Genomic DNA, 227,827 nt, shown 5'->3' with positions numbered 1-227,827 from the left:
CCCGCCCACAACCTGACACCAGCAAGGTCCCCACCCATGACCACACCAACGACCGACCTGGCCATCAGTCACAGCAAACACCGTTGCAGTACTAGTGCAGCCGCCGGGACCGGCCGGCACCCGGAGAGGGGCCCTCCGCGCCGGAGGCTGCGTCGGCATTCGGGCTTGGCGTCGTCATTCGTGTTCCTCACGGTGCGGCGGGCGGGGCGCGCCTTTGTCAGTGCGTACCGGGTCCGGTGGCGCCGCGCGCCGCCGGCAGATACAGGTAGTACCGGAAACCCGAGTGCACGAGTTCAAGGGTTTCCATGGCGACTTTCCCCCTGAGCGGCATCGAAGTCGCTGATGCTCCAGCCGGAGGGGAAGAACTCTCGTATTTCCCATTTGATGGCCGTGCAACCGAAGTGGCTGCCGAGCCGACCCCACGCGCCTCGAACCCCGATACCGGCGCCGAGGCCAACGCACGCTCGTCGGTGGGCCGGGTCCAACCAGCGGCGCGGCGGCAGCACCGACGCGCCCTATTGTCACGGGCGATGTCGTCGCACAGCTCCAGCACCCGGCGGTGCTCGTCGTCCATCAGAGCCCACGCGGGTGCGCCGTCGGCGGGGGCCGGAACGTCAGGTCGAAGGCCAGTCAAGGGGTGCGCTCCTTGGCCTGTCGGTCTCCGGCGACATGTTGTGCTCGATGGGCCTTCCCAGCACGGTCACTCGCCGAGCCTGCTGCGGGGTTTCTCCCTGCGCCAGGAGATCGCGCTCGATCCGGTCGGCGTCCGGGCGCCGGCCCTCCCTCAGGAGCGGCTCGGCCTGTGCCGCTCGGTCACCAGGTCCCCAGGGGGCCTGGTGACCGCTGGAGGCAGCGTTCCCGTGCTGCACAAGCTGATCTGCTGACCAGCGGTGGGACCGGGTGCACATGCTGCGCCCGGCCCCACCGCCTCCGTCAGGCGGCGTGGAACCGGTGGGCGGGGCCGCCCGCCACCCCACCCCCTGCAGGTCGTCCAGGATGGCCTCGAGTTCGGCGACGCCAGCGCCCCTGGGTTCGCCGCGACCTCAGCGGGGAGCCCGGCCAAGGGCCCACAGGTCCTACACCCGCCATCGCGATCGACGAACGGCGTGCGCCACGCCTGCTGGCCGGGCAGCTCACCAGAATTCTGACTCTTGCCATTGGATACACGTTGGACGCTGCCCGCCCGAGGACAAGAACTCCTTTACGGCCTGACGCACAAGAGCAATGGGCAACTCCGAGTGACTAGGAAATTCGGTCGCATTTCCCATAATGGAGTAAGAGGTCTCCCCTCGCCCCACCCGAAGGATCGAACGAAACCCAGTTGCCATCGTCCATATAGCTGAGCACCCAACCTGGAGGTCTCCACGAGCGCCGACCAGCAACTCGCGATCCGGAACGCCTGCCGGCATCAACGGACGTTCCAAACTATGCAGTGCGGCCAAGTTCTCCGATGGGCGGCTTGCAAGAAGCGTGTCGACCATAGCGTCAACATCACTTGAGTTCTGAAGCAAGGCCGGATTATCTCCGTGCTCGCTTCGATAGTACGCGTGCACGCGTACTATGCGTCACCTCGCACCTCCGTAGGTCCATTGATTGTAGCCGCATTTTCCGTCGGGCCAGTGTACCGTGAGCCGTCTGTTGTCTAGGATTGCGTCCAGCGTCCGATGACATCCCAATGGCTGCCGACATGGCCCATTCGGATTGTTGATGACGATGTCCGCCCTATCAATGTCGTCTCGAATCACTATGCCAGCCATTTTCTGCTCGACGTCACTCGCTCGAGATGACGTTGCAGCCCCCTTCAGAAACCCTTTCTCTCTCAGAGTTCTGTGTACGCCCATTCGGTCTGGTCGGGGCCGGTGACCCTCTTCGACTGGCCGGCCGGAGTGTAGGTGAAGTCGGTTGTCGTGAAGTCTGTGCCGGTCGCGGTGGGCCCCGCGTACTCGCGACGTTGGGTGGTCTGGCCGAGTGCGTCGGTGACCACGGCGGTCGCTTGTCCGCCGGTCGGGGCGCTGGTGCAGACGGTGTCGCCCGAGTAGGCGGTATTGATCGTCCAGCGGGTGACGCCGTGGACCTTCGTCTCCGCTTTTTCCGGCCGGGCGGCGCCGTCGTAGGTCGTGTCGGTCTGGATGGGCGCCTGGCCCCCGGAGATCTCCACGGCCTTCGAGCTGGGCGGTGCGGTGCTGTCCCAGATGTCGGACTGCTCGCTGACCGCGAGGCCACGGGCATCGTAGAGCGTCAGGGTGATGAGCCGGCCGCCCTGAGGCGTCGGCGCCTGAGTCTGGCGCGAGCGCAGGAGAAAGTCGTAGAACTCGTAGGTGGTGTTGTAGCCGGAACCGTCGTTTTTCAGGGTGCCGGTCGACACCCACGACATGGCCGATTCGTCGCTTGTGACGTGATAGTCGTAGATGTAGTTGGGGGTTTTGCCCAGGAGTTTGGAACGGTTGGGCAACCAGAGCTTGACGATGCGGCCGAGGCTGTCGTATTCGCTTTCGGTGACCTTGTTGTTGGGGTCGGTGACCTTCAGCGCCGCCCCGGTGGCGAAGTCCATGACACTGGTCGTCTTGTAGGACTTGGCGTCCAGGACGACGGTCGACGTCAACGGACCCGCGCCCTCGGGGACGTAAGTGGTCGAGGACACCGGCGTATCGTGGGCGTCCGTGACGACCTTGGGACGTCCGAGAGTGTCGTATGTCGTCATGGACACCTTCTGCCACAGGGGGCTGTCGTCGCTGCCGTATCCCTTGGCACGTCCCGTCCAGGTGGGATCGCCCTTGGTGGGTTTCTGCGACGGCGACCAGGCAGCAGCTGAGGCGTCGTCTAGACCGTGGCAGTGTCGGAGACGACGTCGCCGGCGCGCTTGGAGTCGGCGGGCAGATCAAGTGCAGAGTCCCCGACCATACAGGACGCGGCGACCGTGCGCGTTCGGGAGACGAGGTTGCTGATGCCCTTGTCGTCATTGCGGGCGTACCAGGTGCGGGTGCACTTCTCGTCACCGGTGGCGGCGTCGTCGCCCTGGTTCTCGACGGTCTCGGCCATGCCGTAGTCGTCGTAGGTAGTCTTCACCGTGTTCACCCGGTCGAACGGGGTGAGCTTGCTGGTGATGTTCGTACGTGTGTGGGTGGCGGCGGTGCGGACGTAGTACGCCTCAGTGTCCGCGTAGGACTCGTGCTGGGTTGCTGTCCGCTTCGACCAGGGGTCGTTGACGGTACCGCTGACTTCGGCGTCGCCGTTGTAGGTGACGGTCTCGCGGGTGAAGCCGGCGTACTGGTCGGAGTCGGTGATCTCGCCGGCCTTGATGCCGGTGACTGTCACGGTTTTGCGTTTGTCGGCGTCCGCGGTCTTGCCGTCCGAGCCGAGCACCCGGTCAGCGTTCATGCCGCGCAGGTAGACCGTGATCTCTTTGCTCTGCGTGTGTCCGGAGATACCGGTGAGGTGGGTGACCTGCTGGTAGCCGCGCCAGATGGACCAGGCGCGTTCCTTGGCGGGGGTCAGCGGGTCTTCGTCGTAGTGCCAGGCGCCTCCGCCCGTGTACTGGTAAGTGTGCTGTACGGCTTCCGAGCCGCCCTGGGGGTCGGTGGTGAACACGGCCTGGGCCGGGTACTTCTGGAACCAGTCGAGGATCGGGTCCTTCTCGCCGTTGGGTGACCAGTACACCGGGTAGCAGCGCCTGGTGTTCTCGTCCACCTTGGGCTTGCTGCCTCCTGCTGTGCAGTCGGCGTCCATGTAGGTGACGATGGTCTGCGCGCCGGTCTCACCGAGCGGACCGGTCTGCCCCTGTCCGTCGGCATCTCGGGCGCCAACGTCCATGACAGCCAGGCCCTCATCCCGCTCGTGCGGGGCATTCCGCCCGTCCGCTCTCGCCGCGGCCGACGGCGGCGCAAGCGGGACAAGCTCCACGGCGACAAGGGTCACGACTGCAACCACCTGCGGCGATGGTTACGCAGCCGAGGCATCATGCCCCGAATCGCACGCAAGGACACGGACTCCGGTCAGCGGCTCGGCCGGCACCGTTGGACCAACGCACCATGGCCGGCTCGCCGGATGCCGACGTCTGCACCGCCGCCAAGCCAGACGACGGCGACGACCCACCGCCTTGTGCAGCACCCGTCCGCTGACGTTGCCGTCAACTACTGCCGTCAGACACCTCAGAAGCCCCACCGGAAAAATCGGTGGGGCTTCTTGAATTGCGGCGAAGCTCTAATCCTTAAGGCCGATACTTCGCTGTTGGATCCACACGCTGGATTCCTCCAGAGTCAAGGGATCGACGGCAGCGGCTCCCGCTACGAAGATAGCCCACCAGAGCTCTTCGCAGGGGATACGACCCTCACCTTTCGTGTCGATCCAGACACAAGCGGCCCCGTGGTCGTCAGCCGTAATGTCCCACCACGACCAATCCCGAAGATCCGGGTCAAATGAATAAATCCATTCTTCCGCATCCCATGCGCGATCTTCTCTGACTGCAAGATACCTGGCTTTCCCTTCACTGCCGACCGGGTCGCCCACCACACCCTCCCCGGAACCATCAGACAGTTTCAGAAACCAGGGCGGAAGCAAATCCGCTGAGACGTCATCGCTCTCGAAGTCGACAGACCTGGAGATCTCGACGGCTCCAGCGATCACACCCCTAAGGCGTTCCGCGTACTCCCTGGCATCTGCAACAGGCGTGACAACCAGCAAGCCAAGCAGGCTGATCGGCTCCTTGGAGGGGCGTCGCTCCAAGCGCTGCGCCTCCGAGGCGAGATCATAACGACTCATCACACATTCCTACCCAATGATCCGACCCGACCCAGGGATTATTGCATCCATGAGTCCAGGGATGTGGTGATCACGCAGCCCAAAGAGTCCAGGGCCATCAGACTGGTCCGGGGCCATTTTCCGCGCCAGGTTCCATTCGCGCTTCGTTCCCTGCCATTCAGGCGGCATACGCTGAGGCAATGACGCTTCGGAAAGCTCCTCAATATAGGACGTCGGCACCTCAAACGCGATCAGCTGATCGCCTTTAAATTCGAGCGAGTGCGAGATATCTCCAGTCATATTGAGATACAGCGCACCAGACCCTGCATGCGAGATGTTTCCGTCTGCGTCAACGGAGAGCCGTTGGGTTGCAGGAATTGACGTGTCCTGCTTTCGGTACACCGTCGTGGTGTCGGTCTCACCGCAGGTGTTATGGACCAGAACCGGCATGCCGCCCGCTACCACATAGTACGTGTGGAGCTGCTGAACGGTGAGATTCCAGCGCTTTGCGGCGCCGGGTGTGGCATGACTGGCCACGATGTAGGCGTGGCCATTGCTGGAGGTTTTGAGGGCATCGCCGTGGTGGAGTTTGCCGGCGGGCACCCATCTGTGGGTGGTGTCGTCCCAGAAGGGGTGGTTGGCAGTGGTGTGAAGGGTGGCGGTGTGGCCACCCTTGATGCGGATCGTCACGTCGAGCAGGTCGTGGTCGTGGTTGATCCACACGTGCTGGACGGTTCGGGAACCTCGGTGTCTGCCGGTGTCAGGGTCAGCGGCCTCTACCTTGTCACCGGGTCTGACTGCGGCGATCACCTTGGTCTTGCCGTGCACCAGCAATACACGGGTTGACGGGCTGAAGCTGCAGGAGCCTTCTCCGGTGCCGGAGGCGCCGGTGGCGGGCTCGCTGGGAGTTGCGGCGGTTGCTGTGGCTTCTCCCGTGGTCTGGCTGACGACGTTCTTGACCTCGGCAGCGGCCGCCAGACCGTCTTGGGCGTCGCCGGCATCGGCCACGGCCGAGACGGCTGCCTCGGGGGCGTCGTCGCCGCCGCTAGCGGCGAACTCGAGCAGGACGGTCGTGGCTTCGCCGCCCTTGTAAGCGTCCGTGTTGGTGTGCGCGTGCACGGTGTGCGCCACGACGTGGCGCGGCTCCACGTACCGCGGCGGGCCCGCGATGCCTGGTGCCATGCCATTCGCCACGTCACGGGGAACGTTCCCCATCGCCCAGCCCGGATTGAGTTGCTCAAGCTGGTGTACGAACTCATCGAGCGCGCCGGCGATGAAGTCACGGAGGGTTCCGGACGTCGGTGGCCCGTTGTCCGCCATCTGCTGGGCGTCGACGACATCGCAGCCGAACTTCGAGGCGACGTTGCACGCTGGGCCGGCGGACGGAGCCGCTGCGGTGCCGCCGCTGGAGGTCGTGGTGCCGCCGCCCCCTCCCCCGCCGCCTCCGGTGGTTGAGGAGCCGCCCATACCGCCGATCGACGCTCCGCCACCTGAGGGGCAGGGTGGGTCGTCCCCGTCACCGCAGGCCAGGTGCAGGCCGGTGGGGTCGCTGCCGGTGCTGGGGTTGTCCGCGGCGTAGGAGTAGCCGCTCATCTGGTCCGGGTCGCCGGCCTCCATCAGCGGGTCGGCGGTCAGGAAGCGGCCCTGGACGGGGTCGTAGTCGCGGGCGCCCAAAAGGTTGAGGCCGGTGGTGGGGTCGGCGGGTTTGCCGAGGTATCCGTGATTGTCGGTCCACGTCGTGGGCTGGGGGCCGCGGGGGTTGCCGTAGGGGTCGAAGTAGCGGCGGGCGACCGCCAGGTTCGAGGCGGCGAGGCTTTCCGTCGCCGTTCCCTGGACGTTGGAGACTTCGTATGTGAGCGTGCCGGCGGAGGAGCGTACTTCGGTGATGCCGTCCGGGCCGGGGTAGTACCGCTGGCCCGTGACCGTTCCTCCGCTGGTGCTGAGGGTGAGCTGTTCGGCGCCTCCGAAGAGGTAGAGGATCTTGCCGGTCGGCGTGGTCTGGAGCAGCAGGCCGCCGTCGGCGTCGTAGAGGTAGCTGGTGGTCTGGTTCTTGCCGCCGGACGGGGTTGTCACCGAGGCCGTGCGGCCTTCGGCGTCGTAGCCGAGTGCCTGGGTGGCGCCGGGCAGGACGGTGCCCATGGTCGCGTTGGTCCAGCGCTGCGCCGGTGTTCCGTTGCACGTCCAGAGCTGCAGCTGAGTGCCGTTGGTGGTCGATGCGGAGGGATCGTCGAGGCACTTGCCGGAGGCCGGGTTGACCAGCGAGCCGTTGGCGCCGGCCTTCCACTGCTGTTCGGCGGTCTTGTTGCAGGTATAGAGGTCGATTTTGGTGCCGTTGGTCGCCCCGCCACCGGAGGCGTCGAGGCATTTGCCCAGCACGCGCACCGTGCCGTCGGTGGCGATCGTCCACTGCTGGGCGGTGCTGCCGTTGCAGGTGTAGAGGTCAATCTTGTTGCCGTCGGTGGTGCCGGAGGAGGAGTCGTCGGCGCAGAGCTTGGTGCCTGAGCGGGTTTGGCCGGAGACGAGCGGGCCTGCCGTGGTGACGGTTCGGCCGGTGGTGTCGCCGGCTCCGTTGTAGGCCGGTGTCATCGTGGCCGTGCCGGCGGGACCGGTGGTGGTGATCTTGGTGGCGGCGTTCGCGAGGGTGGCGGGGGTGGTTCCGCTGCCCGGGTAGGTCGCTGTCTGGGTGATGTCGTTCGCGGTGTTGCCGGCGGTGTCGTGCTGTACCTGCTGGGTGCGGTCACCGAGGGCGTTGTAGGTGTAGGACTGCCAGTAGGGGGCGGGGCCGCCGGTGGTCGAGGCCGAGGGGGTGCTGGTCGTGCAGGCACCGGTGCTGCCGACGCCGGCCGAGGTCAGGCCCGCGGTGTCGGTCCAGGCTGTGGTCAGTCGGTTCAGGTGGTCGTAGGTGAAGCACTGGGTGTCCGTGGTACCGCCGGACTGGGTGTCGGAGACTGCGGTGACGCCACCTGCCTGGTTATAGCGGTAGTCGGTGACGTCGAGCGCCGAGGTGGCGCTCGTCTGCAGGTTCACTTGGGACTGCGTGACGCGGCCGGTGGCGTCGTCGTAGGAGAAGGTCGGCTCGACCTGTTCTCCGTACAGTCCCCACCTGGTGTCCTTCACCTGGCCGAGGGGGGTGTAGTCGGTGGTGTCGAGGTAGGTGCCGTTGCCGCCGAATCCGTCGAGCAAGCCCTGCAAATCGTAGCCGTAGCCGAGGGTCTCGGCGGGAAGGCCGCCGTCCGCGCCGTAGTCGGCTTCGGAGAGCAGTCCCATGATGGGGGTGTAGTGGTAATTGACGGTGTAGGTGTTGGAGTTGGTGCCCGTGCTGTTACTGGGGAAACCGGTGGACGTCGGGATGGTGGTGGAGCCGCCGGTGGGCTGGTAGTCGGTGGTGTAGCCGGTGACGGCCTGGGTATAGGCGTCCCCGCCGACGCCGCCCACGTAACGGGTGGAGGAGGTGGGGTATCCCTTGGCGAGGGTGTCGTAGCTGAAGGACGCGAGTTCATTGCTCGGATCCGGGGTGGCAGACCAGGCGCCCGAGTACTCGGCGGTCTTGCGGTCCAGAGTGTCGTAGGCGTAAGAGAGGATCTGGCCGCGCGCGTCGGTGGCCTGCAGCAGGTTGCCGAGATCGTCGTACTTGTCGAACGTGGTGGTGCCGGTGTCGGGATCGGTCTGCTTGGTCTCCTGGCCGAGCAGGTCGTAGCTGTAGGTCCACTTGTTGCCCGCGTTGTCGCTCATCGTGGCGACCTGTCCGGCGGGTGTGTAGGTGTAGCTGGTGACGACGGCGTCGGATGCCTTGCCGGTGGGCGTGGCCGTGTCGTCGTACATCCAGGTGGCGGTGGTCTGGCCCAGGGCGTTGGTGAAGGAAGAGGTCGCCGTGCCACCGGAGGGCGGGGTGGTGTCAGTGCGGTCCACGCCCGGGTAGGCGGTGGTGGACTGCCACCGCTGAGCTCCCTTGGACCACAGTTGGGTGGCGGTGGTGCGTCCGAGCCCGTCGTGGACGGTGACCTGCTGCGAGGGCACCTGGTTGTCGTCGGCGACCCACATCGTGTTCGTCGGGGAGGTGCTGCTCTCGTAGTAGGTGCTGTTGGTCTTCCGCGCCCAGCCGTGGCTGTCGTAGAAGGTGTCGGAGATCAGCCGGCCGGCCTGGTTGTTGGCCGTGGTGGACTGCGTCTGGCGCAGTTGCAGCATGCCGTCGTAGATGTCGATGGCGGTGCTGTAGTTGCTGTCGTCACGCAGGGTGTTGGTGGTGATGGTGGTCGGTGCCGTGTCGTTGACGGCGTAGGTGAAGGTTCTGCTGGCGCTTTGCGAGGTCGGGCGTCCCGGCAGCCACATCGCGGTACGGCGCCCGAGTGCGTCGTAGTCGATGGTGGTGGTGCGGCCGTTGGGGTCTGTGCTGGTCGTGGTCAGGCCGCGCAGCGGGTCCATGACGGAGGTGGTGGTCCAGGTGCGCGGGTTGGTGGTGACGAGCTGGGTCGGCAGCTGGCCGGTGGTGGGGGTGAAGGCGGTCTTGGTGGTGTTGCTGTCCGCGTCCTGGACCTGGATGGCGCGCCCGTAGATGTCGTAGGCGGTCGCCTGGGTCGTGCGGTAGGTGGGGGCTCCGCTGCTGTAGCCGGTGATGATCTGGGTTGCTGTCAGGTCACCGGTGGTGCCCAGGTGACCGAACGTCCCCACGTTGGTGACCGTGCCGTCGCCGTCGTAGAACATCCGCTTGTCGGAGACGGTGGTGCCGGTGCCCGGTGTGGTGCTGCAGGGACCGGCGACGGTGAGAACCTCGTCCGGGTAGGAGAGCATCATCGGGTTGCCGCTGGGCGGGGTGGCGTAGCTGGTGGTGGCGCACTTCTCCTGGGATGCCACGCTGACGTCGCCCTTGGCGTCGACGGTGGTGGGCAGGGCATCGCCGTTGTAGGACGTGTCGGTCTCCGCCTCACGCCAGCTGCCGTCCGCGAGCAGCCCGTAGGTCCGCTGCTGACTGGTCTTGATCATGCGGGCGACGACGGCGGGCAGCGAGGAACCGGCATTGTGGGTCGCCGTGGTGGTGAACGTCTGCGGAAGGTCGATTTGTTTGGCGACGACGCTGCCGCCGGCTTGTGTGTAGGTGTCGGCCTCCAGCGGCGTCCCACTCAGCCAGTCGCTGTCGGTGATGGTGTCGCCGACGCTGTCCGTCACACTGGCCGAGCGCTTGGATCCGTCCGCGCGGACGTCACCGTCCATGCCCTGCAGGTACGTGGTGGTCTTCTGGGTGATCGGATCGGAACCCGCCCCCGTGGTGACGGTGACCGTGCGGTAGCCGCGGAACTGGTCCCACGTGCGGTAGGCGTCGTCGGTCAGTTCCGAGTCGTCGCGATGCCAGGCAGGCCCGGAATACGTGTAGTTCGAGACCTGTGCGGGCGACCCGGTCCCGGTCCCGTCGGAAACGGTGACCGTCTTGACCCGGGTCTTGTTGAACCAGTCGGAGACCGGTGTGACACCGCCGGGGATGGTCCAGTACACGTTGTAGCAGGACATCGTGTCGGCATCGGGCGCCGATGGCATCGTGTGGTTCAGCCGGGAGCAGTCCGGGTCGCTGTAGGTGACGGCGATGGACTCGCCGGTCTCCGTGGTGACGGACGACATCCTGGGGTGGAACAGTGCCGGCTCGTCACCGCCATCGACCCGGTTGTCGATCTCGGTGCCCAGGAAGGTGACCTTCGGCAGGGTGATCGGGCTGGTGCTGCCGCCGCCGGTGGTGTCGTCGCCGGTGTGCTGGATGGAGCTGAGCCACATCACCGACTGCAACTCGCCCTCGTCGGCCGCATCTTTGCCGGACTGTCCGGTGACCGGGTCGACCGTGCCGCCCGCGTCGGAGTACGTCTGGGTCAGCTGATAGGTGTCGACGTCCGTCAGAGTGCCGCCCACGTTGACTTGGGTGACGACTGAGTCCAGCCGGTCGGTGGACCAGAAGGACGGGGCTGTGGTCAGGCAGACGTTCGACCCGGTACCGGAGGTGGTGTCGGTCGATGCGCAGTTCAGGTCGTAGGGGACGTCCGGCCAGTTGGTGGCGGTCTTGTCGTTGAGGTTCGCGTACGAGCAGTCGGTGAATGTCGACGAGGTCTGGCAGCGCTGGGCCGTCTTGAACAGCACGCGCGCGCCGGGCTTGCTGCCGGCGGTCTCGTCCGTCAGTTGGTAGCCGTAGTCGATCTCGGTCAGGTAACCGCCGCGGACATACTTGGTCAGCGTTCCGGAGCCGCCGGAGGCGGCCACTTGGCCACCGCCCCGGTCGTAATGGTTGGTTTCGGTGGCGTAGGTGTAGCGCTGGACGTTGGTGTGCGGGTCGACCACGAAGTCGAGATTGAACCGGTAGCCCATCGTGCACTGGGAGTCCTTGCCCTGACCGGAGTCGTAGCAGGGGTCTCCCGACTTGGGGCTGTAGACCGGCTCGCCCCAGGCGCTGTTGGTGGCCGCGTCCGAGGTGGTGCCGGGGGCATGGTTGAGCCCGAAGTAATAGGCGGTGCCGTCGGTCGTGGTGACCTTGAAGTACTCGCCGTTCCACAGGCCGTTGTCCGCGCCGCCGAGTTCCTCGATCTTGGTTCCGTCGTCGCCCTGGAGGTGCCAGGTCTGGTTCGCCGTGGGGGTGTCGGGGTTGCCGGACTCGTCGCGGACCAGGGTTCCTGAGTGTCCACCCAAGGAAAGGGTGGCGAGCCAGCCGCCCCAGCACAGGTCGGTGGAGTCGCTGATGCCGTCCTGCTTGCACGGCTTGTAGGAGCGCTCGATGAAACCGGGCGAGTACGACCAGCCGTCACCGATCCACGACGACTGGGAGTTGCGGGCTGAGGTCTCTCCGTCCTCGGACTGGGAGTCGTAGGAGAAGGCGACGGAAGGGGCCGCACCGCCGAGCGAGGGTGGCACGGCGACCGGGTAGGAGTAGGTGAACGCGCCGGTCCCGTTGGCGCTCCAGCTGCCTGAGGGGTTCAAGCTGGTGGCTGTGTAGTCACCCTGAGATCCCGAAGCTCCCGAGATGGCCTCGACGGCGGTCATCGGTGCCACTGAGGCGGAGCCGGCCGTGCCGTCGGCGTGCGCGCCCGCGCCAGCCGCGCCGGAGGTCGTGGGACGGGGCAGGTTGAGCGTGGCCGTGAGTTTTCTGGCGACCGGGTTGTTGGTGGAGGCGAGCGGTGTGCGTACCCGGCAGGAAGGTTTCTGGGGCGCCGTCAGGATGCAGCCGGGTACGGACACCAGGTGCAGGCGGGAGGCGAACCCGCCGCCGTATGCCTTGTCCAGGGCGGAATAGTCGAGGGTGACGGCCACGCGGCCCGAGGACGCGGCGCCGTCGGCGCGTGCCAGGCCGAGCAGCATGCCGTCGACTCCGGCCGCTTGGGCCTGGGCATGACCGGCCAGTTGTACGCGCACGGCGGCCGGCGTGCTCGGGGCCGCACCGCGCTTCTTCGCCGCTTGCTTGGCCGGAGCGACCCATACCGGCAGCTTGCCGGCCCGGACGGGGGAAGCCGCCGGTCCGTCTGCGGTCTGGTGCTGCGAAGTCGACGTCGTGGCAGAGGATTTGGTGCTCTGGGTCAGCGCGATGGTGCTGGTGCCGGCGGGCGGCCACGCCGGGCGGGCGGGCCGGTAGGTCCGCAGCGGCTTGGTCGTTTCCGGTGTTGCGGGGGTCCGTCCGGCCAGGGGGTGCCCGCCGACGCTGGGTGTTTTGTACGTCGGCCCGGCGCTCCACAGTTTGCCGTCGTAGTGATACTCCGGCACCCCTTGGGCGACGGCCGCCGACACAATCAGGGTGTAGACGGCGGCGGTCGCGGTCGTCACCGTCAGCCCACGCCCCCATATCCGTCTGCGCACGGTTGCGAACCAGCGCACGCCAGAACCCACCTCGAAGCCCCCTCTTACCAAGCGCCCCAAGGTGAAGAAACGGTAAGGGAACCGTAACGGCGCGGTGTCGGCAGAAACGGAGGAACCTTATTGATCAGACGTCAGTTCGGCAATAGCCTGTGCCGGCGGTCCCGCCAGGAACTGCGGCCGCTTCTGTCACATCTCGTCCGTCAGCGCCGGGCGAGAGCCCGCGGGACACATCCGGTCCACCCGCGCACACGTACGTCACCGATGCCTCGTCGGACCGGACACCCGTCCCCGATCCACACCTCGAAGGGGTTCCCATGGGGGGAAGAACGCGCCTGTCCCGCAGGCGATGGTGCACCGCGCCGCACCACTTGGCGGTCATGGCGGTCCTTGGCACGCTGGTCCTCGGGGCCGCCCCGACCGCCGCCGCGGACAGCAGCGGTCCCGTCCCCGGCAACCCCACGCAAAGCGCCCTCCTGCAGGCGCAGGCCACCGGCAAACCCGTCCCGGTCGACTCGCTGACCAGCCAGACGACGACCACCACGGCGAATCCGGACGGATCGCTCACGACGACCGAGTACGTCCAGCCGGTGCGGGTGATGAAGGACGACGCGTGGACAGCGGTGGACGCATCGCTGGTGAAGAACGCCGACGGTTCGCTCAGTCCGGCGGCGACGCCCAACGACGCCACCCTCTCGGGCGGCGGCAGCGGTCCTCTCGTCAGCCTCACCGACCCGGCCGGCCGCGGCCTGTCGCTCTCCGTGCCGTTCACCTTGCCGACTCCGACGGTCAGCGGGAACACCGCGACGTACGCGTCGGTTCTGCCCGGCGTGGATCTTGAAGCCACCGTCAGTGATCAGGGCGGCTTCAGTGACGTGCTGATCGTGCACGACGCCACGGCGGCCGCCAACCCGGATCTGCGCCGGCTGACCCTGGCAGCAACCACCCAGGGACTCACACTTGCCGGTTCAGCCGACGGCGGGATGACCGCGAGCGCGGCGGACGGCACCACCGCCTACACCGCCAGCGCCCCCATCATGTGGGATTCCACCACCACAACGGCCGGCCCGCAGCCCGCGTCCATGCATCTGGACGACGCCACGTCCACCACTCCGGCGCCCCCCGACGGGCCGGCGCCGGGAGCCGACGTCGCGCCGGTGACCATGACGACCACCAGCAACAGCCTCACCCTCACACCCGACAACTCCATGCTCACCGGCACCGGCACCACCTGGCCGGTGTACATCGACCCAGGTGTACTACCGAGCGAGACCACCAACCACTACTTCGAAGCCCAGCACGGCTGCAACTCCTCCTCCGCCAGCTCCCACGAGTACGACTACCCGCAGCGCTTCGGCGAAGGAGTCGGCTACCAGCGCTATGCCTCGGCCAACGGCGACTGCATCGGCGCCGAGCGCGCGTTCTACCAACTGGACACCAGCAACCTCAACAGCAGCATGGACATCATCAAGTCGGAGCTGCATCTGACGGAGACCTACGCCGAGGCCTACAGCTGTACACACACGGCGCCCCTCACCCTCAAGTGGACCGGAGGCATCTCCTCCGGCATGTACTGGGACACCCAGCCCAGCGTGGTCTCCACCATCGCCACGAAGAATCCGTCCAGCGCCTACAACGGCGCCTACGCCAGCCAGCCCACCAGTTGCGGCGATCAGGACGTCGTCTTCACGGTGACCGACAAGATCGCAAAGATCGCTTCAGACAACGACTCCACCTGGACGGTGGGCCTGTACGGCGACGAGGACTCCTCGAGCAGCGACATCGACTTCATGCGGTACTCCACCAACCCCTACATCCAAACCACTTACGACATCCCACCGGATACTCCTACCAGCGAGACCACCACGCCCGACGCGCACAATCCCTCCGGTGCCAACTGCGGGAGCAGTAAGCGCGGTTGGATCGGCCAGACGACGCTGAACGGCAACACCAGTGACATCACGCTCAACGCCAAGCTGACCTCCAACGTCAAGGGCGAGAACGTCAAGGCCGACTACACGGTCTGGGACGACCAGACCGCCAACAGCAGCGGAAACGCGGCTACCGTCGCAACACCGAGCAGCAGCTACGTCGCCTCCGGCACTACGGTGCACATCGACATCGGCACCACGGTGGAGGACGGCCACCAGTACGGATGGCAGGTCCGCGCCTACGACGGAACCCTGTATTCCTCCTGGAACAGTCCATGCGGCTTCAAGGTCGACCTGACCCCGCCGTCCCAGCCCTCGGTGACCGCGCCGAGTGCCGTGTTCCCGCCCGCCGGAAGCAACCAGGCACCCACCGGGTACGCCGGCCAGACCAGCACCATCACCGTCACCAGCAGCGACCCCACGCCGACCGGATGCACCCGCGGCACCTGCCTGTCCAGCGACGTCTGGCGGTTCTGCTACGCACTCGACGCGCAGCCGGCCGTCAATTGCCCCGACTACGTCACCGCGACCACCAACTCCAGTGGCACACCGAGCGCGTCCATCCCGCTGGACCCGACGACATGGGGCACTCACACCCTCTACGTCGAAGCCCAGGACCACGCCGGGAACACCCAGGCTCTACCGACCACCTACACCTTCTACGCTCCCTGGAACCCGGCCACCAAGGTCGCCGCAGGCGACCTCAGCGGAGACGGCGTACCTGATCTGCTCGGCACCACCAAGAACGGCGACCTCACGCTCCTGCCGGGCAACACCGACGCCGGCAACTCGCCCGCCCTCGCCTCCACCGCGTCCCAGAGCCCTGACGGCAAGAGCGGCTGGAACAACTACCTGATCACCCACCGCGGCAGCCTTAAGCAGGACGGCCTGGACGATCTGTTCGCCTACAACAAAAGCAGCCACAACCTGTACGTCTACAAAAACGACGGCGCCATCTCCTCAGGCACTCCGGGCCACTTCACCAACACCGCGGACGTCTACGGACCGCTCGACAAACCCCAGTGCCTGCCCACCGCGGACAACGCCACCAACTGCGCCACGTACAACGCGGCCGACTGGTCGTCGGTGACCCAGATGATCGCCCCCGGCGACGTGTACGGAACCGGCTACCCCGACCTGATCACGATCGAGAACAAGCAACTCTGGCTCTACAAGGGCTCCGCCCAGGACAGCAGCTACTTCGGACCCGCAACCGGCGGCACCACCAGCACCACACCCGTACTGCTCGGCACCGGCGACTGGTCCCACTTCACCCTCATCGCACCCGGAACCGTCAACAGCACCCCCGCGCTCTGGGCCCGGGACAACAACACCGGAACCCTCTACACCTTCCCCCTTACCGCTGACAGCAACGGCCTGCCCCCGCTGCTGACAGCGCCCACATCTTCCGCGCTCACTTCCGGGCTCACCGCCGCCGACGGCACCAGCCTGTGCGCGGACGACTCCCACTCCGCCACCCAAAACGGCAACAAGATCCAGATCTGGGGCTGCAACAACACCCACGCCCAGTCCTGGACACCTGCCGCGGACGGCTCGATCCGCGTACTCGGCAAGTGCCTGGACGTCACCCACGGCGGCACCACAGACGGCACCCTGATCGACCTGTGGACCTGCAACGGTACCGGCGCCCAACAGTGGAAGCTCGGCTCCAACCATTCGCTGCTGAACCCCGGATCGGGCGAGTGCCTCGACGACCCGAACTCCTCCACCACCAACGGAACTCAGCTACAACTGCACACCTGCAACGGCACCGACGCCCAGAGCTGGACCTCCAGCACACCGAGCAACTGGGCCAGCGACGCCGCCACCGCTCTGCCCGTCACGCTCGCGGCCAGTGACTACCCGACCGTCGCCTCACCCGGAAACCTCAACGGAACCACCGCGGGCTATCCCGCCCTCTACGCCACCACACCCGCCGGCGAACTCATCGAATACCCCGGCGCCGCTCCCGACACCAACGGCACAGCCACCTTCGGCTCCCCCGTGACAGTCGGCTACTACAACACCGCGAACGCCGCCTGGCCCCTGAACGACGACACCGACCGCACCGCAGCCGATTCCATCGGCACCAACGACGCCACCCTCAACGGCGCCGCCGCCTGGACCAGCGACTCAACCCGCGGAACGGTCCTCAGTCTGGATGGAACCACCGGCTATGCCCAAAGCACCTCCAGCGCCCTGCCCACCGGCACCCACACCGACCCCACCGACGGCACCACCACCGACAACAACAGCTTCAGCGTGTCCGCTTGGGTCAAGCTCAACAGCCTGACCGACAACTCCACCTTCGTCTCCCAGTCCGACAGCACCGGCAACGCCAACGCCTACCAGCTGTACTACTCCTCCGGCTCCCAGAAATGGGCCTTCGACCGCCACGACGACGACACCACCGGAACCAACTTCACCGCCGTATACGGCGCCAAAGCCACCACCGGCACATGGACCCACCTCGTCGGCGTCTACGACGGCCCCACCAACACCCTCAACCTCTACGTGAACGGCACCCTCACCGCGACCAAGACGTTCGCCGGCACCCCCTGGAACGCCACCGGCCCCGTTCAGATCGGCCGCCGCCTCTACCAAGGCACCTACGGCGAATACGCCGACGCCGACATCAGCGACATCCAGCTCTACGACACCGCACTCCCCCCATCCGAAATCAGCGCACTCGACTACGATCAAACCCCCTACACACAACTCAGCTAAGCACCCACACCGGCGAGCCCCGGCTCCCCCACAGGGCCACCCTGTTCAGCCGCGCACAGCAGGCTGCAGGGTGTCGGTCGGCAGGGCGACGAGCTGCCGATCCCTGGAAGCCGTAGGGGCGCAGGAGCGCGGCCTGGCGGGGCCGATGCCGTGGAGGGCATCGATGGGCAGGGGAGCGAGCCAGTCGGCGGCCTGTACCGGGGGCGACGGCGAGCACGCCTCCGGGGCCGGTGATCCGGCCGGAGGCGCTTGCGGCGACCGCAATGGTGGGCCCGATCGGTCGAGCCTGCGCTCCTGCCTCCGTCCCGCTCCAGCCCGGCCGGTGTCCGTGCCGCGCGCAAAGCAGCGAGCCGAAGACCACACGGCGAGTGCCAACGGGAGCGGCCACAGTCAGGACGATGCCTCCGGCGGGGGATCGGCCGGGCACCGGGATGGAGGAGGCACCGTTCCGGACTGCGGGTCCGTAGGGGCGTACGTGGGGCCGGGCGACCTTCGCCGTCTCACTGGCGCCCGTGGCGGACGCCGCGCTCTGTCGTAATGCACTCCGTGCAGAAGCCCCGACGGGATCGTTCCCGACGGGGCTTCGCCATGTCACACGACATCACGCGGAGCCAAGCAGGGTTCAGCATCGACGGCGGCCGCTACGTGACTCTCCCACGGGCATCCGGCATACCACTTGGCCTGCTCTGCAGAACACAGCGCATCAACCCTCCAGCCGACAGAGTCCGCTCAGTTGCCTGGCGGGCCACGTCGTCCGTCATGGCTGCGATCGCCCATTCAGCGTTTCCGAGAACAACGCTGGAAGGCAGACTGCTTGACGGGCCGAACGCGTCACGCGTGCACGCACAGTCGACTTCACGCTGATGCCCCGGCGGGGCCTCGATCTATCACCGGCGCTGTCACGCGTCTGTCACCCGCTACGCCGACGCCCCCGGACCGCGACGCCCTGACCTGCCACAACTCGCCCGGTACGGACTGACCTGGACGCCCGAAGACGCTCTCTACAGCCTGTGCCATGTGGTACCGCGGCCCACTCACTAGCACCACGTACCGCTCATCAAGATCCGGACCAGGCGCGGACCGACTCAGCCTGGCACTCGATGTTCCCGCTCATTTATCACAGGTCAAAAGCGAGGTCAGGCGTGTACTACCAGCAGACGAAGAATCTTCTGGTGTCGTACTCGCCGAAGAAGCTGGGCTTCTTCTAGACACCAGAAGAGGGGCGCCTGACCAGGACAGACACCTGGCAGGCGCTGTGTCGCACCGGACGCGGTCGGCGTGCCGGATTCGGCTGGGCCGACGGGGCGTGAGCCGGGGCGGCTCGCTCCCTGGGTGGGGGAAGAGAGCCGGTAACGGTCAAGTGCGGTGTCTGATTAGCTGGTTCCGCCGTTCCATCTGCCCGATCCAGGAGTACGACCATGAGCGATACCGGTCCGGACGCCACTCTCATCGTGGGGCTGCACGGGGTGCTGGACCAGTATTCCTGGATCGACCAGGTGAACGCCGAGTTCGACCTCGACGAAGACATCTTCAGCCTCGCCGTGAAGCGGGCCTCCGCCTACGGCTGGAGTTCCACCGCCCTGACGGACAAGCCCGCGGACAATCTCTGGGACCACAACGACGCGGGCGGTGACTGGACACAGGACGGGCGGGTCCGGCAGCTGGCCTGGTTGCAGTCGTCGCTTCCCCGGCCTGTGCACACGGGCAGGAAGCAGCGCGCCCGGCGTCTGCCGATCCTGCCCGTCATCACCGTCCTCGCGGACGCGCTCCACCGCATCGGCACGATCCGCCTCACCGGCACACACGCCCTCGTGCCGCTGCACCGGGCCGGAGACGCCCGCATCGAACTCGACGAAGCGGCCGACTGGTTCGCCCTCGCGGACCCGGCCGGCGCGACCTCTCTGACGGTCACCGTCTCCGCGCTGCCGTCGGCGGATCTCGCCGTGCGAGGCACCGAGATCCGTGAGGCGGCGCTCGAACGCACCTACCAGCATGTGAAGATCAAGCCGCTCAAGCCCGCCGAGACGACGACTCCGGGGCTCGCCCGCCCCCTCGCCGGTGTGGTGCAGGCCGAGGGCTTGCGCCAGGCGCTCACCTACCGCTGCGACGTGCGCGAGTGGTCCACGGACGTGGCCGCGTGGATGACGGAGGTATTCGCGGACTCCGTCCGGGCGGTGACGGGACTTTCGGGCCCGGTGCTCATCACGGTCTCTTCCGCGATCTGAGCGCCGGACCCGCACGCAGCGGCGTCTCGCTCGGGGCGATGTACGACTCCCTGTCCGCGCCATCGATCCGCTCGTGCGGGAACTTGCCCGACCGATGCCCGGCGTGCCGGCCTGCCTATGAGTCCGTGTCCCAGTTGCACTTGGAGGCGAGCATCTTCTTGAGCTTCGCGTCGTTGTCGCCGGTGAGTTCGGGGCGCCAGGTTTCCAGGTCCCAGGTGGGGCCGCCGAAGTGGCCGCCGCTGGTGTTGGGGTAGGAGAACTCCGCGTGGCACATCAGTTGTTGGAAGGTCGAGTTCAATTCCGTCTGGGTGGCGCCGGGGAACATACGGGTGTTGGACCACACCTGCCGCCAGTCCTCATCGAGGTCACTGGCGGCGTCGTCGGTCCCCGAGACGGTCTTGAACGCGGCGGGCGTCGGGGTGACGTGGACGGACGTCAGGCGGCTGTCGCTCCAGTTGACGTAGACCTCGGTCTTGGTCACCCACTTGGTGTTGGTCGTGCCGCCGTAGCCGATGCACGCCGTCTGGCATGACTCGAAGGCGTCGGACTGACCGCCGCTCCACAAGAGGTACTTGCCCGACTGGAAGTCCTGCCGTACGCCGTTGTTGTCATCGACGTTGCCGCCGACGTGTCCGGCGTCGTACTCGTCGCTCGTGGGATAGCCGTACGACCCCGCTTCGTACCCGTACTGCCCCCACCACCAGCCGATGTTGCCGTGCACCGCGTGCGCTCCGGTGCTGGGCGACCAGTAGACCGTGGCGTTCTGGAACTGCTGGCGGACGCCGATCCCGTCGGGGTTCTTCAGCTCGTCGGTGAGCGGGTATCCCATGTAGCCGCCCTCCCAGCCGTGCTGCGCCCACTCCTGGCCGATGAGACCCCACACGGCGTGCGCCCCGGTGCCGGGGCTCCAGTAGATCGAGCCGTGCTCGAAGACCTGACGGCGGCCGGCGCCGTCGGGAAGGCCGAGTTCGTCGCTGGTGGGGCAGCCGAGGGACTGCTGCATGCCGGGTGTCTGGGTGTACTCGGTCCAGATGGCGCCATCGACCGAGTGGGTGCCGCAGAAGGTTTCCGCGGATGCGGGGGTGGAATGGACGCCCACCAGCAGGAAGGCGCAGGCGGCGGATGTGGCGAGGAGCCGTGAAACGGCCGTTCCGTTCATGGACAGCAGTATCCGGGACGCGGATGGGGCGGGCTGCGGGAGAAATCGCCAGAGTTCGGGGCACCGTGGCATCGCCACGGCCGGCCTCGCCCGTCGCGGACGTCACGGTGGCCGTCGTACGACACAGGCCCCGCCAGAGCGGGCCTGGCGGGGCCTGTGTCGTACAAACGCTGCTGTTGACGCCGTTGTGGTGCCGTTGCTCAGGAGGTCGAGGCGACGAGCACGTGTTCGGCGCCCAGGGTGTTGGCCGGGGTGTCGGTGTACATGGTGGTCTCGCCGTCGGAGCGGCGGATGACGAGGTCGTCGGTGCGGCCGTTCTCGGTGAAGTCGCCGGTGGTCATGGTGGCGACCCGGGCCCAGCGCTCGTTGGGGTTCTGGATGCGCCGCTCGGCGCCGAGGCCGGACGTGCCGGTGCCGGCGTAGTTGTCGAGTTCGCCGTCGGTCCAGCGGACCATGAGGTCCCACTTCTGGCTGCCGGAGAACTCACCGCTGGTGAGCAAAGTGGCGTTCTTCCACGTGCCGTTGGGAGCCTTGAGCTTGTGCTGCTGCCCGAAGGTGCCGGCGCCGACGTTGGTGTAGAGGGTGAGGCTGCCGTCGGCCCAGCGCACGATCAGGTCGGAGACGTAGCGCGAGCCGCCGAAGCGGCCGGCGCTGATCTGGATCGCGTTCTTCCAGGTGGCGTTGGGTTTGATCATCCGGGTGCCGGCCCATTTCAGCCCCTTGGTGCCGACGTCGCCGTACAGCGTGACCTCGCCGTCCGTCCAGCGGACCAGCAGGTCGAACCGGTCGGTGCCGGTGAAGTCGCCCGCGGTGATGGCCTTGGCGTTCTTCCAGGTGCTGTTGGGGGGCAGGAGCTGCCGCTCGGCGTCGTAGCCGCCGTGCCCGTTGCCGGGATAGAGCGAGACCTCGCCGTCGGTCCAGACCACGAGCAAGTCGCTGTGGCCGGTGCCGCGGAAGTCGCCGGAGGCCGTCAGCCGGGCGTTCCTCCAGGTGCTCGCCGGTCCGGGCAGCCGAGGGTCCGTCGTCCCCGTGTAGGGCGGCTTCTTGCCCAACTGCTGGTGGGCGGCGGCGTGTTGGAACAGGTCCTGGGCGTCCTTGCCGTAGACCGGGGCGTACGTCACCCAGTCGTCGTTGGCGTCGTTGCCGCCGCCGTTGTATCCGCCGGTGCTGCCGATGACGTTGCCCTTGCCCGTGGCGCTGTCGTAGCCCTCGATCCACGGGCCGCCGGAGACGCCGCCGTAGAAGCCCTTGCAGGTCATCCGCAGCTGCCGGTATCCGGGCAGCTGGGAGGTGCTGACGGGGCAGCGGATCGGCGTGTGGCCGGGGTTGACACTGCCGGAGCCGGGATAGCCGATGACGGTGACCTTGTGGTGGTAGCCGCTGGTGGGGGTGAAGGTGAGGGCGCCCGTGACGTCCTCCACCTTGCCGCGGCTGTTGGCGTCGACCTGCGCGAAGGCCAGGTCGAGGTCGGAGGCCGCCGACTTGGTGTTCGCCGTGTAGCGGGGGTCCGTGTAGACCTGGAGGACCGGGAACACGCCGAACGGCTGCTGGGCGGCGGCCTTGCCACCGCGGTACTGCGGGACGAAGACGCGGTGCGTGGCCTTGCTCAGGCCGATGCCGCAGTGTCCGGCGGTCAGCACGATGTCCTTGGCGGCCGTGTGCACCACGCTGCCCGTGCAGTAGGTGTTGCCGCCGAGCGGCTTGCCGTCGAAGAAGAAGGTGCCGATCATCGGGTGGCCGCCGAAGTGCTGGGGCTGGGGCGTGCCGGGCGGCGGCGAGGCGTGGCCGGCGGCGCTCTGCGCGCGGGCGCCGCGCCGGGGAGCGGCCGGGGCCGACGGAGCGCCGAACGGGACCGCGTCGGCCATGCGGTCCGCCGTCCAGTACTTCTCTTCGGCGCCGAGATCCGGTGCGTCCGAGGGGGCGGCGGCCGATGACGCCGATGGTGCGGGTGCGTGCGCGGCCGACAGTGCGGGCGGGTGCGGCTCCGACGCCGCCGGGAGAGCCGTGCCGGGGGCCGCGAACGCCGGCACGGCGCCGGGTATGCCCGCGCACAGTCCGAGCGTGAGCGCCGGAACCCATCTGTACCTGGAACGCAACACGGTTTCTTTCCGTCTTGGAGGAAGCCGAACGGTACGCGCTACCCGATCACCAAGGTCGCACACATGTTCGGCACTAGGAAGATCAGCATATCGAGCGGCGGGTGACGCCGTCTGACACCGCGTGGAAAGACAGACAGGGCACAGGCGATGGACGGTCTCCGCAAGAGCGCGTGGGCGGCGCTCCCTCTCCTCTTGCCCCTGCTGGCGGCCGGGCCGGCTTCGGCCTCGCCGTCGACGCCCTCGCTCACGTACAACGCTGTCAGGTCGGTGCGGCCCGGCGACACGCTGACGGTGGCGGCCCGGCGCGGCGAGGCCGCGTACGGCGACACCCTGCACTCGTCCGCGTTCGTCGCGACGGGCAGGCTGCGCATGATGGACCCGCTCCTGATCGCCACGGTCACCATCGCCTGCGACACCCGGCCCGGCACCTACCCGGTCCTGCGGCGCGGCGCCGGCGACGTGGGCCCGGACGAACACCCCTTGCGCTGGGCGCGGGTGCGCGTCCAGCCGGCCGACGAGGGCGCGCGCCGGGCCTGCCGCGACAAGGTGAAGCGGCTGCCCGCGCCCGACCTGGAGGAGCGCTGGGCTCCGGGCGACACCTGGCCCCAGTCGGAGTGGGACGTGCGGACCTTCCGGGCCGGCAGCCGGATCACCATCACCGACAACGACGACGAGGGAGCGGACGGGGACATCAGTCTCACCTCCCGCGCGTTCGCGGACCGCCCCGTCCTGCGCGGCGCCCGAGCCGTCCTGACCGCCACCACCACCCTCAGGTGCGGGACGGCGCCCGGTCTGTACGTCGTCTACCGGCACGACGCCGGGCAGAGCGGTCCGGGCAAGCCGTGGGCGCGCTTGCGCGTCGCCGCCGCAACCGCCGGCACCGGCGCCTTTGCCGCACCCACCGCAGCCGGCAGTGCCTGCCCCACCGATCAGGCGGCCGCCCGCCCCACCGGGGTATCCCGCACCAGCATGGTGGCCTGGATCGCGGGCGGCGTCTTCCTCGCCGCCGCGGCGGGCACGGCGGTCTTCTGGTGGGCCCGAAATCGCCGTGTTACGCGGGGAGTTGGGCGAGACGGTGCGGTGACTCAGCGAGGGGCGTAGGCCAGGCGCTCGAAGGGCCAGGCGCGGGCCAGCCAGTCGCTGACGACGCGGCGCAGGCCGGCGTCGAGGAAGGCGTGGTCGGCGCGGACCCAGGAGCGGACGTCGATGACGCCGGGGTCCCGGTGTGAGCCGTATATGTAGACGCAGCCGATGACGTCGTCGCCGGGCACCGACAGGACGGTGTAGGTGAAGCCGACGCGGCGGTCGAAGTCCTCCGCGTGCCGCCGCAGGTCGTCGAGGTCGGCCGCCAGGGACATCCCCTCCGAAGGGGGCCAGGAGCCGTCGGCGAAGTCGGCGCCGGCCCGGATGTGGGCGATGCTGGAGGTCCAGGCGGCGTGATCGGCTCCGTTGTGCCGGGGGCCGAGGGGTTCCAGGCGGAAACGGTCGGTGGCGGGTGGGTCTGGTACGACGAAATCGGCGGCCACGAGGGGCTGGGCGGGTGAGGTCACCGCGGGAGGCTACCCCCGGACCTCGGCCGGCCTCCCGCGAATATCGGCGCGGGGCGGCTTCGGCGGGCCGTTCGCGGGCCTTCGCCGCCGCGGGGAACGGCCGACCGGCGCCGCGGGGAACGGCCGACCGGCGCCCGCCCGTCGCAGCGAGGAGCGGCCGACCGGCATCCGCCCGTCAACGCGGGGAGCGGCCGACGTGCATCCGCCCGTCAATGCGGGGAGCGGCCGACGTGCATCCGCCCGGTGCCGCGGGGAGCGGCCGACCGCCATCCGCCCGGCGCCGCGGGGAGCGGCCGACCGACAACCGCCCATCACCGCGAGAAGCAGCCGACCGACAACCGCCCATCACCGCGAGAAGCAGCCGACCGACAACCGCCCATCACCGCGAGAAGCAGCCGACCGACAACCGCCCGACACCGCGAGAAGCAGCCGAACGCCGTCCGCGCCAACTCCCGCCATGGGTCGCCACGTTGACCGGCCGGACGTGCTCGTCTTCTCCTGATGGTGTGTAGGTACGGGGCGCTCGCGGTTGGACTTCCGTGCCGATTCCGGTTTTCCGGTGATTCGGGCTCCGGGCGGCGTGAGGTTGTGCACTATGGGTCCCCGCGGGCGGGGTGCGGGCAGTCCCCCATGCGTAGAGGCGAGGAGCAGACGTTGACCAGGCGGATAGCAGGCGTTCCGGGGCCGGACGAGGGCGGGAGCGGTGGTGACAGGGCGGGCCGCCGGGGCACCGTGCGCTATCTCAAGGACGAGGCCGTGCCGTCCGCGCCCCGGATGCTGCTCGGGCACGCGCTGCGCAGCCGACGTCACCATCTCGGACTGAAGCAGGACGAGGTGGCACGGCGGCTGGGCTGTTCCTCCTCGAAGCTCAGCCGGATCGAGAGCGGCATGCACCACTTCAAGGAGAAGGACCTGCTGGGGCTGTTCGTGGTGTACGAGATCACGGGCGAGGAGGAGCAGACCGTCCTGCTCGAACTCGCCGAGATCGCCAACCAGCCCACCTGGTGGCAGGAATGGTCGACCGTGGCGCAGCCGTACCTCCAGGCGGTGATCAGCTTCGAGGACATGGCGACGCGCATCAAGGCGTACAGCAGTGATCTGCTGCACGGCCTGGCGCAGACGCCGGCGTACGCCGAGGCTCTGATCAGGCGTGGCCGGGGCGAGCGCGGCACCCACGATGCGCTGCTGGCGCTGCGCAACGAGCGCCGGGCGCGGTTCGAGGCCGCGCCGGGCAAGAAGCTGATCCTCGTGGTCCATGTGGCCGCGCTGCTCAACCGCGTCGGTTCCCCAAAGATCATGGCCGACCAGATGGAGCATCTGGCCGGCCTGTCCGAACGGCGCAACTACCAGCTGCGGCTGGTCGATCCGGCGCGCCACTACAACCTGCCGGTCGAGCTGGGCACCACGACGATCTTCGATTTCGAGGGCCGGGTGCCCAAGGTCGCCTACGCGGAAAACCTGGACGGCTGCCTGTTCATCCAGGACGAGGACCTGGTGGACCACCGGGAGGTCGTCTTCGACGAGTTGCGGTACAAGGGGCTGGGCCCGGCCGCGGCGCGGCGCAAGCTCAATGACCTGGCGCGCATGTACCGCAAGTTCCAGAACCCTTGAGTGCGCGCGCCGCGTCCGTCACGGCTTGCGGGCGACTCCCGCGTAGAGGGACACCTGGCGTTCGCTGAGGACACCGGGGCCGCTGCCGGGCTGCGGATGCCACTGGTGGGCCAGGACCACGCCGGGATCCACCAGTTCGAGATCCTCGAAGAATCGCTCCACCTCCGTCCGGCCGCGCACCTGGACGGGGGTGCCGGCCGCCGTGTAGGTGTCGATGATGGCCTGCCAGGCGTCGGGGTCGAATTCCCCGGTGCAGTGGCTCAGGCTCAGGTAGGAGCCCGGCGGCAGCGGGTCCAGGAGGCTTCGGACGATGTCGTACGGCTGCTGCTCGTCGGTGACGAAGTGCAGCAGGGCGTGCAGGCTGAGGGCGACCGGGCGTTCCAGGTCGAGGATGTTCCTTTCCCGCACGGCGGCCCAGACCTCCTCGGGCCTGGTGGCGTTGGCCTGGACGTAGGCCGTCCGCCCCTCCGGGGTGCCGTCGAGCAGCTCGTCGGCGTAGACGAGCACGATGGGGTCGTTGTCGACGTAGACGACCCGGCAGTCGGGGGCGATGCCCTGTGCCACGTCGTGCAGGTTGGGCGCGGTGGGGATGCCGGTGCCCACGTCGATGAACTGCCGGATGCCCTGTTGTGCGAGGTAGCGGACGGCTCGGTGCATATAGGCCCGGTTGACCCTGGCGACGGTCTCGATCGCGGGGAAGACCCGGATCACCTCCTGGGCGGCCTCCCGGTCCACGAGGTAATTCGTCTTTCCGCCGAGGTAGTAGTCGTACATACGCGCACTGTGGGCCTTGTCCTGCCCTAAGTCCGTGTCCGTACCGTCCTGCCCTTGCGTAGGCACCGGCTGTTCTCCCACGGCACACCCCCAGGTATCCGCTGCTCATCCGCCCGTGTGAGGGACGGAATGCATGTGCATTATCCCTATCCATACTGGCCGGATACCGGCGATGTCCAGAGCTGCCCGAATTCTTTGATGGAGCGTCAGAAAGCTTTCACGCCTGGGCGAGTCGGCCGGTCCGGGTGCCGGAGGCCGCGAGGGCCCCGGCCGGCCGGGCGTGCCGTTCGCGGATGCGACGGCACGCCCGGTGGCGACCACGGTCGCCTCAGATGTCACCGTGGCGCACGGCGGTCACGAAGGCGACCGCGGCGGCCGTGGAAACCTCCACTACACGGCCCTCGCGGACCTTCGAGTCGTCAAAGAGCACCTGCGCGCCCGTCGGTTGTGCGACCTCGACGCACTCCCCCTCCGGGTAACTGTGCGAACTCTTGCGCCACACCACGCCGGCGCTGTCCGCGTCCTGCCGTGTCCTGTACATCGGCTTCCTCACCGAACGACCTCCTGCGGTGAACGAACTCCCCGTCGCCGAGATGCACTTGCATCTCGCCCGGCGAGGTCAGGATCACCCCGGAGCCGGTGATGTATGCACGCTTAAGGCAATAATGTCTCAATTCAACCGTTGCTCGCTCATGCAAGTGCAGCCAACGGCACACCGGTCGACCGCGCCGCCGGCGCGCGTCCCGGACAAGGCCGCGCGCCGGCGGCGGGAATTCGCACGCGGGCCGCCGGGCGACTGTCATCCGGCAGCCCGATCAAGCCCTTCAGCAGGGGTGATCGACTGAGCCACGGCACGCGCACACCCGTCGGCCGAATCGAACGGAAGGCATGAGGGAGGGACCAACTGCGCGCCGGGAAAGAGGCATTGTCGAGGTCCTACGCCGACCCTGCGTTCGGGAAGAGGGAGATGCGGCGCCTGCGCGCGCCTAGCGTCATTTCCGCAGGAGACCGAACAACTCCCCTGGCCGAGCTCCAGGCAAGAACGAGCACGTCCCCAGAGCCCAGTGGAGCCCAGCAATGTCCGATACACGCGACCGCCCGCTGACGGGTCCGACCCATATCGGCGTCGTTCTCGAACAAGTGCGCCGACAGGCGGGCATCCGGCACGAGATCCTGGCGCACCGGACCGGCGTCGGCGTCGACTACCTCACCGGTGTCCTCGTCGGCGCCCGCTTCCCGCCCCGCCGCTTCATCCTCCGGTACGCCCGCGCCTGCGGCGCCGACGCGCAGATCCTGCTGAAGGTCTGGGAGGACGAACAGGCGCGGCTCTCGGCGGAACCGGATCGCAGGAGCGGGGAACGCCCGCCTTCCGGGCGCGCCTGACCGCGGCCGGAAGCCACGCATGGGGGCCGCCCGGAGCCGCGGCGCACGTTCCGGACGCCGCGCCACCCCTGGGACGAGCACCATCGTCAAGCCGCCGGCCCCTCCGCCGCCCGCTCCGGTGCGCCCGGCCGGTCCCGCCAGGCCATGGGCAGGGCGAGGACGATGAGGGCGGCGGTGCACACGAACCCCCAGGAATAGCCGACCTGTTGGGCGAGGAGGCCGAAGCAGACGGCGCCGACGCCCATCCCGGCGTCGTAGGCGATGTTCCACAGGGCGCTGACGGTGCCGTAGCCGGAGGCGGGGACGCGGGAGTACATCAGGGTGATCGTGGAGTTCTGGGCGATGCCGAAGCCGATGCCGAACACGGCGACGCCGGCGACGACCGCGACGGCGCTATGGGTGGCCGCCGTGACGAACATGCCCGCGGCGGACACCGCGAGCGCCGGGAACACCAGCCGGGCCGAGCCCTTGCGGTCGCCCAGGCGGCCGGCCACCAGGCGGGCCACGGCCGCCCCGGCCGGCTGCACGAACAGGGCCACCGCCACCAGTCCCGCGGACGCCGAGGGCACGGCGAGCGGCAGGAAGGTCACCACGATCCCGGCGGCCAGCGCCGTGACCGCGAACAGGACGGCGGGCCGGGATATCGCGGGGTCGCGGACGCCGTCGAGGAGGCCGATCCGCCGCCCGGCGATGTACTCCTTCTCCGGCAGTGCGGGTATCGACAGGATCGGGGCCAGCGCGCACACACCGGCGGCCACCCCGACCGGCGCGTATCCCACCTCGGAGACCAGCCAGACGCCGAGCGGCAGCCCCAGCAGCGAGGGCACGCCCGAGACGACGCCGACCAACGCCAGCCCCTCGCCCCGGCGTTCGGAGGGGATGAAGGACGCGGTCAGCGCTCCGCCCGCGACGACGGTGAGGGCGAAACCCGCGCCGCGCAGCAGACAGACCACCGTGATCCAGGCGACGCCGGAGAACAGCGTCAGCGCCAGCGAGGGCACGCCCATCAGCAGCAGACCCGCGCCCAGGGTGGCCCGGTGGCCGAAGCGTTCGATGAAGCGGGGCGAGACGATCTCGCCGGCGACCGTGGCCAGCATCAGGGCGCCCGTGCTCGCCCCGGCGCCGTCGCCGCCGGCCCCCGAGTGCTTGGCGTAGAGCGGGACGACCGACAGCAGCAGGTAGAAGCTCGCCGACGCGCCGAACACGCTCACGAAGCGCAGCAGTAGCGGACGCGACACCAGCGGGGGCCGGTCCCCGAGCCCGGTCGTGGGTGGCGCCGGATTCCGCGGATCAGTGGTGGTCATGGACGCACCCTAGGAAGCGATCAGCTCACCGGTAAGCTCCAATTCCATGTCTTCCGAGTGGTCCAATGCGACTTCGGATCTGCTCCTGGCGATCGACCGTGACAGCGGCGAGCCCCTGCGGTCCCAGTTGGAACGCCAGGTGCGCGAGGCGATCCGCACCGGCCGGCTGCGGGTGGGCGAACGGCTGCCGCCCTCGCGGGAACTCGCGGGCGCGCTCGGCCTGTCCAGGGGGCTGGTCCAGGACGCCTACGCCCAACTGCTGGCCGAGGGCTACCTGGTGGCGCGGGTCGGGTCCGGCACGCGGGTGGCCGCCGGTGCCTGCCCGCCGGCCCTACCGCCGGTGCCCCGACGGCCCGCCGGGCAGCCGCCGCTGCTGGCCGATTTCCGGTGGGGAGTACCGGACTTGGGGGCGTTCCCGATGCCGGACTGGCTGTGGGCGGTGCGGGAGGCGGCGCGCCGGATGCCGGTGGCGGAGCTGGACTACGGCGATCCACGGGGCAGCGCGGTGCTGCGCGAGGTGGTCGCCGGGTACGCGCGCCGGATACGCGCGGCGGCGGCCGACCCCGAACACACCGTGATCTGCTCGGGGTACGCCCAGGGCCTGTCGCTGACCCTGGCCGCGCTCGCCCGCACCGGGGTGCGCCGGGTCGCCTACGAGGATCCCGGCTCGCCCGTCTCCGTCCGGGCGGCGGCGGCCGCGGCGGGGCTGACGGCGGTGCCCGTGCCGGTGGACGAACAGGGCATCGACGTAGAGGAGTTGACGGCGTCCGGTGCGCGGGCGGTCGTCGTCACTCCGGCGCACCAGTGGCCGACCGGGGTGGTGCTCGGGCCCGAGCGGCGGCTGGCCCTGATCGGGTGGGCGGCCGCGCACGACGCGGTGGTGATCGAGGACGACTACGACGCCGAGTTCCGCTACGACCGGGAGCCGGTCGGCGCGCTCCAGGGGCTCGCCGCCGACCGGGTCGTCTCCATCAGCACGGTCAGCAAGTCCCTGGCGCCGGCGCTGCGCATCGGCTGGCTGCTGTGCCCGCCGGCGCTCGCGGACACCCTGGTGTCGGTCAAGCGCGTCAGCGACCGCGGCTCCCCCGTCCTCGACCAGCTGGCCCTCGCCCGGCTGATCGAGTCGGGCCGCTTCGACCGGCATCTGCGCCGGATGCGCGGCGCCTACACGGCCCGCCGCACCGCGCTGGTGGCCGCGCTCGCGGAACACGCGCCCGGCGTCGCCGTGACGGGTCTCGCCGCCGGGTTCCACGCGGTGGCCCAGCTGCGGGAGACGGCGGACGAACGGGCCCTGGTGGCCGCGGCCCGCGCCCGCTCGGTCGGCCTGTACGGGATGAGCACCTGCCGTACCTCGCGGGCGCCGGCCCCGCCCCGGCTCGTGCTCGGCTTCGGCAACGTCGGGGAACGCGCGGTCACCGCGGGGATCGCCGCGATCGGCGACCTGCTGCGGGAGCAGGGGTGATCGAGGGGGCGGACGCCCGGCGGCACGTCCGCGTCGCCGGGCCACCGGACCACCGGGCCACCGGGCCACCGGGCCACCGGGCCACCGGGCCACCGGGCCACCGGGCCACCGGGCCACCGGGCCACCGGGCCACCGGGCCACCGGCAGTCTGCTCGCCGTCTACTTCCGGCACGCCGGGGTGAGGGCGCGGCGCGGCTGGGGGCGGCTCAGGGCGAGTGCCGTCGCCATCGCGCGGGCCTTCACCATGGTCTCGGCGAACTCCTCCACCGGGTCGGACAGGGCGACGACGGCACCGCCGACGCCGTAGCCGACGGAGCCGGGCGTGGCCACGATGGTGCGGTTGACGACGCTGAGTTCGCAGCCGCCGCCGAGGGAGAACCAGCCGATCGCGCCCGAGTAGACGCCGCGCGGGCCCTGTTCGAGGCGGTCGATGATCTCCATGGTGCGCAGTTTGGGCGCGCCGGTCATGGAGCCGGGGGGAAAGGCCGCCCGTACGCAGTCGACCGCCGAGCGCCCCTCGCGCAGGGTGCCGCGGACGGTGGAGACCAGATGGTGGACCTGGGGGAAGGTCTCCACCCCGCACAGCACCGGTACGTGGACCGAGCCGGGCCGGCAGACGACGCCCAGGTCGTTGCGGACGAGGTCCACGATCATCAGGTTCTCGGCCCGGTCCTTCTCGCTGCCCAGCAGGGAGTCCCGCAGCCGCGCGTCCTCGGCGCCGGTGGCGCCGCGCGGCCGGGTGCCCTTGATCGGCTTCGAGGTGACGGCTCCGCCGGGGCCGACGGCCAGGAACTGTTCCGGGGACGCGCTGAGCACGGCCACGCCGGGAAAGTCGAGCAGTGCCCCGTAGGGGACCGGGCTGACGCGTCTGAGGGCGGAGTAGGTGGTCAGCGGATCGACATCGGTCCCGGCGACCGCCATGTTGGACAGGCAGATCTCGTACGACTCCCCCTGGCGCAGCTCCTCCAGGCACTCACCCACCATGCGCAGGTACGCGTCCCTGCTGTGCCGCAGCTCGACCGGTACGGGAGGTGTATCCGGCACCTCGACTTCCCGCACCTCGACTTCCGGCGGGCTCACGGGAGTTCGGGGCAGTGCGCACAGGCGTGCGCCGGCCGACTCCAGCCAGGCGGCGACCTCCGGGTCGTCCGGGTGGCGGCTGAGCCGGAGCAGGTAGCAGGTGTGCTCGGCGTGGTCGATCACCAGGGCGCGGTCGGCGAAGGCCAGGGCCGCGTCGGGGGTTTCGGCGGTGTGCGTGGTCAACGCCCCGAGATCGGACTTGAGTTCGTAGCCGAGGTAGCCGACGTAGCCGAGACGGAACCCGAAGGGCAGGTCGGTGCCGCCCTCGACGCGGCGCGCGGCCAGCTCGGCGTCGAGGTATTCCAGGAAGGTGCCCCGGACCCGCCGCCCACCCGGCTCCACCCGGACGACCTGTTCCGCCGCCCGGTAGGTGACGTACTGTCCGAGCGGGCCGGCGGCGTCGCCCATGAGGGAGAAGCGCCCCTGCCGCGGTGCGCTGCCGCTGTCCAGCCAGAAGCTGTGCCGGGCGGCGGCGAAGAGTTCGTCGTAGGCGGCCTCCGGGTCCGGCGCCCAGGGCAGACGGCGGACATGCAGCCGGTACGGCGGCTCGTCGTCCGGCGCCGGGGCGGGCGCGCGGCGGTGCCAGGCGTGCGTGAGGTCGCGGAAGTTGGCGAGCAGTTCGTGGCCGTACTCCGTGCTGATGGACTCCGGGTGGAACTGGACTCCCCACAGCGGTCTGGTGCGATGCCGGACGCCCATCAGGACGCCATCCTCGGACCAGGCGAGCGCCTCCAGTTCCGCGGGCAGCCCGGTGACGGCGAGCGAGTGGTAGCGCACCACGGCGAACGGCGAGGGCAGTCCGGCGAAGAGGTCGCGGCCGGTGTGGGTGACGAGGGAGAGGCGGCCGTGCCGGGGCTCGGGCGCGTGCCCTACCTCGGCGCCCAGCAGTTGGCAGATGCCCTGGTGGCCCAGGCACACCCCGAGGAGCGGCAGGTCCCACTCCAGGATCGCCCGGCTGCCGATGCCGAAGTCCTGGGGCCGTTCCGGGCGGCCGGGGCCGGGGGAGATCACGACGTTGTCGAAGTCCCGCGGGTCGAGTGCGGACCAGTCGGCGTCGTTGCGGACGACCACCGGTTCGCGTCCGTTCACCTCGGTCAGCAGCTGATGGAGGTTGTAGGTGAAGGAGTCGTAGTTGTCGATGAGGAGCGTGCGCGTCGGCCGTACCGGTCCGCGAGCGGACATCGTCCGTGGGGCGTCGTGGCCGGTCCAGGGAGCGCCGTCGGGCAGCGGTCCGCGGCGATCGCTCGTCGGCAACGGCGCACCGGGCATGAGGGGTCTCCGTCCTTCAGGGGCGATTCGGCGCAGCAAGGTTACGCATTCATAGGGCACTTGGCGGAAGATTTTCCGGCAGTGAGGGCGATCACTCGGGAGAATCGGCGCGGTCGTACCTCTGCCGTGGGCGGGCTGGTCCGCCCCGGAGGCCGGCTCGGGGGACGCCGACGAGCGTTACGAGGACTGCCGCCCGAGTTCCGCCGTGGCCTCGGGCCGGGCCGGGGCATCGGGCAGGGCCATGGCCTCGGGCAGGGCCGGGGCGTCGGGCGCGGACACGCCGGTGCGGAGGCGGCCGAGGCCGGCGGCCGCGGCCAGCAGGGCCAGGGTGGCGGCGCCGACCGGGAGCAGATAGCCGTTCTCGGCGTCGAAGCGCTCCACCGACCAGCCGGCGAGCACGCTGCCGAGGGAGGAGCCGCCGAGGAGACTGGTCACGGCCAGGGTCATGCCCTCGTTGAGCTGGGCACGCGGAATCAGTTCCTGGACCAGGCCCATGCCGGTGATCATGGTCGGCGAGGTGGCCATGCCGGCGATGAACATCAGCGGGACGAGCGACCACAGGCCGTCGGCGAGGGTCAGCGGGAGCATCAATACGGCCATGCCGCCGACGCCCGTCAGGAAGCGCCCGGTGCTGGAGCCGCGCGGGGTGAGCGTCCCGAAGACCAGGCCCGCGAGCGCGGAGCCGACCGCCTGGAGGGCCAGGAGCGGACCGGCCGAGGATCTGTGGTGCAGGGAGTCGGTGAAGGCGATCGTGACCACTTCGAGGGAGCCGAACAGGGCGCCGGTGAAGAGGAAGACGAGCATCATCACCTGGAGGCCCCGGTTGGTGAGCGGGGTACGGGAGGCCGCGGGGCCGGCGGGCTGGACCGGGGGTTCGGTGCCGCGCTGGAGGGAGAAGAGGACCGTGCCGGTCAGGGTCAGGACCAGCGGTGCCACCCGGCCCGCCTCGGGGGCGACGCCGGTGGCCAGGCCCACCACGACGAGGGGGCCGAGGACGAAGCACATCTCGTCCAGGACCTGTTCGAAGGAGTTGGCCACATGCATGCGTTCGTCGTCGGCGCCGTAGATCTCGGCCCAGCGGGCGCGGGCCATGCCGCCGACGTTCGGCGCGGTGGCGGACAGGACGTTGGTGACGAACAGGGTCCAGGTCGGCGCGTGGGCGGCGAGGCAGAGGACCAGGGCCGCCGACATGGCCGCCGACCAGATGGCCGCGGGGATGGCCGTACGGGACTGGCCGTAGCGGTCCACCAGCCGGCCGAGGAGCGGGATGGTGATCAGGGTGGCGGCGAGCGAGGAGCCGCCCACGGCGCCGGCCAGGGCGTAGGAGTGGCGCATCGAGGCGACCATCACCACGGTGCCGACGCCGGACATCGACAGGGCGAGCCGGGCCAGGAAGCCGGTGGTGGTGAAGCCGACGCTCCCCTCGGCGGAGAACAATCTGCGGTACGGGGCGAGCATGTCTCTCCAGGGCGGGGCCGCGGTCACCGGGTGCGCGAAGGGGCTCGGGTCGCGGCACCCTCATCCTCAATGCCCCGCGCTAAGGCCGGAGTTGAGGATAGTGCCTCCTCGGGCACGGGCCACCGGCGCGCCGGTCGGCCTGGCGGCGCGCGGGCAGGACGGCTGCGAGGGACGGCCCCCGGCCGGTGGGCCGGAGGCCGTGCTCGGCGCCGTGATCAGTTCGGTGGCGGGCCGGTCACCTCCACGGTGGCCGGGCGCAGCAGGTGCGGGCCCGTGCGGTAGCCGGGGCGCAGGATCCTGGTGCAGGTCAACTCGCGCGCGTCCGGGGCGACATGGTGGATCAGGGCCTCGTGCCGATCGGGGTCGAACGGCTCGCCCTCCTGCCCGAGGGACTCCAGGCCCACGGCGCCGAGTTGGGTGCGCAGGGTGTCGGCGATGTCCGCGAGGCCGGGGGTCAGGGGCTCGTGGGCGCAGGCGCGCTCGACGGCGTCCACGACGGGCAGGAGGGTGCGCAGGATGTTCGCGGCGGCGATCTCCCGTACGGCCATCCGGTCCCTGCGCACCCGCTTGCGGTAGTTGTCGTACTCCGCCTTCACCCGCTGGAGGTCGGCCGTGCGCTCCTGGACCAGGCACCGCAGCCGCGCGGGGTCCACTGCCTCGGGGAGCCGGCCCTCGTCCATGGTCAGCCCGCCTCCGGCCGGTCGTCGTCGACGATCTCCGCGTCCACCACCTCGTCGTCCTGAGGGGCGGACCCGCCGGACGCCGCTCCCCCGGAACCGGCCGTGCCCGCGGCCTGTTCGCCCTGGGCGCCCGACTGCTCGTACAGCGCGGAGCCGATCTTCTGGGCGGACCGGGCCACTTGCTCGGTGGCCTGGCGGAGGGCGGCGGTGTCCGTGTTCTCGTCCTTGAGCTTCGCCTTCAGCTCGGTGAGCGCGGCCTCGGTCTCGTGCCGCGCCTCGTCGGGGATCCGTTCGGGGTTGTCGCTGATCAGCTTCTCGGTCTGGTAGACGAGCTGTTCGGCCTGGTTGCGGGTCTCGGCGGCCTCGCGGCGCTGCCGGTCCTCCTCGGCGTGCTGCTCGGCCTCGCGGACCATGCGGTCGATGTCGTTCTTCGGCAGCGCGGAGCCACCGGTGACGGTCATCTTCTGTTCCCTGCCGGTGCCGAGGTCCTTGGCGGACACATGCATGATCCCGTTGGCGTCGATGTCGAAGGCGACCTCGATCTGCGGGACGCCGCGCGGCGCGGGCGGCAGGCCGGTCAGCTCGAACATGCCGAGCTTCTTGTTGTACGCCGCGATCTCGCGCTCGCCCTGGAAGACCTGGATGGACACCGAGGGCTGGTTGTCCTCGGCGGTGGTGAAGATCTCCGAACGGCGGGTGGGGATCGTGGTGTTGCGCTCGATCAGCTTGGTCATGATGCCGCCCTTGGTCTCGATGCCGAGGGACAGCGGGGTGACGTCGAGCAGCAGGACGTCCTTGACCTCGCCCTTGAGGACACCGGCCTGGAGCGAGGCGCCGATGGCGACGACCTCGTCCGGGTTGACGCCCTTGTGCGGCTCCTTGCCGGTCAGCTCCTTCACCAGGCCGGTCACGGCGGGCATCCGGGTGGAGCCGCCCACCAGCACCACATGGTCGATGTCGGACACCTTGATCCCGGCGTCCTTGATCGCGTTGTGGAACGGCGCCTTGCAGCGGTCCAGCAGGTCCGCGGTCAGCTGCTCGAACTGGGCGCGGGTCATCTTCTCGTCCAGGTGGAGCGGGCCCTCCGCGGAGGCGGTGATGTAGGGGAGGTTGATCGTGGTCTCCGAGGAGCTGGACAGCTCGATCTTCGCCTTCTCGGCCGCCTCCCGCAGCCGCTGCACGGCCATCTTGTCCTTGCCCAGGTCGATGCCGTAGTTGTTCTTGAACTGCTGCACCAGGTGGTCGACGACGCGCTGGTCCCAGTCGTCGCCGCCCAGATGGGTGTCGCCGTTGGTGGCCTTGACCTCGATGACGCCGCCGCCCATCTCCAGCAGGGACACGTCGAAGGTGCCGCCGCCCAGGTCGAAGACGAGGACCGTCTGGTCGTTCTCCTTGTCCAGGCCGTACGCGAGCGCGGCGGCGGTCGGCTCGTTGATGATCCGCATGACGTTCAGGCCGGCGATCTCCCCGGCCTCCTTCGTCGCCTGCCGCTGGGAGTCGTCGAAGTAGGCCGGGACGGTGATCACCGCGTCCGTGACGTCCTCGCCGAGGTACGCCTCCGCGTCCCGCTTCAGCTTCTGGAGCACCCGCGCGGAGATCTCCTGGGCGGTGTAGCGCTTGCCGTCGATGTCGCCCTGGTCGGGGAAGCGCCAGGAGTGGTCGCCCATGTACCGCTTGACCGAGCGTGCGGTGCGCTCCACGTTGGTCACGGCCTGCCGCTTGGCGACCTCGCCGACCAGCACCTCGCCGTTCTTGGCGAACGCCACGACCGACGGGGTGGTCCGCGCGCCCTCCGTGTTGGTGATGACGGTGGGTTCGCCGCCCTCCAGGACCGAGACCACCGAGTTCGTCGTCCCGAGGTCGATTCCGACCGAACGCGCCATGGTGAATCCTCCCTTGCCGGCTGCTCCCCCACCGGGTTCCCGCGGTCCTCCTCGTCTATCGGGGCCACCTCCGGAGCGCACCTCCGGAGTGTCCCTCGGGGTGCCTCCGGAGCGTCCCGTCGGGGTGCCTCTAGAGCCTGAATAAAACTTGAGCTACCTCATGTCAAGTCTGGTCCGCTTCGGGTGGGCCGTCCAGCGCGCGCGTCCACTCGGTTCCGGTGGCGAGCGCCGCGCGCCAGGGGCGCAGGACGCGGGGCGGCATGCCCACGGCGAGCGCTCCGGTGAGCGCCGTTCCCCTGCGGTAGGCGACGAGGAAGCGGCCGTCCGCCGGGTCGCCGTCCACCACGCGGGCCTCGTCGTGCTCGCGCAGGTGTCCGAACGCCTGGATCCTGAGGTCGTACTGGTCGGACCAGAAGGAGGGCACCGGGGCGAACGGCTCGGCCTGCTCGGGGGCGAGGAGATTGCGGGCGGCGGCCATGCCCTGCTCGGCCGCGTTCGTACGGTGCTCCACGCGCATGTCGGCACCGAAGAGGGGGTTGTGCCAGCGGGCGACGTCGCCCGCGGCGTAGATGCCGGGCGCGGCGGCGCTGTACTGGTCGCAGACCACCCCGTCGGCCAGCCGCAGCCCGCTGCCGTCGAGCCAGTCGGTGTTGGGTACGGAGCCGATGGCGATCAGCACGTCGTCGGCCGGGATCGTGGTGCCGTCGCTGAGCAGCACGCCGGTGGCCCGGCCCGCCCCGGTGGTGATCCCGGCGACCTTGGTCCCGGTCCGCAGGTCCACGCCGTGGTCGCGGTGGACCTGCGCCAGATGGGCGCCGACCCGCTGTCCGACGGCGTGCGCGAGGGGCACGGGGGCGGGTTCCACGAGGGTGACGGTGGCGCCGAGGGTACGGGCCGCGGCGGCGACCTCGGCCCCGAGGAACCCGGCGCCGACCACGACCAGCCGGCCCCCGGCCGTCAGCCGCTCGCGCAGGGCGAGGGCGTCCCCGAGTTCCCGCAGGACGTGGACGCCGGGTGTGCCGCACTCGGGCAGCCGGCGCGGCCGGACCCCGGTGGCGATGATCAGTCCGTCGTACGGCAGGCTCGTGCCGTCGGCGAGGGTCACGGTGCGGGTCGCCGGGGCGAGGGCGGCGGCGGGCACGCCGAGGCGCAGGTCGAGGGCGAGGGCGTCGAGGTCGGCCGGGCGGCGCAGGTGCACCCGCTCGGGCTCCCAGACGCCGGTGAGGATCTGCTTGGACAGCGGCGGGCGGTCGTAGGGCGGGTGCGGTTCGCCGCCGACGAGGGTGAGCGAGCCGTCGTAGCCCGCGCGGCGCAGGGCCTCGGCGGCGGTCAGACCGGCCGCCGAGGCACCCACCACCACGATGCGGCGCGGCGGGGCGCTTGTCACGCCTCCACCAGCCGGATCGCGGCGGCGGGGCAGATCGCGGCCGACTCCCGCACGTCATCGGCGAGTTCGGGGCCGGGGGTGGCGTCCAGCAGCTGTACGACGCCCTCGTCGTCCTGGTCGAAGACCTTAGGTGCGACCAGGACGCACTGTCCGGAGGCGACGCATTTGGGCTGGTCGACTTCCACGCGCATGGGTTCCTCGTTTCCTCGTTCGCGGTGGTGCTGTGAGCTATGCGGGCTGTGTGCCGTGAAGTGCTACCAGGTGACCGGCAGTTCATAGACGCCGTAGACGAAGCCGTCGTGCTTGAACTCCAGTTGATCGACGTCGGTGGCCAACGCCAGAGTAGGGACGCGGGAGTAAAGCGTGCTGTAGACGACCTGGAGTTCGACACGAGCGAGCGGCTGGCCGAGGCACTGGTGGATGCCGTAGCCGAAGGCGACATGGCGCCGGGCGTCGCGGGTGAGGTCGAGCCGGTCGGGGTCGGCGAAGGCCGCGGGGTCCCGGTTGGCGATGTCGTTGGCGAGGATGACGCCGTCGCCCGCGCGGATCAGTTCGCCGCCGATCTCGATGTCCTCCAGCGCCACGCGCCGCCGCCCGGAGTGGACGATGGTCAGGTAGCGCAGCAGTTCCTCGACGGCCGAGGCGACCGTCTTGGGGTCGTCGGCGTCGCGGAGCAGGGCGAGTTGGTCCGGGTCGCGCAGCAGGGCCAGGGTGCCGAGCGCGATCATGTTGGCGGTGGTCTCATGCCCGGCCACGAGCAGCAGGACGCCCAGCTCGGCTGCCTGACGCTGCGTCAACTCGCCGGTGGCCACGCGCTGGACGGCGAGCGCGGAGAGCACGTCGTCCTCGGGGTTCGCGAGCTTGGCGGTCAGCAGGTCGTCCAGGTAGCCGGTGAGCGCCTCGGACGCCGCGAGCAGTTCCTCGCGGGTGGAGGTGCGGCGCACCAGGACGCGGCTGTGGCGCTGGAAGAAGTCGTGCTGCTCGTACGGCACGCCGAGCAGCGCGCAGATCACCAGGCTGGGCAGGGGCAGCGCGAACGCCTCCACCAGGTCGGTGGGGTTGGGCCCGGCGAGCATCTCCTCGATCAGGTCGTCCACGATCCGCTGCACGGCCGGCCGCAGGGCCTCGACCTTCCTGATCGTGAAGGGGGCCGTCACCATGCGGCGCAGCCGGGCGTGTTCGGGGTCGTCCAGGGTGAGGAGGGTGCTGCGGGTCCGGTCCCGCTCCCGCGTGGCGGCGCTGCGGTGGGGGTAGCCGGGGCGCCGGGGGTCGGCGCTGATGCGCGGATCGCCGAGCAGGGCGCGCACATCCTCGTGCCGGGTGATCATCCAGGGGCTGCTGCCGTCCCAGATGCGCACCCGCGAGACGGGCCGCTCGCTCTGGAGCTCCTTCAGGGTGGGCGGCGGATCGAAGGGGCATCCGGCGGCGCGGGGCATGGGGTGCTCGGGGAGCCCGGTCGGCGTGTCCACGACTGTCTCGGTCATCGCTGCCTCCTCGGCAAGAGGGCGCATCCAACACCCCTAACGGCGTTAGGTGCTTCAGGCAACTTTAGGGATCGCGGCGGGCGCGTCAACGGTGCCGGGGGGTTCGCCGTCGCTATCCGGCCACGATGCGATCGAGCAGATCGTCCGCGCGCCGCGCCAGGCCGTGCCGGTCGACCTCGAAGGGCAGCGCCATCGCGATGGTGACGATGCCGTGCAGCGCCGACCACAGCAGCAGGGCGTCCCGTGCGCCGTCCACCTGGGCAGAGCGTGCGGCGGGCAGCGCGGCCAGCGCCTCCTCCCAGGCGCCGAGGACCAGCCAGACCGGGTGGCGGGGCGAGTCCTCGCGGGGGCCGACGATGCGCTCGACGCCGAACATCAGCCGGTAGCGGCGGGGGTTCTCCAGCGCAAAGGCGCAATAGCGGTGGGCCATGGCCCGCAGGGCGGAGCCGGGGGTGTGCGGGGTGCGGGTGTCGCGCGCCTCCCCCAGTTCGGCGACCAGTTGCTCGCAGGCCCGGCGGGTCACCGTCGCGACCAGGTCGGAGCGGTCCTTGAAGTGCAGGTAGACGCTGGGCGCGGAGATGCCGGCCTCGCGGGCGACCGCGCGCAGCGACAGCGACTCCTCGCGGCCCGACTCGGCCAGCAGCCGGGCCGCGGCCGCGAGGATCTCCTCCTTCAGGGCGCCGCCCTCGCCCCACTGGCTCGGGGCGCGGCGCTTGAACGTGTCGGCCACCTGTGCTCCCTCCGTCTTCCGGCTGCCGGGGTGAAGCATTATCGGAGGTGGCCGGATATCCGTCGCCGCGCGTGCCGGCGTCCCGTCGGACCGGAACGCCGGCACCGCCCGGCTCAGGCCCCCCGCACCGCCGTTGCCCTCAGATGCCGGGCGAAGAAGCGGACCGCGCTGTCGGCCTCGAACCGCGGCAGCTCCTTGTGCCGGCCGGAGTTGGCGTGCAGCGTCTTCTCCGTCGAGGCGAAGGCGTCGAAGAGGGCCAGCGCGGACGCGCGCGGGATGTGCTCGTCGTCCCACTGCATGGCGTACTCGACGGGGACGGTGATCCGCCGGGCGGCCCCGGCCAGGGCGTCGGGCCAGTGCAGCCCGAAGACCGCGGCGGTGATCCGGGGATCATCCGCCACGAACGGCACGCCGATCGCGGTGGCCATGTTCAGTCCGAAGAAGCCGACGGGACCGCCGGTGCCGATCTCGGGCAGTTCCTGGAGGGCGTCCAGGGTCGCCCGCCACTCGGGGACGGCCCGTTCGGCGAGGTGGGCGTTGTAGCGGACGACGATCGGGCCCTCCGGCTCGCCCGCCGCCCGCGCCCGGTACAGCGCGGCGATCTCCTGCTCGTCGTGTGCCGTGCGCGGCCGGTCGCCGTGGCCGGGCGCGTCGACGACGGCGGCATGGAAGCCGCCGCCGGTGACGAGCAGCCGGGCGCGGCCCGTCATCGCGGGCCACCTCTTGTGCGTGCCGCCGCCGTGGCCCATGAACACGAGGGGGGCGCGCTCGGGGCCGGACGCGGGCGACCAGAGGACGCCGGGGACGCCGTTCACGGTGAAGTCCCGCTCGATCACGCCGTCGGACGTCGTGTGAGCGGTGAATCGCAATGTCTGCATGGGGTGTTGCCCTTCGGGAGTGCCTGGTCGGCAAGGCGCTCCCGGCGGCAGCTGCGTCAGCCGCCGGACCGTGACGAAGAGGGGAGCGCCCACACGGATACCTCGGTCATGGGTCTCACCTCCTCGCTCGCTCGCACGGTCGCCCGAAAGCTATCAGCCGGGGCGCCGCCCCGCTCCCCCTTTTCCGGCCGGGGCACGCTGCCGCAACGTCCGCCATCCGATCCCTGTGCGTGTCCCCGGAGTTACGGCTCGATAGCATCGGGCCGACAGCCGGAGAACGCCGAATCGATCAGGCCGGGACGGGGATACGCGCCAGTGGTGATGGGTGGGGCAGCACGGCTGCGGGTGCCGGTGGGGGCGGACGCGGAACGCTGGGTCACGCGGGCGGGATGCCGTCGTGTCCTCCTCGTGGTGCACAACGTGACCTCCGCGACCCGCCTGTTGGACGTGCTGCCCCTGTTCGGCGGCGATGTGCGGTTGCAGCTGTTCGCCACGTGCACGGGGTCCTCGCCGTTCCTCGCGGGCGTGCCCGAGCTGCTGACGGGGGTGGGGCTGCCCGTGCTGCCGTGGGAGCAGGCGAAGGAGACCACGTTCGACCTCGCCGTCTCCGCGAGCTACGGCGGCGAACTGGACGAGATCCGAGCCGAGTTGGTGATCCTGTCCCATGGGATGGGCTACAACAAGCGGCTCGCCACCCCCGTCGGCGCCGAACGGCGTTCGTCCTCACCGGTCTTCGGGCTCTCCCCGGACTGGCTGCTGCACCGCGGCCGCCCCCTCGCCGCCGCCACCGTCCTGTCGCACCCCGAACAGCTGGAGCGGCTGCGCGCCTCCTGTCCGCAGGCCGCGCCCACCGCCGTACTGGCCGGGGACCCCTGCTACGACCGGCTCATCGGCGCGCTCCCCCAGCGCGAACTCTTCCGGCGCGCCCTCGGGGTGGCGCCGGGGCAGAAGCTGGTCGTCCTCAGCTCGACCTGGTCGTCACGGTCCCTGTTCGGCGCCCTGGAGGCCGGGGCGGGCGCGGCGGACGACGCGGACGATCTGCTGCCCTGGCTGCTGTCCCGGCTGTCCACGGAGCTGCCGGCCGACGAGTACCGCTCCGTCGCCGTGCTGCACCCCAACATCTGGTACGGGCACGGTCCGGGGCAGGTCAGGTCCTGGCTCGACCACGCCCGCCGGGCCGGCCTGGACGCCGTGCCGCCGCTCGACTGGTGGCGGCAGGCCCTGATCGCGGCGGACTGCGTGCTCGGGGACCACTCCAGCGTCACGTACTACGCGGCGGCCATCGGCGCCCCCGTACTGCTCGGGGCGTTCCCGCAGGACGCGCTCGACCCGCACTCCCCGGTGGCCGCGCTCGGGCGTACGGCGCCCCGGCTGGTCCGGCAAGGCAGCCTGCGGGCGCAGATCGACGCGGCGATCACCGCCCACGAGCCGGACAGCTACGCGCACTTCGCCGAGCAGGCCAGTTCGTCGCCGGGCGAGTCGGCCGGGTTGCTGCGCCGGCTGTTCTACCGGCTCATGGGCCTGCCGGAGCCCGACAGCGCCGCGCTGCTCGACCCGCTGCCGCTGCCGCCCCACCAGCCGGCCCGCCGTACCACGCCCGTGCGGGTCTTCGCCGAGGTGGCCGACGGGCCCACGCCCGAGGTCACGCTGGTACGGCACCCCGTGTCCGGCGACGCCCCCGACCCGGCGGAGGGACTGGCGGCGCGGGCCGAGCTCGCGCACACGGCCGTGGACGAGGAGACTCGGGAGACCGGCAGGCTGCGCGTCGCGGACGTCATCCTGCGGCACGCGCCCGCGGACGACCCCCGGCTCGGGCCGCCCGCCGCCTGGACGACGGAGGCGCTGGCCCGCTACCCGTACTGCGCGCTGGCGGTCTACGCCGACGGACCGGACCGCTGTGTCGTCCGCACCCGCCAGGGCGACCTGCTGCGTCTGTCCGCGGCGCCGGGTCCGGACGGCCGGCCGGACCTGTGCGACCCGGCCGCGTACGCCTCGGCGCTCCATGCCTGGGTCGCGAGCGGCCGGAAGGTCTCCGAGGCCGTCCCCGAACTCGTGGTGCGCACCGGCGCGGTGGCGCGCCGGGTGACGGTCGAACGACTGTCTCCGGCCTAGTGGCTGACGAATCATCAGCCTGGGTCTCAGGTCTCCAGTGCGGCGAGGCGCGCGCGGGCCCGTTGTGCGCCGACGGTGTCCTCGTGCTTCTCGTAGTGCGCGGCGGCGGCCCGGAGATCCTCCGCGGCCCGCGCCGGACGGCCCGAGCGGTCGTGGCACTCGGCGCGCTGCTCCAGCACGTCGGCGAGCTGGAGCCCCGCGCCTTCCCTCGTCATGATCCCGGCGGCCTTGTCCAGGCAGACCAGGGCGAGTTCGAGGTCGCCCGCGCCGAGGTGGGCCTCGCCGAGGCTCATGTAGACACGGCCCTCGTTGTAGGTGTCGGCGCCGTCGGGCAGGGCCCGGAAGCGGACCAGCGCGTCGTTCAACCGCTCGTAGGCGGCGGGCAGTCGGCCCTCGCGGGCGAGGACCCGGCCGATGTGGTGCGTGAGGAGCGCGGTGGCGCGGGGCACGTCCCGCCATCCTTCCTCGCCCTCGCGGATACGGCCGAGGACCCGCTGGGCCTCCTCGAAGGCGCTCCGTGCCTCGTCGTGGCGCCACAGCTTGAGGTGCATCAGCCCGAGGGCTTCCAGGGCGGACGCCTGCCCGCGCGGGTGCCCGCACTCCTCGTCCGCGGCGACGGCCTGTTCCAGGGCCTCCTCCGCCTTGTCCGCCTCGCCCGCTCCCAGGTAGCCGAAGGCCAGTTGGACCAGCATGCGGCCGACCGCGCGCCGGTCGCCGAACTCCTCGGCGCTCCGGCGGGCCGCCTCGACGCCGCGCAGATGCGTGTCGATCCACTGGGCGTGGAAGCCGAGCCGCAGGTGCAGGCTCCACGTCGCCTCGCACAACTGCCAGACGAGGTCGTCGAAGCCGTGGTGATCGGCCGCGTGGATGACCGCCGCGAGGTTCTCCCGTTCGGCGCGCAGCTCGGCCAACGCCCGTGCGCTGTCGTCCGGTCCGGGGTCGGCCGGCGCGGTGAGACGGTCGTAGACGGGGCCGAGGTGCCAGCGCTGCCCGATCACCCGCAGGTCCGCGGCGGCCGCGAACCGCAGATAGGCGACCGCCACCCGGCGGACCGCCTCGCGCATCCGGCGCTCCCCGTCCTCGGCGACCGCCAGCTCGCGGGCGTGGGCACGCACGAGGTCGTGGAAGCGGTAGCGCTCCTCGGCGACCTCCTCCAGCAGATGGACGCGGGCCAGCTCCTCCAGCATGGCGCGGGCCGCGGCCTCCTCGACGTCCGCCGCAGGCCGGGCGCACAGGAGGTTCACGGTCGGCCAGGCCCATACCGCGAGCGCGCGGTAGAAGGCGGCGCACTCGGGGGTGAGTTCGCCGTACGAGACGTCATGGGCGAGCCGCACGGGGTCGGCGGGGCCGTACGCGCCGGTGTCTTCCATGGCGGCTCCTGTCCGGCTCGTGCCGTGCGTCCGGTCGAAGAGCCCGCGCGCCACGCGGTCCCAGGAGAGGTGTTCGCGCACGGCGAGCCCGGCGCCGGTGGTGCACACCGCGAGCGGGATGCCGCCGGTGCCCAGCGCGACGGCGCGCACGGCCTCCTCCGGAACGTCCGCCCGCGCGCGCCCGGCGACGCGTCGCAGCAGCAGCGCGGAGTCGCCGGGCGACAGCGGCCGCAGGGTGAAGGGATGCGCGCCGTGCTCGGCCACGACCCGGCCGAGCCGGTGCCGGCTGGTCACCAGGACGAGGCAGCCGGGCGAGGCCGGAAGCAGGGGGAGGACCTGGGCGTCGTCCAGCGCGTTGTCCAGGACGACGATCATGCGCCGGCCGGCCGTGCAGTCCCGGAACAGGTCCCGCTGGCGTGCCTCGTCGCCGGGGATGGCGGCGACTTTGAGTCCCTCCAGGAGGCGGACGAGCGCCTCGGAGGGGGTGAGGGCGGTCCCGGCGGAGGCGCCGGCCAGATCGACGAACAGCTCCCCGTCGGGGAACCGCTCGCCCAGCTCGTGTGCGCACCGTACGACGGTGGCGGTCTTGCCGATGCCGCCCGGCCCGGTGAGGATGGCGACGACCGGCGCGCCCGGCGACTGGCCGGCGTCGTCCAGCAGACCCTTGATCCAGGCGAGGACTTCCTCCCGGTCGGTGAAGGCCGCCGTCGCGGGCGGCAGCATCCGCGGCCGGGACGCTCCGGGCGCCACGGCCGCCACCGCGCGCGGCGCCAGCCAGGAGGCCTCCCGGACCCACTCCCGCACCTCGCGCGCGAACTCCGGTGAGCTGTGGGCGAGTTCGACCAGTTGTAAGGCGGCGTCGCGGCGCTCCGCCTCGGTGCGGGGCAGGGTGAGCACCTGCTGACCGGATGGCGTGCCCGGCTCGGTCCCGGCCCGGCTGAGCAGTCCGTGCAGCCGCTCCGAGATCCGTCTGCCCGCCTCGCCGCCCGCACCGGACAGCGCGCCCGAGGCGACCGTGCCGACAGCCGAGAACACCAAGTCCATCAACGGTTCCACCCAGCACTCCCCCAACTCGCCATAACGGCCATCGTATCGACAAAGGGGGAGGGAGAGGGGGCGGACGAGCGCAGGGAGCGGAGCGCCGGCCGGGCGCCGCGTGGACGCGCTCCACGGAGGGGCGCCGGCAGACCGGGGGTGAGCGGGATGTCGTACCGAGGCGGCGCCGACGCCCGTGAACGCCTTGCCGCGCATCGGGCGAAGTACCGGTGACCGTCAGACGGGGTTGCCCGCGGTCCTCACTCCGGTGCGAACGAGAAGCTGTTCCACGGCCCCGTGGCCCGGACCGCCTGGTCCGTCGCGCCGATGTCGAGGAAGTTGGACGCCCCACCGGCGGGCACGGTGCAGTCGGGGGTCGTGTACAGGAGCAGGCTGCTCTGGGTCTGGTTGGTGACCTGGGTGATGCCCTCGGGGAAGCGGTGGCAGCCCTTGACCGGGGGGTTGTCGAGGGTCTGGACGATCCGTCCGTTGTGCCGTGCCACGATCTGACCGGACGCCTGGTCCTGGCAGGCGGTGAGCGCGATGCCGAGCAACGCGAAACCGGTGAGCGCGGCCAGTGACCGTGAAGCGCGCATCGGGCCTCCTGTGCCAAGGCGGGTGCTGCCGGGGGACCTGGTCCCCCCACCACTATCCGTCAGAGTGCGCCGGCCCGCCCGGCGAGGGCGCCTATGCCGGGGACATCGCCTGTTCAGCGGCGCTGAGCAGTCCTTTCGGGTGCCTGTGTGGCCCGGCTGTCGCACCCGGTGTGCGGGGTGCGGCCGCCCACCCTTCACTGAGGGGAACGATTCGCTGCGAGGGCACGGGAGTCACCCATGGCAGGGCACTGGAGACGAGGCACGGCGGGCGCGGTGCTGGCCCTGGTCATGCTGCCGGCCGCCGGCTGCGGCCACGGCTCCGCGAACTCCCCGACCCCCGCCGAGCAGGCCGCCTCGGCCGCCTCCGCCGCCGCCTCGCTCGCGGCCCGCGGCGGCGACGCGCTCGCCTCGGCCTCGGCGGAGGCCGGCCGCAGGCTCGACGAGGCCAAGGGCGGAGTGAACGCCAAGGACCAGGTGAGCGTCGGCGGCGTCGCCGTCGGCGGCGACGGCCGGGCCACCGCCACGGTGACCGCGCGGAACACCGCCTCCTCCGCCAAGTCCTTCGCCGTGCAGGTCGACTTCACGGACGGCAAGGGCAATCTGCTCGACGTCGTCGTGCTGACGGTCAAGAACGTGGCCGCGCACGCCTCCGGCCACGGCACCGCGCGCAGCAACCGCAGGCTGCACGGCGAGGTACGGGCGGACGTGGGCACGGCCCTGCGGTACTGACGCCGCGCCCCCCTTTCACGAAGCACGCCTCCCCACGAACCGCACGGACCCCTGCCCGAACCCCCGACGCTGCCGCACGAGTGAACCGCCAAACGGGTGATCCGCAGCGGCCGCCAGCCCCGCGCGCCCAAGGATCAGGGCTCCAGCGGGCATTTCCGGCGAGTCGGGCGATTGGTTCGAAGTGACAGGCTTACGGTGCCCTGTCCACACTGAATTGGCGGTTCGTGATCAGGAATGTGCATCAACGATCCAGAACGTTCTCGAGGAGATCGAATGGTGGAGCAGTCCTCCGAGATCGATATAAGCGGGCCGGACGCATCCGCCCTCCCCGTGAGCGGCACCGGCCCGGACAGAACAGAGACCGAGAGCGGACTCGCGGACGCGCTGGCCGAGGTCGTGGGCACCGAGCAGGTGCCGGTGGACGGCCACTTCTTCACCGACCTCGGTGCCAACTCCCTGGTCATGGCCCAGTTCTGCGCACGCGTGCGCAAGCGGCCCGACCTGCCGTCCCCCTCCATGCGGGACATCTACCGGTACCCCACCATCCGCGACCTGGCCGCGGCCCTCACCCCGGCCACTCCCCCGCCTGACGAGGCCCCGGCCACCCCGACGGCGCCCGCGGCACCGGCACCCGCCGCACCCCCCGCCCCCCTGCCGCACACCAGCCGGCTGACCCACTTCCTGTGCGGGTCCTTCCAGTTGCTGGCCTTCCTCGCCTACTCGCTCGTCTCCGGCCTGGTCACCGGCACCGGCTACGAGTGGGTCGCCGACGGCAACGGGATCGCCGACATCTACGTACGGTCGCTGGCCTTCGGCGGCACCGGGTTCGTCGCGCTGTGCGTCTTCCCGGTCATCGCCAAGTGGCTGCTGGTCGGCCGCTGGAAACCGGTCGAGTTCCCCGTCTGGGGCCTCGCGTACGCGCGCTTCTGGCTCGTGAAGGTGCTGCTGCACGCGAACCCGATGGTCTTCCTCGCCGGGACCCCGCTGTACGTGCTGTACCTGCGGGCCCTGGGCGCGCGGATCGGCAAGGGGGTCACGATCCTGTCGCACACCCTGCCGGTCTGCCCCGACCTGGTGACGATCGGCGCCGGGACGGTGATCCGCAAGGACTCCTTCATCCTCGGCTACCGGGCGCACGCGGGGCGCATCCAGACCGGCCGGATCACTCTGGGCGAGGGCGTGTTCATCGGGGAGAAGACCACCCTGGACATCGACACCTCGATGGGCGACGGGGCACAGCTCGGCCACGCCTCGGCGCTGCACCGCGGTCAGACGGTCCCGGCCGGCGAGCGCTGGCACGGCTCCCCCGCCGAGCCGGCGTCGACGGACTATCTGCGCGTGCCGCCCGCCCGGTGCGGCACCCTGCGGCGGGCCTGGTTCGGCCTCGGCACCCTGGTCCAACTCCTCTTCGTCTACATCCCGTTGGGCGTCGGCGGGATGTACATACTGTTCACCGCGGTACCGGCGATCGGCAAGCGCCTCGACACGGACACCGAGGACCTGGCGCCGAGCCAGCTGCTCACCGACGCGCTGCTGCTCTCCCTGGTGCTGTTCGCCGGCTTCGTCGTCGTGGGCCTCGCCGTCCTGTACACGCTGCCCCGGCTGCTGCGGCTGGTCGTCCGGCCCGACCGGGTCTACCCGCTGTACGGTTTCCACTACGCGCTGCACCGTGCGACGGCCCGCCTGACCAACGTCAAGTTCTTCGCCTGGCTGTTCGGTGACAGCTCGTACGTCGTGCACTATCTGCGCGGGCTCGGGTACGACCTGTCGCACGTCGAGCAGACCGGCTCGAACTTCGGCACCGAAGTGCAGCACGAGACACCGCTGTTGGTGTCGGTCGGCAGCGGCACCATGATCGCCGACGGGCTGTCCGTGCTCAACGCGGACTATTCGAGCACGTCGTTCCGGCTGTCGCGGGTGTCGATCGGGCCGCGCAACTTCCTCGGCAACAACATCGCCTACCCGGTGGGCGGCAGGACGGGCGAGAACTGCCTGCTCGCGACCAAGGTGATGATCCCGCTGGACGGCGAGGTCAGAACGGGCGTGGGGCTGCTCGGCTCGCCGTGCTTCGAGATCCCGCGCTCGGTCGACCGGGACGCCCGCTTCGACCATCTGCGCGAGGGCGAGGAGCTGAGCACGCGGCTGCGCGCTAAGAACCGCTACAACCTGCGCTCGATGGCCTGGTGGCTGCTCGCCCGCTGGCTGCACGTCTTCGTGCTCACCCTGTTCGCGCTCGCCACGGTCGATCTGTACGGCATGGCGGGCCATATGGTGATAGCGGCCTATCTGGCGCTGACCCTCGCCTTCTCCACCGCGTACTACATCGTGCTGGAGCGCTGCATGACCCGGTTCCGCGGGCTGCGGCCCCAGTTGTGCTCCATCTACGACCGGGACTTCTGGCGGATCGAGCGCCTGTGGAAGGTCCCGTCGCAGTGGCTGAACATCTTCAACGGGACCCCCTTCAAGAGCCTGGTCTGGCGCCTGATGGGCGTGCGCGTGGGCCGCATGGTGTTCGACGACGGCTGCTACATCACCGACCGGACCCTCGCGGTCATCGGCGACGGCTGCACCCTCAACGCGGGCAGCAAGGTCCAGTGCCACTCGCAGGAGGACGGCACCTTCAAGTCCGACTTCATCAGGCTCGGCGCCGGCACCACGCTGGGCGTCTCCGCCCATGTCCACTACGGCGTGACGATGGGCGAGGGCTCGGAGCTGGTCGCCGACTCCTTCCTCATGAAGGGCGAGGAAGTGCCCCCGCACGCGCGGTGGGGCGGCAACCCGGCGGTGGAGATGCCGGCGGGCGACGCTCCGCCCGGCGCCCCCGTGCCGGCCGTGTCTACAGCCAACGCCTCTGCGGCGACCGTGAGTTGAGGAAGGCCATTCGATGGGAACGCGCGTGGAAGCGGACCGGGAGTTCTGGCAGCGGGTGCTGACCGCCGGCGGTGTCACCCCGGTGCCGCGCTGGGTGCGGGAGCCGGCTCCCGGCTCGGCCGAGCACGAGATGCCGGTGCCGGACGAGGTGGCGCGGGCGGTGCGCGAACTGGTCGGGCGCCAGGGCGTGCCGGTCAGCGCGCTGCTGCTCGCGGCGCACGCCAAGGTGCTGGCCGCGCTGTCCGGCGAGCCGGAGGTGGTCACCGGCTACACCACCGGCGTGCGCGGCGAGCCCCTGCCCTGCCGGCTGACCGTCCGCCCCGGCTCCTGGCGGGAGCTGGCGGCGGCGGCCGAGCACGCGGAGGCGCAGGTACTGGCGCACCGGGAGTTCCCGGTGGAGAAGCTGCGCCGCGAACTCGGCCTGACCGAGCCGCCGTACGAGGTGGTGTTCGGGCCCCTCGGGGCCGACGAGAACCACGCCGACGACGGTGTACTGCATGTGCGCTGGTCGGAGCGGGGCGGCCGGCTGCTGCTGCGCCTCGGGTACCGCAAGGACGTCCTGGACGCCGAGGCCGCGGCCCGGATCGGCGGCTACCACCTGACCGCCCTCCGGCTGCTGGCCGCCGACCCGGACGCCGACCACGGCGCGCGGAGCCTGCTGACCGACGACGAGGTGCGCGAGCAGCTGGAGGGGCTGGCCGGACCGCACCGGCCGCTGCCCAAGGCGCGGGCGCACGAGCTGTTCGAGCAGCGGGTGCGGACGCGTCCGGATGCGGTGGCGGTCGTCCAGGGCGAGCGGGAGTGGACGTACGACGAGCTGAACCGGCGGGCCAACCGGCTGGCGCGGGCGCTCGTCGAGCGGGGCGCCGGCCGGGAGGACGTGGTCGCCGTCGTCATGGAGCGGGGCCTCGACTGGCCGGCGGCGACGCTCGCGGTGCTCAAGGCGGGCGCCGTCTACCTGCCGATCGAGCCGCACTTCCCGGCCGGGCGGATCGCGGCAACGTTGTCGCGGGCGGGCTGCCGGCTGGTGCTGACCGAGTCCGGCAGCACCGCCACCCTGGACGAGGCGCTGGCCGCGGTGCCGGAGGCGCGGCGGCTGCTGGTCGAGGAGGCGTACGCGCAGCCGCACGCCGAGGACGACCTGCGACTGCGCGTGGACGAGGACCAGTTGGCGTACATCTACTTCACCTCCGGCTCCACCGGCGAGCCGAAGGGGGCGATGTGCGAGCACGCGGGCCTGCTCAACCACCTCTTCGCCAAGATCGACGACCTCGGCATCGGCGAGGACTCGGTGGTGGCGCAGACGGCACCGCAGTGCTTCGACATCTCGCTGTGGCAGCTGGTGTCCGCGCTCATGGTCGGCGGGCGGACCCTGCTGGTCGGGCAGGACGAGATCACGGACGTGGAGCGCTTCGTCGGCACGCTGGTCGACGGCCGGGTCACGGTGGCGCAGCTGGTGCCCTCCTATCTGGAGGTCGTGGTCTCGTACCTGGAGCAGCGGCCGTGTGAACTGCCGGACCTGCGCTGTGTGTCGGTGACCGGCGAGGCGCTCAAGCGGGAGCTGGTGCAGCGCTGGTTCGCCATCGAGCCGGACATCAAGCTGCTCAACGCCTACGGCCTGACGGAGACCTCGGACGACACCAACCACGAGGTCCTGGACCGGGTGCCGGAGCGGGTGCTGCTGGGGCGCGCGGTGAACAACGTACGCGTCTACGTGGTGGACGAGCGGCTGTCGCTGGTGCCGCTGGGCGCACCCGGCCTGATCGCGTTCTCCGGTGTCTGTGTGGGCCGGGGGTACGTCAACGACCCGGAGCGGACCCGTGAGGCGTACCGCACGGACCCGTACCGGCCCGGCGAGCGGCTGTACCTGGGCGGTGACTGGGGGCGCTGGCACCCGGACGGCAAGCTGGAGTTCCTGGGCCGCCGGGACAACCAGGTGAAGATCCGCGGCTTCCGCATCGAGATCGGGGAGATCGAGAACGCGCTGCTGCGGGTGGCCGGGGTGCGGGACGCGGCGGTGGTGGTCGCCGAGCGGGGCGGCGGCAGCAAACACCTGATCGCCTTCTGCGCGGGCGCGCCCCGGCCGGTGGCGGAGCTGCGCGAGGCGCTCGGCGCGGTGCTGCCCGCCTATATGGTGCCCTCCGCCTTCCACTGGCAGGACGCCCTGCCGCTGACCGGCAACGGGAAGATCGACCGCAAGGCGCTGACCGCGCTGGCGGCTCGGGCCGCGCCGGCCGCGGAGGAGACCCCGGCGGCGGATGTCCCGATCGGGCCCGCCGAACGGCGGCTCGCCGCGGCCTGGGCCGGGGTGCTGGGCGTACCGGTCGAGCAGGTGCGCCGCTCGGACCAGTTCTTCGACTCCGGTGGCACCTCGCTGACCGCGGTCAAGCTCAGCATCGCGCTGGAGCGGGCGGTGTCCCTCAAGGACATCACCCGGCATCCGGTCCTCGCGGACCTGGCCGCGCTGCTGGACGGCACGGGCACGCAGCACGGGGAGCTGCTCCAGCCGCTCGCGGAGGGGGGCGGCGCGGACGCGGGCGCGCTGGTCTGCTTCCCGTACGCGGGGGGCAACGCGGTCAACTTCCAGCCGATGGCGAGCGCGCTGGCCGACAGCGGGCTCACGGTCCTCGCGGTGGATCTGCCCGGACACGATCTGGCCGCGCACCAGGAGCCGTTCGTCTCCATCGCGCAGGTCGCCGAGCAGGTCGCCGCGGAGATCGTGGCGCGCGGGCTGACGCGGGTGATGCTGTGGGGCCACTCCTCGGGGGCGGCGCCCGCGATCGAGACGGCCCGGCGGCTCGCCGAGCGGGGGGTGCGGGTCGGCCGGGTGTTCATCGGCGCCCAGCTCCTCGGCACCGCGGACGAACGAGGCGCGGCCGTCGCCGAGTTGACCGGGCTCGGGGACGCCGAGATCGCGGCGCGGCTCACCGCGGACAGCGGCTACACCGAGCTGGCGGAGCTGAACGAGGCGCACGCCGAGCACATCGGCGCCGCCTACCGGCACGACTGCGTGGCCGCGCACCGCTACTTCCGCGCGGCCCTCCAGTCCCCCTCGCCCCCCAAGCTGGCCGCGCCGCTCACCGTGGTCGTCGCGGCCGACGACCCGCACACCGCGGGCGCCACCGAACGCCACCGGGACTGGCTGCTGCTGGCCGGCCGGGTGGAGCTGCACGAACTCACCGACGGCGGCCACTACTTCCCCCGCACCCGGCCGGCCGAGGCGGCGCGTGCCGTGCTGCGGGCCGCCGTACCCCTGGCCACGTCCTGAGCCACGCCTCCCCTCCAGACGGGCAACCGAAAGGAAACCGAGATGCCGTTCTCATCCCTGGCAGCGCCGCTCGAGGTGGAGCTGCGCCCGCACAGACCGGCGCTGCTGCGCGTCGACTCGCCGGGCGACGCCCCGGCCTGGGCGGGCGAGCACCGCGAGGCGCTGCGCGCCCTGGTGACCGAGCACGGGGCGCTGCTGGTCCGTGGTCTGGGACTGCGGGACGCGGACCAGGTCGGTGCCGTCTTCGCCCGGATCACCGGTGAACTGATGCAAGAGCGCGAGGCGTTCGCGCCGCGCGAGGCCGTCGCGCCGGGCGTGTACTGCGCCACTCCGTGGCCGGCCAACCAGCCGATGTGCATGCACCACGAGCTGAGTTACACGCTGGACGTGCCCTCCCTGATGCTGTTCGCGTGCCTGACCGCGGCCACGGAGGGCGGGGCGACGGCGGTGGCCGACGCCGAGGAGGTGCTCAGCGCGCTGCCCGCCTCGCTGACCGAGCGGTTCGAGCGCGAGGGCTGGCTGCTGACCCGCAGCTACAACGACGAGATCGGGGCCTCGCTCGCCGAGTCGTTCGGCACCGAGGACCGCGAGGAGATCGAGCGCTACTGCCGGGCGCAGGCCATCGAGTTCACCTGGGGCCCGGACGGCTCCCTGTGCACCCGGCAGCGGCGCAGCGCGGTGGTACGGCACCCGGTCACCGGCCGGCGCTGCTGGTTCAACCAGATCGCGTTCCTCAACGAGTGGACGCTCTCCCCGGAGGTGCGCGAATACCTCGTGGACATGTACGGCGAGGACGGGCTGCCGTTCAACACCCGGTACGGGGACGGCAGTCCGATCGGCGAGGAGGTGGTCGAACTGCTCAACTCCACCTATGAGGCGCACACCCGGCGCGAGCCCTGGCAGGCCGGGGATCTGCTGCTCGTGGACAACATCTCCACCGCGCACAGCCGGGAGCCGTTCAGCGGCGAGCGGCAGGTGCTGGTGGGCATGGCCGAGCCGCGCCGGCTCGCCGACGGCCGTCCGGCCCCGGAGGCGAGCGAGCGATGACCGATCTGCTGACGACGACCGCCGATCAGGCGGCGGGCGGGCCCTCGGTGCCGACGTTCTCGGTGATCTCCGGGCAACAGGTGCAGCAGGCCCTCACGGGCCGGGAGCGGGAGCTGGTGGCGCTGGTGGAGGCCACCTACCGGCTGCACGGCGCGGGCGACTCGGTGAACCCGCCGTCGTACTTCCTGCGCTTCCCGGACCGTCCGGACTCGCGGATCATCGCGCTGCCGGCCTCCATCGGCGGTTCGGTGCACGTGGACGGCCTGAAGTGGATCTCCAGCTTCCCGGACAATGTGCGCTCCGGGCTGCCGCGGGCCTCCGCGGTGCTGATCCTCAACGACCCTGAGACCGGCTATCCGTTCGCCTGTCTGGAAAGCTCCATCATCAGCGCCACCCGGACCGCCGCGTCCGCGGCGCTCGCCGCCGACTGCCTCAGCCGCGGCCGGAACACCCGGCCCACGCGGATCGGGTTCTTCGGCACGGGCCTGATCGCCCGGTACATCCACACCTTCCTGGCCGGCACCGGCTGGGAGTTCGACGCGATCGGCGTGCACGACGTGTCCGCCGCCAGCGCCGAGGGGTTCCGCGGCTATCTGCGCCAGAGCGGCGCGGGCGGGCAGGTCACCGTGCACGAGCGTGCCGAGGACCTGATCCGCGGCAGCGATCTCGTGGTCTTCGCGACCGTCGCCGGCAAGCCGCACGTCACCGATCCGGCGTGGTTCGACCACAACCCCCTGGTCCTGCATGTGTCCTTGCGGGATCTGGCCCCCGAAGTCCTGCTGGGCGCCGCCAACTTCGTCGACGACGTCGAGCACTGCCTGAAGGCCGACACCTCACCGCACCTGGTCGAACAGCTCACCGGGGACCGCGACTTCCTCAACGGCACGCTCAACGACGTGCTGTGCGGGCGGGCCGCGCCGCCGGCCGACCGTCCGGTGATCTTCTCGCCCTTCGGACTCGGTGTCCTCGATCTCGCCGTCGGCAAGTACGTCTACGACGAGGTACTCCGGGCGGGCAGCCTCCGCCTCATCGACGACTTCTTCCACGACCTGCGCCGGTACGGCTGAGGCCCGTCCTCGGCCCGGCACCAGGAGGTCCGCCGTGCCTGTCATTACCGCTCCCTACGCCTTCAACGAGGGCCGTCTCTTCGTCGACCTGGAGTCGATCTGCGGACAACCCCTCCATCTCAAGTGCGAGGGCTTCAACTTCGCCGGCTCCATCAAGCTGAAGGCCGCGAACGAGATGGTGGAGAGCGCCGAGCGGGACGGACTCCTGACGCCGGAGTCCATCCTCGTCGAGTCCTCCTCCGGGAACCTCGGCGTGGCGCTCAGCATGATCGCCGCCAGCAAGGGCTACCAGTTCCTGTGTGTGACGGACTCCCGTTGCAACCTGTCCACCAGACTGCTGATGGAGGCGCTCGGCAGCGAGGTGCACGTCATCGCCGACCAGGACTCCAACGGCGGATTCCTGGGCACGCGGATCGAGTACGTGCGCCAGCTGTGCGCGTCCGACGAACGGTACGTCTGGCTGAGCCAGTACACCAACGCGGGCAACTGGCGGGCGCACTACCGCACCACGGCCCCGGAGATCGCCCAGGAGTTCCCCGACCTGGACGTGGTGTTCATCGGGGCCGGCACCACCGGCACCCTGATGGGCTGCGCCCGCTGGTTCCGGCAGTGGCACCGGCCGGTGCGGATCGTCGCCGTGGACAGCGTGGGCTCGGTGGCCTTCGGCGGCGAGCCGGGCCGCCGGATGATTCCGGGCCTGGGCATGAGCATGCGCCCGCCGCTGCTGGACGAGTCCGTCGTGGACGAGGTGATCCGAGTGGAGGAGGCGGACACCATCCGCATGTGCCACCGCATGGCCCGCCGCGGCTTCCTGTTCGGCGGCTCCACCGGGACCGTCGTCAGCGGGGCCACCGACTGGCTGGCCCGGCATGACACCCGCGGCCTGTCCGCGGTCGCCATCGCGCCCGACATGGGCGAGCGCTACCTCGACACCGTCTACCAGACCAACTGGCTCCAGGACCTGTACGGCGATCACGTCCTGGAGGACGAGGGGATGGACTCCGTGACGGAGGAGGTCGAGTCCGCGCCCCGGACGTCGGAGCGCAGGCGCCGCCCATAGCGCCTCGGCCAAGGAAGGGCGCCTGACCGGGGATGTTGCCCCGAAAGGCGCCCTTCGGCATGTGCGGGAGGGCGGCTCGGGCGTGCCGCGAGGGGCAGCGTCACGCCGTGTCCGAGGGCACTCCCGCCGGGTACGAGGGGGCAGCTTCGCCCCGTACGGGAGGGCACGTACGCCCCGCGCTCAGGGGCACCACCGCGCGCGCCCTGCCGCCCCCGTCCCCCACATGAACGGTAGGGAATAGGCCATTCCGCCCGGACCCTGCCGCGCCGTGGGCCCCGGTACCGCTTCCGCCCGGCCTTGAATTCCCTGGCCACCGGCGTTGACCTGCACATTTCCTGCACAGTTCGGCCCGGTATCGGTTTTCGGACGGAGTGAAATGCGCCCCTTCCCTCATAGGCCACACCAGGCGAACTATTTTCAGAAAAGCCACCTCATTGGGCGACGTTCGCGAGTTCACCGCTCACGTTCAGGACCTCATGACACTGCTGTGCCTGCCGGCCCGTGGCCGGTGTGCCCGGCTTCGCGCAGGTGACTTTCGCGGTGACGGTGGCGTTCGCGGGGATCTCGATGGGGGTGACCCAGTGGTAATCCTGGTTGCGGAAGGTCTCCAGCGCGATCGTGGTGATCTTCCGGTCGCCGAAGGTGATGGTCATGACCCCCTCGTCGCCCTGGAAGTTGGCGACCACGATGTCCGTGACGCCGAACACCTTGCCCTTGGGCACCGTGTAGCTGCCGGTCTTGTCCTGTCCGCCGGCCGTCTCCACGTCGATGGTGGTCGAGCTCTGCTCGCCGCCGCCCACCGAGGTTCCGGGACCGGTGCCGCCGGGGCTGCCGCCGCCGGGCACGCCGGTTCCCGTGCCGCCCTGTTCCTTGCCGGTGCCCGTGCCGCTGCCGTTGCCGGTGCCCGGCGACTGCCCGTTCTTGTCGCCGCCGGGGGTGGGGCGCGGCTGGACCACCTCGTCGGCTGCCTGCCGGGCCGCGCTGCGCACCGCGGGGCGCACCAGCGCGAACCAGGCGAGCAGCAGGGCGAGGATGGCCGCGAGCAGGGCCAGCAGCCACTTCGGGAAGATGGGGATCTGGACGAACTCGGCCTCCAGCGGGGGCCGTACATACGCCGCGGGGCGGGCGCCGCCCTCCGCCTCCGCCTCGGCCGCGCTGTCGGTGGGGTGCACGGTGAACGGCCATACGGCGGGCTTGCCGAACCACACCGGTTTGCCGGTGCGCACCCGCAGCCGGGTCTCCGCCGACTCGCCGGTCGCCAGCTCCAGGTTGGCCGGGACGAACCCGAACCGCAGCTCCTCACCGGCCTGTTCGGGCCGGAAGGCGATCCGCGTCGGGGTGTTGCCCTCGTTGCGCACCGCCACCCGGTAGCGGCCGCGCAGCCAGCCGCGCCGGCGCCGCGGGAGGATCTCGGTGCGCAGCTCGTGGAACGCCTCGATGTGCACCGTGGTCTCGGGCACGGTGACCGACTCGGGGTGCTCGGCCGGCAACACCCGTACGCCCAGCGGCACATCGCCGGCCCGGACCTCGGGCGAGCGGGGTGGGGCCAGGGTGATGGTGACCGTCTCGGAGGTGCCGGGGTAGAGCGAGATACGCGCGGGTTCCACGGTCGCCCAGGGCGCACAGTCGCCCACCACCTCCAGCGTGTACGCCTCGACGATGTCGCTGTCGTTGCGCACGGTCAGGCTGGTGGTGGCGGTGCCGCCCGGCGTCACCGTCACGGCCGGGATGTCGAGGCCGGGGGCGCCGGGTCCGGAAGAGGGTGCAGATGGCGTCACGCCACGACGGTAGAGCCGTACCCGGACGACGACGAGAGATGCGGGGGCAACTTCCGGGCAGCCGACCTGCCCGCAGCGGCCAAGGTCAACTCCACCGAACGGGAGGCGAGCTGACACGCCGTAGGCGGCGTGTGCTCCATCCCACCGGGCCGGACGCCACCGTCGTCGCCCGGCTCGCGTCCTCAACAACGCCACCATGTCCGGCCTTGCGAAAGAAAGTACCCTTTATGATCGTCCAGATGCCCGGCGGGACCCAGCCCGCCTCCGTCGGCCGCCCGGACCGGGTGACCGTGGCCGTCTACGCCCAGGATCTCGTCCTGCACATCGGCATCGTCCAGCAGTTGCGCCAGCGGCCGGAGCTGGAGTTGCTGTCGGACGCCGACGCGGACGGGGCGCAGATCTCGCTCGTGGTCGTCGACACCGTGGACGACGAGGTGACGGCCCTGCTGCAACGGCTGCAGCGCAACACCGCCACCCGCACCGGCCTGGTGGTGGGCACCTTCGAATCGGCCGCGCTGCAACGGGTGATCGAGTGCGGGGTGGGCGCGGTGCTGCGCCGCTCGGAGGCCGACCAGGACCGGCTGCTGCATCTGGTGCTGGCGCTGGCCAAGGGCGAGGGCGTGCTCCCCGGCGATCTGCTCGGCAAGCTGCTCAGCCATGTCGGCAGCCTCCAGCGGGCGGCGCTCGACCCGCGCGGACTCTCCCTGTCCACGCTGACCGCACGCGAGGCGGACATGCTGCGCCTGGTGGCGGAGGGCCTTGACACCTCGGAGATCGCGGAGAAGACCTCGTACTCCGAACGGACCGTCAAGAACGTGCTGCACGAGGTGACCACGCGGCTCCAGCTGCGCAACCGGGCGCACGCGGTGGGATACGCGCTGCGCAACGGGCTGATCTGACGACGGCTCGGCGAGGGAGCGTGCGCGGGCCGAGTGCCCCGGACACCCGGCGACTGCCCGAAAGCGCAACGGGCCCTTCCCCCGGAAGGGTCCCCGGCGTCCTGCCGCAGGCCCCGCCCGTGCCGCACAGTGGCGGGCGCACCCATGTGTACCGAGACTGCGAGGTGGACCGTGAACGGCACCGCTGGCCCCGGCGGGCAGCGCCGGCTGGGGAGATTCGGCGCCTCGTCGCTGCTGCTGGTCCCGCTTCTGGCGGTGACCGCGGCCTCGGGACCGAGCGGCGCGGACCCCGTCCGGCCGACGGCCGCCGCCACCGCGCCCGCCCGCGTGGCCTACGCGGGCACCGACCACCGCAGCCTGGGCCGGGTCACGAAGACCGACTCCAGCGACCCCCTGTTCGGCTCGGGCCCGGCGCACTACGACGTACAGGCGACGGCGCTCGGGGACACGATCGTGTTCGCGAGCCGCCGCGACGACAAGCGTCCGCAGATCTATCTGCGGGCGCCGGACGGCTCGGTGCGCAAGCTGACCAGCGGCCGGGACGCGGCGCATCCCCGGCTGACCCCGGACGGCAACTCGGTGGTGTTCGACTCGGCGGAGCCGGGCGGTCCGGACGGCAAGAAGCAGCGCGATCTGTGGCTGGTGCGCACCGACGGCACCGGTCTGACCCGGCTGACCGACACGCCGTACGACGAGCAGAGCCCGACCGTGTCGGCGGACGGGCAGCGGCTGGCCTACAGCGCGAACCCGGACGCGGGCGCCGGACCGCAGATCTATGTGCGCCCGCTGGCCGGGGGCACCGCGACCGCGCTCACCGGGACGCTCGGCGGCAAGGCGACCGAGCCGGTGTTCAACCCGGTGAACGACGACGCGCACCGCGACCTCCTCGCGTACACGTACACCGCCGACTCCAGGACCGGGCCGAAGCTGCGGGAGCTGGGCCGCCCGGACGGGGACCAGCCGCTGCTCGCGGGCACGGCGGCACAGTGGCAGACGCACGGTGCGGCCTGGCTCCCCGACGGCAACGGTGTGCTGTTCCTCAGCACCAACCACACGTGCAGTTGCGAGGGCGACTGGAACCATGTGTGGCGGGCCCCGCAGAACCCCGGCCAGAACCCCGACCCGGAGCTGGTGCTGAGTGAGAACCGCGATGTCACCTCGGTGACCTGGGTCGGCCCGCTGACCGGCGGCTACCCGGTGGTGGACCGGCTCTCGGAGCCCGCGCCGCAGGTGAACGGCCAGAACGCGACGCCGGACCAGCGGGTGGCGACCTTGCAGGACGTGCGAATGGACGGCTCCGACCCGCGCGATCTCGGGGTGACCGTCCTCCAGGAGGACCCGGCGGCCGGCACCAACACCGATCCGACGAAGGACCCGTTGTTCCAGCCGGCGGCCGGGTACGACCCCTGGACCGAGCGGCAGAACTACACGCCGGACGGCCGCGGGATCGTGGTGACCCGGTTCGAGAACGCGCCGGGCGGCCAGGGACGGATCGAGCGGATCTGGACGACGGACGCCGATGGCCAGAACCCGCGGGCGCTGCCGCTGGCCGGGCGGGGGCCCAAGGACTGGGACACCGACCCGACGTTCTCACCGGACGGCAAGTACCTCGCGTTCACCCGGACTTCGCCCGGCGGGGTCGGCTCCGCGTCCGGCCCCGGCCGCATCCTGATCGCCGACGCCGCCACGGGCGCGATCGTGCACGAGGTGGTCCCGCCGGCCGGTCAGCAAAACGGCAGCGACGCGCAGCCCACCTGGTCCCCGGACGGCACGATGCTCGCCTTCACCCGCAACGAGGTGATCGACGGGAACGGCGGCAACAAGCACATCTGGACCGTGCCGATCGACGACCTGAACGCGCAGAAGGACCTCAGCGCCGCGAACTGCCCCGGCAACTGCTCGGTCATCGACGACAGCCCCGCGTTCTCCCCCGACGGGCGCTCGATCGCCTTCAACCGCAAGAACGGCGGCGGCCTCGTCGACGAGCGCAACGGCCTGGTGCTGACCTCCGTGTCCGGCGGCAGCTGCCAGGTGCTGCTGCCCGCGGCCGCGCGGGGCACCGCGGACGCCTGCCGGCAGCAGCTGCCCGACACCACGGTCACCGGACCGCACCAGCCGCGCGACGCGGCCTGGACGGCCGACGGCACCCGGATCGTGTTCAGCGCGCGGGACGACGCACCGGTCAACTGCCCCGAGAACCTGTACGTGCTGACCGTGGCGACCGGCCGTGTCACCCCGCTCACCACCGAACTGCCGGGCCGTCAGAAGGAGCCCAGCGTCGAGCAGTCGGTGGACCTCGCGGTGCACGCTCCGGGTACGACGCCCCCGGTCACCGTCGGCAAGTCCACCGACCTGAAGGTGGACGTCGTCAACAACGGCCCGGCCGCCTCGCCCGGCACCACGCTGACCATGGCACCGCCGGCCGGGGTGACCGTCACCAAGGTCACCTATCCCGGCGGCAGTTGCGACGCCGCCACGCTCCAGTGCGACCTCGGGGTGGTGCCACCCGGTACGACGGTCCCGGTCACCGTGACCGTCACCGGGAACGTGACCGGCGACCAGCCGATCGACTGGTCGGTCACCGGCAGCGTGATCGACCCGCAGCCCGGCGACAACTCCGCCCGGACCGTGGTGCCGGTGCAGCCGCCCGCGCCGCCGACCCCGCCCCCGACACCCACGCCCACACCGACCCCCACGCCCACGCATACGCCCACCCCGCCGCCCGCCCCGCCCACACCGCCCGCGCCCAAGGCGGGGCCGGGGGTCACCGTGACCGCCCAGCCCGATCCGGGCTATGTCGGCGGCCGGGTCGTGGTCACGTACACCGTGCGCAACGGCCGCAACGCGCTGGCCACCGGGCTGCGGCTGCGCGTCGCGCTGCCCGCCGGGATCCCGAACGGCGGTCCGCCACCGGGCTGCGACAGCTCCTGGCTGTGCGCGCTGCCGGACCTGTCGCCGGGTGCGAGCACCGTCGTACGGGTGGTGCTCTCCCCCGACCACGCGCTGACCGGCCGGGCCACCGGCGTGCTGACCACCACCGGCACGGACGCCAACCCCCGTGACAACAAGGCCAGTACGAAGCTGCGGATCCTCCAGCCGAGGATCATCGCGGTGCCGCCCATCGGCAAGCCCGGCTTCGTCACCTCGGTGCGCGGCAAGGACTTCCCGCCGGGCGTGCCGGTGCGGTTCGCCTGGAAGCCGGGAATCACCGCGGCCGCCGCACCGACCGTGCCCAAGCCGGACGGCACCTTCATCGGCCAGTTGCTCATCCTCACCAAGGACCAGACGGGACCGCGCACCATCACCGCGCGGGGGCCCGGATTCTCCCCGGTGAAGACGGACTTCCTGGTGGTGCTGGGCAGTGTGCAGCCGCCGGACGAGGTGACCCGCCGATGATCCACGAGGTCGACGAGGCGCTGCGCGCGCTGCTCGCCGGGTCCGGTCTGGAGGCGTCCGGGGTCGAGGTGGTCTTCGACGCGCCGACCCGCGAGTGGGCGGCCCGCCGCAACGCGCCCACGGTGTGCGTGTTCCTGTACCACATCCAGGAGGACGCCACCCGGCGCGGCAGCGGCGCCGGTGAGGTGCACGACGCCGAGGGGTATGTGGTGGCGCGGCGCACCCCGCCCCGCTGGTTCGAGCTGACGTATCTGGTCACGGCGTGGGCGAGCCGCCCGCAGGACGAACACCGGCTGCTGTCGCAGGTGCTGGGCACGCTGGTGAGCACGGACGCGCTGCCGGCGGAGCTGCTCACCGGCACGCTCGCCGAGCTGGGGCTGACCGTCTCCCTGGACACCGCCGGGGGCGGGATGGACGCGCCGTCCGCGTCCGATGTGTGGTCGGCGCTGGACGGCGAGCTCAAGCCCTCGCTCGGGGTCCGGGTGCGCGCGCCGCTGGCCGCCGTGGCCCGCCCGGCCGCGCCACCGGTGACCGAAGGGCTCGTGGTGCGGGCGGGCGGGCTCGGACCCGGCGAGGAGCCCGCGCCGGGACGGCGGCTGCGGTACGAGGAGGTGGGCGACCCCGGTGCGGAGGGCTTCGCCGGCCCGCGCGCGCGGCCTGCGGTGCCGGCCCGGCGCCGCAGGGGAAGGCGGCAGCCCTGATGTACGCCACCGAGGCCGAGGTCGACGTCCTGTGGGCGCGGCTGCGGCTGATCGAGGAGCGGGTGCGGTACGCGGTGGCCGCGCGGCGCGCCGTCGACCCGGATCCCGACGATCCGTACCGGGGCCAGTATCTGACCCCGGAGGCGGTGCAGCGGATCCTCGACGGGGAGAGCGGCCTTGGGCTGCCCGACCACGAGCCGCCGCCCGTGCCACCGGCCTCCCAACTCGGGGTGCTGGCCGAGCGGTTCGGGCTCTCGCCGCTGGACACGGATCTCCTCCTGGTCGCCCTGGCCCCGGATCTGGATCCCCGGTTCGAGCGGCTGTACGGCTACCTCAACGACGACCTGACGCGCCGCAGGCCGACGGTCGCCCTCGCCCTGGAGCTGTGCGGACTGCCCGCCGCGTCGGCGGCCCGCTTCCGGCTCTCCCCCGGCGCGCCGCTGATCGCGGGCGGCCTGATCGAGGTCACCGAGCCCGAACGGCCGCCGCTGTCCCGCGTGCTGGCGGTCCCGGACCGGGTGAGCGCGCACCTGCTGGGCGGCACGGAACCGGACGCGCGGCTCACCGACGTGCTCGGCGAGGCCGCCGCCGACCCCACGGCCGAGCCCGCCGACGTGGCCCGAGCGGCGGCCGCGGCGCGCTCCGGCCCCGGTCTGGTGCAGTTGCCGGACCGCGGGGGCGACGCGCCCGGCCTCGCGGTGACGGCCCTGCACGCGGCCGGGCTGCGACCGCTGGTGCTCGACGCGGCGGCGCTCGCCCGGCGCCCCGCCGAGGTGCCCGCCCTCGCCCGCGTGGCCGCCCTGGAGGCCCGGCTGTCCGGCGCGGGCGTCGTCCTCGGCCCGCTGGAGGCCCTGCCCCCCGAGCCCGCCCAGCGCGACCGGATCACGCGGGACGTGACCACCGCGCTGCGCGGCCTCCCGCTGTTCGTGTACGGCGCGGACGGCTGGGACCCGGCCTGGGCCGCCGACACCCCGGTGGTCCTGCCGGTGGCCCCGCCCTCCCCCGAGCGGCAGGCCGCACGCTGGCGGCACGCGCTCGAACGGGCCGGCTGCGACGGCATCGCCCCGGCCGACGCGGAGGCGCTCGCCTCGGCGGTCGCCGCGCACCGGCTGGACGGCGGGCAGCTGCGCCGGGCCGCGGACGCCGCGGTGCGCACGGCCGCGCTGGCCGACCGCGCGGTGCGGCCCGACGATCTGCGGGCCGCCGTACGGGCGCAGAACGGCGCGGGGCTCGCGCGGCTGGCCCGCCGGGTGGAACCGGCCGTCGGCTGGGACGACCTGGTGCTGCCCGCGCCGACCCACCGCCGGCTGCGGGAGCTCGCGGTGCGCGCCCGGCATCGCGAGCAGGTGCTCGGGCAGTGGCGGATGCGGCCGGGCGGCGGCCGGGGGCGGGGCGTGATCGCGCTGTTCGCCGGCGAGTCGGGCACCGGCAAGACCATGTCCGCCGAGGTGGTCGCGGCCGACCTGGGCATGGATCTGTACGTGGTGGACCTGTCCACGGTGGTCGACAAATACGTCGGCGAGACCGAGAAGAACCTGGAGCGGATCTTCACCGAGGCGTCCGCGGTCAACGCGGTGCTGCTGTTCGACGAGGCCGACGCGATCTTCGGCAAGCGCTCGCAGGTCAAGGACGCGCACGACCGGCACGCCAACATCGAGTCGGCGTATCTGCTCCAGCGCATGGAGTCCTTCGACGGCATCGCCGTACTGACCACCAATCTGCGGGCCAACCTGGACGAGGCGTTCACCCGGCGGCTCGATGTGATCGCGGACTTCCCGGTGCCGGACGCCGGTCAGCGGCGCGCGCTGTGGGAGCGGTGCCTGGGCGGGCACCTGCCGCGGGCCGGCGATCTCGATCTCGGCTTCTGCGCGGACCGCTTCGAACTGGCCGGCGGTTCCATCCGGGCGTGCGCGGTGACGGCCGCGTATCTGGCGGCCGAGGCCGGACTTCCGCTGAGCATGCGGCAGTTGATGACGGCGGTCGCCCAGGAGTACCGCAAGCTCGGCCGGCTGGTCCTGGAGAGCGAGTTCGGGACGTGGACGAGGGAGATGCTGGCGGACTCCTGAACCGGCCTTTGGCCAGCGGTTTTCACCGGTTCCGGGGCATGACGGCAGGGTCCGTTGCCCGAAAGGGAAGGCCGCGCCGGTCGCGGTCGCCCGGAAAGGCAGCCGACTTGCCCCCGCCCAGGTCCGCGCGCCCCTGTCGCCATGCCGCACCCGCCTCCGAGACTCGGTATCGACGCAGGTGACACCCTTGGCACACGAAGGAGCGAGTATGCCGACGTACCTCACCCCGGGCGTGTACGTGGAGGAGGTGCAGTCCGGTGCGCGACCGATCGAAGGGGTCGGCACCGCCGTCGCCGCGTTCGTCGGCTTCGCCCAGACCGGACCCTTCCACGAGCCCACCCTGGTGACCAACTGGGACCAGTACACGCAGCTGTTCGGCGGTTTCACCGAGGGCACCTATCTGGCGCACGCCGTGTACGGCTACTTCGCCAACGGCGGCGGCGCGGCGTACGTGGTCCGCATCGGCGGCTCCGGCCGCGACTCCGCCGCCCCGGCGGCCCATTCGGTGCCCCGGCAGGCCCCGGCGCCCGAGCCGGTGGCGGTCGGCGGCTTCCTCGTCGCGGCCAAGCCCGGCGTCTCCGGGGTGTCGGTGGAGATCGCCGACCCGGAGGGCGACAACAACCCCGAGGACCGCTTCCGGCTGCTGGTGCGGCGCGGCGAGCAGGTGGTGGAGAACTACGACGTCTCCACCCGCAAGAACGTCAAGGGCTATGTGGTCAACCAGGTCCGGGCCTCCAAGCTGATCGAGGTCACCGAGCAGCGCGACGCCGCCCAGGTGCGGCCCGCCGCCCAGACGGTGGCCCTGCCCGACGCGCCGGGCGCCCCCGCGGTGCCGGCCGCCGGCGAGGTGTCCCGGCTCGACCCCGCCGAGTACGTCGGCGACTCCGCCGCCCGCACCGGGTTCGGCGGTCTGGAGGCCATCGACGAGATCACCATGGTGGCGGTCCCGGACCTGATGGGCGCCTACCAGCGCGGCGACATCGACGCGGAGGGCGTGCGCACGGTCCAGCTCGCGGTGATCTCGCACTGCGAGCAGATGGGCGACCGGGTGGCCGTCCTGGACACCCCGCCGGGCCTCAACGCCCAGCAGGTGCGCACCTGGCGCAACGACGAGGCCGGCTACGACTCCCGGTACGCCACCCTCTACTACCCCTGGGTGCGGGTCTTCGACCCGGCGGCCGGCCGCAACACCACGGTCCCGCCGAGCGGTCACATCGCGGGCGTGTGGGCGCGCAGCGACGCCGAGCGCGGTGTGCACAAGGCACCCGCCAACGAGGTGATCCGCGGCGCGGTCGACCTCGAACTGCGCCTGAGCAAGGGCGAACAGGACCTGCTGAACCCGATCGGCGTGAACTGCGTACGGGCCTTCCCCGGCCGCGGCATCCGGATCTGGGGCGCCCGCACCCTCTCCTCCGACCCGGCCTGGCGCTACCTGAACGTGCGCCGGCTGTTCAACTACCTCGAAGAGTCCATCCTGCTGGGCACCCAGTGGGTGGTCTTCGAGCCGAACGACGACCGGCTGTGGTCCAGCATCCGGCGCAATGTCACCGCGTTCCTCACCGAGGAATGGCGGCGGGGCGCGCTGTTCGGGCGCACCGCCGAGGAGGCGTTCTACGTCAAGTGCGACCGCGGCAACAACCCGCAGGAGTCCATCGACCAGGGCCGGGTCGTGTGTGAGATCGGTGTCGCGCCGGTCAAGCCCGCCGAGTTCGTGGTCTTCCGGCTGGCCCAGTTCTCGGACAGCACCAGCCTCATCGACGAATGAGACCAGTGACCCGCGGGTCGGTCTAGGAAAGGTGACGAAACAGTCATGGCAGAGGGCGATGCTCTTTCCACCCATGTCTTCGGCGTGCAGCTCGGCGGCTACATGGTGGAGTCCATCCAGGAGATCAGCGGCCTGACCGTCGAGGAAGAGGTCGTCGAGGTACGACAGGTCACCTCGGAGGGCAAGCAGATCATCCGCAAGCAGCCGGGCGCCCGGCAGGCGGGCGAGATCACGATCACCCGCGGACTCGACAAGTCCAGCGAGTTCACCAAGTGGATCAAGGAGACACTGAACAACGGGGCCGTCGACACCGCCCGGCAGAACCTGACCATCGAGATCAAGGACTCCAAGGGCGAGACGGTGCGCCGGATCCAGCTGATGCAGGGCTGGGCCTCCCGCTGGGAGGGTCCCTCGCTCAAGGCGGGCGAGTCCGCGGCGGCGACCGAGACGGTGACCATCGTGTTCGAGGAGATCGTCGTCGAATGAGGCGCCGTACGGTGACGGCGGGCAGCCTGGAGGAGATCCTCGACGCGACGGCGCCCGCCCCGGCCCCCGAGCAGTCGCAGGCCCCCGCGCCACCGTCCGGCCCCCCGGCCACGCGCGAGCACGGGCTGCGCACCGAGTTCGAGTTCGAGCTGCCGCGCGGGTACGTGGACGAGTCGGGCACGCTGCACCGCAGCGGGTCGATGCGGCTCGCCACGGCCCGCGACGAGTTGCGCCCGCAGATCGACCTGCGGGTCAAGGAGAACCCCGCGTACCTCAGTGTGGTGCTGCTGAGCCAGGTGATCACCCGGCTCGGCACCATCACCGATGTGCACGCGGGCATCGTGGAGCGGATGTACGCCACCGACGTCGCCTTCCTCCAGGACTTCTACCGCCGGGTCAACAGCGAGGGTCACACCCGCGCGGCGGTGACCTGTCCGCACTGCGAGGGCGGCTTCGAGGTCGACCTCTCGGGTGGGCGCCTGGGGGAATCGTGACGTACGCGCTTCCCCGGCTCCGGGAGGAAGTCGCGTACATCGCCTATCACTTCCACTGGCAGCGCGAGGAGATCCTCGACCTCACCCACGCGGAGCGCCGGCAGTGGGTGGGCGAGATCGCCCGTATCAACGCCCGTATGAACGAGGGTGGTTGAGGTCATGGCGTGGTGGGGTGGGGTACGCCGCCGCGGGGACCGGGCCGCCGACACCGCGTCGGCGGCTCCGTCGGGTCCGTCCGGCACCGGGCCGGCGGGGGCGTCTTCGTCCGTGCCCGAGGGATGGGACGGCGGCTGGCGCCGGGTCGCGCCGCCGTCGCTGACCGTGGCCCGCGCGCCGCTCGGCGTCAGCGACGGCCTCACCTTCCGCGACGGCCTCGCCTCCTGGCAGAACCCCGCCTTCGACTCGGGCCTCGGCCATGGGCTGCTGCCCTCGGCGCCGATGGGCCTGGTGCACGGCGTGACGCGTCCCGCCGTCCAGCGGTCCGAGCACGGAGGCGGCGGCCCGCTGCTGCTGCGCTCACTGCCGGAGCCCGGTGGCGAGGAGGCGGCGGACGGCGAGGGCGCCGGCTCCGCGCTGGCGCAGGTCCAGCGGGTGGTACGGGCCGAGGGCCGGACGGGTGGAGCGGTACGGCGCCGAGCCGGCTCGGCACGTCCGCATACCCCTTCCGAGCCCGTTGCCGGTGACCGTGCGGGGCGGGTGAGCGGACCGGAGCTTCCGGTGGTACGGCGGGTCGCCGTGGTGCCGCATGCTCCGAGCACCGGAACCCCGCCTCGGCGTACGGCAGTTGAGCCGGGCGGGGCGGAAGCCGTACGACCGCGACCGCTGGGCCCCTCGCTGACCGTCGCCCGGCGGGTGGCGACCGGGCCGGTACGCCGGGTCACGGCGGTACGACCGGCGCCGGGGGCCGGCGCGGAGGCCGGGGTCGGTGTGACCGGTTCCAGTTCCGGCGCCGGCGTTGCCAGTTCGGGTTCCGCTGCCGGCGTCGTTCAGCGTGCTTCCGCTCCCGGACGAGGAACTGGGCGCGCTCCGTTGGGGGCGCCGATGGCGGAACTCCCGCCCACCGCGACCCCGTTGGCCGTCGACGGTCCTTCCCGTTCCGTCACGGCCGATGTCGAGTCCCCGAGTGGTCCGGTGCTGCCGGTCGTGCAGCGCAGGGCGGACGCTCCCGCCGCTCCCGAGGCCGCCGCCGGGGAGGCCGCCGCGGCGCCGCGTGCCGTCACGGCCGACCCGCGGACCGGCGCCGGTGCGCAGGCCCCTGCCGTACAGCGCCAGGCGGACGACTCCGGTACGGCCGGTGCTCGGGCGGCGTCCAGGCCGCTGCTTCCCGAGGTGCGGCGCCAGGTGCACACCGGTGCCGCCGAAGGTCCCGAGACACCCCGCGCCACCGAGGTCCAGCCGCCGGCCGACCCGGTACTGCCCGTCGTACAGCGTCAGGCGGAGGCTCCTGGCCCCGCCGGGCACGAGCTGCCGGCCACCGAGGCACCCAAGCCCCGCGCCGCCACGGCCGACGCTCCGGCGCCCTCCCGGCCGCTGCTCCCCGACGTGCAGCGGCTGGTCACTCCCGGCCCCGCTGCGGACACACGACCGGCCAGGCCGGACCTGCCGGCGACCGGTGCCGCCGAGACTCCCGGCGCGGCCGACGCTCAGCCGACGGCAGGGCCGGTGCTGCCGGTCGTACAGCGCCAGACGGACGCCGCGGACGTACGGCCAGGCTCCGAGCCGGTGCCGCCCGTCATCCAGCGCAGGGCGGACGCCTCAGAAGCCGCCCAGCCGACAACCAAGCCGCTCCTTCCCGGAGTTCAGCGCCGGGTGGACGCTCCTGACGCGCCCGGCCTGCCCGCCGCCGACGGCACCCCCGCTTCCCGTGCCGCCGCCGGGCCGGTGCTGCCCGTCGTCCAGCGTCAGGCGGAGGCCCCCGGCACCGGGGCCCCCGCCAAGCCGTTGCTCCCCGGAGTACGGCCCCACGCGGACGCTCCCGCCACCACCGGCAAGGAACCTTCCACCACGGCTCCCCGACCGGCTGCCGCCGCCGAGCCGGCGCCCGGACCGGCGCTGCCCGTCGTACAACGCCAGACGGACGCCTCCGCGCTGCCCGGCGCCACGGCCACCCCGGCGACGCGGCCCGGCGCCGGACCGGCCGCCGAAGGGCCCGCGCCCACGCGCCGTACCGAGCGGCCCGGCCCGGCCGGGGCCCGCGCCCGTGGAGGTCTGGGCGCCCCTCTCTCCGCGCTCCCGCCGACCGCCACCCCGCGTGGGCCGGTCGATGCCGGTGGCCGTCCCGCCCAGCCCTCCGTCCAGCGCGCGGCGGCCAGGCAGGACTCCCCCCTCCTGGGAACGGCGGCGAGCACCGGGACGCCCGGAACGGTGACCAACTCACCTGCCCAGACGCCCACCGCGGGGCCCGCACCGGCCACTCCCCTGGTGACCCGTGCCGTGGCCCAGCCCGCCCCCTCGGCCGTGGGCGCGACCGGCGTCGTACAGCGCGCGGTATCCGCCGGACCGGCGACATCCGGAGGGCGCACCCCCGTCGTCGTGGCCCGTGCCCTCGCCGAGCCCCGCCGGGCCGTGCGCGCCACCGCCCGCTCGCTCCTCTCCGCCCGCCCCCTCACCCTCAGCACCCGTGCCCCTGAAGGCATGCCGCACCCCGCCGCCCCCGGCGCGCCCGCCAAGCCCCCCGTGGTGGCCGCCTCCTGGCATCGTGAACCGGCGCCCGAGGCCCGGCAGGCCGCACCCCAGGTGCAGAGGGCACCCGCTTCGACTCGCCCCGCACTCCCCGTCGTACGCCCGGACACCCCCGTCCAGCGGGCGGCGGCCGGTGCCGCCCTGCCGCTGACCGAGGCGCAGGCGCCCCCGCTCCAGGCGTCCCCGGCACCGGCGTCGCTCACGCCGCCCGGCGGGCTCCCCGTGCCCGTGGTGCGGGTGGCCCGGCCGGCGGAGCCGACTCCCGTGGTTCCGGGCGGCGTTCAGATCGATGTCGTCCAGCGGGACGCGAAGGGGGCCGCCGCCGGGAAGTCCGCGCCCACCCGCCCCCGTTCGGCCTCCGCCCCCGCCGCCTTCCCGGCGCCGGGCACCACGGCCGGCGGGAAGGAGGCCGCGCCGCAGGATCCGGGCGTCGACCTGGAGGACCTGGCGCGGCGGCTGCTGGACCCGTTGGCCCGGTTGCTGCGGGCCGACATGCGGCGGGGACGGGAACGCGCCGGACGCCCCTACGACGGACGGCGCTAGCGGACATGGAACGGATGGCCCACGGATGACGGACAACATCTTCGCGACGAGCGTGTTCTTCCGGCTCCAGATCGGCGGCAATGATCTGGGCGCCTTCCACACGTGCTCCGGCATGGGCGCGCAGGTGGAGATGGAGAGCTACGCGGAGGGCGGCAACAACGGCTTCACCTGGCAGCTGCCGGGCCGGGTCACCTGGTCGAACATCACGCTGACCCGGCCGGTCACCGCCGACACGATGAAGATCAGCCGCTGGCTGGACCAGACGCTGCGCCGCGTGGAGCCCAAGGACGGCGAGATCGTGGCGCTGAAGCCGAATCTGTCGCGGATCGTCGGCTGGCAGGTGCTCGGCATCGTGCCGGTGCGCTGGGAGGGGCCGTCCTTCGACCCGGCCAACTCGCAGCCGGCGGTGGAGACTCTGGAGATCGCCCACGAGGGACTGCGGCCCTCCTGACCCCGCCGCTCCACCCCCTGTCACCCCGATCCGTACGAAAGGAGTTCCCGGTATGTCCGCCGCCCCCCGCACCAGCCGTGCCCGGGCCCAACTGACCCTGAAGGAACCCCCTTCGGCGGTCGGCGCGAAGCCCGGCGGGACCATCGCGCGGCTCGATCTCCAGTTCAACCCGTCCACCCTGCAACTGCGCAAGTCCACCACCTGGCGGCGCACCCCCTCGCGGATGGCCGGGCAGTCGGCGCTGCCGGAGTTCGTGGGCAGCGGGCCGCGCGAGCTGAGCCTTGAGGTCTTCCTCGACGCGACGTCGACGCACGACGACTCGGTCGAGCAGGCGGTGGAGAAGCTGATGAAGGCCTGCGTGCCGAGCCCGGCGAGCCTCGCCCGCAAGAAGCCGGCGAGCCCCTGGGTGCGGTTCGAGTGGGGTACGGCCCGCACGACCTCGTTCGACGGGGTGATGTCGGGGCTCTCGGTGACGTACACGCTGTTCGACGTGGACGGCAAGCCGCTGCGGGCGACCTGTTCGCTCTCCATCGAGGAGGCGAGCGTCGATCCGGCGGGCCAGAACCCCACCTCGGGCGCGCGCACCGCCCGCAGCACGCACACGATCGTGGCCGGGGACAGCCTGGCGCTGCTGGCCTGGCGGGAGTACGGCAACCCGACGGCCTGGCGGGTGATCGCGGAGGCGAACGGGATCGACGACCCGATGGACCTGGCGCCCGGCACCGAACTGGTGGTGCCGGCGCTCGGGGACGCGGGCGGTGAGGAGGAGCGGTGACGACACCCGAGGCGCGCGGCGGCCGGTCGTTCGCGGCGGACCCCGTCGTGGAGGCGCCCGGTGAGCTGCCGCAGGTCTGGGCGGCGCAGCTGGTGAGTTGTGTGGTGGACGAGAACGTGGGGCTGCCGGACACGGCGGTGCTCACCTATCGCGACCCCGACAACGAGTTCCTCCAGTCGACCGGCGTCACGCTCGGCACACCGCTGAAGGTGTCGGTGGTGACGGTCGCCGGGCAGGCGCGCGAGCAGTTGTTCAACGGCGAGGTCACGGCGGTGGAGATCGACCGGGACGGCACCGGCTCGTTCACGGTGGTGCGCGCCTATTCCAAGGCGCACCGGCTGCAGCGCGGCCGGAAGGTGGTGGCGTACCGGAACATGACGGCCGCCGCGATCGTGCGCAAGGTGGCCGCGGGCGCCGGTCTGCCCGTGGGGAAGGTGGAGGCCGCGCCGGTCACCTACCAGCAGTTGTCGCAGGCCAACGTCTCCGACTGGGACTTCCTCCAGTATCTGGCGGGCGAGAGCGGTGCGCAGGTGCGGGTGGACGACAAGGGGGTGCTCCAGTTCACCCGGCCCGAGCCGGCGTCGGGGGCGCCCGCGCCGTCGACCCCGGCCACGCAGAGCCCGATGGTGCTGGAGTACGGGCGCAATCTGCTGGCGCTGCGGGCCGCCCTGTCGGGCGCGGACGGCGCGTCGCAGGTGGAGGTGCGCGGCTGGGACGTCACCACCAAGACGCCGCTGGTGGCCCGGCAGCCGTCGGTGACCAGCCAGTCGGTGCAGCCGGGGCTCTCACCGTCGCTGGCGTCCGCGTTCGGGGCGAGCGCCAAGCTGACGGTGACCGACACCCCGTACCGTACGCAGGCCGAGACGGCGGCGGCGGCATCGGCGATCTCCGCCCAAGTGGCTTCCGGATTCGCCGAGTTGGAAGTGGTGGTGGAGGGCAGTCCGCGGCTGCGGGCCGGGGTGCCGGTGGCGCTCGGCAATGTGGGGCCCGCGTTCTCCGGCCGGTACACGGCGACCGCCGTGCACCACAGCCTCGATCCGCACCGCGGCTACCGGACCACGGTGTGGGTCAGCGCCAGCCCGGACCGGTCGCTCGCGGGCCTGGCGACCGGGGCCAACGCGCCCGGACGGGGCCCGCGCATTCCGGGCCTGGCGATCGGTGTGGTGACGGACGTGCGGGAGCCGGGCGGCGCGCAGAGCGGCGCGGTGCGGCTCAAGTTCCCCTGGCTGGACGACACGTACGTGTCCGACTGGGTGCGCACGGTGCAGTGGGGCGGCAAGGGCGGCGGGGGCGTGGTCAGCCCGGAGGTCAACGACGAGGTGCTGGTCGGCTTCGAACAGGGCCTGCTGGACAGCCCGTACGTCATCGGCGGCCTGTACAACGGCGTGGACACCCCGTCCAAGCACGACGTCCCGCTGATCGACGGGACCAGCGGCAAGGTCAACCGGCGTTCCATCGTGTCCCGTTCGGGGCACCGGGTGGAGCTGCTGGACCCGCGGTCGGGGCCCTCCGGGGTACGGCTGCGCACCGGCGACGAGCGCATGGAGGTGCTGCTCGACGACCGCGACGATCTGATCACGCTGACCGTGTACGCGGCCGGCGGGCGGCGCGCGCTGTCCTCGGTGCGCCTGGACGAGCACGGCATCACCCTGGACGCGGGCACCGGCACGGTCACCGTGAAGGGCGCCTCCGTGGACATCCACGGCACCAACTCGGCGACCGTGTCCGGCCGTTCGGCGACGGTCTCCGGGCAGACCGACCTCACGCTGGACGGCGGCCTGCTGGGGGTGCTCAAGGCCGACCTCGTCCGCATCAACTGACCCACCCGCACCAGAAACTTCCCAGGAGGAGCCCCACATGCCCGGCGCAGCCCGTACCGGCGATTCCACCAGCCACGGCGGGGTGGTCGCCACCCCGCCGCCCGGCGCCGCCGCGACGGTGGCGCGGGTGCTGATCGGCGGCAAACCCGCCGCCGTGGTGGGCAGCCTGCACACCTGCCCGATCCCCCCGCACGCGGCCCTCGGCCCCGGCAATGTGATCATGCCCAGTCCGGCCGCGCTGACCTCGGGCCTGGTCCTGATCGGCGGGCTGCCGGCCGCACGGGCGGGCGACAAGACCACGTGCGGCGCGAACGTCCTGCTCGGCGCCCTGAACGTGCAGATCGGAGGGGTGTGATGAGCGAGCGGTTCATCGGCCGGGGCTGGGCGTTCCCGCTGCGGGTCGGCCCGACCGGCGGGATCGCGCTGGTGGAGCGGGAGCGGGAGATCGAGGAGGCCATCCGGCTGGTCCTCGGCACCGCGCCCGGTGAGCGGCCGATGCGGCCCGAGTTCGGCTGCGGCATCCACGACTACGTCTTCGCGCCCGGCGACGGCTCCACCGCGGGCCGGATCGCGCAGCAGGTGCGCGAGGCGCTGGAGCGCTGGGAGCCGCGGATCGGCGTGGACGAGGTGGTCGTCGCCTTCGACGCCGTGGACGACGGCACCCTCTACATCGATGTGCGCTACACGATCCGTTCCACCAACGACCGGCGCAACCTGGTGTTTCCCTTCTACACGATCCCCTCCGAGGAGGGGACCGAGGAAGCGGTCGCGGACTGATGGCCCTGCCCTCCCCCAATCTGGACGACCGGCGCTTCCAGCAGCTCGTCGACGAGGCGAAGCGCTATGTGCAGCAGCGCGCTCCGGAGTGGACCGATCACAACGTCTCCGATCCGGGCGTCACCCTGATCGAGACGTTCGCGTACATCGTGGACCAGCTGCTGTACCGGCTGAACCGGGTGCCGGACAAGAACTACACCGCTTTCCTCGACCTGTTGGGCATCCGGCTGTTCCCGCCCGCGGCGGCCTGCGCCGAGGTGGACTTCTGGCTGTCGGCGCCGCAGCAGGACGCGGTGACGCTGCCCGCGGGCACCGAGGTGACCACCTCGGACGGCGAGGCCGAGGAGCCCGTGGTGTTCGCCACCAAGGACGAACTGCGGATCGTGCCCAGCGAGTTGACCCGGCTGGTGAGCGCGCCGCGGGGCGGTGAGCAGACCGACCGGACGCGCGAGCTGGCCGAGGGCCGCGACGTGCGGTGCTTCCAGGCGGCCCCGCAGCCGGGTGACGCGCTGCTGTTCGGGCTGCCCACGGCGGTGCCGCGGTGCATCGTGGCGGTCCGGCTGGACAGCCGGGTGGAGGGCGTCGGCGTGGATCCGCGCCAGCCGCCGCTGGTGTGGGAGGCGTGGGACGGCGGCCGCTGGCGGCTGTGCGAGACCGGCGCGGACACCACGGGCGGTCTGAACCGGCCCGGCGAGGTGATCGTGTACGTGCCGGGCGGGCACACGGCGTCCGTCATCGGCGGCACCCGCGCGGGCTGGCTGCGCTGCCGGGTCACCGAGCCGGAGGCGGGCCAGCCGTTCTACTCGGAGTCCCCGACGGTGCGCGAGGCGACGGTGTTCACGGTCGGCGGCACCACCGCGGTCGAGCACGCCGAGACCGTCACGGACGTGCCGCTCGGCACCTCGGAGGGGGTGGCGGGCCAGACGTTCCGGCTCGGCCGCCCGCCGGTGCTGCTGGACGGCGGGCCGCCGCTGGTGGAGGTCTCCTCGGCCGACGGCTGGCAGCGCTGGGAGGTGGTCGAGCACTTCGGCCGCTCGGGCCCCGGCGACCGGCATGTGCGGGTGGACGCCACCACCGGCGAGTTCAGCTTCCCGCCGGCGCTGCGCGAGCCGGACGGCACGCTGCGGCTGTGCGGGGCGGTGCCGGAGAAGGGCGCCCACATCCGGGTGTCCCGCTACCGCACCGGCGGCGGCCCGGCCGGCAATGTGGCCCGCGGCGCGATCTCGGTGCTGCGCAGCTCGGTGCCGTACATCGCGCGGGTCGTCAACCGGGAGGCGGCGCGCGGCGGCGTGGACGGGGAGACCGTCGCCAACGCCAAGCTGCGTGCCCCGGACGCGCTGCGCATGCAGGAGCGGGCGGTCACGGCCGAGGACCACGAGATCATCGCCCGGCAGGCGGCGCCCTCGGTGCGCCGGGTGCGCTGTCTGCCCGCCGGGGACGCGGGGGCCGGGCCGGGTGCGGTGCGGGTGCTGGTGGTGCCGGACGCGGTCGCCGACGAGGGCGACGACCGGCTCCGCTTCGAGCAGCTCATCCCGTCCGACCAGGTGCTGACCGCGATCACCGAGAGCCTGGACGAACGGCGTCTGATCGGCACCCGGCTGGTGGTGGAGCCGCCGGTCTACCAGGGCGTCACCGTGGTCGCCCGGCTGGCCACCGCACCGGCCGACTCCGACCGGGTGCGGGACGCGGCGCTGGCCGCGCTGTTCCGGTACCTCAACCCGCTGCGCGGCGGCCCGGACGGCACCGGCTGGCCGTTCGGGCGTCCGGTGCAGTACGGCGAGGTGTTCGGGGTGCTCCAGCGGGCCACCGGCAACGCGCTGGTGGAGGACATCCGGCTGTTCGCCGCCGACCCGATCACCGGGCGGCGCGGCGCGCCGGTGGACCGTATCGACGTCGGTCCGGGCGCGCTGGTCTTCTCCTACCAGCACCAGGTCGTCGTGCAGCCCATCGAGCCGGAGGGGCGGCCATGAGCCGTGCCGCCGTTCCCGGTCTGCCGAGCCGGCATCCGATCGGCGGGCTGCTGCCCGCGCTGTACGCCGACGACGACTTCGCGCAGCGGTTCACGGCGGGCCTGGACACCGTCCTCGCCCCCGTGTTCGCCACGCTCGACAATCTGGCCGCCTATCTCGACCCGCGCGTCGCCCCGGCCGACTTCGTGGCCTGGCTGGCGTCCTGGGTGGGTGCGGCCGACGACCCGCAGTGGCCGGACGAGCTGCGCCGCGAGGCGGTGGTACGGGCGGTCGAGCTGCACCGCTGGCGCGGCACCCGGCGCGGTCTCGTGGAGCGGCTGCGGCTCACGCTCGGGGTGGACGCCGAGGTCACCGGCGACGGCGGCGCGGTGTGGTCCCGTACGCCGGGCAGCCCGCTGCCGCCCGCGCCCTCCGGTGAGGTGCTGGTCCGGGTGTGGCCGGGCCGGGAGCCGGTGGTGGACGCGGACCGCGTCCGCGAGATCGTCCGTGCCCACTGTCCCGTCCATGTCTCCTGCCGGGTCGAGATCCTGTCCGGACCGCCCGCCGACGAAGGGAGGTGACGCCATGCGCGCCTGTCCCGCGTGCGGGGCGTCCAACGGCTCCGACGACGACTTCTGCGGCAACTGCGGTGCGTATCTGGGCTGGTCCTCGGAAGGGGCCGCGCGGACGCCGGTGGGCGGCGGCAACGCCCCTGCGGACGAAGGGAGTTCGCCCGCCTCGACGCCGGAGGTCGACTCACGCCCGAACGGCCGGACGAGCGAGGCGAGTTCGGGTTCGACGGCGGCCGACACCCGGTCCCGTGCGGAGGAACGCCGTACGACGCGTACCGACGCCGACGCCGGGCCGGTCCAGGCTCCGCCGGTTCGCGGTACGGCACCCACCGCGTCCGGCGAGTCCGGCGCACCCCCCGCACGCAGCACACCCGCCGCGCCCCCGGCTCCCCCGGCGCCCCGCACGGCTCCCGAGCGGGCGGCGGCCACGACCCCGCGCACACCTCCGGCACCGCCGACACCCCAGGCCTCTCCGGCCTCCCCGGCCTCTCCGGAACCGCGTACCTCGCCGCCCTCCGTCCCTGCCGCACCCCCGCCCCGCACTCCCCCCGCCGCCCCGGCCCCGCGGGCGCCCCGTGCTCCCGAGCCCGTCGAGCCGGCGGCCCACCAGCCCGCTCCCGTGCTGCCCGGAAAGCCGGTCGCGCCGCGGCCCGTCGTGCGGCCGGTGGAGCGGCGGGACGAGGTGGTCGGGCCGCCGTGCCCCGCGTGCGGGACGCCGAATCCGCCGGGGCGCAGGTTCTGCCGGCGCTGTGCCACCCCGCTGAACCCGCAGGCGGCCCCCGCGCCGCTGCCCTGGTGGCGGACGGTGTGGCCGTTCCGGCGCCGGGTGCGGGCCGGGTCCGGGCGGTGGGTGCGGGTCCTGGTGATCCTGCTGGTGGTGCTCGCGCTGGGCGTGGGCGGATTCCTGCTGCTGCCCGCCGGGCGCGCCCTGTTCGAGGACACCCGCGACAAGCTCGCCGGCACCGAGGCCGTCACCGCGACCCGTGTCACGGCGAGCGCGGCCGTGCCCGGCCATCCGGCGTCGAACACCAAGGACGGCCTGAGCAACCGCTATTGGGGCGCGCCGGGGCCGGGCGCCTCGGTGACGTACACCTTCGGCAAGCCGTTCCGGCTGGTGGATCTCATCATCACCAACGGCGCCTCCGACTCGCCGGAGCAGTACGCGACCGAGGCCCGTGCGCTCCAGATGGACATGGAGGTCACGTCCTCGGACGGCACCGTGCACCACAAGTCCATCTCGCTGAGCGACAAGGCGGGTCCGCAGACGGTGCAGACCGGGATCGACGACGTGGTGCGGGTGCGCCTGGTGCTGCACTCGGTCACCGGACTGACGGCCGGCCGCCATGTCGCCGTCGCGGAGGTGGAGTTCTTCCAGCGGAGCTGAACTCCGCTCCGGATCAGGGGAGTCGACGCTCCTGGCCCGGCTGCGACCGCGGGCGCAGCCGGGCGGCCAGGGCGGCGACGTCGTCCTCGGTGGCGCGGGCGTCCAGCCGGGTGACCACGGTGTCGAGGATGTCCTCCAGGCCCGGCGCGGCCCCGAAGTCGATCGCGCCGAGCCGGTCCAGGGAGCGGTCGATGTCCTCGCCGCGCCGCTCGACCAGCCCGTCGGTGAACAGGATCAGGGTCTGCCCCGGCGCCAGCCGGAAGGTGGCCGGCTCATAGCCGCCGAGCCCGGTGCCGAGCGGCGGTCCGACGGGTACCGGCAGCGGAGTCGCCCGGCCGTCCGCGTCGATCACGAACGGCGGCAGATGCCCGGCGCTGGCCAGCGTCACCAGGCCCCGGTTGGGGTCGATCTGCGCCAGCAGGCAGGTGGCGGGCCTGCGTTCGGGTTCGTCGGCGGCCATGTCGTCGAGCTGGCGCAGCACCCGGTGCGGGGGCAGGTCGGCGGAGGCGATGTAGCGCAGCGAGGAGCGGTAGGCGGTCATGTCGACGGCGGCTTCCAGGCCGTGCCCCATGACGTCGCCGACGACCAGCAGGGTGCGGCCGAAGTGCAGTCGTACGGTCTCGCACCAGTCGCCGCCGACCAGCGCGCTGTGCCCGACGGGCAGGTAGCGGATGGCGACGTCCAGGTTCGGGTGCGGGCGGCCTGGTTCGGCCAGCAGGGCGCGCTGGAGCTTGCCGACGATGCCGCTGACCGCGTCGTGCTCGCGGGCGCCCCGGATGTGGGAGGCGGCGCGCTCGGTGAGGAAGCGCAGGAACTCCGCCTCGGGTGCCGCGTAGGGCGCGCGGTCGCGGGCGCAGACCAGCACGCCGTAGTTCCGGCCGCCGGTGGCCAGCGGTACGCAGAGCGCGGAGCGTTCGTCGCCGGGTTCCGCGGCGACGGCCAGGTCCTGGTCCGGGTCCGCGGCGCCGCGGGCGGCCGCGGCGACCCGCCGGGCCTCGGGCAGCAGGGCCGGGTTCCCGCCGACCGCCCCATAAGCGACGCCCGCCTCGCGGCCCCAGCGGAGCACGGCCGCGGCGCCGCCCAGCTGGGCGACGGCGGCGCGGGTCAGCTCCGCGCAGGTCGTGTCCTCGTCGAGGGTCGTACCGATCGTGGCCGCCACCGCGCGCAGCCCGGCCGGGCCCGCGGGCACCGTTTCCGGGGCGGGCCCGGCGGGACCGTGTTCGACGGAGTCGACCGCGGACTGGCGAAACGGCTGAAACCAATCCACCACAGGACTCACCTTAAAGGGGGACACCCGCACCGTCCCACCATGAGCACCTCAGCATCCGCGGGCGCCCTCCCGGCTCTGCCGGGCCGCGACCCGGTCCAGGACCGGCCGCCAGCTCTCCAGGGGAGGTACCCGCAGGCCGACGACCTTCCCGGCGTCGTCGGCGCGGCGCAGCGCGACCGCCGCCGCGAAGTCCGGGCCGCCCTCGAAGGCGGCCGCCTCCGCCGGGGTCATCGGGCCGCCCTGGCAGCCGAGGGTGCGGGCGCTCTCCGCGGACAGCGCGAGCCGCGGATCGGTGGCGGCGAGGTAGCGCTTGGCCGGAATGTGCAGGGCGACCAGGCGGGCGACGCGGGGTCCGAGCAGGCCCTCGACGGCCGCCGCGGCATGGGGGCCGTGTCCGGCCTCGTCGCCGGGCACCAGGTGGTGGCCGATGTCGTGGACGAGCCCGGCGGCCTGCGCCTCCTCGTCGCCGGGGCGGCTCACCGCGAGCAGGGCGGCGACCTGGAGGCCGTGGTCGAGGATGTCCACCGGGTCGCCGGAGCGGTCCGGCCTGTCCCAGACGCCGGCGCACCCGGCCAGCAGGCCCATGAGCGCGTCGACGGAGGAGATCGGGCGGTGCGTCATGAGGACACGCTGCCTCGGCGGGGTGTACGGGAGGGTGTACGACGGGTGGCCGGAAGATGTCGGTCCCGTCCGGCCTGTACGTTCCCACAGACCGGGCGTAAATCCTTCCCGCGCAGGATGCTGGAGCGAGAAGCCCGTGAGGAGGCAGGAGGCGCGGCCGGTGATCGCCGTCAACCCGCTGGACAGTGCCTCGGTGCTGGCCGCCTTCGGCGCGCTCGGGGTGCTGGCGGTGATCTTCGCGGAGTCGGGGCTGCTCGTCTTCGGTTTCTTCCTGCCGGGGGACACGCTGCTGTTCCCGGCGGGTGTGCTGTGCGCGGGCAGCGCCGGGCAGCCGCCGCGGCTCGCGCTGTGGCAGGTGCTGCTGTGCGCGGCGATCGGCGCGGTGGCCGGGGGCCAGGTCGGCTATCTGATCGGGCGGCACGGCGGCCGGGCACTGCTCGCGCGCACCTCCAGCAAGCGGGTGAAGGGCGCGGCGGCCCGCGCGGAGGAGCTGCTGGCCCGGTACGGCTACGGCAAGGCGCTGGTGATCGGCCGGTTCGTGCCGTTGCTGCGCACGGTGCTGCATCCGGTGGCGGGGGCGCTCGGGGTACCCGCCCGGCCGTTCACCCTCTGGCAGACCGTGGGCGGGGTGCTCTGGTCGCAGGCCCTGGTCCTGGCGGGTTTCACCCTCGGCGCGTCGGTCCCCCAGGTGGACGACTACCTGCTGCCGCTGGTCGCGGTGGTCGTCGTCGCCTCCATGCTGCCGCTGCTGGTGGAGGCGCACAGGACCCATCGGGAGCGGCACGACCAGCCCGAGCAGGACGACGGGTCCGAGCGGCCCGGCGAGCCCGAGCGGGACGACCGGTCGGAACGGTACGACCGCTCGGAGCCGCGCGACCAGTGAGCGGGGCCCTCCCGAAGCCCCGCTAGCCCCCGCCCCCCTACACCCCCGCCGCCCGGTGCCGCACCCGTCCCGCCACCACCGTGAGCACCACCGGCACCTCCGCCAGCTCGGTGTCGGCCACCGCGAGGGGGTCCTCCGCGAGCACCGTGAGGTCGGCGCGGTGCCCGACGGCGAGCCGGCCCGCGCACTCCTCCTCCCCCGCGGCCCACGCGGCGTTCACCGTCATCGCCCGCAGCGCCTGGAGGCCGGTGAGGGCCTGCTCGGGGCCGTGCGGCGGCAGGGAGAGGTCGGCGGGGCGGCGGTGCCGGGCGCCGGCCATGACCTGGAGCGGTGGGTACGGCGCGATGGGCCAGTCGGAGCCGAGCACCACCGTGGCCCCGGCCGCCCACAGGTCACGGCAGCGGAACGCGCGCGCCGCCCGCTCCTCGCCGAGCCGCCGCGACCAGTTGTCGGTGTGGTCGGCGCGGGTGAACTCGCAGCAGTGCGTGGGCTGCATGGACGCGGCGACCCCGAGCGGCCCGAACCGCCGTACGGTGTCGTCCGGCACGGTCTCGATGTGCTCGACGCGGTGCCGGACGCCGCTCGGGTGCCCGGCCTGCGCCTCTTCCACGCAGTCCAGCACATGCCGTACGGCCGCGTCGCCGATGGCGTGGGTGGCCGTGGGCACTCCGGCGCGGTGCAGCGCGGCGATCACCTGGCTGTAGCGGCGCGGGTCGGGCCAGAAGGCGCGGGCGGACTCGCCGTGCCGGTCGGGGTCCTCCAGCCAGGCGGTGCCGTTGTCGATGGTGCCGTCCATGAACAGCTTCACCCCGGCCACCCGCCACAGCGCGCCGCCGCTGCCCTGGAGCCTGATCAGCTCGGCGAGGGCGTCGTCGTCCGTCTCCGGGCGGCACCAGGGGTGTACCCGCAGCCGCAGGGGCAGCGCGTCCCGGTCCTCCAGCGCGGCGTAGACGCCGAGGCCGGTGCCGTCCATGGCGTGCCCGCCGGTGAGGCCGGCCGCGGCCATGGCGCCCAGCACCTCGGCGGTCCGCGCCCGGATCTGGGCCCCGGTCGGCTTGGGCGCGGCGGCCTCGGCCGGCTCACAGGCGGCGTCCTCCAGGAGCAGCCCGGTGGGCCGGCCCTCGGCGTCGCACACGATCTCCGAGCCCTGTGCGAACGTGCGCGGTCCGTCGATGCCCGCCAGTTCCAGGGCGCGCTCGCTGGCGAGCAGCGAGTGGCCGTCGAAGAGGTCGAGGAGGGCGGGGATGCCGTCGAGGACGGGGGCGAGCGCGGCGTGGCCGACCGGGGCGGTGCCGAAGGCGTTGGGGTCCAGGCCCCAGCCGCGCAGCCAGGCGCCGGGCGGCAGCTTCCGCGCGGTCCCGGCGAGCGCTTCCCGCACGGCGTCCAGGTCGCGGCAGCCGGAGAGGTCGACGCCCATGGTGCGCTCGGCGCCGGAGACCGGGTGCAGATGCCCGTCGGTCAGGCCCGGCACGACCACCGCGCCGCGCAGGTCCAGCACGGTGCTGCGCGGCCCGGCGAGCGCGCGGGCCTCCCGGTCGTCGCCGAGCAGGACGATGTGGCCGCCGTGCGCGGCGAGCGCCGTGTGCGGCAGGAGGCCGCCGGTGGCCGGGTCGAGCAGCCGGGCGGAGAGCAGGACGAGGTCGGCGGGCACGGGGCTCCTTCGGACTTCGGGCTTCGAACTTCGGGCTTCAGGCGTCGGGCTTCGAATGTCGGGGATCGGTCTTCGGGGATCGGTCTTCGGGCTTCGCGGCAGGTGGAGGACGTCAGCCGGCGGTGACGGCGGCGCGCGTCAACGCGCCCTCGTCCAGCCCGAGTTCATGCTCCGCGGTGCGATGCGCCATGCGGACCACCGCGGCCGGGAGTTCCGGGCTGACGGTGTTGACGTCGACGCTGAGCCCGTCGAGGACGACGAGGATCTGGAGCGCGACCGCGAGGGGGTCCCCGGTGCGGAACTCGCCGGCGGCCACGCCGTCCTGGATCAGTCCTTCGAGGCGGGCGCGCCAGTCGGCCTCCTGGAGGGCGACCCGGTCGCGCAGCGGGGGCCGGTAGCGGCTGAGGTGGCGGGCGTTGAGCCAGAGCCGGCTGATCGCGTCGTACGCCTCCCCCGAGGTGTGGCCGAGGAAGCGTGCCAGCCGCTCCAGCGGGGTGCCGTCGTGCGGCCCGGCGGGCAGCAGGCGGTCCAGTTCCCCCGTGGCCGCGCTGCCGAACGCCTCCGCCACCAGTTCCTCGGCCGAGGGGAAGTAGTGGCTGATCAGCCCCGGCCGCACCGCCAGCTCCTCGGCGACCCGGCGCAGGGTGATGCACTCCAGGCCCTCGGCCAGCGCGATCGCGGCGGCCGTGTCCACGATCTCGGCCCGCCGGGCGGCCGGATCTTTGCGGATTCGCTTGCGCTGAACGCTTGACGACATGACGGCGATGCTATTGAGTGACCGACCAATAAGCAACTGGTCGCTTGCCCAATAAGCGGCCGGCCTCCCTTCCCGCCGCTTCCGGAGGGCCCCATGGCGTCCACGCTCCCCGACCCGAGTCCCGACGCGCGGACCACGTCCGCCGAGAAGACCGCCCCCGCGCCCCAAGGCTCCGGCGGCATGGAGGCGCACGGCATCGACCACATCCCGGACTCCGAACGCCGGGGCAGGCCGAGGGAGTTGTTCGCGGTGTGGGCCGCCGCCAACGTCAACTACCTGAGCCTGGTGGTGGGCGGGGCCCTGGTGCTGATGGGCCTGAGCCTGTGGCAGGCGCTCGCGGTGATCGTCGTCGGCAATCTGTTCTGGCTGCTCACCGGGCTGCTCGCGATACCGGGACCCGCGGCGGGCGCGCCGAGCGAGGTCATCACGCGGACGCTGTACGGGGTGCGCGGCAACCGGGTCAACAACGCGGTGACCGGCTGGCTGATCTCGGTCTGCTACTTCGCGCTCAACCTGGCCGCCGCGGCCACCGCCGCCTTCTCCCTGGTGGGCGACACCGGTCTGCCGGTGGGCACGGCGGTGAAGGCGCTCGTGGTGGTGCTCATCGCCGCGATCACCCTCGCCATCAGCGTCTACGGCCATGCCGCGATCGTCCGGCTCTACCTGCCGATCACCCTCGCCCTGACGGCCGTGTTCGCGGTCCTCGGGGTCGTGGTGCTGCGGCACACGGAGTTGGGGTACGTCCCGGAGCGTCCGCTGACCGGCAACGCGCTGTGGGCGACCGTCCTGGCCGGTGTCGCCCTGATCGCCTCGAACCCCCTCTCCTACTCCACCAGCGCGGACTTCTCCCGCTATCTGCCGCGCGCCACCCCGGCGCGTGCGGTGGCCGGCTGGACGGCGCTGGGCGGATTCCTGCCCGGTGTGGTGGTGTGCGGGCTCGGCGCGTGTGCCGCGACCGCCGTCGACATGAACGACCCGGAGTCCTCCCTCCAGCCGCTGCTGCCCGCCTGGTTCCGTCCCGTCTTCCTGTTCGCGCTGGTCCTCGGCACCATCGCCCTCAACGCGCTGACCGCCTACAGCGCCGGGCTCGCCCTCCAGGCGGTCGGCCTGCGCATCCGCCGCCAGGTCAGCGTCCTGATCGACGGCACCGTGTCCGTCGCGCTCACCCTGTACGCGCTGCTGGTCTCCAACTTCCTGGACACGGTGGGCGATGTGCTCCAGCTGACCGTGGTCCTGCTCGGCCCCAGCACGGCCGTGTTCGCCGTCGACATCCTGCTGCGCCGCAACCGGTACGACGGTCCCGCGCTCGCCGACGGGTCCCCGGCCGGCCCCTTCTGGTTCACCGGCGGCGTCAACTGGCGCGGCACGCTGGCCCTCTGCCTGGGCGTGGCCGCCTCCGCGCTGTGCGTGGACACGGTCTACACCGGGCCGCTGGCCACCGCCCTCGGCGGGGTGGACCTCGCCCTCCCGGCGGGCCTCGTCGTGTCCGCCGTCGCCTACGCGCTGCTGACGCCTGCCGCCGCGCGCTCTGGACCGCGCCGGGCGCATCCGTGAGACTGGCCGGGTCGGACGCCCCTAATTCCAGGACGGTGCCATGGAAGAGGAAGTCCCGCGCGTGCAACTCACCGAGCGCGCTCAGGAATTGGTGCGCCGGTTGCGCGCCGTGCACGGACCGCTGATGTTCCACCAGTCCGGCGGCTGCTGCGACGGCAGCGCACCCATGTGCTATCCGGAGGGCGAGTTCCGCACCGGCGGCTCGGACGTGCTGCTGGCCGAGCTGGACGTGGCGGGGGTGGCGGAGCCGGTCACCTTCTGGATGTCGCGCAGCCAGTACGAGGCATGGAGCCACACCCGGCTCATCGTGGACGTCGTGCCGGGCCGGGGCAGCGGATTCTCCCTGGAGGCACCCGAGGGGGTGCGTTTTCTCACCCGTTCTCGCGTAGTCGACGCCTAGTCCTCCCACCGGCCGCCCTCTTCTGGTGCACTGCCCCTGCACACAGGGACAGTTGACGAAACATCAGGGGGCACGGTGACCAGACGTCGCGGGCGTTCGGCAGCGGGCAGAGCGGTTCTCACGGTTGTCACGGCGTTCGGTGTACTGGCCGGCGCGGCCCTCGCGGGGGCGGCGCCGGCCGGTGCCGTTCCGGCGGGCACCACCATCGCGCCGGGCGTCACCTACCGGCAGTTCGACCTCCCGGCCGCCGCGGGCACCACGCACGCCCATCTGCTCACGGTCGACCTCCGTGATCCGCGTGTGCGCGTCGGCCTGCTCGATCCGGGCGCGGTGGCCGCCCGCGCCACGGTCTCCCGGATGGCGGACGCGGCGAAGGCGGTCGCGGGCGTCAACGGGGACTTCTTCGACATCACCGAGACCCAGCATCCGGGCGTGGACCCCACCGGTGCGAGCGTCGGCCCGGCCGTGGCGGACGGCCGGGTGCTCAAGGCCGCGGTGCCGGACGGCCAGCGGTTCGGGCCCGCGCTGCCGCCGGGCACGGACACCGAGGACGTCCTCGGCGTGGGCACCGACCGCCGGGCCCGCCTGGACCACCTCACCCTGACCGGCTCGGTGCGCACCCCGCGGGGCACCCTGCCCCTGAAGGGCCTCAACCAGTACGCGCTGCCGCAGAACGCGGTCGGCGCCTACACCTCCCGCTGGGGCAGCGCCTCGCGCGAGCGCGCGGTCTGCGGCACCGACACCAACCGGGCGGCGGGTTGCAGCTCCGAGACGTACGAGGTGACGGTGCGCGGCGGCCGGGTGGTGACCGTCGCCGACGCTCCGGGCAGCGGCGCGATCCCGGCCGGCACCACGGTCCTGGTGGGCCGCGAGAAGGGCGCCGAGCAGTTGCGCGAACTCGCCGTCGGGGACGCGGTGTCCGTCACCCACAAACTGGTCGCGGCCGTCTCCAGGGTCGCCTACGCCTTCGCGCTCGGCGGTTTCCCGGTGCTGCGCGACGGCAGGCCGCTGTCCGGCCTGGACGACACCACCTCGGCGGTGCGCACCGCCGTGGGCTTCGACGCGAGCGGACGGCGGCTGCTGATCCTGGCCCTGGACGGCGCCGTCGCCTACCGGTCCGGCCTGACGATCGCGGAGGAGGCCGCCACGATGCGGTCGCTGGGCGCCGCCGACGCGTTCAACCTGGACGGCGGCGGCTCCACCGAGATGGTCACCCGCGACAGCGGCGCGGCCGCCGTGACGGTTCGCAACCATCCGAGCGGCGGCGCCGAGCGGCCCGTGGCGAACGGGGTCGGCGTCTTCACCACGGGCTGACCGTTTCAGGGCCGCAGGCTGCTCACCAGGGCGGCCGTCGCGTCGAGCCCGTTGTGGATGGTCGGCGCCATGCTCGAACACGCCAGGTAGAAGCCGAGCATGACGCAGACCAGGCCGTGGGAGACCTTCAGCGAACCGTTGCGCATGAAGATCACCGCCAGGATCAGGAGCAGCAGCACCACAGAGATGGAAATCGCCATCGGGAACCTCCTCCGCCACGCCCATGAGCGGCGTTCGGCCGCAAGTGTGGCGTAGCGGGGGGTTTCGCCGGGCGGCTGACATGTCCTCCGATCGTGTGGTGTTTCAGGTAATACGGCTCCGGGGGGCCCGCAGGTCGACCAGTTCGGCCAGGGCCTCGCGGTGGGCGCCCGCGGTGCCGTAGGCGAGGGAGCCGGCCTTGGCCCGCTTCAGGTACAGGTGGACGGGGTGCTCCCAGGTCATGCCGATCCCGCCGTGCAGCTGGAGCGCCTCCTCGGCGGCGCGGACGGCGACGGGGGCGGCGTACGCCTGGGCGACGGCCACCGTGATGTCGGTGTCCTCGCCGGTGGCCAGGGCGTCGGCGGCGACGCGGGCGGCGGCCCGCAGGTTCACCACCTCAAGCCACAGCTGGGCGAGCCGGTGCTTGAGCGCCTGGAACCCGCCGACCGGCCGGTTGAACTGCTTGCGCTCCTTGAGATAGCGCACCGTCTCGGTCAACGACCAGTCGGCGAGGCCCAGTTGCTCGGAGGCGAGCAGCCCGGCGGCGGCCCGCAGCGCCCGTCGTACGGCGGGCTCGGCGTCGCCGACCCGGCGGCCGGGTGCCCCGTCGAGGGTGACGGTGGCGAGCGGCCGGGTGAGGTCCAGGGAGATCTGCGGGGTGCGGGTGACGGCGTCGGCGGCCACGGCGTACAGACCGCCGTCGTCGGCCGGTACGAGCAGCACATCGGCGGCGGCCGCATCCGCGATGCCGGTCAACTCGCCGTGCAGGGCGCCGTTTTCGAACCGTACGACCGGTACCGCGGCGCCCGGACCGAGGTGCAGCCCGACGGCGAGCACGCCGATGGTGCGCCCGGTCGCGAGCTTCGCCAGCAGTTCCGCGTCGCCGCAGCCAAGCAGGGCCTCGGTGGCCACGACCGCGCTGGTGAGGTACGGCACCGGGGCGACCGCCCGGCCCAACTCCTCAAGCACGACCGCTACTTCACGATGGGTTGCGCCCTGACCGCCGTACGTCTCGGGGATCAGCAGCCCGGCCAGGCCCATGCTCTGGGCGAGCGACTTCCACAGGCCCGGGTCGTGCGGGGCCGCCGACTCGGCGCGGGCGAGGACACCGGCCGCGGGGCAGTGGTCGGTGAGCAGGTCCCGCACGGCCGCCCGCAGCGCCTCTTCCTCCTCGGAGTACAGCAGGTCGGTCATCGGGCCAGGTCCTTCCAGGCGACGTCCTTGTCGGTGCGCGGCTCGGCGGGCAGCCCGAGGACGCGCTCGGCGACGATGTTCAGCAGGATCTCGCTGGTCCCGCCCTCGATGCTGTTGCCCTTGGCCCGCAGATAGCGGTATCCGGCGTCCCGGCCGGTGAAGTCCACCAGCTCCGGGCGGCGCATGGTCCAGTCGTCGTACAACAGGCCCTCCTCGCCCCGGAGTTCCACCTCCAGGCCGCTGATCTCCTGGTTGAGGCGGGCGAAGGAGAGCTTCATGCCGGCGCCCTCGGGGCCGGGCTGGCCCGCGGCGAGCTGCTGGCGCAGCCGCTCGCCGGTGAACCGGGCGACCTCCGCCTCCACCCACAGCCTCAGCAGCCGCTGGTGCAGGTCATGGGTGCGCAACTCCGGTCGCTGCCGCCATGTTTCGGCGACCGGGCCGATCATGCCGCCCTCGCGGGGCAGCCGCATGCCGCCGATGGCGACGCGTTCGTTGTTGAGGGTGGTCTGGGCGACCCGCCAGCCCTCGCCGACCGCGCCGAGGCGGCGGCTGTCGGGGATGCGGACACCGGTGAGGAAGACCTCGTTGAACTCGGCCTCACCGGTGATCTGCCGCAGCGGCCGCACCTCGACACCGGGGTCGGTCATGTCGCAGACGAAGTAGGTGATGCCCTGGTGCTTGGGCACGTCCGGGTCGGTGCGGGCGATCAGGATGGCCCAGCGGGCGAGGTGGGCGCTGGAGGTCCACACCTTCTGCCCGTCGACCACCCACTCGTCCCCCTCCCGGACGGCGCGGGTGCCGAGCGCGGCCAGGTCGGACCCGGCGCCGGGCTCACTGAACAGCTGGCACCAGACCTCCTCGCCCGTCCACAGGGGCCGCAGCAGGCGCCGCTTCTGCTCCTCGGTGCCGTACTGGAGGATCGTCGGCGCGGCCATGCCGAGGCCGATGCCGATCCGCCGGGGGTCGTTGTCGGGGGCGCCCGCCGCCTCCAGCTCGGCGTCCACGACGGCCTGGAGGGAGCGCGGCGCGCCGAGGCCGCCCAGCCCCTCGGGGTAGTGCACCCAGGCGAGGCCCGCGTCGAAGCGGGCGCGCAGGAAGTCCAGCCGCCCGGTCCGCTCGGGCGGGTTCGCGGCGAGGAACTCCCGTGCACGGTCGCGCAGTTCGCCGGCGTCGCTCACGCCGCCACCTCCGTCGTCACGGCGATCCGGCCGGTGCTGCGGCCGTCCGCCACCTTCTGCACGGCCGCCGCGGCGCCGGCCAGCGGCACCCGCTCGCTCACCAGTGGCTTGATCGCGCCGCGCGCGGCCAGCTCGGTCAGCTGCTCGTGGCAGTGCTGGACCAGCTTGGGGTTCTTGGTGTTGTACAGGCCCCAGTGCAGGCCCAGGATCGAGTAGTTCTTCACCAGGGCGTGGTTGAGCGCGGGGGTCGGGATGGTGCCACTGGCGAAGCCGACGACCACGATCCGGCCCTCGAAGGCGACCAGCTTTACGGACTGGGCGTAGGCCTCGCCGCCGACGGGGTCGTAGATCACATCGGCGCCGCGCCCGCCGGTGGCCGCCTTCACGGTGGCGATGACGTCCTCGGCGCGCCGGTCCACGACCACGTCGCAGCCCAGCTCCCGTGCCACGGCGGCCTTCTCGGCGCCGCCGACCACGCCGATCACGGTGGCGCCGGCCGCCTTGCCGAGCTGCACGGCCGCGCTGCCCACACCGCCGGCCGCGGCATGCACCAGCAGGGTCTCGCCCGCTTCGAGGCGGGCCCGGCGGTGCAGCCCGAACCAGCCGGTCTGGTAGCCGATGTGCAGCGCGGCGGCCTCGGCGTCGTCCAGCGCCTCGGGCGCGGGCAGCAGGGCGGCGGCGTCCGCGAGGGCGTACTCGGCGAAACCGCCGTACGGCAGCGCGGGGGTGGCGAGCACCCGGCGGCCGTCCTCGGTCTCGCCGCAGATCTCCACGCCCGGCGTGAAGGGCAGCGGGGGCCGCACCTGGTACTGGCCCCGGCACATCAGCGCGTCGGGGAAGTTGACGTTGGCCGCCCGCACCCGCAGCAGCACCTGACCGTCGCCCGGCACGGGCCGCCCGGTCTCGGTGAGGCGCATCACCTCGCTCGGCTCGCCGTTCTCGTGCACCTGCCATGCCTGCATACGGGGCCTCCACGCGACCGCATCGTCCGACCGGATCCGTCCGCATACTAAGCGGTCGCTTGCCCGTCAGGGAACACCCCCCGGACGGCTCATCCGCGCGCGGCCGGGCGCGCCCGCACATGCATCCGCTCCCCCTGCGGCCCGAACAGGCTCAGGAACTCCACCGGGCCCTGCCCCGCCGACCCGAACCAGTGCGGCACACGGGTGTCGAACTCGGCCGCCTCGCCCGCCGACAGCACGACGTCGTGCTCGCCGAGCACCAGTCGCAGGCGGCCGGACAGCACGTACAGCCACTCGTACCCCTCGTGGGTGCGCGGCTCGGGCTCCCCGGTGCGTTTGGGTTCGAGCACCTTGTAGGCCTGGAGGCCGCCGGGCTGGCGGGTCAGCGGCCAGAAGGTACGGCCGCCTCGCCGCAGCGGCTCGGCGCGCACGCGGGGGTCGCCGACGGGCGGCGCGCCGACGAGTTCGTCCAGCGGGACCTGGTGGGCCTGGGCGATCGGCAGCAGCAGCTCCAGGCTGGGCCTGCGCAGCCCGGACTCCAGCCGGGACAGCGTGCTCACGGAGATGCCGGTGGAATGGGACAGTGCCGCCAGGGTCACCTCCCGCTCCTTGCGGATCCGGCGCAGCCGGGGGCCCACTGCGGTCAGGACGTCTTCGGTGCTCATACGGCCATTGCAATTTCGGCACACCGGGTTGTCAATCCCGCAAACCCAAGGATCACTCCGATGGGTGTGGGGGAACCGCGCGACCGGCCACGACCGACCCGCGACCGACCCGCGACCGGCGGCGCATCCCACGGACAGCGCGCCCGCCCCGCCGGGCACCGCGCCCGCACCGCGCGCCGGGCGGAGCCCTGCGGCACTCTGAGGGCATGTTGCTCAGTCGGCTCGCGGAGGTCTCGGGTCAGGTGGCGGCGACGGCGGCCAGGTCGCGGAAGGTCGCGTTGCTCGCCGAGTTGTTCAGGGAGGCGGACGCGGAGGACGTGCCGGTCGTGATCCCGTATCTCGCCGGGCGGCTGCCGCAGGGACGGCTCGGCGTCGGCTGGAAGGTGCTGGGACAGCGGGTGCCGCCGGCCGCCGAACCCGCCCTCACCGTCCGCGAGGTCGACGCCGCCCTCACCGAGCTGGGCCGGGTGTCCGGGGCCGGTGCCCAGGCCGAGCGCGCCCGGCTCGTCGGCGCCCTGATGGGCGCGGCCACCGAGCCCGAGCAGCGCTTCCTGCTGGGCCTGCTCACCGGCGAGGTCCGCCAGGGCGCCCTGGACGCCGTCGCGCTGGAGGGCCTCGCGCGGGCGACCGGCGCGGCGGCGCAGGACGTACGGCGGGCGGTGATGCTGTCCGGCTCGCTCCAGACCGTCGCCCGCGCCCTGCTGGGCGAGGGACCCGCCGCGCTCGACCGGTTCCGGCTCACCGTCGGCCGGCCGGTGCAGCCGATGCTGGCGCACAGCGCGTCCTCCGTCGCCGAAGCCGTGGAGAAGCTGGGCGCCTGTGCGGTGGAGGAGAAACTGGACGGCATCCGGGTGCAGGTGCACCGGGACGGCGATTCGGTCCGCGTGCACACCCGCACCTTGGACGACATCACCGCCCGGCTGCCCGAAGTGACGGCCGCCGCACTGGAGTTGACCGGCGACCGGTTCATCCTGGACGGCGAGGTGATCTCCTTCGACGCGGCCGGCCGGCCCCGGTCCTTCCAGGAGACCGCGGGCCGCGTCGGCTCCCGCACGGACGTGGCGCGGGCGGCCGAGGCGGTGCCCGTCTCCCCCGTCTTCTTCGACGTCCTCGCCGCCGGCGACCGGGATCTGCTCGACCTGCCCTTCGCCGAGCGGCACGCGGAGCTGGCCCGGCTGGTGCCCGAGCCGATGCGGGTACGGCGCACCCTGGCCGAGGGCCCCGCGGACATCCCGGCGGCGCAGCGCTTCCTCGCCGACACGCTGGCCCGCGGCCACGAGGGCGTGGTGGTGAAGTCGCTGGCCGCCCCCTACAGCGCGGGCCGGCGCGGCGCCGCCTGGCTCAAGGTCAAGCCGGTGCACACCCTCGACCTGGTGGTGCTGGCCGCCGAGTGGGGCCACGGCAGACGCACCGGCAGGCTCTCCAACCTGCACCTCGGCGCCCGCACCGCGGACGGCGGCTTCGCGATGCTCGGCAAGACCTTCAAGGGCATGACGGACGCCCTGCTCGCCTGGCAGACCGAGCGGCTGCGGGAACTGGCGGTCGAGGACGACGGCTGGACGGTCCGGGTGCGCCCCGAACTCGTCGTGGAGATCGCCTACGACGGCCTCCAGCGCTCCTCCCGCTACCCGGCCGGCGTCACCCTGCGCTTCGCCCGCGTGCTCCGCTACCGCGAGGACAAGAGCCCCGCCGAGGCCGATACCGTGGAGGCCCTGCTCGCGGCCCACCCGGAGGTCACACCGTGACGGTGCGTACGACGAAGCGCAGCGCGGGACTGCTGGTGTACCGGCACACCGGCGACGGTCTCCAGGTGCTGCTCGGCCACATGGGCGGCCCGCTGTGGGCGAAGAAGGAGGCCGGCGCCTGGACCGTCCCCAAGGGCGAGTACGAGGGCGACGAGCCTCCGTGGGAGGCGGCCCGCCGGGAGTTCCGGGAGGAGCTGGGCCTCGCGCCGCCCGACGGGGAGGCCGTACCGCTCGGCGAGGTCGTGCAGAAGAACGGCAAGGTCGTCACGGCCTGGGCGCTGCGCGGCGACCCGGACCTGTCCGGGTTCAGCCCCGGCACCTTCACCATGGAGTGGCCCCCGCGCTCGGGGCGGCAGGCGCGGTTCCCGGAGCTGGACCGGGTGGCCTGGCTCGGCCTGGCGCGGGCCCGCGAGGTGATCATCACGGCGCAGGCCGCGTTTCTCGACCGGCTGGCGGAGCACTCGGGCTGAACAGGCGACCTGGCGTTGCGCCCCGGCGGGCCGCGCGCGAAGGTCGAAGCACAGCCCGCTTCCAGGGAGGTCAGCCATGCCCATCGCGACGGTGAACCCGGCGAACGGCGAGACGCTCAAGACGTACGAGGCCATGGGCGAGGAGGAGCTGGAACGCCGGCTCCAGCTCGCCGAGGCCACGTTCCGCACGTACCGGACGACCCCGTTCGCCGAGCGCGCCCGGCTGCTGAAGCGGGCCGCCGATCTGCTGGACGAGGACCAGCAGGAGATCGGCAGGGTCATGACGACCGAGATGGGCAAGCCGGTCAAGCAGGCCCGCGCCGAGGCCGCCAAGTGCGCCAAGGCCATGCGCTGGTACGCGGAGCACGCCGAGGCCCTGCTCGCCGACGAGGAGCCCGCCGAGGCGGACGTCCGCGACTCCGGGGCGACGCGGGTACGGGTCCGCTACCAGCCGCTGGGCCCCGTGCTCGCGGTGATGCCCTGGAACTTCCCGCTCTGGCAGGTGATCCGGTTCGCCGCGCCCGCGCTGATGGCGGGCAACGTGGGCCTGCTCAAGCACGCCTCCAACGTCCCGCAGACCGCCCTGTACCTGGAGGACCTGTTCCACCGGGCGGGCTTCACGGAGGGCTGTTTCCAGACGCTGCTGATCGGCTCCGCCGCGGTGGACGACATCCTGCGCGACGAGCGGGTCAAGGCGGCCACCCTCACCGGCAGCGAGCCCGCGGGCCGGGCGGTCGCCTCCACGGCCGGGGAGATGATCAAGAAGACGGTCCTGGAGCTGGGCGGCAGCGACCCGTTCGTGGTCATGCCCTCCGCCGACCTCGACCGGGCCGCCGAGGTCGCGGTGACCGCGCGCGTGCAGAACAACGGGCAGTCCTGCATCGCCGCCAAGCGGTTCATCGTGCACAGCGATGTCTACGACGCGTTCGCCGAGCGGTTCGTCGCCGGGATGAAGGCCCTCAAGGTCGGCGACCCGCTGGAGGAGGACACCGAGGTCGGGCCGCTCTCCAGCGAGCAGGGCCGCGCGGACCTGGAGGAGCTGGTCGACGACGCGCGGCGCGGCGGCGCCGAGGTGCTGTGCGGCGGCGCCCGCCCCGACGGGCCCGGCTGGTACTACCCGCCGACCGTGCTCGCCGGCATCACCCGCGAGATGCGCGTCCACCGGGAGGAGGCGTTCGGCCCGGTCGCCACGCTGTACCGGGCCGACGACCTGGACGAGGCGCTGCTCATCGCCAACGACTCCCCGTTCGGACTGAGTTCGAATGTGTGGACGCGCGAGGAGAGCGAAGTCGAGCGGTTCGCGCGGGACCTGGAGGCCGGGGCGGTGTACGTCAACGGGATGACCGCCTCCCATCCGGCGTTCCCCTTCGGCGGTGTGAAGCGCTCGGGGTACGGGCGTGAGCTGTCCGGGCACGGAATGCGGGAGTTCTGCAACATCACCACGGTTTGGCAGAGTGCGTGAGGTATGCGCGGCTACCATCTTCTTTTGTGAACCGCGAAGTGACTCTGCCTCTGATCGTCGACGACCACGGAACCCTTCAGGTGGCCGCCGCCGATGTGAGCAAGTTGTTGCGGACCGTGGGCGGACGCTGGCTGCGGCTGGTCGAGACCGGTGAACAGCGGCTGGACGAGGACACGGTGGCCGAGCTGACCATCGAACTCGCCAAACTGGCCGACCGTATCGACGTGGCGTGCATCGCGCACAGCAGCGGAGCGCCGTAGCCCGCGGCGGCGCGGCGAGCGCCAAAGCGGCCTCGCGCCGCGGGCGCGTGCCCGGCAACTCGCCCCAGGGCCGCTGTCCTTCGCGGCGCAGCGGAGCACGCCGTTGGAACCGGAAGGTGCCCCGGTCCCGCGGGCCGGGGTGCCCGGCGGGCGGCGCACCGAGAGGACGCCGACAACGGTGCCGGCCCTCACGCCGCCCGTGCTCAGGGCCACACCCTCGGCACTTCTCCCCGGACGGCCCGCCGCGGTGACGCAGCCGCCGACGCGGACACCATCCAGCCGGCGGACACGCCGGCCACCCGCCGGGCCACACCCTCGGCACCCCTCCCCGGACGGGGAGCACCGGCGACCTGCGGCAGGCGGGCCGCCAAGGCGTAGGCCCCGCCGCCGAGCCCGGACGCGTCCGGAATACCGTCCGCCTGACCCGGCTCCACCCGGCCGCCGTGCCCCGTTCGGCGAGCGCCCCGGCGCGGTCGGCCACCGGGTCCGGGGGCGAGGGCCCCGGCGGCCGTCCCCAGCAGGGCTTTCGCGGTAACGGCCGGCGTGGATTTTTCCCCCGTCCGGCGCCGGAAGTCCTCCTCCGGGCCCGACCGGGCATCCCCGATTCGGAGTAACCCAGCGCGAGATCGTGGTCCTCACGGGTGACGGTGGGTGAAGCACCTCCTGAGGTGAACCACCTTCTGACCGGTGGGTGAAGGCCCTCCGGACACGCGGAAAGCAGGGACGGTTCATGGCGACTTTGTGCAGACCCTCGGTATCGGTCCCGGAGCACGTGATCACGATGGAGGAGACGCTGGAGCTGGCGCGCTCCCGCCACGCGGACCACCCTCAACTGGCGCTGGCACTGAGGCTCATCGAGAACACCGGCGTGAAGACCCGGCACATCGTGCAGCCCATCGAGGAGACCCTCAAGCACCCCGGCTTCGAGGACCGCAACAAGCTCTACGAGGCCGAGGCGAAGGCCCGCGTCCCCGCGGTGATCCAGCGGGCGCTGGACGACGCCGAACTCCTCACCACCGACATCGACGTGATCATCTACGTGTCGTGCACGGGCTTCATGATGCCCTCGCTCACGGCCTGGCTGATCAACGAGATGGACTTCGACAGCACCACCCGTCAGCTGCCCATCGCCCAGCTGGGCTGCGCGGCCGGCGGCGCGGCGATCAACCGGGCCCACGACTTCTGCACGGCGTACCCGAACGCCAACGCGCTGATCGTGGCCTGCGAGTTCTGCTCGCTGTGCTACCAGCCCACCGACCTGGGCGTCGGCTCGCTGCTGTCCAACGGCCTGTTCGGCGACGGCATCGCCGCCGCCGTGGTGCGCGGACGCGGCGGCCGGGGCGTCAAGCTGGAGCGCAACGGCTCCTACCTGATCCCGAAGACCGAGGACTGGATCGCCTACGACGTCCGGGCCACCGGCTTCCACTTCCTGCTGGACAAGCGGGTGCCGACCACCATGGAGCCGCTCGCCCCGGCCCTGAAGGACCTGGCGGGCAACCACGGCTGGGACGCCACCGACCTGGACTTCTACATCATCCACGCCGGCGGCCCCCGCATCCTCGACGACCTCAGCAAGTTCCTGGAGGTCGAGCCGAACGCGTTCCGCTTCAGCCGCTCCACGCTCACCGAGTACGGCAACATCGCGAGCGCCGTCGTCCTGGACGCGCTGCGCCGGCTGTTCGACGAGGGCGGCGCCGAGGAGCGGGCGCGCGGACTGCTCGCGGGCTTCGGCCCCGGCATCACCGCCGAGATGACGGTCGGCCGCTGGACCGACGGCGACGGGGGCGGGCGATGACGGAGACCGAGGAGGCGACGCTCACCGAGGCCGTGCCGCCGGTCCGCCAGTGGCCGGCGCTCGACCTCACCGGAACCGACTTCGACCCGGTGCTCGCCGAGCTGATGCGCGAGGGCCCGGTCACCCGCATCCAGCTGCCCAACGGCGAGGGCTGGGCGTGGCTGGTCACCCGGTACGACGACGTGCGCATGGTGACCAACGACCCGCGCTTCGGCCGCGAGGCGGTCATGGACAAGCCGGTCACCCGGCTCGCCCCGCACTTCATACCGGACCGCGGCGCGGTCGGCTTCCTCGACCCGCCCGACCACACGCGGCTGCGCCGCTCGGTCACCGCGGCGTTCACCGCCAAGGGTGTGGAGCGGGTGCGCGAGAAGGCGCGCGGCATGCTGGACGAGCTGATCGACCAGCTCCTCGGCGACGGTCCGCCGGCCGATCTGACGGCGGCGATCCTCAGCCCGTTCCCCATCGCGGTGATCTGCGAGCTGATGGGCGTCCCGGCCGCCGACCGGCACGACATGCACGAGTGGACCCAGCTGATCCTGTCCTCCGCGCACGGCAAGGAGGTCAGTGAGCGGGCCAAGCGTGAGATGAGCGCGTACTTCTCCGGCCTCATCGGGGCGCGCGGGAGCGGTACGGGCGAGGACGTCACCTCGCTGCTGGGCGCCGCCGTGAGCCGGGGCGAGGTCACCCTGGAGGAGGCCGTCGGGCTCGCCGTCCTGCTCCAGATCGGCGGCGAGGCGGTCACCAACAACAGCGGGCAGATGTTCTATCTGCTGCTGACCCGCCCGGAGTTGGCCGAACGACTGCGCGCCGAACCGGAGATCCGGCCGCGGGCGATCGACGAGCTGCTGCGGTACATCCCGCACCGCAACGCGGTCGGCCTGTCCCGGATCGCCCTGGAGGACGTGGAGATCAGGGGCGTGCGCATCCGCGCGGGCGACGCGGTCTACGTCTCGTACCTGGCCGCCAACCGCGACCCGGAGGTCTTCCCCGACCCGGAGGAGATCGACTTTTCCCGCTGCCCCAACCCGCATGTGTCCTTCGGCTTCGGGCCGCACTACTGTCCGGGCGGGCAGCTCGCCCGGCTGGAGTCCGAGCTGCTGGTCGACGCGCTGCTGGACCGGATTCCGGGGCTGAAGCTGGCCGTACCGCCCGCGGAGGTGCCCTTCAAGAAGGGCGCGCTGATCCGCGGTCCCGAGGCCCTGCCCGTGATGTGGTGAGCCGGCGATGACGACGATCGAAGGGCTGACATCGGCATCGGTCGACGGGCTGCTCGTGCCGCCCGGCCAGGGCCGGGTGGTGGAGACGCCCGCACAGCGGGTCACGTTCAAGGTCACCGGCACGCACTCGCGGATGGCCTCCACCTTCGAGGTGGAGGTCCCGCCGGGCTTCGACGTCGGCGCCCATGTGCACACCCGCAGCGAGGAGTTGTTCTACGTGCTGGAGGGCGAGCTGGACGTGCTCGCCTTCGAGCCTCGCATCCGCACCCCCGACAACTGGAAGAAGTGGGAGTCGAGTTCGGGCAACCGGGTGGTCCGGGCGACTCCGGGCACGGTCATCGTCGTACCCCCCGGCTGCCCGCACGCCTTCGCGAACCCCACGGACTCTCCCGCCAAGATGTTCTTCCAGGCGAGCCCGCCGCCCGACCACGAGCGCTATTTCGAGGAACTCCTCGAAATCCTCCGCGACGGCGGCCCGCCCGACCAGGAAGCCATTGAGGCGCTGCGCCTGAAGTACGACATCGAGCAGCTCACGCCTTTGCGGCACAGGTGAGTCGAGCGCCCCGCGAAGGGCGCGGGGAACCGCGCGAACAGCCGCTGCCGGCGGGCAGCCGGGATCGCGCGGTTCCCCATGTGCGCTACCGGATCGGCATTCCCGAAAGCGTCCGCGCGATGACGAGCCGCTGGATCTCGCTCGTCCCCTCGAAGATCGTGTAGATCGCCGCGTCCCGGTGCATCCGCTCCACCGGGTACTCCCGCGTGTACCCGTTCCCGCCCAGGATCTGGATCGCCTGCGCGGTCACCTTCTTCGCGGTCTCGCTGGCGAACAGCTTCGACATCGAGCCCTCGGCCGCCGTGAACTTCTTGCCGTTGATGGCCATCCAGGACGCCCGCCACACCAGCAGCCGCGCCGCGTCGATTGCCGTTCGCATGTCGGCGAGCTGGAACGCGACACCCTGGTTGTCGATGATGGGCCGCCCGAACTGCTCGCGGGACTTGGCGTATTCGAGCGCGATCTCGTACGCGGCCCGAGCGGTGCCCACGGCCATCGCGCCGACGGCCGGCCGGGACGCCTCGAACGTGGCCATCGCCGCGTTCTTCACCCTCCCCCAGCCTTCGGCCGGGGGTACCCCCACGCCGCCGGCGGCCTTCGCCTTCTCGCGGGCGCGCGCCAGCCGTTCGTCCAGCTTCTCCTTGCCGCCGAGCAGGCAGGAGCCGGGCACCCGCACGTTGTCGAGCACGACCTCGGCGGTGTGCGAGGCGCGGATGCCGTGCTTCTTGAACTTCTGCCCCTGCGCGAGGCCCTTGGTGCCCGGCGGAATGATGAAGGAGGCGTGGCCCTTGGAGCCCAGCTCCGGGTCGACGCTGGCGACGACGACATGGACGTTGGCGATGCCGCCGTTGGTCGCCCAGGTCTTCGTGCCGTTGATCACCCACTCGTCCCTGGCCTCGTCGTACACCGCGCGCGTGCGCATGGAGGCCACGTCGGAGCCGGCGTCTGGCTCGGAGGAGCAGAACGCGGCGACCTTGACATCGGTGGCGTCGCCGTACATCTGCGGGATCCAGGTGCCGATCTGCTCCTCGGTGCCGTTGGCGAGCACGCCCACCGCGGCCAGGCCGGTGCCCACGATGGACAGGGCTATCCCCGCGTCGCCCCAGAACAGCTCCTCCATGGCCATCGGGATGCCGAGGCCGGTGGGGTCGAAGTACTGCTGCGCGTAGAAGTCGAGGGAGTAGATGCCGACCTTCGCCGCCTCCTGGATGACCGGCCAGGGGGTCTCCTCGCGCTCGTCCCACTCGGCGGCCGCGGGCCGGATCACCTCGGCGGCGAAGCCATGGAGCCAGTCCCGGACTTCCTTCTGCTCGTCGTTCAGCTCCATGGTGAACTCGGCCATGTCCCCTCCAGCGGCGGTACGATGTGTTACTTGCGGTAACCAGAGTCTGTTACTGACGGGTAGGAAAAGTCAACCTGCGCTGACCTCTCGGTATCCCGTTCGATGTCAGCGGCCCGGTGAGTGCTAGTTTGCGCAGGCGTCACCGAATCAACACGGGTGGGGAGAGAGCACTCATGGACACCACACAGCGGACCGATCAGCAGCGGTCCGCCGACCGCCGCCGGCGCGAGCTGCTGGAGGCCGCCGACCGGGTGGTGCTCCGCGACGGCCCGCAGGCGTCGATGAACGCGATCGCCGCCGAGGCGGGGATCACCAAGCCCATCCTCTACCGGCACTTCGGCGACAAGGGCGGACTCTACGCCGCGCTCGCCAAGCGGCACACCGACGCCCTGCTCTCCTCCCTGCGCGCCGCGCTCGACGCCCCGGCGGACCGGCGCGAGCGGGTGGAGTCCACGCTGGACACCTACCTAGCCGCCATCGAGGCGCGGCCCCAGGTGTACCGGTTCCTGATGCACCCCTCCGAGGGCAGCACCGGCGCCGACCAGGGCTTCGACGTCGGCAAGCACAGCGCCCCGCTGCTGCGGCGGATGGGCGAGGAGCTGGCCCAGGTCATCGAGGAGCGGGTGGACCTCGGCCCCGGCAGCCAGCAGCTCGCGCGGGTGTGGGGGCACGGCATCGTCGGGATGATGCACGCGGCCGGCGACTGGTGGCTCGGCGAACGCCCCTGCTCCCGCGCCGAGTTGGTGCGCTCCCTGGCCGACCTGCTGTGGGGGCGGCTCGCGGCCGCCGGGGACCGGGTGGGCGGGCCGGGGTTCTGAGCCGCCGCTGCCGGCCCCCGCGGGGTCACCGGCTCCAGGAGGCCCGCCCGATCTGCCGCTCCAGCCGGCGCCGCCGCCATCCCGTCACCCGGTCCGCGTAGACCCGGCCCTCCAGGTGGTCGCACTCGTGCTGGAGGCAGCGCGCGAAGAAGCCCGTGCCGTGGACGGTGACGGGCTCGCCGGCGACCGTGAAACCCTCGACCACCGCGTGGTCGTACCGCTCGGTGCCCGCCTCCAGGCCCGGCAGGGACAGGCAGCCCTCGGGGCCGCGCAGCACGATCCCGTCCGCCGCCACCAGCCGCGGGTTCACCACATGTCCGAGATGCCGGACATCGTCGTCGTCCGGGCAGTCGTAGACGAACACCCGCAGCGGCACCCCGATCTGATTCGCGGCCAGGCCCACCCCGCGGGCCGCGTACATCGTGGCGAACAGGTCCTGCACGAGCGCCGCCAGCTCGGGGCCGAAGTCGGTGACGTCCCCGCAGCGTTCGCGCAGAGCGGGGTCGCCGAGCAGGGTGAGGGGCCGGACGCGCCCGTGGACGCCCGGAATGGAACCGTGTCGCATGGCGGCAAGGGTACGGTTCGTTCAGCTCATGCCCGTCGCAGTGGGTGCGGACCGGATTCGGGTGTGCGAATGGATCTCGATAGGCTGAGGGTTCACACCACGTTGCCGGATGGCCCCAGGCGCGGCGCGTACGCAAGGAGGATCGAGAACTGATGGCAGGCAACTCGGACCCGCTCACGCCGCGGGCCAAGCTGGCCGTGACCGCGGGCAAGGCGGTCGCGGCGGCATCGCGGGCCGCCGGACGGGGCAGCGGGTCGGTGATCGGGGGGAAGATCGCGCTGCGGCTCGACCCCGACCTCCTGGCGCGGCTGGCCCAGAACCTGGACGTCGTGCTGGTGTCCGCCACCAACGGCAAGACCACCACCACCCGGCTCATCGCGGAGGCGCTGCGCGCCGCGGGCCCGGTCGTGTCGAACGCGCTCGGCGCCAACATGCCGGCCGGTATCACCTCCGCGCTGGCGGGCGGCTCGGACGCCAAGTTCGGCGTCATAGAGGTCGACGAGAAGTACCTGGCCGGGGTCGCCCGCGACACCGACCCGAAGTGCATCGCGCTGCTGAACCTCTCCCGCGACCAGCTCGACCGCGCCGCCGAGACCCGGATGCTCGCCGAGAACTGGCGCGAGGGCCTGGCCGGCTCCAAGGCGGTCGTCGTCGCCAACTGCGACGACCCGCTGGTGGTGTGGGCCGCCTCCTCGTCCCCGAACGTGGTCTGGGTCGCGGCCGGCCAGATGTGGAAGGACGACGCCTGGTCCTGTCCGTCCTGCGGCGGCGTGATGCAGCGCCCCGGCGACGACTGGTACTGCGGCGAGTGCGGCTTCCGCCGGCCCACGCCCAGCTGGGCGCTGTCCGGGGACCACGTCCTCGACCCGCACGGCTCCGCCTGGCCGATCCACCTCCAGCTGCCGGGCCGCGCCAACAAGGCGAACGCGGCCAGCTCCGCCGCCGTCGCCGCCGTCTTCGGGGTGCCGCCGCAGGTCGCCCTGGAGCGGATGTACCAGGTGCAGGCGGTGGCCGGCCGGTACGACGTCGTGCAGTTCCAGAACCGCGACCTGCGCCTGCTGCTGGCCAAGAACCCGGCCGGCTGGCTGGAGACCTTCTCGCTGATCGACCCGCCGCCCGCCCCGGTGATCCTGTCCGTGAACGCCCGCGGGGCCGACGGCACCGACACCTCCTGGCTGTGGGACGTCGACTACACCCGGCTCACCGGTCACCCGATCTTCGTGCTCGGCGACCGCAAGCTGGACCTCGCGGTGCGTCTGGAGGTCGCGAACCAGCACTTCCAGGTCTGCGAGAGCCTCGACCAGGCCGTGCAGCTGTGCCCACCGGGCCGGATCGAGGTCATCGCGAACTACACCGCGTTCCAGGACCTGCGCCGCCGCGTCGGCAACTGATCTTCGAAGGGCGATCACCTCATGAGCGACAACCAACTGCGGCTGGTGTGGATCTACCCGGATCTGCTGAGCACCTACGGCGACCAGGGCAACGCCCTCGTCGTGGAGCGCCGGGCCCGGCAGCGCGGCCTGGACGTGGCCCGGCTCGACGTGCGCAGCGACCAGCCGATCCCGACCTCCGGTGACATCTACCTGATCGGCGGCGGCGAGGACCGTCCGCAGCGGCTCGCCGCCGAGCGGCTGCGCCGTGACGGGCACCTCCAGCGGGCGGTGCAGAACGGCGCCATCGTCTTCTCCGTGTGCGCCGGCTACCAGATCCTCGGCCACGAGTTCATCAACGACCTCGGCCAGCGCGAGCCGGGCCTCGGCCTGCTCGACGTGGTCTCGGTGCGCGGCGAGGGCGAGCGGTGCGTCGGCGACGTGCTCGCCGACATCGACCCGCAGCTCGGGCTGCCCCCGCTGACCGGCTTCGAGAACCACCAGGGCGTCACCCACCTCGGGCCGACCGCCCGCCCCTTCGCCCGGACCAAGATCGGCCGGGGCAACGGCACCGGGGACGGCACGGAGGGCGCGTACAACGGGACCGTCTTCGGCACGTACATGCACGGGCCGGTCCTCGCCCGCAACCCGCTCATCGCCGACCTGCTGCTGAAGCTGGCGCTCGACGTCAACGCGCTGCCGCCGATCGACGACCGCTGGTACGACGCCCTGCGCGAGGAGCGCATCGCGGCGGCCCAGCAGCCCGCCTAGGCACGGCACGGCCGCACCGGCATCCGGGGTTCGCACAGCCGCGCGCATACGGCTGCACGGGCCCCGGTTCCGGCCGCGCGGGACCCGGCGTAAGCCGCGCGTCAGGGGCCGCTCAGCGCTTTCCGGCAGGATCATGGGCGGGCCCGCCTGACGGCTCGTCCGCTCATCTGGGCGGGCGCGTCCAGCAGGCGGACGCCCACTGCGGAGCCACCCCCTCACGCCGGTAGGGTGACCGGGAATCCGCCGGACAACGTGGTCCGGTCTCCCGGCCCACGTTCGAGAAGGTAATTCGGGCTATGCGCATTGGTGTCCTCACGTCCGGCGGCGACTGCCCCGGTCTGAACGCCGTCATCCGGTCCGTCGTGCACCGTGCGGTCGCCGACCACGGCGACGAGGTCATCGGTTTCCGGGACGGCTGGAAGGGCCTCCTGGAGTGCGACTCCGTGAAGCTCGACCTCGACGCGGTGGGCGGCATCCTGGCCCGCGGCGGCACCATCCTCGGCTCCTCCCGCGTCCGCCCCGAGCACCTGCGCGACGGCGTCGAGCGGGCCAGGGGGCATGTCGCGGAGCTGGGTCTGGACGCGATCATCCCGATCGGCGGCGAGGGCACCCTGAAGGCGGCCCGGCTGCTGTCAGACAACGGGCTGCCCATCGTGGGCGTGCCCAAGACGATCGACAATGACATCGCTGTCACCGATGTCACCTTCGGCTTCGACACCGCCGTGACCGTGGCGACCGAGGCCCTGGACCGGCTGAAGACCACCGCCGAGTCCCACCAGCGGGTGCTGATCGTGGAGGTCATGGGCCGGCACACCGGCTGGATCGCCCTGCACTCCGGCATGGCGGCCGGCGCCCACGCCGTCGTCGTACCGGAACGGCCTTTCGACATCGAGGAGTTGACCCGCAAGGTCGGCGCGCGGTTCGCGGCGGGCAAGCGGTTCGCCATCGTGGTCGCCGCCGAGGGCGCCAAGCCCCGCGCCGGGTCCATGGAGTTCGACGAGGGCGGCACGGACGTCTACGGCCACGAGCGCTTCGCCGGCATCGCCCGTCAGCTCTCCATCGAGCTGGAGCAGCGGCTCGGCAAGGAGGCGCGGCCGGTCATCCTCGGGCATGTGCAGCGCGGCGGCACGCCGACCGCCTACGACAGGGTGCTGGCCACCCGCTTCGGCTGGCACGCCGTGGAGGCGGTGCACCGGGGCGAGTTCGGGATGATGACGGCGCTGCGCGGCACCGACATCGTGATGGTGTCGCTGGCCGAGGCCGTGGAGACCCTGAAGACGGTCCCGGTGGAGCGGTACGACGAGGCGGAGTGCGTGCTCTAGTCCGCCTTTGGTCCGGTCCTGAACTACCCGCCCCCGGTCATCGGCATGATCGGGGGCGGTCCTACTCTTATGGGCGGACAGAAACGTACAACCCCCATGAATCAGGAGCCGCCGCATGGATCACATGGGACACATGGATCACAGCGGGCACGGCATGGTGATGAATCTGCCGCCGTTCACGCTGGGGCGGGGGCTCGCCTTCTCGGCCGAGCCCTTCTTCCTGATCGCCTGCCTGCTCGGGCTCGGCCTGTACGCGTGGGGGGTCGTACGACTGCGCCGGCGCGGCGACGCGTGGCCGGTGGCCCGCACCTTCTCGTACGTCGCGGGCGTGCTCACCATCCTGCTGGTGATGTGCACCAAGCTGAACGACTACGGGATGGTCATGTTCAGCGTGCACATGGTGCAGCACATGATCATCAGCATGCTGTCGCCGATCCTGATCCTGCTCGGCGCCCCGGTCACCCTGGCGCTGCGCGCGCTGCCGACCGCGGCCCGCGGCCGCAAGGGCCCGCGCGAGCTGCTGCTGATGCTGCTGCACAGCCGGTACATGCGGGTCATCACGCACCCGCTGTTCACCATCCCGATGTTCATCGCGAGCCTGTACGTGCTCTACTTCACCCCGCTGTTCGACTTCCTGATGGGCTCGAAGACCGGGCACATCGCGATGATGGTGCACTTCCTCGCGGTCGGTGTCGTCTTCTTCTGGCCGATCATCGGCGTGGATCCGGGCCCGCACCGGCCGGGCCATCTGATGCGGATGCTGGAGCTGTTCGCGGGCATGCCGTTCCACGCCTTCTTCGGCATCGCGCTGATGATGGCGTCGACGCCGATGGTGACCACCTTCCTGCACCCGCCCGCCTCGCTCGGCGTCGACCCCCTCTCCGACCAGAACAGCGCCGGCGGCATCGCCTGGGCGTTCAGCGAGGTGCCGTCCGTACTGGTGCTGATCGCGCTGCTGTTCCAGTGGTACAGCTCCGAGCAGCGGCACGCCAAGCGCAAGGACCGGCAGGCGGACCGGGACGGCGACAAGGAGCTGGCGGACTACAACGCCTACCTGGCGTCGCTGAACACCCGCCAGGGCTGAGCCCGGCCGCGCCCCCAAGCCGGGTCCGGGGTATCCCCTGCGGGCGGCCGGAGGGGCACCATGGTCGGACGGACCAGGAGGAGGGTCTCGCGATGACCGGTTCCAGCCATGGCTCCACGCGCGGTCCCACCCACGGCTTGGCGCACGGCCGCGCCCATGGCTCCCTCAAGGCGATGGGCGCGCTCACGGCCGGCACCCTCGTCGCCGTGACCGCCTACACGGTCGCGCTCGGCGGCGACGGCCGGCTGTGGTTCGGCTGGGTGGTACTGGCACTGCTGACCCTCGCCATGGCCGTCATCCGGGCGTAGCCGCCCCGGCGTCCCGCTCGCCCGGCTGATTACATTGCCCGCATGAGCAGCAGGACCGCGTCCTTCGACGAACTCGACCGCAAGATCATCACCGCCCTGATGGCGAACGCCAGGAGCAGCTTCGCCGAGATCGGGGCGGCGATCGGGCTGTCCGCGACGGCGGTCAAGCGGCGTGTGGACCGGCTGCGCGAGACCGGGGTGATCACCGGGTTCACGGCGACGGTGGAGCCCTCCGCGCTCGGCTGGCGCACGGAGGCGTACGTCGAGGTCTACTGCGAGGGCGCGGCCCCGCCCCGGCGCCTCGCGGAGGTCGTCCGCAACCATCCGGAGATCACGGCGGCCATGACGGTGACCGGCGGCGCGGACGCGCTGCTGCACGTACGGGCGCGGGACGTGGACCACTTCGAGGAGGTGCTGGAGCGGATCCGCACGGTGCCCTTCATCCGGAAGACGATCAGCGTGATGGTGCTCTCCCATCTCCTGCCCGACAGCCCGGAGGCGGGTGCCACCCAGGCGGCCCCCGAATGACCCGGAGATGACCCGCGGACAATGATCGGAAGTATGCGCAGCAGGCCTGCGTGACCGAGCCGGACAACGCAGCGATGATGCAGGTCCACGCAGCTTTCTGCGCTTGTCGCGCGTCCCCGTTCCTTCCTACCGTTGAGTCACCCATCAGTGACAGACGGAAACCGGAGGAAACCCTCTGTGTCCGAAAGCCGTGAATCGCGCCCCCGGCGCTTCCTCGTCTGTGAACCCAGACACTTCGCGGTGCAGTACGCGATCAACCCCTGGATGAACCCCGACCGGCCGGTTGACGTGGATCTGGCGCGCGAGCAGTGGCAGGAGCTGATCCGCACCTATCGCGCCCACGGGCATACCGTCGACGCCGTCGAGCCGGTCCCCGGCCTGCCGGACATGGTGTTCGCGGCCAACGCGGCGTGCGTGGTCGGCGGCCGGGTCTTCGGCTCCCTGTTCCACGCGCCGGAGCGGCGCCCCGAGTCGCTGCACTACGACACCTGGTTCAAGACGGCGGGCTACACCGTCTACCGCCCCGAGTCGGTGTCCGAGGGCGAGGGCGACCTGGTGTGGACGGGCCGGTACATCCTGGCGGGCACCGGGTTCCGCACCACCCGTGAGGCGCACCGCGAGGCGCAGGAATTCCTGGGGCACCCGGTGATCGGCCTGACACTGGTGGATCCGTACTTCTACCATCTGGACACGGCGCTGTTCGTGCTGGACGACGCCAATGTCTGCTACTACCCGGAGGCGTTCTCGCCGGGCAGCCGCGAGGTGCTGCGGCGCCTGTACCCCGACGCGGTGGAGGCCACCCGCGAGGACGCCATGAGCTGGGGCCTGAACTCGGTGTCCGACGGCCGGCACGTGTTCATCGCGCCCCGGGCGGAGGCGCTGTCCGAGCGCCTCGCCGACCACGGTTACGTCCCCGTCCCCGTCGACCTGTCGGAGTTCCACAAGGCCGGCGGTGGCATCAAGTGCTGCACCCAGGAGATCCGCTGATGACCGCACCCGCGCGCACCCGTACGTCCGCCGACCTGATCCGCGCGGAGGAGCCGGTCCTGGCGCACAACTACCACCCGCTCCCGGTGGTCGTGGCACGGGCGGAGGGCACCTGGGTGGAGGACGTGGAGGGCCGCCGCTACCTGGACATGCTCTCCGGGTACTCGGCGCTGAACTTCGGCCACCGCCACCCGGCGCTGATCGAGGCCGCCCACCGCCAGCTGGACCAGCTCACCCTCACCTCGCGGGCGTTCCACAACGACCGGCTCGCCGAGTTCGCCGAACGGCTCGCGGCGCTGACCGGCCTGGACATGGTGCTGCCGATGAACACCGGCGCGGAGGCGGTGGAGAGCGGCATCAAGGTGGCCCGCAAGTGGGCCTACGACGTGAAGGGCGTCCCCGCCGGCCAGGCCACGATCGTGGTCGCGGCGGACAACTTCCACGGCCGTACGACGACGATCGTCAGCTTCTCCACCGACGAGACGGCACGGACGGGCTTCGGCCCCTTCACTCCGGGCTTCAAGGTCGTGCCGTACAACGACCTGGCCGCGCTGGAGGAGGCCGTCGACGAGCACACGGCGGCGGTGCTGATCGAGCCCATCCAGGGCGAGGCCGGAGTGGTCATCCCGGACGACGGCTATCTGACGGGCGTGCGCGAGCTGACCCGGCGCAAGGGCTGTCTGTTCATCGCGGACGAGATCCAGTCGGGCCTCGGGCGTACGGGCCGTACGCTCGCCGTCGACCACGAGGACGTGGTGCCGGACGTGCTGCTGCTCGGCAAGGCGCTGGGCGGCGGCATCGTGCCGGTGTCGGCGGTGGTGGCCCGGCGCGAGGTGCTGGGGGTGCTGCATCCGGGCGAGCACGGCTCGACGTTCGGCGGCAACCCGCTCGCGGCGGCGGTCGGCATCGCGGTGCTCGAACTGCTGGAGACCGGTGAGTTCCAGCGGCGGGCCGCCGAGCTGGGCGTGATCCTGCGGGACGGGCTGACCGAGCTGGTGGGCAAGGGCGTGCTGGGCTTCCGCGCCCGCGGTCTGTGGGCGGGCGTGGACATCGACCCGGCGATCGGCACCGGGCGGGAGATCAGCGAGCGCCTGATGCGGGAGGGGATCCTGGCGAAGGACACCCATGGCTCCACGATCCGCCTGGCACCGCCGCTGACGATCACGGCGGAGGAACTGCGCTCCGCGCTCGGGACGCTGAAGCGCGTGCTGGGCTGAGAACCGGGGCTGGGCTGAGGACCGGTGGTGGCTGAGGACCGGGGCTGGGCTGAGGACCGGTGGTGGCTGAGGACCGGGGCTGGGCTGAGGGTCGCTCAGGGCTCCTCCGGGGATGGTCAGGGGCTCTCCATCCGTGGGTGGAGAGCCCTCCATCGACCCGTGGGTGCTGGTGAGCGGTGGGGTGCGGGGCGCAGCCTTGAGGCATGAATTCGCTGCGTCCGGCACTCGTTGCCCTCACCAGTGTCTGCTTCCTGGTCTTCGCGGCCGCCTGGCTGTTCGGTGCCGCCTACTTCGGCATCAGAGCCCACGGCGGCGTCCGCGGCTGGCTGCGCGCCTCCCGCACCTCGGCGTCACGCCGGGCCCTGCTGATCGCGGGCGTGGCCGTGTTCCTCGTGGTGGTCCGGCACACGCGGGGCTTCTGGGAACACCTCCAGTTCTGGCAGCCCGAACTGGCGCTGCTCGGCGCCCTGCTCGCCCTCGTCTCCACCGCCCTGCTGCTGTGGGCCCGCTGGGTGCTGGGCACGATGTGGGACAGCGTCCCCTCGCTCCAGGAACACCACGAGCTGCGCACGGACGGCCCCTACCGACTGGTCCGCCACCCCATCTACACCGGCATCATCGGCCTGGTCACCGGCGCGATGCTGGCCGGCGGCTTCGGCGCCTGGACGGCCTTCCTGGTCGCCGGGATCCCCTGGCTGCTGCTCCGGGTCCGGGCCGAGGACGCCCTGATGGCGGGCGAGTTCGGCGCCGCGTACGACGCCTACCGGTCACGGGTCCCGGCGCTCATACCCCGGCTGCGCCCCACCACCCCCGGCCCGCACCCACGGGGCGCCGGCGGCGAGCGGCCCTAGCGTCTCTCGTTCGGCTCATACCGGGCGATCGCGTCAAGCTCTCCGGTCCGGTTGCCTCCAGGCGCAAGTGGCAGCACGCTGTCCTCGCGGCCGAGCCGAGCCGCCGGAGTGAGGAGCGACCCCCTTGTTCTACTACCTGCTGAAGTACGTGCTGCTGGGTCCCCTGCTCAGACTGGTCTTCCGGCCCCGGATCGAGGGCCTGGAGAACGTGCCGGCGGAGGGGCCGGCGATCGTCGCCGGAAACCATCTCTCGTTCTCCGACCACTTCCTGATGCCGGCGATCCTCAAGCGCCGCATCACCTTCCTCGCCAAGGCCGAGTACTTCACCGGACCGGGCATCAAGGGCCGGCTCACCGCGTTCTTCTTCCGCGGCGCCGGACAGATCCCGGTGGACCGCTCGGGCAAGGAGGCGGGTCAGGCCGCGATCCGCGAGGGCCTCGGGGTGCTGCGCAAGAGCGAACTGCTCGGCATCTACCCGGAGGGCACGCGCTCGCACGACGGCCGGCTGTACAAGGGCAAGGTCGGGGTCGCCGTAATGGCCCTGACGGCGGGCGTCCCAGTGATCCCCTGCGCCATGATCGGCACTTTCGAGGCCCAGCCGCCCGGCAAGGCCCTCCCCCGCGTCCGCCCCGTCACCATCCGCTTCGGCAAGCCCCTCGACTTCTCCCGCTACGCGGGCATGGAGCAGCAGAAGGCGATCCTGCGGGCCGTCACCGACGAGATCATGTACGCCATCCTGACCCTGTCCGAGCAGGAGTACGTCGACCAGTACGCGGCCGTGGCGAAGGCCCAGCAGCCACCGGGGAGGAGGGCGAGGGACCGCGGATTTCCGAAGGCACCGCTCGGCTGAGATCCACCCTCCGCCCTCGTCCTCCGTCCGCCGCCCCTCGTCCCTCCGTCCGCCGCCCCGCACCCCTCCTTCCTCACCCGAGTAGGGCCAGCCCCTCGTCCAGCACCCGGCGCAGTCGCAGCGCGTCCGGGGCGAGGGCGGTGACCAGGGCGGCCGGGCCGGGCAGCGGCATCAGGGCGGCGCGGTCGCCCAGCATGCGGGGCGCGGGCGGCTGCTCGGCGAACTCCGGGCGGACCACGAGGAGCTGGCCCACCGCCCGGTGGCCCGCGAGGGTGGCGGGGCCGTCCCAGCCGCCGGGGGCGCCGGGGCCGCAGGACAGCTGCTGGTCCAGGACCGTGCGGCCGGCGACGCGCAGGGTGAGGCGGGTGGCGAGCAGGCCCGGCCGCTCCCCGGCCCGGCCGAGCACCTGTTCCTCGCGGAGCACCAGCCGGGCACCGGCGGCGAGTTCGGCCAGGTTGGTGACGCGCAGGTCGCTGCCGGCGGCCGAGATCAACTGCTCGGGCAGCCAGTGCAGTTCGGCGCCGTCGGCCACGTCGAGCCGGACGTCGTAGCGGGCCTCGCCGGGGGTCTGGCCCGGCAGGGCGAGGGTGGCGGCGGCGGAGCCGACATGCAGCCGGGCGCCTCGCTCCGCTCGGGCGGTGAGGGCGAACCGGTCGCCGCCGAGGGGGCCGCTCATCGCACCGACGACCATCACCCGTGCCTCGGCCCCGCTCCCCCGCGTGCGGCGCAGCGCCAGCGGTCCCGAGCCGTCCAGCACGGGCAGCGCGGTACCGCCCCGGCCGTCGGCGCGGGCCACGATCCGGGCGTCGGCGCGGACCCGTGCGGGCGCCGTGCCGGGGCCGCCGGGGCGGATGCCGGTGAGGGTCCCGTTCCGGGGGGCGGTCGGGGCGCCGATGAGGGTCATGCCGTCCACGCGGCGAGCCGCTCGCGGACCCAGGCGGCCACGTCGGCGACGCCCGTGGTGCCGCGCAGGGACTGGAGGACGACGGGGAGTTCGGCGCGCTGGGCCTTGGCGTCGGCGGCCATCCGGGCGAGGTCGGAGCCGACGTAGGGGGCGAGGTCGGTCTTGTTGACGACCAGCAGGTCGGCGGTGGTGACGCCGGGGCCGCCCTTGCGCGGGATGTCGTCGCCGCCGGCCACGTCGATGACGAAGATCTGCGCGTCCACCAGCCCCTTGGAGAAGGTCGCGGTGAGGTTGTCGCCGCCGGATTCCACCAGGATCAGGTCCAGCGGGCCGACGCTCTCCTCCAGGTCCTCGACGGCCTCCAGGTTGGCGGAGATGTCGTCCCGGATCGCGGTGTGCGGGCAGGCGCCCGTCTCGACGGCGGTGATCCGCTCGGGCGGCAGCACCGCCTCGCGCAGCAGGAACTCGGCGTCCTCACGGGTGTAGATGTCGTTGGTGACGACGGCGAGGGACAGCTCGTCCCGCAGTTCCCGGCAGAGTGCGGCCACGGTGGCGGTCTTCCCCGATCCCACGGGTCCGCCGAGCCCGATGCGCAGGGCGCGGCGGGTTCCGTCCGGGCGGTGGGCGTCGGCGCTCACGGCGGCGGGGCCGTGGTGGGAGTGGTCGAGGTGCATGGACGGCTCCTGGGGGCGGGGGGCTTGTTCACAGGGGGTGGTGCGGGAGGGTCGTACGCCGGACGGGTGACGGGGCGGGTCAGGACGCGAAGAGCCGGGCCGGCCATGCGGCGTGGGCCTCGGCAAGGATCTCCAGCAGCGGCCCGGACGCCGCCGGCAGCGCGTGGGGGCCTTCCGCCGCCGCTCTGCCCGCCGCGTCCACCGCCGTCCGCGCGACCGCGTCCAGCTCCGGTGCCAGCCGGGCCAGTACTCCGGTCGCGTCGAAGGGGTCGAGGCTGAGCAGTCGTACGGTCGCCGTGGCCGGTCCGCTCACGCTCTCGTACAGGGCGCAGTACGCCGCGTCCGTGGGTCCGAGCCCGGCCGCGCGGGCGGCGAGTCCGAGGACCACGGGCTGGTGGGCGCCCTTGGGGAACCACCGGGCGAGCTGGTCGAGTTCGGCGCACGGCCAGCTCGCCCGCGCGGCCCGCAGCAGCTGGCGGCCGAGCCGGCGGGCGGCGAGCCGGAGCGCCGGGGAGGGCGTACGGGCGTCGGCCGCCGCGTCCAGTTCACGGGGGTCCAGACCGAGTGCGGCGGCCGCCGCGAGGGCGCCCGCGACCAGTCCGGCCGTGTGCAGCCGGCCCCGGCAGAAGTCCTCCAGGTCGGCGGCGCAGGTGATGCGCCCCGCCTTGACGGCGGCCTCGGCCCCGCCGGAGTGGGCGTGCCCTCCGGCGGGGAAGCGACCGTCGGCCAGGACGAGCAGTGCCGCGCGTGTCATCACGGTGCCGTCGACCGTCAGAAGAGGAAGTAGCGCTGGGCCATGGGCAGTTCGGCAGCCGGGGTCGCCTCGACCAGGTCGCCGTCGATGTGCACGGCGAAGCTGTCGGGGTCGATCCGGACGTCGGGGCGGGCGTCGTTCTCCCGCATGTCGGCCTTGGTGACCGCGCGCGTGGAGTCGATCGCCACGAACCGTTTGCCGAGCCCGAGCCGCTCCGGCAGCCCGTCCTCCAGGGCGAGGGAGGAGACGAAGTTGACGGAGTTGGCGGCCGGGGCGCGGCCGATCGCGCCGTACATCGGGCGGGGCAGGATCGGCTGCGGGGTGGGGATGGAGGCGTTGGCGTCGCCCATCTGCGCGTAGGCGATCTGGCCGCCCTTGAGTACGAGGAGCGGCTTCACCCCGAAGAACGCGGGCTCCCACAGCACCAGGTCGGCGAGCTTGCCCTGCTCCACGGAGCCGGTCTCGGTGGCGAGGCCCTGGGCGAGCGCCGGGTTGATCGTGTACTTGGCGACGTAGCGCCGTACCCGGTGGTTGTCCGCGCGGCCGTCACCGGGCAGGGCGCCCCGGCGCCGCTTCATGACGTGGGCGGTCTGCCAGGTCCGCAGGATCACCTCGCCGACCCGGCCCATGGCCTGGGAGTCGGAGGAGATGATCGAGATGGCGCCGAGGTCGTGGAGGATGTCCTCGGCGCCGATGGTGGAGGGCCGGATCCGGGACTCGGCGAAGGCGAGGTCCTCGGGGACGGCCGGGTTGAGGTGGTGGCAGACCATCAGCATGTCGAGGTGTTCCTCGGCGGTGTTGACGGTGAACGGCCGGGTCGGGTTGGTGGAACTGGGCAGCACGTTGGGCTGCGAGACCACGGTCATGATGTCGGGCGCGTGCCCGCCGCCCGCGCCCTCGGTGTGGTACGAGTGGATGCCCCGGCCCCGGATCGCGGCGAGGGTGTCGCCGACGAACCCGGCCTCGTTCAGGGTGTCGGTGTGGATGGCGACCTGGATGCCGGTGCGGTCGGCGACGGTGAGCGCGGCGTCGATGACGGCGGGGGTGGAGCCCCAGTCCTCGTGCAGCTTCAGGCCGACGGCGCCACCGCGGATCTGGGACAGCATCGCCTCGTGACTGACGGTGTTGCCCTTGCCGAGGAAGCCGATGTTCAGGGGGTAGGACTCCATCGCCTCCAGCATCCGGGCGAGGTGCCAGGGGCCGGGCGTGACGGTGGTCGCCTTGGAGCCCTCGGCGGGGCCGGTGCCGCCGCCGACCAGGGTGGTGATGCCGGAGGCCAGCGCCTCGTCGGCGACCTGGGGGCAGATGAAGTGGACGTGCGCGTCGATGGCGCCGGCCGTGAGGATCCGGCCGTTGCCCGCGATGATCTCGGTCTCGGGGCCGATCACCAGTTCGGGGTGGACACCGCCCATGGTGTCGGGGTTGCCGGCCTTGCCGAGGGCGGTGATACGGCCGTCGCGGATGCCGACATCGGCCTTGACGATGCCCCAGTGGTCCACCACCACGGCCCCGGTGATCACGGTGTCGGGGGTGCCCTCGGCGCGGGTGGCACGGGACTGGCCCATGGACTCGCGGATGACCTTGCCGCCGCCGAAGACCGCCTCGTCCCCGGAGCTGCCGGGCCCGCCGGAGCGGTCCTCCTCGATCTCGATCAGCAGATCGGTGTCGGCGAGCCGGATGCGGTCGCCGGTGGTGGGTCCGAACAGGTCGGCGTAGGCGGCACGGGAGATCTCAGGCATCGAGGGCACCCCCGGTCTCGCCGCGCAGCCCCGGCACGATCCGGGCGCCGGTGAGGGGGACGAGTTCGACCTCGACGGGGATGCCGGGCTCGAAGCGCACAGCGGTGCCGGCGGCGATGTTCAGCCGCCTGCCGTGCGCGGCGGCGCGGTCGAACTCCAGGCCGGGGTTGGCCTCGGCGAAGTGGTAGTGGGAGCCGACCTGGACGGGCCGGTCGGCGGCGTTGAGGACGGTGAGCCGGGTGCCGGCCCGGCCCTCGTTGACGCGCACGGGGGCGTCCGCGAACAGGATCTCTCCGGGAATCATCGCGGCCCCCGTCAGACGATCGGCTCGTGCACGGTGACGAGCTTGGTGCCGTCCGGGAAGGTCGCCTCCACCTGTACGTCGTGGATCATCTCGGCGATGCCGTCCATGACGTCGTCCCTGGTGAGGAGCTTGCGGCCGGTGGACATCAGCTCGGCGACGGTGCGGCCGTCGCGCGCGCCCTCCAGGATGTGCGAGGTGATGAGGGCGACCGCCTCGGGGTGGTTGAGCCTGAGGCCGCGGGCCCTGCGCTTCTCGGCCACATCGGCCGCCACATGGATGAGCAGCCGCTCTTGCTCGTGCGGGGTCAGTTGCATGTCCCACCTCACAGTCCTCGCTCCGGACCGTACGGGGTCCGGGTGCCGCAGCCACCGCGACGGAAGTCAGGTGTAACACACGGACGAATGGGGACCGACCGTGATCAACGGGGGCACAAAAACCCTCCGGTGGCATGGGACGGCAGGCTAGTTCGACGGAGTTTCAACGACGTTAACCAGCCTTTGAGTGGCTCATGACCGCCGCATGGCAACAGCGATAACCGCCGTGCGCGCAGGGGTAGTTCAGGACATGCCCGGTCCCGTACGGCCGCGGATCAGGACACGCCCGGCCCCCGGTACTCCGCCGCGATGCCGAAGCGCTGGCGTTCGCCGGGAGCGGACGGCACCTCGCGGACGCCCGGCTCGCGGACGCGGGACACCGAGCCGGCCACCTGTTCCTCGCCCGCCTCGGCTGCGTCGAGGGCTTCGAGTCGCTCCAGGTCGGCGGCCGAGACCAGTGCGGCCAGCGGCTTGCCGTGCCGGGTCACGACGACGCGCTCGCCGCCGTACACCACCCGGTTGATCAGGTCGGCGAGCTCAGCCCTGGCTTGCGTCACCGGAATCTCGTAGGCCATACCCCCATCATAACGGCAGGTACGTCCTGTACATTCTGTACAGAAGTCGGAGATCACCGGTCTCCGCCATGAGGAGGGGTGTGCCCAGATGACCCGACCGTCCGCCCGTTACGTCCTGCCCGAGTTCACCGAGCGCACCAGCTTCGGGGAGCGGCGGCTCGATCCCTACTCGAAGCTGTTCGAGAGCCGGGTCGTCTTCCTCGGGACGCCCCTGGACGAGGCGGCGGCCAGCGATGTGATCACCCAGTTCATGCACCTCGAACACCTGGCCCCGGACCGGGACATCACGCTGTACCTGAACTGCCCCGGCGGCTCCTTCCACGCCATGACGGCGGTCTACGACACGATGCGGTACGTCACCTGCGACGTGGCCACCTACTGCCTGGGCCAGGCCGCCTCGGTCGGCGCCCTGCTGCTGGCCGCCGGCACCCCCGGCAAGCGGTTCACCCTGCCCGGCGCCCGCGTGGTGCTCTCCCAGCCCGAGCTGTCCGAGCCGGCGCAGGGCCAGCCGAGCGATCTGCTCATCCAGGCCGGCGAACTGGTCAGGCTGCGCGCCCTGATGGAGGAGATGCTGGTCCGGCACACCGGGCGCACCCCGGAGCAGGTCCACGAGGACCTGGAGCGCGACCTCATGCTGGACGCGTCGGGCGCACTGTCGTACGGCCTGGTGGACGGCGTGGTGCCCAGCCGCCGGGACCTCCCCGGCGAGCGGTGAGCCGGCCGTGCTGCCCGATGAGCTGCCGCCGCTGCCGGCACTGACGCAGGCCGAGGGCGCGGTGGTCGACCACTATCTGGCGGTGGTCGACCTGCTCGGCAGGATCAACCCGGCGCGCGACGGGGACACCTATCGCGGGCTGCGCGCCGCGCAGGCGCTGGTGCGCCGGGCGGAGGAGCTGCGCGACGCGCTGGAGCTGATGCACGAACGGGGCGAGCGGGAGGTGTACGGGGGCACGCTGGCACGGGCGCTGCGGGTGCTCGACGGTGAGCGCCGGGCCGCTCGCGTCGCGCTCCCGCCGGACGCCGTGGGCTGATCCGGACGGCCGCCGGACCCGGCGGGTGCGGGGCGTCCGCGCGGCCACCGGGTCCGGGTTCGAAACGGTCCGAACGACGTACCGCCGACCGGTGTATATCCGGATCCGTTTCCGGCTCTCCCGAGTTGCGCGCGGGCCGCGCCCATGCTCCGCGCGCGGCCGCCTTTTCCCAGGTCCGGGGCTAAGCACGGGAACTGACGGAGCATCGAACACAGCACCCGCCACCCGAACGGGCGAGTGGTGAGTAACGCCACAAATCCCCGATTCCGTTGGGATTTTCGGACAGCTGTAGGTCAAGATCCCTGTCTGACGACAAGCCCCCGCCGCCGCGGCGGGGCGATCCGGGCGGACGCCGAGTCCTGCCGCCGCCCGGATGACCGGTCGACAGGAGTGGATCGGCAGGAGTGGAGGACCCAGGCAAGGCGGGTCCCCGGACGGTCGGCCGGCCGCGTGAGCGGACGGGCGGGCGCTTCGGGCGGCCCTTGGGGTGAAGCCGTGGCAACGCGGCCGGGCTACTTCGCCAGCCCGAATCCGACAGGTCATCCTTCACAGGCGGCTGACGAAGGGTTGCGCATGACTGCGCTCAATCGTGTCCCGTCGCTGATGGCCCGTGCCGGTACGGCCTCGGCCCTCACCCTGGCCGCCGTGGGCGGCTCGATCGCGGTTCCGGGTCTCTCCGCCGATGCCTCGGCCGCGACGCTGGCGACGAAGGCCCTGAACATCGCGGCGTCCAAGAAGGGCGCCCCGTACCAGTGGGGGGCCACCGGGCCGCGACGGTTCGACTGCTCGGGTCTGACGCTCTATTCGTTCAAGAAGGCCGGCAAGAAGCTGCCGCGCACCGCCGCGCAGCAGTACAACAAGACGCACCACATCTCCTCCGGCCACCGCAGAGCCGGTGACCTGGTGTTCTTCCACTACGGCTCGAACGTCTACCACGTCGGCATCTACGCCGGTCACAATAAGATCTGGCACGCGCCCAAGACCGGTTCCGTGGTGCGGCTGGAGAAGATCTGGACCAAGAGCGTCTGGTACGGGCGGGTCAGCTGACCCGCCCGCGCACCGGGAGCGACTCCAGCCAACGGGCCGCTCCTCGTGCCTGTCCTCACCCGGCACCGCCTCCAGCCTCGGGGGCGGTCCGGAACGGGTCCCGCGCGCCCGCCGGATGAACGTTTCGCGGCCGCGCGCGAGGGCCCCTCGCTACGGCTCCTGACGGCCTGCCGCCGCCGGTTCGGCCGGGGCGGTCCAGGGCAGTTCGATGGAGACCGTCTTGCCGCCCTCACGGGTGGGGCGGACGCGGAGCCTGCCGCCGCACTCGGCGGTGAGCCAGCGGATGATGACCATCCCGCGGCCGTTGTCCTGCTGGACGGCCGCGGGCAGTCTCTTCGGGAACCGCGGATGACTGTCCGTGACGCCGATGCGCAGCTGTTCGTCGCGCTCCAGCGCGAGGTCGACCGTGAAGGTCGGGGACTGCCCGAAGGTGTGCTGCACGGCGTTGGTGGCCAGTTCCGAGACGATGAGCCGCACCGTGTCGGCCGCCTCGGTGTCCGACGGCAGGCCCCACTCCGCCAGGGTTGCCACCACGTACGACCTCGCGGCGGCCACCGAGGCGGGATCGCTCGGCAGAGTGACGGATGCTTCCAGGTGGTCTGCCATGGCGACATCGTCCCTTTCCCACGGGACCGGAGTCCTCCATGGAGCGGATGGTTCGAGTACGGTCCCGGACTGGTGCTTCCTCGCCAGACTGCCACCACCGAACCGGTCACGGGGAGCGATCCACCAAGATATGCATATATCTGTCGCTCGATGCGGTGAACTCTGCGACGGGAGACCGTATTCGGGCGGCCCGTAAGGAGTAAGGAGGAGCCCATGCAGAACGGGCCGGCAGTGCGCCGCCGCAAATTGGGTGCCGAACTGCGCACGCTGCGCACCGGTGCGGGGCTCACCAGTGGGGAGGCGGCCCGTCTGGTCGGCTGGCACCAGTCGAAGGTGAGCCGCATCGAGACGGGCGCCAGTGGTGTGAAACCGGCCGATCTTCGCTTACTCCTGGACGCCTACGCGGTGCGCGACGCCCAGCTGCGCGAGCTGCTGCTGATGCTGGCCGGCTCCGAGGACGCCGACGGCGACCGCAACCGCTGGTGGCACGCCTACCGCGGGGTGCTCCCGCCGACGTACCGGGACTTCATCAGCCTGGAGTCGCAGGCCCGCGCGATGCGCACGCTGGAGACCACCGTGGTGCCCGGCCTGCTCCAGACGGCCGAGTACGCCCGCGCGGTGACCCGTGCGGCCGTCAAGGACCTGGACGAGGAGCGCCTGGACGCGCTGGTGGAGGTCCGCCTGGCCCGGCAGGACGTGCTGCGCTCGAACCCGCCGCTGGAGCTGAGCGCGGTCCTGGACGAGGCGGTGCTGCGGCGCGAGGTCGGCGGCCCCGAGGTGATGGCGCGCCAGCTGGAGCGGCTGATGGACGCGGCCCGGCTGCCCCAAGTGCGGCTCCAGGTACTGCCGTTCGGGGCGGGCGCGCATGTCGGCCTCACCGGGCCTTTCGTTATTTTCTCATTTCCGAGCACTTCTGATCTCGATGTTGTGGTTCTCGACCAGTTGACGAGTAGCCTCTACCTGGAACGGAAAGAAGACCTCCGGGCGTACTCGGAGGCCTTCCAGACCCTTCAGGAACACGCTCTTTCCCCCCACGATTCGCTGGACTACCTCGCCGGGATAGGTGACGGCGCGTAAGGAGGCACCATTGTCAGCTCTGCCTCGGAGCGTCCCTGCCAGTACCGACCTGTACGACGTGCGCTGGCTGCGCAGCAGTTACAGCACGGGAGCCAACAACTGCGTGGAGACGGCCCGGCCGCGCTCCGGTCCCTGGTCCGGACTGCTCGCCGTGCGCGACTCGAAGGACCCCGCCGGGCCCGCGCTGGTCTTCTCCGCCGGCAGCTGGGCCGGCTTCGTGGCCGCGCTCCGCTGAAACCCACCGGACCCGGTGAACCTGGCCGGACCCGCCCAACCCCGCCGGACCCGTTGACGCACCCGCCGCGAAGCACGGCCGTGTCCGCCGACTCATGGTCGCGTTTCGACGATCACCCGTACCGCGTGTGCGATCTCGGCCCCGGAGAGGTCCGCGCGGGCGGTCAGCCGCAGCCGTGAGATGCCGTCGGGCACGGAGGGAGGACGGAAACAGCCCACGGCCAGTCCCGCCGTCCGGCAGTCGGCCGCCCAGCGCACCGCCTGCTCCGGGGACGGGGCCCGTACGGAGACCACCGCGGCGTCCGGACGCACCGCCTCCAGACCCGCGGCGGTCAGCCGTGCGTGCAGCTCCCCCGCCACCTCGCGGGCCCGCGCCGCCCGTGCGGGCTCCCTGGCGAGCAGCCGCAGGGCCGCGAGGGCCGCACCGGCCGCCGCCGGCGCGAGACCGGTGTCGAAGATGAACGTCCGGGCCGCGTTGACCAGATGGTCGATCACCCGCGCCGGGCCCAGCACCACCCCGCCCTGGCTGCCCAGCGACTTGGACAGGGTGGCCGTGACCACCACGTCCGGCGCGCCCGCGAGCCCGGCCGCCCGCGCCGCCCCGCGGCCCCCCTCGCCCAGCACGCCGAGGCCGTGGGCGTCGTCCACGACGAGTCCCGCGCCGCGCTCCCGGCACGCCTCGGCCAGCGCGGGCAGCGGCGCCCGGTCCCCGTCGACCGAGAACACGGTGTCCGAGACCACGATCGCCGGCCCCGCGTGGGTGGCGAGGGCCTTGCGCACCGCCTGCGGGTCGGCGTGCCCGACGACCTGGGTCTCGCCCCGCGCCAGCCGGCAGCCGTCGATGAGCGAGGCGTGGTTGCCCGCGTCGGACACGACGAGCGAGCCGTGCGGGCCGAGCGCGGTGACCGCGGCCAGGTTCGCGGCGTACCCGGAGGAGAAGACCAGGGCCGCCTCGAAGCCGCAGAACGCGGCCAGTTCCCGCTCCAGTTCTGCGTGCAGCTCGGTGGTGCCGGTGACCAGCCGGGAGCCGGTGGCGCCGCCGCCCCAGGTCCGGGCGGCCCGCGCCGCGCCCTCGGTCACCTCGGGGTGCCGGGCGAGGCCCAGGTAGTCGTTGCTCGCCAGATCCAGCAGCGGGGAGTCGGCGGGGCGCGGGCTGAGGCGCCGTACCAGCCCGGCACGGTGACGCGCGCGGGCCTGCTCCTCGATCCAGCCGAACGCCATGAGTCCTCCGGAGGTTTTGTAGGTAGCGCACAGACCCTAGCTGGCCCGCCCGCCACCCACCGTGTGGCAATACCCACACGGTGAACGGTGTTCCTTGTGCGAACTCTCCTTGGCCAGGGGCGGTCCGGTAAGACAGGATCGGGCCTCATGGACCTGCTGAACACGCTGGTGGACAAGGGGCTTCGGCGCGAACTGCCGACCCGCGAGGAAGCGCTCGCCGTGCTGGCCACCTCCGATGACGACCTGCTCGACGTGGTGGCCGCGGCCGGCAAGGTGCGCCGGCACTGGTTCGGCCGGCGCGTGAAACTCAACTACCTGGTCAACCTCAAGTCCGGTCTGTGTCCCGAGGACTGCTCCTACTGCTCCCAGCGGCTCGGCTCCGAGGCGGGCATCCTCAAGTACACCTGGCTCAAGCCCGACGAGGCGTCGAAGGCGGCCGCCGCGGGGCTCGCGGGCGGCGCCAAGCGCGTCTGCCTGGTGGCGAGCGGTCGCGGCCCGACCGACCGGGACGTGGACCGGGTCTCGCGGACCATCAAGGCCATCAAGGAGGAGAACGAGGGCGTCGAGGTGTGCGCCTGCCTCGGGCTGCTCTCCGACGGCCAGGCCGAACGGCTGCGCGAGGCGGGCGCGGACGCCTACAACCACAACCTGAACACCTCCGAGTCCACCTACGGGGACATCACCACCACCCACACGTACGCCGACCGGGTGGACACGGTGCAGAAGGCGCACGCGGCCGGTCTGTCGCCGTGCTCCGGTCTGATCGCCGGCATGGGCGAGAGCGACGAGGACCTGGTGGACGTCGTCTTCTCGCTGCGCGAGCTGGACCCGGACTCCGTTCCGGTGAACTTCCTGATCCCGTTCGAGGGCACCCCGCTGGCCAAGGAGTGGAACCTCACCCCGCAGCGCTGTCTGCGGATCCTGGCGATGGTCCGCTTCGTCTGCCCGGACGTGGAGGTGCGCATCGCGGGCGGCCGTGAGGTGCACCTGCGCACGATGCAGCCGCTCGCGCTGCACCTCGCCAACTCCATCTTCCTCGGCGACTACCTGACCAGCGAGGGCCAGGCGGGCAAGGCCGACCTGGAGATGATCGCCGACGCCGGTTTCGAGGTGGAGGGCGCCGACCAGGTCACCCTGCCGGAGCACCGGGCGGGCGGCGGCTGCCATGACGGCGCCGGTGCCGGCTGTCACGAGGGCGGCGCGGGCGGCTGCCACGAGGGCTCCGGGGTCTGCGGTGCGGCCCCCGCGGAGCCGGCCGCCGAGCCGGTGGCCGCGAACGAGCCCCGTACCGACCTGGTCGCCGTCCGCCGCCGGGGCGCCGGAACGGATCTCGCGCCCAATGCCTGACCTGCCCCGCCTGAGCGTCCCCGAGCTGCTGGAGCTGGACCGGCGGCACGTCTGGCATCCGTACGGCCCGATGCCCGGACGCGCCGAACCGCTCGTCGTGGAGTCGGCGAGCGGGGTCCGGCTGCGGCTCGCGGACGGCTCGGGCGAGCTGGTGGACGGCATGTCCTCGTGGTGGTCGGCGATCCACGGCTACAACCACCCGGTGCTCAACGAGGCCGCGCAGGGGCAGCTGGGACGCATGAGCCATGTGATGTTCGGCGGGCTCACCCACGAGCCCGCCGTCCGGCTCGCGAAGCTCCTTGTCGACATGTCGCCCGAGGGCCTGGAGCATGTGTTCCTGGCCGACTCCGGCTCGGTGTCGGTCGAGGTCGCCGTCAAGATGTGCCTCCAGTACTGGCGTTCGCTCGGCCGGCCCGGCAAACAGCGGCTGCTGACCTGGCGGGGCGGCTACCACGGGGACACCTGGCAGCCGATGTCGGTGTGCGACCCCGAGGGCGGGATGCACGAGCTGTGGTCCGGCGTGCTGCCGCGCCAGGTGTTCGCGGACGCGCCGCCGGCCGGGTACGAGGAGTCGTACGCGGAGCAGCTGCGCGAGCTGATCGGGCGGCACGCCGACGAACTGGCCGCGGTGATCGTGGAGCCGGTGGTGCAGGGCGCGGGCGGTATGCGCTTCCACTCCCCCGCGTATCTGCGGGTGCTGCGCGAGGCGTGCGACGCGCACGGCGTGCTGCTGGTGTTCGACGAGATCGCCACCGGTTTCGGGCGTACGGGCGCGCTGTTCGCGGCGGACCACGCGGCCGTCACCCCGGATGTGATGTGCGTGGGCAAGGCGCTGACCGGCGGCTATCTGACGATGGCGGCCACGCTCTGCACCGCGCGGGTGGCCGACGGGATCTCGCGGGGCGAGGTGCCGGTGCTGGCGCACGGGCCGACCTTCATGGGCAATCCGCTGGCGGCCGCCGTGGCCTGCGCCTCGCTGGACCTGCTGATGGGCCAGGACTGGCAGGCCGAGGTCAAGCGGATCGAGGCGGGCCTGACCTCGGGTCTCGCACCGGCGGCCGGGCTGCCGGGCGTGCGGGACGTACGGGTGCTGGGCGCCATCGGCGTCGTACAGCTGGACCACGAGGTCGACATGGCCGCGGCCACCCGTGCGGCCGTCGCGGAGGGCGTGTGGCTGCGCCCGTTCCGCGATCTGGTGTACACGATGCCGCCGTACGTCACCTCCGACGAGGACGTGGCGAGGATCGCGCGCGCGGTGTGCGCCGCGGCGCGGGAGGGATGAGATGCCGGTACTGGTGATCACGGGGACGGGCACGGAGGTCGGCAAGACCGTCACCACGGCGGCCGTCGCCGCGGCGGCGCTCGCGGCCGGCCGTTCGGTGGCCGTCCTCAAGGCCGCCCAGACGGGGGTACGGCCCGACGAGCGCGGGGACGCCGACGAGGTGGCCCGGCTCGCCGGTGCCGTCACGGCCGAGGAAGTCGCCCGCTATCCCGAGCCGTTGGCGCCGGGCACGGCGGCGCGGCGGGCCGGCCTGGCGCCGGTGCATCCGCAGGAGGTGGCCGAACGGGCCGCCAAGCTGGCCGCCGAGCACGATCTGGTGCTGGTCGAGGGGGCGGGCGGGCTGCTCGTACGGTTCGACGCGGCGGGCGGCACGCTGGCCGACGCGGCGCGGTCGCTGGGCGCGCCGGTGCTGATCGTGGCCCAGGCGGGCCTGGGCACGCTGAACGCCACGGAGCTGACGGCGCGTGAGCTGCGCGGCCGTGGCCTGGAGCCGTTCGGCGTGGTGATCGGCAGCTGGCCCGCCGAGCCCGACCTGGCCACCCGCTGCAATGTCGCCGACCTGCCGGAGGCCTCCGCCACGCCCCTGCTGGGCGCGCTCCCGGCGGGCGCGGGTGCCCTGCCCCCGGCCGAGTTCAGGGCGTCGGCTCCGGGCTGGCTGTCCCCACGGCTGGACGGCACCTGGGACGCGGAGGCGTTCCGGGCGCGCGAAGGGGCTTAGCACCGGACTCGCGGAGGGACACTTCCCGCGGGTCCGCGATGTCCGGGAGGTCGGTGTGCGGCTGGGGTCCGAGGCGGCGGGGCCGGGTGCCGTGCGGCATCCGGTGTTCGCGCGCTACTACGCGCGGGTCGGGGCCGGGGCGGACGCGCGGCTGGGGTTCGCCGGGGTGCGGGGGCGGCTGCTCGCCGGGCTGACCGGCCGGGTGATCGAGGTCGGCGCGGGCAACGGGCTCAACTTCGCCCGCTATCCCGCCGCCGTCGCACGGGTCGTCGCCGTCGAACCGGAGCCGCTGCTGGGCCGGCTGGCGCGGGAGGCGGCGCGGCGTGCGCCGGTGCCGGTCGACGTGGTGCCCGGCACGGCGGAGGCGCTGCCCGCCCGGAGCGGGACGTTCGACGCGGTCGTGCTCTCCCTGGTGCTGTGCAGCGTGCGCGATGTGGCGCGGGCGCTGGAGGAGGCGCGGCGGGTGCTCAGGCCCGGCGGGCAGGTGCGGTTCTTCGAGCACGGACGCGGTGGGGGGCGGGCGATGCGGCTGACCCAGCGCGCCCTGGACCGTACGGTGTGGCCCGCGCTCGCCGGGGGCTGCCATCTGGCCCGCGACCCGGTGGCCGCGCTGCGCTCCGCCGGGTTCGAACTGGGCCCGTACCGCCGTCTTCTGCTGCCGGAGGGCGGACCGCGGCTGCCGGCCTCGTACTGCGTGCTGGGGACCGCCTGGCGCCCGGACGGCGGGCCGGGCACCCGCTGATCACAGGCTCCAGCGGCGCAGCTCGCGGGCGATGTCCTCGATGCTCGCCGCACCGTCCTTGACCAGCCGGGCGAGGTCGCGCACCTGCTCCGGGGTGGTGACGACCTTGGCGCCGCTGGCGACCAGGTAGGCGTAGGCGACCGCGGAGGCGAACAGCGCGTTGGCGCGTTCGAGGGCCGGCACGTGGATGAGCAGCTGGAGGAGGGCGGCGGCACGCGTGTACGGCGTCTCGTACACCGGCACGCCGAATATCTCCGCCCGGTGCCGGGCGACGGCGGCGATCAGCGCGCCCCAGTCGGTGACCTGCGGGTCTCCGGGCGTCTTCTGTTCGGCGAGCATGAGCAGCCAGGCGAGGTCGATGCTCAGCCCGTTCGGCGAGTCGCTCAAGGGATCAACTGCGTCCTTCGCCCGGAGCGGTGCCGCGCGCCTCGGTGAACTCCTCGGCGAACACGGACTCGTACTGCTTCATGAAGTCGGCGGCGGCCTCCACGAAGGTGCGGCCCACTTCGCCGGTGTCCTGTCTGACCAGTTCCTCGATGTAGCGGTTGACGCTCATCCCGCGGGCCAGCGCGCGCTCGCGCGCCGCGCGGGCGGTGCCCTCGTCCACGCGCACGTTCAACTGGGTTTTCGCCATGTCTCGACGCTAGCGCCCGGACGCTAGCAGGAGCAAGCGGAACCGGGGGCACGAGGGGGCGCACGGTCGCGCCCCGGCGGCGGCCAGGGGGCGGGTCGGGCCAGGGTCCGGGCCGGGGCCGGGTCGGCGCCGGTGCCCGATCGGGCCGGGGTCGGGTCGGGCCGCCGTCGGCTCGGGGGCGGTGTCCGGTGGGGGCCGGGGTCGGGTTCACCCCCCATCGCTGGGCTGCGTCACCCCCCGGCCCGCCGCCGTGCCCGTCGTCGGTTCCCGCTGTGCGCCCGGTCACATTAGGCTCGGCCCCGACAGCTCGTACCGGTGACCGGGAGGCGGTCTTGGGGACATCCGCAGCCGCACAGCACGCTCCCGGCCGCGCGCCGGGCGAGGGGACCGCGGCCCGCGCCCGCGGGCTGACCAAGGCGTACGGCGCGGGCGAGACCGCCGTGCTCGCGCTGGACTCGGTGGACGTGGACATCGCGCGGGGCCGGTTCACCGCCGTGATGGGGCCCTCGGGGTCCGGCAAGTCCACGCTGATGCACTGCCTGGCGGGGCTCGACACGGTGTCGGCCGGGCAGGTGTGGCTGGGCGACACCGAGATCACCGGGCTGCGGGAGCGGGACCTGACCCGGCTGCGGCGGGACCGGATCGGGTTCATGTTCCAGTCGTTCAACCTCATCCCGACCCTGACTGCCGCCGAGAACATCACCCTGCCGATGGACATCGCCGGCCGCAAACCCGATCAGGCGTGGCTCGATCAGGTGATCGACACCCTCGGGCTGCGCGGGCGGCTCGCGCACCGGCCCAGTCAGCTCTCGGGCGGTCAGCAGCAGCGGGTGGCGTGCGCGCGGGCGCTGGCCTCCCGGCCCGAGCTGATCTTCGCCGACGAACCGACCGGAAACCTCGACTCGCGGGCCGGCCTGGAGGTGCTGGGCTTTCTGCGGGGCGCCGTGGACGACCTCGGGCAGACCGTCGTCATGGTCACCCACGATCCGGGCGCCGCCGCCCACTCCGACCTGGTGCTCTTTCTCGCCGACGGGCGGATCGTGGACGAGCTGGACCGGCCGACGGCGGAGCGGGTCCTGGAGCGGATGAAACGGTTCGACGGCGAGCGGACGGACCGGCTCGGCGGGGAGCGGGCGGATCGGCTCGGCGAGACCCGCCGCCCGGATGCCGCGCGGGAGGGCTGACCCGGTGCTCAAGGCGACCCTGCGGAGCTTCCTCGCGCACAAGGGACGGCTCGCGCTGTCCGCGCTGGCCGTGGTCCTGTCCGTGGCGTTCGTGGCGGGCAGCCTGATCTTCTCCGACACCGTGACCCGCACCTTCGACCGGCTGTTCGCCTCCACCGCCGCCGATGTGACCGTGCAGCCGAAGCGCGACCTGATGTCCGCGCGGGCGAGCGGCGCGGTGCAGACGCTGCCCGCCGCGCTGCGCGACACGGTAGCGAGGGCCGCCGGAGTGGCGGCGGCGCGCGCCGATGTGCAGGTGCAGAACGTCGTGGTGGTCGACCGCCGCGACCGCTCCATCAGCCCGACCAACGGCGCGCCCACCCTCGCCGGCTCCTGGTACCCGACCCGGCACAGCCCGGTGCGGCTGACCTCCGGGCACGCCCCGCGCGGTCCGGGCGAGGCGCTGCTGGACGCGGACACGGCGGGCAGGAGGCACGTACGGATCGGCGACACGCTGACCGTGCAGGCCCAGCCCGGCACGTTCCGGGTGCGCGTCGTCGGGATCGCCACCTTCACCACCACCAATCCGGGCGCGGCCCTGGTCTTCCTGGACCCGGCGGTGGCCGGACGCCGGCTGCTCGGCTCGCAGGCGCGGGCGACCAGCATCTCGGTGGACGCGGCGCCGGGTGTCTCCGACGAGCAGCTGCGGCACCGGGTCGTCGCGGCGCTCGGCACGCATGCCGCGACGTACGACGTGAAGACGGCGAACGAGCAGGCCAAGTCGGCGGCGGCCAGCCTCGGCAGCTTCCTGGACGTGATCAAGTACGTCATGCTGGGCTTCGCCGGGGTCGCGCTCCTGGTCGGCGTGTTCCTGATCGTCAACACCTTCTCCATGCTGATCGCCCAGCGCACCCGCGAGCTGGGCCTGCTGCGCGCGCTGGGCGCCGACCGGCGGCAGGTGCGCCGCTCGGTGCTGACGGAGGCGCTGCTGCTCGGTCTGGTCGGCTCGACGCTCGGCCTGGCGGCCGGGATCGGGCTGGCGTTCGGACTGATCGGCCTGATGCGGACGCTCGGGATGAATCTGAACGCCGCCCAGATGGTGATCGGCTGGGGCACGCCCGTCGCCGCGTACGTGGTCGGGCTCGGCGTGACCTTCGTGGCCGCCTATCTCCCGGCCCGGCGCGCGGCGGCCGTCTCCCCCATGGCGGCGCTCGCGGACGCCGAGGTCGCCGGTGTGGGCAAGCCGCTGCGGACGCGGGCGATCGCCGGCGCGGCGGTCGGGGCCGTGGGCGCGGCGGCACTGGCCGGGTGTGCGGCGGCCACGCGTACCGGTCCCGCCGCGGGGCTGCTGGGCGCCGGGGTGGCGCTGACGCTGATCGCGACCGTGGTGGCCGGGCCGCTGCTGGTGCGGCCGGTGATCCGGGTGCTGGGCGGGGGCTTCCCCGCGCTGTTCGGAGCGGTCGGCCGGATGAGCCAGCGCAACGCCCTGCGCAATCCGCGCCGCACCGGTGCCACGGCCGCCGCGCTGATGGTGGGCCTGGCCCTGGTGGGCGGGATGTCGGTGGCGAGCGCGTCCATGTCGGCGTCGTTCGACCAGCAGATCGACAAGCGGCTCGGCGCCGACTTCACGGTCCAGAGCGCCAACTTCACGCCGTTCACCCGGCAGATCGCCGACCGGGTGGCCGCGACCAGGGGCGCCGGGCTCGTCGTGGCGCAGCGGCTGACGCGGATCGCCGTACGGCTGCCCGACGGCCGCCGGGTGGAGACCGGCGCCGTCGGCTACGGTCCGGGTCTGGACGACGTCGTGCACCTCTCCTACGCGCGAGGCGGCTCGGCGAGCGCGCTGGCCGAGGGGCATCTCGCCCTGGACGCGGGCTTCGCCCAGGACCACGGGGTGCGGCTCGGCAGTGTGCTCCCGGTGGAATTTCCGGGCGGTCGCCGGGCCGGCCTGAGGGTCGGCGCGCTCACCGAGCAGTCGACCACCGACAGCTTCGGCAATCAGGGCGGGGTCTTCTTCGGGCTCGGCACGCTGGAGCGGTACGCGCCCGGCGGCCAGGACTCCGCGCTGTACGTGAACGCCGCGCCCGGCACCGCGCCGGGGGACCTGCGGCCCCGCCTCGAACGGGCGCTCAAGCCGTTTCCGCAGGTGCAGGTGCGTGACCAGAGCGACTACAAGCGGCTGGTCCACGACCAGATCGGGGTGCTGCTGTACCTGGTGTACGCGCTGCTGGCGCTGGCGATCGTGATCGCGGTGCTCGGTGTGGTCAACACCCTGGCCCTGTCGGTGGTGGAGCGCACGCGGGAGATCGGACTGCTGCGGGCGATCGGGCTCGGGCGGCGGCAGTTGCGGCGGATGATCCGGCTGGAGTCGGTGGTGATCGCGGTGTTCGGCGCGGTGCTCGGTCTCGCCCTCGGCCTGGTGTGGGGCGTGTGCATGCAACGGGTGCTGGCGCTGCGCGGGTTGACGGCGTTCGCGATCCCCTGGGGCACGATCGTGGCCGTGGTCGTCGGCTCCGCGGTGGTGGGGGTCGTCGCCGCCGCGCTGCCCGCGCTGCGGGCGTCACGCATGAACGTGCTGGCCGCGATCGCCCACGAGTGACCCCCTCCCAGGGATGTGATGGTGTGTCAATTCCAAGGTCAATTCGCTGACAACCGGGGAGACTTCATGCCGCGTCCGTTCCGTTTCGGGGTCAATCTGCTCACGCCCGCCTCCGCGGCCGAGTGGCGCGCGAAGTGCCGTCGCGCCGAGGAACTGGGCTACGACGTGATCCTCGTCCCCGACCATCTCGGCCGGGTGGCACCCTTCCCGGCGCTGGTCGCGGCCGCCGAGGCGACCGAACGGGCCCGTGTCGGCACGCTCGTGCTCAACGCGGGCTTCTACAACCCCGCGTTGCTGGCCCGCGAGGTCGCGACCACCGACGCGCTCACCGGCGGGCGTCTCGAACTCGGTCTGGGCACCGGCTATGTGCGGGAGGAGCACGAGGCGGCCGGGCTGCCGTTCGGTTCTCCGGGCGAGCGGGTGGACCATCTGCGGCGCACCGTCGAGGAGTTGGCGCGGCTGCTCGGCTCGGCGGAGTACCAGCCGCGGCCGGAACAGGTCCGGGTGCCGCTGCTGATCGGCGGCAATGGGGACCGTATGCTGCGGCTGACCGCCGAGCACGCCGACATCGCGGCCTTCTCGGGCGTCCGGTCGGGGAACACGCGCTCGCTCGAACCGCTCGACGCCGACGAGCTGGACGAACGGGTATCGCGCTACCGGGAGTTGGCGGCCGGCCGGGCGGAGCCCGGGGAACTGAACCTGCTGATCCAGCAGGTCGCCGTCACCGACGACCCCGAGTCGGCGCTCAAGCCGGTGCTGGAGCGGCGGCCGGAGCTGACCCTGGAGGCCATGCTGGCGCTGCCCGTCATGCTGGTGGGCACGGTGGAGGAGATCGTGGCGAAGGTCAGGGCGCAGCGCGAGCGGTACGGGTTCACCAACCTCACCGTCCTGGAGGCCCACATGGAGGCGTTCGCGCCGGTGATCGAGCGGCTGCGCGCCGAGTCCGCATGACGGAATCCCCGGCGTCCGGATGGCGGCCGTGATCAGGATGGCCGTATGAACGAGTTGCGCATACGGCCCGCCGCCCCCGATGACCTGGACGCCGTGCTCGCCTTCTGGCGGACGGCCGCCGAGGGCACCAGCATCAGCGACGATCGCGCCGGGGTGGAGCGCCTTGTAGAGCGCGACCCGCAGGCGCTGATCCTGGCCGAGCGGGGCGGTGAGCTGGTCGGCACCGTGATCGCGGGCTTCGACGGCTGGCGCTGCCATCTGTACCGGCTCGCGGTGGCTCCCGCGTGGCGGCGCCAGGGCGTCGCCACGGCCCTGCTGGCCGCCGCCGAGGAGCGCTTCGTGCGCCTCGGCGGGCGGCGCGCCGACGCGATGGTGCTGGTGCGCAACGAGCGGGCGCGGCACGCGTGGAGCTCGGCCGGGTACGGCCCCGAGGAGCAATGGCGGCGCTGGGTGAAGCCGCTCACCGGCTGAGCCGTCGCGGTTATCCACAGGCCCCCGACGACACTTTGCCCATCCTTTACCCTGGAGGGAGCACTCGGTCCTCTGTGAAAGGTAGTGAGCGTCCCCTCATGGACGAGCCCCCCGGCCCGCGACACCGCGCGTCCCGCCGTCCCCTGTCCGATCATGGGATGGGGGTGACCCGATGACCGAAGTGCTGCTCCTGCTGGTGGCGATCCTGCTGTCGGTGGCCTGCGGCGCGTTCGTGGCCGCCGAGTTCTCGCTGACCACGGTCGAGCGCGGTGAGCTGGAGCGGGCCGCGCAGCGCGGCGAGCGGGGTGCCGCGGGCGCCCTGAAGGCCGCCCGGAACCTGACGTTCCAGCTTTCCGGCGCCCAGCTCGGCATCACCGTCACCAACCTGGTCGTCGGCATGCTCGCCGAGCCCTCGATCGCCAAGCTGCTCGCCGGGCCGTTCCGGGCCATGGGATTGTCGGGCGGCGCGGCGAATTCGGCGGCCCTGGTGCTCGGCACCGCGCTGTCCACGGTGTTCCTGATGGTCGTCGGCGAGCTGGTGCCCAAGAACTGGGCGATCTCCTCGCCGCTGGCCGTCGCCAAACGGGTGGGCACCCCGCAGCGCTGGTTCAGCGCCGCCTTCCGCCCCTTCATCGCCCAGCTGAACAACACGGCCAACCGTGTCGTACGCCGGCTCGGTCTCGAACCCGCCGAGGAGCTGGCCTCCGCGCGCGGCCCGCAGGAGCTGGCCGCGCTCGCCCGGCACTCCGCCAAGCAGGGCGCCCTGGAGGCGGACACCGCCGAGCTGTTCGTGCGGACGCTGAACCTGGCCGACCTGACCGCGGAGAACGTGATGACCCCGCGCGTCCAGGTCATCGCCCTGGAGGAGCAGGCGACCTGCGAGGACGTGGCGAACGCGACCCGCGCCACGGGCCTGTCCCGCTTCCCGGTCTTCCGCGGCAACCTCGACTCCGTCGTCGGCACCGTCCACATCAAGGACGTCCTCGCGGTGCCCGCCGAGCACCGCCGCCACCGCCGCGTCTCGCATCTGCTGCGGGAGCCGCTGCTGGTGCCCGAGTCCCTCACCGTCGACCGGCTCCTCGACCGGCTCTCCGGCCGCCGCACCATGGCCGTCGTCATCGACGAGTACGGCGGCACGGCGGGCGTGGCGACCCTGGAGGACATCGTCGAGGAGGTCGTCGGCGAGGTGCGCGACGAACACGACCCGCACGAGACGCCCGACCTCGCCCCGGCCGGCGCGGACGAGAGCGGCCGGGCCCTGTACTCGGCCGACGGCGCCGCCCGCACCGACCAGCTCGCGCGCGTCGGACTGCGGGTGCCCGAGGGGCCGTACGAAACCCTGGCCGGACTGGTCGCCACCGAGCTGGGCCGGATACCCGAGGCCGGCGACCGGGTCGAGATCGCCGGCTGGCGCCTGGACGTGGTGGACGCCTCCGGGCGGCGCGCCGCCCGGCTGCTGCTGCACGCACCGCTGGACGACGAGCGCGGGAACAGGACCACGGAGGGGGCGCGATGACCGCCGTACAGCTGCTGATCGGTCTGGCCACCCTCGTGGTCAACGCCTTCTTCGTGGCCGGTGAGTTCGCGCTGATCTCGGTGCGCCGCTCGCAGATCGAGCCGCTCGCGCAGGAGGGCGACCGGCGGGCCAGGAGCGTGCTGTGGGGCCTGGAGCACGTCTCCGCGCTGCTGGCCGCCGCCCAGCTCGGCATCACGCTGTGCACGCTGGTCCTGGGTGTGGTCGCCGAGCCGGCCATCGCGCAGCTGCTGGAGCCGGTGTTCCACGCGGTGGGCGTGCCGCTGGGCGTGGGCCATGTGGTGTCGTTCGTGATCGCGCTGACCCTGGCGACCTATCTGCACATGCTGCTCGGCGAGATGGTGCCCAAGAACATCTCGCTCGCGGAGCCGGTGCGCGCCGCGCTGCTGCTCGGGCCGCCGCTGGTCGCGCTGTCCCGCGCGCTGCGCCCGGTGATCTTCACGGTGAACGCGTTCGCCAACGGGCTGCTGAAGCTGCTGCGGGTGGAGGCCAGGGACGAGGTCGCGGCCACCTTCACGGACGCCGAACTCGCCGAGATCGTCAAGGACGCGAGCGAGGCGGGCCTGATCGACGGCCGGGCGCAGGAGCGGCTGCACGACGCCCTGGAGCTGGGCAGCCGCCCGGTGCGGGACGTGGTGGTGCCGCTGGAGCGGGTGGTGTACGCGCGGGTGGGCGTCACCCCGGAGCAGCTGGAGCGGCTGTCGGCCGAGTCGGGCTTCTCCCGCTTCCCGGTGGTCGACGCGAGCCGTCGCATCGTCGGGTATCTGCACGTCAAGGACGCGCTGGACGCCCTGCCCCGAGACCTGCCGTTCGCGCTGCGCGACATGCGGCCCATCGCGCGGGTGAAGGCGGACACCCCGCTGGACGACGTGCTCACCGCGATGCGGGGCAGCCGCAACCACGTGGCGGCCGTCCTCGGCGACGACGGGCGCCTCGCCGGGCTGGTGACCATGGAGGACGTGCTGCGGGAGCTGTTCGGCCAGCCGGCCTGACCGGGCCGGCCTGAGCAGGCCTGCCTGAGCGGGCCGGCCGCCCCGACCGACCGCTGGGTATGGAGCCGGGATACCATCGCTGTCGCCATGCAGACGAACCCCGCGCCTCCCCCGTACTCCAGCCTGGTCGCGATCGGCGACTCCTTCACCGAGGGCATGTCCGATCTGCTGCCGGACGGCTCCTACCGGGGCTGGGCGGATGTGCTCGCCGCGCGGATGGCGGCGGGCACACCGGGTTTCCGGTACGCCAACCTCGCCGTGCGCGGCAAGCTGATCGGGCAGATCGTCGACGAGCAGGTGGACCGGGCCGCCGCCATGAACGCCGATGTGGTGACCCTGGTCGGCGGGCTCAACGACGCCCTGCGGCCCAAGTGCGACATGGGCAGGGTGCGCGGGCTGCTGACCGAGGCGGTGGAGCGGCTGGCCCCCTCCTGCCGGCGACTGGTGCTGATGCGCAGCCCCGGCCGCCGGGGCCCGGTCCTGGAGCGGTTCCGGCCGCGCATGGAGGAGTTGTTCGCCACCGTGGACGAGCTGGCCGCGAAGCACGGCGCTCTCGTCGTCGACCTGTACGGCGCCCCCGCGCTCGGCGATCCCCGGCTGTGGGACGTGGACCGGCTGCATCTGACGGCCGAGGGCCACCGCCGGGTGGCCGAGGCGGTCTGGCAGACGCTCGGCTACCCGCCCGAGGACACCGAGTGGCACGTCCCGATGCCGGCCACCGCACCCCCGGCCTGGCTGCACCGGCGCACGGCGGACCTCCGCTTCGCCCGGCAGCACCTGCTCCCCTGGATCGGCAGACGCCTGACGGGCCGCTCCTCCGGCGACGGCCTGCCGGCCAAGCGGCCGGAGCTGCTGCCGTACGAGACCGGTGGGACGGATGAGACCGACGCGGCATACGAGACCCACGAGGCACGAGAGGCGTACGAGAAGCGGGCGTAACCGAGGCACGCCGCTCTCGTAGCTTTCGACGAATAGGGGCGTGGCGCTGGCCTGCACAAAGCGCCAGTAGACTCTGGTCACGTGACTTCAGCGCCCGCCAAGCCCCGCATCCCGAACGTCCTCGCCGGACGCTACGCCTCCGCCGAGCTCGCCACGCTCTGGTCGCCCGAGCAGAAGGTGAAGCTGGAGCGGCAGCTCTGGCTCGCCGTGCTGCGGGCCCAGAAGGACCTCGGCATCGAGGTGCCGGACGCGGCGCTCGCCGACTACGAGCGTGTCCTCGACACCGTCGACCTGGCCTCGATCGCCGAGCGCGAGAAGGTCACCCGGCACGACGTGAAGGCGCGGATCGAGGAGTTCAACGCCCTCGCCGGGCACGAGCACGTGCACAAGGGCATGACCTCCCGTGACCTCACGGAGAACGTCGAGCAGCTCCAGATCCGGCTCTCCCTGGAGCTGATGCGCGACCGCGGTGTGGCCGTCCTCGCCCGTCTCGGCAAGCTGGCCGGCGAGTACGCCGAGCTGGTCATGGCCGGCCGCTCCCACAACGTGGCCGCGCAGGCCACCACCCTCGGCAAGCGCTTCGCGACCGCCGCCGACGAGCTGCTCGTGGCCTACGGCCGTATCGAGGAGCTGCTCGCCCGCTACCCGCTGCGCGGCATCAAGGGCCCGGTCGGCACCGCGCAGGACATGCTGGACCTGCTGGGCGGCGACGCGGCCAAGCTCGCCGAGCTGGAGCAGCGGATCGCCGGCCACCTGGGCTTCTCCCAGGCGTTCACCTCGGTCGGCCAGGTCTACCCGCGCTCGCTGGACTACGAGGTCGTCACCGCGCTGGTGCAGCTGGCGGCGGCGCCGTCCTCGCTGGCCAAGACGATCCGGCTGATGGCCGGCAACGAGCTGGTCACCGAGGGCTTCAAGCCCGGCCAGGTCGGCTCCTCGGCGATGCCGCACAAGATGAACACCCGCTCCTGCGAGCGCGTCAACGGCCTGATGGTGATCCTGCGCGGCTACGCCTCGATGACCGGCGAGCTGGCGGGCGACCAGTGGAACGAGGGCGACGTGTCCTGCTCCGTGGTGCGCCGGGTCGCGCTCCCGGACGCGTTCTTCGCGCTGGACGGCCTGCTGGAGACCTTCCTGACGGTGCTCGACGAGTTCGGCGCGTTCCCGGCGGTCATCGCCCGCGAGCTGGACCGCTACCTGCCGTTCCTCGCCACCACCAAGGTGCTGATGGGCGCGGTGCGCGCCGGGGTCGGCCGCGAGGTCGCGCACGAGGCGATCAAGGAGAACGCCGTCGCCACCGCCCTCGCCATGCGCGAGCAGGGTGCCGAGCGCAACGATCTGCTGGACAAGCTCGCCGCCGACGAGCGCCTCCCGCTGGACCGCGAGCAGCTGGCCGCGCTGATGGCCGACAAGCTGTCCTTCACCGGCGCCGCGGCCGACCAGGTCGCCGTGGTCGTCGGCCGGATCGAGGAGATCGTCAAGCAGCGCCCGGAGGCCGCCGGCTACACGCCGGGGGCGATCCTCTGACCCCGCGTCTTTCCCGGGCGGACCTGGAGGCCGCTCGCGACCGTCTCGTCCCGGACGTGGTCGCGGGCGGCCTCCGGGTGCTTTTCTGCGGCATCAACCCCGGCCTGATGACGGCGGCCACCGGCCACCACTTCGCCCGCCCCGGCAACCGGTTCTGGCCGGTGCTGCACCTGTCCGGCTTCACGCCGAGGCTGCTGAAGCCGGCCGAGCAGCGAGACCTGCTGTCGTACGGCCTCGGCATCACCAATGTCGTGGCCCGCGCGACCGCGCGGGCGGACGAGCTGACCGCCGAGGAGTACGCCGAGGGCGGCCGGCTGCTGACCGAGAAGGTACGGCACCTCGCGCCGCGCTGGCTCGCGGTGGTCGGGGTGACCGCCTACCGCGCCGCCTTCGCCGACCGGACCGCCCGGATAGGACCGCAGGAGCGGACCATCGGGGACACCCGAGTATGGGTCCTGCCCAACCCCAGTGGCCTCAACGCGCATTGGACGGCGGCGACGATGGCGGAGGAGTTCGGGCGGCTGCGGGTGGCGGCGGAGGAGTAGGCCGGGGCATCCCCGCGGCCGGCCGATCCGGGCACCCGAGGGCGGCAAGCCCCGTGGTCTCGGCGGGAACCAGCGCGACCGGGGCGAGCCCGGCGCTCGCCGGGGCGGGGTGGGACGAGTACGATCCGGCCAACACGCCCGCGAGCTGGGAGGACGGACGGTGGGGCAGCTGACCGGCGGCGATCCCTCGCTGCTGCGAAGGATCAACTCCGCGGTGGTGCTGCACGCGCTGCGGGCCACGGACTGCGCGACGCTCAGCGAGATCGCGCGGGTCACCGGGCTGTCCCGGCCCACGGTCGAGGGCGTGATGGAGCAGCTGATCGAGGCCGGGCTCGTGGTGGAGCGGGCCGCCGACGAGGGGATCGCGCGCAGGCAGGGGCGCCCGGCCCGGAGGTTCCGGTTCCGGGCCGAGGCGGGGCATCTGCTGGGCCTGGAGATCGGCCCGCACCGGGTCGCCGCGCTGCTGTCCGACCTGGACGGGCGGGTGCTGGGCCGGCAGGCCAAGGAGGTCACCGAGACGGCACCCGCGGACGAGCGCCTGGACCGGCTGCGGGGCACGGTCGCCGAGCTGCTGCGGCGCTGCGGGGTCCCCCGCGGCTCGCTGCGCGCGGTGGGCGTGGGCACGCCGGGCATCGTGGCGGCCGACGGCACGGTGCGGCTGAGCACGGCGCTACCGCAGTGGACGGGCCTCGGCCTCGGCGAGCGGCTGAGCCGTTCCTTCAAGTGCCCGGTGCTGGTGGAGAACGACGCCAACGCGGCGGCGGTCGCCGAGCACTGGAAGGGCGCGGCGGACGACACCGACGACGTGGTGTTCGTGCTGGCCGGGCTGAGCCCCGGAGCGGGCGCGCTGATCGGCGGCCGGCTGCACCGCGGCTTCGGCGGGGCGGCCGGGGAGATCGGGGCGCTGCACCTGCTGGGCCGGGAGGCCACCCCGGAGACGCTGCTGTCCACCACCGACGAGCCGTTGCACCCGCTGGACGAGCAGGCCGTGGCCGAGGTGTTCGCGCTGGCGCGGGAGGGCGATCTGCGGGCGCGGGCGGCGGTGGAGCGGTTCATCCAGCGGCTGGTGCACGACGTGGCCGCGCTGGTGCTCGCGCTCGATCCGGAGCTGGTCGTGATCGGCGGCTGGGCGGCCGGGCTGGACGGTGTCCTGGAACCGCTGCGCCGCGAACTGGCCCGCTACTGCCTGCGACCGCCTCGCGTGGCACTGTCCGTGCTGGGCGAGGCGGCCGTGGCCACCGGGGCGCTGCGGCTGGCCCTGGACCATGTGGAGGAGCAGCTGTTCGCGGTGGAGGGCACGGTGACGGCGCGCCGCTGACGGGGACCGTACTACCGCTCCCGCTACGGCGCCGCGACGCCCGCCTCGGCCAGCAGCTGGTCCGCGACGATCCGGGCGCCGGTGTCGCCGACGAGGATCGTGTAGTGGTTGGTGCCGGGAACGCGCCGGGCCGTGACCCGTCCGGGGTCGAGCTGGGCGGCGGCGAGGCGGTCGTCGTCGTACAGGCCCTGCGGCTCGTCCATCAGGCCGCGTTCCGCCCAGAGCAGTCGCGCGGGCAGCGGCAGCCGGTGGATCGCCTCGGCCACCTCCCCGCCGAGCTGGTCGATGCCGTCGGCGCGGACCGCCTCGATCGCGCAGGACGAGCGCAACTCGGGCTCGACGCCCACGAGATCGCGCTGGATGTAGGCGTCCACCCAGGGCGACCAGGCGGCGGCGAAGCCCGGATGCCGCTGCCAGAACGCCCGGTAGGCGGCCCGGTCCTCGAACGTCATCGACAGCCGGGCCATGGCCGGGCCGAGGACGGCGGCGATCAGCTCGTCGGGGTCCGGTTCGGCCGGCACGGGGAAGGGCACACCGCCGTCGACGAGCAGCAGGGCGCGGGGCAGGTCGGGATGGCGCCCGGCGGTCAGCGCGGCGGTGAAGGCGCCCATGGAGTGGCCGGTGAGCACCACGGGGCCGGGGGCCAGCCGGTCGGCCACGGCGGCCATGTCGTCGGCGTGCGCGGCGATGCCGTACGGGCCCGGCAGGTCGCGGCTGTGGGCCCGCCCGCGCAGGTCCGGGGCGAGCAGGGTGACGCGGCCGGCCAGGTGGTGGGCGACCCGCGCCCAGGACAGGCCGTTGGCGGTGATGCCGTGCAGGGCCAGCACCACGGGGGCGCCGGGGTCGGCGGCGGGCCAGCGCAGTACGGCCAGATCGCCACCGCGCACGGGGACGCGCAGCTCCTCGTACGCCGGTACCTGTGCCGCGGGCGGGATACGGCTCATCGGCAAAACGGCCTCCTCGCGGTGCGTGGTCGCCGGAATAATAGGAGCGGCACGCGGCCGGCGACATGGTGCCGACCGCCCGCACCGGTGCGGCCCGGTGAAGCTCAGGGGCGCACGCACGGCGAGGAGCTGCCCGGACGGATCAGGAGGCCCGCCGGGCCGGGTCGTGGTGGATCTCCACGCCCGCGCTGTCGCCGAAGGTCAGCCGGCAGGTGTCGGCGCGGTAGGTCGCCACGGAGAGGGCGGCGGTACGGCCGAGGGCGGTGAAGCGGGTGGTGACGACGAGGACGGGCGAGCCGGGGAGCCGGTCCAGCTCACGGGCGTCGTCCGCGCGGGCCGAGCCCAGCTCGACGGCCCGGTCCTGGCCCTCCAGCTCCAGGTGGTGCAGCTCCCGCAGCACCGCACGCGCGCGGGCGGCGCCGGAGGGCGCGTCGATCGCGGTGAGGCCGGGCACCGACGCGGCCGGGATGTAGAGGAGTTCGGTGGCGACCAGCTGGCCGCCCGACATCCGGGAGCGGCGCACGGTGTGCACGGGCTCGTCCGCGCCGGTCTCCAGCGCGGCGGCGACGGCCGCGGGCGCGGTCTCCTGGGCGCAGTCGACGGCCTGCCAGGCGTCCCCGGCGCCGCCGGGCCAGGCGTGCTGTTCGCCGCCGACGGCCACGCCCACGCGCGGCGGCGCGACGGTGGTGCCGACGCCCCGGCGGCGCTGCAACCGGCCCTCCAGCTCCAGCTGTTCGAGGGCCTGGCGGAGCGTGGCGCGGGCCACGCCGAAGCGGGCGGCCAGATCGCGCTCGTTGGGCAGGATCTCGCCGACCGAGAACTCGGAGTCGAGCGCCTCGCTGAGCACGGTCCTGAGATGCCAGTACTTCGGTTCCTGCACCGAATCCAGCTGCGTGGTCCCCACCCTGTCCTCCGCAAGAGCCGTGGTGCGGCGGTTTTTAGCGCCCTTGTTTATTAAAGGTTGTTGCACTTCTCTGCCGACCATAGGACGGCCGACACCCTTGGTCAAGACCAATCCTCGTTCCCCGGACGAACGCCGAGGGGGGCCGCAGCGCAGCGTTCACGAGGCGTTCGTACGCGGTGATCCGGGTGACATCACGGCAAAGCCCCCGTCGCGGGACGGGGGCTCGGGTCCGCATGCGGTTCAGTGGTCGGCCAGGTGGCGCAGCTTGTCGGGGTTGCGCTGGATGTAGACCGAGGTCACGCGGCCCTCCGTGACGTCCAGTTGGAAGAGGCTGTCGGGTTTGCCGCCGGACAGGACCAGGACGGCGGGACCGCCGTTGACCTCCAGCAGCCGCAGGGCGGGGTCGGATCCCACGGTGGGGGCGACGGCGGCCACGAAGCGGGCCACCTTGTCCGCGCTGTGCAGGATCCGCAGGGCCGCCCTGACCTTGCCCCCGCCGTCGGAGACCAGCCGCACGTCCGGGGCGAGCACCGACATCAGCCCGTCCAGGTCGCCCCCGGACGCGGCGAGCAGGAAACGCTCCGTCAACTCGCGGCGCCGGCCGGGATCGACGTCGTAGCGCGGCCGGCGCTCCTGCACGTGCCGGCGGGCCCGTGCGGCGAGCTGCCGTACCGCCGGTTCGCCGCGGTCGAGCAGGGCGGCGATCTCGGCGAACGGGAAGCCGAACGCCTCCCGCAGCACGAACACGGCGCGTTCCAGGGGCGAAAGCGATTCCAGGACGACCAGTACGGCCATCGAGACGGTGTCGGCGAGGACGGCCCGGTCGGCGGCGTCGGGTGCGGTGTCGCCGTATTCGGTGACGTACGGCTCGGGCAGCCAGGGTCCGACGTACGACTCGGCGCGCGACTGCACCTGGCGCAGCCGGTCGATGGCCAGCCGGGTGGTGATCCGCACCAGGTAGGCGCGGGGTTCGCGGACCTCCGCGCGGTCGGCGCGGGACCAGCGCAGCCAGGCGTCCTGGACCACGTCCTCGGCGTCGGCGACCCGGCCGAGCATGCGGTAGGCGACGCCGGTGAGCAGGCTCCGGTGCTCCTCGAAGACGTCGGTCGCGGGGTCGGCGGTCATGTCCTCATCCCATCCGACACGCCCCGGCGCTGTCCACTCGGAATCAGGCCGTGCGTGGGCGTGCCGGATCACAATGACCGCGCGGACCGCCGGGCGCCGGCGGCCGGGAGCCGGAGGTGTGCGATGCGGTACGGGGTGCTGGGCACGGGCGAGGTGGGCCGGACGCTGGCGGGGCGGCTGGTGGAGCTGGGGCACGAGGTGACGCTGGGCTCGCGCACCGCGGACAACCCGGTGGCGCGGGAGTGGGCGACGGCGGCGGCCGGGCGGGCGCACGCGGGGACGTTCGCGCAGGCCGCGGAGGCGGGCGAGGCGGTGATCAACGCGGTGAGCGGGCGGGTGGCGCTGGACGCGCTGCGGGCGGCGGGCGCCGCGCACCTGGACGGCAAGATCCTGGTGGACGTGTGCAACCCGCTGTCCTTCGAGGACGGGCTGCCGCGGCTCGACCCGGTGGAGTCGGACAGCATGGGCGAGCGGATCCAGCGGGCGTTTCCCGGAGCGCGGGTGGTCAAGACGCTGAACACCGTCAACGTCACGGTGATGGTCGATCCGGCGCGGGTGCCGGGCGAGCACCATCTGTTCGTGTGCGGGGAGGACGCGGCGGCGAAGGAGCGGGTGACGGCGTGGCTGGGCGACTTCGGGTGGCCGGCCGGGCGGGTGCTGGATCTGGGGGGTATCGCGGCGGCGCGGGCCACGGAGATGTATCTGCCGCTGTGGCTGCGGATGTCGCGGGTGTTCGGGCACGCGGACGTCAACATCGAGGTGCGGCGGGCGGGTTGACGCCGGTTCGGTGCCGCCGGCGACCCTGGGGCTACCCGTCGGTAGTAATTGCTGACAAGCTGTCTACGGCGTCTGTCAGCAGTCGAGCCGAGGAGCACCCATGTCCGCCACCGCCTCCTTCACCGTATCGACCCCGCACGGCCCCGAAGAGGTGGCCGTGTCCTACGCGCGCGTGGGGCGCGGCGAGCCGCTGGTGCTGCTGCACGGCATCGGGCACCACCGGCAGGCCTGGGACCCGGTGGTGGACATCCTCGCCACCGAGCGCGAGGTGATCGCGGTCGACCTGCCGGGCTTCGGCGCGTCCCCGGCGCTGCCACCCGCCCTCGCCTACGACCTGCCCACGACCAACGCCGTGCTGGGCGCCCTGTTCGAGACGCTGGGCCTGGACCGCCCGCACATCGCGGGCAACTCGCTGGGCGGCCTGCTCGCGCTGGAGCTGGGCCGCGAGAAGCTCGTACGGTCCGTCACGGCCTTCTCCCCCGCCGGGTTCTGGACGGAGGCCGAGCGGCGGTACGCCTTCGCGACGCTGCTTGCGATGCGGGGTGTCGCCCAGCGGCTGCCGGTGCCCCTGGTGGAACGGCTCAGCCGCAGCGCGGCGGGCCGCACGGCGCTGACGAGCACGATCTACGCCCGCCCCGCCCGCCGCGACCCCGCGGCCGTGGTCGCCGAGACCCGTGCGCTGGTGGAGGCCACGGGCTTCACGGCGACCCTGCGGTCCGGCAACACCGTCCGCTTCACCGACCCGCTGCCCGGTCTGCCGGTCACGGTCGCCTGGGGCAGCCGGGACCGCCTCCTCCTGCGCCGCCAGGGCGTCCGCGCCAAGCAGACCATCCCGCACGCCCGCCTGATCCGCCTCCCCGGCTGCGGGCACTGCCCGATGAGCGACGATCCGGCACTGGTGGCACGGGTCATCCTGGACGGCAGCAGGGGCGGGTCACCGGAGGAGGGTGAGGAGGGTTAGGCGGAGAACGACCCCGCGCCGCCCGGTACATGCGTTCCGTAGCCGGGCTGCACGGCCAGTGAGGGGCCGAGGCAGAAGGGGTTGCCGTAGATCCGCACCGGCTCGTCCGAGAGGTTCGACAGGACGTGGGCGAGCGCGGGCAGCCGGTGGCAGCCCACGGGGTCGTGGTAGACGTCCAGGGGCTGGACCTCGGTGGAGAAGACGACGACGTCTCCCGACGCGGCCTGCGCGGACCCCGCGAGGCCCAGCACCGAACAGGCCGCCGCGGCCAGGGAAACCAGAACTGCCTTTACTCGCACGATCATCCTTCACCGTCGACGCTCCCGCTCCGGACGCGGGCTCGCTCCACAGCTATCGCGCGGGCGCCGCCCCGTTCCGTCCGTTCCCGCCCGGTTCACCCGATCGGCGGACGACGCTTCACCGTCGCGGGCACCGAGCGCCGCGCCACCCCAAGTCCCGTACCGGCATGCACGGTTGTTCACCTCCGGTTCGTGTGCGCTCCGCGCGGCCCCCGTAGGTGTGGCTGCGCACACTGGTCGGATCCCGTTGCTGGAGGCGTTGTCATGTCGGACCGTTCGCTCCCCGGTCGCCGCGGTGTTCTGCGCGGATCGCTCGCCGCGTCGGCGGCGCTGGCCCTGCCCGGCGGGCTCGCCGCGGCCCCGGCGTTCGCGCTGTCCGGGCGGCCCCGAGGGGACTGGGGGGTGCAGGCCGGGGACGTGACGGCGGACTCCGGCCTGGTCTGGGTGCGCGCGGACCGGCAGGCCCGGATGACCGTGGAGACGGCGGCGACCGAGTCGTTCCGCAATCCGCGCAGGTGGCAGGGCCCGCTGCTGGGCGCGGACACCGACTTCACCGGCACCACCCGGCTGCGCGGGCTGCCCGCCGGCGAGCAGATCCACTACCGGGTGACCCTGACCGGCCCGGACGACCCCCGGCGCACCGGCGAGCCGGTGACCGGCACCTTCCGCACCGCGCCGGACAAGCGGCGCCGGGGCGTGCGATTCGTGTGGTCGGGCGATCTCGCCGGACAGGGCTGGGGCATCAACGAGTCGATCGGCGGCTACCGCATCTTCGACGCCATGGCCCGGACCGACCCCGACTTCTTCCTGTGCAGCGGCGACAACATCTACGCCGACGGCCCGATCTCCGCGACCGCCACGCTCCCCGACGGGAGCCTGTACCGCAGCGTCACCACCGAGGCGAAGTCGCACGTCGCGATCACCCTGGACGACTACCGGGGCAACTTCCGCTACAACCTGCTGGACGACGCCCTGCGCCGGTTCAACGCACAGGTCCCCGGCATCATCCAGTGGGACGACCACGAGGTCCGCAACAACTGGTACCCCGGCGAGGTCATCGGCTCCGGCACCCCCTACCCGGCCGGCACCCGCCTCGACGACCTCGCGCGCAACAGCCGCCGCGCCTTCTGCGAGTACTTCCCGATCTCCACCCTGGGCACCCGCCCCGACGGCCGGATCTACCGTGTGCTGCGCCACGGCCCTCTGCTCGACGTGTTCGTCCTCGACATGCGCAGCTACCGGAACGCCAACTCCCCCGACGACCAGACCACCGACCCGGTGGGCATCCTCGGCCGCGCGCAGCTGGACTGGCTCAAGCGCGAGCTGGCCGCGTCCCGTGCGGTGTGGAAGGTGATTGCCAACGACATGCCGCTCGGTCTCGTCGTGCCGGACCCGGTGGAGGGCAAGCCGGACTTCGAGGCCGTCGCGCAGGGCGACCCCGGCGCGCCGCTCGGCCGTGAGCTCCAGATCGCCGAACTGCTGCGGTTCATCAAGCACCGCCGGATCACCGGCACGGTGTGGCTGACCGCCGATGTGCACCACACCTCCGCGCAGCACTACGCCCCCGCGCGGGCCGCGTTCAAGGACTTCGAGCCGTTCTGGGAGTTCGTCTCGGGCCCGCTGAACGCCGGCGCGTTCCCGGCCGGCGACCTGGACGGCACGTTCGGCCCGGACCGGGTGTTCGTCAAGGCGCCGACCGCCTCCAACGTCTCGCCCGCCGAGGGCTACCAGTTCTTCGGCGAGGTCGACATCGACGGCGCGAGCGGCGAGCTGACGGTACGGCTGCGGGAGTACGACGGTACGGTGCTGTTCACCAGGACGCTCCAGCCCGGCCGGGTCGGCCGGTAATCGACGGTTTCCCGGCCGGTTCCCGTACGCTTCGACCCATGTCGCGCGCCGGCGTCATCCCCCGGCGCGCGGCCCCCTCAACTCGCGCGCGCGGAGCGGCCTTTGCCCTGTTCCGGGCGCCTCCCGCCAGGAACCGGCCACACATGGTCGTAGAAGATGGAACAAATGGGGCGGAGCATGCTTTACCTGTCGGTCACAAACAGTTCGTGATCAGGCAACACGCTTCCTTCACAGTGGTTGTATGACTCCGGATATGTCTGATGTGACCCGCGCCCGGCACGGCCGGCCCGTGCACCACTGGCGGCGGGACCTGGTGGAACTGGCCGCCCTCTTCACCGCCGTCGCCGTGGCCGACGGGGTGGCGAACCTGATCGGGCACGGCCCCGACGGGCCGGCCCTGCTGATGATCTCGGCGCTCGCGCTGGCCGCGACGGCGGGCTTCCACACCTGGTGGGCGCGGCGGCACGGCCATGCGCCGCCTCCGCCGCCGGCCGGTGATACCGGTGCCCGGCCGGCCGCCGTGGCGCGGTCTGCCGGGCCGGGCGACGGCGGGGCGAGCGGGCCCAGCACGCTGTGGCGGATGCGGACGACGGTCAGGGACGAACCCGGCTCGCTGGCCGCGCTGTGCACGGCGCTGGCGGAACACCGGGTGGACATCCTGAGCCTCCAGACGCACCCGCTGGCCGAGGGCACCGTGGACGAGTTCCTGCTGCGGGCGCCCGGCGCGCTGGGCGCGGCCGAGCTGACGCGGGCGGTCGCGGCGGCCGGGGGCGGCTCCACGTACATCGAGCGGGCCGACGCCCACGATCTGGTCGACGCCCCGACGCGGGTGCTGGGCCTGGCCACCCGTACGGCGCTGGATGCGGCGGAACTTCCGCTGGCGCTGCGGCAGTTGCTCGGCCGGTGCACGATCCGTTCGGTGCCCGGCCGGGGCGGTGACTGGGAAACGGTGCCGGTGGAGGGGGTGTTGGAGGACACGGTCATGCGGCTGCGGGCGCCGGAGGGCGGCGTGCTCACCGTGGAGCGGCCGTATCTCCCGTTCACCCCCACGGAGTTCGCGCGGGCGCGGGCGCTGGTGGAGCTGGACGCGCGGCTGGGTCCGCGGCTCCCGGACGGGCAGGACGTGCTGACGCTGCCCGAGGGCGACGACATCGCCGTACGGCGGATCGACACCGGTGACCTGGCGGCGGCGAGGGCGATGCACGATCGGTGCTCGGACCGCACGCTGACGCTGCGCTACCACGGGCCCGTCGGCGACGCCGACCGCTACCTCAACCATCTGCTCAGCCCCCGCTTCGGGCGGACGCTCGCCGCGCAGACGGCCGGCGGGCGGATCGTCGGTCTCGGGCATCTGCTGTGGGACGGCGACGAGACGGAGGTGGCGCTGCTGGTCGAGGACGACTGGCAGCGGCGGGGCGTCGGCGCGGAGCTGCTGCGGCGGCTGGTGGGGATGGCCCGCCAGGCCCGCTGCGACAGCGTGTACGCGGTGACGCAGGCGTCCAACACGGGGATGGTCGCGGCGATGCGGGGCCTCGGGCTGCCGCTGGACTACCAGGTGGAGGAGGGCACGCTGGTGATCACGGCACGCCTGACGACAGAGCCCTCACCGCTCCGGCCGACGTATGACAGGGCGCACAGGGACTGACGTCGGTGGGGGCCGGTGGGGGCCGGTGGACCGGTGGATGCGGGGACCTGGCGGGGGCCGATGGGGCCCGGTGGATGCCGGGGCCTGGTGGGGGCCGGCGGTGGCCGGTGGACTCCGGCGGTGAGGTCCGGTGAGGTCGGCAGTGGCCCGCGGACTCCGGCAGTGGCCGGTGTGGCCGCCGGTGGCCGGTGTGGCCGGCGGACTCCGGCAGTGGCCCGCGGACTCCGGCAGTGGCGGAGAACTCCGGCGGTGGCCGGTGTGGCCGGCGGACTCCGGCAGTGGCCCGCGGACTCCGGTGGTGGCCGGTGAGGGCCGGTAAGGCCGCCTCCCCCGGTCCCCCCGAGGCACCGGGAGAGGCGCCCCCGGTCACCGGTCCGTCAGCCCACCGGGTCCGTCAGCCCGCCGCCCCCGCCGTCCGCACCCCCTGCGCCGCCCCCGCTGTCCGCACCCCCTGCGCCGCCCGCGCCGCCTCCGCCGTCCGCACCCGCACCCTGGCCGACTCGCCCAGTGCCTGGTCCAGGTCGGCCCAGAGGTCGTCCACGTCCTCCAGCCCCACCGACAGCCGCAGCAACTTGTCGCCGACCCCGGCGCCCCGGCGGTCGTCCGCGTCCACGATGCGGTGGCTGATGGACGCGGGGTGCTGGATCAGGGTGTCCACGCTGCCCAGGCTCACCGCCGGGGTGACCAGCCGTACGCGGGAGATCAGCTCGTGCGGATCGCCCCTCACCTCGAAGGCGATCATCGCGCCGCCGATCCGCGGATAGTGCACGCGGGACACCCGCGGGTCCGCGGCGAGGCGGCGGACCAGCTCCGCGGCGCTCGCGGACGCCGCCCGGACCCGGACCGGCAGGGTGGACAGGCCGCGCAGCAGGAGGTAGCCGGCCAGCGGGTGCAGGACGCCGCCGGTGGCGAAGCGGATCTGGCGCAGCCGGCCCGCCAGCTCCTCGTCGCAGGCCACGACCCCGGCCAGCACGTCCCCGTGCCCGCCGAGGTACTTCGTCGCGCTGTGCAGCACCAGCCGCGCGCCCTGCTCGGCCGGGCGCTGGAGCACCGGCGTGGCGAAGGTGTTGTCGACCAGCAGCGGTACCGAACCGCACGCGTGCGCTATGGCCCGCAGATCCAGTTCGGCGAGGGTCGGGTTGGCCGGGGACTCGACCAGCACCAGGCCGGTGTCCGGGCGCAGCGCGTCGGTGATGCCGGCCGGGTCGGTCCAGGTCACCTCGGTGCCGAGCAGCCCGGCGGTGAGCAGATGGTCGCTGCACCCGTAGAGCGGCCGTACCGCGACGACATGGCGCAGGCCCGTCGCCGAGCGGGCCAGCAGCACCGCGCTGAGGGCCGCCATGCCGCTGGCGAACGCGACCGCGGACTCGGTGCCCTCCAGGCGGGCCAGCGCGGTCTCGAAGCGGGCGACGGTCGGGTTGCCGAGCCGGCCGTAGACCGGGGGGCCCACCGGGTCGGCGCCGTCGGTGGCGAAGGCGTCGATGCGCGCGGCCTCGCCCCGGCTGTCGTAGGAGGGGTAGGTCGTGGACAGGTCGATCGGCGGGGCGTGCAGCCCCTGGCGGGCGAGATCGTCGCGGCCGGCGTGCACGGCCTCGGTGGCGAGGGCTCTCGGTGCGGGGCGTACGTCGTCGTAGGCACCCATCGTCGCTGTGTCCATGACGGAAAAGGGTGAACATCGAACGGGTTACCGGGGTCGGACTCCGTGCTACGTTCGGCCGATGGCCGATTCCGTCGTACTGGATCCGGTTGATCTCGAACTGCTGCGGTTGTTGCAGAACGACGCCCGGATCACCTACCGCGATCTCGCCGCCCAGGTGGGGGTGGCGCCGTCGACCTGTCTGGACCGGGTGACCCGGCTGCGCCGCTGCGGCGTGATCCTCGGGCACCGGCTGCGGCTCGATCCGGCCAAGCTCGGCCGCGGCTTGCAGGCGCTGCTCTCGGTGCAGGTCAGGCCGCACCGCAGGGAGCTGGTGGGGCCGTTCGTGGAGCGGGTGCGCGCGCTGCCGGAGGCCCGCTCGGTCTTCCATCTGACCGGCCCCGACGACTATCTGGTGCATGTGGCCGTGGCGGACATGGCCGATCTCCAGCGGCTGGTCCTGGACGAGTTCACGGCGCACCGCGAAGTCGCCCGCGTGGAGACCCGGTTGATCTTCCAGCAGTGGGAGTGCGGGCCGCTGCTGCCGCCCGGCCACGCCGACAGCTGAATCCCGGCCGACGCTGGTGACGCGGGGATCCCTCCCGTACGAGGATGGACGGCATGTCTGAGATCAACACCCCGTTGCCCCGCCAGGTCGCCGACGCGTACGTGGACGACCTGATCGCCCTCGACCCGGTGACCGGCACCTACCTCGGCGTGCCGGAGAGTTCGCGCACGCTGCCCGACTACTCGCCCGCGGGCCAGGAGGCCCTCGCGGAGCTGGCCCGGACCACTCTCGCCAGGCTGGACGAGGCGGAGCGCGGGCCCGGCGCCGACAGCGGCGTGGAGCGGCGCTGCGGACGGCTGCTGCGGGAGCGGCTGACCGCCGAACTCGCCGTGCACGAGGCGGGGGAACACCTGCGCGCCGTCGGCAACATGCACACCCCCGGCCACTCGGTGCGGGACATCTTCACGGTGATGCCGGCGGAGACCGAGGAGGACTGGGCGGCGATCGCCGAGCGGCTGCGCGCGGTGCCGGGGGCGCTCGCCGGCTACCGCGAGTCGCTTCAACTGGGCCTGGACCGCAAGCTGTTCGCGGCGCCGCGGCCGACCGAGACCTTCATCGGGCAGCTCGGCGAGTGGATCGACACGGACGGCAAGGGCCGCGGCTGGTACGAGGAGTTCGCCGCCGCCGGCCCCGACGCGCTGCGCGCCGAGCTGGACGAGGCGGCCCGCACCGCCACCGCCGCCCTGGTGGAACTGCGCGACTGGCTGCGCGAGGTGTACGCGCCGGCCGTCGGGGGCGCCCCGAACGTGGTGGGCCGGGAGCGGTACGCGCGCCTCGCGCGGTACTTCAACGGCACCGACCTGGACCTGGACGAGGCGTACGCGTACGGCTGGTCGGAGTTCCACCGCATCCTCGGCGAGATGAGGCGCGAGGCGGAGAAGATCCTGCCCGGCGCCGAGACCCCCTGGGTGGCGCTGGCGCACCTGGACGAGCACGGCCGGCACATCGGCGTGGACGAGGTCCAGGGCTGGCTCCAGGGCCTGATGGACCGGGCGATCGCGGACCTGGACGGCACGCACTTCGAACTGGCCGAGCGGGTACGGCGGGTGGAGTCGCGGCTCGCCCCGCCCGGCGGCGCGGCGGCGCCGTACTACACGGGCCCCTCGGAGGACTTCTCCCGGCCCGGCCGCACCTGGCTGCCCACCATGGGCCAGGACCGCTTCCCGGTCTACGACCTGGTGTCCACCTGGTACCACGAGGGCGTGCCCGGCCACCACCTCCAGCTCGCGCAGTGGGCGCACGTGGCCGAGGACCTCTCCCGCTACCAGGCGACGGTGGGCATCGTCAGCGCCAACGCCGAGGGCTGGGCGCTGTACGCGGAGCGGCTGATGGACGAGCTGGGCTACCTCGGCGACGCGGAGGAGCGGCTCGGCTACCTGGACGCGCAGATGATGCGGGCGGTGCGGGTGATCGTGGACATCGGCATGCACCTGGAGCTGGAGATCCCGGCGGACTCGCCGTTCCACCCCGGCGAGCGCTGGACGCCGGAGCTGGCGCAGGAGTTCTTCGGGGCGCACAGCAGCCGCCCGGCGGACTTCGTGGAGAGCGAGCTGACCCGCTACCTGACCATGCCCGGCCAGGCCATCGGCTACAAGCTCGGCGAGCGTGCCTGGCTGCTGGGCCGGAAGCGGGCCGGCGAGCGGCACGGCGCGTCGTTCGACCTGAAGGCGTGGCACATGGCGGCCCTCTCCCAGGGCTCGCTGGGCCTGGACGACCTGGTGGACGAGCTGGCCGCGCTCTGAGCACCGGCTCACTCGATCGGCGTGCCCGGCGCGCGGGTCCCCCGGCTTCGCTCCCATGCTGGCGAACGGGGGACGACCGCCGTCCGGGCCGCCGCACGCGCCAGCCGCGTGGGGCGCGCCGCGGACCCTGGCCACCGGAAGGGCGTCGATGAGGCTCGTCGTCGATCTCAACAAGTGTCAGGGGTACGCGCAGTGCGCGTTCCTCGCGCCGGACGTCTTCGCCATGCACGGCGAGGAGTCGCTGGTCTACGACCCGCAGCCCGACCCGGAGCAGCGCGAGCGGCTGGCGCGGGCCGTGGCCGCCTGCCCGGTGCAGGCGATCACGGCCGACGGGGTGGCCGGCGCTTCCCGGAGCGCGGACGATGGCCGCTGACCACATGGACCGGCTCCGCCGCGAGGGCCGGATCGTGATCGTGGGCGCCTCGCTGGCGGGGCTGCGGGCGGCTGAGACGCTGCGCGCGGAGGGCTTCGCCGGGGAGCTGACGCTGATCGGCGACGAGCCGTACGAGCCGTACGACCGCCCGCCGCTGTCCAAGGCGGTCCTGCTCGGCCGGGCGGACCCGCACCGCACCGCGCTGCCCCGGCGCCGGGAGATCGACGCCAAGTGGCGGCTCGGCACGGCGGCCACCGGCCTGGACCTGACGGCCGGGCGGGTGCGGCTGGCCGACGGGGACGAGGTGGAGTACGACCGGCTGCTCATCGCCACCGGGGTGCGCGCCCGGCCCTGGCCCAAGGAGTCGGAGGCCCGGCTGGACGGCGTCTTCCTGCTGCGCACGCGGGACGACGCGGCCGGGCTGTACCAGCGGCTGCGCGCGGGGCCGCGCCGGGTGTTCGTGATCGGCGCCGGGTTCGCGGGCTGCGAGGTCGCCTCCGCGTGCCGGGAGCAGGGCATCGCGGTGACGGTCGCGGAACGGGCGGGCGCGCCGCTGGTGGGCGCCCTCGGCGGGGTGATCGGCGCGGTGGCCGCGGATCTGATGCGCGAGCACGGCGTGGATCTGCGGACCCGTGTGACGGTGACGGCCCTTGAGGGCGACGCGGCCGGGCGGGTGCGGGCGGTCCATCTGTCCGACGAGAGCGTGGTCGAGGCGGACGTGGTCGTGGTCTCGCTGGGCTCGCAGCGCAACACCGAGTGGCTGCGGGGCTCGGGGCTCGGCGCGGGGCCGCGCGGCATCGCCTGCGACGCGGGCTGCCGGGCCTTCGACTTCCGGGGGATCGTCACCGACGACGTGTTCGTGGCGGGTGATGTGGCGCGCTCCCCGCACGCGCTGTTCGAGTACCAGTTCCTCTCGCTCGAACACTGGGGCAACGCGGTGGCGCAGGCGGAGACGGCCGCGCACAACATGATCTGCGACGGCGCGGACCGGCGCCCGCATCTGTGGATGCCGGCGTTCTGGTCCTCGCAGTTCGGGGTGAACATCAAGTCGGTCGGGGTGCCCCCGATGGGCGAGGAGCTGATGATCACCCAGGGTTCGACGGCGGAGCGCCGGTTCGTCGGGGTCTACGGCCACAAGGGCCGGGTGGTGGCCGCGGTGAGCTTCGACAACACGCGGTGGCTGGAGTTCTACCAGCGGGCGATCGAGCGGGGCGCGCCGTTCCCGGTGGAGTACCCGACGATGGACCGGCGGCCCGAGAACCGGCGCCCGGTGCCGGCCGACTTCCCCGACCCGTCCCTGCCGACCCACGGCCCGATGGTGACGCTGAGCGGCTACTCGCCCGCCGACACCCAGCTCGTCTTCCACCCCGCCCGCCACTGACCGGCGCCCGCGTGCCGGAACCGCCCCGAGGAAGCCCCATGACGCAAGACTCGATCGTGCGCCGGATCACCGACTTCGCCAATCGCGCCGACCCGTACCCGGTGTACCGGGAGCTGCGCGGCACCCCGGTGCTGCACGAGGAGGAGGGCGGCCCCTACGTCATCAGCTCGTACTGGGACATCGAGGCGCTGCTGCACGACCCGCGGATCAGCTCCGACGCGGCGAATCTGGCGGCGGCCGGGGACGACGCGCTGCTCCAGTCGGAGGAGACGGGCGGGCTGCCGCCGTCGTTCCTGCGCCTGGACCCGCCGGAGCACGACCGGCTGCGGCGCATCGCCAACAGCGCCTTCGGGCCCCCGCACCGGCCGCGCCGGATCGACGGCATGCGGGGCGAGCTGCGGGAGATCGTCACGGGTCTGATCGACGGCTTCGGCGAGGAGCGGGAGATCGATCTGGTGGACCGGTTCGCGTACCCGTTCCCGGTGACGGTGATCTGCCGGCTGCTCGGGGTGCCCCGTGAGGACGAGCCGCGCTTTCGCGCCTGGGTCGATCCGCTGGTCGCGAGCCTCGATCCGGGGACGCGGCAGGAGGCGGACGAGGACTTCGCCAGGACCGCGCGCGAGGCCCGGATGCAGCTCGGCATGTATCTGGCCGCCCTGGCCGAGGAGCGGGCCAGGGAGCCGCGCGACGACCTGCTGTCCGACCTGGTGAACAGCCATGGCCCGGACGGCGCCATGACGATGATGGAGGTGCTCAGCACCTCGGTCCTGCTGCTGATCGCGGGTCACGAGACGACCGTCAACCTGATCACCAACGGCATGCTGACGCTGCTGCGCCACCCGGACGTGCTGGAGCGGCTGCGCCATGAGCCGGAGCTGGCGCCGCGGCTGGTGGAGGAACTGCTGCGCTACGAGCCGCCGGTGCAGCTGGTGCCGCAGCGCACCTGCATCACCGACATCGAGGTGCGCGGGGTGACGATCCCCAAGGGGTCGCGGATCTGGCTGGTGCTGGCCGCGGGCAACCGGGACCCGGAGCGGTTCGAGGACCCCGACCGGTTCGACCCGGACCGCGCGGACATCCAGCACCTCGGCTTCGGCAGCGGCATCCACAGCTGCTTCGGCGCACCGCTGGCCCGCCTGGAGACCCAGATCGCCCTGACCGAGCTGGCCCGGCGCCTGGACAACCCCCGCCTGGTCCAGGACCCGCCGCCCTACCGGGAGAACGCGGTACTGCGCGGCCCCCGACACCTGCGGATCGCCTTCGACGGCATCCGGCCCTGAAACCTCTTTGCGCCAACTTTTCGGGTCAGGCCGGGCACGGGCAGGCGCACGGCCGAATCGCGCGGCTCCGGTGAGCAGTTCGCGGCTCGGGCCGTCCCTTCCGGAGCCGACCGCACCAGGCGGCGCCGGCTCGGCCGACCTCTCGTGACGGACTTGAGCAGTCGTGTCGGGTTGTGGGGGAAACACCGCCCAGGGTCTCGGAGAAGGTCGCCCGCCGTGTGACATCCGTTGCGTTCCGCACAGCCGAGTGCCACACTGCCGGACGCGAAACCACCCGATCAAACATATGGCAACAGACCTCAACACCGCTTGCGGTCAAGCCGGTTGCCGCAATGGAGGTGGGGATGATCCGGAGACTCCTCGCAGTGTGCGCCGCCGTCGTGCTGACGGTCGGGCCGGCCCTCGGTACCGGTGCCACCGCGAGCGCGGCGCCGCCGGCCGCGGCGGCCAGGAGCGCCCCGGCCGGCGATGCGCACTCGGCGCACTCGGTCACCTACGACGGCTATTCGTTCATGATCGACGGCAAGCGGACCTATCTGTGGTCCGGGGAGTTCCACTACTTCCGGCTGCCGAGCCAGGACCTGTGGCGGGATGTACTGGAGAAGATGAAGGCGGCCGGCTTCAACTCCGTCTCGCTCTACTTCGACTGGGGCTACCACTCGCCGGCTCCGGGCGTCTACGACTTCACGGGCATCCGCGACGTGGACGAACTCCTCGACATGGCCGACGAGTTGGGCCTCTACGTGATCGCACGGCCCGGCCCGTACATCAATGCCGAGGTGGACGGCGGCGGCTTCCCCGGCTGGCTGTCGGCGAAACCCGGCAGCACCCGCACCAGCGATCCCGACTACCTGAAGTACTCCGACGAGTGGCAGACCCGGATCGACCGGATCATCGCCCGGCACCAACTCACCAATGGCACCGGGTCCGTGATCCAGTACCAGGTGGAGAACGAGTACTACGACGGCAGCGCCGCCGGCCGGACGTACATGAAGCACCTGGAGGACAAGGCCACCGCCGACGGGATCACCGTGCCGCTGGTCGGCAACGACAACGGCACGTTCAACGCCGGGGACGCCGCCCTGGACGTCGACGGCGCCGACTCCTACCCGCAGGGCTTCAACTGCTCCGATCCCAGCCGGTGGAGCGGCGTGCCCGACATCTCCTACGACCACCCGCCGAAGAAGCCGCTGATCGCACCGGAGTTCCAGGGCGGCGCCTTCGACCCGTGGGGCGGCCCCGGCTACGACAAGTGCGCCCAGCTCATCAACGACAAGTTTGCCGACGTCTTCTACAAGCACAACATCGCGGTCGGCGCGACCGAGCAGAACTTCTACATGACCTACGGCGGCACCAACTGGGGCTGGCTGGGCATGCCGCAGAACTACACCTCGTACGACTACGGGGCGGCCATCCGCGAGAACCGGCAACTGGATCCCAAGTACTCCACGGACAAGCTGATCGGGTACTTCACCCAGGCACTCACCCCGCTGACCAAGACCGACCCGCTGGCCCCGGCGCCCACCGACAACGCGAAGATCGTGGACACCGCCCGCGGCAACCCGGACACCGGCACCCAGTTCCATGTGCTGCGCCACTCCGACTCCACGTCGAACGACAAGGACTCCACGCACCTCACCCTCGACCTCGGCGCGCACTCCCGCTACACCTACGACGACCGCGACAAAGCGCTTACCTACCAGGGCAGTTGGTCGCACGTCGGTGCGGAGCAGTCGTACACCGGTGGCGACTACCAGCACACCCAATCCTTCTCCGACACCGCGGGCGACAGCGCGAGCGTCGACTTCACCGGAACCAGCGTGACGTTCATCAGCAACCTCGCCGCCAACCACGGCAAGGCCGACGTCTACCTGGACGGCACCAAGGTCAAGACCGTCGACCTGTACGGGGCGACGGGCCGGAGCCAGTACGTCGCCTACCAGGTGAGCGGGCTCACGTCCGGCCCGCACACGCTGAAGATCATCGTCGCCGGGAACGGGTTCGTGCCCGTCGACGCCATCGACGTCCGCACCGGCAGCACGCCCACCGCCCCCGTCTACACCGTCCCGCAGCAGCCGGGCACCGCCCTCACCCTCGACGGCCGGGCCTCGAAGACCATCGTCGCGGACTACGACCTCGGCGGGAACAAACTCCAGTACTCCACCTCCGAGATCATGACCGACGCGCTCATCGGCGACCGCGAGGTCGCCGTGCTCTACGGTGACAAGGGCTCCGACGGCGAGACGGTGCTCAACTACCGCACCCGGCCCGAGGTCACCTCGGCCGGCGGCACGGTGGAATCGACCTGGGACCCGGCGACGGGCGACCTGCGGCTCGACTACCGGCACACCGGGCTCACGCGGGTCCGGATCAGCGGCGGCGGCCACCCGCTGCTCCTGCTGCTGGCCGATACCGGCACGGCCAAGACGTTCTGGCGGCAGGACACCTCCAGCGGGCCGGTGCTGGTGCGCGGCACCCACCTGGTGCGCGGCGCCGCCACGCACGGGGACCGGCTCGACCTGACCGGTGACACCGGCGACGACGGAGCCGTCGAGGTGTTCAGCGACGCCACCTCGATCAGCTGGAACGGCACCCCGATCGCCACCCGGCCGACCGGCACCGGCAGCCGGGCGGGCACCCTGCCGACCGCCAAGCCCGTCACCCTGCCCGCGCTGACGAACTGGAAGCACACCGAGGAGTCACCCGAGGCGCGGCCCGGATTCGACGACTCCACCTGGCAGGTGGCCGACAAGACCACCACCCACAGCATCACCACTCCGGGTTCGAACGGCCCGGTACTGTTCGCCGACGACTACGGTTTCCACACCGGAAGCACCTGGTACCGGGGCCGCTTCACCGGCACCGGCAAGGAGACCGGCATCACCCTGTCCACGCAGAGCGGCGGGGGCGCGGCGGCCTCCTCGGTCTGGCTCAACGGCGTCTTCCTGGGCAGTTCCACCAAGGACGGCCAGCAGACCTACACCTTCCCCGAAGGGGTGGTGAAGAACGGCGCGGACAACGTCGTGTCGGTGCTGACGGTCGACATGGGCCACGAGGAGGACTACACCCCGCACAGCGGCAACAAGGCCGCACGGGGCCTGACCGGCGCCACCCTGCTGGGTACCGCCTTCAACAGCCTCACCTGGCGGCTCCAGGGAGTGCGCGGCGGGGAGAGCCCGGTCGACCCGGTGCGAGGTCCGCTGGCCACGGGCGGGCTGTACGGGGAGCGGGCCGGCTACATGCTGCCGGGCTACCCCACGGGCGGCTGGAAGCCCGTCACCCTGCCCGCCACCGACCCCACTCCGGGCGTCTCCTGGTACACCACCGACGTCTCCCTCCAGCTGCCCGAGGGCCAGGACACCTCCGTGGGCGTGCGGCTCGACGACAACCCCTCCCGCAAGTACCGCGCCGAGATCTACGTCAACGGCTGGGACATGGGCAACTACGTCAACTACCTCGGTCCGCAGCACAGTTTCCCCGTACCGAACGGGGTGCTGAACCCGCACGGCCGTAACAAGATCGCCATCGCGGTCTGGAACCTGGACGGCACCACCGGCGGCCTGGGCAAGGTCAGCCTGGTGAACTACGGCAGTTACGCCTCCTCGCTGAAGGTCGCGCAGAACGACGGCCCCGGCTACGACAAGAGGCGTTACGCCATGCCGAAGGCCCCGCTGACGACGGTCGCCCTGCACGTGCCCGGCATGATCGGCGGGGGCCGGAAGTTCACCGCGACCGCCACCGTCGGCGTGCCGGCGGGCGGGCCCACCGCGCGGGACGTGACGGCCCGGCTCGACCTGCCGGACGGCTGGAAGGCGAGCGGCACCTCCACGCCACCGGTCGTGCGCAGCGTCCACGGTGGCTCCTCGGCCACCCTCAGCTGGGAGGTCACCGCCCCGGCGACCGTGCCGAGGACGAGCGCCCTGCGCGTCGTCACCCACCAGACGCAGGGCGGCAGCCGCACCACGGCGTCCGACGAACGCACACCGGGTGCCGTACCGCAAGCGCCGACCGGTGTCCGGCAGGTCAGCGATCTGGAGTTCCTGTCCGCGAGCAACGGCTGGGGACCTGTCGAACGCGACCAGAGCGTCGGCGGCACCGCGAGCGGCGACGGCACTCCACTGAAACTCGGCGGCACCGTCTACGCCAAGGGCCTGGGCACCAACTCGCCCAGTGACGTGGCCGTCTATCTCGGCGGGAAGTGCAGCAGGTTCACCGCCACGGTCGGCGTCGACAACGGCGATCCCGGCACCGTCACCTTCGGCGTCGGGCTGGACGGCAAGGCGCTGACCACCACCCCGGTCCTCAAGGGCGGCTCGGCCCCGGTCGCCATCGACGTCCCGGTGACCGGCGGCCAGGTCCTCGACCTGTCGGCCGGCGACGCCGGTGACGGCAACGATCACGGCGACTGGGCGGGAGCGGAGCTGACATGCGACTGAGCCACCGATCCCCGAGGAACCGCACGGTATGGGCCGCGGTCGCGGCCACGGCCGCCGTGCTGCTCGCCCCCGCGACCGCGTCGGCCGCGCACGAGGCGACCCTCACCCCCACCACCACGCTCGGGACCCCACAGGTGGTGCCCGTCCCCGACAACCCGGTCCGGTGGTACGCGAACGACTCGACCTTCCCCTACCTGCCCAACGCGCAGGGAACGGCGAACCTCACGTTCTGGGTCGACGGCGACGACTACCGCAGCACCGGGCGGACCCTGGACACCATGGGCCCGATCAGTCCCACCACGCCCGTGCTGACGGCCGGCCCCCGCGGGACGTTCGACGGCAACGGCGCATGGCTGTCGTCGGCGCAGCGGGACCCGCACGACCCCAAGGGCACGATCTACGGCTTCTACCACGCCGAGAACCACGTGTTCGCGGACGGCGGCTACGGCGAGTGGAACTCCACCGGCCTCGCGACGTCCACCGACGACGGTGTCACCTGGACCAAGCGGGGGCGGATCATCGGCACGCCCCAGCCCGCCGCGCACACCTCCGGCGGTGTCGAGGCCAACTCGGTGATCTACGACCAGGTGGGCAAGCAGTGGCTGGCGATCGGGCACGGCACCGGCTTCGTCTCGACGGACCCCGGCGCCGCTCCCGGCACCTGGAAGGGCTGGAACAAGGGGTCGTTCAGCACACCGGTGCCCTCCACCTCGGCCTCCCCGCCGCTGGAGGCGCTGCCGGGCCTGACGACGAACATGGCCACCGACAACATCACCTGGAACACCTACCTGAAGCGCTATGTGATGGTGTGGCAGGCCTGGGGCCAGACCACCGGCGTGCAGATCACGACCAGCCCCGACGGGGTGCACTGGGACCCGTCCCGGCAGCTGTTCGGCGTGGACTCCTCGCACCGCGTCAACTACGCCCAGATCATCGGAGTGTCGAGCAGCCAGGCCGGGCAGGACGCGCTGCTGGTGTACGAGCAGTGGCCGCCCGCCGAGGGGCGCGAGCGCGACATGATCGAGCGCCCGATCCACTCCGGCACGACGGCCGCCGCGCACCGGGAGTGATCCCGGCGGGCGGCGTCCGCCCCTGAGCGCGCGCCGTGGCGGTACGCACGGCGACAACCGCGACCGCCACCGCGCGACACCGCGTCCCCGACGGCACCTGACAGCCGTCGGGGACGCCGGTGCTCCGTACGGCGCACGCTCCCGTTTCCATGCGTACGCATATTTTGTGTACGACGATCTCGAACTCACCGACCACCCCGAGCCCCGCGTCGCCCCCGGTGAGGTGCTGATCCGGGTGAAGGCCGCCGGGGTGAATCCGGTGGACTGGAAACTGGGCGAGGGCCGGCTGGACGCGCTGATCGAGAGCCGGTTCCCCCAGATCCCCGGCTGGGACGTCGCCGGTGTCGTCGAGCGGGTCGGCTTCGACGCCCCCGAGTTCGCCGTCGGCGACGAGGTCTTCGGCTACATCCGCAAGGACACGGCGCAGCTCGGCACCTACGCCCAGCAGGTCTCGGCGCACGTCCGCATGCTGGCCCGCAAGCCCGCCGCCCTCTCCTGGGAGCAGGCCGCCGGTCTGACCGCGTACCAGTCGCTGGAGCGGGTGGGGGTGCGCGCGGGCTGGACCGTACTGATCCACGCCGCCGCCGGCGGGGCCGGCGTGCTCGGGGCCCAGCTCGCCCTGGCCCGCGGCGCCCGCGTGATCGGCACGGCGAGCGAACGCAACCACGCCTTCCTCCGCGACCTGGGCGTCGAGCCGGTGACCTACGGCGAGGGCCTGGCGGACCGGGTGCGCGCCCTGGCACCCGAGGGGATCGACGCCGCGCTGGACTTCGTCGGCGGCGAGGCGCTGGAGGTGTCCCTGAGCCTGCTCGACCGCCCGGAGCGGCTGGCGTCGATCGTCGAACCCGAAGCGGCTGCCCGCGGCGGCCACTACGTATGGGTACGCGCCGACTCCGCCCACCTCGCCGAACTGGGCCGCCTGGCCGACGAGGGCCGCCTGACGGTGCCCGTCGACCGGACCCTGCCGCTGGAGGACGCCGCCGAGGCCTGGCGCCTGAGCACACAGGGACGCACCCGCGGCAAGCTGATCCTGACGATCGACCAGGACGGATCGACGACCGACTGATCCGGACGGGACCGGCTAGGCGAGCCTGCCCAGCCGGACCAGTCCCACCCAGGTTTCCGGGCCCGGCTGGGTGTAGGCGGCGCGCACGGTGTACGAGCCCGCGGCGAGCGGCACCCGCAGGTGCTCCTGCCGGTCCGCCTCGGCGCCCGGCCAGGCGGAGTCGAACAGGACGACGGGGCCCGGCACCTCCCAGCGCAGCTCGTGCTCCCACACCGCGGTCTCCAGCGCGGCGGGGACCCGGGCCAGCAGGTCGCGCTCGGAGTCCGCGGCGGACCAGCGTACGAAGGTGGTGTGCTCCGGCAGGTAGGAGGTGGCGGCCGGTTCGTCGCCGAGGACGAGGGCCGCGCTGTCGCCGACCGGGAGCAGCCCGGCGTAGCCGGGGACCTCACAGGCCCGGTCGTAGTCCGTGTCCAGCTCCTCGCTGTCGGCGCCCGCCCAGAACGGCAGGACCACCTCCGGAACGGCGATCAGGGGGCCGCCGCCCGACTCCACCCACTCCAGCACTCCGCGATCTTCAAACCGAGCCATGGGCGAAGAACCTACACGCCCGCACGGAGACCACCGAACTGGCCCCAGGCGGGCGGCGGTTGGAGCAACGGAATCAGGCCGCGCCCGCCACCGCGGAGGCTTTGACGATCGCTGCGGGCAGTGTGTGCACGGACGCGCCGTCGAGTTCGAGCAGTGCGCGCGCGAAGGCTTACATGTGTGGCGCCGCGCCGCTCAGACGCCCCGCGTCCGCAGCGTCGAACCCGTCCGGTCCTTGAGGACCTCCAGTTGGGCGTGGATGCGGCGGCGCAGGTCGGGGACGTGGCTGACGATGCCGACGCTGCGGTCGCGTTCGCGCAGGCCGTCGAGGACGTCGAGGACCTCGTCCAGGGTCTGGTCGTCCAGGCTGCCGAAGCCCTCGTCGATGAAGAGGGTGTCCAGGCGCACCCCGCCGGCCTCCTCGGTGACGACGTCGGCGAGGCCGAGGGCGAGCGCGAGGGAGGCGAAGAAGGTCTCGCCGCCGGACAGGGTGGCGGTGTCCCGCTCGCGGCCGGTCCAGGCGTCCACGACATGCAGCCCGAGCCCGCTGCGACCACGTCCGCTGCGGTCGTCGGAGTGCACGAGGGTGTAGCGGCCGGAGGACATCCGCTGGAGCCGGGCGGTCGCGGCGGCGGCGACCTGTTCGAGGCGGGCGGCGAGCACGTACGACTCCAGGCGCATCTTGCGCTCGTTGTCGGCGGAGGTGCCCGCGGTGAGGGCGGCCAGCCGGGCGACGCGGTCGTACTCCTCGCGCAGCGGGGCCAGTTGACGCACGGCCGCGGTCGCGCGGGCGGAGAGGCGGTCCAGTTCGGCGCAGCAGCGGGCGGCGGCGTCGCGGGCGGAGGCGGCCGTCCGCAGCCGGTGCTCGGCCGCGGCGGCGGCCCGCTCGGCGTCGGCCGGGTCGGCGGGCGGGCGCCGGGCCGCGGCCACGGTGTCGGGCTCGGCCAGTACGGCGCGTACGGCGGCCTCCTCCGACTGCCGGGCGTCCAGCCGGTGCTGGAGTTCGCGGTGGGCCGCGTCGGTGAGCAGGGCGTCGGCCGCCTCCCGGGGCGTGGCGAAACCGGCCCGGTAGGCGGCGTCCGCGAGCCGGGCGTCGGCGGCCTTGAGGCGCTGCGCGGCGTCCTCGGCGGCGCGTACCGCGTCGGCGGCCTCGGTGAGCAGGGCCGCCCGCCGCTCCAGCTGGGCGGCGCGCGCGGCCACGCTGTCGGCGGTGCCGCGCGCCTGCGCCAACTCGGCTTGCAGTTGGGCCTGTTCGCGCTCCAGTGCGTCGCGCCGGGTGAGGCGGGAGGCGGCCCGGACGCCGCCCTGCTGCCGGTCGGCGAGGCGCCGTTCGCGCTCCTGCTCGGCGCGCCGCAGCTCCTCGCGGGCGGCGTGCAGGGCGGAGGCGGCGCGGTGGGCGCGGGCGTACTCCTGCTCCAATTCGGCCGTCTCGGCTTCGAGTTGTGCGGTGGGTGTCTCGCCGGCCTCGGCGGTGGCGACGGCCAGGGCCTTGCCGACCTCGCCGAGCTGCCGCTCCTCGTCGGCGTGCTGCCGGTCGGCCTCCCGGGAGGCGGTGTGGGCGCGTTCCTCGGCCGCGCGGTCCACGTGTCCGGCGTCCTTGCGGGCGGGCGCGGGGTGTTCGGTGGCGCCGCAGACCGCGCAGGGCGCGCCGTCGGTGAGGTGGGCGGCGAGTTCGGCGGCGATGCCGTCGAGGCGCTGCTCCTTCAGGTCGAGCCAGTGGGCGCGGGCGTCCAGGGCCCGCTGCGCGGCCTCCCGGACGCGTCGCCGGGCCGTCTCCAGGTCGCCGGTGAGGGTGTCGCGGGTGCGGGCCGCGGCCAGGCGGTGCCGCATCGGCTCGCGGCGGACGGCGAGTTGTTCGGCGCGGGTGGCGGCCTCCTGGGCGGTGTCGATGCGCGCCTGGAGGGCCGTACGCATGTCCTCCCAGCCCTCCAGCCATGCCTCGGCCTCGCGCAGCGCGTCCTCGTCGGCGCGTTCCTGCCGGTCCAACGCGGCGCGTTCCACGGCCAGTTCGGCAAGGCGTCGCTCGGCGCGCCGGGCGGCGTCGAGGCCGCCCAGCTCCTCGGCGGCGCGGCGCGCGGCGGCGGCGAGTCCGCCCGCGTCGGCGCCGTCGAGGGGCGGGGGCAGCGGACCGCGGGCGCGGGCCTCGGCGGCGGTGGCCGCGCGGTGTTCCCGCTCGGCCTCCTCGCGCAGCTCCAGCGCGGGCGCGACCGCCTCGGCCTTGCGGGAGCGGTCCATGCGCTCCTGGTCGGCATGGTGCTCGGCGGCCCGCTCCCGGAGGCGTTCGGCCCGTCGCCGCGCCTCGGCGAACCGGTTCTGGAGGCGGGCGAGTTCGCGGATGCCGTCCAGGGTGCGGCGGGCGGCGGTGTGGGCGGACTCGGCGGCGGTGAGTCGGCTCTCCGCGACGGCGAGGCGTTCCCTGGCGGTGCTGCGGGCGACGGCGGCGGCGCCGAGCACGGCCTCGGCCAGGCCGGGCTCGCCCGGCGCCAGCTCGGGCAGCTCCATGGCGTCGCCGGCCTCCTGCTGCATGCGGTGGGCGTCGGCGAGCAGGGCCGCGTCGCCCTCGCGCACCCGTGCCTCGGCGGCGCGGCGGCGTTCGGCGAGCCGCTTCTCCACGTCGGCGAAGCGCTGGGTGTCGAAGAGGCGGCCCAGCAGCCGCCCGCGCGCCTCGGCGTCGGCGCGCAGGAAGCGGGCGAAGTCCCCCTGGGGCAGCAGCACGACCTGGCAGAACTGCTCGCGGCTCATGCCGAGCAGCTGCTCGAACTCGGCACCGATCTCCTGGTGCGAGCGGCTGAGGTCCTTCCAGGCGCCCGCCGTGGCGTCGTACTCGCGCAGCCAGGTCTGGGCCTTGTCGACGGTGGTGCCCTTGCCGCGCAGCTTGGGCCGCTCCCGGGGCGGCTGCCGGGTGACCTCCAACCGGCGTCCGGCGACGGTGAGTTCGAGGCGGACCTCGGTGCGGGTGCGGGGGTCGGCGTGGTCGCTGCGCAGGTTCATGCCCTGGCCCGCGCCGCTCTGGCGGGCGCCGGGGACGGAGCCGTACAGCGCGTAGCAGACGGCGTCCAGGACGGAGGTCTTGCCCGCGCCGGTGGGGCCGTGCAGCAGAAAGAGCCCGGCGGCGGACAGGGCGTCGAAGTCGATGCTCTGGGCGTTGCCGAAGGGTCCGAAGGCGGTGATGTCGAGCCGGTGCAGCCTCACTTGGCCACCTCCCGGACGGCGGCGTCGGCGCGGACGGCGTCGAACGCCTCGCGCAGCACGGCCGCCTCCCGCTCGTCGGGACCTGCGCCCCGGACGTGGGCGAGGAAGTCCTGGGCGATCTGCTGGTCGCTGCGGCCCGCGAGGCGCCGGGCGTAGGAGAGCCGGGGGTCGTCGGGAGCGCGTTCGGGGGCGAAGACCAGGCTCAGGGTGTGCGGGAAGCGCTCGGTGAGCCTGGCCATCGGCTCGGGTGGGCGGACGGCGTCGGTGAGGGTGGCCTCGACCCAGGCGTCGGCGTGGCGCTCCAGGTCCGGGTCGGCGAGCAGCTCCTCCAGGGTGCCGCGGATGCGGGCCAGCGGGCGGGGCACCGGGCAGTCGAGGCGCTCGGCAGTGACGGCGCCGTCGGCGGCGAGGTCGATCAGCCACATGCTCTTGCGGTGGTCGGCCTCGGAGAAGGAGTAGGCGAGCGGGGAGCCGGAGTAGCGGACCCGCTCGGTGAGGGTCTGGCAGCCGTGCAGATGGCCGAGGGCCACATAGTCGGCGCCGTCGAAGATCGCGGCCGGTACGGCGGCGACCCCGCCGACGGTGATGTCCCGCTCGCTGTCGCTGGCCCGGCCGCCGGTGACGAAGGCGTGCGCGAGGACGACGCTGCGGGTGCCCGCGGGGCGGGTCGCGAGGTCGGCGCGGACCCGGTCCATGGCGGCGGCGAGGACGGCCTCGTGTCCGGCCTTCGTGACCCCGAACTCGTCTTTCACCAGGGCGGGTTCGAGGTACGGCAGCCCGTAGAAGGCGACCTCGCCGTGGGCGTCGGCGAGCAGCACCGGGGTGGCGACGGCGGACGGCTCGGTGCGCAGATGGATGCCGGCGCGGTCGATGAGTCCCGCGCCGACGCCGAGGCGGCGGGCCGAGTCGTGGTTGCCCGAGATCATCACCGTGGGCACGCCCAGCTCGGCGAGGCGGTGCAGGGCGTCGTCGAACAGCTCGACGGCGGCCAGCGGGGGCACCGCCCGGTCGTACACGTCTCCCGACACGACCACCGCGTCCACCTCGCGCTCGCGCACGGTGGCCACGAGGTGTCCGATGAACGCGGCCTGGGCCCCGAGCATGCTCACCCGGTGGAAGGCCCGGCCGAGATGCCAGTCGGACGTATGCAGGAGTCTCATGGCTCCCGAGAGTATCGGCCGGGTGTGACAACGCGGCCGGCTCAGCCGAACCGCCCGTCATGCCCGGTGCACCACGAGGGCGTTATGTCCCTTTTACCCGCCCTGCCGGATGCCCCCGAGCACCCGCCCCTCAGGCGTCCCCGTACGCCTCGCCGCCCAGCTCGAAGGCGGCCGTGCCCGCCGTCGCGTCGGCGAGCCACCCCCGGAAGGCTTCCACATCGGCGTCCGGCAGGCCGATCTCCAGGGCGACGGCCTCGCCGTAGCGGACGTCGCGGACCTCGCGGCCGGTGGCGCGCAGTTCGTTCTGGAGTTTTCCCGCGCGCTGGTGGTCGACGGTGACCGTGGCCAGCCGGAAGCGGCGCCGGGTGCGGGTGCCGAGGGTGTCCAGGGCCTCGCCCACGGCGCCGCCGTAGGCGCGGATGAGTCCGCCGGCGCCGAGCTTGACGCCGCCGTAGTAGCGGGTGACGACGGCGACGACGTACCGCATGTCGCGGCGCAGCAGCATCTGGAGCATGGGGACGCCGGCCGTGCCGCCCGGTTCGCCGTCGTCGCTGGCCTTCTGCACGGAGGCGTCGGCGCCGATGACGTACGCCCAGCAGTTGTGGGTGGCGTCGGCGTGTTCCTTGCGGACGGCCGCGATGAAGTCCTGCGCCTCCTGCTCGGTGGCGGCCGGGGCGAGGGCGCACAGGAAGCGGGAACGGTTGATCTCGGTCTCGTGCACGCCCGCGTGGGCCACTGTGCGGTACTCGTCCTGCATCCCGCCAGCCTATGCGCAGGCGCCGACAGCCCTATGCGCGGGCGCCGGGGCCACCCTGGGCGCGGGCCTTGCCGCGGGGCACGGTGAACCAGGTCAGCAGGGCGGCGCCGGGTGCGAGGGCGGGCCAGCCGGGGCCGTGCCAGGCGAGGACGGCGAGCGCGGAGGTGGGAAACTTGGCGCGGACCCGCTCCAGGCTGTCGTCCAGGCCGTCCCCGGCCAGCGCCAGGACGAGGTCCTCCAGGCCCGGACTGTGCCCGACGACGAGCAGCGTCTTCGCCTCGGGCGGACTCTCGCGTACGACCTCCAGCAGGTCCGGTACGCCGGCCTCGTACAGCCGGGGTTCGTAGCGCACCCGCGGCGGCGTGCCCCATTCGCCGGAGGCGAGCTGCCAGGTCTGGCGGGCGCGTACGGCGGTGGAGCACAGGGCGAGGTCGGGCAGCAGGTCGGCCCCGGCGAGAACACGCCCGGCGGCGGGGGCGTCGCGCAGGCCGCGCGGCGCCAGCGGCCTGCGGTGGTCGGGCACGCCGTGGGGCCAGGCCGACTTGGCGTGTCTGAGCACGACGAGCCGGCGCAGCGGACCGGTGCCCGCGCGGTCGCTCACCCGAGGGTCCCGAGGTCGCGGGTGAGTTCGAGGGCGAGCAGCCGGTCGGCGTAGGCGAACGTCTCGAACCGGGCGCCGTCGGCCACCGCGGGATCGGCCGCGGCCCGCGCCAGCGCCGCCAGCACGCCCGGCATGTCCAGGTCGTCCTCCCACGCCCCCGTGAGCCGCTCGCGCACCGCCTCCGGCACGGGCCGCGAGGGCCGGCGCGCCCATCCGGCCACGTCCCGCCGCCATCCGGCCAGCCGCTCGGCGGCCCGGATCAGGGCGGCCTCGTCCAGCGTGGCGGTCTCCCCGTGGGGGACGGAGAGCAGGGCGAGGCGCAGGGCGGTCGGGTCGGCGAGGAGGTCCGACAGCGGGGCCCCCGGCTCGCCCGCCCACACCACCGGCGCCACGGCCACCACCGGCCCCTCGGCACCGGCCGGGTCCTCCTCCCCCGCCGTCACCCGCACGACGCCCGCCTCGGCGAACCCCGGCCCGCGCGCCTCCTCGAAGGGGCGGACGGCGAGGGCGTCGGCGGCGGTGCGCAGTTCCGGTGCCTGGCCAAGGGCGGTCGGCCAGGCCTGGAGCCCGTTCAGTTCGAGGGCGCGGGCGAGGAGGTCGGCGGTCAGCAGCACCCGCAGGGACGTGAGATCGGGTCCGGGGGCACGGGCCTCGATGCGGGTCAGGCCGCGGCGGGCGGGCGTGGCGGCGACGGGCTCACCGGTTCGGGCGTCGAGGATGCGCAGCACGGGGCCGAGCGTAGGCGCGCGCGGGCCCGTGCGCTGGCACCGCGCGCCGATTCCGGTCACCGTGGCGGGGTAGGCGGACGGGAATCAGCGCTTCCGGGGGCCTGTTGACGGCATCGGAAATCACCACGCAGGAGGCGGACGTGTACGACGAAGAGGCGGCGATTCGCAGGATTCTGACCGAACGGGGCGATACCTGGGCGGTGGTCGGACTGTCCGGCAATTCCGCCCGGCCCGCGTACCGCGTGGCCCGGATGCTCCAGCGGTACGGCAAGCGGATCGTGCCGGTGCACCCGAAGGCGGAGACGGTGCACGGCGAACAGGGCTACGCCTCGCTCGCGGACATCCCCTTCGACGTCGACGTGGTGGACGTCTTCGTCAACAGCTCGCTGGCGGGCGCGGTGGCCGACGAGGCGGTGGCGAAGCGCGCGAAGGCGGTCTGGTTCCAGCTCGGCGTCGTCGACGAAGCGGCTTGCGATCGCACCCGCGCGGCCGGTCTGGACATGGTCATGGACCGCTGCCCGGCGATCGAAATTCCACGCCTGCCCTAGTGTCAGAACTTCTTCATCACAATTCCGTGGTGAATATTGACATTCGGCAGTAGCCTCTGAGCTGTGAAAACCCTGTCCCCAAGATGGACAAGATCCTGGGTCAAGATTTGGTAAGCAGTCTTTTGCCGACGAGGAAACCGTTCCTAGCCTGTGGCCTCCCTCCCCGTTAAAACTGCGTTTACGATCTGAGAGGCCACTTGCATGACGAAAGTCGATCAGGCTGCACCGGTAGCCACGAGTGAGTCCGGGGGTCTGCGCCGCGACGTCGGACTCATCGGCCTGATGTGGGCCTCCGTGGGTTCCATCATCGGCTCCGGCTGGCTCTACGGCGCCGAGAAGGCCGTCGTCATGGCCGGCCCCGCGGCGATCATCTCGTGGGTGATCGGCACCGTGGCCATCGTCCTGCTGGCGCTCGTGCACGCCGAGCTCGGCGGCATGTTCCCGGTGGCGGGCGGCACGGCGCGCTACCCGCACTACGCCTTCGGCGGCCTGGCCGGCATGTCCTTCGGCTGGTTCTCCTGGCTCCAGGCGGCCACCGTGGCCCCCATCGAGGTCGAGGCGATGATCGGCTACGCCGGTCACTGGAAGTTCGCGCAGGGCCTGCAGAACGCAGATCAGACGCTGACTGCCAGCGGAATCGTTACTGCGATCGTGCTCATGGCGATCTTCGTGGGCGTCAACTTCTTCGGCGTCCGCGCCCTGGCGCACACCAACAGCGCCGCCACCTGGTGGAAGATCGCGATCCCGCTCGCCGCGATCTTCATCATCGCCGTCGGCAACTTCCACGGCTCCAACTTCACCTCGGAGGGCTTCGCCCCGTTCGGCGCCAAGGGTGTGCTGGGCGCGATCAGCTCCAGCGGCATCATCTTCGCGCTGCTCGGCTTCGAGCAGGCGATCCAGCTGGCCGGTGAGAGCCGCAACCCGCAGCGCGACCTGCCCCGCGCCACGCTCGGCTCGGTCGCCATCGGCGCCGCGATCTACATCCTGCTCCAGATCGTGTTCGTCGCCGCGCTGCCGCACGCCTCCTTCGCGCACGGCTGGGGGAAGCTGGCGTACGCCGGCATCAGCGGCCCCTGGGCGGGCCTGGCGACCGTGGTCGGCCTGGGCTGGCTGGCCTGGGTGCTCTACGTCGACGCGATCATCTCCCCCGGTGGCACCGGCCTGATCTACACCACCGCCACCTCCCGCGTCTCCTACGGCCTGGCCAAGAACGGCTACGCCCCGAAGGCGCTCACCAAGACCGACAAGCGCGGCGTGCCGTGGATCGGCCTGATCGTCACCTTCGTCACTGGCATCCTCTGCTTCCTGCCCTTCCCGAGCTGGCAGGAGCTGGTCAGCTTCATCACCTCGGCGAGCGTGCTGATGTACGCCGGTGCCCCGCTGGCCTACGGCGTGTTCGCCGACCGCCTGCCGCACTTCGAGCGCCCCTACCGGCTGCCCGGCGGCAAGGTCATCTCGCCCCTGTCCTTCGTGGTCGCCAACCTGATCATCTACTGGAGCGGCTGGGACACCCTGTGGCGGCTGGCCTTCGCCATCCTGCTCGGCTACGTGCTGATGGGCTCCTACGCCCTGTGGGCCAACCACAAGGGCAGGCCCGACGCGCCCCGGATGGACTTCAAGGCCGCGCAGTGGCTGCCGGTCTACCTGCTGGGCATCGGCGTGATCTCCTGGCAGGGCAGCTTCGGCGTGGGCAGCCAGGGCCACATCAAGCTGTACTGGGACATCCTGGTCATCGCGGTCTTCTCCCTCGGCATCTACTACTGGGCCAAGGCCACCGCCTCCAGCACGGAGGCGATCGAGCGCAGCATCGACGAGGTCGTCGTGACGGACGCGCCGGCGCACTGAGCCGGAGCCCGTCCTGGTGCCCCGTCGGCCGTCCGCGGCTGACGGGCCACCGTCGCGTCGGGGGCCTGGGTCAGGCCACACCCAGACCTTCCAGTACGACCGCCCCCGGCAGCTCCGCGAAGACCTTGCCCGGTACCAGCAGTTTGCCGCGTCGGCGGCCGCTGCCGACCAGGACGTAGGGCAGCTCCACGACGGCGGAGTCCACCAGCAGGGGCCAGTCGGCGGGCAGTCCGATCGGGGTGATGCCGCCGTACTCCATCCCGGTCAGCCCCGTCGCCGTCTCCATCGGGGCGAACGACGCCTTGCGGGCGCCCAGTCGGCGGCGGACCGTGCCGTTGACGTCGGCTCGGGTGGTGGACAGCACCAGGCACGCGGCGAGCGTGGTCTCGCCGGCCCGCTTGGCGGCGACCACCACGCAGTTCGCCGACCGCTCGGGCAGATCGCTGCCGTAGTGCCGCACGAAGACGGCGGTGTCCGCCCACTCCGGGTCGGTGTCGACGTACAGGACGCGGTCGGCGGGGATCCCGGCGGTCCAGTTCCGCACCGCCCGCGCCACCGGCTCGGTCAGCTCGGCCAGGCAGTCGGTCACCGGGGTCGCGGTCTCGAAATCTCCGATGGGTGCGCGCATGGCCGCACGCTAACAAGGCGCGGCGGGGCGGCGCAGGGACATCTCAGTGCACGGGCGGCACCGAGACGGCCATCATCATCTCCATCGGGACCTCGCCGCGGTTGGCGTAGACATGCGGGACATCGGCCTCGAAGGTGGCGCTGGCGCCGGTCGGCACGAGGTGGTCCTCACCGTCGACCGTGAGGGTCAGCTCGCCCGCCGTGACATGGACCAGTTCCACCGTGCCGGGCGGGTGCGGCTCCGCCGGGCTCTCGTCGCCGGGCATCAGCTTCCAGTCCCACATCTCCAGCGGGCCGGGCGCCTCGGTGCCCGCGAGCAGCCGGTTGTAGCTGCCGGCGGCGGTGTGCCACAGCCGTACCGCCCGTTCGGCGGGGACGATGCGGACGCGGGGCCCGCGCTCGTAGTCGAGCAGCGTGGTGACGCTGACGCCGAGCGCGTCGCCGATCTTGACGATGGTGCCGATGCTCGGGTTGGTGCGGGCCTGCTCGATCTGGATCAGCATGCCGCGGCTGACCCCGGCGCGGGCGGCGAGCACGTCCAGGGTGAAACCGCGCACCGAACGCCAGTGCCTGACGTTGCGCGCCAGGGACTGGGTGAGCAATTCGAGGTCCGACACGTTCCGTCCGATATCCGAGATGGTTCACTTCCTTGGATGACGCGGTCCAGTTCACTGAACTACGGTGGAGCACACCCGTTCGTCCAACAAACTGTACTGCGAGGCATCGTGACGGCGTTCTTCGCCCTGACCACCAGCCTGCTGTGGGGGCTGGCCGACTTCGGCGGCGGGCTGCTGACACGGCGGACGCCGGCGCTCACCGTGGTCGTCGTCTCGCAGGCCATCGCGGCGGCCGTACTCGGCGCGATCGTCACCGCCACCGGCGCCTGGGGCGCGGCCGGGCCCCGGCTGTGGTTCGCGTTCGCGGCGGGCCTGGTCGGCCCGATCGCCCTGCTCGCCTTCTACAAGGCCCTGGCGCTCGGCCCGATGGGCGTCGTCTCGCCGCTCGCCACGCTGAGCGTCGTCGTACCGGTCGGCGTGGGCCTGTTCCTCGGCGAGCGTCCGGGGCCGCTCCAGCTCGCGGGCATCGCGGTCGCCGTCGGAGGTGTCGTCCTCGCGGGCGGCCCCCAGCTGCGGGGCGCGCCGGTGGAGCGGCGCACGGTCCTGCTGACGCTGGTCGCGGCGCTCGGCTTCGGCACGGTGTTCGCCCTGATCGCCGAGGCGTCCACCACGGTCACCGGGCTCTATCTCTCGCTGTTCGTGCAGCGGCTGACCAATGTCGCGGTGGGCGGCGCGGTGCTCGCCGTCTCCCTGCGGCGCGGCGGCACCGCTCTGCCACAGGGCGGCTTCCCCTACCGCTCGCTGCCCGCGCTGGCCTCCGTGGGCCTCGCCGATGTGGCGGCCAACGGCACCTACGCCATCGCCGCCCAGCACGGCCCGGTCACCGTGGCCGCCGTCCTCGCCTCGCTCTACCCGGTGGTGACCGCGCTGGCCGCCCGCGGCTTCCTCAGCGAGCGGCTGCGCGCCGTCCAGGCGGCGGGCGCGGGCCTCGCCCTGCTGGGCACAGTGCTGCTGGCCACCGGCTGAGGGCTCAGCCCTCGGTCTCCAGCTCGGCGAGCCGGGCCACGGCGGACTCGTCGAGAGCGGCCAGCGCCCGCAGCTGCGCCGGGGTCGCCCCGTCCGGGACCGGCACCGGGGTGGGGGTCCGCAGCGGCGGCTGCCAGCCGTCCTCGGGCGTCCAGCGCCGTACGACCCTGGCGGGAGCGCCGGCCACCACGGCATGGTCGGGCACCGTGCCGCGCACCACGGCACCGGCGGCGACCACGACGTTCCGGCCGATCCGCGCGCCCGGCAGGATCACCGCGCCGGTGCCGATCCAGCAGCCGGGGCCGATCTCCACGGGCTCCATGCGGGGCCACTGCCGGCCGATGGGCTCGTGCGGGTCGTCGTAGGAGTGGTTGGTGGAGGTGACGTAGACGTACGGCCCGAAGTAGCAGTCGCGGCCGATGGTCACCGTGGTGTCCGCGATGACATGGCTGCCGCGGCCGAGCACCACGCCGTCGCCGATGCGCAGGATCGGGTCCGGGCCGAGGTCCAGGTCGGGCATCAGGCCGGCGGTCAGGGTGACCTGTTCGGCGATGATGCAGTGGGAGCCGAGGCGGATCCAGGGTTCGCCGAAGACCGTGCCGAGCGGGAAGGCGAGCCGGGTGGCCTCGCCAATGGCGCCGAAGCGGAGGCGGCCGGGATGCTCCGCCGTGACGGAGCCGGCCCGCTGGGCCCAGGCCCAGGCCGCGTGGACGGCACGCTGGGCCAGGCCATGGCGCCAGGATGAGAACGTGTTCTTGCGCTTCGGCACGGGGTCACGTTACTCACGGGTTGCGTCCGCCGAGAGGCCGGACCGCTGTGATCTTTGCCCCACCCGTGCACGGGGCGACGGTCGGGGACGACTGCCTGATGGGGATGGGGGCGCTGTCACTCGCCGGCGTTGACAGGTTCCCGCTCGGACGGTTCCTGCTGGGTCTGCTTGGTCTTGCGCTTGACGATCAGCATCGTGGCGAGACCGATGACGACGGCGGCGGCCAGGCCCACGTAGGAGAACTTCTTCAGCCAGCCCTCGGCGACGACGCCCACGTAGTAGACGGCGGCGGTGGTGCCGCCGGCCCAGCAGATGCCGCCGAGGATGTTGGCGATCAGGAACTTCCAGTAGGGCATGTGCAGGACGCCCGCGAGGGGGCCCGCGAAAATGCGCAGGAGGGCGATGAAGCGGCCGAAGAAGACGGCCCACATGCCCCACTTCTGGAAGGAGCGCTCGGCGGTCGCCACATGGGCCTCGCCGAAGTGCCTCGGGAACTTCCCGCCCAGCCAGGCCAGCAGCGGCCGGCCGCCCTTGCGGCCGATGGCGTAGCCGATGGAGTCGCCGATCACCGCGCCCGCGGTGGCGCACGCGCCGAGGATCAGCGGGTTGATGTGGGAGTGCTGGGAGGACATCAGCGCCGCCGACACGAGGACGATCTCGCCGGGCAGCGGGATGCCGAGGCTCTCGACGCCGATCACCAGGGCCACCACGGCGTAGACGGCTACCGCCGGGACCGAGTCGAGCCATTCCTGGACGTGCACCGCGGGATCCTCCCCTGCCGCTGACCTTGGCGGGCAGCGCTGTGTAAAGCGCTCCCCAAGAAAGGCTACCCGGTCGGCGGTGAACGGCCGCGCGGCGTACGGCACCGGGCCGCCCCCGAGCATTGGGTCCTCGGACATCCCGGTGTCATCCGGCGCGGGAAGGCTCCCCCCGGTCTCGACCGCACCGCCTGCCCGCCGGGCCCTGCCGCGGAAGGACGACGTCCCCGTGTCCGTACCGTCTCCTCTCGTCACCGCCCCGGTACCCGAGGCTCCGGCCCGGATCGCCGCCCCCTCGATCTCCGGCCGGTCCCTGCGCCTCGCCCTGTGTCTGGCCCCGCTGCTGATCGCGCTGTGCTGGGCCGTCGCGAACCGGCCCGTGGTGTACGAGGGGGTGCGGCGGCTCGTCGCGGCCGATCCCGGCTGGCTGCTGGCCGGGCTCGGCTGTACGTGCCTGACCTGGGTGGCGGCCTCCTGTGTACGGCAGGGCGCGCTGCCCGACCGGCTGCCGGCGGGGCTCCTGCTGGCCTCGCAGTTCGCCGCGGGTGCCGCGAACCACGCGCTGCCCGGCGGGCTCGGCGCGCACGCCGTGACCGTGCGCTTCCTGCGGGCGCGCGGGGTGCCGCTGGACCGGACCACCGCGTCGATCGGCCTGTACTCGCTGGTCAAAGGCGTGTCGAAGACCCTGGTGCTGCTGGTGTTCCTGGCCCTCTCACCGGCCTGGCGGCGCCTGGCCGCTCTGGTGCCGGACGGCACGGAGCTGGTGCCGGTGGCGGCGGTCGCGGGCGGGGTGGTCGCCGGGGCGGGGGTGCTGCTGACGGTCGTACGGCCGTTGCGGCGGCCGGTGACCGCCCTGGTGCGCACCGCGCTCGCCGATGTCCGGGTGGTGCACGCGCGGCCCTGCCGGGCGCTGGCGCTGTGGGGCGGGGCGGTGGCGATGCCGCTGGTGCAGGCGGGCGCGCTCGGCTGTGTCGGGGCCGCGCTCGGGCTCGGGCTGTCCTGGGCGGAGGTGGCGCTGGCGTTCCTGGCGGCGGGCACGGCGGTGGGCGCGGCCCCGGTGCCCGGCGGGTTCGCGGTGGACGCGGCGCTGGTGTGGACGCTGGTCGCCTCCGGCGCGGAGCCCGCCCCCGCCACGGCGACCGTGATCGGCTACCGGGTGGTGACGGACTGGCTGCCGCTGCTGCCGGGCGCGCTGGTGCTGTCGGCGCTGATCCGGTCCAAGGTGCTGTGATCCGGGGCGCGTTCACTCCCGGCGGGCCACCAGGCGGTAGGCGTTGGCGAGGTGGAGTCGGTGGGCGAGCGGGCGGATGGCGAGGCGGTCGAGGAGGGTGGCGGTGAGCAGGGCGGGCACCCCGGCGAGCAGGAGCGCGGTGCGCAGGGCACGGCGCGCCGCGCCGGGGGGCTCGGGCAGCCAGGGGGCGTCCTCGCGGGGCGCGGTGTGGTCCAGGGCCAGCCAGACGGCGGCGAGCAGATCGACCGGGTCGTGCGGTTCGGCGTGCTGCTCGGCGAGGACCGTGAAACCGAGTCCGGTGAGCCGGCGGCGCAGATTGCCGGCCGGAATGAAGTGCAGGTGCTGCGGCTGGAGCCAGGGCAGCCACCAGCGGCCGAGGAGGCGGGCGTAGCGGCTGTCCGGGTCGGGGACCTCGATGAGGAGGTGGCCGCCGGGGCGTACGGCCTGGTGGGCGGCGCGCAGTTCGCGGTCGGGGTCGGTGCTGTGCTCCAGGTAGTGGAACATGCTCACCACGTCGTAGCGGGCGGTGAGTTCGGGGGCGAGGTCGGGGAAGGCGCCGCGGTGGGCGTGGTCGATCCGGCCCTCGCGGGCGGCGAGTTCGACGCCGTCGGTGAAGTCGAGTCCGGCGAAGGAGGTGCCGGGCAGCACGGTGCGGGCGCTCGCGCAGAAGTGGCCGTGTCCGGTGCCGACGTCCAGCCAGGTCTTCGGCGCGGGGTCGTACGGCAGCATGGCGCGGGCGCGGTCCTCGTACATGGCGGTGCGCCCGCCGAAGGTGCCGCTCATCCGCTGCTCGCCGAGGCCGTCGTAGAAGTCCCGGTAGTAGAACTCCAGCCCGGCTTCCGTGAGTTGGGGGTTCTGGAAGATGTGCCCGCAGCCGGCGCAGCGGTCCAGGGTGAAGCGGCCGGGTTTGTGCTGGAGCAGGTCGGTGGTGCGCAGGCGGTTGTCCAGCCGGTCCGAGCCGCACCAGGGGCAGGTGGTGCGGCGGGCGCCGAGGAAGCGGGCGGCGCCGGAGGCGAGGTCGGCTCGGTAGGCGGGGCGCAGGGCGGCGACGCGTTCGGCCTTCGCCCGCTTGTCGCTGGGGTCGCTCATCGGCTCTCCGTTGCGAGTCGTTCCAGGTGGTCGGCCGCGGCGGGGGCGCCGCCGGCCGCGCGGAAGGCGGTGCGGACGCGGGCGGCGGCGGCTTGGTGGGCGGGGACGTGCAGCACGGTGTCGAGGGCGGTGCCCAGCCGGTCCGCGGTGACCCGGCCGAACTTCACCCGGAGCCCGTGGGCGTTTCCGTGGCCGTCAGGTCCGATGCGAGGACGACCAGGCCGGGGCCGTCGGGCAGGTCGGCCGGGGTGAGGGCGCACCGGGCGGTCGCCCGGACGCCGTACGGGCCCGGCGCCGTTCTTCTCAGCCGGGACAGCTCCTGCCGGCATCTTCGGTCGCCGTCACCGAGATCGAGGACGCCGAGCGCGCCGGCGCCGGTGGCGGCCGCGGCGAGGCCCGCGTCGGGTTCTCCGAACGGGGTGAGGCACAGGATCAGGTCATGGGCGCGCACAGGGGAGGTCATGAGACTCCGACACAATCGGCGAAGAGCACGGTGGGGGTTTGTGCGGCGGAACTCGTCGGTGCGAGGGCACCGGAAACTAGCGAGGGGCTACTCGCGGGTCAACAAGGCCGACCGGCGGGCGCCCGCCGTGGCCATGATCCGGCCAGACCGCCGAATTCCCCGCAAGCGCCGAGAAATCGGAGCTAATGGGTCATCGGTGCGGGCACCCGCTCACCCGAGCCGGTGCGCCACATCGCCACAAGCCCGTCAAAGCGCTCTCCCGCTTCACCCTTCACTCACCCACCGGCAACGCGCCGTGACACCGGGACCGTGTCTGTAAATTCCGCATGACCTTTGCCCCCTGGCGGGGATGCGCACGGGCCGGAAAGCGCCACAAGACCTGAAACGGCCCCGACCCCCATGAACAAGGCCGGACCCCCGACACACGTCGGGGGCCCGGCCCTTACCGGTCTTCCCGGAGATCCCTCAGCCGTTCGGCCGCAGGGTCCACACCACCGTCATCTCCCCGGTGACGGCGCCGTCCTCACGCTGGATGGCGATGGCGACCGGGAACTCCGGCCGGCCGCCCGCGTCCAGCTCGGCGACGACCTCGGCGGCCGGGCGGCCCAGGGTGGCCGTCGCCGTCACCGGGCCCTTGGCCAGCTTCTTGTAGCCGATCTCGGCCCGGACCGCGAGCGGCACCGCGCGCGAGAGCTGGTCGCCGAAGGCCGTGAGCACGATGGCGCCGCTGGCGGACTCGGCCAGCGTGAACATGGCGCCGGCGTGGGGGCCGCCGATGTGGTTGTGGTAGTCCGGCTGGTCCGGGAGCCGCAGCACGGCGCGCTCCGCGGTCACCTCGACGAACTCCAGATTCAGGGTCCGCACCATCGGGACCGCGGTGGCAAGCATCTCGCCCATCGAGGCGCTGTCAACAGTCATGGGCTCGATGTTACCGGCGAGTAGAGCCTGCTGACCAGCGTGGTCCGCATCCGCTCCGCACGACCTTCACACCGCTTCGCTACGGCCCTGACGAGATCCCGTGACCGAACCGTGCCGCCGCCGCACTAGTGTTGTCGGCCATGTGGCCAGATCAGCAGCCGCCCGGGGGCGCGCAGAACCCGCAGCAGAACCCGTACCAGCAGCCGGGTTACCAGCAGCAGCCGAATCCGTATCAGCAGCCGGGCTACCAGCAGTACCCGCAGGGGGGCCAGCACCCCGGCGCCGGTCAGCAGCCGGCGGCCGGTCAGCAGCCGGCGGCCGGTCAGCAGCCGGGTCCCGGCCAGCATCCCCAGGCCCCCGGCCCGTACCCCCAGGCCCCTGGCCCGTACCCGCAGGCCCCCGGCCCCTACGGGCAGCAGCCGCAGTGGGGCCAGCAGCCGCCCACCGTGCCGATCCAGCAGCCCCCGCAGGGCGGCGGCGACGGCGGCGGCAACCGTACGAAGCTGATCGCGATCGCGGCGGCCGCGGCCGTGGTCGTCGCCGCCTGTGTGACCGGCGTGCTGGTCCTCGGCGGTGGCAAGGACGGCAAGGACACCGAGGCGGACGGCAAGAACACGCACACCAGCCAGGCGCCGACGGGCGCGTCGTCCAGCCCCGCCTCGACCGACAACCCGCGCGCCGCGGAGAGCGAGAAGCCGACCGTGCCGGGCTGGAAGGTCGTGGTCAACCCGAAATGGGGCATAGCCTACGACGTGCCCTCGGACTGGCAGGCCCAGGCGCCCGACCTGGAGGTGGGCTTCGAGGACAACAAGTCCACCAGCGGCAAGCCGCTGATCGTGATGTCGGGCACGGCCGAGGACCAGCCCAAGTGGTGCACGTCCGACGACGACAAGGACGGCCGCACCGACGACACCCCGCTCGCCGTGGTGGGTTCCAAGGGTGCCAGCGGCGCGAAGAGCACCGACCAGATCGCCGTCAACACCCCGGCGTGGTGGGTCTACGGCGGCTACACCCAGCCGGACAAGAAGAGCGTCACCTTCGACAAGAAGGCGACCCCCTTCACCACCACGTCCGGGATCAAGGGCAGTTACGCGTGGGCGAGGTCGAGCGGCACCCCGCAGAAGGGCAAGTGCGCGAGCGACGGCAAGGCCCTCACCTTCGGCTTCCAGAACTCGGCGCACGACTACGTGTCGTTCAACTTCTACGGCGCCAAGGGCGTCAAGGACGAGGTCCCGAACGCCACGGTGATGAAGATCCTCGGCTCCGTCCGGCTGCACGGCACCCCCACCTCGGACTGACGCGGGGCGCCGGGTGCGGAGCCGGGACACGCCCCGCGCACCCGGCGTTCAGCCGATGCCGAACGACCCGCCCGGCGGCACCGGCGAGGGCACCGCGTCCGCGTCCTCGACCGGCCGCGCGGTGCCGATGAACTCCCTTAGGGCCGCGCCGTGTTCGACCCGCGCGGGGAAGACGTCCGCCGCCACCCGGCGGGCCAGCGCGGCGACGTCCGGCGGCCGGTGCGCGGCGACGAGCACCGCGTTGCCGAACCGCCGCCCGCGCAGTACCCCCGGCTCGGCGACCACCGCCAGCTCCTCGAAGGCCTCGGCGAACGTGGCCAGTTGGGAGCGCAGGAAGGCGAACGGCGCCGCGTCCGCGAGGTTGGCGAGATACGTCCCGCCGGGCCGCAGCACCCGCTCGGCCTCGCGGGCGTAGGCGAGGGTGGTGAGATGGGCCGGGACGCGGGAGCCGCCGAAGACGTCCGCGATCAGCACGTCGGCCGTGTCGTCCGGCGCGGACCGGAGCCAGGCGCGGGCGTCGGCGGCGTGCACCGCGACGCCCGCGCCCTCGGGCAGCGGCAGATACTCGGCGACCAGCTCCAGCAGCCCCCGGTCGGCCTCCACGACGTCCTGCCGGGAACCGGGCCGGGTCGCCGCGACGTACCGGGGCAGGGTCAGCGCTCCCCCGCCCAGGTGCAGCACGTCCAGCGCCCGGCCCTCGGGGGCCACCGTGTCCAGCGCGTGCCCGAGCCGGCGCGCGTACTCGAACTCCAGGTACGTCGGCTCGTCCAGGTCGACGTACGACTGCGGCGCCCCGTCGACCGTCAGCAGCCAGGCGCGCTCCCGGTCCACGTCGGGCATGAGCTTGGCGGCGCCGTGGTCGGTGGTGCGGAAGACGGGTATCTGCTCGGTCACAGGTTCATTGTGACGCGCCCCGCGAGGGCCCTACGAACCGACGGAGACCACCGTGCCCGCGCCGACCGTCCGGCCACCCTCGCGGACGGCGAAGCCGAGTCCCGGCTCCAGCGGCACCTCCCGCCCCAGCTCGACGGTCATCTCCACCGTCTCACCGGGCCGGGCCACGGCCGCCGCGCCGAGGTCGACGGCTCCGGCCACGTCCGCGGTACGGATGTAGAACTGCGGCCGGTACCCGGTCGCGATCGGTGTCGTACGACCCCCCTCGCGCCCCGACAGCACGTACACCCGCGCCGTGAACCGCCGCGCCGGCACCACGCTGCCCGGCGCCGCCACGACATGCCCCCGCCGCACCGCGTTCCGGGGCACGCCCCGCAGCAGCACGGCCACGTTGTCCCCTGCCTGCGCCTCCGGCATCGGCTTGCCGAAGGTCTCCAGTCCGGTGACGACACTCTCCACGCCGTCCGCGCCGAGCACCGCGACGCGGTCCCCGAGCCTGAGCGTGCCGCGCTCCACGGCGCCGGTGACGACCGTGCCCCGCCCAGTGATGGTGAGCACGTTCTCCACCGGCATCAGGAACGGCGCGTCGAGATACCGCTCGGGCATCGGCACGTACGTGTCCACCGCGTCCAGCAGCGCCTCGATGGACGCCGTCCAGCGCGGGTCGCCCGCGAGCGCCCGCAGCCCCGAGACGCGTACGACGGGCACCGCGTCGCCCGCGTAGCCCTGCGCGGTGAGCAGGTCGCGGACCTCCAGCTCGACCAGGTCGATCAGTTCCTCGTCGGCCGCGCCGTCCGCCTTGTTGAGGGCGACGACGATGTGGTCGACGCCGACCTGCCGGGCGAGCAGGACGTGCTCCGCGGTCTGCGGCATGATCCCGTCGAGCGCGGAGACCACGAGGATCGCCCCGTCGAGCTGCGCGGCGCCGGTGACCATGTTCTTCACGTAATCGGCGTGACCGGGCATGTCCACGTGGGCGTAGTGGCGGGTGTCGGTCTCGTACTCGACGTGCGCGATGTTGATGGTGATGCCGCGCGCGGCCTCCTCGGGAGCGCGGTCGATGCGGTCGAAGGGCACGAAGGTGCCGGTGCCGCGCTCGGCGAGGACCTTGGTGATGGCGGCGGTCAGGGTGGTCTTGCCGTGGTCGACATGACCCATGGTGCCGATGTTCAGGTGCGGCTTGGTGCGCACGTAGGCGGTTTTGGACATGGCTGTTCCTCGAAGCCTTCGCTGTCGTACGGAAGTTGAGGACCCCCAGGAGTGGCCGACCCTCCCCCTGCGGGGTCCGCCGGACGATCCGGGGAGGGTCAGCTTCGGGCGCCGTCGACAGCGGCCGCGAGCGTGGGAACGGCAGCCTTCGACACATCCGCGACCGCGGATGCTGCGAGGTGGAAGGCGTACCGGAACATGAGGTCGATCATCGCCGACGGGATGTCCGGCGTCGAATGGTTTTCCGCCGGTTTACCCGCGCCGCGCCCGCCAAGACGACCGGCGCCGCCCCCGTCCAGGGGCGGCGCCGGTGCGATGCGCGGGAGGCGTCAGACGCCGCCGTGGCGCCGCCGCTTGTCGCAGCCGGCCTTGTCGTCCGGCCTGCCGTAGCCGGGGCACGGGGGCTCCGGCTGGACGTCGACCGTGACGGTGGCCGACGCGGGCTCACTGGCGGTCTCCCGGCCCTGCCGGTCGGTGGCACCCGCCTGCGCGATGTTGGCGATCCGGCACGCGATGGCGCCGCCGTCACCGCCGCCGTCCCGTGTACCGGCCTTCAGGCAGACGTCCGCGTCGTCCTGGGTGATCTGGTACGAGCCGTGGCAGGTGGTGGTCTCCCCGGCCGCCAGCGTGGTGTCGTCGCAGGTCACCGTGGCGACCCGGTCGTCCGCGAGGTGCACGTCGTGCAGCTGGGTGCTGCCGGTGTTGGTCACGGTGTACGCGTACTGGACCGTGGAGCCGACCTGGAACGGGCCGCCGGAGACGACCCGCTTGTGCAGCGTCAGGTGGGGCCGTCCGACGGGGAGGGTCTGGTACGTCTCCGGGGAGGTGACCGTCTCCCCGTTCGCGGTACCGGTCGCCGTGGCGGTGTTGGTCACGGAACCGGCCGTGCCGTCGGCCGCGGTGATGGTGTAGGTGCCGGTGCAGGTGGTGCTGTCACCGGGCTCATCCGCCGGGGCGAGCGTGGTCGACTCGCAGGTGATGTCCCGCACGTGGTCGTCGTGCACCGCGACCCCGGTCAGCTCCGCTCCGCCGGTGTTGCGGACGGTGTAGCGGTAGGTGACCGTCTGCCCCACCGCGTACGGGCCGGGCGTCTCCACCTGCTTGTCGACCTCGATGCCCGGCCGCCGCTGGATCGGCACGCTCTCCGAGGCCTCCGGCGAGGTGACCGTCTGCCCGCCGGAAGTGCCGCCGGCGGTCGCGGTGTTGTCGATGGAGCCGTGGGCCACGTCCGCTGCCGTCACCGTGTACGTGGCCGTACACGTGACCGTCTCACCGGGCGCGAGGCTGGTCACGGGGCAGGAGACCGGGCCGACCTTCGGGTCCTCGACGGCCAGGTCGTCGATGGTCGTCCCGCGCGAGTTGGTGACCACGAAGTCGTACGGCACCCGCGAACCGGCCGCCAGGTCTCCGGGAAGCGGCTCCCTGGCCTGCTTCACGAGCTGAGTTCGGGGAGCGGCTCCTCGGTGGCGACGACCACGTTGCGGATGAGATGGGTGTCCGTGAACAGACCGGTCGAGGCCGCGAAGCCGAACTTGCAGGTCGGCGGTACGGGGGCCGGCGCGGCCGTCTGGAGCACCGGCTGGAAGCCGTTGCCGTCGTTGAAGTCGATGGACACGGTGACCTGCGGTCGGGCGCCGGGGTGATCACCACGTGCACCCGGCGGCGCGACGGCTCCAGGTCCTGCTCGGCCTGGACCGGGTCGCCGGACACCTCGGTGGTCGGCCCGTGGAGCTGTCCGGGGAGGGTGGACGGCCAGGGCCCGGTGGTCGAGAAGTTGCTCGTCGTGGCGGTGAGGAAGCAGTAGCCCTCGATGCCGTCGCCGGGACCGCGCAGCGTGACCATGTTCGGGCCGGGCGCCGGCACATGGAAGCTCGTGCCCGCGGGCGAACGCTCGCCGGGCGGGCAGCCGTTGCCGCGGTGCTCCCAGTCGCCGAAGTAGTTCCCGAGGACGTCGAGCCCGATGCCCAGGTAGCCGTTGTCCACGCCGGGCTGGAACTCGGCGGCGGGGTTGTCGTCGGGCAGTCTCCGGGCGTAGCCGAGGCTGCCGCCGAAGGCACCGCGGGCAGCGCGTGGTTGTAGAGGACGGCGCCGGACTGGTCGTTCGAGGAGTCCGTCAGCCGGAGGTAGCCGTGCGGGGCCGCGTCGTTGGGCGGCACCGGGCCGGTGCCCGCCGTGCAGCCGCCGAGCGGGTGGTCGCCCGGCCCCGGCAGGGCGCCGACCTGGGGCGCACCGGTCAGGCACGCCGATCCGACTCCGGTGAACTCCGGGGCCGTCGCCTGGGTGAACGTCTCGTCGAGCAGGGTCGTACCGCCCTGGCGCGGCCGTGCGTGGGCGAGTGCACCGGTGTCCAGCGCCAGCGAGCCGCCCATGCCGAGGGCGAGGGTCAGGGCCGCCGCGGCGAGCCGGGCGGTCCGTGCGGGTCCGCCGGGCGGCGACGGGCGTTGATTTCGCGTCATGCGCAGCATACGTAGCAGTCACGCTCCGTGAGCATCCGCTGCCGGGGCGCGTGTCCCCGCCCCGCACCCGGTCGGCCGCACCGCTCCGTGCGTACAGCGAGGCCGTCCGGGGCGCCCTCTATCATCGGCGTCGGCCGTCGAAGTCTTCCAGGGGGTCACGTGCTCGATGCCACCACCGTCCCCGCGCCGCCCGTGGCCCGCGCGGGGTTCACGGCCCGCTGCGCCCGTGCGCTGCTGTCGCCGTGGGCGCGGTTGACCCTGCTGCTGGTGCTGCTGGCGGCCGCGGGCGCGCTGGTGCTGCTGTTCGATCCGCAGCGGCTGCTGACCCGAGGCTGGCCGCCGCAGGCAGGCGGGCTGCTTGCGGCGCTGGTGTTCGGTGCGGGTTACGGGCTGTGCACGGTGGCGTTCGTGCCGCGGCCCCTGCTGAACCTCGCGGCCGGCGCGCTGTTCGGCTCCCAGCTGGGCCTCGGGACCGCGCTCGCCGGGACGGTGCTCGGGGCCGGCCTGGCCTTCGGGCTCGGTCGGCTGCTCGGGCAGGACGCGCTGCGCCCCTTGCTGCGCGGCCGGTTGCTGCGGGCGGCGGACGGGCAGCTGAGCCGGCACGGGTTCCGGTCCATGCTGGCCGCGCGGCTCTTTCCGGGCGTGCCGTTCTGGGCGGCGAACTACTGCGCCGCGGTCTCCCGGATGGGCTGGTCGCCGTTCCTGCTGGCGACGGCGCTCGGGTCGGTCCCGAACACCGCCGCCTACGCGGTCGCCGGCGCCCGCGCCTCGACGCCGACATCGCCCGCCTTCCTGCTCGCGATGGCCTGCATCGCCGTACCGGCCCTCGTGGGCACGGTGGTGGCGTGGCGGCAGCGGCACCGGCTGCGCGGCAGGTGACGGGGGTCCGGTGACGGCCGGTCAGAGGGCTTCCAGGATCATCGCGTTGGCGAGGCCGCCCGCCTCGCACATCGCCTGGAGGCCGTAGCGGGCGTCGCGTTCGCGCATGGCGTGCACCAGGGTGGTGGTCAGCCGGGTGCCGCTGGCGCCGAGCGGGTGACCGAGGGCGATGGCACCGCCCTTCACATTGACCTTGTCCAGGTCGGCGCCGGTCTCCTGCTGCCAGGCGAGGACGACGCTGGCGAACGCCTCGTTGACCTCGAACAGGTCGATGTCGCCGAGGGTGAGGCCGGCGCGGGCGAGCACCTTCTCGGTGGCCGGGACGACGCCGGTGAGCATCAGCAGCGGGTCGGAGCCGGTGACCGCGAAGCTGTGCAGCCGGGCGAGCGGGCGCAGGCCGAGCCGGGTGGCGGTCTCGCCGGAGGTGATCAGGACGGCGGAGGCGCCGTCGTTGAGCGGGCTGGAGTTGCCCGCGGTGATGTTCCACTCGATCTCCGGGAACCGCTCGGCGAATGCCGGGTCGTGGTAGGCGGGCCTGAGACCGGCGAGGATCTCCGGGGTGCTGCCGGGCCGTACGCACTCGTCTCGGGTGAGGCCCTCCAGGGGCGCGGTCTCGGCGTCGAACAGCCCGGCCTCCCAGGCCGCGGCGGCCTTGCGGTGGGAGGAGACGGCGAAGGCGTCCAGCTGCGCGCGGGTCAGCGACCACTTGGCACAGATCAGCTCGGCGCTGACGCCCTGCGGCAGCAGGCCCTCGGGGTAGCGCGCGGCGACGCCGGGCCCGAAGGGGTCTGTGCCCGCGGGCACGTTGGACCACATCGGCACGCGGCTCATCGACTCCACGCCGCAGGCGACGACGATGTCGTACGCGCCGGCGATCACACCCTGCGCGGCGAAGTGCACGGCCTGCTGGGAGGAGCCGCACTGGCGGTCCACCGTGGTGGCCGGGACCGTCTCGGGCAGGCCGGCGGCGAGCACGGCGTACCGGGTGGTGTTCATGGCCTGCTCGCCGACCTGGTCGACGGTGCCGCCGATCACGTCGTCGATCAGCGCCGGGTCGATACCGGAGCGCTCGACCAGGGACTTCAGCGTGTGGGCGAGCAGTTGGACGGGGTGGACCTGCGCCAGGGCGCCGGTGGGCTTGCCCTTGCCGATCGGGGTGCGTACGGCCTCGACGATCACTGCGTCTCGCATGGTGCGGCCTCCTGCGGCGGACTCGTTCACGATCACGGTTACCGGTAAGTAGGAAATCCGGACTCACCATAACGCGGTGGGTTGGAAAATCAAACCCACACTCACGTAGGCGCCTGCCCATACCGCCCGCAATGATTGGAAATCCAAACTCTCAACTAAGCTGGGCCGCATGGCCGCACCGAAGGACCCGCGCCCCTGCTCCATCGCCGACACACTCGCGGTGGTGGGCGAGAAGTACTCCCTGCTCGTGCTGCGGGAGGTGTGCCTGGGCAACGGCCGGTTCGACCAGCTGGTGCGCAACATCGGCGCCCCGCGCGACATCCTGGCCGCCCGGCTGCGCCGGCTCGTGGACGCCGGGGTGCTGACCAAGCGCGCCTACAGCGAGCACCCCCAGCGCTTCGACTACCGGCCGACCGAGGCGGGACTGGAACTGGAACCGGTCCTGATGACCCTCAAGGAGTGGGGCGACCGCCATCTGCGCCACAACACGGACCTGCCCATGGCCGTGGAGCACAGCTGCGGCCACGAACTGGTCCCGGTGGTCACCTGCCGCGCCTGCGGCTCCCCCGTCCACCACGACGATCTGACGGCCCACCCGCAGGCGCCGGGCTGGACGGTGCGGGGTCCCGCGAAAGCATCCTGAACTCCCGCGCCACTCACGGCAGTTGCCCCGCAATCAACTGGGCTCACCGGGCGTCCGGGCCTTCGTTTCGGCCAACTCCGGGCCACCCCCCGGCGTCAACTCGATCGGGCATATGCCACCTGAACTGGGCCGACCACGGGACGCGGCCGGGGGCGCCGGTGACCAACCACATACCTTCTGCGTAGTGGCGCGGTAGCGCAGTGTCAGCCCTTGCCCCTAGGCTGTCCCGCATGTCCCCCCATCCCTCGCCCCCTGGTTCCGCACGGTCTGCCGCCGAGGTGAACGAGCAGATCCGGGCACTGTGGCTGCGCACCGGCGGCGCCCTCTCGGCCGAGGAACGCACGGAGTACGAACTGCTGGTCGTGGAGTGGGCCAAGGCCGTCCGCGAGGAGATCATCAGGGCCGCCTGACCAGCGGGCCGTTGCCCCCGCGCGGCCGACCGGAATCATCGAGCGTCCGCGCCGCGGGTCCACAGGGACAGGTCGCTGCTCGTCGCGACGGCGAGGGTGCGGCCGGAAGGGGAAAAGCCGGCGGCGCGGAATTCGGAGTAGTCGGCGTGGAAGATGTGCCACCAGCGCTCGCCGTGCGGGCCGGGGTGGGGGAAGCCGCCGCCGCGGGACAGCAGGACACGGTCATGGGGCCAGACCGGCGCCACCACCTTCAGCATCCAGCCGTCCCCGGTGGTGGCGTGCAGGCCGCCGCCGAAAAGCCCGGCGATGTGCACCCTGCGGCCGGCGACCGGGCCCAGGCCCGGACAGGTCAGGTCGGCGGTCGCGTCGGGGGACTCGTCCGCCGGGTCGGGGTCGCGGTCACGGGCGATCCGCTCCCCCGTGACGGCGTCGAAGAGACCATGGCCGTCGCCCGAGACGACCATCACCAGGTCGCGGCCGTCGCCGGGATGCGTCGCGAAGCCGATCCCGAGCAGCCCGCCGACCGGGGCGCAGGCGATGCGCCGCCAGGGCTCGGGCGCCGGTACCACCGGGGCCGCGAGGAGCCTTTGCCGGATCTCCCGCTGGTACGGGGACAGCTCCGGTTCCCCGCCCGGCCGCCCGAGCGGTGGTTCGTTCTTCGTCCGCTGCGTCACCCGGCCATGATCCACACCCCGCCGGGCAGGCCCGGCCCCGCCCCCGGTCTTCCCGCTCGCCCGAACCGCCGAATTTCCCCGCATGCCCCTTGGCTCCGCACCTGCCGTGGCCAAGACTGAGCCGATGACGCAGCGCGCGGAACTCGCGACCGTACTGGACCGACTGGCCGTGGACGAGTTGGTGACCGCGTACGCGGTGACGGTGGACGACGGCGACTGGCCGGCGTACCCGGCCCTGTTCACGCCCGGCGGGAGAGCCGACTACCGCTCGTCCGGCGGGATCGAGGGCGAGGCCGGGCAGGTCGCCGGGTGGCTCGCCGAGAACCTGGCGCGGTTCGCCGTACGGCAGCACCTGATCGTCAACCGGCGGGTGCGGTTCGGGGTCCTGGAGCATGACACCGGGGACACCGCGCGGGTGCGGGCCGACTATCTCAACCCGATGCGCCGAACCGGCGGGGACCACCCGGCCCCGCCGGATCTGGAGTGCGGCGGCCGGTACGACTTCGGGCTGCTGCGCACGCCGGACGGCTGGCGGATCGGCGAGGTCGTGGTCACGGAGAAGTGGCGGAGGACGGCCGAGCAGCGGTGAGGGCCGGGAGAGCCAGGGGGCATAGGCCAGGCGGTCAGGGGGCATAGGCCAGGGGGCTCGGGCCAGGGCGTGGGGTGGCGAGGGCGTCTGATCGCCGGGTTCCGGGGTGGGATGTGACGGTCCCGAAACGGGGATCGGCGGAAAACCGGCAGCTCCCCGCTGCAGGGGCGGCAGACCCCCGCCGCAGGGGCCGGCGGGCCCCCGTCGGAGACACCGGCAGGCCCCCTGTCGTAGATCGCTTGCGACGCGCACACTGGAGCCCTGGGGTAGGGAGGCTCCGCATGACGACGATCGAACGCTGGCTGGCCATTCCCTGGCGTCGCTCCGTCGTCCTCGCCCTCGCGGGTGCCCTGCCCGTCCTGGCGTTCCCGGCGCCGTCGCTGTGGTGGTTCGCGTACGTCGCCCTCGTCCCATGGCTGCTGCTGGCCCGCTCGGCGCCGACCGGGCGGCGGGCCGCGTACGACGGCTGGTGCGGCGGCTTCGGCTATCTGGTGGCGGTGCACCACTGGCTGCTGCCGAGCCTGCATGTGTTCATCTTCCTGATAGGCGCGCTGCTCGGACTGCTCTGGATGCCCTGGGGCTGGCTGGTGCGCCGGTATCTGGGCGGCACCCCCGCCCCCGGCCGGTGCGCCGTCGCGCTCCTCGTGCTGCCCTCGGGCTGGCTGCTGGTGGAGCTGGTCCGCTCCTGGCAGGGGCTCGGCGGACCCTGGGGCATCCTGGGCGCCAGCCAGTGGCAGGTGGCGCTGGCGCTGCGGCTGGCTTCCGTCGGCGGGGTATGGCTGCTGAGCTTCCTGCTGGTGGCCGTGAACGTGGCGGCGGCCGTGCTGATCGCGGTGCGCGGCGCCCGGCTGCCCGCGGTGGCCACGGTGCTCGCCACCGCCGCCGCGACCACCGCCGCCTGGGCCTGGGCGCCCCGGCCGCAGATCGACGGCCGGACGCGGATCGCCGTCGTACAGCCGGGCGTCGTGACCGGGCGGGACAGCCCGGAGCTGCGTTTCGACCGGGAGGAGCGGCTGACCCGGCGGCTCGCCGGGCAGGACGTCGACCTGGTGGTGTGGGGCGAGTCCAGCGTCGGCTACGACCTCGCCGACCGGCCCGACCTGGCCCGGCGGATCGCCGCGCTGTCCCGCGCGACCGGCGCCGACGTCCTGGTGAACGTGGACGCCCGCCGCTCCGACCGGCCCGGCATCTACAAGAGTTCGGTGCTGATCGGCCCCAACGGCCCCACCGGCGACCGGTACGACAAGATGCGCCTCGTCCCGTTCGGCGAGTACATACCCGCCCGTTCCCTGCTCGGCTGGGCCACCTCGGTGGGCAAGGCGGCCGGCGAGGACCGCAGGCGCGGCACCGAGCAGGTCGTGATGAACGTGGGGCACGGACTGCGGATCGGCCCGCTGATCTGCTTCGAGACCGCGTTCCCCGACATGAGCCGGCATCTCGCCGAGGACGGCGCGGACGTGCTCCTCGGCCAGTCCTCCACCTCCACCTTCCAGCACAGCTGGGCGCCGGAGCAGCACGCCTCGCTGGCCGCGCTGCGTGCCGCCGAGACCGGCCGCCCGATGGTGCACGCGACCCTCACCGGCGTCTCCGCCGCGTACGGACCCGGCGGACAGCGGCTCGGCCCCTGGCTGGGGACCGATGCGAGCACCGCACGCGTGTACGACGTGCCGCTCGCGCACGGCATCACGCCGTACGTCCGCTACGGCGACTGGCCGGTGCACGCCGCACTGCTGGTGCTGACCGCGCTGTGCGCCGGCGAGGGGGCGCGAGCGCTCAGGCCGCGCCGGGAAGGTCCTGAACCGCTCGTACCACCCGCTCGCACAGCTCATGGGTCGCCAGCGCGTCCCGGCCGCTGAGCAGGTGCCCGGCGCGCACCGCGTCCAGGAAGGTGTGGACCGCCTGTTCGATGCCGCGCTGCCGGGCCACCGGCACCCAGTCGCCGCGCCGGCGCAGGGTCGGCTGGCCCTTGTGGTCGATCACCTCGGCGAGGTTGAGCACCTGGCGCTTGGCGTCCTGCCCGGAGACCTCCAGGATCTCCTCCGTGGAGCCGCTGAGCCGGTTCATCACGCCGAGCGCGGTGAAGCCGGCGCCGCCGAGCTGGAGCACCACGTGGTGCAGCAGCCCGTCCCGGACCCGGCCGCGGACCGTGACCTCGTCGACCGGGCCCGGCGCCAGGAAGCGCAGGGTGTCGACGACGTGCACGAAGTCGTCCAGGATCATCGAGCGCGGCTCCTCGGGCAGCCCGACCCGGTTCTTCTGGAGCAGGATCAGCTCGCGCGGGTGCTCCAGGCACTGGGCGTAACCGGGGGCGTAGCGCCGGTTGAAGCCGACGAAGAGGGAGACGCCGCGCGCCTCGGCCAGCTCCACCAGCCGCTCGGAGTCCGCGAATCGGAAGGCGAGCGGCTTGTCGACGTACGTCGGGACGCCCGCCGTCAGCAGCCGGGTGACGATCTCGGGGTGGGCGGCGGTGGGGGCGTGCACGAAGGCCGCGTCGAGCCCGGCGGCGACCAGCGAGTCGAGGCTGTCGTGCCGCTGCCCGGCGGGCAGGTGCAGTCCGTCGGCGACCCGCGCGAGGGTGGCGGGGGTGCGGGTGTGCAGATGGAGCTCGACCTCGGGCAGCGCGCCCAGCACCGGCAGATACGCCTTCCGCGCGATGTCCCCGAGTCCGATGCAGCCGACCTTCACGTGTCTCTCCCCTGCGCTTCGCCCGCCTGTACGTCCTCGGCAGCATACGGGGGCCGCCAGTCGGCGATGCCGTCGAAGCCGCGCAGGAAGAGGGCGGGGCCGACCCTGGACAGGGCGGCCATCGCGGAGTCCCGGACGGCGACGGCCAGGCGACCGCCGGCCATGTTGACGCGGGCGATCCTGACGGCCTGGCGGGCGACGGCGGTCGTGCGCGGGAGCCGGGCGGCGGTGTAGGCGGCGAGGTCACCGGCGTGGTGGGCGAGGACGACGGCGTCCTCGATGGCCTGGTTGCCGCCCTGGCCGAGGGTGGGCGGCATGGCGTGCGCGGCGTCGCCGAGGAGGGCGACGCGGCCCGCGTGGTAGGCGGGCGGCGGGGTCGCGATGTGGTGCACGTCGTGCCGCAGGACGTCCTCGGGCCGGGTGGCGGCGAGCACGGCGGGGACGGGGTGGTGCCAGTCGCCGTAGCGGCGCAGGAGTTCGGCGCGTTCGTCGTCCGGGGCGCGGCCGCCCGGCGGGGTGACGGCCGCGGCGTAGGCGTACACCCGGCCGTCCCGCACCGGATGCGTCCCCCACAACCGCCCGCGCCCCCAGGTCTCATGGGAGGCGAACTCGACGCCGGGCAACGGGATCAGGACCCGCCAAGTGGTGAACCCGGCGTACGCCGGCCCCGGATGGGCGGGGAACAGGGCGGCGCGGACACGGGAGTTGACGCCGTCCGCGCCGACGGCCAGCTCGGCCTCCAGTTCCTCGCCGGCGGCGGGGTCGCCGGGATCGGCGGGCCGGGTGCGCACCCGCGCGGGCCGCGTCCCGTCGCCCGGTTCGGCGAGGGTGGCCAGGGTTGCCGTGCGCACGCTGCCGGCCGGGAGCAGCGCGGCGAGGCGGCCGATCAGGGTGGCTCGGGGCAGCAGCACCAGCGGGTCGCCGAAGCGGGCGGTCGCGGTGGCGGCGTCGCCGCGCGAGAGCCAGCGGCCGGACGGGGCGCGCAGGCCGCCGTCGCCCTGCCAGGCGGCCAGGTCGCGGATCTCGTCGCCGATGCCGAGGACGTCGAGGGCGCGCAGCGCGTTGGGGGCGAGGGAGATCGCGGCGCCGACCGGTGCCAGTGAGCGGGCCCGCTCCAGCACGGTCACCTCCCAGCCGCGCCGGTGCAGTGCCGCGGCCGCGGCCAGCCCCCCGATCCCGCCGCCGATGACGACCGCACGCGCCGACCCTGCCATGGCTCTCCCCTTCCTCACTACAACTGTAGTGCTCACCACGCTACTACAGCCGTAGTGCGACGGATAGGGTCTCCCCATGTCCGCACGCACCACCACCGGCCCGTCCCGCGCCGGCCTCGTCGCCGACACCGCGCTCGCCCTGCTCGCCGAGCGCGGGATGCGGGGGCTGACCCACCGGGCCGTGGACGAGGCCGCCGGACTCCCGCCGGGCTCGACCTCGAACGTGGCGCGCACCCGGCAGGCGCTGCTGGAACTCGCGGTACGCCGGCACGCCGAGCGCGAGGCGCGGCTCCTCCCCCCGGCCGAACCGTCCGGCCCGGCCGGCGACCTCGACACGCTGGCCGACGGGCTCGCCCTCGCCGTGCACCGCTCGCTCACGCGGGGCCGCGCGCTGCTCATCGCCCGCTACGAACTCGCCCTGGAGGCCACCCGCCGCCCCGAGCTGCGCGCCTACTACGACCGCGCCGGCGCCGTCTTCAAGGAACAGCTGGCCGCGCTGCTCACGGCCGCCGGCTCCGCCGACCCGGACCGGCATGTGCTGTCGCTCATCGCCTGGGCGGACGGCCTGATGTTCGCGTGCGCGGCGGGCTCGTTCAGCACGGAGGTGCCGGACCGGGCGACGATCCGGGCGGGAGTGCGGGAGCTGCTCGCGGGGATGCTGGGCCGCTGAAATCTCCTGGAAGCCGCCGCACTTGACCGGCGAGGATGGGGCCATGCCGAACGAACGCAACGAACCCGCCCTGAACGCCGGCGAACGCGAGATGCTGGAGGGCTGGCTGGACTTCCACCGCCGGACCCTGATCGCGAAGTGCGAGGGACTGACCGACGAGCAGCTGCGCACCGCCCCGGTGCCGCCCTCGGAGCTGACCCTGATGGGGCTGGTGCGGCACATGGCCGAGGTGGAGCGTGCCTGGTTCCGCACGGTGATGGCGGGCGAGGACGCCGGCTCGATCTACTGCTCCGATGCGGACGCGGACGGCGACTTCCACGCCACCGAGGCCGACACCTGGCAGGAGGCCCACGCCACCTGGCAGGCGGAGGTCGAGGCGGCCGGGCGGATCGCGGCCGGGCGGGAGCTGGACGAACTCTCCCGAGGGAAGAGCCGGTTCAGCGAGGAACCCTTCAGCCTCCGCTGGATCTACACCCACATGATCGAGGAGTACGCCCGGCACAACGGCCACGCCGATCTGCTCCGGGAGCGGATCGACGGCGCCACCGGCGTCTGAGGCGTCAGCTCCAGCACACGGAATCCCCTCATTCGGTGCGGGAGTTCACCCGAACGGGGGCACCCGGCTCGCTTCTTTGATGCCAAACGGGTCCAAAACCAGCATCGTTGCCCGAGTGCATCGAACGACGACCACCGCAGCGCTTCTGGTCACCGTCGCCGTCTCGGCCCTCACCGGCTGTGTGACGGTACGGCACACGGCGGCACCGGGACCGCCTCCGGGTGCCGCGCCCTCGCTCCAGCCGGCGCCCCGCACGGACGGCAGCGCGTCACCACGGGTGGTGCAGGCACCGGCGCGGGAGGCACTGGAGATGGTCGGCCCGTCCAAGGGCCCGGCACCCGCCCCCAAGGCCGCCCCGCACGGAAGTCCGGCCGCCCCGCCGCCCACGCACCCGCCCGCTCCCCCGCGCCCCCAGCCACCCCGTGCGCACCGCCTCCCGCAGGCACCCCCGCGCACCTCCCAGCGGGTCCCCGCGGACGTCTGCGACCTGGGCCGCGAGTACGGCGGCTGGCGCGGCAACAGCCCGGAGTCGGAGATCTGCGAGCGGACGTACGGCCACCACTGAACGACCCGGCGCCCCGGCTGAACGCAGCGGCCCTCGTCGACCGGCCCCTCCGACGGCGTCCCCCCTTGTCGTCGGCCCCCTCAGAAGTCGGCCTCCCCGACCCCGCACCGCCCCCTCAGCTGGGCCGCTGCCGAGGCGGCCCCCAGGGCCCCCCGCCCGACGGGCCCTCCTCCAGCCTCAGCTCAAGCCGGCCGATCGCCGCCCGGACCCCCTCGCCGTACCCGTCGTCCGCGAGGGCGTCCGCGGTGGTGCGGGCGTGGTCGAGGTGGGTGCGGGCGGCCTCGGTGCGGCCCAGCTTCACGTAGTCCGCGGCCAGGTTGAGGTGGAGGGAGGGGAAGAAGCCCGGCACGCCCCGCGCGTCGCCGTCGGGGAGTTCGCGGGCCGCCGCCAACGCCCGCAGGTCCCAGGCCAGTTCGTCCTCGGGGTCGTCCTGGGTGTCGGCGAGGTAGTGGGCCAGGGTGCAGCGGTGCAGCGGGTCGCCGTCCTCGCCGATCTCCGTCCACAGGTCGAGGAAGCGGCCGCGGGCCTCCTCGCGGTCGCCGGCGTGGTGCAGCATCACGACCTGGCCGATCCGCGTCAGCACCTCGTCCAGGGCCGTCTGTTCCCGTCGCTCCGCCACCGCGTCCTCCGGCGATCGTCCGCTGTCGTGCACCGACGCTAACCGGCGCCGCCCGGATTCCCGGTCAGGCGGCGCCGACTCCTCCGTCAGCCCAGGTCCGGGATGCGCCAGTCGATCGGCTCGTGGCCCTGGCGGGCGATCGCCTCGTTGATCTGGGTGAAGGGGCGGGAGCCGAAGAACTTCCTCGCGGACAGCGGGGAGGGGTGGGCTCCCTTGACCACCACATGCCGGCCCTCGTCGATCAGCGGGAGCTTCTTCTGCGCGTAGTTGCCCCACAGCACGAACACCGCCGGGTCGGGACGGGCGTCCACCGCGCGGATCACGGCGTCGGTGAACTTCTCCCAGCCCTTGCCCTTGTGCGAGTTGGCCTCGCCGGCCCGCACGGTGAGGACCGCGTTGAGCAGCAGCACGCCCTGCCGGGCCCACGGCATCAGATAGCCGTTGTCCGGGACCGGGAGGCCCAGTTCGTCCTGCATCTCCTTGTAGATGTTGCGCAGCGAGGGCGGGGTCTTCACGCCCGGCCGGACCGAGAAGCACAGACCGTGGCCCTGGCCCTCGCCGTGGTACGGGTCCTGGCCGAGGACGAGGACCTTCACCTTGTCGTACGGCGTGGCGTCCAGCGCGGCGAAGACCTCCTCGCGCGGCGGGTAGACGGGGCCCTTCGCCCGCTCCTCCTCGACGAACTCGGTCAGCTCCTTGAAGTAGGGCTGCTCCAGTTCGTCGCCCAGAACCCCGCGCCAGGACTCGGGCAGCATGGCGATGTCGGTCACGTCAACGTCCTCACGATGTCGATCAATTACCGCGTGCGGTCACTTCAGGATTCAGAACCTACAGGCGACCACTGACAGCGCTCCCCCGCAGGTCCGCTCCCCGCCGCTCACCAGCTGGTTTTGCGGTGCAGCGTCCACATCATCATGATCGTCGAGGGGTCGAGGGCCTGCTCGCCGCCGGATATGTCGTCGCTGGCCGCCACGTACTGCCGACCCTGCCACAGCGGCAGCAGCCGGGCGTCGCTCGCGATGATCCGCTGGGCCTGCTCCATGTCGCCGACGGTCCTGGCGCGGTCGCTCTGGGCGCGCGAGTGCGGCAGCAGCCGGCCGGTGATCTCCTTGGCCGGATAGGGCGTGCCGAGCGCGTTGTGCTCGCCGGTGAAGGGCGCGATGAAGTTGTCCGCGTCGGGGAAGTCCGGGGACCAGCCGCGGCCGAACACCGGGTACTCGCCCTTCTGGTAGCCGACCACATACGTCTTCCAGGGGCGGCTTTTGAGGGTGACGGTGAACAGTCCGGAGCCCTCCAGCTGCCGCTTGAGCTCCTTGAACATCAGGGCGGTCTCGGAGCCGTAGCGGTCGGTGGTGTACCAGAGGGTCAGCGGGACCTTCTGGTGGATGCCCGCGTCCTGGAGGATCGTGCGGGCCTTGGTGGTGCTCGGGTCGCCGTACTCGTCGAAGAAGGCGGTGGTGTGGCCGACGAGGCCCTTGGGGACCATCGAGTACAGCGGGTCGACGGTGTCCTTGTAGACCTTGTGGGCGATGGCGCCCCGGTCCACGAGCTGGGCGATCGCCTTGCGCACGGCCGGCCGCCCGGCCCAGGGGTCCTCGGGGTCGAACACCAGGTAGCTGATGTCCGTGCCGGCGCCGTCCACGAGCTGGAGGTCGGAGTTGCCCTGCTGCTGGAGCGCGAGGATGTCGTCGGCGCCGAGACCCCGGTAGGTGACGTCGATCCGCTTGTCGCGCAGCGCCTTGACCATGCCGGCGGAGTCCTGGAAGTAGCGGATGGTCACCGCGTCGTTCTGCCGCCGGGCGAAGCCGTGGTAATCGCCGTTGCCGGTCAGGACGGCCTGCCGGCCCTCCTGGTACGACGTGAGCTTGTACGGCCCCGAGCCGTCGGCCCCGGAGTCCTTGCGCAGGGCGCGGGCCGGGTAGTCCTTCGGGTCCACGATCGACAGGGCCGGGGTGGCGAGCACGAACGGGAAGGTGGCGTCGGACCTGCTCAGGTGGAACACGATCCCGCGGTCGCCGGAGGTGTCCACCCGGTCGAGGCTGCCGAGGAGCCCGGCGGGGCCGGCCGGGGCGTTGATGGCGCGGATGCGGTCGACGGAGTACTTGACCGCGCGGGCGTCGAGCGGGTCGCCGTCGGCGAATTTCAGGCCCGCGCGCAGCGTGCAGCGGTAGGTGCGGCTGGAGGAGTCGGTGAAGGCGCAGCTCCGGGCGGCGTCGGGCTGGGGGGTCGTCGCGCCGTTCGGGTAGGCGAGGAGCGTCTGGTAGATGTTCCGGTACAGCTCCCAGGAACCGTCCCAGGCGCCGGCCGGGTCGAGGGTGCTGGGCGCGCTGGTGGTGCCGACCACGATCGGGTCCCCGCTGCCCGAGTTCCCGTCGGACAGCAGGCCGCAGCCGCCGGCGGCCAGCGACACGGACGCGATCGCCGTGACTGACCGCAGGAATCGGTTCCGGTTGGACAACGCGCACGCTCCTCGATCCGCCTACCGGGGTCGGCAGACCTTACCTCAGCGTCGGTGCGCCCAACCTCCCCTGGAACATGGCCACTTGATCGAAAAAGCGGTGACGACGTTGTCATCCGCCCCTGTGTTCGCTGTGCGGTGTTCCGGGCGCCGGTCCGTCCGGAATCCGGCGCCCGGAAGGCGGTTTCACACCCCGGCGTTGAGGAAGAGTCCACCGTCCACGACGAGGGTCTGACCGGTGACCCAGTCGGACTGCTCGGAGGTGAGGAAGGCCGCGGCGCCGCCGATGTCGGACGGCACGCCGAGCCGGCCCAGCGGATAGGCGGCGGCCGCCTCCTCCTCGCGGCCCTCGTACAGGGCCTGGGCGAACTTCGTCTTGACCACGGCCGGGGCGATCGCGTTGACCCGCACCCTGGGCGCGAACTCGTGCGCCAGCTGCTGGGTCAGGTTGATCATCGCGGCCTTGCTGACGCCGTAGGCGCCGATGAACGGCGAGGGCGCGAGGCCCGCGATCGAGGCGATGTTGACGATCGCGCCGCCGTTGTCCTTCTGCCAGGCGTGCCAGGTCTTCTGGGCGAAGCCGAGCGCGGAGATCACATTGGTCTCGAAGACCTTGCGGGCGACGTTCAGGTCCAGGTCCGCGATGGGCCCGAAGACCGGGTTGGTGCCCGCGTTGTTGACCAGGTGGTCCAGGCGGCCGAAGGCCTCCATGGTGCGCTCGACGGCCTCGCTCTGGTGGTCGAGGTCGTGCGCCTTGCCGGCCACGCCGATGACCCGCTCTGCGCCGAGCTTGTCGACGGCCTCCTTGAGCGCGTCCTCGTTGCGGCCGGTGATGCACACCCGGTCGCCGCGCGCGACGAGGGCCTCGGCGACGCCGTAGCCGATGCCGCGGCTGGCGCCGGTGACGAGGGCGACCTTGCCGGACAGGGGCGGGAGTTCTGCGGAAGTCATGTGCCTGTCCCCTAGTCGAGCGGCCCGCCGGCGACGTACAGCACCTGGCCGGAGACGAATCCGGCCGCCTCGCCGGTGAAGAAGGCGATGGCGTTGGCGATGTCCTCGGGCTCGCCGACGCGCTGTACCGGGATGGCGCCCGCGGCGGCCTTCTTGAAGTCCTCGAAGCCCATGCCGACGCGCTCGGCGGTGGCCTTGGTCATCTCGGTGGCGATGAAACCGGGGGCGACGGCGTTGGCGGTGATGCCGAACTTGCCCAGCTCGATGGCGAGGGTCTTGGTGAAGCCCTGGAGACCCGCCTTGGCGGCCGAGTAGTTGGCCTGGCCCCGGTTGCCGAGCGCCGAGGAGGAGGACAGGTTGACGATCCGGCCGAAGCCGGCGTCGACCATGTGCTTCTGCACGGCCTTGGTCATCAGGAACGAGCCGCGCAGGTGCACGTTCAGGACGGTGTCCCAGTCGGAGACGCTCATCTTGAACAGCAGGTTGTCGCGCAGCACGCCCGCGTTGTTGACCAGGATCGTCGGGGCGCCCAGCTCCGCGACGATCCGGGCGACGGCGGCCTCGACCTGCGCCTCGTCGGAGACGTCGGCGCCGACCGCGATGGCCTTGCCGCCGGCCGCGGTGATCTTCTCGACGGTGTCCTTGCAGGCGGCCTCGTCCAGGTCGATGACGGCGACCGCGCGGCCCTCGGCGGCCAGCCGTACGGCGGTGGCGGCGCCGATGCCGCGCGCCGCGCCGGTGACGACCGCGACCCGCTGTTCAGTGGTGGACATGTGCTGTTTCTCCTCGCCCTTGAGAGATCCCGTACGACCCTTCGCGAGGGCCTTCCGGTGCGGTGAGCGACCGCTTAGTATCTTCAGCCCACACGACGCTAGAAGCCCTGGCACCCGGTGTCAACGGCTCATCCGGCCGTTGTGATCCATTACCTCACCAGGAGGTCCAGCAATCGCTCCGTCTCGGCGGCCGGGTCGGCGGTCAGGCCGGTGTGCACCGGGCCGGGCTGGACCACGGTGGAGCGGGGCGCGATCAGCCAGCGGAAGCGCCGCCCGGCGTCGTCCCCGGCCGCCTGTCCGGCCGCCGCGCCGCCCGCGCAGTGCCGCTCGATCGCGGTGAGCGCCGCCCTGATCCCGGCCGCGTCGGCCGCCGGGTCCAGGGCGCGCAGCCGGTCCTCGTCCAGATGGGTGCGGGCACCGACGTAGCCCTGGGCGCGGCAGTAGACGGCCACGCCCGCGTTGAAACACTCCCCGCGCTCGATCCGGGGTACGACCCTGATCAGCGCGTACTCGAAGACGTCCCGGTCGCCGCCCTGGCCGGCTCGGGTGATGTGGCGCTCGGTGACATGGCCGGCCATGTGGATGTGGGTCTCGCTCACTTGTCCTCCTGGGGGCCGGTGCCGGTGATGCGGTCGGCGATGACGGCGGCACGGGCGAGCAGCGGGCGCGCGTAGGCCCGGCGCAGTTCGTCCGGGGTGCCGAAGCCGGGTTCACCGGTGAGCCAGGCGTCCGGGATCTCGGCGGTGACCTCGGCGAGCAGGTCCTCGGTGACGCGGGGCGCGAGGTCGGCGGCGGCCGCCGCGAGGTCCGGGGCGAAGCCGGCGAGGGCGTGCTCGGCGGCGTCGTAGGGGCGGGCGGCGGACTTCTCGGCGGCGGGCCAGTTGTGGTGCCAGATCATGGTGGCGCCGTGGTCGATGAGCCACAGCTCGCCCCGGTGGACCAGAAGGTTGGGATTGCGCCAGGAGCGGTCCACGTTGTTGATCAGCGCGTCGAACCAGATGATCCGTCCGGCCTCCTCGGGGCTCACCGCGAAGGCGAGGGGGTCGTAGCCGAGGGCGCCGGAGAGGAAGTCCATGCCGAGGTTGGTGCCGCCGCTGCCCCGCAGCAACTCCTGCACCTGCGGCTCGGGTTCGCCGAGCCCGAGCACCGCGTCCAGCTCGACGGTGACCAGGCGGGGCGCCCGGAGGCCGAGGCGCCGGGCGAGTTCGCCGCACACCACCTCGGCGACCAGGGTCTTGCGGCCCTGTCCGGCTCCGGTGAACTTCATGACGTAGGTCCCGAAGTCGTCGGCCTCGACGAGCCCCGGCAGCGAGCCGCCCTCACGCAGCGGCGTGATGTAGCGGGTCGCGGTGACTTCCTTGAGCATCGCCCCAGGTTACTGGGGCCGCCCGCGACACGGGGGCCGGAGGCGGCCGGGCGCCTCGGCGGCAGCCGGGGTCGCGCGACAGTGCGTCGCCGCCGGTTCCGTGCGGCGGGGCGCCGTAGGGAACAGGCGACGAGCGGGCCCCGCGGCGCCGGGCCGCAGGATCAGCCGACCTTCCGCGCGGCCGTGCGCAGCGCCTCGACCGCCGCGCGGATGGAGGGGCGGCGGTCGGCGTCGGCGCGCCAGATGACGTAGACGTGCCGGCGCACGCGCTGGGTGAGGGGTACGAGGACCGCGCCGTCCGGCACCGGATGGCGGCCCAGCAGCGGCGCGATGCACACCCCCAACCCGGCGGCCACGAGCTGGAGTTGGGTGTGCGTCTCGCCCGCGCGGTGACCGACGATCGGCTCGACGCCCTTGGAGCGCAGGGTGAACATCAGCCACTCGTGGCAGAACTCCCCCTCGCCCCAGGTGATCCACTCGTCCTCGGCGAACTCGGCGAGGTCCACCTCGGTGCGGTCGGCGAGCCGGTGTCCCGCGGGCATGGCGACCTCGGCCGGGTCGTCCAGGAGCGGCGCCTTGACCAGTCCGTCGGGGACCGGCATCGGCTTGTTGTACCAGTCCAGGACCACCGCGAGATCGAGGTCGCCGCGCACCACGGCGGCGATGCCCTGCTCCGGTTCCAGCTCGCTGGAGCGCACCCGCAGCCCCGGATGCTCGGCGCGCAGCGCCCGCAGCGCCACCGGGAACAGGCCGCGGGCGGCGGTGGGGAACGCGGACAGCCGCAGCTCGCCGACGACCTGCCCGCGGTGCGCCTCCAGGTCCGACTCGGCCAGCTCCACCTGCGACAGGATCCGTGCCGCGTGCTCCGAGAGCAGCCGGCCGGCATCGGTGAGCCGTACGCCCCGGCCGTTCTTCGCGAGGAGCTGCTGGTTGATCTCGCGTTCCAGCTTGCCCAGCTGCTGGGAGACGGCGGACGTGGTGACGTGCAGCGCGTCGGCGGCGGCGCTGACCGAGCCGTGCCGGGCCAGGGCGTCCAGGGTGCGCAGGCGCTCCAAGTTCAACATATAAGCGATCCTACGAGATACCCGGTGAGATTTCTCGATTGTGCTAAGAAGTTTGATCCCGCATCGTTGTCGTCATGAGCACGGTCACCACACCCCGAACCCAGTCCCCCACCACCCCGGACCCGTCACCGTCCCGCCCCCGCCTCGACTGGCGGCTGCGCTTCGGCGCCCTGTCCCTGATCTGGGGCTTCAGCTTTCTGCTGATCAAGGTGGGGACCAGCGGGTACGCGCCGTTCCAGGTCACCCTCGGCCGGCTGGTCTTCGGTACGGCGGTGCTGGTGGCGGCGATGGCCGTCAAGCGGGAGCGGCTGCCGCGCGGGGGCCGGCTGTGGGCGCACATGGCGGTCGCCGCGTTCTTCCTGAACGCCCTGCCGTTCTCCCTCTTCGCCTACTCCGAGCTGACCATTCCGTCCACGCTGGCCGGCATCTGCAACGCCACGTCGCCGCTGTGGGGCATGGCGCTGTCCGTCGTCGCGCTCTCCGAGGACCGGCCCACGCGCATCCGGGTCGCCGGACTGGGGCTCGGGTTTCTCGGGGTGCTGACGGTGCTCGGCGCCTGGCAGGGCTTCCACGGCCTCGACGCCACCGGCACGGCGATGGCCCTGCTCGCCTCGGTGAGCTACCCGGTGGGCTGGATCTACGTCCGGCGGACGCTCGCGGGCACCGGCAACTCCCATCTGTCGATGACCGGCGGCCAGTTGCTGGTGGCCACGGTGCAACTGGTCGTGGTGACCCCGCTGTTCACCGGCATGCCGAAGCACTTCGCCCTGGTGCCGCTGCTGGCCGTCGCCGCGCTGGGCGCACTCGGCACGGGACTCGCGGTGCTCCTCCAGTACGGCCTGGTCGCCGAAGTCGGGCCCACGACGGCGCAGATGGTCACGTACTTCATTCCGGTGATCGCGACTGCGGCAGGGGTGGCGATCCTCGGGGAGTCGCTGCGCTGGAACACGCCCGTGGGGGCGGTGATCGTGCTCGCGGGGGCGGCGCTCACACAGGTGCGGGGGAAGAAGGGCGCCACACGCTCGTAGAGCGGCTGCTCCCGGACCACCGCGCCACGGCCCGCACCGCCCCGCCGCACCCCACGTCGGCAGGGGAACGACAACGCGCGGATGCGCTCGCTCAGACTCGTTCCGCCCGTCCGGCCGGGCATGGCGCGAGGCCCGTCGTGGGGGCGGGTCGGCGGGCGAGGTCGGGCAGGACGGTGGCCAGGCCGGCCAGTGCCATGGACGCGCCGAGCCAGAGCGGGGCACGCAGGCCCCACCTGTCGATCGCGACGGCTCCGAGGGAGGAGCCGAGGATGATGCCGAGCGTGATGAAGGAGGAGTGGACGGTGTTGACCAGCGGGCCGGCGTTTCCGGTGCGCTGGACGCGGGTGGCCATAGCCGGGTTCATGGTGACGCCGGCCATGCCGATGCCCATCACGCAGACGACGGCCGGTGCGGGCAGGTCGGCGAAGAGGGCGAAGCCCGCCAGGAACAGGATGTTGAGGACGAGGCCGGCGGCGAGGACCGGGACGGTGTGGCGGTCGGCGAAGCGGCCGACGACGTTGTTGCCGGCCACGGTGGCGGCACCGTACGCGATCAGCAGGAGGGGGACGGTGCCGCCGGAGAAGCCGGTGAGGTCGGTGAGGATCGGGTCGAAGTAGCTGAAGGCGGAGAAGGTGGCGCCGATGATGAGCGTGCTGGTGGACAGCACCAGCCACAGCTTGGGCTTCCTGAAGACGCCGACCTCCTGCCGGAAGCCGCCGCCCTCGGCGCGCTCGATGCGGGGCACGCCGAACAGGGTGGTCACGGCGGCGATCATGGTGATGGCGGTGATGGTCCAGAACGCCGCGCGCCAGCCGAACCGCTCGCCGACCAGGGTGGACAGGGGCAGTCCGAGCAGGGTGCCGAGCATCAGGCCGTTCATCGCGACGGCGATCGCGCGCCCGCGCACCTCCGGGCGGGTGATCTGGGCGCACATCGAGATGCCCACACCGAAGAAGGCCTGGGAGGCGATGCCGGTGACGACCCGCGCGATAAGCATCGTGGAGTAGCCGGTCGCGGTGGCCGCCAGGACGTTGCCCGCCAGGAAGACGGCGAACAGCAGCATCAGTGCCGTCCGTGGCGGAAGTTTCATGACCGCCACGGTGAGGAACGGGCCGCCGAGCGCCATGGCCACCGCGAACGCGGTGATGAGGTAACCGATCTGGGGGATGGAGGCGTTCAGGCCGTCGGCCAGCTGCGGCATCAGTCCGGCGACCACGAACTCGCTGGTCACCATGGCGAAGATGCCGAGCGCCAGGACGTATACGGCACGGGGCACGGTTCGGTCTCCTCGGGGAGTCGGTATTCGTTGGGTCATGGAGCGATCGGTTATGGATCGATCAGTTCAAAACGTGGGTACGAGCGTGCTCCGCACCAGGCCGGCGCGGAGGGCGGCTCAGTGGGTCAGCGCGTCCAGGGCGACTTCGGCGATCGACTCCAGCGCGGTCCGGTCGGCGCCGCCCTGGCTGGAGACGCGCATGCCGCCGATCGCCGCGTTGATGAAGCGGGCGAGCGCTCCGGCGTCCCGCCGGGAGGTGATACTGCCGTCCCGGCGGCCCTCCTCGATCACCGCGCGCAGCGCCGAGAGCCTGCGGGCCGTGTCACGCTCCAGCATGCCCACCGCCCGGCTGTCGCGGCCGGCCAGTTCGACCGTGGTGTTCACGGTCAGACAGCCCAGGCTGCGACCGCCGGCCCGGTGCTCGGTCTCGCCGTCGACGACCATGGCGAACAGCGCGCGGATGCGATCGGCGGCGCTGCGCCGGGTGTCCTCCAGGAGGGCCAGCTGGGCGGTGGTCATGGTGTCGATGTAGTGGGCCAGCGCACGCTCGAACAGGTCGCGCTTGCTCTTGAACGTGTTGTAGATACTGCTGCGCCCCAGCCCGGTGGCTTCGCACAGGTCCTGGGTGGAAGTGGCCTCGTAGCCCTTCTCCCAGAACGTGTGCATCGCCGCGTCCAGGGCCCGTTCCTCGTCGAACATCCGCGGTCGGGCCATGGCGGCAGCTTAGCGGTTTTGGATCGGTCGTTGCAATACGGGGAGGCGCGCCGCGACTCCGCGTGACGCGCCGTCAGCCATAGACACGTGCCGGTGACGGTCGTACCGCCGCCTCGACCGCCTCCGCCAGCGGTTCGATGTCCCGTGGGGTCAGCGGGGACACCGTGATGCGGACGGCCGGGGGGCTGGACAGGCGGAAGCGGGCGCCCGGAGCGACGCCCCACCCGGACTGGAGGAGGCGGGCGACGGTGGCCGTCTCGTCGGGAACCGGGATCCAGACGTTCATGCCGGTACGCCCACGCGCCTCGATGCCACGGACGGCCAGCGCCTCGATCAGGGGCTGCCGCCGGGAGCGGTACGACTGCGCCACCGCCGTTCGGTCCACCGCGCCCTCGATCCACAGATGGGCCACCGCCCGCTGGAGCACCAGGCTCACCCAGCCGGGCCCGAGGCGCAGCCGGCCGCGGACCCGGTCGACGGTCACCGGGTCGCCCGCGAGGACGGCGAGGCGCAGATCGGGGCCGTACGTCTTGGCTGCGGAGCGCGCGAAGGCCCAGTGCCGGGTGGCGCCCGCGAGGGGGTGCGGGGGCAGGTCCACGATGCCGTGGCCGTGGTCGTCCTCGATCAGCAGGGTGTTCGGATGCGCGCGCAGCACCCTACGCAGGTCACGCGCGCGGGCGGCGGACACGGCGGCGCCGGTCGGGTTCTGGGCGCGGGCGGTGACGATCAGCGCGCGGGCCCCGTCGGCCAGGGCGCGGGCCAGGTGCTCGGGGGACGGCCCGTCGTCGTCCACGCTCACCGGGACCGTGCGCAGGCCCAGCGCCGGCAGCAGATCGAGGACGCTCCCCCAGCCGGGGTCCTCGACGGCGACCGCGTCACCGGGCCTGAGGTGGGCGGCGAGGACCCGCTCGATGGCGTCGAGGGAGCCCGAGGTGACGGTGAGGGCCCCCGCGGGGACGCCGTCGGCGTCGAGTTCGGCGCGGGCGACGCGGGCCAGCTCGGGGTCGACGGGGTCGTCGCCGTAGAGGACGGCCCGCCGGTCCCCCGCCTCGGCCGCCGCGGCGAGCGCCGGGGCGAGGGGCGGCAGCAGGGCCGGGTCCGGGTTGCCGGTGGACAGGTCGCGGGCGCCCGGCGGCACCTCCACCCGCAGCTGAGCGCGTCCGGTGGTGACCGGCTTGGGCCGCACCCGGCTGCCGCGCCGCCCGGCGGTCTCGATCACCCCGCGCTCGCGCAGCGTGCGGTAGGCGGCCGCGACGGTGTTCGGATTCACCCCCAGCCGGGCCGCCAACTCCCGCATGGGCGGCAGCGGTTGGCCGGGGCGCAGCTCCCCGGTGCCCACCGCGCGTTCGACGTCGGCCGCGATCTCCGCTGCGCCCCGGCCCTCGATCCGATACTCTCCTAGCACAAAACCAATTATGCACTAGTACAAACGCGTATCGCCTGTCGGCTTCGCCTTGGAGGGACCGTCATGCCGGGCACCACCGCGGAAACCCAGCCCACCGTCTACACACCGACCGACCGCACCGTCCCCACCCGCAGCGCGGACCGGGCGTCGTACGACAAAGAGCTGGTGCACGCGATATTGGACGAGGGATACGTCTGCCACCTGGGCTTCGTCCGCGACGGCGCGCCCGTGGTGCTGCCCACGCTGTACGGCCGGGTGGGCGAGCGGCTCTACATCCACGGCTCGACGGGTTCGCGCCCGCTGCGGATGACCGGCGCCGCCGATCCGGGTCTGCCGGTGTGCCTGACCGTGACCCTCGTGGACGGCCTGGTGCTGGCCCGCTCCGCCTTCCACCACTCGATCAACTACCGCTCGGTGGTGGTGCACGGCACCGCGCACGAGGTCACCGACCCCGAGGAGCGGCGCCGCGCGCTGGACGCCCTGGTGGACCACGTCGTTCCGGGGCGCGCCGCCGACTCCCGGCCCGCGAACAAGAAGGAGCTGGCCGCCACCGCGGTGATCCGCCTCGACCTGGACGAGGTCTCCGCGAAGCTGCGCACCGGCGGCGCCAACGACGAGCCCGAGGACCTCGCCCTCCCGCACTGGGCCGGTGTCGTCCCGCTCCGCAAGGGGTACGACGCCCCGGTCCCGAACGCCGACCTGGCGTCCGGGATCGAGCTGCCGGACTACCTCGCCGGGGAGTAACTGCCCTTCGGCGCGGCCGGGTTGTCGCCGGGCCCCGCCGGGCGCCCGTCGCCGCCCCCGCGCCCGGCCGCCTCGCTCACGGTCAGGCCCGCGACCGCCGTGAGCATCAGCAGGGTGCCGATCACGGTGGTGGCCGTGAGCCGCTCGCCGAGCAGCAGCACGGCGAGCACGGCCGCGGTCACCGGCTCCAGCAGCATGATCACGGAGACGGTGGCGGACCGTACGACGGCCGCGCCCGCGAAGTACAGGGCGTACGCGAGCGCCGTGGGCACGGCGGCGATGTAGCACAGGAGCCACAGCAACCGGGCCGGGTGGCCGGTGTGCGGGAGCAGTCCTTCGTGCAGCGCGAACGGCAGCACGCACAGGGTGGTCACCGCGAAGGCCCACACGGTGGTCTCGGACGCGTCGGCGCCGCCGTCCCGGCCCCACCAGCGGGTCAGCAGGGTCATGGCGCCGTAGCCCGCGGCCGACAGCAGCGCGAGCAGCACACCCGCGGGGCGGACGGCCGCGCCCGAGTCACCGAAGGTCAGCACAGCGAGTCCGGCGAGGGCGCCGGCCACCGACAGGACGCCGCCCGCGCCGAGCCGTTCGCCGAGCAGGAGCCGGGCGCCGAGCGCGATGAGCACGGGGCCCGCGCCGAGGGTGACGACGGTGGCCACGGCGAGCCCGGTGGCCGCCACGGCCGCGAAGTAGGCGGTCTGGAACACCGCGAGTCCGAGGCCGGTGGCGAGGGCCTTCAGCACCCGGCGCGCCACCGGTTCGGCCGCGCCCCGCCGGGTCCGCGGGCGCAGACCGCGGCCGGCGAGCAGCAGCAGGAGGCCCAGCGCGCAGCGCCAGAAGGAGAGGCCGAAGGCGCCCATGTCACTGGTCCGGTAGACCAGGGAGGCGGCGGCGCCCGCGGTGCCCCAGGCGGCACCGGTGACGATCAGATACAGCAGGCCGCGCCCTACGGGCAGGCCACTGGAAGTGTGCGAGTTCGAGGTCGAGTTCGGGTTCGATGTCGAGTTCGGCAAGGGAGTTTCTCCGCAGGAACGCACCCGAGGGGTGCGGAAGTTCGGGGGCGGCCCGATCGATCGGGTCGCGCGGACTTCGTCTGCGGGCAGCACCGTCCGGCCCGGCGCCGATCGCGCCGGGCGGGTGTCCCGGAGGCCCGCCTCAGGCGGCCGGGGGCGGAAGTACGAGCGTGGACGGCATGACCAGCACTTTAGGCGGAGGTGCGGTGCCCCGACAACGCCCTTTCCGGGCCGCCGGGGACGACCGGTTCCGGCGACCCCTTGGCGGGCGTCGCGGACTGGGCGATGAACGCGCCGGCCAGGACGATGACGCCGCCGAGGACCTGCGGCGCGGACAGGTGCTCGCCGAGCAGCACCCAGGCCAGCACCGTCGCGATCACCGCCTCCAGACAGGCCACGACCCCGGCGACCTGCGGGGACAGCCGTCGTACCGACAGCACTCCGGTGATGTAGGCGACCACCGTGGCGGCGAGCACGAGCCAGGCGAGCAGGGCGGGGGCGGGTACGGCGGTGCCGTTCATCCGCGCCGAACCGGTGAGCGCGGCCCAGTGGAGCTCCCAGGGGCGGGCCACGGCGGTGAGCACGAGGGCGCCCACGAGCAGGCCGTACGCGATGACGCCGAGCGGGTCCGGCGCCTGTTCGCCCGCGTCGCCGCCCTGGTCGGCGAGGATGAAGTAGCCGACCTGGCAGCAGGCGGCGGCGAGCGCGAACGCCAGGCCCAGCGCGTCGAAGCTCAGCCCCGACCAGACCTCCACCACACAGGCGAGTCCCCCGGCCGCGAGGACGACACCAAGCGCGGCGGCGCGGGTGACGGGCCGCCGCTGCACGAACCGCACCCAGCCGAGCACCAGCGCGGGCGCCAGGTACTCGATGAGCAGCGCCACGCCCACGGGAATGCGGGACAGGGCGGCGAAGTAGCAGGCCTGGACGCCGGCGACGGCGAACAGCCCGAACCCGAGGAGCAGCGCGGGGCGGCGGCGTGGCAGGGCGCGATGGCGCCAGGCGAGCGGCAGCATGACCAGGGCGGCGCCGGTCACCCTCAGCCACACCACGTGCAGCGGGTCGATTCCCGACTCGATCAGCGGCTTGGCGGCCACTCCGGACCCGCCGAAGGCCAGCGCGGAGACGAGCGCGAGGCCCAGACCGACGCCTCTGCCGCCGGTTTCACTGCTCTCAGAGGTACGCACCGGCACATGATGACAGGCGACGACAGGAGCGTCATCCTCGTTGACACCTGTCTCAGGGGGTGGACGGCGGACGGGGGGCCGCGGGGCGAGGATCGACGGCGGACGGGGGCCCGCCGGGGCGGAGACGGACGGCGGATGGGAGTCCGCGGGGCGGGGATCGACGGCGGATGGGATCCGCCGGGGCGGGGACGGACGGCGAACGGGGGTCCGCCGGGGCGGAGACGGACGGCGGACGGGGTCCGCGGGGCGGGATGGACTGCGGGCGGGGCTCCCCCGGAGCCGGGCCCGGTCCTCAGAAATCCGCGTCCTGAGCGAACTCCCCATGACCGCCCGCGCCGAGACCCCCGGAGCCGGTGGCCTCGATCCGGTCGGACAGCTCGCGCGCGTCGATGCCCGCACGCTCCAGGACCTCGACGGCACGCGAGTCCGGGTCGGCGACGAGCGCGGCGAACAGATCGGTCGCGTCGGCCGCGTGCCCGCCGCGCCGCTGCGCCCGCTCTCGGGCACCGTGCAGGGCGGCGGCCACCGCCGGGGACCAGTCGCCCGCGTCGCCGGTGGCCGGACGGGGTACGACGGGGATGGCGCCCGAATCCTCGACGCTGCCCTGCCAGCGCAGGCCGTAGCCGATGCTGCGCTGCACCAGATAGCCGAGGAGCCGGGCGAGTTGGGGCGGGCCGCCGACGGCGGAGCGCACCTCGGGGTCCTGTTCGAGGAGCGAGTGCAGCAAGTGGGCGGTGTCGACCTGCCGGTCGCCGTCCCGTACGGCCCGGCGGCGGGCACCGGCGACCACCGTCGCGAGCTCGGCACCGAGCGCCGCGGCGTCCTGGCACGGGTGCGCCCCCGAGGACGCGGGGGCGGTCGGGCGGGCGGTACGGGATTGCACGACCCCACCCCATCAGCCGCAACGGGCCGAGTCATCCCCGAGCGGAACCATTTGGGCGTCCCACGCAGAGTGGACATCCCCATCGGCGATCTCATCCTTGGGGAGGAGATTTCGGCCGTTCCGCCTCCGGGGGCGCGCGCCGGTTTGCACACCACCGGCCGGGCAACCGCCGTACGTCACTCAGGACATGGAAGGCGGGGGCGACTGCCGGCTCGTGGCGCTGCCGGCGATCGACGGGCTGCCGTTCGCTTTCCAGCGCGGCTACCGGCGGGTTGACGATGATGCTGGCGTCGGCTGGCGGGAATGCGGGGGCCGGTGATCGCGAAGTTGCTGCGGGCAGATGCCAATCCGGTGGGCCGGCGCCCCGGTCGCAGCGCTAGCGGGCGAGGAACGGACCCAGTACCGCAGTGAGTTCAGTGGGAGCGTCCAGGGCGATGAGGTGAGCAGCGGCAGGGAACTCGACCAGGGTGGCGTCGGGGATCTCGGTGCCGTACCGGCGGCCGATGTCCTAGAAGTCGGCGACGTCGAGCATGCCGATCCCCACGAGTGTGGGGACGGAGATTACGGCGATGTCACCGGTTGTGGTGCCCTGGGAGTGTTTCCCCACGATGTCCTGGTTCACCAGCGACGTCCGTAGCGGGCCGCGGAGTTGGTCGGCCAGTCCCGCGGCAACGTCCTCCCACCCCCGAGCCGGCCCGCGCAACCACATGTCCAGGTTCACACGGACGGCGGCGTCCAGGTCGCCCGCGGCCAGGGCCGCTGTTTCGGCCTCGTCGTAGGCGACCATTTCCGCAGACCAGTGGTATCCCGGCCATGGTGGGGCGAGCAGCGCCAGGGAATGCACCCGGTCCGGGTGGGTGAGAGTGAAGTCCACGGCAACGCGACCGCCCCAGGACGCGCCGACGAGCCGGACACGTTCGTGGCCCAGGTGATCCAGGAGACGGCGCAGGTCGTCAGCCTCGCTGAACGGTCCGGTCGGGGGTACGGACTCACCGAAGCCGCGCAAGTCGTACCGGATGACCGTGTGCCGTTCCGCGAGGGCGGGCACGACCTTGTCCCACATACGGTGATCGGCGACGCCGGCGTGCACGAGTACGACGGGCGGTCCATCGCCGGCGACGACGTAGGAAAGGTGGCCAAGATCGTCAGCGAGTACAGGCATCCGCAGATGCTCGCAGGACGACGATGCACGTGCCACCTAATAAGGGAACGCCCTACTCCCGCTTCGCGACCATGGCCATCTGGCCACGCGGTCACAGCACTAGCGCCGACGCTGCCCTCAGCTCCTGACGCTTCATCAGTATGAAATGTTCCCGGCCGGACCAAGCTCACCGACTGACCCTCGCAGGGGCCATGGAACACCACCCACACCGGCTTCCATGCGGGCGGCCCGGTCTGCTGTGACGGAATGGGAAAGATGCCCCGCGCTCTCGCTCCACGGGGCACCCTCTTGTTCGCCTTCCCGCCTCCCGCTACGGCCCTCAATCCTCGTCGGCGAGGATGAGATACAGCTTCTTGCGGGCCTCGTTGACGACGGCCAGCGCCTTCTCGCGCTGCTCCTTGGTCCCGGTCTTCCAGACCTGCCCGAAGGCTTCCATCAGACCCATGCCGGCCTGCCGGACCTCGCCCAGCGCCTCCCAGTCGACCCCGCGCGAGGCCTCCTCCCAGGGCGCCTCCGGACCCTCCTCGGCGACACCGCGGCCGCTGTCGGTGAGGGAGAACAGCTTCTTGCCGCCCTCGCTCTCGCTGACGATCAGGCCCTCGTCCTCCAGCATCTGGAGGGTGGGGTAGACCGAGCCGGGGCTGGGCTTCCAGGCGCCGCCGCTGCGCTCGGCGATCTCCTGGATCATCTCGTAGCCGTGCATCGGGCGTTCCTTCAGCAGGGCCAGGATCGACGCCCGCACATCACCGCGCCGCGCCCGCCCCCTGGGACCGCCCCGCCCCCGATGCCCCCAGGGCCCGAACCCAGGGCCGAACCCAGGGCCACCCGGACCACCGGGCCCGAACGGCCCGAACGCGGCGCGCCGCGCCTCGAACCCGCCCATGCCCATGCCGCGCCGACCGCGACCCTCGTGCCGCTCGAATCCATGTCCACGCATGGCGATCACTCCATTCCATCGCTGATCTCTCACGTCTGCATCGCGTATCGTTCGCGATGCCTCAACGATATATCGGAACCGATCGCCTGCCAAGCCCTTTTTGACTGGCGACGACCGGGCGGCACGTCGGCTTCGAGTCGTGGCTGGAGCGGGACCGGCTGCTGCTGATGGACTTCGATCCGAACGCGGTGGGGATCAGCTCGCAGCCGTTCTGGCCGCACTGGCATGACGGCGAGCGGGAGCGTCGGCACGCCCCGGACTACTTCGTGCGTCGCGTGGACGGCTCGGCGGTGGTAGTCGATGTCCGTGCGGGCGAGCGGATCGAGCCGAAAGACGCCGAAGCGTTCGAGGTGACGCGCCTGCTCTGCGTCCAGGCCGGGTGGAGGATCGCCGGCTTCTTGTCACAGGCGCGTGGTTGGGTGGCTTCATCCTTGAAGGAGGACCACGTGACTGATCTCAAAGCGGAGCTGCACGGCAAGCTGCAGGCAGGACGGGCCAGTCTGCTCTCCAAGCTGGGGGGTCTCACCGAATACGACATGCGCCGGCCCATGACGCCCACCGCCACGAACCTGCTGGGCTTGGTCAAACATCTGGCAGGCCTTGAGTACGGATACCTCGGCGAATCGTTCGACCGGCCGGCGGGAGAGCCCCTGGCCTGGGTCGAGGACGGTTCGATCTGGGAAGGCGCAGACATGTGGGCCAGGCCCGATGAGTCCAGCAAGTACCTCATCGGGCTCTATCAACGTGCCTGCGCGCATGCCGACCGGACCATCACGGATCTCGCACTCGAAACTCCGGGCCAGGTGCCGCACTGGCCCGAAGACCGCCGGGCCACCACCTTGGGAGTGTTGCTCGTTCGCATGGTCTCCGAGACTGCCCAGCATGCCGGCCACGCCGATGTCCTGCGAGAGCTCATCGACGGCAATGCCGGACCAGATCACGACGGCTTCGGCGACGATGCCAAGTGGCAGCAGTATCACGCCCGCATCCAGGCGGCGGCCGACACCCACCGCGCTCAAGACTCGTTGAGACCGCCCGACCTTCGATGAGACGGGACAGTGAGCACCTGACGAAGGTGCCTGGGGCGGTCGCGGCTATGATCCGCACCTTCGATGCGATGGGGGTACCTGGTGGGGATACTTCGGCGCGGAGAGCATCGTGACGGGGCGGACGTGCCGCGTGATCGGGAGTTCGCGTTTCTGTCCGAGGCGGAGGCTGCCCGGTTGCGTACGTTCGTCCGCGAGGCGTTCGCGGAGCGTGGCATCGAGGTGACGGTCGAACCAGGACGCGTGACCACGGACTCGGGTTGGCGCTTCGGCCTCTCCAACCTCGCGGCCGTATGCCACAACGACAACCGCGGACCGCGGGGCTGGCGGAAGCTGGTGGACGAGCACGTCGACCGGGTCATCCGCTCGATGGCTGGGCCCCAGGCTCTCAGGGTCCTGCCGCACGAACGGCTGCTGGCCCAGCTCTACCCCCGCTTCATTCCCAGCGATCCCGCGCTCCTGAAGGCCTTCGGTTACGGGCCCCGGTCGGTGCCGGATCTGCTGGAGGTGCTGGCGCTCGACCTCCCGGAAACCGTCGACATGCTGACCGCGGACTCCCTCTCCGACCTGGGTGAGATCACCGACCTCCGGGACCGCGCGATGCGGAACCTCCGGGCCGTCCGCGCCGACAAGCACAAGGTGGTCAGGGACAAGGACGGTTCCCGTTTCGACGTGCTGACGGGCGGCTCGTACTTCATCGCGAGCCTCGCCCTGGTCCTCGACGAGGTCGTACGCCGCTACACCAAGGACTCACCGGCGCCGCACGGAATCCTGGCCGCGCTGCCGCACCGGCGTCAACTCGCCTTCCACGTCGTCCGCGACAGGGACGTGCTCCCCTCGCTCCACGCCATGGCCCGGTTCGCCGCGGCGGGATTCGAGGAGTCACCGGGTGCGCTGAGCCGTTCGGTCTTCTGGTGGCACGGGGGCCGGTTCACCCGGCTCGCCACACAGGACAACACCGGCCCGCACCTCGAACTCACCCAGGAAGCCATGGACTTGGCGGCACGTTTCGCGGGCGGATAACCGAGCCTGGCTCACCCTGGTGCCGTGCGGTCGCTCCGCAAATGCCGGCGGCAGACCACATCAACCGAGACGACAGAACTTCACGACAAGGCATCTCGCACACCTATACACGGTTCCTCGGGGGCTACGGCCGCGGCGGGGCGCCGGGCGTGTCTGGTGGGTGGTCCGTCCGGCGGCTCGCAGGCGGAGCGCCTCGCCGATCAGACCACACGGCCCGGCGCCGCCCGAGCGCGGTGCGGCGGCGGGCAGGCACGGCCGACTCCCTCCGCCCGGGCGGTTGGGCGCGATCACGTGGCTCGGAAAGCGGGCCGGCGCTCCGGAATTGGCCTTGGCCGGCCGGTCGGCGCAGCCGTTAGTTTCGGGGGATGCGGATTCGAATCGTGGACGCCTTCACCGACCGGCCCTTCGCAGGCAACCCCGCCGGCGTGCTGCTGCTGGACGGCGACGCCTTCCCGGCCGACGGCTGGATGCAGAACGTCGCCATGGAGGTCAATCACGCCGAGACGGCGTTCGCGCACCGGCTGCCCGCGGGCGGCGACGCGGACTGGGCGCTGCGCTGGTTCACGCCGGTCACCGAGGTCGCCATGTGCGGGCACGCCACGCTGGCCGCGGCACATGTGCTGCACACGACCGGCGCGCACGAGGGTCCCGTGCGGTTCGCCACCCGCAGCGGGGTGCTCGTCGCCACGCCCGCCGGGGACGGCGCGATCACCCTGGACTTCCCCACCGCGCCGCTCACCCCCGTCGCGGTGCCGGACGGCGTCGCCGAGGCGCTGGGCGCGCAACCGGTCGCCGTCCTCGACACCGGGGCGAACGTCGGTGACCTGCTGGTGGAGTTGGCGGACGAGAAGACGGTCCGCGGTCTCACCCCCGACCACAAGGCGCTCGCCGCATACTCCGCGCGCGGGGTCATCGCCACCGCCCGCGCCGACGACCCGTCAGGGGGCTACGACTACCTCTCCCGCTGCTTCTTCCCGAACGTCGGCATCGACGAGGACCCCGTCACCGGCAGCGCCCACACCGCGCTCGCCCCGCACTGGACCGCCCGCCTCGGCCGTACCGACCTCACCGGCCTCCAGGCGTCCCCCCGCACCGGCCTGGTGCGGACCGCACTCCGCGGCGAGCGCACCCTGCTCACCGGCCGCGCGGTCACCGTCATCGAGGGCGAGCTGCACGCCGGCCCGGACGCATGACCCGCCGGCCGCGTCAGGCCGTCGGCAGCCAGCCCACTTTGCCCGCGAGGAGCGCGTAGCCGACGAACGCGCCGATGTCGAGCAGCGAGTGGGCGACGACCAGCGGGCCGACCCGTCCCCAGCGGCGGTAGAGCCAGACGAACACGACGCCCATGACCATGTTGCCGAGGAAGCCGCCGATGCCCTGGTAGAGGTGGTACGAGCCGCGCAGGACCGCGCTCGCGACCAGCGCGGTCCCCGGCGCCCAGCCCAACTGGCCCAGCCTGCGCAGCAGATAGCCGACGACGATGACCTCTTCGAGGACCGCGTTCTGCACCGCGGACAGGATCAGCACCGGGTACTTCCACCACACGCCGGGCAGCGCCTCGGGCACGACGGTGAGGTTGAAGCCGAGGCCCCGCGCGGCCAGGTAGAAGGCGATCCCGGTACTGCCGATCACCGCCGCGATCGCCGCGCCCCGGCCGAGGTCGGGCCAGGGCCGGGTGCGGTCGAAGCCGAGGGTGCGCAGGCTCCTGCCCTCGCGGAGCAGGAAGTGGGCGACCAGGGCGACCGGGACCAGGGCGGTGGCGATGCCGAACAGCTGCCAGGCGAGGTCGAGCCAGGGACGGCCCGGCGCGGCCGAGGCGTTGAGGGTGGCGGCCTGGTCCTTGAGTCCGCCCGGCTTGGTCACCGAGCCGATGAAGCTGATCAGCGCGGAGACCCCGCTCGCGCCCAGCGACAGCGCGAGCACGAGGATCGTCTCGTCGCGCAGGATCCGCCGCGTCCGCTGTTCCAGCCCGCCCGCCAATCCGGCCTCCACCTTCACCCCTGCCTCCCACACCTCACGAGCCGACTGCCGCATTGCCCGCAAGGATCGCAGAAGCACCTGGGAGAACCGCGCACCGGGCCACCGGGCCACCCGGCCACCCGGCCACCCGGCCACCCGGCCACCCGGCCACCCGGCCACCCGGCCACCCGGCCACCCGGCCACCCGGCCACCCGGCCACCGGGGACGGTACACCGCCCACCGCCCCTACTCGCCCGCCTCGAACCTCCCGCTCACGCCACCGGCACCGCCAGTCGCGCGCCTCCCGCTCACGCCACCGGCACCGCCAGTCGCGCGCCTCCCGCTCACGCCAGCGACACCGCCAGCCACGCACCTCCCGCCTACGCCGCCGGCACCGCCCGCCTTGAACCCCCCGCTCACCCCAACGGCACCGCCCGCCTTGAACCCCCCGCTCACGCCATCGCCACCGGTTCCGGCAACCCCACCGGCCACATGTGCACCGGCTCCCCCACATGCATCAGCTCGGCGTACCGCCGCGTCGTCGCGGCCAGTGCGGCCTGCCGGGACAGGCCCCCCTCCAGCGCCCGGTGGAAGGTCGCGGCCTGCCAGGACGCGCCGTTCATCCGGCGCCGGCAGCGCTCCTCGATGACGCCGAGGTACAGATCGCGGTCGGCCGCCTCGACGCCCCACGCGTCCAGCCCCGCCGAGGCCAGCGGCAGCAGCTCGTCGCGGACCAGGGTGACCGCGTCGACCTCGCCCGTGCCGCCGTACCGCCCGCGCCGGGGCCAGACGAAGCGGGCGTCGATGCCGTGGCGGCACGCCGCGTCGAAGTTGGCCTCGGCCGCGGTGAACGGCAGCCGGGTCCACACCGGCCGGGACTCCTCGGCGAGGGCGCGCACCAGGCCGTAGTAGAACGCCGCGTTGGCGATGACGTCGGTGATGGTGGGGCCGGCCGGCAGGACCCGGTTCTCCACCCGCAGATGCGGTACGCCGTCCGCGATGCCGTACACCGGCCGGTTCCAGCGGTAGATGGTGCCGTTGTGCAGCACGAGTTCGGCGAGTTTCGGGGTGCCGCCGGCCGCGATGACCTCCAGCGGCTCCTCGTCGTCGCAGATCGGCAGCAGGGCCGGGAAGTAGCGCAGGTTCTCCTCGAACAGTTCGTACGCCGAGGAGACCCACCGCTCGCCGAACCAGGTGCGCGGCCGTACGCCCTGCGCCTGGAGTTCGGGCGGCCGGGTGTCGGTGGACTGGAGGAACAGCGGTGGCCGCGACTCCCGCCACAGTTCGTGGCCGAACAGGAACGGGGAGTTCGCGCCCACGGCGATCTGCGCGGCGCTCGCCGCCTGCGCCGCGTTCCACACGTCCGCGAACCGGCCCGGCGTCACCTGGAGGTGCAGTTGCACGGAGGTGCACGCGGCCTCCGGGACGATGGACTTGGCGGTGCAGACCAGGTGCTCCACGCCCTCGATGTCGAGCCGGAAGTCCTCCCCGCGCGCGGCCACGATCTGGTCGTTGAGCAGGGTGTAGCGGTCGACCTCGGAGAGGTTGGAGGAGACCAGGTCGTCCCGGCCGAGCGTGGGCAGGATGCCGGTCATCACGATGCCCGCGTCGACCTCCCCGGCCTTGCGGTCGGCATAGGCGAGCGAGGTCCGCAGCTCCTCGGCGAGGCGGTCGAAGACCCGGCCGCCGAGCCGGTGCGGCGCTATGTTCACCTCCAGATTGAACATCGCGAGTTCCGTCTGGAAGTCACGGCTGGCGATACGCTCCAGCACTTGGCCGTTCAACATTTTCGGCATGCCGTCCGGACCGGCGAGATTCAATTCGATCTCGACGCCCATGAGGTTCCTGGGGCGGTCGAATCGCTTCTCGACCAGCAGCCGCTCCAGCCCCGTCAAGCACTTCTGGAGCTTTTCGCGATAGCGCTGGCGATCGGACAGGTCGAACTGCCCTGCCACGACCTTCTCCCCCATCGAAGTGTCCCTCCTCGGATGGGCGGTCCGCGTTCCGGCCGCCGGGGCTCCCAGGGTCAGGTGGAGTAATGCCCAGTGAAAGCGATCGATAACGTCCCGCGCCACCCGGACGCCCGCTACGCTGTCGGAATGTTCCCTGCGGCACATTCACGGGGCATGTCGCGAGCGCACCTACGGGTGCCCCGAACGCCTCGTGAAAAACGCCGATGACTTTCGGCCGTCCGCGAACGGAGCGTAAGGCGAGGTCGACGCCCGGTGACCGTCCGTAAATCGGGAGGATTTCCGCGAATCAGCGGCCTGTTCCTGTCTTGTGGGGCCCGCGGCAATGGGTTAGATGAAACACCGCCTGAACACATGTCGTATAAACTTCGTCCACAAGGCGGGAGGGTGGCGCCCTCGGTCCGGGTCCTGCCGCATTCCTGCCGCTCCGGTTGACGGGCGGCGGAGCGCGCCGCACCCTCGTTCTCCACCGACCGGCCCCCACCTCTCCGCCTTTTGTGAGCAGACAGCGCCGTCCGCCCCACCCTCCTCGCGCCCCGCGCCTGTCGAATGAGAGGCGACCCACCATGCCGCTTCACGTTGCCCCTGCCCCCGCGCCCGCCCTGCGCTCCGTCCTCACCGCCCTGAGCTCACCGACCGCGGTCCGTGAGGCCCGCACCCCCTCCCTGCGTGCCGCGCAGGGCCCCGTGACCCCCGAACTCCCTTTGCCCGTCCATGTGTTGGACCGGATCACGCCGCAGGGCCTGTCCGCCACCCGGCTGGCGGGCTGGCGCTTCCTGATCCGCTGCGGCGACCGGACGCCGGCCGCGGCCGAGACCATGCTCACCCCCGACGGCTGGGCCTTCTCACACTTCTTCGAGGGCCCGTACGTCGCCTCCACCGAACTGGCCCTGAAGCAGGCCGAGTCGCTCCAACAGCCTTACCAGCCAAGGCTGTTGTCGGTGCCCGGCCTCTACATGCTCACCCTGTGGCTGCACGGCGACACCGCCGCCGACGGCGCCGAGGGGCATCCCGCCGCCAGCGATCTGCTGGTGCCGCTCGCCCCGGCACCGCCCGGCATCGCGGCGCACCTGCCGCACCCGGTGGCCGATCTGCTCCCGGTGCTGACCCTGCGGGCGACCCGGCTGCCCCTGCTCGGCTCGTCGGCCGCCTGACGCACGGGCCCCGGACGGACTAGTCCACCTCGGCCAGGGCGAACCACCTGAAAGGACAGGGTAGTTGAGCTGAACCGTCCGCGCGGGTGACGCGTCCTCAACCTTGTGGGAAGCGGTGCCTCGAAATCCCTGCGGAACGACGCCCGTGGGGCAAGACTGGGCTCCGAACGACTGCATGACGGGGGACGCCATGACCACGACAGAGCGAGAGATCCCATCCATGTGCCAGCACCAGCCACCGTGCCCGCCAGCCGAGTCCGCCGACCGGGAGTCCGCCCGCCTCGTGGCGCACCACCCGGAACAGGGATGGAGCCTGCTGTGCAACGGCGTCCTGTTCTTCGAGGACACCGGTGAGCTGCTGCCCGACGGCCGCGTCATCGCCCCGCACCGCCCGCTCGGCGCGGACCAGGTGGTGACCGCCGCCTGACCACGGCGGCGCCGCGAGGACGGCGAGGACCGAAGGGGCCGGCCGCACCCACCCGGTGCGACCGGCCCCGACGCGTGTCCGGCTGGTCGTATCCGCGCCGCGGGGGTGGGATGGAAGGAGACGGCGCGGGACACCGGTGAGGAACGGTGAGTCATGTCCGGTTACGACGCCCCGGCGGGCGCACGTGTGGTGGTCGGAGTGAGCGGCTCCCCCGGCAGCGTCACGGCCCTGCGGCGGGCGGGCGCGCTCGCCCGCCGGCTGGGGGCGGAGCTGTGGCCGGTGCTGGCCTGGGAGCCGCCGGGCGGCGAACCGGCCACCCGCCGCTCGCCCGCCGCGGGTCTGCCGGACGAGGAGTGGCAGCGGCTGGCCGGAGGCCGGCTGGTCGCGGTGCTCGCGGAGGTCTTCGGGGAGCGGGGGCCCGGCGTGCCGGTGCACGGCCTCGTCGTCCGCGGCAGTCCGGGCCGGGCGCTGGTGGCGCTCGCGGACCGCGAGGACGATCTGCTGGTCGTCGGCACCGGCCGGCGCGGTCTGCCGGGGGCCTTCTGCGGCCGGGTCCGCCGGCACTGCCTCGCGCACGCCGACTGCCCGGTCCTCGCCGTACCGCCGTCCCCGCTGGAGTCCCAGCTGCTCGCCGTCCACCGGCGCAACGCCTGGCACCTGCCCCTGGACACCCGAGGGCTGTGATCTTCGCCGCAGCGAGCGCGTAGGAGCCCCGTCAAGAACCGGGTCGGGCGCGTCAGGGCGCCGTCAAGCGTCGCGCCGCCCCCGCCCCGACTGATTACCGTCGATGTCATGGAGCACAGCGACGACACCCGCCCCCGGCTGACGAGCCCACGGCCGCCGGCCGCCCTGCCCACCGCGTACGACCGCGAGTGGGCCGGCGAGGTGCGTACCGCCGCGCGCTGCGCCGCCGCGCTGTTCGCGCTGCTGCTGTGCATCGACGGCGCGGCCGGCTCCCTCACCTGGGCGCGGGGCCTGTTGTGGTGCGCCCTGGCCCTGCTCCTGTTCCTCGTCCTGTATCCGGCCAGGGTGTCGGCCGGTGACGGCTGGCTGGCCAGCAGGCGGCTGCTGCGCACCCGCCGGGTGCGTACCGATCTGCTGGTCGCCGTCCGCCCGCTGGACGGCATCACCCGGCGCCTGGTGCTGCGCGACCTCCTGGGGAACCGGGTGGAGATCGACCCGGAGGTGCTGGTGCGCAACCCCGCCCTGTGGCACCGGCTCGACGACGGCGCCCGCCACGCCCTGGCCGGCGGCACCCTGCGCTGCGGCACCACCGCCCTCGACCAGCTCGCCCACCGGCTCGACCGCGAGACGGCCCTGGCGGTCTTCCGGGCATCCGGGCTGGAGTGAGGGCGCCCGGACCGCACCACGCCCGGCGACCGCGCCCCAGACGGCACCGCGCACAGCGACCGCGGCCCAGACGGCACCGCGCACAGCGACCGCGGCCCGGACGGCACCACGCCCGGCGACCGCGGCCCGCCCGGCCCCCACGCGCAGTGCCCGCGGCCCGCCCGGCACCACGAACTCCACACCCCGCACGGTCCGCGCGCAGTGCCCACGGCCCGCCCGGCCCGCCGAACTCCACGCCCCACGAGCCCGCGCGCAGTGGCCACACCCCCGACGGCACCACGCGCGATGACGCTCGGTGGCCGCCGATTCCCCGGAGGTGCGCCCCGCCACTCGTTCGGCTCAGCTCCCGGCCACCCGCTCCTGCCTCAGCTTCTTGATGCGGCCCTGACGGCACCGCGCCATTCTTAACGCAAGATTGACGCCTCCCCGCCCCCGATCCGGAGGCCCAGGCGTCACGCTCTGCATACGCTGGTGCCGCCGTCCGTGTGATGGCTGAAAAAGAGCTGAGCCCCACATCAGGAGCGCCCCGATGGCCACGACCGAACACCCTCCCAGTACCAGCCGCCTGCGCGCCTGGATGCTGGAGGGCCTGTCCGACATGGGCAAGAGCGGTGGCCACACCGGACCGCACGCCCAGCCGGAGCCCCCGCACAAGGGGCAGCGCTGGTGGCGGGTGATGTGCCTGACGGGTGTCGACTACTTCTCCACCCTCGGCTATCAGCCGGGCATCGCCGCGCTCGCGGCCGGTCTGGTCTCCCCCATCGCGACCATCGTGCTGGTGATCGTCACCCTGGCGGGCGCGCTGCCGGTCTACCGGCGGGTGGCCGAGGAGAGCCCGCACGGCGAGGGCTCCATCGCCATGCTGGAGCGGCTGCTGTCCTTCTGGAAGGGCAAGCTGTTCGTGCTGACCCTGCTCGGGTTCGCGGCCACCGACTTCCTTATCACCATCACCCTGTCCGCCGCCGACGCCTCCACCCACCTGGTGGAGAACCCGCATTTGACGAGCGTCCTCCAGGGCAAGCAGATGCTGATCACTTTGCTGCTCGTGGCGCTGCTCGGCGCGGTGTTCCTCAAGGGCTTCCTGGAGGCGATCGGCGTCGCGTTCGCCCTGGTGGGCGTCTATCTCGCGCTCAACCTGGTCGTGGTGGTCGTCGGCCTGTGGCACGTCATCACGGCCGAGCACGTGGTGACGGACTGGACCAGCGCCTTGACCGCGCAGCACGGCAACGTCTTCGTGATGATCGGCGTGGCCCTGATCGTCTTCCCGAAGCTCGCCCTCGGTCTGTCCGGATTCGAGACGGGCGTCGCCGTCATGCCGCACGTCAAGGGCGATCCGGGCGACACCGAGGAGCACCCGACCGGCCGCATCCGGGACACCAAGAAGCTGCTGACGACCGCCGCCGTCATCATGAGCTGCTTCCTGATCACCAGTAGCTTCATCACCACCCTGCTGATCCCGGAGAAGGAGTTCCAGCCGGGCGGTCCGGCCAACGGCCGTGCCCTCGCCTACCTCGCGCACCAGTACCTCGGCGGCGCGTTCGGCACGGTGTACGACGTCTCGACCATCGCCATCCTGTGGTTCGCCGGCGCCTCCGCCATGGCGGGCCTGCTCAATCTGATGCCGCGCTATCTGCCCCGGTACGGCATGGCCCCGCACTGGGCGCGCGCGGTACGGCCGATGGTCATCGTCTTCACGCTGGTCGCGTTCCTGGTGACCTGGATCTTCGACGCCAACGTGGACAAGCAGGGCGGCGCCTACGCCACGGGTGTGCTGGTGCTGATCAGCTCTGCGGCGATCGCGGTGACCATCGCCGCGCGCAAGGCGGGCCAGCGCCACTGGACCATCGGCTTCGCCGTGATCTCGGTGGTGTTCCTGTACACCACGGTCGTCAACGTCATCGAGCGTCCCGACGGTGTGAAGATCGGCGCCTGCTTCATCGTCGGCATCATCCTGGTCTCGCTGCTGTCCCGGCTGGCCCGCGCCTTCGAGCTGCGCGTGACCAGCGTGACGCTCGATCCGCTGGCGGAACGTTTCATCAGGGACATGGCCAGCCGCAAGATGCGGTTCATCGCCAACGAGCCCGGCCACCGGGACAAGGCCGAGTACCGCGACAAGGTCGAGCAGATCCGCGCCGACAACGACATGCCGGAGCAGGAGGACTTCGTCTTCGTCGAGGTCACGGTCACCGACCCGTCCGAGTTCGAGGCGGGCCTGACCGTGCGCGGCGAGGTCCTGCACGAGCGCTACCGGGTGCTGACGCTGGAGTCGGCGTCCATCCCGAACGCCCTGGCCGCGCTGCTGCTGCACGTCCGCGATGTCACCGGCTGCACCCCGCACATCTACTTCGAGTGGACCGAGGGCAGCCCGTTCGCCAACTTCCTGCGCTTCTTCCTGTTCGGCCAGGGCGAGGTCGCGCCGGTCACCCGCGAGGTGCTGCGCGAGGCGGAGCCGAACCGGGACCGCAGGCCGCGTGTGCACACGGGCTGAGCGGCGCCCTATCGTTTCCGGCATGCAGTCCTACACGATCGGCCAGGCGGCGCGGCTGCTCGGCGTCAGCCCCGACACCGCCCGCCGCTGGGCCGACGCGGGCCGGGTGGCCACCCATCGCGACGAGGCGGGACGGCGGCTGATCGACGGCCGGGACCTGGCCGCGTTCTCCGTCGAACTGGCCAAGGGCGGCGAGGAGGAGACCTCCTACACCTCCGTGCGCAACGCCTTCCCCGGCATCGTCACCGCCATCAAGCTCGGCGATGTCGCCGCCCAGGTGGAGATCCAGGCGGGCCCACACCGGCTGGTGTCCCTGCTGACCCGCGAGGCCGTCGAGGAACTCGGCCTGGAGGTCGGGGTGGAGGCCACGGCACGGGTGAAGTCGACAAACGTCCATATCGACCGCGTCTGACCGCCCCGACCCGCCTTCCGTGAGGCCCCTCAGGGAACCGCCGCCACCTCCACCGGCGCGCACCGGTACCCCCCGTCCACCCGGATCGCCGTGATCCCGCTGATGTGCCGGGCCCCGCAGCGGTCCTGGGGCAGGACCAGTTGGGGGCCGGCCGCGTCCAGCGGGGTGTCGTCGATGCTGACGCCCAGCAGGACGGGCGCGTCGGCGAAGTCCGGGTCGATCTCGGCCCAGGACAGCAGCGCGTGGTGGCCGTCGGTGCCGGTGACGGCGATCAGGAAGCGCAGCCGGTCCTTGCGGCGCACCGGGTCGAAGCCGGGTCCGGCGTCGGCGAGGACGTCGTACAGCCGCGGCCCCGTGAAGCGGTGGTGCTGCATGCCGCTGGTCGCGCACTCGAAGCTGACGGCCACCCGGTGCTGTGGCCAGCGCAGCAGATCCGGCACGGTGAGCCGGGCAGGACGTACGAGATCTCCGCTCAGGGCGAGTCGGGCGAGCGTCACCTGCGACCACCTCCGGCAGGACGGTACCCGCGGCGGAGCACCGTACAAACGCACATGCCAGCCACACCGCGCAAGATCCCAGCTCATGCGATGCGACAAGGGACTTACAGCTGGCAGATGCGGCAGTATCATCGCGGGGCGGCAGGTTCGTACGGCCGTACCAGGGCGCGACAGACGTTTCGCACAACGCGAGGAGCAGAACCGTGATGACCCCTTCCGTGCGCCGGACCCGGCGGATGCTTCAGCTGGCCGGCGCGGGAGCCGCCGCCCTGTTGACCCTCAGCGCCTGCTCCTCGTCCTCCGGGTCGTCGAAGCCGGCGTCGGACACCTCGGGTGCCCCCAAGCTGTCCGGCACGGTCACCGTGTTCGCCGCCGCCTCGCTCCAGGAGAGCTTCACCGCCCTCGGCAAGGAGTTCGAGAAGCAGCATCCGGGCACCAAGGTCACCTTCAGCTTCGGCGGCAGCGACACCCTCGCCGCGAGCATCACCGGCGGTGCCCCGGCCGATGTCTTCGCCGCCGCCAGCCCCAAGACCATGGCGACCGTGACGGACGCCAAGGACGCGGCCGGTGCCCCGGTCACCTTCGTCCGCAACCAGCTGGAGATCGCCACCCTGCCCGGCAACCCCGACAAGGTCGCCTCCCTGAAGGACCTCACCAAGCCCGGCCTGAAGGTCGTTTTGTGCGACAAGACCGTGCCGTGCGGCGCCGCCGCGCAGAAGGCGCTCACCGCCAGCCACCTCAAGCTCACCCCGGTCTCCTACGAGCAGGACGTCAAGAGCGCCCTGAACAAGGTCGAGCTGAAGGAGGCCGACGCGGCGGTGGTGTACAAGACCGATGTGCACGCCGCGGGTGACAAGGTGGAGGGCGTGGAGTTCCCCGAGTCCGCCAAGGCCATCAACGACTATCCGATCGCCCTGCTGAAGAACGCCAAGAACGCCGAGACGGCCAAGGCGTTCATCGCCCTCGTCCGGTCCGCCGAGGGCCAGAAGGTGCTGGGCGAGGCCGGGTTCCTCAAGCCGTGACCTCACCCGATGAGCCCGGCGCCGCGACCGGTCCCCGCACGGACCGGCCGCGGCGCCGCCGTGTCGGCAGGGCCGCGGGGGGCGGTACGACGATCCCCCGTCTCGGCACGCCCCGCCGCCCCGGCGTGTCCGGCCGCCTCGGTGTCCCGCTGCCCCTCCTGCTGCCCGGCGTCCTGGCCCTCGCCTTCCTCCTGCTGCCCCTGCTCGCGCTGCTCGTCCGCGCCCCCTGGCGGAGCCTGCCGCACCAGCTGACCAGCGCCCAGGTGTGGCAGGCGCTCCAGTTGTCGCTGGTCAGCGCCACCCTGGCGACCGCCGTCAGCCTCGTCCTCGGCGTGCCGCTGGCCTGGCTGCTGGCCCGCACGGACTTCCCGGGCCGCGGTCTGGTGCGCGCCCTGGTGACGCTGCCGCTGGTGCTGCCGCCGGTCGTCGGCGGTGTCGCCCTGCTGCTGGCGCTGGGCCGCAACGGCGTCATCGGGAAGTGGCTCGACGCCTGGTTCGGGATCACACTGCCGTTCACCACCACCGGGGTCGTGCTCGCGGAGGCGTTCGTCGCGATGCCGTTCCTGGTCATCAGCGTGGAGGGCACCCTGCGCGCCGCCGACCCGCGTTTCGAGGAGGCGGCCACCACGCTCGGCGCCTCCCGCTTCACCGCGTTCCGCCGGGTCACGCTGCCGCTGATCGCGCCCGGTGTCGCGGCGGGCGCCGTGCTGGCCTGGGCGCGGGCGCTCGGCGAGTTCGGCGCGACGATCACCTTCGCGGGCAACTTCCCCGGCCGCACCCAGACCATGCCCCTCGCGGTCTACCTCGCCCTCCAGAACGACCCTCAGGCCGCGATCTCGCTGAGCCTGGTCCTGCTGGCGGTCTCCATCGCGGTGCTGGCGGGTTTGCGCGACCGATGGCTGACAGGGGTGTGACATGACGGGAGGATGGCGGACGACACCCACCGAGCAGCCCCGGCCGAAGGACCCCGTACGCATGACCGACGCACCGGACCTCGACGCTTCGGGCCCCGAGAGCGCGGACCGGCAGGGGCTCGACGCCCGGCTCGTGGTGGACCGGGGCGGCTTCCGGCTGGACGTGGCGCTGCGGGCGGCACCCGGTGACGTGGTCGCGCTGCTGGGTCCCAACGGCGCGGGCAAGACCACCGCGCTGCGCGCCCTCGCCGGTCTGGTGCCGCTCGGCGACGGCCATCTGCGGCTGGACGGCGCCCCGTTGGAGCGCGTCCCGCCGGAGTCCCGCCCGGTCGGCGTCGTCTTCCAGGACTATCTCCTCTTCCCGCACCTGTCCGCGCTGGACAACGTGGCGTTCGGGCCGCGCTGCCAGGGGCAGGGAAAGGCCGAGGCCCGTGCGCTGGCCGCGGCCTGGCTGGAGCGCATGGGGCTCGCCGAGCACGCGGGCGCCAAGCCGCGCCGGCTGTCCGGCGGCCAGGCCCAGCGCGTGGCCCTCGCCCGCGCCCTGGCCACCCGGCCCCGGCTGCTGCTGCTCGACGAGCCGCTGGCCGCGCTGGACGCCCGTACCCGGCTGGAGGTGCGGGCCCAACTCCGCCGCCACCTGGCCGAGTTCGAGGCGGTCGCGGTCCTCGTGACGCACGATCCGCTGGACGCCATGGTGCTCGCGGACCGCCTGGTGGTGGTGGAGCACGGCCGGATCGTCCAGGAGGGCGCCCCCGCCGACATCGCCCGCCGCCCGCGCACGGACTACATCGCCCAGCTCGTCGGCCTCAACCTCTACCGGGGCGAGGCCGCGGGCCACACCGTACGACTGGACGCCGGGCCCTCGATCACCACGACCGAGGAGCTGTCCGGACCGGCCTTCGTGGCCTTCCCGCCCTCGGCCGTGACCCTCTTCCGGGAGCGGCCCGCCGGGGCCAGCGCCCGCAATCTGTGGCGGTGCGAGGTGGCCGGGCTGGAGACGCACGGCGACCAGATCCGCGCCGAGCTCACCGGTGAACTCCCGCTCGCCGCCGACCTCACCACGGTGTCCGCCGCCGAGCTGGAACTCCAGCCCGGTGCAGCGGTCTGGGCGACAGTCAAAGCGACCCAGACCCACGCATACCCCGCCTGAGCCGACGGGCGCTCTACGGTGGGTGCCCATGACCCTGAGCATCCGCAATCAGCTCTCCGGCACCGTCACGGCGGTCCATCCGGGCGAGGCCATGGCCACCGTCGAGGTCCGGCTGGAGGGCGGCCAGCACCTCACCGCGGCCATCACCCTGGCCGCCGCCGAGGACCTGGCCCTCTCCCCCGGCACACCGGTGCGCGCCCTGGTGAAGTCGACCGAGGTCTCCGTGGCCACGCGTCAGGTGGAGGGCCTGTCGATCCGCAATCAGCTGCCCGGCGCGGTGGTCGGCCTGACCATCGGTGCCGTCATGGCGACCGTGCGGATCTCGGTGCCGGGCGGCGAGCTGACCGCCGCCATCACCAGGGAGGCGGCCGTCCAGCTGGGCCTGTTCGTGGGCTCCGACGTGGTGGCCCTGATCAAGGCAACCGAGGTGTCGCTGGCCACCGGCTGACCGGCGGACGGTACGGGCGAGGGCCCCGCCCGGCGATCCGGATGCTGTTGGTTAATTCCGCCCCGCTGGATCTGATCCGGCGGGGCGGAGTGCTGCGAAGGGTGAGACGCGGGTGCGGGCGAGTGGTCTGCCGGTGAGCCAGGCGTCGAGGCGGGCGAGGTTGATGGCGGCGCCGGTGAAGTGGTGTTGCAGGCGGGTCTTGGCGAGTCCGCGGTAGCGGGATCTGCGCAGGCCGAAAGCCTGGACGCCGTGGGAGATGGTGCCCTCGGCCCCGGCGCGGTGTCCGTAACGGCGGCGCCAGTGGTCGGTGTCCTGCTCGATCCGGGCTTGCCGAAGGATGTCGTGCCCGGCTTGCGGCCGCAGCGTCAGATTGCGGCCGGTCCGCGCGTCGGTGCACGAGGTCCGCAGTTTGCAGGGGCCGCAGTGCCGGGCGGCGAAACGGACGCGGGTGACAGGGGTGCGCCGGCGGCTCTGGGCCTCTCGCCACTGAACGCTGGACTGGCCGCCGGGACAGACGGCCTGGCGCTGGTCCCAGTCGACGGTGAAGTGGGTGTTGTCGAAGAAGTCACCGCTCACCTGCCCCTTCACGCTGGTGGCCTTGACCGGTCCGACCAGCTCCATGCTGTGATCGCGCCGTGCGTGGTGGATCTGTTCGGCGCCGACGTATCCGGCGTCCACCAGGTGTTCGTCCGGCAGCAGGCCACGCTCGGCCAGCGCGGTGTGGATGCCCTCCAGGACGGCCACGTCGTTGACCGGCGCCGGGGTGGTGTGGATATGGGTGATCAGGTGAGGGGCGTCGGGCTCGCAGGTCTCGCTGAGGTGGACCTTGTAGCCGGACCAGCCCAGATCCCGCTTCGATCCGGTCCTGGCCTCGGGCTCGTG

General features: G+C 72.5%; 203 protein-coding genes and 3 pseudogenes. 114 read left to right on the top strand and 92 right to left on the bottom strand.

Going from position 1 to position 227,827, the window contains the following annotated elements:
• Positions 1 to 674: 674 nt before the first annotated feature.
• Positions 675 to 884, top strand: a complete 210-nt coding sequence (locus AC069R_RS15105; RefSeq protein WP_478767247.1) for a hypothetical protein — start codon at positions 675 to 677, stop codon at positions 882 to 884.
• 249 nt (positions 885 to 1,133) lie between these two features.
• Here the strand turns inward: AC069R_RS15105 and AC069R_RS15100 are convergent, their stop codons facing one another.
• The 3 genes and pseudogenes from AC069R_RS15100 to AC069R_RS15090 form a co-directional block, all read right to left on the bottom strand.
• Entirely contained in the window at positions 1,134 to 1,553 is a 420-nt protein-coding gene (locus AC069R_RS15100) for an Imm1 family immunity protein (RefSeq protein ID WP_478767246.1), read from the bottom strand.
• Positions 1,554 to 1,565: 12 nt separating this feature from the next.
• Complete coding sequence (locus AC069R_RS15095) at positions 1,566 to 1,841, bottom strand: DddA-like double-stranded DNA deaminase toxin (protein ID WP_478767245.1); 276 nt, start codon at positions 1,839 to 1,841, stop codon at positions 1,566 to 1,568.
• Positions 1,829 to 3,756: pseudogene (locus tag AC069R_RS15090) on the bottom strand (RHS repeat-associated core domain-containing protein); the annotation flags it as partial. The pseudogene AC069R_RS15090 and the gene AC069R_RS15095, both read right to left, overlap by 13 nt.
• Here AC069R_RS15090 and AC069R_RS15085 point away from each other — a divergent pair.
• Positions 3,754 to 4,078, top strand: a pseudogene (locus AC069R_RS15085) (transposase); the annotation flags it as partial. The pseudogenes AC069R_RS15090 and AC069R_RS15085 sit on opposite strands and share 3 nt — an antisense overlap.
• 122 nt (positions 4,079 to 4,200) lie before the next feature.
• On the opposite strand, the gene AC069R_RS15080 reads toward AC069R_RS15085, so the two are convergent.
• Both AC069R_RS15080 and AC069R_RS15075 read right to left on the bottom strand, forming a co-directional pair.
• The gene (locus tag AC069R_RS15080; protein WP_478767244.1) at positions 4,201 to 4,758 is read right to left on the bottom strand and encodes a hypothetical protein; all 558 of its coding nucleotides are present in this window, start codon (positions 4,756 to 4,758) and stop codon (positions 4,201 to 4,203) included.
• A 9-nt stretch (positions 4,759 to 4,767) separates the two neighbouring features.
• Positions 4,768 to 12,573, bottom strand: coding sequence for a ricin-type beta-trefoil lectin domain protein (locus AC069R_RS15075; RefSeq protein ID WP_478767243.1), 7,806 nt, complete (start codon positions 12,571 to 12,573; stop codon positions 4,768 to 4,770).
• Between the two features lie 359 nt (positions 12,574 to 12,932).
• Between AC069R_RS15075 and AC069R_RS15070 the strand changes: the two genes are divergently transcribed.
• Complete coding sequence (locus AC069R_RS15070) at positions 12,933 to 17,210, top strand: LamG-like jellyroll fold domain-containing protein (RefSeq protein WP_478767242.1); 4,278 nt, start codon at positions 12,933 to 12,935, stop codon at positions 17,208 to 17,210.
• A 1,418-nt stretch (positions 17,211 to 18,628) separates the two neighbouring features.
• Positions 18,629 to 19,435 (top strand): hypothetical protein, encoded by an 807-nt coding sequence (locus AC069R_RS15065; RefSeq protein WP_478767241.1) that lies wholly within the window; start codon positions 18,629 to 18,631, stop codon positions 19,433 to 19,435.
• A 115-nt stretch (positions 19,436 to 19,550) separates the two neighbouring features.
• Here the strand turns inward: AC069R_RS15065 and AC069R_RS15060 are convergent, their stop codons facing one another.
• Both AC069R_RS15060 and AC069R_RS15055 read right to left on the bottom strand, forming a co-directional pair.
• Positions 19,551 to 20,594: a DUF2599 domain-containing protein gene (locus tag AC069R_RS15060; protein ID WP_478767240.1), complete on the bottom strand. Its 1,044-nt coding sequence runs from the start codon at positions 20,592 to 20,594 to the stop codon at positions 19,551 to 19,553.
• A gap of 200 nt (positions 20,595 to 20,794) precedes the next feature.
• Entirely contained in the window at positions 20,795 to 22,693 is a 1,899-nt protein-coding gene (locus AC069R_RS15055) for a trypsin-like serine protease (RefSeq protein WP_478767239.1), read from the bottom strand.
• Between the two features lie 147 nt (positions 22,694 to 22,840).
• Between AC069R_RS15055 and AC069R_RS15050 the strand changes: the two genes are divergently transcribed.
• Positions 22,841 to 23,794, top strand: coding sequence for a hypothetical protein (locus tag AC069R_RS15050; RefSeq protein WP_478767238.1), 954 nt, complete (start codon positions 22,841 to 22,843; stop codon positions 23,792 to 23,794).
• Here the strand turns inward: AC069R_RS15050 and AC069R_RS15045 are convergent.
• Positions 23,779 to 24,243, bottom strand: coding sequence for a GNAT family N-acetyltransferase (locus AC069R_RS15045; protein ID WP_478767237.1), 465 nt, complete (start codon positions 24,241 to 24,243; stop codon positions 23,779 to 23,781). The two genes, AC069R_RS15050 and AC069R_RS15045, sit on opposite strands and share 16 nt — an antisense overlap.
• 654 nt (positions 24,244 to 24,897) lie before the next feature.
• Between AC069R_RS15045 and AC069R_RS15040 the strand changes: the two genes are divergently transcribed.
• Positions 24,898 to 25,854, top strand: a complete 957-nt coding sequence (locus tag AC069R_RS15040; RefSeq protein ID WP_478767236.1) for a helix-turn-helix domain-containing protein — start codon at positions 24,898 to 24,900, stop codon at positions 25,852 to 25,854.
• An 18-nt stretch (positions 25,855 to 25,872) separates the two neighbouring features.
• Here AC069R_RS15040 and AC069R_RS15035 read toward each other — a convergent pair whose 3' ends face one another.
• Positions 25,873 to 26,709: an SAM-dependent methyltransferase gene (locus tag AC069R_RS15035; protein ID WP_478767235.1), complete on the bottom strand. Its 837-nt coding sequence runs from the start codon at positions 26,707 to 26,709 to the stop codon at positions 25,873 to 25,875.
• Positions 26,710 to 26,956: 247 nt separating this feature from the next.
• Entirely contained in the window at positions 26,957 to 27,169 is a 213-nt protein-coding gene (locus AC069R_RS15030) for a DUF397 domain-containing protein (RefSeq protein WP_478767234.1), read from the bottom strand.
• A 536-nt stretch (positions 27,170 to 27,705) separates the two neighbouring features.
• Between AC069R_RS15030 and AC069R_RS15025 the strand changes: the two genes are divergently transcribed.
• Positions 27,706 to 28,011: a helix-turn-helix domain-containing protein gene (locus tag AC069R_RS15025; RefSeq protein ID WP_478767233.1), complete on the top strand. Its 306-nt coding sequence runs from the start codon at positions 27,706 to 27,708 to the stop codon at positions 28,009 to 28,011.
• An 86-nt stretch (positions 28,012 to 28,097) separates the two neighbouring features.
• On the opposite strand, the gene AC069R_RS15020 is transcribed toward AC069R_RS15025, so the two are convergent.
• Positions 28,098 to 29,315 (bottom strand): MFS transporter, encoded by a 1,218-nt coding sequence (locus tag AC069R_RS15020; RefSeq protein WP_478767232.1) that lies wholly within the window; start codon positions 29,313 to 29,315, stop codon positions 28,098 to 28,100.
• A 46-nt stretch (positions 29,316 to 29,361) separates the two neighbouring features.
• Here AC069R_RS15020 and pdxR point away from each other — a divergent pair, with 46 nt between their 5' ends.
• The gene (gene pdxR, locus AC069R_RS15015; protein ID WP_478767231.1) at positions 29,362 to 30,777 is read left to right on the top strand and encodes a MocR-like pyridoxine biosynthesis transcription factor PdxR; all 1,416 of its coding nucleotides are present in this window, start codon (positions 29,362 to 29,364) and stop codon (positions 30,775 to 30,777) included.
• 159 nt (positions 30,778 to 30,936) lie between these two features.
• Here pdxR and pabB read toward each other — a convergent pair whose 3' ends face one another.
• From pabB to AC069R_RS14970, 9 genes are all read right to left on the bottom strand, one after another.
• A complete protein-coding gene (gene pabB / locus AC069R_RS15010) occupies positions 30,937 to 33,039 on the bottom strand; it encodes an aminodeoxychorismate synthase component I (RefSeq protein WP_478767230.1) in 2,103 nt (700 codons plus the stop codon).
• Between the two features lie 264 nt (positions 33,040 to 33,303).
• The gene (locus tag AC069R_RS15005; RefSeq protein ID WP_478767229.1) at positions 33,304 to 34,584 is read right to left on the bottom strand and encodes an MFS transporter; all 1,281 of its coding nucleotides are present in this window, start codon (positions 34,582 to 34,584) and stop codon (positions 33,304 to 33,306) included.
• Positions 34,585 to 34,799: 215 nt separating this feature from the next.
• Positions 34,800 to 35,264, bottom strand: a complete 465-nt coding sequence (gene grpE, locus AC069R_RS15000; protein WP_478767228.1) for a nucleotide exchange factor GrpE — start codon at positions 35,262 to 35,264, stop codon at positions 34,800 to 34,802.
• 2 nt (positions 35,265 to 35,266) lie between these two features.
• Positions 35,267 to 37,147, bottom strand: coding sequence for a molecular chaperone DnaK (gene dnaK / locus AC069R_RS14995; RefSeq protein ID WP_478767227.1), 1,881 nt, complete (start codon positions 37,145 to 37,147; stop codon positions 35,267 to 35,269).
• A gap of 163 nt (positions 37,148 to 37,310) precedes the next feature.
• On the bottom strand, positions 37,311 to 38,534 hold the full coding sequence (locus tag AC069R_RS14990) for an NAD(P)/FAD-dependent oxidoreductase (RefSeq protein WP_478767226.1): 1,224 nt from the start codon (positions 38,532 to 38,534) through the stop codon (positions 37,311 to 37,313).
• Positions 38,531 to 38,725 carry a ferredoxin gene (locus tag AC069R_RS14985; protein ID WP_478767225.1) on the bottom strand — a complete coding sequence of 65 codons (195 nt, stop codon included), beginning with the start codon at positions 38,723 to 38,725 and terminating at the stop codon, positions 38,531 to 38,533. Before AC069R_RS14985 ends, AC069R_RS14990 begins: the two co-directional genes overlap by 4 nt.
• A 63-nt stretch (positions 38,726 to 38,788) precedes the next feature.
• Positions 38,789 to 40,018 carry a cytochrome P450 gene (locus AC069R_RS14980; RefSeq protein ID WP_478767224.1) on the bottom strand — a complete coding sequence of 410 codons (1,230 nt, stop codon included), beginning with the start codon at positions 40,016 to 40,018 and terminating at the stop codon, positions 38,789 to 38,791.
• A 112-nt stretch (positions 40,019 to 40,130) separates the two neighbouring features.
• A complete protein-coding gene (locus tag AC069R_RS14975; RefSeq protein ID WP_478767223.1) occupies positions 40,131 to 40,748 on the bottom strand; it encodes a TetR/AcrR family transcriptional regulator in 618 nt (205 codons plus the stop codon).
• Between the two features lie 113 nt (positions 40,749 to 40,861).
• Positions 40,862 to 41,626: an alpha/beta hydrolase gene (locus AC069R_RS14970; protein WP_478767222.1), complete on the bottom strand. Its 765-nt coding sequence runs from the start codon at positions 41,624 to 41,626 to the stop codon at positions 40,862 to 40,864.
• Positions 41,627 to 41,947: 321 nt separating this feature from the next.
• Between AC069R_RS14970 and AC069R_RS14965 the strand changes: the two genes are divergently transcribed.
• The gene (locus AC069R_RS14965) at positions 41,948 to 43,738 is read left to right on the top strand and encodes a hypothetical protein (RefSeq protein WP_478767221.1); all 1,791 of its coding nucleotides are present in this window, start codon (positions 41,948 to 41,950) and stop codon (positions 43,736 to 43,738) included.
• Positions 43,739 to 43,764: 26 nt separating this feature from the next.
• On the opposite strand, the gene AC069R_RS14960 is transcribed toward AC069R_RS14965, so the two are convergent.
• Positions 43,765 to 46,152 (bottom strand): tetratricopeptide repeat protein, encoded by a 2,388-nt coding sequence (locus tag AC069R_RS14960; protein WP_478767220.1) that lies wholly within the window; start codon positions 46,150 to 46,152, stop codon positions 43,765 to 43,767.
• A gap of 251 nt (positions 46,153 to 46,403) precedes the next feature.
• Entirely contained in the window at positions 46,404 to 46,739 is a 336-nt protein-coding gene (locus tag AC069R_RS14955) for a hypothetical protein (RefSeq protein ID WP_478767219.1), read from the bottom strand.
• Between the two features lie 237 nt (positions 46,740 to 46,976).
• On the opposite strand from AC069R_RS14955, the gene AC069R_RS14950 reads away from it, so the two are divergent.
• The 6 genes from AC069R_RS14950 (at position 46,977) to sbnA (ending at position 56,781) form a co-directional block, all read left to right on the top strand.
• Complete coding sequence (locus tag AC069R_RS14950) at positions 46,977 to 47,468, top strand: hypothetical protein (protein ID WP_478767218.1); 492 nt, start codon at positions 46,977 to 46,979, stop codon at positions 47,466 to 47,468.
• Positions 47,469 to 47,741: 273 nt separating this feature from the next.
• On the top strand, positions 47,742 to 50,339 hold the full coding sequence (locus AC069R_RS14945; RefSeq protein ID WP_478767217.1) for a Pls/PosA family non-ribosomal peptide synthetase: 2,598 nt from the start codon (positions 47,742 to 47,744) through the stop codon (positions 50,337 to 50,339).
• A gap of 13 nt (positions 50,340 to 50,352) precedes the next feature.
• On the top strand, positions 50,353 to 53,607 hold the full coding sequence (locus tag AC069R_RS14940) for a non-ribosomal peptide synthetase (RefSeq protein ID WP_478767216.1): 3,255 nt from the start codon (positions 50,353 to 50,355) through the stop codon (positions 53,605 to 53,607).
• A gap of 42 nt (positions 53,608 to 53,649) precedes the next feature.
• Complete coding sequence (locus tag AC069R_RS14935) at positions 53,650 to 54,654, top strand: TauD/TfdA family dioxygenase (protein ID WP_478767215.1); 1,005 nt, start codon at positions 53,650 to 53,652, stop codon at positions 54,652 to 54,654.
• On the top strand, positions 54,651 to 55,721 hold the full coding sequence (gene sbnB, locus AC069R_RS14930; protein ID WP_478767214.1) for a 2,3-diaminopropionate biosynthesis protein SbnB: 1,071 nt from the start codon (positions 54,651 to 54,653) through the stop codon (positions 55,719 to 55,721). The genes AC069R_RS14935 and sbnB overlap by 4 nt, the downstream gene beginning before the upstream one ends.
• A gap of 34 nt (positions 55,722 to 55,755) precedes the next feature.
• Complete coding sequence (gene sbnA / locus AC069R_RS14925; protein WP_478767213.1) at positions 55,756 to 56,781, top strand: 2,3-diaminopropionate biosynthesis protein SbnA; 1,026 nt, start codon at positions 55,756 to 55,758, stop codon at positions 56,779 to 56,781.
• Positions 56,782 to 57,212: 431 nt separating this feature from the next.
• On the opposite strand, the gene AC069R_RS14920 is transcribed toward sbnA, so the two are convergent.
• Entirely contained in the window at positions 57,213 to 58,559 is a 1,347-nt protein-coding gene (locus AC069R_RS14920) for a COG1470 family protein (RefSeq protein WP_478767212.1), read from the bottom strand.
• 239 nt (positions 58,560 to 58,798) lie between these two features.
• On the opposite strand from AC069R_RS14920, the gene AC069R_RS14915 reads away from it, so the two are divergent.
• The 17 genes from AC069R_RS14915 to AC069R_RS14835 all read left to right on the top strand — a co-directional run bounded on the left by AC069R_RS14915 (position 58,799) and on the right by AC069R_RS14835 (position 79,319).
• Positions 58,799 to 59,458 (top strand): helix-turn-helix transcriptional regulator, encoded by a 660-nt coding sequence (locus AC069R_RS14915; protein WP_478767211.1) that lies wholly within the window; start codon positions 58,799 to 58,801, stop codon positions 59,456 to 59,458.
• Between the two features lie 171 nt (positions 59,459 to 59,629).
• A complete protein-coding gene (locus tag AC069R_RS14910; RefSeq protein ID WP_478767210.1) occupies positions 59,630 to 62,854 on the top strand; it encodes a hypothetical protein in 3,225 nt (1,074 codons plus the stop codon).
• A complete protein-coding gene (locus AC069R_RS14905; RefSeq protein ID WP_478767209.1) occupies positions 62,851 to 63,555 on the top strand; it encodes a Pvc16 family protein in 705 nt (234 codons plus the stop codon). Before AC069R_RS14910 ends, AC069R_RS14905 begins: the two co-directional genes overlap by 4 nt.
• Positions 63,555 to 65,621: an ATP-binding protein gene (locus AC069R_RS14900; protein ID WP_478767208.1), complete on the top strand. Its 2,067-nt coding sequence runs from the start codon at positions 63,555 to 63,557 to the stop codon at positions 65,619 to 65,621. Before AC069R_RS14905 ends, AC069R_RS14900 begins: the two co-directional genes overlap by 1 nt.
• 208 nt (positions 65,622 to 65,829) lie before the next feature.
• Positions 65,830 to 67,386 (top strand): phage tail sheath family protein, encoded by a 1,557-nt coding sequence (locus AC069R_RS14895; RefSeq protein WP_478767207.1) that lies wholly within the window; start codon positions 65,830 to 65,832, stop codon positions 67,384 to 67,386.
• A 45-nt stretch (positions 67,387 to 67,431) separates the two neighbouring features.
• Entirely contained in the window at positions 67,432 to 67,872 is a 441-nt protein-coding gene (locus tag AC069R_RS14890; RefSeq protein ID WP_037662774.1) for a phage tail protein, read from the top strand.
• Positions 67,869 to 68,366 (top strand): hypothetical protein, encoded by a 498-nt coding sequence (locus tag AC069R_RS14885; protein WP_478767206.1) that lies wholly within the window; start codon positions 67,869 to 67,871, stop codon positions 68,364 to 68,366. The genes AC069R_RS14890 and AC069R_RS14885 overlap by 4 nt, the downstream gene beginning before the upstream one ends.
• Positions 68,363 to 68,521 carry a DUF6760 family protein gene (locus tag AC069R_RS14880; protein ID WP_164932503.1) on the top strand — a complete coding sequence of 53 codons (159 nt, stop codon included), beginning with the start codon at positions 68,363 to 68,365 and terminating at the stop codon, positions 68,519 to 68,521. Before AC069R_RS14885 ends, AC069R_RS14880 begins: the two co-directional genes overlap by 4 nt.
• A 112-nt stretch (positions 68,522 to 68,633) precedes the next feature.
• Positions 68,634 to 71,591, top strand: a complete 2,958-nt coding sequence (locus AC069R_RS14875; RefSeq protein WP_478767205.1) for a hypothetical protein — start codon at positions 68,634 to 68,636, stop codon at positions 71,589 to 71,591.
• A gap of 25 nt (positions 71,592 to 71,616) precedes the next feature.
• Complete coding sequence (locus tag AC069R_RS14870) at positions 71,617 to 72,042, top strand: phage tail protein (RefSeq protein ID WP_478767204.1); 426 nt, start codon at positions 71,617 to 71,619, stop codon at positions 72,040 to 72,042.
• Positions 72,043 to 72,094: 52 nt separating this feature from the next.
• A complete protein-coding gene (locus tag AC069R_RS14865; protein ID WP_397987459.1) occupies positions 72,095 to 72,817 on the top strand; it encodes a CIS tube protein in 723 nt (240 codons plus the stop codon).
• Complete coding sequence (locus tag AC069R_RS14860; RefSeq protein WP_478767203.1) at positions 72,814 to 74,637, top strand: VgrG-related protein; 1,824 nt, start codon at positions 72,814 to 72,816, stop codon at positions 74,635 to 74,637. Before AC069R_RS14865 ends, AC069R_RS14860 begins: the two co-directional genes overlap by 4 nt.
• 37 nt (positions 74,638 to 74,674) lie before the next feature.
• Positions 74,675 to 74,992: a PAAR domain-containing protein gene (locus AC069R_RS14855; protein ID WP_478767202.1), complete on the top strand. Its 318-nt coding sequence runs from the start codon at positions 74,675 to 74,677 to the stop codon at positions 74,990 to 74,992.
• Entirely contained in the window at positions 74,992 to 75,414 is a 423-nt protein-coding gene (locus AC069R_RS14850) for a GPW/gp25 family protein (RefSeq protein WP_397987456.1), read from the top strand. The genes AC069R_RS14855 and AC069R_RS14850 overlap by 1 nt, the downstream gene beginning before the upstream one ends.
• A complete protein-coding gene (locus AC069R_RS14845; RefSeq protein WP_478767201.1) occupies positions 75,414 to 77,384 on the top strand; it encodes a putative baseplate assembly protein in 1,971 nt (656 codons plus the stop codon). The genes AC069R_RS14850 and AC069R_RS14845 overlap by 1 nt, the downstream gene beginning before the upstream one ends.
• Positions 77,381 to 77,944 (top strand): phage tail protein, encoded by a 564-nt coding sequence (locus tag AC069R_RS14840; RefSeq protein ID WP_478767200.1) that lies wholly within the window; start codon positions 77,381 to 77,383, stop codon positions 77,942 to 77,944. The genes AC069R_RS14845 and AC069R_RS14840 overlap by 4 nt, the downstream gene beginning before the upstream one ends.
• Positions 77,945 to 77,948: 4 nt before the next feature.
• Positions 77,949 to 79,319 carry an NADase-type glycan-binding domain-containing protein gene (locus AC069R_RS14835; RefSeq protein WP_478767199.1) on the top strand — a complete coding sequence of 457 codons (1,371 nt, stop codon included), beginning with the start codon at positions 77,949 to 77,951 and terminating at the stop codon, positions 79,317 to 79,319.
• Positions 79,320 to 79,332: 13 nt separating this feature from the next.
• Here AC069R_RS14835 and AC069R_RS14830 read toward each other — a convergent pair whose 3' ends face one another.
• Both AC069R_RS14830 and AC069R_RS14825 read right to left on the bottom strand, forming a co-directional pair.
• Positions 79,333 to 80,589 carry a PP2C family protein-serine/threonine phosphatase gene (locus AC069R_RS14830; protein ID WP_478767198.1) on the bottom strand — a complete coding sequence of 419 codons (1,257 nt, stop codon included), beginning with the start codon at positions 80,587 to 80,589 and terminating at the stop codon, positions 79,333 to 79,335.
• A gap of 48 nt (positions 80,590 to 80,637) precedes the next feature.
• The gene (locus AC069R_RS14825) at positions 80,638 to 81,210 is read right to left on the bottom strand and encodes an HD domain-containing protein (protein ID WP_478767197.1); all 573 of its coding nucleotides are present in this window, start codon (positions 81,208 to 81,210) and stop codon (positions 80,638 to 80,640) included.
• A gap of 160 nt (positions 81,211 to 81,370) precedes the next feature.
• Here AC069R_RS14825 and AC069R_RS14820 point away from each other — a divergent pair, with 160 nt between their 5' ends.
• Positions 81,371 to 82,093: a DedA family protein gene (locus tag AC069R_RS14820; RefSeq protein WP_478767253.1), complete on the top strand. Its 723-nt coding sequence runs from the start codon at positions 81,371 to 81,373 to the stop codon at positions 82,091 to 82,093.
• A 37-nt stretch (positions 82,094 to 82,130) separates the two neighbouring features.
• Here AC069R_RS14820 and AC069R_RS14815 read toward each other — a convergent pair whose 3' ends face one another.
• Positions 82,131 to 83,744 (bottom strand): amidohydrolase, encoded by a 1,614-nt coding sequence (locus AC069R_RS14815; RefSeq protein WP_478767196.1) that lies wholly within the window; start codon positions 83,742 to 83,744, stop codon positions 82,131 to 82,133.
• A gap of 112 nt (positions 83,745 to 83,856) precedes the next feature.
• On the bottom strand, positions 83,857 to 84,501 hold the full coding sequence (locus tag AC069R_RS14810) for a TetR/AcrR family transcriptional regulator (RefSeq protein WP_397987449.1): 645 nt from the start codon (positions 84,499 to 84,501) through the stop codon (positions 83,857 to 83,859).
• Between the two features lie 93 nt (positions 84,502 to 84,594).
• Here AC069R_RS14810 and AC069R_RS14805 point away from each other — a divergent pair, with 93 nt between their 5' ends.
• The 3 genes from AC069R_RS14805 to AC069R_RS14795 all read left to right on the top strand — a co-directional run bounded on the left by AC069R_RS14805 (position 84,595) and on the right by AC069R_RS14795 (position 87,769).
• Positions 84,595 to 86,055 carry a purine-cytosine permease family protein gene (locus AC069R_RS14805; RefSeq protein ID WP_478767195.1) on the top strand — a complete coding sequence of 487 codons (1,461 nt, stop codon included), beginning with the start codon at positions 84,595 to 84,597 and terminating at the stop codon, positions 86,053 to 86,055.
• 40 nt (positions 86,056 to 86,095) lie between these two features.
• Complete coding sequence (locus AC069R_RS14800; protein WP_478767194.1) at positions 86,096 to 86,455, top strand: DUF779 domain-containing protein; 360 nt, start codon at positions 86,096 to 86,098, stop codon at positions 86,453 to 86,455.
• A 75-nt stretch (positions 86,456 to 86,530) separates the two neighbouring features.
• A complete protein-coding gene (locus AC069R_RS14795; protein ID WP_478767193.1) occupies positions 86,531 to 87,769 on the top strand; it encodes a phosphodiester glycosidase family protein in 1,239 nt (412 codons plus the stop codon).
• A gap of 5 nt (positions 87,770 to 87,774) precedes the next feature.
• Here AC069R_RS14795 and AC069R_RS14790 read toward each other — a convergent pair whose 3' ends face one another.
• The 5 genes from AC069R_RS14790 to AC069R_RS14770 form a co-directional block, all read right to left on the bottom strand.
• Positions 87,775 to 87,969 (bottom strand): hypothetical protein, encoded by a 195-nt coding sequence (locus tag AC069R_RS14790; RefSeq protein ID WP_037658873.1) that lies wholly within the window; start codon positions 87,967 to 87,969, stop codon positions 87,775 to 87,777.
• A gap of 103 nt (positions 87,970 to 88,072) precedes the next feature.
• The gene (locus AC069R_RS14785) at positions 88,073 to 89,161 is read right to left on the bottom strand and encodes an acyl-CoA dehydrogenase family protein (protein ID WP_478767192.1); all 1,089 of its coding nucleotides are present in this window, start codon (positions 89,159 to 89,161) and stop codon (positions 88,073 to 88,075) included.
• A complete protein-coding gene (locus AC069R_RS14780; protein ID WP_478767191.1) occupies positions 89,158 to 90,339 on the bottom strand; it encodes an acyl-CoA dehydrogenase family protein in 1,182 nt (393 codons plus the stop codon). The genes AC069R_RS14785 and AC069R_RS14780 overlap by 4 nt, the downstream gene beginning before the upstream one ends.
• Positions 90,336 to 91,301 carry an NADPH:quinone oxidoreductase family protein gene (locus AC069R_RS14775; RefSeq protein ID WP_478767190.1) on the bottom strand — a complete coding sequence of 322 codons (966 nt, stop codon included), beginning with the start codon at positions 91,299 to 91,301 and terminating at the stop codon, positions 90,336 to 90,338. Before AC069R_RS14775 ends, AC069R_RS14780 begins: the two co-directional genes overlap by 4 nt.
• Positions 91,302 to 91,390: 89 nt before the next feature.
• Complete coding sequence (locus AC069R_RS14770) at positions 91,391 to 91,966, bottom strand: helix-turn-helix domain-containing protein (RefSeq protein ID WP_478767189.1); 576 nt, start codon at positions 91,964 to 91,966, stop codon at positions 91,391 to 91,393.
• 206 nt (positions 91,967 to 92,172) lie between these two features.
• Here AC069R_RS14770 and AC069R_RS14765 point away from each other — a divergent pair, with 206 nt between their 5' ends.
• From AC069R_RS14765 to AC069R_RS14735, 7 genes are all read left to right on the top strand, one after another.
• A complete protein-coding gene (locus AC069R_RS14765) occupies positions 92,173 to 93,711 on the top strand; it encodes an ATP-dependent DNA ligase (RefSeq protein WP_478767188.1) in 1,539 nt (512 codons plus the stop codon).
• Positions 93,708 to 94,181 carry an NUDIX hydrolase gene (locus AC069R_RS14760; RefSeq protein WP_478767187.1) on the top strand — a complete coding sequence of 158 codons (474 nt, stop codon included), beginning with the start codon at positions 93,708 to 93,710 and terminating at the stop codon, positions 94,179 to 94,181. The genes AC069R_RS14765 and AC069R_RS14760 overlap by 4 nt, the downstream gene beginning before the upstream one ends.
• Positions 94,182 to 94,257: 76 nt before the next feature.
• Positions 94,258 to 95,643 carry an NADP-dependent succinic semialdehyde dehydrogenase gene (locus AC069R_RS14755; RefSeq protein ID WP_478767186.1) on the top strand — a complete coding sequence of 462 codons (1,386 nt, stop codon included), beginning with the start codon at positions 94,258 to 94,260 and terminating at the stop codon, positions 95,641 to 95,643.
• Between the two features lie 26 nt (positions 95,644 to 95,669).
• Complete coding sequence (locus tag AC069R_RS14750; RefSeq protein ID WP_397987438.1) at positions 95,670 to 95,903, top strand: DUF6213 family protein; 234 nt, start codon at positions 95,670 to 95,672, stop codon at positions 95,901 to 95,903.
• 730 nt (positions 95,904 to 96,633) lie between these two features.
• Entirely contained in the window at positions 96,634 to 97,698 is a 1,065-nt protein-coding gene (locus AC069R_RS14745; RefSeq protein ID WP_478767185.1) for a type III polyketide synthase, read from the top strand.
• Positions 97,695 to 98,918, top strand: a complete 1,224-nt coding sequence (locus AC069R_RS14740; RefSeq protein WP_478767184.1) for a cytochrome P450 — start codon at positions 97,695 to 97,697, stop codon at positions 98,916 to 98,918. The genes AC069R_RS14745 and AC069R_RS14740 overlap by 4 nt, the downstream gene beginning before the upstream one ends.
• Before the next feature lie 7 nt (positions 98,919 to 98,925).
• A complete protein-coding gene (locus AC069R_RS14735; protein ID WP_397987435.1) occupies positions 98,926 to 99,471 on the top strand; it encodes a cupin domain-containing protein in 546 nt (181 codons plus the stop codon).
• A gap of 85 nt (positions 99,472 to 99,556) precedes the next feature.
• Here the strand turns inward: AC069R_RS14735 and AC069R_RS14730 are convergent, their stop codons facing one another.
• Positions 99,557 to 100,813 carry an acyl-CoA dehydrogenase family protein gene (locus AC069R_RS14730; RefSeq protein ID WP_478767183.1) on the bottom strand — a complete coding sequence of 419 codons (1,257 nt, stop codon included), beginning with the start codon at positions 100,811 to 100,813 and terminating at the stop codon, positions 99,557 to 99,559.
• A gap of 173 nt (positions 100,814 to 100,986) precedes the next feature.
• On the opposite strand from AC069R_RS14730, the gene AC069R_RS14725 reads away from it, so the two are divergent.
• On the top strand, positions 100,987 to 101,631 hold the full coding sequence (locus AC069R_RS14725) for a TetR/AcrR family transcriptional regulator (RefSeq protein ID WP_397987433.1): 645 nt from the start codon (positions 100,987 to 100,989) through the stop codon (positions 101,629 to 101,631).
• A 25-nt stretch (positions 101,632 to 101,656) separates the two neighbouring features.
• Here AC069R_RS14725 and def read toward each other — a convergent pair whose 3' ends face one another.
• Positions 101,657 to 102,196, bottom strand: coding sequence for a peptide deformylase (def, locus tag AC069R_RS14720; protein WP_478767182.1), 540 nt, complete (start codon positions 102,194 to 102,196; stop codon positions 101,657 to 101,659).
• A gap of 152 nt (positions 102,197 to 102,348) precedes the next feature.
• Between def and AC069R_RS14715 the strand changes: the two genes are divergently transcribed.
• The 10 genes from AC069R_RS14715 to AC069R_RS14670 all read left to right on the top strand — a co-directional run bounded on the left by AC069R_RS14715 (position 102,349) and on the right by AC069R_RS14670 (position 111,484).
• Complete coding sequence (locus AC069R_RS14715; protein WP_478767181.1) at positions 102,349 to 103,587, top strand: MurT ligase domain-containing protein; 1,239 nt, start codon at positions 102,349 to 102,351, stop codon at positions 103,585 to 103,587.
• A 21-nt stretch (positions 103,588 to 103,608) separates the two neighbouring features.
• On the top strand, positions 103,609 to 104,337 hold the full coding sequence (locus AC069R_RS14710) for a type 1 glutamine amidotransferase (protein ID WP_070028154.1): 729 nt from the start codon (positions 103,609 to 103,611) through the stop codon (positions 104,335 to 104,337).
• 296 nt (positions 104,338 to 104,633) lie between these two features.
• The gene (locus AC069R_RS14705; RefSeq protein WP_471060125.1) at positions 104,634 to 105,659 is read left to right on the top strand and encodes a 6-phosphofructokinase; all 1,026 of its coding nucleotides are present in this window, start codon (positions 104,634 to 104,636) and stop codon (positions 105,657 to 105,659) included.
• A 133-nt stretch (positions 105,660 to 105,792) separates the two neighbouring features.
• Positions 105,793 to 106,743 (top strand): cytochrome c oxidase assembly protein, encoded by a 951-nt coding sequence (locus AC069R_RS14700; protein WP_478767252.1) that lies wholly within the window; start codon positions 105,793 to 105,795, stop codon positions 106,741 to 106,743.
• Between the two features lie 92 nt (positions 106,744 to 106,835).
• Entirely contained in the window at positions 106,836 to 107,051 is a 216-nt protein-coding gene (locus AC069R_RS14695) for a hypothetical protein (protein ID WP_478767254.1), read from the top strand.
• A gap of 42 nt (positions 107,052 to 107,093) precedes the next feature.
• Positions 107,094 to 107,579: an Lrp/AsnC family transcriptional regulator gene (locus AC069R_RS14690; RefSeq protein ID WP_471060120.1), complete on the top strand. Its 486-nt coding sequence runs from the start codon at positions 107,094 to 107,096 to the stop codon at positions 107,577 to 107,579.
• 177 nt (positions 107,580 to 107,756) lie between these two features.
• Complete coding sequence (gene ddaH, locus AC069R_RS14685; protein WP_478767180.1) at positions 107,757 to 108,566, top strand: dimethylargininase; 810 nt, start codon at positions 107,757 to 107,759, stop codon at positions 108,564 to 108,566.
• Positions 108,566 to 109,783, top strand: coding sequence for an ornithine--oxo-acid transaminase (gene rocD / locus AC069R_RS14680; protein WP_478767179.1), 1,218 nt, complete (start codon positions 108,566 to 108,568; stop codon positions 109,781 to 109,783). The genes ddaH and rocD overlap by 1 nt, the downstream gene beginning before the upstream one ends.
• 203 nt (positions 109,784 to 109,986) lie before the next feature.
• Positions 109,987 to 110,634, top strand: a complete 648-nt coding sequence (locus AC069R_RS14675; protein ID WP_478767178.1) for a methyltransferase family protein — start codon at positions 109,987 to 109,989, stop codon at positions 110,632 to 110,634.
• A gap of 124 nt (positions 110,635 to 110,758) precedes the next feature.
• Complete coding sequence (locus tag AC069R_RS14670) at positions 110,759 to 111,484, top strand: lysophospholipid acyltransferase family protein (protein WP_478767177.1); 726 nt, start codon at positions 110,759 to 110,761, stop codon at positions 111,482 to 111,484.
• Between the two features lie 73 nt (positions 111,485 to 111,557).
• On the opposite strand, the gene AC069R_RS14665 is transcribed toward AC069R_RS14670, so the two are convergent.
• The 7 genes from AC069R_RS14665 to AC069R_RS14635 all read right to left on the bottom strand — a co-directional run bounded on the left by AC069R_RS14665 (position 111,558) and on the right by AC069R_RS14635 (position 116,748).
• Positions 111,558 to 112,388 (bottom strand): urease accessory protein UreD, encoded by an 831-nt coding sequence (locus AC069R_RS14665; RefSeq protein ID WP_478767251.1) that lies wholly within the window; start codon positions 112,386 to 112,388, stop codon positions 111,558 to 111,560.
• The gene (gene ureG, locus AC069R_RS14660; RefSeq protein WP_397987423.1) at positions 112,385 to 113,062 is read right to left on the bottom strand and encodes an urease accessory protein UreG; all 678 of its coding nucleotides are present in this window, start codon (positions 113,060 to 113,062) and stop codon (positions 112,385 to 112,387) included. Before ureG ends, AC069R_RS14665 begins: the two co-directional genes overlap by 4 nt.
• A 79-nt stretch (positions 113,063 to 113,141) precedes the next feature.
• Positions 113,142 to 113,816: an urease accessory protein UreF gene (locus AC069R_RS14655; RefSeq protein WP_478767176.1), complete on the bottom strand. Its 675-nt coding sequence runs from the start codon at positions 113,814 to 113,816 to the stop codon at positions 113,142 to 113,144.
• Positions 113,817 to 113,833: 17 nt separating this feature from the next.
• Positions 113,834 to 115,555: an urease subunit alpha gene (locus tag AC069R_RS14650; RefSeq protein ID WP_478767175.1), complete on the bottom strand. Its 1,722-nt coding sequence runs from the start codon at positions 115,553 to 115,555 to the stop codon at positions 113,834 to 113,836.
• Positions 115,548 to 115,859: an urease subunit beta gene (locus tag AC069R_RS14645; protein WP_478767174.1), complete on the bottom strand. Its 312-nt coding sequence runs from the start codon at positions 115,857 to 115,859 to the stop codon at positions 115,548 to 115,550. The genes AC069R_RS14650 and AC069R_RS14645 overlap by 8 nt, the downstream gene beginning before the upstream one ends.
• An 11-nt stretch (positions 115,860 to 115,870) precedes the next feature.
• The gene (locus AC069R_RS14640) at positions 115,871 to 116,173 is read right to left on the bottom strand and encodes an urease subunit gamma (RefSeq protein WP_037658831.1); all 303 of its coding nucleotides are present in this window, start codon (positions 116,171 to 116,173) and stop codon (positions 115,871 to 115,873) included.
• 275 nt (positions 116,174 to 116,448) lie between these two features.
• Positions 116,449 to 116,748 (bottom strand): type II toxin-antitoxin system Phd/YefM family antitoxin, encoded by a 300-nt coding sequence (locus AC069R_RS14635; RefSeq protein ID WP_478767173.1) that lies wholly within the window; start codon positions 116,746 to 116,748, stop codon positions 116,449 to 116,451.
• A gap of 88 nt (positions 116,749 to 116,836) precedes the next feature.
• Here AC069R_RS14635 and AC069R_RS14630 point away from each other — a divergent pair, with 88 nt between their 5' ends.
• From AC069R_RS14630 to AC069R_RS14620, 3 genes are all read left to right on the top strand, one after another.
• Positions 116,837 to 117,463, top strand: a complete 627-nt coding sequence (locus AC069R_RS14630; RefSeq protein WP_478767172.1) for an ATP-dependent Clp protease proteolytic subunit — start codon at positions 116,837 to 116,839, stop codon at positions 117,461 to 117,463.
• A 7-nt stretch (positions 117,464 to 117,470) separates the two neighbouring features.
• Positions 117,471 to 117,779 carry a hypothetical protein gene (locus tag AC069R_RS14625; protein WP_478767171.1) on the top strand — a complete coding sequence of 103 codons (309 nt, stop codon included), beginning with the start codon at positions 117,471 to 117,473 and terminating at the stop codon, positions 117,777 to 117,779.
• 573 nt (positions 117,780 to 118,352) lie between these two features.
• Positions 118,353 to 118,826, top strand: coding sequence for a C40 family peptidase (locus AC069R_RS14620; protein WP_397987415.1), 474 nt, complete (start codon positions 118,353 to 118,355; stop codon positions 118,824 to 118,826).
• Between the two features lie 150 nt (positions 118,827 to 118,976).
• On the opposite strand, the gene AC069R_RS14615 is transcribed toward AC069R_RS14620, so the two are convergent.
• A complete protein-coding gene (locus AC069R_RS14615) occupies positions 118,977 to 119,432 on the bottom strand; it encodes an ATP-binding protein (RefSeq protein ID WP_478767170.1) in 456 nt (151 codons plus the stop codon).
• A gap of 213 nt (positions 119,433 to 119,645) precedes the next feature.
• Here AC069R_RS14615 and AC069R_RS14610 point away from each other — a divergent pair, with 213 nt between their 5' ends.
• Positions 119,646 to 120,509, top strand: coding sequence for a helix-turn-helix domain-containing protein (locus tag AC069R_RS14610; protein WP_478767169.1), 864 nt, complete (start codon positions 119,646 to 119,648; stop codon positions 120,507 to 120,509).
• 10 nt (positions 120,510 to 120,519) lie between these two features.
• Entirely contained in the window at positions 120,520 to 120,744 is a 225-nt protein-coding gene (locus AC069R_RS14605; RefSeq protein WP_397987412.1) for a DUF397 domain-containing protein, read from the top strand.
• A gap of 92 nt (positions 120,745 to 120,836) precedes the next feature.
• On the opposite strand, the gene AC069R_RS14600 is transcribed toward AC069R_RS14605, so the two are convergent.
• Positions 120,837 to 121,964, bottom strand: coding sequence for an 8-amino-7-oxononanoate synthase (locus AC069R_RS14600; RefSeq protein WP_478767168.1), 1,128 nt, complete (start codon positions 121,962 to 121,964; stop codon positions 120,837 to 120,839).
• Positions 121,965 to 122,111: 147 nt separating this feature from the next.
• On the opposite strand from AC069R_RS14600, the gene bioB reads away from it, so the two are divergent.
• The 4 genes from bioB to AC069R_RS14580 are packed head-to-tail and all read left to right on the top strand — an operon-like array spanning position 122,112 to position 126,053.
• A complete protein-coding gene (bioB, locus tag AC069R_RS14595) occupies positions 122,112 to 123,311 on the top strand; it encodes a biotin synthase BioB (protein ID WP_478767167.1) in 1,200 nt (399 codons plus the stop codon).
• Positions 123,304 to 124,593: an adenosylmethionine--8-amino-7-oxononanoate transaminase gene (locus tag AC069R_RS14590; RefSeq protein ID WP_478767166.1), complete on the top strand. Its 1,290-nt coding sequence runs from the start codon at positions 123,304 to 123,306 to the stop codon at positions 124,591 to 124,593. The genes bioB and AC069R_RS14590 overlap by 8 nt, the downstream gene beginning before the upstream one ends.
• Before the next feature lies 1 nt (position 124,594).
• A complete protein-coding gene (gene bioD, locus AC069R_RS14585; protein ID WP_478767165.1) occupies positions 124,595 to 125,311 on the top strand; it encodes a dethiobiotin synthase in 717 nt (238 codons plus the stop codon).
• A 55-nt stretch (positions 125,312 to 125,366) separates the two neighbouring features.
• Positions 125,367 to 126,053 (top strand): class I SAM-dependent methyltransferase, encoded by a 687-nt coding sequence (locus tag AC069R_RS14580; protein ID WP_478767164.1) that lies wholly within the window; start codon positions 125,367 to 125,369, stop codon positions 126,051 to 126,053.
• Here AC069R_RS14580 and AC069R_RS14575 read toward each other — a convergent pair whose 3' ends face one another.
• Entirely contained in the window at positions 126,054 to 126,392 is a 339-nt protein-coding gene (locus tag AC069R_RS14575) for a fic family toxin-antitoxin system, toxin component (RefSeq protein WP_397988243.1), read from the bottom strand.
• A gap of 52 nt (positions 126,393 to 126,444) precedes the next feature.
• Positions 126,445 to 126,687 carry a toxin-antitoxin system HicB family antitoxin gene (locus AC069R_RS14570; protein ID WP_397987406.1) on the bottom strand — a complete coding sequence of 81 codons (243 nt, stop codon included), beginning with the start codon at positions 126,685 to 126,687 and terminating at the stop codon, positions 126,445 to 126,447.
• Between the two features lie 332 nt (positions 126,688 to 127,019).
• Here AC069R_RS14570 and AC069R_RS14565 point away from each other — a divergent pair, with 332 nt between their 5' ends.
• The 10 genes from AC069R_RS14565 (at position 127,020) to AC069R_RS14520 (ending at position 138,723) form a co-directional block, all read left to right on the top strand.
• Complete coding sequence (locus AC069R_RS14565) at positions 127,020 to 127,871, top strand: ABC transporter ATP-binding protein (protein WP_478767163.1); 852 nt, start codon at positions 127,020 to 127,022, stop codon at positions 127,869 to 127,871.
• Between the two features lie 4 nt (positions 127,872 to 127,875).
• On the top strand, positions 127,876 to 130,449 hold the full coding sequence (locus AC069R_RS14560) for an ABC transporter permease (protein WP_478767162.1): 2,574 nt from the start codon (positions 127,876 to 127,878) through the stop codon (positions 130,447 to 130,449).
• 66 nt (positions 130,450 to 130,515) lie between these two features.
• Positions 130,516 to 131,400 carry an LLM class F420-dependent oxidoreductase gene (locus tag AC069R_RS14555; RefSeq protein ID WP_478767161.1) on the top strand — a complete coding sequence of 295 codons (885 nt, stop codon included), beginning with the start codon at positions 130,516 to 130,518 and terminating at the stop codon, positions 131,398 to 131,400.
• 45 nt (positions 131,401 to 131,445) lie between these two features.
• Positions 131,446 to 131,871 (top strand): GNAT family N-acetyltransferase, encoded by a 426-nt coding sequence (locus AC069R_RS14550; protein WP_478767160.1) that lies wholly within the window; start codon positions 131,446 to 131,448, stop codon positions 131,869 to 131,871.
• 172 nt (positions 131,872 to 132,043) lie between these two features.
• Positions 132,044 to 133,387, top strand: coding sequence for a hemolysin family protein (locus tag AC069R_RS14545; RefSeq protein WP_478767159.1), 1,344 nt, complete (start codon positions 132,044 to 132,046; stop codon positions 133,385 to 133,387).
• A complete protein-coding gene (locus AC069R_RS14540; protein ID WP_478767158.1) occupies positions 133,384 to 134,397 on the top strand; it encodes a hemolysin family protein in 1,014 nt (337 codons plus the stop codon). Before AC069R_RS14545 ends, AC069R_RS14540 begins: the two co-directional genes overlap by 4 nt.
• An 87-nt stretch (positions 134,398 to 134,484) precedes the next feature.
• A complete protein-coding gene (locus AC069R_RS14535; protein ID WP_478767157.1) occupies positions 134,485 to 135,336 on the top strand; it encodes an SGNH/GDSL hydrolase family protein in 852 nt (283 codons plus the stop codon).
• Positions 135,337 to 135,417: 81 nt separating this feature from the next.
• Complete coding sequence (gene purB, locus AC069R_RS14530) at positions 135,418 to 136,860, top strand: adenylosuccinate lyase (RefSeq protein WP_478767156.1); 1,443 nt, start codon at positions 135,418 to 135,420, stop codon at positions 136,858 to 136,860.
• A 56-nt stretch (positions 136,861 to 136,916) separates the two neighbouring features.
• Positions 136,917 to 137,405 (top strand): G/U mismatch-specific DNA glycosylase, encoded by a 489-nt coding sequence (gene mug, locus AC069R_RS14525; protein ID WP_478767155.1) that lies wholly within the window; start codon positions 136,917 to 136,919, stop codon positions 137,403 to 137,405.
• Between the two features lie 160 nt (positions 137,406 to 137,565).
• Entirely contained in the window at positions 137,566 to 138,723 is a 1,158-nt protein-coding gene (locus AC069R_RS14520) for an ROK family protein (RefSeq protein WP_478767154.1), read from the top strand.
• A 23-nt stretch (positions 138,724 to 138,746) separates the two neighbouring features.
• On the opposite strand, the gene AC069R_RS14515 is transcribed toward AC069R_RS14520, so the two are convergent.
• The 3 genes from AC069R_RS14515 to AC069R_RS14505 form a co-directional block, all read right to left on the bottom strand.
• Positions 138,747 to 139,667, bottom strand: a complete 921-nt coding sequence (locus tag AC069R_RS14515) for an alpha/beta fold hydrolase (protein ID WP_478767153.1) — start codon at positions 139,665 to 139,667, stop codon at positions 138,747 to 138,749.
• 142 nt (positions 139,668 to 139,809) lie between these two features.
• Entirely contained in the window at positions 139,810 to 140,571 is a 762-nt protein-coding gene (locus AC069R_RS14510) for a GntR family transcriptional regulator (protein WP_478767152.1), read from the bottom strand.
• A gap of 240 nt (positions 140,572 to 140,811) precedes the next feature.
• On the bottom strand, positions 140,812 to 141,696 hold the full coding sequence (locus AC069R_RS14505; protein ID WP_478767151.1) for an RNA polymerase sigma-70 factor: 885 nt from the start codon (positions 141,694 to 141,696) through the stop codon (positions 140,812 to 140,814).
• A gap of 123 nt (positions 141,697 to 141,819) precedes the next feature.
• Between AC069R_RS14505 and AC069R_RS14500 the strand changes: the two genes are divergently transcribed.
• Positions 141,820 to 142,473 carry an NADPH-dependent F420 reductase gene (locus AC069R_RS14500; protein ID WP_478767150.1) on the top strand — a complete coding sequence of 218 codons (654 nt, stop codon included), beginning with the start codon at positions 141,820 to 141,822 and terminating at the stop codon, positions 142,471 to 142,473.
• 100 nt (positions 142,474 to 142,573) lie between these two features.
• Positions 142,574 to 143,434 carry an alpha/beta fold hydrolase gene (locus AC069R_RS14495; RefSeq protein ID WP_478767149.1) on the top strand — a complete coding sequence of 287 codons (861 nt, stop codon included), beginning with the start codon at positions 142,574 to 142,576 and terminating at the stop codon, positions 143,432 to 143,434.
• Here AC069R_RS14495 and AC069R_RS14490 read toward each other — a convergent pair.
• Positions 143,431 to 143,739, bottom strand: coding sequence for a hypothetical protein (locus tag AC069R_RS14490; RefSeq protein ID WP_478767148.1), 309 nt, complete (start codon positions 143,737 to 143,739; stop codon positions 143,431 to 143,433). The genes AC069R_RS14495 and AC069R_RS14490 overlap by 4 nt on opposite strands.
• Positions 143,740 to 143,997: 258 nt before the next feature.
• Here AC069R_RS14490 and AC069R_RS14485 point away from each other — a divergent pair, with 258 nt between their 5' ends.
• On the top strand, positions 143,998 to 145,581 hold the full coding sequence (locus AC069R_RS14485) for an alkaline phosphatase D family protein (protein ID WP_478767147.1): 1,584 nt from the start codon (positions 143,998 to 144,000) through the stop codon (positions 145,579 to 145,581).
• 253 nt (positions 145,582 to 145,834) lie between these two features.
• Positions 145,835 to 147,226 carry a GNAT family N-acetyltransferase gene (locus tag AC069R_RS14480; protein ID WP_478767146.1) on the top strand — a complete coding sequence of 464 codons (1,392 nt, stop codon included), beginning with the start codon at positions 145,835 to 145,837 and terminating at the stop codon, positions 147,224 to 147,226.
• A 394-nt stretch (positions 147,227 to 147,620) separates the two neighbouring features.
• Here the strand turns inward: AC069R_RS14480 and AC069R_RS14475 are convergent, their stop codons facing one another.
• Positions 147,621 to 148,883 (bottom strand): trans-sulfuration enzyme family protein, encoded by a 1,263-nt coding sequence (locus AC069R_RS14475; protein WP_478767145.1) that lies wholly within the window; start codon positions 148,881 to 148,883, stop codon positions 147,621 to 147,623.
• Positions 148,884 to 148,944: 61 nt separating this feature from the next.
• Between AC069R_RS14475 and AC069R_RS14470 the strand changes: the two genes are divergently transcribed.
• The 8 genes from AC069R_RS14470 (at position 148,945) to AC069R_RS14435 (ending at position 160,778) form a co-directional block, all read left to right on the top strand.
• The gene (locus AC069R_RS14470) at positions 148,945 to 149,430 is read left to right on the top strand and encodes an Lrp/AsnC family transcriptional regulator (RefSeq protein WP_397987384.1); all 486 of its coding nucleotides are present in this window, start codon (positions 148,945 to 148,947) and stop codon (positions 149,428 to 149,430) included.
• Positions 149,431 to 149,483: 53 nt separating this feature from the next.
• Complete coding sequence (locus tag AC069R_RS14465; RefSeq protein ID WP_478767144.1) at positions 149,484 to 151,172, top strand: DUF885 domain-containing protein; 1,689 nt, start codon at positions 149,484 to 149,486, stop codon at positions 151,170 to 151,172.
• Between the two features lie 148 nt (positions 151,173 to 151,320).
• Positions 151,321 to 151,545 (top strand): ferredoxin, encoded by a 225-nt coding sequence (locus AC069R_RS14460; protein WP_397987382.1) that lies wholly within the window; start codon positions 151,321 to 151,323, stop codon positions 151,543 to 151,545.
• Complete coding sequence (locus AC069R_RS14455; protein ID WP_478767143.1) at positions 151,535 to 152,926, top strand: NAD(P)/FAD-dependent oxidoreductase; 1,392 nt, start codon at positions 151,535 to 151,537, stop codon at positions 152,924 to 152,926. The genes AC069R_RS14460 and AC069R_RS14455 overlap by 11 nt, the downstream gene beginning before the upstream one ends.
• A 38-nt stretch (positions 152,927 to 152,964) precedes the next feature.
• Complete coding sequence (locus tag AC069R_RS14450) at positions 152,965 to 154,206, top strand: cytochrome P450 (RefSeq protein ID WP_478767142.1); 1,242 nt, start codon at positions 152,965 to 152,967, stop codon at positions 154,204 to 154,206.
• A gap of 344 nt (positions 154,207 to 154,550) precedes the next feature.
• The gene (locus tag AC069R_RS14445; protein ID WP_478767141.1) at positions 154,551 to 158,642 is read left to right on the top strand and encodes a beta-galactosidase; all 4,092 of its coding nucleotides are present in this window, start codon (positions 154,551 to 154,553) and stop codon (positions 158,640 to 158,642) included.
• Positions 158,633 to 159,712 (top strand): hypothetical protein, encoded by a 1,080-nt coding sequence (locus tag AC069R_RS14440; RefSeq protein ID WP_478767140.1) that lies wholly within the window; start codon positions 158,633 to 158,635, stop codon positions 159,710 to 159,712. Before AC069R_RS14445 ends, AC069R_RS14440 begins: the two co-directional genes overlap by 10 nt.
• Before the next feature lie 166 nt (positions 159,713 to 159,878).
• On the top strand, positions 159,879 to 160,778 hold the full coding sequence (locus AC069R_RS14435; protein ID WP_478767139.1) for an NADP-dependent oxidoreductase: 900 nt from the start codon (positions 159,879 to 159,881) through the stop codon (positions 160,776 to 160,778).
• 15 nt (positions 160,779 to 160,793) lie between these two features.
• Here AC069R_RS14435 and AC069R_RS14430 read toward each other — a convergent pair whose 3' ends face one another.
• The 6 genes from AC069R_RS14430 to AC069R_RS14405 form a co-directional block, all read right to left on the bottom strand.
• Entirely contained in the window at positions 160,794 to 161,306 is a 513-nt protein-coding gene (locus tag AC069R_RS14430; RefSeq protein WP_397987377.1) for an immunity 21 family protein, read from the bottom strand.
• Between the two features lie 192 nt (positions 161,307 to 161,498).
• Positions 161,499 to 164,495, bottom strand: a complete 2,997-nt coding sequence (locus AC069R_RS14425) for an AAA family ATPase (RefSeq protein WP_478767138.1) — start codon at positions 164,493 to 164,495, stop codon at positions 161,499 to 161,501.
• The gene (locus AC069R_RS14420; RefSeq protein ID WP_478767137.1) at positions 164,492 to 165,655 is read right to left on the bottom strand and encodes an exonuclease SbcCD subunit D; all 1,164 of its coding nucleotides are present in this window, start codon (positions 165,653 to 165,655) and stop codon (positions 164,492 to 164,494) included. Before AC069R_RS14420 ends, AC069R_RS14425 begins: the two co-directional genes overlap by 4 nt.
• Before the next feature lie 130 nt (positions 165,656 to 165,785).
• Positions 165,786 to 166,412: a YigZ family protein gene (locus tag AC069R_RS14415; protein ID WP_478767136.1), complete on the bottom strand. Its 627-nt coding sequence runs from the start codon at positions 166,410 to 166,412 to the stop codon at positions 165,786 to 165,788.
• A 31-nt stretch (positions 166,413 to 166,443) separates the two neighbouring features.
• Positions 166,444 to 167,013 (bottom strand): SixA phosphatase family protein, encoded by a 570-nt coding sequence (locus tag AC069R_RS14410; protein ID WP_478767135.1) that lies wholly within the window; start codon positions 167,011 to 167,013, stop codon positions 166,444 to 166,446.
• On the bottom strand, positions 167,010 to 167,741 hold the full coding sequence (locus AC069R_RS14405; protein ID WP_478767134.1) for a hypothetical protein: 732 nt from the start codon (positions 167,739 to 167,741) through the stop codon (positions 167,010 to 167,012). Before AC069R_RS14405 ends, AC069R_RS14410 begins: the two co-directional genes overlap by 4 nt.
• Positions 167,742 to 167,881: 140 nt before the next feature.
• Here AC069R_RS14405 and AC069R_RS14400 point away from each other — a divergent pair, with 140 nt between their 5' ends.
• Both AC069R_RS14400 and AC069R_RS14395 read left to right on the top strand, forming a co-directional pair.
• The gene (locus AC069R_RS14400) at positions 167,882 to 168,289 is read left to right on the top strand and encodes a CoA-binding protein (RefSeq protein WP_478767133.1); all 408 of its coding nucleotides are present in this window, start codon (positions 167,882 to 167,884) and stop codon (positions 168,287 to 168,289) included.
• A gap of 201 nt (positions 168,290 to 168,490) precedes the next feature.
• Complete coding sequence (locus AC069R_RS14395) at positions 168,491 to 170,134, top strand: APC family permease (protein ID WP_478767132.1); 1,644 nt, start codon at positions 168,491 to 168,493, stop codon at positions 170,132 to 170,134.
• Between the two features lie 70 nt (positions 170,135 to 170,204).
• Here the strand turns inward: AC069R_RS14395 and AC069R_RS14390 are convergent, their stop codons facing one another.
• Positions 170,205 to 170,762: a YbaK/EbsC family protein gene (locus AC069R_RS14390; RefSeq protein ID WP_478767131.1), complete on the bottom strand. Its 558-nt coding sequence runs from the start codon at positions 170,760 to 170,762 to the stop codon at positions 170,205 to 170,207.
• A gap of 43 nt (positions 170,763 to 170,805) precedes the next feature.
• A complete protein-coding gene (locus tag AC069R_RS14385; protein WP_478767130.1) occupies positions 170,806 to 171,378 on the bottom strand; it encodes a helix-turn-helix domain-containing protein in 573 nt (190 codons plus the stop codon).
• Between the two features lie 108 nt (positions 171,379 to 171,486).
• On the opposite strand from AC069R_RS14385, the gene AC069R_RS14380 reads away from it, so the two are divergent.
• Positions 171,487 to 172,344: an EamA family transporter gene (locus AC069R_RS14380; RefSeq protein WP_478767129.1), complete on the top strand. Its 858-nt coding sequence runs from the start codon at positions 171,487 to 171,489 to the stop codon at positions 172,342 to 172,344.
• A gap of 4 nt (positions 172,345 to 172,348) precedes the next feature.
• Here AC069R_RS14380 and AC069R_RS14375 read toward each other — a convergent pair whose 3' ends face one another.
• Both AC069R_RS14375 and AC069R_RS14370 read right to left on the bottom strand, forming a co-directional pair.
• The gene (locus tag AC069R_RS14375; RefSeq protein ID WP_478767128.1) at positions 172,349 to 173,113 is read right to left on the bottom strand and encodes an acyltransferase; all 765 of its coding nucleotides are present in this window, start codon (positions 173,111 to 173,113) and stop codon (positions 172,349 to 172,351) included.
• A gap of 116 nt (positions 173,114 to 173,229) precedes the next feature.
• Positions 173,230 to 173,874, bottom strand: a complete 645-nt coding sequence (locus tag AC069R_RS14370; RefSeq protein ID WP_478767127.1) for a DedA family protein — start codon at positions 173,872 to 173,874, stop codon at positions 173,230 to 173,232.
• A gap of 136 nt (positions 173,875 to 174,010) precedes the next feature.
• On the opposite strand from AC069R_RS14370, the gene AC069R_RS14365 reads away from it, so the two are divergent.
• Positions 174,011 to 175,102, top strand: coding sequence for a lysylphosphatidylglycerol synthase transmembrane domain-containing protein (locus tag AC069R_RS14365; RefSeq protein WP_478767250.1), 1,092 nt, complete (start codon positions 174,011 to 174,013; stop codon positions 175,100 to 175,102).
• A 12-nt stretch (positions 175,103 to 175,114) separates the two neighbouring features.
• Here the strand turns inward: AC069R_RS14365 and AC069R_RS14360 are convergent, their stop codons facing one another.
• The 4 genes from AC069R_RS14360 to AC069R_RS14345 all read right to left on the bottom strand — a co-directional run bounded on the left by AC069R_RS14360 (position 175,115) and on the right by AC069R_RS14345 (position 177,572).
• Positions 175,115 to 176,191 carry a class I SAM-dependent methyltransferase gene (locus AC069R_RS14360; protein ID WP_478767126.1) on the bottom strand — a complete coding sequence of 359 codons (1,077 nt, stop codon included), beginning with the start codon at positions 176,189 to 176,191 and terminating at the stop codon, positions 175,115 to 175,117.
• A complete protein-coding gene (locus AC069R_RS14355) occupies positions 176,188 to 176,358 on the bottom strand; it encodes a hypothetical protein (RefSeq protein ID WP_478767125.1) in 171 nt (56 codons plus the stop codon). Before AC069R_RS14355 ends, AC069R_RS14360 begins: the two co-directional genes overlap by 4 nt.
• Positions 176,355 to 176,654, bottom strand: a complete 300-nt coding sequence (locus tag AC069R_RS14350; RefSeq protein WP_478767124.1) for a hypothetical protein — start codon at positions 176,652 to 176,654, stop codon at positions 176,355 to 176,357. The genes AC069R_RS14355 and AC069R_RS14350 overlap by 4 nt, the downstream gene beginning before the upstream one ends.
• Positions 176,655 to 177,119: 465 nt before the next feature.
• Positions 177,120 to 177,572 (bottom strand): DUF4442 domain-containing protein, encoded by a 453-nt coding sequence (locus AC069R_RS14345; protein WP_397987069.1) that lies wholly within the window; start codon positions 177,570 to 177,572, stop codon positions 177,120 to 177,122.
• A gap of 140 nt (positions 177,573 to 177,712) precedes the next feature.
• Between AC069R_RS14345 and AC069R_RS14340 the strand changes: the two genes are divergently transcribed.
• Positions 177,713 to 178,870, top strand: a complete 1,158-nt coding sequence (locus tag AC069R_RS14340; protein ID WP_478767123.1) for a DUF8017 domain-containing protein — start codon at positions 177,713 to 177,715, stop codon at positions 178,868 to 178,870.
• A 48-nt stretch (positions 178,871 to 178,918) separates the two neighbouring features.
• Here the strand turns inward: AC069R_RS14340 and AC069R_RS14335 are convergent, their stop codons facing one another.
• From AC069R_RS14335 to AC069R_RS14320, 4 genes are all read right to left on the bottom strand, one after another.
• Complete coding sequence (locus AC069R_RS14335; RefSeq protein ID WP_478767122.1) at positions 178,919 to 179,764, bottom strand: spermidine synthase; 846 nt, start codon at positions 179,762 to 179,764, stop codon at positions 178,919 to 178,921.
• Positions 179,765 to 179,794: 30 nt separating this feature from the next.
• On the bottom strand, positions 179,795 to 180,973 hold the full coding sequence (tuf, locus tag AC069R_RS14330) for an elongation factor Tu (protein ID WP_478767121.1): 1,179 nt from the start codon (positions 180,971 to 180,973) through the stop codon (positions 179,795 to 179,797).
• Between the two features lie 329 nt (positions 180,974 to 181,302).
• Positions 181,303 to 182,409, bottom strand: a complete 1,107-nt coding sequence (locus tag AC069R_RS14325; protein WP_478767120.1) for a DUF7507 domain-containing protein — start codon at positions 182,407 to 182,409, stop codon at positions 181,303 to 181,305.
• Positions 182,406 to 182,588: a hypothetical protein gene (locus AC069R_RS14320; RefSeq protein ID WP_478767119.1), complete on the bottom strand. Its 183-nt coding sequence runs from the start codon at positions 182,586 to 182,588 to the stop codon at positions 182,406 to 182,408. The genes AC069R_RS14325 and AC069R_RS14320 overlap by 4 nt, the downstream gene beginning before the upstream one ends.
• Before the next feature lie 1,000 nt (positions 182,589 to 183,588).
• Between AC069R_RS14320 and AC069R_RS14315 the strand changes: the two genes are divergently transcribed.
• Entirely contained in the window at positions 183,589 to 184,308 is a 720-nt protein-coding gene (locus AC069R_RS14315; protein WP_478767118.1) for a TVP38/TMEM64 family protein, read from the top strand.
• Between the two features lie 21 nt (positions 184,309 to 184,329).
• Here the strand turns inward: AC069R_RS14315 and AC069R_RS14310 are convergent, their stop codons facing one another.
• Positions 184,330 to 185,499 carry a thiolase family protein gene (locus AC069R_RS14310; RefSeq protein WP_478767117.1) on the bottom strand — a complete coding sequence of 390 codons (1,170 nt, stop codon included), beginning with the start codon at positions 185,497 to 185,499 and terminating at the stop codon, positions 184,330 to 184,332.
• Between the two features lie 169 nt (positions 185,500 to 185,668).
• Between AC069R_RS14310 and AC069R_RS14305 the strand changes: the two genes are divergently transcribed.
• Both AC069R_RS14305 and AC069R_RS14300 read left to right on the top strand, forming a co-directional pair.
• Positions 185,669 to 186,142 carry a winged helix-turn-helix transcriptional regulator gene (locus AC069R_RS14305; protein WP_478767116.1) on the top strand — a complete coding sequence of 158 codons (474 nt, stop codon included), beginning with the start codon at positions 185,669 to 185,671 and terminating at the stop codon, positions 186,140 to 186,142.
• Positions 186,143 to 186,372: 230 nt separating this feature from the next.
• A complete protein-coding gene (locus AC069R_RS14300) occupies positions 186,373 to 186,552 on the top strand; it encodes a hypothetical protein (protein ID WP_478767115.1) in 180 nt (59 codons plus the stop codon).
• 35 nt (positions 186,553 to 186,587) lie between these two features.
• Here AC069R_RS14300 and AC069R_RS14295 read toward each other — a convergent pair whose 3' ends face one another.
• Complete coding sequence (locus tag AC069R_RS14295; RefSeq protein ID WP_478767114.1) at positions 186,588 to 187,226, bottom strand: hypothetical protein; 639 nt, start codon at positions 187,224 to 187,226, stop codon at positions 186,588 to 186,590.
• 124 nt (positions 187,227 to 187,350) lie between these two features.
• Here AC069R_RS14295 and AC069R_RS14290 point away from each other — a divergent pair, with 124 nt between their 5' ends.
• Both AC069R_RS14290 and lnt read left to right on the top strand, forming a co-directional pair.
• Positions 187,351 to 187,815, top strand: a complete 465-nt coding sequence (locus AC069R_RS14290) for a nuclear transport factor 2 family protein (RefSeq protein WP_478767113.1) — start codon at positions 187,351 to 187,353, stop codon at positions 187,813 to 187,815.
• Positions 187,816 to 188,096: 281 nt separating this feature from the next.
• Complete coding sequence (gene lnt, locus AC069R_RS14285) at positions 188,097 to 189,671, top strand: apolipoprotein N-acyltransferase (RefSeq protein ID WP_478767112.1); 1,575 nt, start codon at positions 188,097 to 188,099, stop codon at positions 189,669 to 189,671.
• Here the strand turns inward: lnt and AC069R_RS14280 are convergent.
• Together AC069R_RS14280 and AC069R_RS14275 are read right to left on the bottom strand one after the other, a co-directional pair.
• Entirely contained in the window at positions 189,589 to 190,500 is a 912-nt protein-coding gene (locus tag AC069R_RS14280) for a Gfo/Idh/MocA family protein (protein WP_478767111.1), read from the bottom strand. The genes lnt and AC069R_RS14280 overlap by 83 nt on opposite strands.
• A complete protein-coding gene (locus tag AC069R_RS14275; protein ID WP_478767110.1) occupies positions 190,497 to 191,714 on the bottom strand; it encodes an FAD-dependent monooxygenase in 1,218 nt (405 codons plus the stop codon). Before AC069R_RS14275 ends, AC069R_RS14280 begins: the two co-directional genes overlap by 4 nt.
• Positions 191,715 to 191,790: 76 nt before the next feature.
• Here AC069R_RS14275 and AC069R_RS14270 point away from each other — a divergent pair, with 76 nt between their 5' ends.
• From AC069R_RS14270 to AC069R_RS14260, 3 genes are all read left to right on the top strand, one after another.
• On the top strand, positions 191,791 to 192,384 hold the full coding sequence (locus tag AC069R_RS14270) for a TetR/AcrR family transcriptional regulator (protein WP_478767109.1): 594 nt from the start codon (positions 191,791 to 191,793) through the stop codon (positions 192,382 to 192,384).
• 43 nt (positions 192,385 to 192,427) lie between these two features.
• Complete coding sequence (locus tag AC069R_RS14265) at positions 192,428 to 192,940, top strand: DinB family protein (protein ID WP_478767108.1); 513 nt, start codon at positions 192,428 to 192,430, stop codon at positions 192,938 to 192,940.
• A 115-nt stretch (positions 192,941 to 193,055) separates the two neighbouring features.
• Positions 193,056 to 193,505 carry a hypothetical protein gene (locus AC069R_RS14260; protein ID WP_478767107.1) on the top strand — a complete coding sequence of 150 codons (450 nt, stop codon included), beginning with the start codon at positions 193,056 to 193,058 and terminating at the stop codon, positions 193,503 to 193,505.
• A 115-nt stretch (positions 193,506 to 193,620) separates the two neighbouring features.
• Here the strand turns inward: AC069R_RS14260 and AC069R_RS14255 are convergent, their stop codons facing one another.
• The 8 genes from AC069R_RS14255 to AC069R_RS14220 form a co-directional block, all read right to left on the bottom strand.
• Positions 193,621 to 194,124, bottom strand: coding sequence for a hypothetical protein (locus AC069R_RS14255; RefSeq protein WP_478767106.1), 504 nt, complete (start codon positions 194,122 to 194,124; stop codon positions 193,621 to 193,623).
• Positions 194,125 to 194,210: 86 nt separating this feature from the next.
• A complete protein-coding gene (locus AC069R_RS14250; protein ID WP_397987053.1) occupies positions 194,211 to 194,894 on the bottom strand; it encodes a uracil-DNA glycosylase in 684 nt (227 codons plus the stop codon).
• Positions 194,895 to 195,001: 107 nt separating this feature from the next.
• The gene (locus tag AC069R_RS14245; RefSeq protein WP_478767105.1) at positions 195,002 to 196,582 is read right to left on the bottom strand and encodes an ABC transporter substrate-binding protein; all 1,581 of its coding nucleotides are present in this window, start codon (positions 196,580 to 196,582) and stop codon (positions 195,002 to 195,004) included.
• A 186-nt stretch (positions 196,583 to 196,768) separates the two neighbouring features.
• Entirely contained in the window at positions 196,769 to 197,533 is a 765-nt protein-coding gene (locus AC069R_RS14240) for an SDR family oxidoreductase (protein WP_397987051.1), read from the bottom strand.
• Between the two features lie 11 nt (positions 197,534 to 197,544).
• Positions 197,545 to 198,306 (bottom strand): 3-oxoacyl-ACP reductase FabG, encoded by a 762-nt coding sequence (gene fabG / locus AC069R_RS14235; RefSeq protein ID WP_397987050.1) that lies wholly within the window; start codon positions 198,304 to 198,306, stop codon positions 197,545 to 197,547.
• 149 nt (positions 198,307 to 198,455) lie between these two features.
• Entirely contained in the window at positions 198,456 to 198,905 is a 450-nt protein-coding gene (locus tag AC069R_RS14230) for a DUF3037 domain-containing protein (RefSeq protein ID WP_478767104.1), read from the bottom strand.
• Positions 198,902 to 199,672 carry a HipA family kinase gene (locus AC069R_RS14225; protein WP_478767103.1) on the bottom strand — a complete coding sequence of 257 codons (771 nt, stop codon included), beginning with the start codon at positions 199,670 to 199,672 and terminating at the stop codon, positions 198,902 to 198,904. The genes AC069R_RS14230 and AC069R_RS14225 overlap by 4 nt, the downstream gene beginning before the upstream one ends.
• A gap of 161 nt (positions 199,673 to 199,833) precedes the next feature.
• The gene (locus AC069R_RS14220) at positions 199,834 to 200,736 is read right to left on the bottom strand and encodes a LysR family transcriptional regulator (protein WP_478767102.1); all 903 of its coding nucleotides are present in this window, start codon (positions 200,734 to 200,736) and stop codon (positions 199,834 to 199,836) included.
• Positions 200,737 to 200,810: 74 nt separating this feature from the next.
• Here AC069R_RS14220 and AC069R_RS14215 point away from each other — a divergent pair, with 74 nt between their 5' ends.
• Positions 200,811 to 201,764, top strand: coding sequence for a DMT family transporter (locus tag AC069R_RS14215; RefSeq protein WP_478767101.1), 954 nt, complete (start codon positions 200,811 to 200,813; stop codon positions 201,762 to 201,764).
• Positions 201,765 to 201,855: 91 nt separating this feature from the next.
• Here the strand turns inward: AC069R_RS14215 and AC069R_RS14210 are convergent, their stop codons facing one another.
• The 3 genes from AC069R_RS14210 to AC069R_RS14200 all read right to left on the bottom strand — a co-directional run bounded on the left by AC069R_RS14210 (position 201,856) and on the right by AC069R_RS14200 (position 205,159).
• The gene (locus tag AC069R_RS14210; protein WP_478767100.1) at positions 201,856 to 203,040 is read right to left on the bottom strand and encodes an MFS transporter; all 1,185 of its coding nucleotides are present in this window, start codon (positions 203,038 to 203,040) and stop codon (positions 201,856 to 201,858) included.
• A gap of 117 nt (positions 203,041 to 203,157) precedes the next feature.
• Positions 203,158 to 203,754 carry a TetR/AcrR family transcriptional regulator gene (locus AC069R_RS14205; protein WP_478767099.1) on the bottom strand — a complete coding sequence of 199 codons (597 nt, stop codon included), beginning with the start codon at positions 203,752 to 203,754 and terminating at the stop codon, positions 203,158 to 203,160.
• Positions 203,755 to 203,827: 73 nt separating this feature from the next.
• Positions 203,828 to 205,159, bottom strand: a complete 1,332-nt coding sequence (locus AC069R_RS14200; protein ID WP_478767098.1) for an aminotransferase class I/II-fold pyridoxal phosphate-dependent enzyme — start codon at positions 205,157 to 205,159, stop codon at positions 203,828 to 203,830.
• Positions 205,160 to 205,222: 63 nt separating this feature from the next.
• On the opposite strand from AC069R_RS14200, the gene AC069R_RS14195 reads away from it, so the two are divergent.
• On the top strand, positions 205,223 to 205,903 hold the full coding sequence (locus tag AC069R_RS14195) for a pyridoxamine 5'-phosphate oxidase family protein (RefSeq protein WP_478767097.1): 681 nt from the start codon (positions 205,223 to 205,225) through the stop codon (positions 205,901 to 205,903).
• Here the strand turns inward: AC069R_RS14195 and AC069R_RS14190 are convergent.
• The 5 genes from AC069R_RS14190 to AC069R_RS14170 all read right to left on the bottom strand — a co-directional run bounded on the left by AC069R_RS14190 (position 205,885) and on the right by AC069R_RS14170 (position 211,085).
• Entirely contained in the window at positions 205,885 to 206,916 is a 1,032-nt protein-coding gene (locus AC069R_RS14190) for a DMT family transporter (protein ID WP_478767096.1), read from the bottom strand. The genes AC069R_RS14195 and AC069R_RS14190 overlap by 19 nt on opposite strands.
• 191 nt (positions 206,917 to 207,107) lie before the next feature.
• The gene (locus tag AC069R_RS14185) at positions 207,108 to 208,109 is read right to left on the bottom strand and encodes an EamA family transporter (RefSeq protein ID WP_478767095.1); all 1,002 of its coding nucleotides are present in this window, start codon (positions 208,107 to 208,109) and stop codon (positions 207,108 to 207,110) included.
• A gap of 286 nt (positions 208,110 to 208,395) precedes the next feature.
• Positions 208,396 to 208,986, bottom strand: a complete 591-nt coding sequence (locus AC069R_RS14180) for a Clp protease N-terminal domain-containing protein (protein WP_478767094.1) — start codon at positions 208,984 to 208,986, stop codon at positions 208,396 to 208,398.
• Between the two features lie 508 nt (positions 208,987 to 209,494).
• Positions 209,495 to 210,148: an alpha/beta fold hydrolase gene (locus AC069R_RS14175; protein WP_478767093.1), complete on the bottom strand. Its 654-nt coding sequence runs from the start codon at positions 210,146 to 210,148 to the stop codon at positions 209,495 to 209,497.
• Between the two features lie 319 nt (positions 210,149 to 210,467).
• Positions 210,468 to 211,085, bottom strand: a complete 618-nt coding sequence (locus tag AC069R_RS14170) for a PadR family transcriptional regulator (RefSeq protein WP_478767092.1) — start codon at positions 211,083 to 211,085, stop codon at positions 210,468 to 210,470.
• 104 nt (positions 211,086 to 211,189) lie between these two features.
• Between AC069R_RS14170 and AC069R_RS14165 the strand changes: the two are divergent.
• From AC069R_RS14165 to AC069R_RS14150, 4 genes and pseudogenes are all read left to right on the top strand, one after another.
• A pseudogene (locus AC069R_RS14165) lies at positions 211,190 to 211,459 on the top strand (TnsA-like heteromeric transposase endonuclease subunit); the annotation flags it as partial.
• A gap of 72 nt (positions 211,460 to 211,531) precedes the next feature.
• Positions 211,532 to 212,134: a DinB family protein gene (locus tag AC069R_RS14160; protein ID WP_478767249.1), complete on the top strand. Its 603-nt coding sequence runs from the start codon at positions 211,532 to 211,534 to the stop codon at positions 212,132 to 212,134.
• A 174-nt stretch (positions 212,135 to 212,308) separates the two neighbouring features.
• On the top strand, positions 212,309 to 213,154 hold the full coding sequence (locus tag AC069R_RS14155) for a hypothetical protein (RefSeq protein WP_478767091.1): 846 nt from the start codon (positions 212,309 to 212,311) through the stop codon (positions 213,152 to 213,154).
• A gap of 365 nt (positions 213,155 to 213,519) precedes the next feature.
• A complete protein-coding gene (locus AC069R_RS14150) occupies positions 213,520 to 214,347 on the top strand; it encodes a PhzF family phenazine biosynthesis protein (protein WP_478767090.1) in 828 nt (275 codons plus the stop codon).
• A gap of 13 nt (positions 214,348 to 214,360) precedes the next feature.
• On the opposite strand, the gene AC069R_RS14145 is transcribed toward AC069R_RS14150, so the two are convergent.
• Positions 214,361 to 215,152, bottom strand: a complete 792-nt coding sequence (locus AC069R_RS14145; RefSeq protein ID WP_478767248.1) for a CPBP family intramembrane glutamic endopeptidase — start codon at positions 215,150 to 215,152, stop codon at positions 214,361 to 214,363.
• A gap of 413 nt (positions 215,153 to 215,565) precedes the next feature.
• A complete protein-coding gene (locus AC069R_RS14140; RefSeq protein WP_478767089.1) occupies positions 215,566 to 217,083 on the bottom strand; it encodes a glutamate-cysteine ligase family protein in 1,518 nt (505 codons plus the stop codon).
• A gap of 566 nt (positions 217,084 to 217,649) precedes the next feature.
• On the opposite strand from AC069R_RS14140, the gene AC069R_RS14135 reads away from it, so the two are divergent.
• From AC069R_RS14135 to AC069R_RS14110, 6 genes are all read left to right on the top strand, one after another.
• Positions 217,650 to 218,237, top strand: coding sequence for a hypothetical protein (locus AC069R_RS14135; protein WP_478767088.1), 588 nt, complete (start codon positions 217,650 to 217,652; stop codon positions 218,235 to 218,237).
• A 220-nt stretch (positions 218,238 to 218,457) separates the two neighbouring features.
• Positions 218,458 to 218,664, top strand: a complete 207-nt coding sequence (locus AC069R_RS14130; protein WP_471061991.1) for a DUF5999 family protein — start codon at positions 218,458 to 218,460, stop codon at positions 218,662 to 218,664.
• A gap of 153 nt (positions 218,665 to 218,817) precedes the next feature.
• On the top strand, positions 218,818 to 219,348 hold the full coding sequence (locus AC069R_RS14125; RefSeq protein WP_478767087.1) for a universal stress protein: 531 nt from the start codon (positions 218,818 to 218,820) through the stop codon (positions 219,346 to 219,348).
• A 108-nt stretch (positions 219,349 to 219,456) separates the two neighbouring features.
• A complete protein-coding gene (locus AC069R_RS14120; RefSeq protein ID WP_397987032.1) occupies positions 219,457 to 220,014 on the top strand; it encodes a hypothetical protein in 558 nt (185 codons plus the stop codon).
• Between the two features lie 529 nt (positions 220,015 to 220,543).
• The gene (locus AC069R_RS14115; RefSeq protein ID WP_478767086.1) at positions 220,544 to 222,502 is read left to right on the top strand and encodes an APC family permease; all 1,959 of its coding nucleotides are present in this window, start codon (positions 220,544 to 220,546) and stop codon (positions 222,500 to 222,502) included.
• A gap of 22 nt (positions 222,503 to 222,524) precedes the next feature.
• On the top strand, positions 222,525 to 222,914 hold the full coding sequence (locus tag AC069R_RS14110; protein WP_397987029.1) for a molybdopterin-binding protein: 390 nt from the start codon (positions 222,525 to 222,527) through the stop codon (positions 222,912 to 222,914).
• 29 nt (positions 222,915 to 222,943) lie between these two features.
• Here AC069R_RS14110 and AC069R_RS14105 read toward each other — a convergent pair whose 3' ends face one another.
• Entirely contained in the window at positions 222,944 to 223,411 is a 468-nt protein-coding gene (locus AC069R_RS14105; RefSeq protein ID WP_478767085.1) for a molybdopterin-dependent oxidoreductase, read from the bottom strand.
• 206 nt (positions 223,412 to 223,617) lie between these two features.
• Here AC069R_RS14105 and modA point away from each other — a divergent pair, with 206 nt between their 5' ends.
• The 4 genes from modA to AC069R_RS14085 all read left to right on the top strand — a co-directional run bounded on the left by modA (position 223,618) and on the right by AC069R_RS14085 (position 226,945).
• Positions 223,618 to 224,433, top strand: a complete 816-nt coding sequence (gene modA / locus AC069R_RS14100) for a molybdate ABC transporter substrate-binding protein (RefSeq protein WP_478767084.1) — start codon at positions 223,618 to 223,620, stop codon at positions 224,431 to 224,433.
• Positions 224,430 to 225,347, top strand: coding sequence for a molybdate ABC transporter permease subunit (modB, locus tag AC069R_RS14095; protein WP_478767083.1), 918 nt, complete (start codon positions 224,430 to 224,432; stop codon positions 225,345 to 225,347). The genes modA and modB overlap by 4 nt, the downstream gene beginning before the upstream one ends.
• Positions 225,348 to 225,408: 61 nt before the next feature.
• Positions 225,409 to 226,497, top strand: coding sequence for an ABC transporter ATP-binding protein (locus AC069R_RS14090; protein ID WP_478767082.1), 1,089 nt, complete (start codon positions 225,409 to 225,411; stop codon positions 226,495 to 226,497).
• Positions 226,498 to 226,525: 28 nt separating this feature from the next.
• Positions 226,526 to 226,945 carry a TOBE domain-containing protein gene (locus AC069R_RS14085; RefSeq protein ID WP_478767081.1) on the top strand — a complete coding sequence of 140 codons (420 nt, stop codon included), beginning with the start codon at positions 226,526 to 226,528 and terminating at the stop codon, positions 226,943 to 226,945.
• Positions 226,946 to 226,996: 51 nt separating this feature from the next.
• On the opposite strand, the gene AC069R_RS14080 is transcribed toward AC069R_RS14085, so the two are convergent.
• On the bottom strand, positions 226,997 to 227,827 hold an 831-nt coding region (locus AC069R_RS14080), incomplete at its 5' end, for a transposase (RefSeq protein ID WP_478767080.1).

It is taken from the genome of Streptomyces sp. NPDC043952, from assembly GCF_056435325.1.
This window is presented reverse-complemented; position numbering and strand designations above follow the sequence as displayed.

Bases quoted from the DNA above. Each gene is read 5' to 3' on its own strand.
- AC069R_RS14805 (WP_478767195.1), top strand. From the start codon at position 84,595: ATGGCGTCCACGCTCCCCGACCCGAGTCCCGACGCGCGGACCACGTCC.
- AC069R_RS14135 (WP_478767088.1), top strand. From the start codon at position 217,650: ATGCCGCTTCACGTTGCCCCTGCCCCCGCGCCCGCCCTGCGCTCCGTC.
- AC069R_RS14980 (WP_478767224.1), bottom strand. From the start codon at position 40,018: ATGACCGAGACAGTCGTGGACACGCCGACCGGGCTCCCCGAGCACCCC.
- AC069R_RS15005 (WP_478767229.1), bottom strand. From the start codon at position 34,584: ATGCTCGCCCCGTACCGCAGATTGTTCTCCGCCGAGGGGAGCGTCGGC.
- fabG (WP_397987050.1), bottom strand. From the start codon at position 198,306: ATGTCCACCACTGAACAGCGGGTCGCGGTCGTCACCGGCGCGGCGCGC.
- AC069R_RS15065 (WP_478767241.1), top strand. From the start codon at position 18,629: ATGAGCGATACCGGTCCGGACGCCACTCTCATCGTGGGGCTGCACGGG.
- AC069R_RS14220 (WP_478767102.1), bottom strand. From the start codon at position 200,736: ATGTTGAACTTGGAGCGCCTGCGCACCCTGGACGCCCTGGCCCGGCAC.
- AC069R_RS14745 (WP_478767185.1), top strand. From the start codon at position 96,634: ATGGCGACTTTGTGCAGACCCTCGGTATCGGTCCCGGAGCACGTGATC.
- AC069R_RS14865 (WP_397987459.1), top strand. From the start codon at position 72,095: ATGTCCGCCGCCCCCCGCACCAGCCGTGCCCGGGCCCAACTGACCCTG.
- AC069R_RS14130 (WP_471061991.1), top strand. From the start codon at position 218,458: ATGTGCCAGCACCAGCCACCGTGCCCGCCAGCCGAGTCCGCCGACCGG.
- AC069R_RS14475 (WP_478767145.1), bottom strand. From the start codon at position 148,883: ATGGACACAGCGACGATGGGTGCCTACGACGACGTACGCCCCGCACCG.
- AC069R_RS14675 (WP_478767178.1), top strand. From the start codon at position 109,987: ATGAATTCGCTGCGTCCGGCACTCGTTGCCCTCACCAGTGTCTGCTTC.
- AC069R_RS14950 (WP_478767218.1), top strand. From the start codon at position 46,977: ATGGCAGGGCACTGGAGACGAGGCACGGCGGGCGCGGTGCTGGCCCTG.
- AC069R_RS14570 (WP_397987406.1), bottom strand. From the start codon at position 126,687: ATGGCGAAAACCCAGTTGAACGTGCGCGTGGACGAGGGCACCGCCCGC.
- AC069R_RS14480 (WP_478767146.1), top strand. From the start codon at position 145,835: ATGTCTGATGTGACCCGCGCCCGGCACGGCCGGCCCGTGCACCACTGG.
- lnt (WP_478767112.1), top strand. From the start codon at position 188,097: ATGACGACGATCGAACGCTGGCTGGCCATTCCCTGGCGTCGCTCCGTC.
- AC069R_RS14635 (WP_478767173.1), bottom strand. From the start codon at position 116,748: ATGGCCTACGAGATTCCGGTGACGCAAGCCAGGGCTGAGCTCGCCGAC.
- AC069R_RS14900 (WP_478767208.1), top strand. From the start codon at position 63,555: ATGTACGCCACCGAGGCCGAGGTCGACGTCCTGTGGGCGCGGCTGCGG.
- AC069R_RS14575 (WP_397988243.1), bottom strand. From the start codon at position 126,392: ATGCTCGCCGAACAGAAGACGCCCGGAGACCCGCAGGTCACCGACTGG.
- AC069R_RS14120 (WP_397987032.1), top strand. From the start codon at position 219,457: ATGGAGCACAGCGACGACACCCGCCCCCGGCTGACGAGCCCACGGCCG.
- AC069R_RS14710 (WP_070028154.1), top strand. From the start codon at position 103,609: ATGAGCGACAACCAACTGCGGCTGGTGTGGATCTACCCGGATCTGCTG.
- AC069R_RS14850 (WP_397987456.1), top strand. From the start codon at position 74,992: ATGAGCGAGCGGTTCATCGGCCGGGGCTGGGCGTTCCCGCTGCGGGTC.
- AC069R_RS14430 (WP_397987377.1), bottom strand. From the start codon at position 161,306: ATGGCTCGGTTTGAAGATCGCGGAGTGCTGGAGTGGGTGGAGTCGGGC.
- AC069R_RS14395 (WP_478767132.1), top strand. From the start codon at position 168,491: ATGACGAAAGTCGATCAGGCTGCACCGGTAGCCACGAGTGAGTCCGGG.
- AC069R_RS14420 (WP_478767137.1), bottom strand. From the start codon at position 165,655: ATGAGACTCCTGCATACGTCCGACTGGCATCTCGGCCGGGCCTTCCAC.
- AC069R_RS14415 (WP_478767136.1), bottom strand. From the start codon at position 166,412: ATGCAGGACGAGTACCGCACAGTGGCCCACGCGGGCGTGCACGAGACC.
- AC069R_RS14350 (WP_478767124.1), bottom strand. From the start codon at position 176,654: ATGACCTCCCCTGTGCGCGCCCATGACCTGATCCTGTGCCTCACCCCG.
- AC069R_RS14290 (WP_478767113.1), top strand. From the start codon at position 187,351: ATGACGCAGCGCGCGGAACTCGCGACCGTACTGGACCGACTGGCCGTG.
- AC069R_RS14505 (WP_478767151.1), bottom strand. From the start codon at position 141,696: ATGACCGCCGACCCCGCGACCGACGTCTTCGAGGAGCACCGGAGCCTG.
- AC069R_RS14085 (WP_478767081.1), top strand. From the start codon at position 226,526: ATGACCCTGAGCATCCGCAATCAGCTCTCCGGCACCGTCACGGCGGTC.
- AC069R_RS14840 (WP_478767200.1), top strand. From the start codon at position 77,381: ATGAGCCGTGCCGCCGTTCCCGGTCTGCCGAGCCGGCATCCGATCGGC.
- AC069R_RS15080 (WP_478767244.1), bottom strand. From the start codon at position 4,758: ATGAGTCGTTATGATCTCGCCTCGGAGGCGCAGCGCTTGGAGCGACGC.
- AC069R_RS15020 (WP_478767232.1), bottom strand. From the start codon at position 29,315: ATGACCACCACTGATCCGCGGAATCCGGCGCCACCCACGACCGGGCTC.
- AC069R_RS14455 (WP_478767143.1), top strand. From the start codon at position 151,535: ATGGCCGCTGACCACATGGACCGGCTCCGCCGCGAGGGCCGGATCGTG.
- AC069R_RS14540 (WP_478767158.1), top strand. From the start codon at position 133,384: ATGACCGCCGTACAGCTGCTGATCGGTCTGGCCACCCTCGTGGTCAAC.
- AC069R_RS14205 (WP_478767099.1), bottom strand. From the start codon at position 203,754: ATGGCCCGACCGCGGATGTTCGACGAGGAACGGGCCCTGGACGCGGCG.
- AC069R_RS14610 (WP_478767169.1), top strand. From the start codon at position 119,646: ATGCAGAACGGGCCGGCAGTGCGCCGCCGCAAATTGGGTGCCGAACTG.
- AC069R_RS14590 (WP_478767166.1), top strand. From the start codon at position 123,304: ATGCCTGACCTGCCCCGCCTGAGCGTCCCCGAGCTGCTGGAGCTGGAC.
- AC069R_RS14770 (WP_478767189.1), bottom strand. From the start codon at position 91,966: ATGAGCACCGAAGACGTCCTGACCGCAGTGGGCCCCCGGCTGCGCCGG.
- AC069R_RS14665 (WP_478767251.1), bottom strand. From the start codon at position 112,388: ATGACCCTCATCGGCGCCCCGACCGCCCCCCGGAACGGGACCCTCACC.
- AC069R_RS14985 (WP_478767225.1), bottom strand. From the start codon at position 38,725: ATGCGCGTGGAAGTCGACCAGCCCAAATGCGTCGCCTCCGGACAGTGC.
- AC069R_RS14550 (WP_478767160.1), top strand. From the start codon at position 131,446: ATGAACGAGTTGCGCATACGGCCCGCCGCCCCCGATGACCTGGACGCC.
- AC069R_RS15070 (WP_478767242.1), top strand. From the start codon at position 12,933: ATGGCGGTCCTTGGCACGCTGGTCCTCGGGGCCGCCCCGACCGCCGCC.
- AC069R_RS14730 (WP_478767183.1), bottom strand. From the start codon at position 100,813: ATGGCCGAGTTCACCATGGAGCTGAACGACGAGCAGAAGGAAGTCCGG.
- grpE (WP_478767228.1), bottom strand. From the start codon at position 35,264: ATGGACGAGGGCCGGCTCCCCGAGGCAGTGGACCCCGCGCGGCTGCGG.
- AC069R_RS14445 (WP_478767141.1), top strand. From the start codon at position 154,551: ATGATCCGGAGACTCCTCGCAGTGTGCGCCGCCGTCGTGCTGACGGTC.
- AC069R_RS14465 (WP_478767144.1), top strand. From the start codon at position 149,484: ATGTCTGAGATCAACACCCCGTTGCCCCGCCAGGTCGCCGACGCGTAC.
- AC069R_RS14360 (WP_478767126.1), bottom strand. From the start codon at position 176,191: ATGAGCGACCCCAGCGACAAGCGGGCGAAGGCCGAACGCGTCGCCGCC.
- def (WP_478767182.1), bottom strand. From the start codon at position 102,196: ATGCGACACGGTTCCATTCCGGGCGTCCACGGGCGCGTCCGGCCCCTC.
- AC069R_RS14500 (WP_478767150.1), top strand. From the start codon at position 141,820: ATGCGGTACGGGGTGCTGGGCACGGGCGAGGTGGGCCGGACGCTGGCG.
- AC069R_RS14855 (WP_478767202.1), top strand. From the start codon at position 74,675: ATGCCCGGCGCAGCCCGTACCGGCGATTCCACCAGCCACGGCGGGGTG.
- AC069R_RS14945 (WP_478767217.1), top strand. From the start codon at position 47,742: ATGGTGGAGCAGTCCTCCGAGATCGATATAAGCGGGCCGGACGCATCC.
- AC069R_RS14490 (WP_478767148.1), bottom strand. From the start codon at position 143,739: ATGATCGTGCGAGTAAAGGCAGTTCTGGTTTCCCTGGCCGCGGCGGCC.
- AC069R_RS14305 (WP_478767116.1), top strand. From the start codon at position 185,669: ATGGCCGCACCGAAGGACCCGCGCCCCTGCTCCATCGCCGACACACTC.
- dnaK (WP_478767227.1), bottom strand. From the start codon at position 37,147: ATGGCGCGTTCGGTCGGAATCGACCTCGGGACGACGAACTCGGTGGTC.
- AC069R_RS14555 (WP_478767161.1), top strand. From the start codon at position 130,516: ATGCCGCGTCCGTTCCGTTTCGGGGTCAATCTGCTCACGCCCGCCTCC.
- AC069R_RS14340 (WP_478767123.1), top strand. From the start codon at position 177,713: ATGTGGCCAGATCAGCAGCCGCCCGGGGGCGCGCAGAACCCGCAGCAG.
- AC069R_RS14345 (WP_397987069.1), bottom strand. From the start codon at position 177,572: ATGACTGTTGACAGCGCCTCGATGGGCGAGATGCTTGCCACCGCGGTC.
- AC069R_RS14650 (WP_478767175.1), bottom strand. From the start codon at position 115,555: ATGCCTGAGATCTCCCGTGCCGCCTACGCCGACCTGTTCGGACCCACC.
- AC069R_RS14655 (WP_478767176.1), bottom strand. From the start codon at position 113,816: ATGACACGCGCGGCACTGCTCGTCCTGGCCGACGGTCGCTTCCCCGCC.
- AC069R_RS14615 (WP_478767170.1), bottom strand. From the start codon at position 119,432: ATGGCAGACCACCTGGAAGCATCCGTCACTCTGCCGAGCGATCCCGCC.
- AC069R_RS14270 (WP_478767109.1), top strand. From the start codon at position 191,791: ATGTCCGCACGCACCACCACCGGCCCGTCCCGCGCCGGCCTCGTCGCC.
- AC069R_RS14450 (WP_478767142.1), top strand. From the start codon at position 152,965: ATGACGCAAGACTCGATCGTGCGCCGGATCACCGACTTCGCCAATCGC.
- AC069R_RS14630 (WP_478767172.1), top strand. From the start codon at position 116,837: ATGACCCGACCGTCCGCCCGTTACGTCCTGCCCGAGTTCACCGAGCGC.
- AC069R_RS15060 (WP_478767240.1), bottom strand. From the start codon at position 20,594: ATGAACGGAACGGCCGTTTCACGGCTCCTCGCCACATCCGCCGCCTGC.
- AC069R_RS14835 (WP_478767199.1), top strand. From the start codon at position 77,949: ATGCGCGCCTGTCCCGCGTGCGGGGCGTCCAACGGCTCCGACGACGAC.
- sbnB (WP_478767214.1), top strand. From the start codon at position 54,651: ATGACCGATCTGCTGACGACGACCGCCGATCAGGCGGCGGGCGGGCCC.
- AC069R_RS14495 (WP_478767149.1), top strand. From the start codon at position 142,574: ATGTCCGCCACCGCCTCCTTCACCGTATCGACCCCGCACGGCCCCGAA.
- AC069R_RS14705 (WP_471060125.1), top strand. From the start codon at position 104,634: ATGCGCATTGGTGTCCTCACGTCCGGCGGCGACTGCCCCGGTCTGAAC.
- AC069R_RS14265 (WP_478767108.1), top strand. From the start codon at position 192,428: ATGCCGAACGAACGCAACGAACCCGCCCTGAACGCCGGCGAACGCGAG.
- AC069R_RS14090 (WP_478767082.1), top strand. From the start codon at position 225,409: ATGACCGACGCACCGGACCTCGACGCTTCGGGCCCCGAGAGCGCGGAC.
- AC069R_RS14765 (WP_478767188.1), top strand. From the start codon at position 92,173: ATGTTGCTCAGTCGGCTCGCGGAGGTCTCGGGTCAGGTGGCGGCGACG.
- AC069R_RS14960 (WP_478767220.1), bottom strand. From the start codon at position 46,152: ATGGACTTGGTGTTCTCGGCTGTCGGCACGGTCGCCTCGGGCGCGCTG.
- AC069R_RS14310 (WP_478767117.1), bottom strand. From the start codon at position 185,499: ATGCGAGACGCAGTGATCGTCGAGGCCGTACGCACCCCGATCGGCAAG.
- AC069R_RS15095 (WP_478767245.1), bottom strand. From the start codon at position 1,841: ATGGGCGTACACAGAACTCTGAGAGAGAAAGGGTTTCTGAAGGGGGCT.
- AC069R_RS14735 (WP_397987435.1), top strand. From the start codon at position 98,926: ATGACGACGATCGAAGGGCTGACATCGGCATCGGTCGACGGGCTGCTC.
- AC069R_RS14970 (WP_478767222.1), bottom strand. From the start codon at position 41,626: ATGCAGACATTGCGATTCACCGCTCACACGACGTCCGACGGCGTGATC.
- AC069R_RS14620 (WP_397987415.1), top strand. From the start codon at position 118,353: ATGACTGCGCTCAATCGTGTCCCGTCGCTGATGGCCCGTGCCGGTACG.
- AC069R_RS14715 (WP_478767181.1), top strand. From the start codon at position 102,349: ATGGCAGGCAACTCGGACCCGCTCACGCCGCGGGCCAAGCTGGCCGTG.
- AC069R_RS14195 (WP_478767097.1), top strand. From the start codon at position 205,223: ATGCCGGGCACCACCGCGGAAACCCAGCCCACCGTCTACACACCGACC.
- AC069R_RS15050 (WP_478767238.1), top strand. From the start codon at position 22,841: ATGGACGGTCTCCGCAAGAGCGCGTGGGCGGCGCTCCCTCTCCTCTTG.
- AC069R_RS14140 (WP_478767089.1), bottom strand. From the start codon at position 217,083: ATGGGGGAGAAGGTCGTGGCAGGGCAGTTCGACCTGTCCGATCGCCAG.
- AC069R_RS14175 (WP_478767093.1), bottom strand. From the start codon at position 210,148: ATGCCTGTACTCGCTGACGATCTTGGCCACCTTTCCTACGTCGTCGCC.
- AC069R_RS14790 (WP_037658873.1), bottom strand. From the start codon at position 87,969: ATGGCGATTTCCATCTCTGTGGTGCTGCTGCTCCTGATCCTGGCGGTG.
- pabB (WP_478767230.1), bottom strand. From the start codon at position 33,039: ATGTCCGCTCGCGGACCGGTACGGCCGACGCGCACGCTCCTCATCGAC.
- AC069R_RS14690 (WP_471060120.1), top strand. From the start codon at position 107,094: ATGAGCAGCAGGACCGCGTCCTTCGACGAACTCGACCGCAAGATCATC.
- AC069R_RS14965 (WP_478767221.1), top strand. From the start codon at position 41,948: ATGGGTGGGGCAGCACGGCTGCGGGTGCCGGTGGGGGCGGACGCGGAA.
- AC069R_RS14870 (WP_478767204.1), top strand. From the start codon at position 71,617: ATGACGGACAACATCTTCGCGACGAGCGTGTTCTTCCGGCTCCAGATC.
- AC069R_RS14515 (WP_478767153.1), bottom strand. From the start codon at position 139,667: ATGAGCCGTATCCCGCCCGCGGCACAGGTACCGGCGTACGAGGAGCTG.
- tuf (WP_478767121.1), bottom strand. From the start codon at position 180,973: ATGTCCAAAACCGCCTACGTGCGCACCAAGCCGCACCTGAACATCGGC.
- AC069R_RS14740 (WP_478767184.1), top strand. From the start codon at position 97,695: ATGACGGAGACCGAGGAGGCGACGCTCACCGAGGCCGTGCCGCCGGTC.
- AC069R_RS14460 (WP_397987382.1), top strand. From the start codon at position 151,321: ATGAGGCTCGTCGTCGATCTCAACAAGTGTCAGGGGTACGCGCAGTGC.
- AC069R_RS14800 (WP_478767194.1), top strand. From the start codon at position 86,096: ATGGAAGAGGAAGTCCCGCGCGTGCAACTCACCGAGCGCGCTCAGGAA.
- AC069R_RS14640 (WP_037658831.1), bottom strand. From the start codon at position 116,173: ATGCAACTGACCCCGCACGAGCAAGAGCGGCTGCTCATCCATGTGGCG.
- AC069R_RS14885 (WP_478767206.1), top strand. From the start codon at position 67,869: ATGAGGCGCCGTACGGTGACGGCGGGCAGCCTGGAGGAGATCCTCGAC.
- modA (WP_478767084.1), top strand. From the start codon at position 223,618: ATGACCCCTTCCGTGCGCCGGACCCGGCGGATGCTTCAGCTGGCCGGC.
- AC069R_RS14110 (WP_397987029.1), top strand. From the start codon at position 222,525: ATGCAGTCCTACACGATCGGCCAGGCGGCGCGGCTGCTCGGCGTCAGC.
- AC069R_RS14440 (WP_478767140.1), top strand. From the start codon at position 158,633: ATGCGACTGAGCCACCGATCCCCGAGGAACCGCACGGTATGGGCCGCG.
- AC069R_RS14940 (WP_478767216.1), top strand. From the start codon at position 50,353: ATGGGAACGCGCGTGGAAGCGGACCGGGAGTTCTGGCAGCGGGTGCTG.
- AC069R_RS14700 (WP_478767252.1), top strand. From the start codon at position 105,793: ATGGATCACAGCGGGCACGGCATGGTGATGAATCTGCCGCCGTTCACG.
- AC069R_RS14485 (WP_478767147.1), top strand. From the start codon at position 143,998: ATGTCGGACCGTTCGCTCCCCGGTCGCCGCGGTGTTCTGCGCGGATCG.
- bioD (WP_478767165.1), top strand. From the start codon at position 124,595: ATGCCGGTACTGGTGATCACGGGGACGGGCACGGAGGTCGGCAAGACC.
- AC069R_RS14115 (WP_478767086.1), top strand. From the start codon at position 220,544: ATGGCCACGACCGAACACCCTCCCAGTACCAGCCGCCTGCGCGCCTGG.
- AC069R_RS14215 (WP_478767101.1), top strand. From the start codon at position 200,811: ATGAGCACGGTCACCACACCCCGAACCCAGTCCCCCACCACCCCGGAC.
- ureG (WP_397987423.1), bottom strand. From the start codon at position 113,062: ATGCACCTCGACCACTCCCACCACGGCCCCGCCGCCGTGAGCGCCGAC.
- AC069R_RS15030 (WP_478767234.1), bottom strand. From the start codon at position 27,169: ATGTACAGGACACGGCAGGACGCGGACAGCGCCGGCGTGGTGTGGCGC.
- AC069R_RS14125 (WP_478767087.1), top strand. From the start codon at position 218,818: ATGTCCGGTTACGACGCCCCGGCGGGCGCACGTGTGGTGGTCGGAGTG.
- AC069R_RS14695 (WP_478767254.1), top strand. From the start codon at position 106,836: ATGACCGGTTCCAGCCATGGCTCCACGCGCGGTCCCACCCACGGCTTG.
- AC069R_RS14225 (WP_478767103.1), bottom strand. From the start codon at position 199,672: ATGCTCAAGGAAGTCACCGCGACCCGCTACATCACGCCGCTGCGTGAG.
- AC069R_RS14890 (WP_037662774.1), top strand. From the start codon at position 67,432: ATGGCAGAGGGCGATGCTCTTTCCACCCATGTCTTCGGCGTGCAGCTC.
- AC069R_RS14905 (WP_478767209.1), top strand. From the start codon at position 62,851: ATGATCCACGAGGTCGACGAGGCGCTGCGCGCGCTGCTCGCCGGGTCC.
- AC069R_RS14600 (WP_478767168.1), bottom strand. From the start codon at position 121,964: ATGGCGTTCGGCTGGATCGAGGAGCAGGCCCGCGCGCGTCACCGTGCC.
- bioB (WP_478767167.1), top strand. From the start codon at position 122,112: ATGGACCTGCTGAACACGCTGGTGGACAAGGGGCTTCGGCGCGAACTG.
- AC069R_RS14775 (WP_478767190.1), bottom strand. From the start codon at position 91,301: ATGCAGGCATGGCAGGTGCACGAGAACGGCGAGCCGAGCGAGGTGATG.
- AC069R_RS14955 (WP_478767219.1), bottom strand. From the start codon at position 46,739: ATGCGCGCTTCACGGTCACTGGCCGCGCTCACCGGTTTCGCGTTGCTC.
- AC069R_RS14755 (WP_478767186.1), top strand. From the start codon at position 94,258: ATGCCCATCGCGACGGTGAACCCGGCGAACGGCGAGACGCTCAAGACG.
- AC069R_RS15025 (WP_478767233.1), top strand. From the start codon at position 27,706: ATGTCCGATACACGCGACCGCCCGCTGACGGGTCCGACCCATATCGGC.
- AC069R_RS14470 (WP_397987384.1), top strand. From the start codon at position 148,945: ATGGCCGATTCCGTCGTACTGGATCCGGTTGATCTCGAACTGCTGCGG.
- pdxR (WP_478767231.1), top strand. From the start codon at position 29,362: ATGTCTTCCGAGTGGTCCAATGCGACTTCGGATCTGCTCCTGGCGATC.
- AC069R_RS14785 (WP_478767192.1), bottom strand. From the start codon at position 89,161: ATGACCGACCTGCTGTACTCCGAGGAGGAAGAGGCGCTGCGGGCGGCC.
- AC069R_RS14845 (WP_478767201.1), top strand. From the start codon at position 75,414: ATGGCCCTGCCCTCCCCCAATCTGGACGACCGGCGCTTCCAGCAGCTC.
- AC069R_RS14275 (WP_478767110.1), bottom strand. From the start codon at position 191,714: ATGGCAGGGTCGGCGCGTGCGGTCGTCATCGGCGGCGGGATCGGGGGG.
- AC069R_RS14170 (WP_478767092.1), bottom strand. From the start codon at position 211,085: ATGCGTGGACATGGATTCGAGCGGCACGAGGGTCGCGGTCGGCGCGGC.
- AC069R_RS14300 (WP_478767115.1), top strand. From the start codon at position 186,373: ATGTCCCCCCATCCCTCGCCCCCTGGTTCCGCACGGTCTGCCGCCGAG.
- AC069R_RS14150 (WP_478767090.1), top strand. From the start codon at position 213,520: ATGCGGATTCGAATCGTGGACGCCTTCACCGACCGGCCCTTCGCAGGC.
- AC069R_RS14240 (WP_397987051.1), bottom strand. From the start codon at position 197,533: ATGACTTCCGCAGAACTCCCGCCCCTGTCCGGCAAGGTCGCCCTCGTC.
- AC069R_RS14725 (WP_397987433.1), top strand. From the start codon at position 100,987: ATGGACACCACACAGCGGACCGATCAGCAGCGGTCCGCCGACCGCCGC.
- AC069R_RS14645 (WP_478767174.1), bottom strand. From the start codon at position 115,859: ATGATTCCCGGAGAGATCCTGTTCGCGGACGCCCCCGTGCGCGTCAAC.
- AC069R_RS14825 (WP_478767197.1), bottom strand. From the start codon at position 81,210: ATGACGCACCGCCCGATCTCCTCCGTCGACGCGCTCATGGGCCTGCTG.
- AC069R_RS14545 (WP_478767159.1), top strand. From the start codon at position 132,044: ATGACCGAAGTGCTGCTCCTGCTGGTGGCGATCCTGCTGTCGGTGGCC.
- AC069R_RS14915 (WP_478767211.1), top strand. From the start codon at position 58,799: ATGCCCGGCGGGACCCAGCCCGCCTCCGTCGGCCGCCCGGACCGGGTG.
- AC069R_RS14390 (WP_478767131.1), bottom strand. From the start codon at position 170,762: ATGCGCGCACCCATCGGAGATTTCGAGACCGCGACCCCGGTGACCGAC.
- AC069R_RS14810 (WP_397987449.1), bottom strand. From the start codon at position 84,501: ATGTCGTCAAGCGTTCAGCGCAAGCGAATCCGCAAAGATCCGGCCGCC.
- AC069R_RS14535 (WP_478767157.1), top strand. From the start codon at position 134,485: ATGCAGACGAACCCCGCGCCTCCCCCGTACTCCAGCCTGGTCGCGATC.
- rocD (WP_478767179.1), top strand. From the start codon at position 108,566: ATGACCGCACCCGCGCGCACCCGTACGTCCGCCGACCTGATCCGCGCG.
- AC069R_RS14895 (WP_478767207.1), top strand. From the start codon at position 65,830: ATGCCGACGTACCTCACCCCGGGCGTGTACGTGGAGGAGGTGCAGTCC.
- AC069R_RS14935 (WP_478767215.1), top strand. From the start codon at position 53,650: ATGCCGTTCTCATCCCTGGCAGCGCCGCTCGAGGTGGAGCTGCGCCCG.